Source organism: Cupriavidus alkaliphilus, from assembly GCF_900094595.1.
Lineage (GTDB): Bacteria > Pseudomonadota > Gammaproteobacteria > Burkholderiales > Burkholderiaceae > Cupriavidus > Cupriavidus alkaliphilus.
This window is the reverse complement of the sequence record NZ_FMAD01000006.1, coordinates 227,595-411,922: the sequence shown is the minus strand read 5'-3', so window position 1 is coordinate 411,922 and position 184,328 is coordinate 227,595. Positions and strand designations below refer to the sequence as shown.

The 184,328-nt window shown below is 68.8% G+C and carries 172 protein-coding genes, 1 rRNA gene and 2 pseudogenes (1 of these 175 only partly in view); 81 read left to right on the top strand and 94 right to left on the bottom strand.

The window, feature by feature from the left end:
• Positions 1–88: ribosomal RNA gene (gene rrf / locus GA0116996_RS28630) — 5S ribosomal RNA — on the top strand; the annotation flags it as partial.
• An 88-nt stretch (positions 89–176) separates the two neighbouring features.
• On the opposite strand, the gene GA0116996_RS15675 is transcribed toward rrf, so the two are convergent.
• The 8 genes from GA0116996_RS15675 to GA0116996_RS15640 all read right to left on the bottom strand — a co-directional run bounded on the left by GA0116996_RS15675 (position 177) and on the right by GA0116996_RS15640 (position 11,935).
• Positions 177–1,325: an MFS transporter gene (locus GA0116996_RS15675; RefSeq protein WP_092313315.1), complete on the bottom strand. Its 1,149-nt coding sequence runs from the start codon at positions 1,323–1,325 to the stop codon at positions 177–179.
• A 230-nt stretch (positions 1,326–1,555) separates the two neighbouring features.
• A complete protein-coding gene (locus GA0116996_RS15670) occupies positions 1,556–2,563 on the bottom strand; it encodes a tripartite tricarboxylate transporter substrate-binding protein (protein ID WP_092313312.1) in 1,008 nt (335 codons plus the stop codon).
• Positions 2,564–2,692: 129 nt separating this feature from the next.
• A complete protein-coding gene (locus GA0116996_RS15665) occupies positions 2,693–5,416 on the bottom strand; it encodes a nitrate reductase (RefSeq protein WP_092313310.1) in 2,724 nt (907 codons plus the stop codon).
• 41 nt (positions 5,417–5,457) lie between these two features.
• Complete coding sequence (locus tag GA0116996_RS15660) at positions 5,458–6,699, bottom strand: NAD(P)/FAD-dependent oxidoreductase (protein ID WP_092313307.1); 1,242 nt, start codon at positions 6,697–6,699, stop codon at positions 5,458–5,460.
• A gap of 67 nt (positions 6,700–6,766) precedes the next feature.
• The gene (gene nirD / locus GA0116996_RS15655; RefSeq protein WP_092313303.1) at positions 6,767–7,150 is read right to left on the bottom strand and encodes a nitrite reductase small subunit NirD; all 384 of its coding nucleotides are present in this window, start codon (positions 7,148–7,150) and stop codon (positions 6,767–6,769) included.
• A 26-nt stretch (positions 7,151–7,176) separates the two neighbouring features.
• Complete coding sequence (gene nirB, locus GA0116996_RS15650; RefSeq protein WP_092313300.1) at positions 7,177–9,738, bottom strand: nitrite reductase large subunit NirB; 2,562 nt, start codon at positions 9,736–9,738, stop codon at positions 7,177–7,179.
• A gap of 71 nt (positions 9,739–9,809) precedes the next feature.
• Positions 9,810–11,132: an MFS transporter gene (locus GA0116996_RS15645; RefSeq protein WP_092313298.1), complete on the bottom strand. Its 1,323-nt coding sequence runs from the start codon at positions 11,130–11,132 to the stop codon at positions 9,810–9,812.
• Positions 11,133–11,461: 329 nt separating this feature from the next.
• Positions 11,462–11,935 (bottom strand): winged helix-turn-helix transcriptional regulator, encoded by a 474-nt coding sequence (locus tag GA0116996_RS15640; protein WP_092313295.1) that lies wholly within the window; start codon positions 11,933–11,935, stop codon positions 11,462–11,464.
• 78 nt (positions 11,936–12,013) lie between these two features.
• Here GA0116996_RS15640 and GA0116996_RS15635 point away from each other — a divergent pair, with 78 nt between their 5' ends.
• A complete protein-coding gene (locus GA0116996_RS15635) occupies positions 12,014–12,595 on the top strand; it encodes a GNAT family N-acetyltransferase (protein ID WP_092313292.1) in 582 nt (193 codons plus the stop codon).
• A gap of 16 nt (positions 12,596–12,611) precedes the next feature.
• On the opposite strand, the gene GA0116996_RS15630 is transcribed toward GA0116996_RS15635, so the two are convergent.
• Together GA0116996_RS15630 and GA0116996_RS15625 are read right to left on the bottom strand one after the other, a co-directional pair.
• Positions 12,612–13,424, bottom strand: coding sequence for an EamA family transporter (locus GA0116996_RS15630; RefSeq protein ID WP_244159889.1), 813 nt, complete (start codon positions 13,422–13,424; stop codon positions 12,612–12,614).
• Positions 13,425–13,632: 208 nt separating this feature from the next.
• On the bottom strand, positions 13,633–14,055 hold the full coding sequence (locus tag GA0116996_RS15625; RefSeq protein ID WP_092313286.1) for a Fur family transcriptional regulator: 423 nt from the start codon (positions 14,053–14,055) through the stop codon (positions 13,633–13,635).
• Between the two features lie 99 nt (positions 14,056–14,154).
• Here GA0116996_RS15625 and GA0116996_RS15620 point away from each other — a divergent pair, with 99 nt between their 5' ends.
• Positions 14,155–16,326, top strand: coding sequence for a TonB-dependent siderophore receptor (locus GA0116996_RS15620; RefSeq protein WP_092313283.1), 2,172 nt, complete (start codon positions 14,155–14,157; stop codon positions 16,324–16,326).
• A 10-nt stretch (positions 16,327–16,336) separates the two neighbouring features.
• Positions 16,337–17,566: an acetyltransferase domain-containing protein gene (locus GA0116996_RS15615; protein WP_092313280.1), complete on the top strand. Its 1,230-nt coding sequence runs from the start codon at positions 16,337–16,339 to the stop codon at positions 17,564–17,566.
• Between the two features lie 28 nt (positions 17,567–17,594).
• Here the strand turns inward: GA0116996_RS15615 and GA0116996_RS15610 are convergent, their stop codons facing one another.
• The 11 genes from GA0116996_RS15610 to GA0116996_RS15560 form a co-directional block, all read right to left on the bottom strand.
• Positions 17,595–19,508 (bottom strand): efflux transporter outer membrane subunit, encoded by a 1,914-nt coding sequence (locus GA0116996_RS15610; RefSeq protein WP_092313277.1) that lies wholly within the window; start codon positions 19,506–19,508, stop codon positions 17,595–17,597.
• A 39-nt stretch (positions 19,509–19,547) separates the two neighbouring features.
• Positions 19,548–21,509: a glycosyltransferase gene (locus GA0116996_RS15605; protein ID WP_092313274.1), complete on the bottom strand. Its 1,962-nt coding sequence runs from the start codon at positions 21,507–21,509 to the stop codon at positions 19,548–19,550.
• A gap of 2 nt (positions 21,510–21,511) precedes the next feature.
• Positions 21,512–22,855: a hypothetical protein gene (locus GA0116996_RS15600; RefSeq protein ID WP_092313271.1), complete on the bottom strand. Its 1,344-nt coding sequence runs from the start codon at positions 22,853–22,855 to the stop codon at positions 21,512–21,514.
• Between the two features lie 23 nt (positions 22,856–22,878).
• On the bottom strand, positions 22,879–24,288 hold the full coding sequence (locus GA0116996_RS15595) for an HlyD family secretion protein (protein ID WP_092313268.1): 1,410 nt from the start codon (positions 24,286–24,288) through the stop codon (positions 22,879–22,881).
• 454 nt (positions 24,289–24,742) lie between these two features.
• Positions 24,743–26,209 (bottom strand): MFS transporter, encoded by a 1,467-nt coding sequence (locus GA0116996_RS15590; RefSeq protein WP_092313266.1) that lies wholly within the window; start codon positions 26,207–26,209, stop codon positions 24,743–24,745.
• A 48-nt stretch (positions 26,210–26,257) separates the two neighbouring features.
• Complete coding sequence (locus tag GA0116996_RS15585) at positions 26,258–28,177, bottom strand: TRAP transporter large permease (protein WP_092313263.1); 1,920 nt, start codon at positions 28,175–28,177, stop codon at positions 26,258–26,260.
• Positions 28,174–28,803 carry a TRAP transporter small permease subunit gene (locus tag GA0116996_RS15580; RefSeq protein WP_092313260.1) on the bottom strand — a complete coding sequence of 210 codons (630 nt, stop codon included), beginning with the start codon at positions 28,801–28,803 and terminating at the stop codon, positions 28,174–28,176. Before GA0116996_RS15580 ends, GA0116996_RS15585 begins: the two co-directional genes overlap by 4 nt.
• 19 nt (positions 28,804–28,822) lie before the next feature.
• Positions 28,823–29,866, bottom strand: coding sequence for a TRAP transporter substrate-binding protein (locus tag GA0116996_RS15575; protein WP_232348311.1), 1,044 nt, complete (start codon positions 29,864–29,866; stop codon positions 28,823–28,825).
• A 402-nt stretch (positions 29,867–30,268) separates the two neighbouring features.
• Positions 30,269–30,964, bottom strand: coding sequence for an intradiol ring-cleavage dioxygenase (locus GA0116996_RS15570; protein ID WP_092313254.1), 696 nt, complete (start codon positions 30,962–30,964; stop codon positions 30,269–30,271).
• 66 nt (positions 30,965–31,030) lie between these two features.
• The gene (locus tag GA0116996_RS15565; RefSeq protein ID WP_092313251.1) at positions 31,031–31,240 is read right to left on the bottom strand and encodes a hypothetical protein; all 210 of its coding nucleotides are present in this window, start codon (positions 31,238–31,240) and stop codon (positions 31,031–31,033) included.
• A gap of 346 nt (positions 31,241–31,586) precedes the next feature.
• Positions 31,587–32,054 (bottom strand): nucleoside deaminase, encoded by a 468-nt coding sequence (locus tag GA0116996_RS15560; protein WP_092313248.1) that lies wholly within the window; start codon positions 32,052–32,054, stop codon positions 31,587–31,589.
• 255 nt (positions 32,055–32,309) lie between these two features.
• Here GA0116996_RS15560 and GA0116996_RS15555 point away from each other — a divergent pair, with 255 nt between their 5' ends.
• The gene (locus GA0116996_RS15555) at positions 32,310–32,981 is read left to right on the top strand and encodes an ankyrin repeat domain-containing protein (protein ID WP_092313245.1); all 672 of its coding nucleotides are present in this window, start codon (positions 32,310–32,312) and stop codon (positions 32,979–32,981) included.
• Between the two features lie 108 nt (positions 32,982–33,089).
• Positions 33,090–33,620 carry a MarR family winged helix-turn-helix transcriptional regulator gene (locus tag GA0116996_RS15550; protein ID WP_092313390.1) on the top strand — a complete coding sequence of 177 codons (531 nt, stop codon included), beginning with the start codon at positions 33,090–33,092 and terminating at the stop codon, positions 33,618–33,620.
• A gap of 47 nt (positions 33,621–33,667) precedes the next feature.
• Here the strand turns inward: GA0116996_RS15550 and GA0116996_RS15545 are convergent, their stop codons facing one another.
• From GA0116996_RS15545 to GA0116996_RS15500, 10 genes are all read right to left on the bottom strand, one after another.
• A complete protein-coding gene (locus tag GA0116996_RS15545) occupies positions 33,668–34,192 on the bottom strand; it encodes an aromatic-ring-hydroxylating dioxygenase subunit beta (protein WP_092313242.1) in 525 nt (174 codons plus the stop codon).
• Between the two features lie 28 nt (positions 34,193–34,220).
• A complete protein-coding gene (locus GA0116996_RS15540) occupies positions 34,221–35,510 on the bottom strand; it encodes an aromatic ring-hydroxylating dioxygenase subunit alpha (protein ID WP_092313240.1) in 1,290 nt (429 codons plus the stop codon).
• A gap of 13 nt (positions 35,511–35,523) precedes the next feature.
• Positions 35,524–36,804: an NAD(P)/FAD-dependent oxidoreductase gene (locus GA0116996_RS15535; protein ID WP_092313237.1), complete on the bottom strand. Its 1,281-nt coding sequence runs from the start codon at positions 36,802–36,804 to the stop codon at positions 35,524–35,526.
• Between the two features lie 11 nt (positions 36,805–36,815).
• Positions 36,816–37,121, bottom strand: coding sequence for a non-heme iron oxygenase ferredoxin subunit (locus tag GA0116996_RS15530; protein ID WP_092313234.1), 306 nt, complete (start codon positions 37,119–37,121; stop codon positions 36,816–36,818).
• Positions 37,122–37,203: 82 nt separating this feature from the next.
• Positions 37,204–38,247, bottom strand: a complete 1,044-nt coding sequence (locus GA0116996_RS15525) for a branched-chain amino acid ABC transporter permease (protein ID WP_092313387.1) — start codon at positions 38,245–38,247, stop codon at positions 37,204–37,206.
• Complete coding sequence (locus tag GA0116996_RS15520; RefSeq protein ID WP_092313231.1) at positions 38,247–39,131, bottom strand: branched-chain amino acid ABC transporter permease; 885 nt, start codon at positions 39,129–39,131, stop codon at positions 38,247–38,249. The genes GA0116996_RS15525 and GA0116996_RS15520 overlap by 1 nt, the downstream gene beginning before the upstream one ends.
• Before the next feature lie 12 nt (positions 39,132–39,143).
• The gene (locus tag GA0116996_RS15515) at positions 39,144–39,881 is read right to left on the bottom strand and encodes an ABC transporter ATP-binding protein (protein ID WP_092313228.1); all 738 of its coding nucleotides are present in this window, start codon (positions 39,879–39,881) and stop codon (positions 39,144–39,146) included.
• Positions 39,878–40,651 (bottom strand): ABC transporter ATP-binding protein, encoded by a 774-nt coding sequence (locus GA0116996_RS15510; protein ID WP_092313225.1) that lies wholly within the window; start codon positions 40,649–40,651, stop codon positions 39,878–39,880. The genes GA0116996_RS15515 and GA0116996_RS15510 overlap by 4 nt, the downstream gene beginning before the upstream one ends.
• Before the next feature lie 8 nt (positions 40,652–40,659).
• A complete protein-coding gene (locus tag GA0116996_RS15505) occupies positions 40,660–41,877 on the bottom strand; it encodes an ABC transporter substrate-binding protein (protein ID WP_092313221.1) in 1,218 nt (405 codons plus the stop codon).
• Positions 41,878–42,043: 166 nt separating this feature from the next.
• Complete coding sequence (locus GA0116996_RS15500) at positions 42,044–43,648, bottom strand: MFS transporter (RefSeq protein WP_092313218.1); 1,605 nt, start codon at positions 43,646–43,648, stop codon at positions 42,044–42,046.
• A 453-nt stretch (positions 43,649–44,101) separates the two neighbouring features.
• Between GA0116996_RS15500 and GA0116996_RS15495 the strand changes: the two genes are divergently transcribed.
• The 8 genes from GA0116996_RS15495 (at position 44,102) to GA0116996_RS15460 (ending at position 52,910) form a co-directional block, all read left to right on the top strand.
• The gene (locus tag GA0116996_RS15495; protein WP_092313215.1) at positions 44,102–45,064 is read left to right on the top strand and encodes an amidohydrolase family protein; all 963 of its coding nucleotides are present in this window, start codon (positions 44,102–44,104) and stop codon (positions 45,062–45,064) included.
• Positions 45,065–45,086: 22 nt separating this feature from the next.
• Entirely contained in the window at positions 45,087–45,839 is a 753-nt protein-coding gene (locus tag GA0116996_RS15490) for a maleate cis-trans isomerase family protein (protein WP_092313212.1), read from the top strand.
• Between the two features lie 9 nt (positions 45,840–45,848).
• The gene (locus GA0116996_RS15485; RefSeq protein WP_092313209.1) at positions 45,849–46,676 is read left to right on the top strand and encodes an alpha/beta fold hydrolase; all 828 of its coding nucleotides are present in this window, start codon (positions 45,849–45,851) and stop codon (positions 46,674–46,676) included.
• A gap of 16 nt (positions 46,677–46,692) precedes the next feature.
• On the top strand, positions 46,693–47,751 hold the full coding sequence (locus tag GA0116996_RS15480) for a 2,5-dihydroxypyridine 5,6-dioxygenase NicX family protein (RefSeq protein ID WP_092313206.1): 1,059 nt from the start codon (positions 46,693–46,695) through the stop codon (positions 47,749–47,751).
• Positions 47,751–48,377 (top strand): N-carbamoylsarcosine amidohydrolase, encoded by a 627-nt coding sequence (locus GA0116996_RS15475; protein ID WP_092313384.1) that lies wholly within the window; start codon positions 47,751–47,753, stop codon positions 48,375–48,377. Before GA0116996_RS15480 ends, GA0116996_RS15475 begins: the two co-directional genes overlap by 1 nt.
• Positions 48,378–48,505: 128 nt before the next feature.
• Positions 48,506–50,902: a xanthine dehydrogenase family protein molybdopterin-binding subunit gene (locus tag GA0116996_RS15470; RefSeq protein ID WP_092313203.1), complete on the top strand. Its 2,397-nt coding sequence runs from the start codon at positions 48,506–48,508 to the stop codon at positions 50,900–50,902.
• A 3-nt stretch (positions 50,903–50,905) separates the two neighbouring features.
• Positions 50,906–51,733, top strand: coding sequence for an FAD binding domain-containing protein (locus tag GA0116996_RS15465; RefSeq protein WP_092313200.1), 828 nt, complete (start codon positions 50,906–50,908; stop codon positions 51,731–51,733).
• A 10-nt stretch (positions 51,734–51,743) separates the two neighbouring features.
• Entirely contained in the window at positions 51,744–52,910 is a 1,167-nt protein-coding gene (locus GA0116996_RS15460; protein ID WP_092313197.1) for a xanthine dehydrogenase family Fe-S subunit, read from the top strand.
• 45 nt (positions 52,911–52,955) lie between these two features.
• Here GA0116996_RS15460 and GA0116996_RS15455 read toward each other — a convergent pair whose 3' ends face one another.
• Positions 52,956–53,552: a helix-turn-helix domain-containing protein gene (locus GA0116996_RS15455; RefSeq protein ID WP_092313194.1), complete on the bottom strand. Its 597-nt coding sequence runs from the start codon at positions 53,550–53,552 to the stop codon at positions 52,956–52,958.
• Between the two features lie 112 nt (positions 53,553–53,664).
• Here GA0116996_RS15455 and kbl point away from each other — a divergent pair, with 112 nt between their 5' ends.
• Positions 53,665–54,864, top strand: coding sequence for a glycine C-acetyltransferase (gene kbl / locus GA0116996_RS15450; protein WP_092313192.1), 1,200 nt, complete (start codon positions 53,665–53,667; stop codon positions 54,862–54,864).
• A complete protein-coding gene (locus tag GA0116996_RS15445) occupies positions 54,864–55,811 on the top strand; it encodes an L-threonine 3-dehydrogenase (RefSeq protein WP_092313189.1) in 948 nt (315 codons plus the stop codon). The genes kbl and GA0116996_RS15445 overlap by 1 nt, the downstream gene beginning before the upstream one ends.
• Before the next feature lie 13 nt (positions 55,812–55,824).
• Here GA0116996_RS15445 and ccmI read toward each other — a convergent pair whose 3' ends face one another.
• From ccmI to GA0116996_RS15350, 19 genes are all read right to left on the bottom strand, one after another.
• On the bottom strand, positions 55,825–57,051 hold the full coding sequence (ccmI, locus tag GA0116996_RS15440) for a c-type cytochrome biogenesis protein CcmI (protein WP_092313186.1): 1,227 nt from the start codon (positions 57,049–57,051) through the stop codon (positions 55,825–55,827).
• The gene (locus tag GA0116996_RS15435) at positions 57,048–57,524 is read right to left on the bottom strand and encodes a cytochrome c-type biogenesis protein (RefSeq protein WP_092313381.1); all 477 of its coding nucleotides are present in this window, start codon (positions 57,522–57,524) and stop codon (positions 57,048–57,050) included. Before GA0116996_RS15435 ends, ccmI begins: the two co-directional genes overlap by 4 nt.
• On the bottom strand, positions 57,517–58,059 hold the full coding sequence (locus GA0116996_RS15430) for a DsbE family thiol:disulfide interchange protein (protein WP_092313183.1): 543 nt from the start codon (positions 58,057–58,059) through the stop codon (positions 57,517–57,519). Before GA0116996_RS15430 ends, GA0116996_RS15435 begins: the two co-directional genes overlap by 8 nt.
• A complete protein-coding gene (locus GA0116996_RS15425; protein WP_092313180.1) occupies positions 58,056–60,086 on the bottom strand; it encodes a heme lyase CcmF/NrfE family subunit in 2,031 nt (676 codons plus the stop codon). The genes GA0116996_RS15430 and GA0116996_RS15425 overlap by 4 nt, the downstream gene beginning before the upstream one ends.
• A complete protein-coding gene (gene ccmE / locus GA0116996_RS15420) occupies positions 60,083–60,556 on the bottom strand; it encodes a cytochrome c maturation protein CcmE (protein ID WP_092313177.1) in 474 nt (157 codons plus the stop codon). The genes GA0116996_RS15425 and ccmE overlap by 4 nt, the downstream gene beginning before the upstream one ends.
• A complete protein-coding gene (gene ccmD / locus GA0116996_RS15415; protein WP_092313174.1) occupies positions 60,553–60,720 on the bottom strand; it encodes a heme exporter protein CcmD in 168 nt (55 codons plus the stop codon). The genes ccmE and ccmD overlap by 4 nt, the downstream gene beginning before the upstream one ends.
• Positions 60,717–61,517: a heme ABC transporter permease gene (locus GA0116996_RS15410; protein ID WP_092313171.1), complete on the bottom strand. Its 801-nt coding sequence runs from the start codon at positions 61,515–61,517 to the stop codon at positions 60,717–60,719. The genes ccmD and GA0116996_RS15410 overlap by 4 nt, the downstream gene beginning before the upstream one ends.
• Positions 61,514–62,191 (bottom strand): heme exporter protein CcmB, encoded by a 678-nt coding sequence (gene ccmB / locus GA0116996_RS15405; protein ID WP_092313378.1) that lies wholly within the window; start codon positions 62,189–62,191, stop codon positions 61,514–61,516. Before ccmB ends, GA0116996_RS15410 begins: the two co-directional genes overlap by 4 nt.
• Positions 62,192–62,196: 5 nt before the next feature.
• On the bottom strand, positions 62,197–62,844 hold the full coding sequence (gene ccmA / locus GA0116996_RS15400; RefSeq protein WP_092313168.1) for a cytochrome c biogenesis heme-transporting ATPase CcmA: 648 nt from the start codon (positions 62,842–62,844) through the stop codon (positions 62,197–62,199).
• Entirely contained in the window at positions 62,841–63,428 is a 588-nt protein-coding gene (locus tag GA0116996_RS15395; protein WP_112775016.1) for a cytochrome c3 family protein, read from the bottom strand. The genes ccmA and GA0116996_RS15395 overlap by 4 nt, the downstream gene beginning before the upstream one ends.
• Positions 63,429–63,440: 12 nt before the next feature.
• A complete protein-coding gene (locus tag GA0116996_RS15390; RefSeq protein ID WP_092313161.1) occupies positions 63,441–63,941 on the bottom strand; it encodes a nitrate reductase cytochrome c-type subunit in 501 nt (166 codons plus the stop codon).
• 24 nt (positions 63,942–63,965) lie between these two features.
• Complete coding sequence (gene napA, locus GA0116996_RS15385; RefSeq protein WP_092313158.1) at positions 63,966–66,461, bottom strand: periplasmic nitrate reductase subunit alpha; 2,496 nt, start codon at positions 66,459–66,461, stop codon at positions 63,966–63,968.
• Positions 66,458–66,772, bottom strand: coding sequence for a chaperone NapD (locus tag GA0116996_RS15380; protein ID WP_092313156.1), 315 nt, complete (start codon positions 66,770–66,772; stop codon positions 66,458–66,460). Before GA0116996_RS15380 ends, napA begins: the two co-directional genes overlap by 4 nt.
• 109 nt (positions 66,773–66,881) lie before the next feature.
• Positions 66,882–67,046, bottom strand: a complete 165-nt coding sequence (gene napE / locus GA0116996_RS15375) for a periplasmic nitrate reductase, NapE protein (RefSeq protein WP_092313153.1) — start codon at positions 67,044–67,046, stop codon at positions 66,882–66,884.
• 182 nt (positions 67,047–67,228) lie between these two features.
• Complete coding sequence (locus tag GA0116996_RS15370; protein ID WP_092313150.1) at positions 67,229–67,573, bottom strand: hypothetical protein; 345 nt, start codon at positions 67,571–67,573, stop codon at positions 67,229–67,231.
• 182 nt (positions 67,574–67,755) lie between these two features.
• Positions 67,756–68,967, bottom strand: a complete 1,212-nt coding sequence (gene serA / locus GA0116996_RS15365) for a phosphoglycerate dehydrogenase (RefSeq protein WP_092313147.1) — start codon at positions 68,965–68,967, stop codon at positions 67,756–67,758.
• Positions 68,968–69,093: 126 nt separating this feature from the next.
• Positions 69,094–69,621 (bottom strand): hypothetical protein, encoded by a 528-nt coding sequence (locus GA0116996_RS15360; RefSeq protein ID WP_092313144.1) that lies wholly within the window; start codon positions 69,619–69,621, stop codon positions 69,094–69,096.
• A 112-nt stretch (positions 69,622–69,733) separates the two neighbouring features.
• Positions 69,734–69,928 (bottom strand): hypothetical protein, encoded by a 195-nt coding sequence (locus tag GA0116996_RS15355; RefSeq protein ID WP_092313141.1) that lies wholly within the window; start codon positions 69,926–69,928, stop codon positions 69,734–69,736.
• A gap of 112 nt (positions 69,929–70,040) precedes the next feature.
• The gene (locus GA0116996_RS15350) at positions 70,041–72,494 is read right to left on the bottom strand and encodes a TonB-dependent receptor (RefSeq protein WP_092313138.1); all 2,454 of its coding nucleotides are present in this window, start codon (positions 72,492–72,494) and stop codon (positions 70,041–70,043) included.
• 369 nt (positions 72,495–72,863) lie between these two features.
• Here GA0116996_RS15350 and GA0116996_RS15345 point away from each other — a divergent pair, with 369 nt between their 5' ends.
• The 9 genes from GA0116996_RS15345 to GA0116996_RS15305 all read left to right on the top strand — a co-directional run bounded on the left by GA0116996_RS15345 (position 72,864) and on the right by GA0116996_RS15305 (position 81,776).
• Positions 72,864–73,847, top strand: a complete 984-nt coding sequence (locus tag GA0116996_RS15345) for a tripartite tricarboxylate transporter substrate binding protein (RefSeq protein ID WP_092313135.1) — start codon at positions 72,864–72,866, stop codon at positions 73,845–73,847.
• Positions 73,844–74,623: an ABC transporter ATP-binding protein gene (locus GA0116996_RS15340; protein ID WP_207781256.1), complete on the top strand. Its 780-nt coding sequence runs from the start codon at positions 73,844–73,846 to the stop codon at positions 74,621–74,623. Before GA0116996_RS15345 ends, GA0116996_RS15340 begins: the two co-directional genes overlap by 4 nt.
• Complete coding sequence (locus GA0116996_RS15335) at positions 74,620–75,639, top strand: PQQ-dependent catabolism-associated beta-propeller protein (RefSeq protein WP_092313132.1); 1,020 nt, start codon at positions 74,620–74,622, stop codon at positions 75,637–75,639. Before GA0116996_RS15340 ends, GA0116996_RS15335 begins: the two co-directional genes overlap by 4 nt.
• The gene (locus GA0116996_RS15330; protein ID WP_092313129.1) at positions 75,632–76,810 is read left to right on the top strand and encodes an ABC transporter substrate-binding protein; all 1,179 of its coding nucleotides are present in this window, start codon (positions 75,632–75,634) and stop codon (positions 76,808–76,810) included. The genes GA0116996_RS15335 and GA0116996_RS15330 overlap by 8 nt, the downstream gene beginning before the upstream one ends.
• A 4-nt stretch (positions 76,811–76,814) precedes the next feature.
• Positions 76,815–77,645, top strand: a complete 831-nt coding sequence (locus GA0116996_RS15325; protein WP_244159883.1) for an ABC transporter permease — start codon at positions 76,815–76,817, stop codon at positions 77,643–77,645.
• Positions 77,642–78,463 carry a quinoprotein dehydrogenase-associated SoxYZ-like carrier gene (locus GA0116996_RS15320; protein WP_092313126.1) on the top strand — a complete coding sequence of 274 codons (822 nt, stop codon included), beginning with the start codon at positions 77,642–77,644 and terminating at the stop codon, positions 78,461–78,463. The genes GA0116996_RS15325 and GA0116996_RS15320 overlap by 4 nt, the downstream gene beginning before the upstream one ends.
• A complete protein-coding gene (locus GA0116996_RS15315) occupies positions 78,460–79,398 on the top strand; it encodes a quinoprotein relay system zinc metallohydrolase 1 (protein WP_092313123.1) in 939 nt (312 codons plus the stop codon). Before GA0116996_RS15320 ends, GA0116996_RS15315 begins: the two co-directional genes overlap by 4 nt.
• Before the next feature lie 195 nt (positions 79,399–79,593).
• Complete coding sequence (locus GA0116996_RS15310) at positions 79,594–81,354, top strand: PQQ-dependent methanol/ethanol family dehydrogenase (protein ID WP_092313120.1); 1,761 nt, start codon at positions 79,594–79,596, stop codon at positions 81,352–81,354.
• A gap of 98 nt (positions 81,355–81,452) precedes the next feature.
• Positions 81,453–81,776 carry a c-type cytochrome gene (locus tag GA0116996_RS15305; protein ID WP_092313117.1) on the top strand — a complete coding sequence of 108 codons (324 nt, stop codon included), beginning with the start codon at positions 81,453–81,455 and terminating at the stop codon, positions 81,774–81,776.
• 107 nt (positions 81,777–81,883) lie between these two features.
• Here the strand turns inward: GA0116996_RS15305 and pqqE are convergent, their stop codons facing one another.
• From pqqE to pqqA, 5 genes are all read right to left on the bottom strand, one after another.
• Positions 81,884–83,044, bottom strand: coding sequence for a pyrroloquinoline quinone biosynthesis protein PqqE (gene pqqE, locus GA0116996_RS15300; protein WP_207781261.1), 1,161 nt, complete (start codon positions 83,042–83,044; stop codon positions 81,884–81,886).
• Positions 83,016–83,288, bottom strand: a complete 273-nt coding sequence (gene pqqD, locus GA0116996_RS15295; RefSeq protein ID WP_012355511.1) for a pyrroloquinoline quinone biosynthesis peptide chaperone PqqD — start codon at positions 83,286–83,288, stop codon at positions 83,016–83,018. The genes pqqE and pqqD overlap by 29 nt, the downstream gene beginning before the upstream one ends.
• Positions 83,285–83,977, bottom strand: a complete 693-nt coding sequence (gene pqqC / locus GA0116996_RS15290) for a pyrroloquinoline-quinone synthase PqqC (RefSeq protein ID WP_092313111.1) — start codon at positions 83,975–83,977, stop codon at positions 83,285–83,287. Before pqqC ends, pqqD begins: the two co-directional genes overlap by 4 nt.
• Positions 83,974–84,903, bottom strand: coding sequence for a pyrroloquinoline quinone biosynthesis protein PqqB (gene pqqB, locus GA0116996_RS15285; protein WP_092313108.1), 930 nt, complete (start codon positions 84,901–84,903; stop codon positions 83,974–83,976). The genes pqqC and pqqB overlap by 4 nt, the downstream gene beginning before the upstream one ends.
• An 80-nt stretch (positions 84,904–84,983) precedes the next feature.
• Complete coding sequence (gene pqqA, locus GA0116996_RS15280) at positions 84,984–85,058, bottom strand: pyrroloquinoline quinone precursor peptide PqqA (protein WP_012355514.1); 75 nt, start codon at positions 85,056–85,058, stop codon at positions 84,984–84,986.
• 81 nt (positions 85,059–85,139) lie between these two features.
• Between pqqA and GA0116996_RS15275 the strand changes: the two genes are divergently transcribed.
• Both GA0116996_RS15275 and GA0116996_RS15270 read left to right on the top strand, forming a co-directional pair.
• The gene (locus GA0116996_RS15275; protein ID WP_092313105.1) at positions 85,140–86,075 is read left to right on the top strand and encodes an alpha/beta fold hydrolase; all 936 of its coding nucleotides are present in this window, start codon (positions 85,140–85,142) and stop codon (positions 86,073–86,075) included.
• Positions 86,075–87,034: an MBL fold metallo-hydrolase gene (locus tag GA0116996_RS15270; RefSeq protein ID WP_208601252.1), complete on the top strand. Its 960-nt coding sequence runs from the start codon at positions 86,075–86,077 to the stop codon at positions 87,032–87,034. The genes GA0116996_RS15275 and GA0116996_RS15270 overlap by 1 nt, the downstream gene beginning before the upstream one ends.
• A gap of 21 nt (positions 87,035–87,055) precedes the next feature.
• Here the strand turns inward: GA0116996_RS15270 and GA0116996_RS15265 are convergent, their stop codons facing one another.
• The gene (locus tag GA0116996_RS15265) at positions 87,056–89,056 is read right to left on the bottom strand and encodes a sigma-54-dependent Fis family transcriptional regulator (protein ID WP_092313102.1); all 2,001 of its coding nucleotides are present in this window, start codon (positions 89,054–89,056) and stop codon (positions 87,056–87,058) included.
• A gap of 275 nt (positions 89,057–89,331) precedes the next feature.
• On the opposite strand from GA0116996_RS15265, the gene pedF reads away from it, so the two are divergent.
• The 3 genes from pedF (at position 89,332) to GA0116996_RS15250 (ending at position 91,990) form a co-directional block, all read left to right on the top strand.
• On the top strand, positions 89,332–89,811 hold the full coding sequence (pedF, locus tag GA0116996_RS15260; RefSeq protein ID WP_092313099.1) for a cytochrome c-550 PedF: 480 nt from the start codon (positions 89,332–89,334) through the stop codon (positions 89,809–89,811).
• Between the two features lie 57 nt (positions 89,812–89,868).
• Positions 89,869–90,777 (top strand): substrate-binding periplasmic protein, encoded by a 909-nt coding sequence (locus GA0116996_RS15255; RefSeq protein ID WP_092313096.1) that lies wholly within the window; start codon positions 89,869–89,871, stop codon positions 90,775–90,777.
• 205 nt (positions 90,778–90,982) lie between these two features.
• Entirely contained in the window at positions 90,983–91,990 is a 1,008-nt protein-coding gene (locus tag GA0116996_RS15250) for a YihY/virulence factor BrkB family protein (RefSeq protein WP_092313093.1), read from the top strand.
• Here the strand turns inward: GA0116996_RS15250 and GA0116996_RS15245 are convergent.
• Entirely contained in the window at positions 91,909–92,781 is an 873-nt protein-coding gene (locus GA0116996_RS15245) for a LysR substrate-binding domain-containing protein (RefSeq protein ID WP_092313090.1), read from the bottom strand. The genes GA0116996_RS15250 and GA0116996_RS15245 overlap by 82 nt on opposite strands.
• Before the next feature lie 257 nt (positions 92,782–93,038).
• On the opposite strand from GA0116996_RS15245, the gene psrA reads away from it, so the two are divergent.
• Positions 93,039–94,130, top strand: a complete 1,092-nt coding sequence (gene psrA / locus GA0116996_RS15240; RefSeq protein ID WP_092313087.1) for an iron-containing alcohol dehydrogenase PsrA — start codon at positions 93,039–93,041, stop codon at positions 94,128–94,130.
• Positions 94,131–94,204: 74 nt separating this feature from the next.
• A complete protein-coding gene (locus GA0116996_RS15235; RefSeq protein WP_092313084.1) occupies positions 94,205–95,509 on the top strand; it encodes an MFS transporter in 1,305 nt (434 codons plus the stop codon).
• Positions 95,510–95,623: 114 nt separating this feature from the next.
• Here the strand turns inward: GA0116996_RS15235 and GA0116996_RS15230 are convergent, their stop codons facing one another.
• Positions 95,624–96,679 (bottom strand): cyclase family protein, encoded by a 1,056-nt coding sequence (locus tag GA0116996_RS15230; protein WP_092313080.1) that lies wholly within the window; start codon positions 96,677–96,679, stop codon positions 95,624–95,626.
• Positions 96,680–97,054: 375 nt separating this feature from the next.
• Here GA0116996_RS15230 and garD point away from each other — a divergent pair, with 375 nt between their 5' ends.
• Entirely contained in the window at positions 97,055–98,620 is a 1,566-nt protein-coding gene (garD, locus tag GA0116996_RS15225) for a galactarate dehydratase (protein ID WP_092313076.1), read from the top strand.
• A gap of 9 nt (positions 98,621–98,629) precedes the next feature.
• On the opposite strand, the gene GA0116996_RS15220 is transcribed toward garD, so the two are convergent.
• Positions 98,630–98,866 (bottom strand): DUF3820 family protein, encoded by a 237-nt coding sequence (locus tag GA0116996_RS15220; protein WP_092313073.1) that lies wholly within the window; start codon positions 98,864–98,866, stop codon positions 98,630–98,632.
• A gap of 58 nt (positions 98,867–98,924) precedes the next feature.
• Positions 98,925–99,851 (bottom strand): LysR family transcriptional regulator, encoded by a 927-nt coding sequence (locus tag GA0116996_RS15215; protein ID WP_092313070.1) that lies wholly within the window; start codon positions 99,849–99,851, stop codon positions 98,925–98,927.
• Between the two features lie 99 nt (positions 99,852–99,950).
• On the opposite strand from GA0116996_RS15215, the gene GA0116996_RS15210 reads away from it, so the two are divergent.
• Both GA0116996_RS15210 and GA0116996_RS15205 read left to right on the top strand, forming a co-directional pair.
• Positions 99,951–101,177: a CaiB/BaiF CoA transferase family protein gene (locus GA0116996_RS15210; RefSeq protein ID WP_244159882.1), complete on the top strand. Its 1,227-nt coding sequence runs from the start codon at positions 99,951–99,953 to the stop codon at positions 101,175–101,177.
• A complete protein-coding gene (locus tag GA0116996_RS15205; protein WP_092313067.1) occupies positions 101,170–102,309 on the top strand; it encodes an acyl-CoA dehydrogenase family protein in 1,140 nt (379 codons plus the stop codon). The genes GA0116996_RS15210 and GA0116996_RS15205 overlap by 8 nt, the downstream gene beginning before the upstream one ends.
• A 27-nt stretch (positions 102,310–102,336) precedes the next feature.
• Here GA0116996_RS15205 and GA0116996_RS15200 read toward each other — a convergent pair whose 3' ends face one another.
• On the bottom strand, positions 102,337–103,053 hold the full coding sequence (locus GA0116996_RS15200; RefSeq protein WP_092313064.1) for a ProQ/FinO family protein: 717 nt from the start codon (positions 103,051–103,053) through the stop codon (positions 102,337–102,339).
• A gap of 99 nt (positions 103,054–103,152) precedes the next feature.
• Complete coding sequence (locus GA0116996_RS15195) at positions 103,153–103,491, bottom strand: hypothetical protein (RefSeq protein WP_092313061.1); 339 nt, start codon at positions 103,489–103,491, stop codon at positions 103,153–103,155.
• 374 nt (positions 103,492–103,865) lie between these two features.
• On the opposite strand from GA0116996_RS15195, the gene GA0116996_RS15190 reads away from it, so the two are divergent.
• Positions 103,866–105,749: a sulfatase family protein gene (locus tag GA0116996_RS15190; RefSeq protein ID WP_092313363.1), complete on the top strand. Its 1,884-nt coding sequence runs from the start codon at positions 103,866–103,868 to the stop codon at positions 105,747–105,749.
• A gap of 38 nt (positions 105,750–105,787) precedes the next feature.
• Here the strand turns inward: GA0116996_RS15190 and GA0116996_RS15185 are convergent, their stop codons facing one another.
• The 7 genes from GA0116996_RS15185 to GA0116996_RS15155 form a co-directional block, all read right to left on the bottom strand.
• A complete protein-coding gene (locus tag GA0116996_RS15185) occupies positions 105,788–106,663 on the bottom strand; it encodes an ABC transporter permease subunit (RefSeq protein WP_092313058.1) in 876 nt (291 codons plus the stop codon).
• Positions 106,664–106,673: 10 nt separating this feature from the next.
• Positions 106,674–107,450, bottom strand: coding sequence for a taurine ABC transporter ATP-binding protein (locus tag GA0116996_RS15180; protein WP_092313055.1), 777 nt, complete (start codon positions 107,448–107,450; stop codon positions 106,674–106,676).
• An 84-nt stretch (positions 107,451–107,534) separates the two neighbouring features.
• Complete coding sequence (gene tauA / locus GA0116996_RS15175; protein WP_092313052.1) at positions 107,535–108,542, bottom strand: taurine ABC transporter substrate-binding protein; 1,008 nt, start codon at positions 108,540–108,542, stop codon at positions 107,535–107,537.
• Positions 108,543–108,790: 248 nt separating this feature from the next.
• Positions 108,791–109,771, bottom strand: a complete 981-nt coding sequence (locus tag GA0116996_RS15170) for an ABC transporter substrate-binding protein (RefSeq protein WP_092313049.1) — start codon at positions 109,769–109,771, stop codon at positions 108,791–108,793.
• A gap of 139 nt (positions 109,772–109,910) precedes the next feature.
• On the bottom strand, positions 109,911–111,320 hold the full coding sequence (locus GA0116996_RS15165) for a hypothetical protein (RefSeq protein ID WP_092313046.1): 1,410 nt from the start codon (positions 111,318–111,320) through the stop codon (positions 109,911–109,913).
• A 295-nt stretch (positions 111,321–111,615) separates the two neighbouring features.
• On the bottom strand, positions 111,616–112,170 hold the full coding sequence (locus tag GA0116996_RS15160) for a hypothetical protein (protein WP_207781262.1): 555 nt from the start codon (positions 112,168–112,170) through the stop codon (positions 111,616–111,618).
• Positions 112,171–112,289: 119 nt separating this feature from the next.
• Positions 112,290–113,534 carry an MFS transporter gene (locus tag GA0116996_RS15155; protein ID WP_092313040.1) on the bottom strand — a complete coding sequence of 415 codons (1,245 nt, stop codon included), beginning with the start codon at positions 113,532–113,534 and terminating at the stop codon, positions 112,290–112,292.
• A 105-nt stretch (positions 113,535–113,639) separates the two neighbouring features.
• Between GA0116996_RS15155 and GA0116996_RS15150 the strand changes: the two genes are divergently transcribed.
• A complete protein-coding gene (locus GA0116996_RS15150) occupies positions 113,640–114,086 on the top strand; it encodes a winged helix-turn-helix transcriptional regulator (RefSeq protein WP_092313037.1) in 447 nt (148 codons plus the stop codon).
• A 22-nt stretch (positions 114,087–114,108) separates the two neighbouring features.
• On the opposite strand, the gene uraH (GA0116996_RS15145) is transcribed toward GA0116996_RS15150, so the two are convergent.
• From uraH (GA0116996_RS15145) to GA0116996_RS15135, 3 genes are read right to left on the bottom strand one after another with little or no spacing between them, the layout of a single operon-like run.
• Positions 114,109–114,444 carry a hydroxyisourate hydrolase gene (gene uraH, locus GA0116996_RS15145; protein ID WP_012355646.1) on the bottom strand — a complete coding sequence of 112 codons (336 nt, stop codon included), beginning with the start codon at positions 114,442–114,444 and terminating at the stop codon, positions 114,109–114,111.
• Between the two features lie 30 nt (positions 114,445–114,474).
• Complete coding sequence (uraH, locus tag GA0116996_RS15140; protein ID WP_092313034.1) at positions 114,475–114,984, bottom strand: hydroxyisourate hydrolase; 510 nt, start codon at positions 114,982–114,984, stop codon at positions 114,475–114,477.
• A gap of 1 nt (position 114,985) precedes the next feature.
• Entirely contained in the window at positions 114,986–116,335 is a 1,350-nt protein-coding gene (locus tag GA0116996_RS15135) for an MFS transporter (protein WP_092313031.1), read from the bottom strand.
• A 416-nt stretch (positions 116,336–116,751) separates the two neighbouring features.
• On the opposite strand from GA0116996_RS15135, the gene GA0116996_RS15130 reads away from it, so the two are divergent.
• Both GA0116996_RS15130 and uraD read left to right on the top strand, forming a co-directional pair.
• Positions 116,752–117,696, top strand: a complete 945-nt coding sequence (locus GA0116996_RS15130) for a LysR family transcriptional regulator (protein WP_092313028.1) — start codon at positions 116,752–116,754, stop codon at positions 117,694–117,696.
• A 134-nt stretch (positions 117,697–117,830) separates the two neighbouring features.
• Entirely contained in the window at positions 117,831–118,349 is a 519-nt protein-coding gene (uraD, locus tag GA0116996_RS15125; protein ID WP_092313025.1) for a 2-oxo-4-hydroxy-4-carboxy-5-ureidoimidazoline decarboxylase, read from the top strand.
• 9 nt (positions 118,350–118,358) lie between these two features.
• Here uraD and GA0116996_RS15120 read toward each other — a convergent pair.
• Positions 118,359–119,025 (bottom strand): annotated as a pseudogene (locus GA0116996_RS15120) (hypothetical protein).
• Positions 119,022–120,428 (bottom strand): selenium-binding protein SBP56-related protein, encoded by a 1,407-nt coding sequence (locus GA0116996_RS15115; protein ID WP_092313019.1) that lies wholly within the window; start codon positions 120,426–120,428, stop codon positions 119,022–119,024. The pseudogene GA0116996_RS15120 and the gene GA0116996_RS15115 overlap by 4 nt, the downstream one beginning before the upstream one ends.
• Positions 120,429–120,683: 255 nt before the next feature.
• Between GA0116996_RS15115 and GA0116996_RS15110 the strand changes: the two genes are divergently transcribed.
• Entirely contained in the window at positions 120,684–121,088 is a 405-nt protein-coding gene (locus tag GA0116996_RS15110; RefSeq protein ID WP_092313360.1) for a PaaI family thioesterase, read from the top strand.
• A 7-nt stretch (positions 121,089–121,095) separates the two neighbouring features.
• Here the strand turns inward: GA0116996_RS15110 and GA0116996_RS15105 are convergent, their stop codons facing one another.
• Positions 121,096–122,094: an AraC family transcriptional regulator gene (locus GA0116996_RS15105; RefSeq protein WP_092313016.1), complete on the bottom strand. Its 999-nt coding sequence runs from the start codon at positions 122,092–122,094 to the stop codon at positions 121,096–121,098.
• 161 nt (positions 122,095–122,255) lie between these two features.
• Here GA0116996_RS15105 and GA0116996_RS15100 point away from each other — a divergent pair, with 161 nt between their 5' ends.
• The 4 genes from GA0116996_RS15100 to GA0116996_RS15085 all read left to right on the top strand — a co-directional run bounded on the left by GA0116996_RS15100 (position 122,256) and on the right by GA0116996_RS15085 (position 126,290).
• Positions 122,256–123,236 carry a quinone oxidoreductase family protein gene (locus GA0116996_RS15100; RefSeq protein WP_092313013.1) on the top strand — a complete coding sequence of 327 codons (981 nt, stop codon included), beginning with the start codon at positions 122,256–122,258 and terminating at the stop codon, positions 123,234–123,236.
• A 12-nt stretch (positions 123,237–123,248) separates the two neighbouring features.
• Complete coding sequence (locus tag GA0116996_RS15095) at positions 123,249–124,091, top strand: TauD/TfdA dioxygenase family protein (RefSeq protein ID WP_092313010.1); 843 nt, start codon at positions 123,249–123,251, stop codon at positions 124,089–124,091.
• A gap of 52 nt (positions 124,092–124,143) precedes the next feature.
• Complete coding sequence (locus tag GA0116996_RS15090; RefSeq protein WP_092313007.1) at positions 124,144–125,202, top strand: beta-keto acid cleavage family enzyme; 1,059 nt, start codon at positions 124,144–124,146, stop codon at positions 125,200–125,202.
• 89 nt (positions 125,203–125,291) lie between these two features.
• Complete coding sequence (locus tag GA0116996_RS15085) at positions 125,292–126,290, top strand: tripartite tricarboxylate transporter substrate binding protein (protein ID WP_092313004.1); 999 nt, start codon at positions 125,292–125,294, stop codon at positions 126,288–126,290.
• Positions 126,291–126,317: 27 nt separating this feature from the next.
• On the opposite strand, the gene GA0116996_RS15080 is transcribed toward GA0116996_RS15085, so the two are convergent.
• Entirely contained in the window at positions 126,318–127,250 is a 933-nt protein-coding gene (locus GA0116996_RS15080; RefSeq protein ID WP_092313001.1) for a LysR family transcriptional regulator, read from the bottom strand.
• 173 nt (positions 127,251–127,423) lie between these two features.
• On the opposite strand from GA0116996_RS15080, the gene GA0116996_RS15075 reads away from it, so the two are divergent.
• Positions 127,424–128,743 carry an MFS transporter gene (locus GA0116996_RS15075; protein WP_092312998.1) on the top strand — a complete coding sequence of 440 codons (1,320 nt, stop codon included), beginning with the start codon at positions 127,424–127,426 and terminating at the stop codon, positions 128,741–128,743.
• Between the two features lie 30 nt (positions 128,744–128,773).
• The gene (locus GA0116996_RS15070) at positions 128,774–130,270 is read left to right on the top strand and encodes a M81 family metallopeptidase (RefSeq protein WP_092312995.1); all 1,497 of its coding nucleotides are present in this window, start codon (positions 128,774–128,776) and stop codon (positions 130,268–130,270) included.
• A 41-nt stretch (positions 130,271–130,311) separates the two neighbouring features.
• Here the strand turns inward: GA0116996_RS15070 and GA0116996_RS15065 are convergent, their stop codons facing one another.
• On the bottom strand, positions 130,312–130,929 hold the full coding sequence (locus GA0116996_RS15065) for a LysE family translocator (protein ID WP_092312992.1): 618 nt from the start codon (positions 130,927–130,929) through the stop codon (positions 130,312–130,314).
• A 91-nt stretch (positions 130,930–131,020) separates the two neighbouring features.
• Complete coding sequence (locus tag GA0116996_RS15060) at positions 131,021–131,644, bottom strand: FMN-binding negative transcriptional regulator (RefSeq protein WP_092312989.1); 624 nt, start codon at positions 131,642–131,644, stop codon at positions 131,021–131,023.
• Between the two features lie 81 nt (positions 131,645–131,725).
• Between GA0116996_RS15060 and pdxR the strand changes: the two genes are divergently transcribed.
• The 10 genes from pdxR (at position 131,726) to GA0116996_RS15010 (ending at position 141,641) form a co-directional block, all read left to right on the top strand.
• Positions 131,726–133,207 (top strand): MocR-like pyridoxine biosynthesis transcription factor PdxR, encoded by a 1,482-nt coding sequence (gene pdxR / locus GA0116996_RS15055; RefSeq protein ID WP_092312987.1) that lies wholly within the window; start codon positions 131,726–131,728, stop codon positions 133,205–133,207.
• Between the two features lie 161 nt (positions 133,208–133,368).
• Positions 133,369–134,376 (top strand): tripartite tricarboxylate transporter substrate binding protein, encoded by a 1,008-nt coding sequence (locus GA0116996_RS15050; RefSeq protein ID WP_244159881.1) that lies wholly within the window; start codon positions 133,369–133,371, stop codon positions 134,374–134,376.
• A gap of 190 nt (positions 134,377–134,566) precedes the next feature.
• Positions 134,567–134,890, top strand: a complete 324-nt coding sequence (locus GA0116996_RS15045; protein ID WP_092312981.1) for a hypothetical protein — start codon at positions 134,567–134,569, stop codon at positions 134,888–134,890.
• 2 nt (positions 134,891–134,892) lie between these two features.
• Positions 134,893–135,687 carry an AadA family aminoglycoside 3''-O-nucleotidyltransferase gene (locus GA0116996_RS15040; protein ID WP_092312978.1) on the top strand — a complete coding sequence of 265 codons (795 nt, stop codon included), beginning with the start codon at positions 134,893–134,895 and terminating at the stop codon, positions 135,685–135,687.
• 107 nt (positions 135,688–135,794) lie between these two features.
• Complete coding sequence (locus GA0116996_RS15035) at positions 135,795–136,682, top strand: LysR substrate-binding domain-containing protein (RefSeq protein ID WP_092312975.1); 888 nt, start codon at positions 135,795–135,797, stop codon at positions 136,680–136,682.
• A 169-nt stretch (positions 136,683–136,851) separates the two neighbouring features.
• Complete coding sequence (locus GA0116996_RS15030; RefSeq protein ID WP_092312972.1) at positions 136,852–137,601, top strand: SDR family NAD(P)-dependent oxidoreductase; 750 nt, start codon at positions 136,852–136,854, stop codon at positions 137,599–137,601.
• Positions 137,602–137,685: 84 nt separating this feature from the next.
• Complete coding sequence (locus GA0116996_RS15025; RefSeq protein WP_092312969.1) at positions 137,686–139,014, top strand: MFS transporter; 1,329 nt, start codon at positions 137,686–137,688, stop codon at positions 139,012–139,014.
• Positions 139,015–139,064: 50 nt separating this feature from the next.
• Complete coding sequence (locus GA0116996_RS15020; protein ID WP_092312966.1) at positions 139,065–139,910, top strand: transketolase; 846 nt, start codon at positions 139,065–139,067, stop codon at positions 139,908–139,910.
• Positions 139,907–140,923 carry a transketolase family protein gene (locus tag GA0116996_RS15015; RefSeq protein ID WP_092312963.1) on the top strand — a complete coding sequence of 339 codons (1,017 nt, stop codon included), beginning with the start codon at positions 139,907–139,909 and terminating at the stop codon, positions 140,921–140,923. Before GA0116996_RS15020 ends, GA0116996_RS15015 begins: the two co-directional genes overlap by 4 nt.
• Before the next feature lie 121 nt (positions 140,924–141,044).
• The gene (locus tag GA0116996_RS15010) at positions 141,045–141,641 is read left to right on the top strand and encodes a hypothetical protein (RefSeq protein ID WP_092312960.1); all 597 of its coding nucleotides are present in this window, start codon (positions 141,045–141,047) and stop codon (positions 141,639–141,641) included.
• Positions 141,642–141,659: 18 nt separating this feature from the next.
• Here the strand turns inward: GA0116996_RS15010 and GA0116996_RS15005 are convergent, their stop codons facing one another.
• Genes GA0116996_RS15005 through GA0116996_RS14990 form a run of 4 tightly spaced genes read right to left on the bottom strand, consistent with a single transcriptional unit; the run spans position 141,660 to position 145,663 of the window.
• Positions 141,660–142,730, bottom strand: coding sequence for a VWA domain-containing protein (locus GA0116996_RS15005; RefSeq protein ID WP_092312957.1), 1,071 nt, complete (start codon positions 142,728–142,730; stop codon positions 141,660–141,662).
• Positions 142,727–143,740: a DUF58 domain-containing protein gene (locus GA0116996_RS15000; protein WP_092312954.1), complete on the bottom strand. Its 1,014-nt coding sequence runs from the start codon at positions 143,738–143,740 to the stop codon at positions 142,727–142,729. The genes GA0116996_RS15005 and GA0116996_RS15000 overlap by 4 nt, the downstream gene beginning before the upstream one ends.
• Positions 143,721–144,731, bottom strand: a complete 1,011-nt coding sequence (locus GA0116996_RS14995) for an AAA family ATPase (protein WP_092312951.1) — start codon at positions 144,729–144,731, stop codon at positions 143,721–143,723. The genes GA0116996_RS15000 and GA0116996_RS14995 overlap by 20 nt, the downstream gene beginning before the upstream one ends.
• Before the next feature lie 11 nt (positions 144,732–144,742).
• On the bottom strand, positions 144,743–145,663 hold the full coding sequence (locus GA0116996_RS14990) for a S1C family serine protease (protein ID WP_092312948.1): 921 nt from the start codon (positions 145,661–145,663) through the stop codon (positions 144,743–144,745).
• Positions 145,664–145,737: 74 nt separating this feature from the next.
• On the opposite strand from GA0116996_RS14990, the gene GA0116996_RS14985 reads away from it, so the two are divergent.
• The gene (locus GA0116996_RS14985) at positions 145,738–146,799 is read left to right on the top strand and encodes a vWA domain-containing protein (RefSeq protein WP_092312945.1); all 1,062 of its coding nucleotides are present in this window, start codon (positions 145,738–145,740) and stop codon (positions 146,797–146,799) included.
• A 147-nt stretch (positions 146,800–146,946) separates the two neighbouring features.
• Here the strand turns inward: GA0116996_RS14985 and GA0116996_RS14980 are convergent, their stop codons facing one another.
• Together GA0116996_RS14980 and GA0116996_RS14975 are read right to left on the bottom strand one after the other, a co-directional pair.
• On the bottom strand, positions 146,947–147,921 hold the full coding sequence (locus GA0116996_RS14980) for a tripartite tricarboxylate transporter substrate binding protein (RefSeq protein ID WP_092312942.1): 975 nt from the start codon (positions 147,919–147,921) through the stop codon (positions 146,947–146,949).
• 73 nt (positions 147,922–147,994) lie between these two features.
• Entirely contained in the window at positions 147,995–148,984 is a 990-nt protein-coding gene (locus tag GA0116996_RS14975; protein WP_244159880.1) for a LacI family DNA-binding transcriptional regulator, read from the bottom strand.
• Between the two features lie 268 nt (positions 148,985–149,252).
• Here GA0116996_RS14975 and hpsN point away from each other — a divergent pair, with 268 nt between their 5' ends.
• The 10 genes from hpsN to GA0116996_RS14925 all read left to right on the top strand — a co-directional run bounded on the left by hpsN (position 149,253) and on the right by GA0116996_RS14925 (position 159,479).
• Positions 149,253–150,563, top strand: a complete 1,311-nt coding sequence (hpsN, locus tag GA0116996_RS14970) for a sulfopropanediol 3-dehydrogenase (RefSeq protein WP_092312936.1) — start codon at positions 149,253–149,255, stop codon at positions 150,561–150,563.
• A gap of 11 nt (positions 150,564–150,574) precedes the next feature.
• Positions 150,575–151,351: a (S)-sulfopropanediol 2-dehydrogenase HpsO gene (hpsO, locus tag GA0116996_RS14965; protein ID WP_092313357.1), complete on the top strand. Its 777-nt coding sequence runs from the start codon at positions 150,575–150,577 to the stop codon at positions 151,349–151,351.
• 97 nt (positions 151,352–151,448) lie between these two features.
• Positions 151,449–152,813, top strand: a complete 1,365-nt coding sequence (locus GA0116996_RS14960) for an MFS transporter (protein ID WP_092312933.1) — start codon at positions 151,449–151,451, stop codon at positions 152,811–152,813.
• Between the two features lie 84 nt (positions 152,814–152,897).
• Positions 152,898–153,911, top strand: a complete 1,014-nt coding sequence (locus GA0116996_RS14955; RefSeq protein ID WP_092312930.1) for an alcohol dehydrogenase catalytic domain-containing protein — start codon at positions 152,898–152,900, stop codon at positions 153,909–153,911.
• A 129-nt stretch (positions 153,912–154,040) separates the two neighbouring features.
• A complete protein-coding gene (locus tag GA0116996_RS14950; protein ID WP_092312927.1) occupies positions 154,041–154,322 on the top strand; it encodes a UxaA family hydrolase in 282 nt (93 codons plus the stop codon).
• Between the two features lie 71 nt (positions 154,323–154,393).
• On the top strand, positions 154,394–155,569 hold the full coding sequence (locus GA0116996_RS14945; protein WP_092312924.1) for a UxaA family hydrolase: 1,176 nt from the start codon (positions 154,394–154,396) through the stop codon (positions 155,567–155,569).
• Positions 155,569–156,504, top strand: coding sequence for a hydroxyacid dehydrogenase (locus GA0116996_RS14940; protein WP_092313354.1), 936 nt, complete (start codon positions 155,569–155,571; stop codon positions 156,502–156,504). The genes GA0116996_RS14945 and GA0116996_RS14940 overlap by 1 nt, the downstream gene beginning before the upstream one ends.
• Positions 156,501–157,523, top strand: a complete 1,023-nt coding sequence (locus GA0116996_RS14935; protein WP_092312921.1) for an Ldh family oxidoreductase — start codon at positions 156,501–156,503, stop codon at positions 157,521–157,523. Before GA0116996_RS14940 ends, GA0116996_RS14935 begins: the two co-directional genes overlap by 4 nt.
• A gap of 57 nt (positions 157,524–157,580) precedes the next feature.
• Positions 157,581–158,603 carry a Bug family tripartite tricarboxylate transporter substrate binding protein gene (locus GA0116996_RS14930; protein WP_092312918.1) on the top strand — a complete coding sequence of 341 codons (1,023 nt, stop codon included), beginning with the start codon at positions 157,581–157,583 and terminating at the stop codon, positions 158,601–158,603.
• 135 nt (positions 158,604–158,738) lie between these two features.
• A complete protein-coding gene (locus tag GA0116996_RS14925; protein ID WP_092312915.1) occupies positions 158,739–159,479 on the top strand; it encodes a GntR family transcriptional regulator in 741 nt (246 codons plus the stop codon).
• Positions 159,480–159,530: 51 nt separating this feature from the next.
• On the opposite strand, the gene GA0116996_RS14920 is transcribed toward GA0116996_RS14925, so the two are convergent.
• Positions 159,531–160,388: an alpha/beta hydrolase gene (locus GA0116996_RS14920; protein WP_092312912.1), complete on the bottom strand. Its 858-nt coding sequence runs from the start codon at positions 160,386–160,388 to the stop codon at positions 159,531–159,533.
• A 138-nt stretch (positions 160,389–160,526) separates the two neighbouring features.
• On the opposite strand from GA0116996_RS14920, the gene GA0116996_RS14915 reads away from it, so the two are divergent.
• From GA0116996_RS14915 to GA0116996_RS28505, 6 genes and pseudogenes are all read left to right on the top strand, one after another.
• Positions 160,527–161,312, top strand: coding sequence for an AraC family transcriptional regulator (locus GA0116996_RS14915; RefSeq protein ID WP_092312909.1), 786 nt, complete (start codon positions 160,527–160,529; stop codon positions 161,310–161,312).
• Positions 161,313–161,460: 148 nt separating this feature from the next.
• Positions 161,461–161,925: a RidA family protein gene (locus tag GA0116996_RS14910; protein ID WP_167355513.1), complete on the top strand. Its 465-nt coding sequence runs from the start codon at positions 161,461–161,463 to the stop codon at positions 161,923–161,925.
• A gap of 3 nt (positions 161,926–161,928) precedes the next feature.
• Positions 161,929–163,305, top strand: a complete 1,377-nt coding sequence (locus tag GA0116996_RS14905; RefSeq protein ID WP_092312906.1) for an adenylosuccinate synthetase — start codon at positions 161,929–161,931, stop codon at positions 163,303–163,305.
• Positions 163,302–163,928: a pyridoxamine 5'-phosphate oxidase family protein gene (locus GA0116996_RS14900; RefSeq protein ID WP_183299810.1), complete on the top strand. Its 627-nt coding sequence runs from the start codon at positions 163,302–163,304 to the stop codon at positions 163,926–163,928. The genes GA0116996_RS14905 and GA0116996_RS14900 overlap by 4 nt, the downstream gene beginning before the upstream one ends.
• 292 nt (positions 163,929–164,220) lie before the next feature.
• Positions 164,221–165,594 carry an MFS transporter gene (locus GA0116996_RS14895; RefSeq protein WP_092312903.1) on the top strand — a complete coding sequence of 458 codons (1,374 nt, stop codon included), beginning with the start codon at positions 164,221–164,223 and terminating at the stop codon, positions 165,592–165,594.
• A gap of 57 nt (positions 165,595–165,651) precedes the next feature.
• Positions 165,652–165,843 (top strand): annotated as a pseudogene (locus GA0116996_RS28505) (cupin domain-containing protein); the annotation flags it as partial.
• Here GA0116996_RS28505 and GA0116996_RS14885 read toward each other — a convergent pair.
• The 3 genes from GA0116996_RS14885 to GA0116996_RS14875 form a co-directional block, all read right to left on the bottom strand.
• Positions 165,844–166,344 (bottom strand): Ohr family peroxiredoxin, encoded by a 501-nt coding sequence (locus GA0116996_RS14885; RefSeq protein WP_092312900.1) that lies wholly within the window; start codon positions 166,342–166,344, stop codon positions 165,844–165,846. It abuts the pseudogene before it with no gap.
• Positions 166,345–166,359: 15 nt separating this feature from the next.
• A complete protein-coding gene (locus GA0116996_RS14880; RefSeq protein WP_092312897.1) occupies positions 166,360–167,118 on the bottom strand; it encodes an SDR family oxidoreductase in 759 nt (252 codons plus the stop codon).
• A 364-nt stretch (positions 167,119–167,482) separates the two neighbouring features.
• The gene (locus GA0116996_RS14875) at positions 167,483–169,459 is read right to left on the bottom strand and encodes an aconitase family protein (RefSeq protein WP_208601251.1); all 1,977 of its coding nucleotides are present in this window, start codon (positions 169,457–169,459) and stop codon (positions 167,483–167,485) included.
• A gap of 183 nt (positions 169,460–169,642) precedes the next feature.
• Here GA0116996_RS14875 and GA0116996_RS14870 point away from each other — a divergent pair, with 183 nt between their 5' ends.
• Entirely contained in the window at positions 169,643–170,554 is a 912-nt protein-coding gene (locus GA0116996_RS14870; protein ID WP_092312891.1) for a LysR family transcriptional regulator, read from the top strand.
• A 106-nt stretch (positions 170,555–170,660) separates the two neighbouring features.
• Entirely contained in the window at positions 170,661–171,647 is a 987-nt protein-coding gene (locus GA0116996_RS14865; RefSeq protein WP_092312888.1) for a tripartite tricarboxylate transporter substrate binding protein, read from the top strand.
• 45 nt (positions 171,648–171,692) lie between these two features.
• Here the strand turns inward: GA0116996_RS14865 and GA0116996_RS14860 are convergent, their stop codons facing one another.
• Complete coding sequence (locus tag GA0116996_RS14860) at positions 171,693–172,628, bottom strand: LysR substrate-binding domain-containing protein (RefSeq protein WP_092312884.1); 936 nt, start codon at positions 172,626–172,628, stop codon at positions 171,693–171,695.
• A gap of 133 nt (positions 172,629–172,761) precedes the next feature.
• On the opposite strand from GA0116996_RS14860, the gene GA0116996_RS14855 reads away from it, so the two are divergent.
• The 5 genes from GA0116996_RS14855 (at position 172,762) to GA0116996_RS14835 (ending at position 180,250) form a co-directional block, all read left to right on the top strand.
• Complete coding sequence (locus tag GA0116996_RS14855; RefSeq protein WP_092312881.1) at positions 172,762–176,331, top strand: indolepyruvate ferredoxin oxidoreductase family protein; 3,570 nt, start codon at positions 172,762–172,764, stop codon at positions 176,329–176,331.
• A gap of 146 nt (positions 176,332–176,477) precedes the next feature.
• Positions 176,478–177,371: a LysR family transcriptional regulator gene (locus GA0116996_RS14850; RefSeq protein ID WP_092312878.1), complete on the top strand. Its 894-nt coding sequence runs from the start codon at positions 176,478–176,480 to the stop codon at positions 177,369–177,371.
• 115 nt (positions 177,372–177,486) lie between these two features.
• Positions 177,487–178,266, top strand: a complete 780-nt coding sequence (locus GA0116996_RS14845; RefSeq protein WP_092312875.1) for an aldolase — start codon at positions 177,487–177,489, stop codon at positions 178,264–178,266.
• Positions 178,267–178,307: 41 nt separating this feature from the next.
• Entirely contained in the window at positions 178,308–179,630 is a 1,323-nt protein-coding gene (locus tag GA0116996_RS14840; protein WP_092312872.1) for an MFS transporter, read from the top strand.
• Positions 179,627–180,250: a 2-hydroxychromene-2-carboxylate isomerase gene (locus GA0116996_RS14835; RefSeq protein WP_092312868.1), complete on the top strand. Its 624-nt coding sequence runs from the start codon at positions 179,627–179,629 to the stop codon at positions 180,248–180,250. The genes GA0116996_RS14840 and GA0116996_RS14835 overlap by 4 nt, the downstream gene beginning before the upstream one ends.
• Before the next feature lie 34 nt (positions 180,251–180,284).
• Here the strand turns inward: GA0116996_RS14835 and GA0116996_RS14830 are convergent, their stop codons facing one another.
• The 4 genes from GA0116996_RS14830 to GA0116996_RS14815 are packed head-to-tail and all read right to left on the bottom strand — an operon-like array spanning position 180,285 to position 183,157.
• Entirely contained in the window at positions 180,285–181,283 is a 999-nt protein-coding gene (locus GA0116996_RS14830) for an NADP-dependent oxidoreductase (protein WP_244159878.1), read from the bottom strand.
• Positions 181,284–181,288: 5 nt separating this feature from the next.
• Entirely contained in the window at positions 181,289–182,167 is an 879-nt protein-coding gene (locus tag GA0116996_RS14825) for an SDR family NAD(P)-dependent oxidoreductase (RefSeq protein ID WP_092312864.1), read from the bottom strand.
• On the bottom strand, positions 182,164–182,823 hold the full coding sequence (locus GA0116996_RS14820) for a Dabb family protein (RefSeq protein ID WP_092312861.1): 660 nt from the start codon (positions 182,821–182,823) through the stop codon (positions 182,164–182,166). Before GA0116996_RS14820 ends, GA0116996_RS14825 begins: the two co-directional genes overlap by 4 nt.
• On the bottom strand, positions 182,813–183,157 hold the full coding sequence (locus tag GA0116996_RS14815; protein WP_092312858.1) for a hypothetical protein: 345 nt from the start codon (positions 183,155–183,157) through the stop codon (positions 182,813–182,815). The genes GA0116996_RS14820 and GA0116996_RS14815 overlap by 11 nt, the downstream gene beginning before the upstream one ends.
• 158 nt (positions 183,158–183,315) lie before the next feature.
• On the opposite strand from GA0116996_RS14815, the gene GA0116996_RS14810 reads away from it, so the two are divergent.
• Positions 183,316–184,328 carry the 5' portion of an AraC family transcriptional regulator gene (locus tag GA0116996_RS14810; RefSeq protein WP_244159877.1) on the top strand. 1 nt of this gene lie beyond the right edge of the window, so only the first 1,013 of its 1,014 coding nucleotides appear in the window; it begins with the start codon at positions 183,316–183,318; only part of the stop codon is in view: it crosses the right edge, with 2 bases visible at positions 184,327–184,328.

Here is a 184,328-nt window from a genome sequence, read left to right as displayed (position 1 = left end):
CACCCCTTCCCATCCCGAACAGGACCGTGAAACAGCTCCGCGCCGATGATAGTGCGGATTCCCGTGTGAAAGTAGGTCATCGCCAGGCTCTTATCCTGCAAAACCCCTCGACAGCGTGTGCTGCGAGGGGTTTTGTCTTTGGGGCGCTGCTCGCGACAGCGCCCGCATTTTTCTTGCTAAAGCTGCCGGCGCCGTACCGTGGCACCCACGATGGCACCAGCCAGGCAGATTCCGCCGAGCAATGCCGCGGCTGGCGTGACACCGTACGCGGTCGAAGCGCTTGCAGCGACCGGTAATAGCGCCAGCACCCCCACGTTATTGACGCTTTCCGACACCGCCAGCACTTTTCCTTTGTTGGCACCGGCGCTTTGCGCGAGCATGGCGGTGCTGGCAGGTGCCGCGATACCCAGCGCAGCTCCCCAGGTGAGCAGACATCCCAGCGCCAGCGGCAGCCCGACGGCAGTCGTCAGGAACAATGTCATGGACGCGGCGACAACCACGGTAGCGAGAACCACGGTGTTCTCTTCGCGCTGGTAACGCCGGCTGAAATGGCCCGCGAGCATATTGCCGATTCCCAGCCCCAGACCGAATACGGAAACGGCAATGCCGACGGCTCCTACCTCCAGTTGATATCGCGTCCGCAACACTTCTCCCGCAAAGACATAGCCCGCTACTGCGCTGCCATTCCAGGCGCCTTTTGCGAGCAGAAGCCGGAAGATGCCGCCGCTTGCCTTCTCGTTGGAAGACGCTTTCTCAGTCGTGCAGGCGTGTGGCATATCGCGCGGAATCACATACCAGCCTGCCGCGAAGGCCGCAAGGCAGCTGACGGCGATCATCAGAAACGGCGCGCGCCACCCCCAGGCCTCCGCCAGCAAACCGGCCACGGCAGGCCCGGCCGCAATCCCCGCCGTCATGCCAAGCATGACGCCACCCATGGCGCCGGCTTGGCTCGCCTGCGGAATCCGATCGGCGATCAGGGCGAACACGGTCGGGATGGTCGCGGCAGCGGCCAGGCCGCCCAGGATGCGCAGGGCCATGGCGGCCTGCAGTGTCGGCACCAGCGTCAGCGCAATGCTATCCACAGCGAACAGCAGCATGGCAGCGAGCAGCACCCGGCGGCGTCCTGCGCGATCCGAGAGCCAACCCATCAGCGGCGCCGCCGCGGCGTAGGACAAGGCGTAGGCCGAGACCAGTCCCGAGGCATGCGCCGGGGACGTGTTGAAGGCCGAGGCGAGCGGGGCCAGCATCGGTGCGAGCATGAACTCTGCTGCCCCGACCATGCAGACGGCAAGGGCCAGGACGGGCAGAACGAACGGTGATGGCATGCGGAAACTCCGGGGTGAAGATGACGGACAGCCAAAGCGCGCGTCGAGACGACGCAACGCGACGGCATCGAGGGCGAAAACCAGCTAAATCGGGGAATTGAGCGGCGCCGCGGAGTCGGGCGCAGACAGAAGCGGTGCGCGGGGGCACCAGTCAGGCGGGATGGGCGGACCAGGGAAGTCCGCCCGGAAGATGGAAGATTCTAACGTATAGCCGGGAAAGGAGCGTGGGCTTAGTCGGCCTCGGCCTTCATCGACTTCAGCAGCGGCTGCCACTTGTCACTTTCCGCCTTCAGCAGCGTCCGCAGGCCATCAGGCGTCTGCTTGTCGACCGGAACGATTTCCGCGCCGAGTCCGTCCAGCTTCTTGATCACGGCCGGATCCTTTAGCCCCTTCTGCAATGCCCTGGTCAGGCGTTCGACGGCGGCCGGCGGCGTGCCCTTGGGCGCGTAGATGCCGTGCCATACCTTGACGTCAAAGCCTTTCAGCCCGCCTTCCTGCAGAGTCGGGGCCTGCGGCAGCGCCTTGATCCGGGCCGGCGTGGTAACGCCGAACAGGCGCACGCGATCGGCCTGGATATGGGGCAGGGTGGCCGTGGTCTGGTCGCACAGCAAATCGACCTGGCCGCCCAGCAGCGCGGTCAGCGCGGGGCCCGCGCCCTGGTAGGGAATGGCATTCAGCTTGACGTGCACCGATTGTTCGAACAGCAGCCCGCAAAGCTGCGACACGGCGCCCAGGCCGGCATTGGCGAGCGACACCTTGTCCTTGTTCTGCGCCACGTACCGGATCAGCTCCGGCACCGTCTTCGCCGGCAGGTCCTTGCGGCCCATCAGCGTCATCGGCACATCCGCGACCTGGCCGACGTACTCGAAGTCCTTCAGCGGCGCATACGACAGCTTTTTGTACAGCGCCGGCGCGGTCGCCATGCCGTTGTGGTGGATCAGCAGCGTATAGCCGTCGGCCTGGGCGCGGGCGACGAAGGCGGCCGCCACGGTGCCGCCGGCACCGGTGCGGTTTTCCACCACGATGCTCTGGCCAAGGTCTTGCGACATCGCCTGCGCCAGCGTGCGCGCGACAACATCGGTCGGGCCGCCGGCGGAGTAGGGCACGACCAGGGTGATCGGCTTGGCCGGATAGGCATCGGCCGCTGCCGCGCCCGAGACGCCTGCCATGGCAGAAACCGTCACCAGCACGCCCGCCAGCCATCGCGGCCCGGCGTGCCAATACTTCGCATCCTTCATTGCTGTCTCCAGATAGGTGCCGCGCCGTGGGTCCGGGGCGGCTTGTCAGGGTTGCGCGGCTAGCATGGCGGCAAGCCGTGGCAACAGCAATCTGGTTCTCGTGAAGGATGCCTAATGCGTGGTGAAAGATCAGGCCGCTTCGGCTACGCGCACCTCCACCAGCAGCTTTTTCAGCTCCGGCACGCACGAGCCGCAGTTGCCGCCGGCCTTGACGCAGGCCGTGATCTCGGCGGGCGTTTTCAGGTCGTGCTTGCGCACGGCATCGCAGATGGTGTTGCGCCCGACGCCGAAGCACGAGCACACCGTCGGTCCGGTATCGGCGCCTTTCTCCATCGGCTGTCCGAGCAGCAGCCCGATGCGGTCCGCGTCTTCCAGTCGCTCGCGACCGAACAGTCCGGCGAGCCAGGCGCGCGACGGCAGCTCGGGACGCGTCGACACATAGACGCAGGCCTCGAGCCGGTCGTCGACGACATGGCCCGCGTGGTACACGCCCGCGGCGCGGTCTTCGTATTCCAGCCAGTCGGCGTCCGGATCGGTCACGCCGAGCAGCGCGCGGGCCCAGGCGGTGCGGTCGGCGACCGTGTCGCGGCCGGCAAATTCGTAACGCTGGAACTGACGGCCCTGCACGCGCGTCCAGTAGGTCAGCGCTTCCGCCGGCAACGCACGGCGGCTCAGCATAAAGCCGTGCCAGTGCACGCCGAACGGCTCGACCCGCACCGGCGTGTGCTTGAACTCGGGCTCGCCGGAAACGGGATCGACCACCGGATTGACCAGCGCGCCGACGCGGGCGTCGGAGCTGAATTGTCCGTTCCAGTGGATCGGCACGAACACGCTGCCGCGCGGAATGCCGCCGCCATGCCGCACGCGTGCGACCATCGCGCCCCAGCGGGTGCTGACGCGCGCGAGCTTGCCTTCGCCCACGCCGCACAGCAGCGCGTCCTGCGGGTGCATGTCGACAAAGGGCTCGGGCAGATGGTCGGCCAGCTTGGCCGACTTGCCGGTGCGCGTCATGGTGTGCCACTGGTCGCGCACGCGGCCGGTGTTGAGGATCAGCGGGAAGTCGTCGTCGGGCGCGTGGGCCGGCGCGCGCGGTGGCGTGGCGACAAAGCGGGCGCGGCCGTCGGCGTGGGCGTAGCGGCCATCGCCGAACAACCGCCGCGCATCCTGCGCGCCTTGCGCGGGCACGGGCCACTGCACCGGCTCCAGCGCGTCATAGCGCACCGGGTCGAGGCCGGCCAGCCCGCCGATATCGAACGCGCGCGGCGCGTCATCCTTGCGCCAGGCACTCAGTCGCGCGTGTTCGTCGAAGATCTGGTGCGGACCGGCATAGCTGAAGCCGCTGAAGCCCATGCGGCGTGCCACCTCGCACAGGATGTCCCAGTCGGCGCGCGCTTCGCCCGGCGCCGGCAGGAAGGCGCGCTGACGCGAAATACGCCGCTCCGAGTTGGTGACGGTGCCGTCCTTCTCGCCCCAGCCCAGCGCGGGCAGCAGCACATGCGCGGCGGCGTTGGTGTCGGTGCGCTCGATGATGTCGCTGCTGACCACCAGTTCGCACCTGGCCAGCGCACGGCGCACCTGGTCGGCATCGGGCAGGCTCACCACCGGGTTGGTGGCGATCACCCAGACCGCCTTGACGCGGCCGGCTTCGATGGCCTCGAACAGCTCTACCGCCTTCAGTCCAGGACGGTCGGCCATCGCCGGCGATTGCCAGAAGCCCTGCACCACGTCGCGATGCAGCGGGTTGGCCAGTTCCATATGCGCGGCCAGCATGTTGGCCAGGCCACCGACTTCGCGCCCGCCCATCGCGTTGGGCTGGCCGGTCAGCGAGAACGGCCCCATGCCCGGCTGGCCGATACGGCCGGTGAGCAGATGGCAGTTGATGATGCTGTTGACCTTGTCGGTCCCGGCGGACGACTGGTTGACGCCCTGCGAAAAGGCCGTCACGGTCTTTCCGGTCTGTGCGAACAATGCGTAGAAGTCCAGCACGTCCTGCAGGTTCAGCTTGCAGGCGCGGGCCACGGCAGCCGGATCGGCGCAGGCGGCGTCGGCGGCCCGCAGGGCCTCATCCAGTCCCGCGGTGCTGGCGGCGACGAAGGCGGCGTTGGCGTGGCCTTCACGCGCCAGGTAGCTCAGCAGCCCGTTGAACAGCCACACATCGGTGCCCGGCCGGATCGCCAGGTGCAGGTCGGCCAGTTCGCAGGTGGCGGTGCGGCGCGGGTCGATCGCCACGATCTTCATCTCCGGGCGGGCTTCCTTGGCCCGGGACAGGCGCTGGAACAGGATCGGATGGCACCACGCGGTGTTGGAGCCCACCAGCACCACCAGGTCGGCAAGTTCCAGGTCTTCGTAGTTGCCCGGCACCAGGTCTTCGCCGAAGGCGCGCTTGTGGCCGGCGACGGCCGACGACATGCACAGGCGCGAGTTAGTATCGATATTGGCGCTGCCGATAAAGCCCTTCATCAGCTTGTTCGCGACGTAGTAGTCCTCGGTCAGCAACTGGCCCGAGACGTAGAGCGCGACCGAATCCGGACCATGGCGGCGGATGATGTCGGTGAAGCCCTGCGCCACGGTGTCGAGCGCGCGGTCCCATGACACCTGCTGCAAGCGGCCCTCGGCATCGCGCAGCTTGGGATGGAGCAGGCGTCCCTCCAGGTCCACCGTTTCGCCCAGCGCCGAGCCCTTGACGCAGAGCCGGCCCTGGTTGGACGGATGCTGCGCGTCGCCCGCGATCTCGACCTGGCCATCGGCGCGTACCGAGGCACGCACGCCGCAGCCGACGCCGCAGTACGGGCACGTGGTGGCGGTGGTAGTGGTCAGGGTTGCGGATACAACCGGGATGTCGGACAGGTTCACGCGTTCTCCGTGCGGGGGGCGTTATATGGCTTTGGGTGACGCTAGGCAGCCAGCGCTTCGCACTGGGCCTTGCCGAACAGCAGGCGCTGGCGCAGCGCCGCCACCGGTGTGCGTTGCTGGATCAGCTCGAAATACCAGGCACCGTCCTGCACGTCGCCGTACAGCACGGCACCAACCAGGCGTCCGTCCTGCAGCACCAGGCGCTTGTAGACGCCGCGGCGCGCGTCGCGCAGCACCAGGTCTTCGCTGCCTTCACCGCCGATGAAGTCGCCGGCCGAGTACAGGTCCACGCCGGTCACCTTCAGCTTGGTGGCGGTGGCCTGCTGCACGTAGCGGCGATGGCCGGCGCCGGCCAGATGCGCGGCACACACGCGCGCCTGGTCCCAGATCGGCGCGACCAGCCCGAAGGTGGCCTGGCGATGCTGCACGCATTCGCCGACGGCATAGATGCGCGGGTCGTAGGTCTGTAGCGTGTCGTCGACGACGATGGCGCGCTCGCAGTGCAGGCCGGCGCTGGCCGCCAGTTCGATATTGGGGCGCACGCCGGCGGTCATCACCACCAGGTCCGCGGGGATCTCGCTGCCGTCCTTGAAGCGCACCCCGGTGACGCGTTCGCTGCCGAGAATCTCCGCGGTCTGCGCGCTCAGCAGGAAGCGCAGCCCCTTGCGTTCCAGCGCGCCCTTGAGCAGCGTGGCGGCAGCCTTGTCGAGCTGGCGCTCCATCAGGCAGTCGGCCAGGTGCACCACGGTCACGTCCATGCCCTGGCGCAGCAAGCCATTGGCGGCCTCCAGCCCCAGCAGGCCGCCGCCGATCACCACCGCGTGGCGGTGGTTGCGCGCGGCCTGCAGCATGGTCTCGACGTCCTGGATGTCGCGGAACGCGATCACGCCGTCGAGCTGGTGGCCCGGCACCGGAATGATGAACGGCTTCGAGCCGGTGGCCAGCAGCAGGCGGTCATAGCGCACCTCGCGCCCCGCGGCGGAACGCACCACGCGGCGCGGCCGGTCGATCGATACCACGGGATCGCCGGCGAGCAGCTCGATGCCGTTCTCTTCGTACCACTCGCGCGTGTTCAGCATGATGTCCGCCACCGTCTTCTCGCCGGCCAGCACCGGCGACAGCAGGATGCGGTTGTAGTTGCCATGCGGCTCGGCGCCGAACACCGTGATGTCGTACAGGTCCGGCGCCAGGCGCATTAGTTCCTCGACGGTGCGCATGCCGGCCATGCCGTTGCCGACGACGACCAGGCGCGGCCGGGCTTGGGGGGTGGCGGAAGGCGTCATGCCGGCATCTCCGTTGGCGGGGCGGTTGGGCAGGGGCAACATCAGGGCAACTTTGGACGGCGCGGGCTCAGGCGGCGAGTTCTTCCTCGGCCTCGCGCACGGCCGCGCCGGCGGCGATCCACACCTTGCCGTCGTAGACGCGCGCGGCGTAGGCGTTGACCGATTGCTCGGGCGCCTCCAGGCATTCGCCGGTGCGCAGGTCGAAGTGGTGCTTGTAGATCGGCGAGGCCACCACCAGGCGCTCGCCCAGGTTGCCGACCAGCCCGCGCGACAGCACCGCGGCCTGCGCGTTGGGATCGAAGTTGTCGATGGCGTAGACCTCGTCGCCGCGGCCGATGCGGAATACGGCGACCTGCCGTTCGTCTACCAGCGCGCACACACCAGTGTTGGGAACGATATCGCGTACGGTGCAGACGGCGGTCCAGGTTTCGGCATGGTGGGGATGGCTCATCACGTTCTCCTTGTTTGCGGGCACGGTCAGGCGGCTTTCGCGGGCATGGACACCACGGGGATGTGGCTCAGCCGGGAACGTTGCAAGTTCCGTTCCTCCGGCGTGGCCGGGCGAATCTGGCCGCGCTCCTCGATAAACACCAGGTTGTCGTCGCGGCGGTCGCTGTTGACGAAATGGCGGAAGCGCTTGCGCGTCTCGGGGTCGGTCACGGCCTTCTTCCACTCGTCCTCATAGGTGTCGACCACGTGCTGCATCTCGGCTTCCAGCTCGGCGGCGAGGCCCAGCTTGTCGTCGAGCACCACGGCCTTCAGGTAGTCCAGGCCGCCTTCGAGGTTGTCGCGCCAGACGCTGGTGCGCTGCAGGCGGTCGGCGGTGCGTACGTAGAACATCAGGAAGCGGTCGATGTAGCGCACCAGCGTGTCGTGGTCGAGGTCGCTCGCCAGCAGTTCGGCATGGCGCGGCTTCATGCCGCCGTTGCCGCACACGTACAGGTTCCAGCCCTTGTCGGTGGCGATCACGCCCACGTCCTTGCCCTGCGCCTCGGCGCATTCGCGGGTGCAGCCGGACACGCCGAACTTGATCTTGTGCGGTGCGCGCAGGCCCTTGTAGCGGTTCTCCAGTTCGATCGCGAGGCCAACCGAATCGCCCACGCCATAGCGGCACCAGGTCGAGCCCACGCATGACTTCACGGTGCGCAGCGCCTTGCCGTAGGCATGCCCCGATTCAAAGCCGGCGGCGATCAGCTCTTCCCAGATATAGGGCAGTTCCTCGGCTCGCGCACCAAACAGGTCCACGCGCTGGCCGCCGGTGATCTTGGTGTAGAGGCCGTACTTCTTCGCCACCTGGCCAACGGCGATCAGGCCTTCGGGCGTGACCTCGCCGCCCGGCATGCGCGGCACCACCGAATAGGTGCCGTCCTTCTGGATATTGGCCAGGTAGTAGTCGTTCGAGTCCTGCAGGCTGGCGTGCTCTTCCTTCAGCACGAACTCGTTCCAGCACGAGGCCAGGATGCTGCCCACGGTGGGCTTGCAGATATCGCAGCCAAGGCCGTTGCCGTGCGCATGCAGCAGCGCATCGAAGGTCTTGTGCTGGCCCACGCGCACCAGGTGGTACAGCTCCTGGCGCGAGTACGGAAAGTGCTCGCAGAGATGGTTGTTGACCGCCATCCCTTGCTTCTTCATCTCGGCCTTCATGATCTGCGTCACCAGCGGCACGCAGCCGCCGCAGGCGGTGCCGGCCTTGGTGCAGGTCTTGAGTGCGCCGATGCTGGTCGAGCCGTCGCAGACGGCGGCGCAGATCTCACTCTTGGAGACGTTGTTGCACGAGCAGATCTGCGCGGTGTCGGGCAGGGCGTCGGCACCCAGCGCGGGCTTGGCCTTGCCGCTGCTGTCCGGCAGGATCAGGAACTCGGGCGATTCCGGCAGCTCGATCCGGTTCAGCATCATCTGCAGCAGGGTGCCGTATTCGCTGGCATCGCCGATCAGCACGCCGCCCAGCAGGTACTTGCCGCAGTCGGACACCACCAGCTTCTTGTAGACCTCCTTGCGGTCGTCGCTGAACTGGTAGATGCGCGCGCCCGGCACGGTGCCGTGCGGGTCGCCGATGCTGGCCACGTCCACGCCCATCAGCTTGAGCTTGGTGCTCATGTCGGCGCCGCTGAACTCGGCCGCCTCGCCGCGCAAGTGGCGCGCGGCCACGCGGGCCATGTCGTAGCCGGGCGCCACCAGGCCGTAGATCTTGCCGTCCCACAGCGCGCATTCGCCGATCGCGTAGATGTCCGGGTCGGAGGTGCGGCAGTTGTTGTCGACCACGATGCCGCCGCGCGCACCGACTTCCAGGCCGCAGGCGCGCGCCAGTTCGTCGCGCGGGCGGATGCCGGCCGAGAACACGATCATGTCGGTGTCCAGATGCGTGCCGTCGGCGAACACCATGCGATGGGTGCCGTCCTCGCCGTCGACGATCTCGACGGTGTTCTTGCCGGTATGCGCGGTCACGCCCAGGCCGGCGATCTTCTGGCGCAGCATGCGGCCGCCGCCTTCGTCGACCTGCACCGCCATCAGCCGCGGCGCGAACTCCACCACGTGCGTCTGCAGGCCCATGTCGCGCAGCGCCTTGGCGCATTCCAGGCCGAGCAGGCCGCCGCCGACCACCACGCCGGTCTGCGCGCGCGCGCCGCATTCCTGCATCGCCTCGAGGTCTTCGATGGTGCGATAGACGAAGCAGTCCTTGCGGTCCTTGCCCGGCACCGGCGGCACGAACGGGTAGGAGCCGGTGGCAAGGATCAGCTTGTCATAGGACAGGATCTCGCCGGTGGAAACCTTGACCGTGCGCGCGGCGCGGTCGATCTCGACGGCACGCGCGTTCAGGCGCAGCAGCATGTTGTCGTGCTGCTCGAAGAAGCCCGCCGGCACCAGCGACAGGTCTTCCGCCGACTTGCCGGCGAAGAACTCGGACAGGTGCACGCGATCGTAGGCGGGACGCGGTTCTTCGCACAGCACGGTCACTTCCAGGTTTTCCGCACCGGCGTCCGCCAGCGATTCCAGGAACTTGTGACCTACCATGCCGTGGCCGACGATGATCAGTTTCATGATGCTTTCCTTGTCCGGTAGTCAGTCTTTGCTGCTTGTGGTGCTTGTGGTGCGGTGGGGCGAAAGGGAATTCAGTTGGCCAGCGCGCTGTCGTACAGCGCCTGCTCGCGCGCCTTGTGCTCGGCGCTGAAGCGGATGGCGATGGCGCAGACCGCGGCGACGGTGGCCAGCACGCCCAGCACCGTCAGGGTCTGCTGCACGTTGCCCAGGCCCTTGAGCAGGAAGCCCGCGGCCACCGCGCCGACGTTGCCGCCCGCGCCGATGATCCCGGCCACGCCGCCCAGTGCCTTGCGGTCGATGAAGGGCACCAGCGCGTAGGTCGCGCCGCAGGCCATGTGGGTGAACAGGCCGAACAGCAGCATCGCCACCACCGCCATGGCCACGTTGCCGGCCTGCGCGAACCACAGCAGGCCCAGGCCTTCGCCCAGGATCAGCGCGAACAGCAGCGTGGCGCGCGCATCCAGGCCGCGGCGGCGCGCCGCCTTGTCCGACAGCCAGCCGCCCAGGGCGCGGGCAAACAGCGCCAGCAGGCCGAAGCTCGCGGCGGCCATGCCGGCGGCTTTCAGGCTCAGGCCAAAGCGGTCGACGTAGTACATCGCGGCGATGTTGTGGATGAAGATCTCCACGCCGAAGCAGGCGCCGTAGGTGATGAACAGCAGCCACACGCGGTAGTTGGCGCTGGCGGCGCGGAAGCTGGCCCAGCCACCGCCACCCTTGCCGCCATCCTTGCCGCTGATCTCGATCCCCTGGGCGCGCAGGTCCGAGTAATTGCCTTCCGGGCAGTCCTGGGTGAAGCGGTAGTAGACGACGGCCATCACCAGCATCAGCACGCCCGGCACCAGCAGCGCGATGCGCCAGCCGAAGGCGTGGTCCGCGCCCATCATCAGCACCGCGGCCAGCACCAGCGGCATCAGCGCCTGCGCGGCGCCGCCGCCGGCATTGCCCCAGCCGGCCGTGGTCGCGTTGGCGGTGCCGACCACGTTGGGCGCGAACATCACCGAGGTGTGGTACTGCGTGATGACGAAGCTCGCGCCGACCGCGCCGATCAGCATTCGGAACACCAGGAAGGTTTCGTAGTTCTGCGCCAGCGCCACGCCCAGCACCGGCAGTGCGCCCAGCGCCAGCAGCCCGGTATAGGTCTTGCGCGGGCCAAAGCGGTCGCACATCGGTCCGATCACCAGGCGCACCAGGATCGTCACCGCCACCGCGGCGATATTGATGTTGGCGATCTGGCCGGCGCTCAGGCCGAACTCGCCCTTCAGCACCGGCATCAGCGGCGCGCAGGCAAACCACGCGAAGAAACACACGAAGAACGCCATCCAGGTCAGGTGGAAGGCGCGCATCTGCGGAGTGCTCAAGCTCAGCAGCTCGATGCGGGTGGCTTTGCCGGTCATCGTCACTTGCTCCAAAAACAAATGGCGTCCCGCAAACCGGCCGTGAAGCCGGTTCAGGGGACGCCGTTGTCCTGACAGCCGCTACATGGGATAGGGGCTGGGTATGTGGGGGTGGGCCGGTCGCCGTTGACGGGCCCGGACCTGATTACGCAAGGGGTGTGCCAGCCTGGATGTGACGGGCAATGGCAGCTACAGGCCGGGTGGCGGAGGCGCAAGCGGGGTGGATGCGCCGTGGTGGGGCGGCCGGGGAGCGTGCGGCACGCTCATGGTGCAGTGCAGTGGACTGCGCTGGTGCGGTGCGGCATCAGCGCTAGGGAAGGCCACGGTGTTCAGCCGCCGGCGGGCTTCTGCACCGGGATGATCTGCATGTCGCGCGGCGACACCTCGGCGCCGTCCTCGTCGACCAGCGCCGCCCGCACCAGCTTGCCGTTCGCGCGCGAGCGGATTTCGACCGGGCCGCCGTCGGGCGCCAGGTGGCAGTCGCCCCATTGCATCAGGCCGACCAGCACCGGCAGCAGCTCGACCGCGGCGCGGGTGGGACGGTACTCGAAGCGTTCGCGTTCGCCGGGCTCGCGGTAGCCGACCTTGCGCAGCAGCCCGGCGTCGGTCAGCGTCTTGAGCCGCGCCGACAGCACCGCCGGCGAGCATTCCAGCCGGCGCAGGAAGTCGTCGAAGCGCGTCACGCCATGGAAAACGTCGCGCAGGATCAGGATCGTCCACTTCTCGCCGATCAACGACAGCGTGGAGGCGATCGAACAATGGCGGAGATCGGACGCAGTGGTGGTCATGATGCCGTGAAGCATAGCATGCTGACTTCATTTGCAAAAGTCAGGTTATCTCCTATACTCTGGCTACAGATTATGAATCCAGAGGGTGGCAGCATGGATCTCCAGGGCTTGGCGCGTGGCGGCGTGACAGAAAGCTGGACGGCGGGACGGGGCACGCAGGTGACGCTGCGCCGCACCCGGGTTCAGGATGGTGCGGCGCTGCGCGCGATGGTGGACGCGCTGTCGCGGGAGAGCCGCTACTTCCGCTTCCTGACCGGGGGGCGCGTGGTGGACGAAATCGTCGCCGGCCTGGCCGCGCCCGGGGACGGTGGCGTGGCGCTGGTCGTGGTCGCTGGCGGTGAAGACGGCAGCCAGGCCATTGTCGCCAGCGCCGAATATGTCGTGTCCGGCCAGATTGCCGAGTTCGCGGTGGTGGTGGCCGACGACTGGCAGGGGCAGGGGCTGGGCCGGCGCCTGATCGCCAGGCTGTGCGAGCTGGCGCGTGCAGCCGGGCTGCACGGCCTGCGCGGCGACGTACTCAGCGAGAACCGGCGCATGCTGGCGATCCTGCAAGGGCTGGGCTTTGCCAGCCGCCGCAATCCGCAGGACAGCTTCCTGCATGAGGTCTCGCTGGCGCTGGCCCAGCCGGCGCGCAGCGTGCAACGGCTGCCGGCGGACTGGTTCAGCGCGCGCTGAGCTGCCGCGCCAGAGCTCAGCCGGCTTCGCGCTTGCCGCGCGCGGTCATGGTGCAGCCGACCGAGGCCGTGATGATGCTGGCGATCGCCAGCCACTGCACCGTGCTCAACTGCTCATGCAGGAACACCAGCCCGGCGAGCGCGCCCATGGCCGGCTCCATGCTCAGCAGGATGCCGAAGGTGCGCCGGTGCAGGCGCTTGAGCGCGACCATCTCGAGCGAATACGGAATCGCGCTCGACAGGATGCCGACCGCCAGCCCGAACAGCAGCAGCGTCGGACTGAACATCGCGGTGCCCGCGTGCGCGAGGCCGAACGGCAGCACCACCAGTGCGGCCATGGTCAGCCCCAGCGAGGTCGCCTGCCCCCCGTGGGCGTTGCCCGCCATCTGCCCGAACACGATATACAGCGCCCAGCCCACGCCCGCGGCCAGCGCATAGCCGATGCCGACCGGATCCAGCGTGCCGGCGGCAGCGCCGACCGGCAGCAACAGCAGCAGGCCGGTCACGGCAAAGGCAATCCACAGGAAATCGATCGCGCGCCGCGACGACAGCACCGCCACCGCCAGCGGCCCGGTGAACTCGATCGCGATCGCCAACCCCAGCGGAATTGTCCGCAGCGACATGTAGAACAGCAGGTTGGTGGCGCCCAGCGCCGCGCCGTACAGCGCGATCGCGCGCGCGTTGGCGCGCGTCAGCGGCATGCGCCACGGGCGCCAGACGCACAGCAGGATCAGCGCGGAAAAGCTGACCCGCAGCGCCGTGGTGCCTTGCGCGCCCAACGCCGAGAACAGGCTCTTGGCAAACGAGGTGCCGATGCACAGCGAGGCCATCGAGCCGGTCAGGGCCAGTACGGCGAACAGGGTCGAGTGGCGGTGGGCGGTGGCGTGCTGCAAGGTCGGGTCCTGTATCGAGGTGGGGGCCGGTGCGAATGCTGCCGCATCATGCGGCAAGCGCGGCGCGGGCGCCATATACAGGTGCGCGCGGGCGGCTCAGTACAGTTGCGCCGCATGCGGCCGCAGTGGGGGGGCAGGCCGCAACTCAGTGCTGGCGCGCCGCGGCCTGGCGCCGCTTGCCGGGCTTGCCGGCGCAATCCGGGCAGCGCCCCAGCAGCGTCAGTTCGTGGTGCTCCACCACGAAGCCGGGGGGCGTGATCTCTTCCAGGTGGCCGGGGCATCCCTCCAGCGGGAACACGCGGTCGCACGTCAGGCACTGGAAATAGTGGCGATGCGTCACCGCGCCCGGTTCCTCGGCCAATTCATAACGGTCCGCCTGGCCGGGCAATTCCACCGCGTGCACCTGCGCATCGTCGAGCAGGGCACGGAGATTGCGATAGACCGTGGCCAGGCCCAGGGACGGCACCTGGCGCTGCGCTGCGGCCAGGATCTCGGCCGGGCTCAGCGGCCGGCCGGCTTCGCGCAGCGCGTCGATCACGGCGCCGCGTTGACGGGTCATGCGTTCCATGCCTAGAATCTTAGTGAGAATTTATTATCATTAATGAGTCGCCGCGGTTTGCCAGTCGGATGGCCGCCGCGGCGACTCGTTTTTTTCGGGGTGTTCCTTATGCTGCTTGCGCAGCCCAGCCGTGCCCGGCACCCGGTGCCGCTTTCCTTCCTGCGCGTGGTATTCCGGCCGGTGCCGGCGCGGCGGCCGCTGGCCGCGCTGATGCTGGCGGTGTCCGGCCTGGCCGACGCGGCGGAACCCGCGCAGGCCTCCGATATTACGCTCCCGACGGTGTCGGTGACCGGTACGGCCACCGCATCATACAACCCGCCCGAGGCCTCGGGCGCGACCCGCACCGACACGCCGCTGCGCGAGATCCCCCAGTCGGTGCGCGTGGTGCCGCGTGCCATGCTCGACGACCTTGCCGCGACCCGCTTCGACCAGACCTTCGACTATGTCAGCGGCGTCGCGCGCCAGAACAACTTCGGCGGGCTGTGGGACAACTTTGCCATGCGCGGCTTCACCGGTAACGAGAACACCGGCGCCGGCTACCTGGTCAACGGCTTCGCCGCCAACCGCGGCTATACCGCGCCGATGGACGCGGCCACCATCGATCGCGTCGAGGTGCTCAAGGGCCCGACCTCATCGCTGTACGGCAGCAGCGAGCCCGGCGGCACCTTCAACGTGGTCACGCGCCAGCCGCAGTTCCGGTCCGCGCAGCGCTACGGCTTCGAGCTGGGCACGCGCGACGGCTACCGCGCCACCGCCGACGTCACCGGACCGCTGGGCGAAGCCATCGCCGGCCGGCTGATCGCGGTGGCCGACCACCAGGGCAGCACCCGCGACTTCATCCACAGCCAGCGCTACCTGGTCGCGCCGTCGATCACGTGGATGCTCGGCAACGACACCATCCTGCAGTACGCGGCGGAATTCCAGCGCTACACCACGCCGATGGACCGTGGCGTGGTGGCCGTCAATGGCCAGCTGGGCCGCATCCCGCGCTCGCGCTTCCTGGGCGAGCCCGGCGACGGCAGCCTGCGCCTGGACAGCCAGTCGCACCAGCTCAGCGTGGAGCACCAGTTCTCGCCGCAGTGGCAGGGCAGGCTCGGCCTGTCGTACCGCGGCGGCGCCCTGGCGGGGCATTCCAGCGAGGCCACCGCGCTCGCCGCCGATGGCCGCACGCTATGGCGCCAGCACCGCTACCGCGACTTCCAGTCAGACGATGTCTCGCTGCAGGCCAGCGTGACCGGCAAGTTCAGCACCGGCCCGGTCGGGCACGAGCTGCTGCTGGGCGTCGACGCCTACCGCTTCGGCAACACCATGGCGATCCTGCGCAAGAACCCCAGCGCCGCGGCCCCCTATGCGATCGACATCTACAACCCGGTCTATGGCCAGCCGGCGCCGCCGCTGGCGTGGAACATGGACACCTACGAGCGCCAGCACAATGTCGGCGCGTACGCGCAGGACCAGCTGAGCCTGGGCGAGCGCTGGCGCGTGCTGGCCGGCGTGCGCTTCGACAGCTTCAGCCAGTCGCTCGACGACCATCTGCGCGGCACCCGCACCACGCAGCACCACAACGCGGTGTCGCCGCGCGTGGGCGTGAGCTACCTGGCCAGCAACAACCTGTCGCTGTTCGCCAATGCCAGCCAGTCGTTCCGGCCCAATGCCGGCACCGACGCCGCCGGCCAGCCGTTCGAGCCTGAGCGCGGCCGCTCACTGGAGGCCGGCATCAAGTTCGACAGCGACGACCGCCGCACCGGCGCCACGCTGGCCGTGTTCGAGATCCGCAAGCGCAATGTGCTGGCCGCCGACCCGGCCGATCCGTCGTTCTATCTTGCCGCCGGCGAGGCCCGCAGCCGCGGCGTCGAGCTCGACGTGGCCGGGCAGCTCGGCACGCACTGGCGCGTCTCGGGCAGCTTCGCGCTGACCGATGCCGAGATCACGCAGGACACCCGCCTTGCCCCCGGCACGCCGTTGTCCAACGTGCCGCGCACCAGCGCCAGCCTGCTGGCGATGTATGAGGACGCGGCGCCGGTGGGGCAGCGCTATGGCGCAGGCGCCGGCCTGCGCTATGTCGGGCGACGCCCGGGCGACGTGCAGGACAGCTTCTCCCTGCCCGCCTACGTGCTGGTGGACCTGCACGGCTACTGGCAATACAGCCGCCACGTGCGCGTGTCGCTCAACCTCGGCAACCTGTTCGACAAGACCTATTACGCCAGCTCGTACAGCAGCCTGTGGGTCGCGCCGGGCGCCGGCCGCAGCGTGCGGCTGGGCGTGCAACTGAGCTACTGACGAGGGACCGATGATGCCGACACCCGTGGCGCGTACCGACGCATCCCACCCCATGCCGGCCGCGACGGCGCCTGCCACAGCGGCGCGGCCCGTTTCCGGCGCCACCCACAGGCTGCTGTCGATCGACGCCCTGCGCGGGCTGGTGATGCTGGTCATGCTGCTGGACCATGTGCGCGACATGTTCTTCCTGCACGTGCCGGTTGCCGATCCGATGGATGTTGCCGCCACCTCGCCGGCGCTGTTCTTTTCGCGGCTGCTGGCCCACCTGTGCGCGCCGGTGTTTATCGCGCTGGCGGGCGTGTCGGCCTGGCTTTACGGCAACGCCGGGCACGACCGGCGCGCGGTCAGCGGCTTCCTGCTCAAGCGCGGCCTGTTCCTGGTGCTGCTGGAGCTGACCCTGGTGGGCTTTGCCTGGACCTGGCGCCTGCCGCCGCAGGTGATCTACCTGCAGGTGATCTGGGCCATCGGCCTGAGCATGCTGGCGCTGGCGGCGCTGGTATGGCTGCCGCGCGCGGCGCTGGTCGCAATAGGCGTTGCAGTGGTGGCTGGGCACAACCTGCTGAGCCCGCTGCACTTCGCCGCTGACAGTGCCTGGCACGTGCCCTGGGCGATCCTGCACGACCGCACCTGGCTCGACGTTGCCGATGGCTTGCGGGTGCGCACCTCATATCCGGTGCTGCCGTGGATCGGCGTGATCGCGCTGGGCTATGCGGCGGGGCCGTGGTTTGCGGCGGCCATGCCGGCCCGGGCGCGGCAACTGCGCCTGGCCGGCTGCGGCCTGGCGGCGCTGGCCGGGTTTGCGTGGCTGCGCGCGCTCAACGGCTACGGCCAGGAACAGAAATGGATGCCCGGCGCGGATGCCCTGCATACCACGATGAGCTTGCTCAACGTGACCAAGTACCCGCCGTCGCTGCTGTTCCTGCTGCTGACGCTGGGCACGGGCTGCCTGCTGCTGGCCTGGCTGGAGCGCGCGCAGGGCGGCCGGCCCGCGCGTTGCCTGGCCGTGTTCGGCGCGGTGCCGATGTTCTTCTACCTGCTGCACCTGTATGTACTGCAGGGCCTGTACCAGCTTTGCGTGTACCGCTGGGGCCTGAACCAGGGCCGCGTTTTCGGCCTGGACCATGTCTGGCAGCTCTGGCTGGCGGCAGCAGTGCTGGCGCTGGTGCTGTGGCCGGCGGTGCGCTGGTTCGCGGCGCTGAAGGCGAGGCGGCGGAACTGGCGCTGGCTGAAGTACTTCTGACCAGTGCCCCGGGCCGCCGCGCGCAGCCTCAGCGCGGCGCGGTGGCGACAGGGGCTGCCTGGGCCGTCGCCGGAGCAGGTGCCGGCGCCTGCGGTTGCGCCGCGGGCTGCGGCTGCGCCGCCGGCTGTTGCTGTGCGACGGCTTGAGGCTGCGCGACGGCTTGCGGCTGTGCGACGGCTTGCGGCTGCGCGACGGCCTGCGGCTGCGCGACGGCCTGCGGCTGTGCGACGGCTTGCGGCTGTGCGACGGCCTGCGGCTGCGCGACGGCTTGCGGCTGTGCGACGGCTTGCGGCTGCGCCACCGCCTGAGGTCGCGCGACGGCCTGCGGTTGCGCGACGGCCTGGGGCCGCGCCGCCGCTTGCGGGCGGGCGGCCGGCGCGGCATTGGTCCCGCCGTTGGCGACCGGCGCGGTCTCGGTCACTTCACGCCAGCCGCCGCCCAGCGCCTTGTACAGCGACACGCGGCTGGTCAGCCCGGCCAGCTTGTAGGTGATCAGCGCCTGCTGCGCGGTGTAGAGCTGGCGCTGCGCATCGAACACGCCGAAGTAGTCGTCCACGCCGTTCTTGAAGCGCATCTCCGACAGCCGCCGGGTTTCGCTGCCTTCGCGCACCAGCGCTTCCTGCGCCTGCACCTGGCGCTCGTAGGTGGCGCGTGCCGCCATGCTGTCGGCCACTTCGCGAAACGCGGTCTGGATGGTCTTCTCGTAGTTGGCGACGTTGATGTCCTTGCGCACGTTGGCCGCGTCGAGGCCGGCGCGGTTGCGGCCGGCATCGAAGATCGGCACCGTCAGCTGCGGCGCGAAGACCCAGGCCATGCCGCCCGAGAACAGCCCGGCCAGGCTGCTGCTGGCCACGCCCAGCGCGCCGGTCAGCGAGATGCGCGGGAAGAACGCCGCGCGCGCCGCGCCGATATTGGCGTTGGCGGCCTTGAGCCGGTGCTCGGCGTCGAGGATGTCGGGCCGGCGCACCAGCACGCTGGAGGGCAGCCCTTCGGGAAACTCGCGCATCAGCATGCGCGCGTCGAGCGGATCCGGCGCGGGGGCATTCGGAGTCGCGGGCGCGGCGCCGGCATCCAGCACCGACTTGGGCAGCGGCCCGCCGATCAGCAGCGCCAGCGCGTTCTCGTCCTGCGCGACCTGGCGGGTGTACTGCTCCACGCCCACCTGCGCGGTCTGCACCTGGGTTTGCGCGCGATGCTGGTCCAGCTGCGCCATCGCGCCCACCTGGTGCCCGCGCCGGACCATTTCCGCCGCGTCCTGCTGGGTCTTGAGCGTGTCCTGCGACAGCCGCAGCAGCGCGCGGTCGGCACGCAGCGTCAGGTAGGCGCTGGCCACTTCCGCCACCAGGCTGATCTGCGCGCTGCGGCGAGCCTCTTCGGTGGCCATGTATTCCTCCAGCGCGGCATGCTTGAGGCTGCGCACGCGGCCGAAGAAATCCAGCTCGAACGCAGTCAGGCCGATGCCGGCGTTGTAGGTGGTGATCTGTGGCGACTGTCCCGCCGCGCGCAGCCGTTGCGGCAGCCGCTGCGACACCATGCCGGCACTGCCTTCCACGGTGGGGAACTGCGCCGCACGCTGGATCTGGTACAGCGCGCGCGCTTCGTCGATGGCCAGCGTGGCCATGCGCAGGTCGCGGTTGTTGGCCAGCGCCAGCTCGATCAGCTGGCGCAGCTGCGGGTCGACGAAGACATCGCGCCAGCCCAGGTCGGCGGCCGAGGGGCCGGGGCGCTGCGCCGGCTGGCCCGGCTGCGCGGTGCCGTTGGCGGGTTTGGCCTGCGAGGTGCGGTAGGCCGCGCCCTCGGGCCACGCCGACGGGATCGGGGCTTCGGGGCGCTGGTATTGCGGCTCCAGCGTGCACGCGGCAAGCGCCAGTACCAGCGCGCCAGGCAGCAGCAGGCGCGGTGGCAGGGGGGCATGGCGGCGGGGGCGGGGCAGGCTTCGCATAAATCGTTCCGGAGAGAGAAAGACTGGGAGCAGCAGGGGTCAGCCCATCAGCGCGCGCCGCATGAAGCGCGAGATCGCCAGCTTGGGCTGCCCCTGTCGGGCAATGTTGTGGGCGGGATCGGTGAACAGCAGCCGGATCAGCGCGTGGCGCGCGGCCATGCTGGCATGCAGCGCGATCCCCAGCAGCTGGCCGTCGCGGCGCACCACGCGGCACGGGATCCAGCCGGTCTGCGCCAGCCACAGCGCGCCTTCCATGCCGGGGCGGAACGCCGCCGCCAGCGGCGTGATCACGGCCACGCCGTTGCAGGACAGGTCTTTCGTGGTGACGCGGTACTCGCGCCCGTCGACGCGCAGCAGCGCGGGGGCATGGTGGGGAAAGCGCTCTTCCTTGCGCGGCCGCGGCAGTTCCACGCACACCAGCAAGGAGGCCAGGTACAGCATCAGCGCCACCCCGGTCCAGATCGTGTTGAAGGCTAGCCCTTGCGCATCGGGGTCGACCATCAGCGCGCGGCCGAGCCCCAGCGCGGAGAACCCCAGCAAGCCGGCGTACAGCGCGGCGAACTTGCCGTGGATCACCAGCTTGGAGCGGTCCAGCCCCTTGTTGGTCACCTTGAACGGCCGCCCGAACGGCTTGAACATGGCGCTGACCAGCGACGCGGTGACCGCCAGCGCCGCGACGATCTGCGTGACCTCGGTAAAGATCGGCAGCGCGCGCTGGCCGGTGATCCAGATGCTGTACGCCCAGTACGCCACCAGCGCGGGCAGGCCGTAGGCCAGGAACTGCAGCGGCTCGCCGTACAGCGTGGAGACGCCGAAGTACCAGTACAGCAGCGGCCCCGCCAGCAGCATCAGCGTGAACGGCCGCGACAGCCAGTGCAGCAGCCCGTGCACATAGTGCAGGCGCTGCATCCCGGTGTAGCCGCGCCCGCGCAGCGGCCCGTCGGCGGTCAGCGCCACCTGGATCGTGCCCAGCCCCCAGCGGCTGCGCTGGCTGATGTACTCGGGCAGGCCCTCGGCCGACAGGCCCACGCTCAGGCGCTCGTTGAGCCAGCGCGTGATATAGCCGTGCGGCAGCAGCCGGTAGGTCAGGTGGATGTCCTCGGTCACGGTGCCGGTGGGGAAGCCGCCGATCAGCTCGATCAGGTCGCGCCGCACCACGAACGAGGTGCCGATGCAGAACGCCGCGCCCCAGGCGTCCTTGGCCGGCTGCATCACGTCGAAGAAGGCGCGTTGCTCGTCGACCCAGCATTCGGTGGCGCGCAGGTTGTACTGGATCGGGTCGGCGTTGTAGTAGAACTGGGGCGTCTGCACCACGCCCACGCGCGGGTCGCCGAACAGGCCCACGGTGCGCAGCAGGATGTTGCGATGGGGCGCGAAATCCGCGTCCAGCACCAGGATGTAGGGCGCGCCGCCGGCGGCGGCGCTGTGGCGCAGGCCGTTGTTGAGGTTGCCCGCCTTGGCGTGGGCGTTATCCGGACGCGTGACGTAGTTGGCGCCGACGCGCTCGCAGAACTCGCGCAGCCAGTCGCGGCGGGTGTCGTCCAGCACCCAGACGCGGAAGTCCGGATAGTCGATCGCCAGCGCGGAGACGATGGTTTTTTCCAGGATCTCCAGGCCTTCGTTGTAGGTGGCGATGAAGATGTCCACCGGCGGCACCTGCTGCGCGCGGCGCAGCGCGGCTTCGCCCGCGTCCGCATCCGGCGTGTGGTTGCTGGTGCGGGCCAGCACCACGATCGACAGCAGCGTATAGGCCAGCGTCATGCACTCGAACGCAAAGAACGCATGGGCCCAGACGCTGGCGAAGTTCATCTGCCAGTCGGGCAGGGTTTCGCGCACGCGCCAGGTCAGGTACACCCCCAGCAGCAGCGCGGTGACGCCGCCGAACAGGATACGGTCCGCCGCACGTTCATGCCGGCACAGCAGCGACAGCAGCACCACCGCCAGCAGCACGCCGCCGTTGATGACCAGCAGCGTCTGGTTTTCCAGGAAGAGGGCGAACATCGTCAGTCCTTGTCGGGGGTGGGGCTGGCGGCGGCAATCGCCGGCGGCGGGCAGGACGGCTCCAGGCAGCCGCCCGGGCGGAACGGGTTCCAGCGCGCGGCGGCCAGCACTGCCCAGGCGGTGGCGCCCAGGTGGGGCAGGTGGAAGTAGTGGAAGTCCTCGGTGGTGGAGGTGGGACCGATCGAAAGCCCGGTGCTGACGCGCGCCTGCGGGGTGGCGTAAAGCATGCCGGACGGCGCGCGCTGCGCACGCAGCAGCGGCCACAGCGGCGCGGCCTGCTGCGCCTGTCCCGCGGCCTGCAGCACCAGCGCGGCCTGTCCGGTGCCTTCGGTCCAGATGCCGTCGGGGCTGCCCTTGAAGCCGTAGCCGGCGCCGGCGCGGTGCCTGGCTTCGACCCAGGCCAGGTTGCGGCGCCAGTCCTGCGGCGGGTCGGGGAAAGCGATCAGCGGCCACAGCACGGCGTCCAGCGCCGACGGGCCGGCATTGGGCGCGCGGCCGTCGTCGTGCGTGCCGATGATGAAGCGGCCCTCGCGCGGCTGCCACATGGCGCTGACAAAGCCGCGCGAGCGCGCCGCGCCGTCGCGCCAGCGCGGATCGTTGCGCAGGCTGGCCAGCCAGCTGAACGCGGCATAGGTGTCGACGTTGTGCTCGGTGGACTTCCAGCCCTGGCGGATCTGCTTGGGCTCGTGGCCGAAGAAGCCGCCGATATAGCCGGCCGGCGCGGCGGGGTCCGGCACGGTGGCATGCACCCAGCCCATCAGCGCCGCGGCGCCGTCGAGATAGCGCGCATCGCGCGTGGCCTGATGCACCGCCAGCAGCAGCAGCGCGGCCCAGGCCACGTTGCCGGTGGCGGTGCCGGCCTGGTAGGCGTCTTCGAACCAGCGCTTGCTGGGTTCGTCCCACCAGCCGGGCAGCGGCGCCGGGCCCGTCGGCAATGGCCCCGCGCGGTAGGCGTTGCGCAGGCGCGCGTCGCGGAAGTGTCGGTCCTGGCGGACGGCCTGCAGTACGGCGTCGGCAATGCGGCGAGCTTCAGCGGGCCGCTTGCACGCCACCAGCGCGATGCCGGCCAGCGCGTTGTCGTAGACAAAGGCGGCATTGCGCAGCGCGGGCGCCAGCGGCTCGCCGCCGGGCGCGGGCTCATAGCTGGCGAGGAACAGCGGGCCATTGCCGCCGGCGCGGCCGACCTGCCCGGTCAGCGCCTTGCAGCCTTCGGCCAGCAACGCCTGCTGCGCGGGATCCGCGGGATCCGCGGCGTTGGCCGCCATCGGCGACAGCGCCAGCAGGGCGGGAAGCAGCGCGCCGGCGACCATGCGGGGCAGGCGTGCGGTCGGGATCGGCAGTCGCATCCGGCTCTCCTTTGGACCGACGCTTACAGCGAGGCCCGCAACTGGCCCAGCCAGCTCTGGTTCAGCGTGACGCGCGCCCAGCGACCCATGCCGCAGTGTCCGGACTGCGCCGCTGCCGCCGGCCCCGCCGCCGCGGCTGTGCCCGCGGTGCCGGGCGTGGCCGCGCCGCCGGACGCCGCGCCGGCCTTCGCCGGCAGGTTGCCCAGCGGGCGGTCGAGCTTGGCGATCACGTAGATTTCGTTCTTCTCGATCGGCGGGAACGGCACGAAGTAGCGCGCCTGGTCGCCGTCCGGCGCGCGCGGCAGCACCTCGGCCACCGATGCCGGCAGCGCCGTGGGCACGCCGTCGACCTGCACGTTCAGGCGCGCGCCCGGCAGCAGGTTGTCGCTGAGGCTGCGCGGGAATACCGCCACCACGCTCGTCTGCGCGCAGTTGCTGGCGCGCGCCAGCGTGGCGCCGGCGGCGACGCGCATGCCCGGCTGCGCGATCAGGTCTTCGATGGTGCCGGGCTCGGGCGAGCGGATCTCCAGGTTGGAGAGACGGTCGATGCGTTCCTGCTCGGTCGCGATCATTTCGTCGACCGACTTGCCGTAGGCTTCGAGCTGCTCCAGTTCCGCCGTCAGCTGCGCCGCTTCCGCGCCCAGCACCTGGCGGCGCTGCGCGAGCGTGGCGCTGGGGCCGTCGGTGGACGACGCATAGACCTTGTTGCGCGATGCCTGGCTTTCGCCGATGGCGTTGTCGAGCTCGGCCTTGGCCGCGGCCTTGGCGTTGGACAGCATCGACAGCTGGTAGCGCGAGGCATTGGTATAGGCCTCGCTGACCGCGCCGGCCCACTGCATGCTCTGGTTGCGGTTGACCACTTCCTGCTGCTGGTCTTCCTGGGCCTTGGCCGATGCCAGCCGCGCTTCCAGCGCGCGCACGCGCGCGGCGTGCTCGCGTTGCGCGGCGCTGTTGTAGCGCTGCAGGTCCTGCTCGGTGGCCGCCATCAGCCTGCGGTTGCTTTCCAGCCGCGCCTTGGCCGAGTCATAGCGCTGTTGGTTGTCGAGCTTCTTGCCGGTCAGGTCGACCAGCAACGAACGGTCGATGTTGGGGTTCTGCACCACCATCAGCGCCTGGTTGGCCGTGAAAGGCTGGCCCGCGGCCACCATTTGCTTCATCACCACGCCTTCCACCGGCGATGTCAGCAGGCTGACGGGGCTGTTCACCACCGCGCGTTCCGACGAGCGCGTAAACACATTTGGAAACATGATCGTCAGTACGGCCCAGATGATGAACAGCACCACGCCGTAGCCCGCCATGCGCGGCACGATGTGCCACAGCGGCACTGCGACCGGCTGCGGGCGCTGCACCAGCCCGTCGCCCTGGGGTTGGCGCAGCGGGGCCGGGGTCAGTGAGTGGGGGCGCGGCGGCGGGTTGTTGCGCTGGTCGGCCATGGTGTTGTTCTCCGGCAAGCAAAGTCAAAAAGCATCCCCGCCGGCATCCTTCGCAGGGATGCCGGGCGAGCGTATCCGTCAGGCAAGCGTGTGGCGTCGCGCAAGGGCTATCGCGCGTGGCCCGGCTTGCAAGTCCCCAATTCAGCTTGTTGTCTGCAGCACGCGCGATGTGGCTGGGCCGTATCGGCGCACTTTGCAATCGGACCGACATACCGCATGCAGCGGCGTGCAGCCCGTGGAATTGCCCGGCTTCATCCAGGCAGAGTTGAACAATGGCCAGGCGATGGCCAAGACATGGCAGCCCGCTGAAGCAAAGATTCACGCACTCAGGCCGCCGCAGGTGAGTTAAGGCTAGTCAGTTGCCCCTTCGCTTGCTGTAAGAATGTGTAAGGGGAGGCTGTAGCACTGCTTAACACGGCTGCAAGGCGAGGCCGCGCAATGAGGCCGCGCAGCGCTAGTCGTCGCTGCCGAGCGGCGGCGCGATATGCTCCAGCGGGCGGCGTTCGGCATCGATGCCGAAGCGCAGCGCCAGCAGCCCCGCCACGATCACCAGGACCGCGCCGAAGCCGTAGCCCGCCGCCACCGCTTCGCGGCTGCTGCTCTCGATCAATGCGCCCAGCAGCAGCGGCGCGATGAAGCCGCCGGTGCCGGTGCCGACGGCATAGAACACCGAGATCGCCAGCGCGCGCATTTCCAGCGGGAACACTTCGCTTGCGGTGAGGTAGGCGGAACTGGCCGCGGCGGAGGCAAGGAAGAACACGGCGGACCAGCACAGCGCCTGCGTGCGCGCGTCGAGCCAGCCCTGCACGAAGGCCCAGCCGGTCAAGGCGAGGCCAATGCCGGACAGCACGTAGGTGGCGGCGATCATGCGCCGGCGCCCGACGTGGTCGAACAGCGGGCCCAGCAGCAGTGGCCCCAGCGCATTGCCGAGCGCGAACGGAAAGATGTACAGCGCCACGCGCGCTTCCGGCACGCCATAGAAGCGCGACAGCACCAGCGCATAGGTGAAGAAGATCGCGTTATAGAAAAAGGCCTGCGCCACCATCAGCGCCAGCGTGATCAGGCTGCGCTGGCGAAAGCGCCGCAGCAGCAGGCGCATGACCTCGCCCACGCCCGGGGCGGCGCGGCGGCGCATCGCCACCGCCGCGCAATCGGGCGATACCGGCGGCAGCGGCCCGTGGCTGGCGCGCACCTCGGCCTCGATCGCGGCGATGATGCGCTCGGCCTCGTCGAGCCGGCCGTGCGTGGCAAGCCAGCGCGGACTCTCCGGCACATGCCGGCGCACCAGCACGATCGCGATCGCCAGCACCGCGCCGAGCGCGAAGCAGGCGCGCCAGCCCCACACCGGACCGAATACGCGCGCATCCAGCAGCACCAGGCTGAGCCCCGCGCCCAGCGCCGCGCCCAGCCAGAAGCTGCCGTTGATGGCCAGGTTCACGCGTCCCCTTACGCGCGCGGGGATCAGTTCGTCGATGGCGGAATTGATGGCGGCATACTCGCCGCCGATACCCAGGCCGGTGCAGAAGCGGCAGGCGGCAAAGAAGGCAAAGTCGGGGGCGAAGGCGGTCGCCAGCGTCGCCACCATGTAGACCGCGAGCGTGGCCAGGAACAGCCGCTTGCGCCCGAGCCGGTCGGCCATGCGCCCGAACACCAGCGCCCCCAGCACCGCGCCCGCGATGTAGAGCGAGCCCGACCAGCCCACCTGGGTTGCGCTCAGCCCCAGCGTATCGGGCCGCTCCAGCACCGCGCCGACCGAGCCGACCAGCGTGACCTCCAGGCCATCGAGCACCCACGCAACGCCCAGCGCGATCGCCACGCGCCAGTGCCAGCGCGACCACGGCAGGCGGTCGAGCCGCCCGGGGATATCGGTGCGGAAGGTGGTGTCGGGGGGCGGGCTGGCGAGGGCGGTATCGGTTGGCATTGCCAACCAGTATAGGAAACGGGTGCCGCGGCGCTGATGCCGCGGCGCTCAGCGGTACAGCACGGTCGGCAGCCAGAGGCCGATTTCGGGGAAGACGTAGAGCAGCACCAGCGCAATCACCTGGATGCCCATGAACGGCAGCATGCCGAGGAAGATCTGGTTCAGCGTGACATGGGGCGGCGCCACGCCCTTCAGGTAGAACGCCGCCATGGCCACCGGCGGCGACAGGAAGGCGGTCTGCAGGTTCAGCGCCACCAGCAGCCCGAAGAACAGCGGATCGATGCCGAAGTTGTCCAGCAGCGGGATAAAGATCGGCATGAAGATGATGATGATCTCGGTCCACTCCAGCGGCCAGCCCAGCAGGAAGATGATCAGCTGCGCCAGGATCATGAACTGCACCGGCGACAGGTTCATCGACAGCACCCACTGCTCGACCAGCGCCTGCCCGCCCAGCAGCGCGAACGCGGCCGAGAAGATCGACGAGCCCACGAACAGCCAGCACACCATGGCGCTGGTCTTGGCGGTCAGCAGCACCGATTCCTTGAGCACGCGGAAGTTCAGCTGGCGGTAGGCGGCCGCCAGCAGCGCGCCGCCGAGCGAACCGACCGCGGCGGCCTCGGTGGGCGTGGCCAGCCCGAACACGATCGACCCCAGCACCGCCAGGATCAGCAGCGCCAGCGGAAAGAACGACGTCAGCAGCATCTTGAAGATTTCCACCCGCGCAAAGCTGAAGCGCCAGTAGAAATACACCAGCAGCAGCCCGACCACCGCCAGCGTGATCCAGAACCAGCGCGGTGCCGACACGGTGGCGGCGGCAGGCGTGGCTGCGGGGCGGGCATCTGCCTCGGTGGCGGCGGGCGTAGCGGATGTCGCGGGCGCGGACGGTGCCGCGGCGGCCGGCGCCGCGGGTTCCTCTGACGGCGGCGCCGCCAGGTCGTCGACCGCCGCGCTGCTCTCCTCGGCGCCGCCCAGCGACAGCGGCGACTCGACCGCGATGCTTGCGGCCGGGGAGGTGACGGCGCTGTAGATCGTGCCCATCACCAGCGCCGTCACCAGTGCCGGCAGCAGGACGATGCCCAGCTGGCGCGCGAACACGGCACTCGGCACCTCGGCGTTGCGTGGACCCTTGAGCGCGCGCATCAGCCCCGCGCCCAGCGCCGGCAGGGCATGGGTGGCACCGCGTGCCTGCAGCGTGCGCGCCACCGGCGGCAGCGGCACCACGCGTTCCGCTTCGGGCAGTGGTGGCGCCAGCGCGGGCTTGAGCTTGGCCAGCAGCACGATGTAGAGCACATAGAGCCCGGTCAGCATCAGGCCGGGGAAGAAGGCGCCGGCATAGAGCTGCACCACGGAGACGCCCGCGGTGGCGCCGTAGACGATCAGCAGCACGGAAGGCGGGATCAGGATGCCCAGGCAGCCGCCGGCGGTCACCGCGCCGGCCGACATCGAGGTGCTGTAGCCCGCGCGCAGCATGGCCGGGAAGGCCAGCAGGCCCATCAGCGTGACGACCGCGCCGACGATGCCGGTGGCGGTGGCGAAGATCGCGCAGGTCACCAGCGTGGCCACCGCGAGCGAACCCGGGATCCACGCCAGCGCCAGGTGCAGGCTGCGGAACAACTTCTCGATCAGGTTCGAGCGCTCGACCAGGTAGCCCATGAACACGAACAGCGGCACCGAGATCAGCACATCGTTGGTCATCACGGCATAAGCACGCTGCACCATCAGGTCGAGCGTCTGCTGCACCGCGATCTCTGGGTTGGCGTCGCGGTACGCCAGCCAGGCAAACAGCACGCCCATGCCCATCAGTGTGAACGCCGTCGGAAAGCCCAGCATGATCGCCACTACGATCAGCGCCAGCATCAGCAGGCCCAGGTGCCCGTTGGTCCAGTCCCCCGGAGCGGGCATGAACCACACCACGGCACCGATGATCAGCGCCATCAGGCTCACACCGAACCACAGTTCCTTCCTCATCGACCGGCTCCCGGCGGGTTGTCGCGCGGTGGCGGAGCCTCGGCCAGTTCAGCCGTGGGCGTGCCCTGCACCATCTCCTTGAGCTTGTCGACGTCGACCTCTTCGACATCGCCTTCGCGCAGCGGCCAGTTGCCGGTGCGCAGGCACAGCACGCAGCGGATGGTCTCGGCCACGCCCTGCAGCAGCAGCAGCGCGCCGGCCACGGGGATCACCGCCTTGAACGGATAGATCGGCGGTCCGTCGGCGGCGATGGAGGAGTGTTCGTTCTGCGCCAGCGAGACCTCGAAGAAGTCGATGCCGGCCCAGGCCAGCGCGATCACGCCGGGGAAGAAGAAGGCCAGGTACAGCACCAGGTCGATGCCGGCCTGCATCCGCGGCGACAGGAAGCCGTAGAGGATATCGCCGCGCACGTGGCCGCGCTTGGCCAGCGTGTAGGCGCCCGCCAGCATGAACAGCGTGCCGTACAGCATGTTGCTGGCGTCGAATACCCAGGCGTGCGGCGCGCCCAGCGCATAGCGCGAGAACACCTCGTAGCTGATCATCAGCGTGAGCGCGATGATCAGCCACGAGGCGGCCTGGCCGACGAAAGTGCTGAGCCAGTCGATGCGCAGCAGCAGGCGTTGCACGGCGCGCGTCCCCGGGGGCTCAGCCGCGCTTGGAGAAGTAATGGCTGGTGGCCAGCCGGTAGTCGACGTTGGTATCGTTCTGCCAGCGCGTGGAGCGCTGCGCGAAGGCCTTCATCGAATCATTGACCTTCTTGAACATGGGGTTCTCTTTTTCCTTGCGCGCCACGATTTCGTCCCAGATCTTCAGCTGCGCCTGCAGCACCGAGTTGGGGGTGGCGTAGAACTTCACGCCCTGCTGCTGCAGCGCCTGGTAGTCCTTGGAATAGCGGTCGATGGCCTTCATCGACATGTCGGCCGAGGCCGCGTCCACCGCGTTGGCGATCAGCGCCTTGAGTTTCGCCGGCAACGCGTCGTAGCGCTTCTTGTTGAACAGGATCTCGAACTGTTCCGAGCACTGGTGGAAGCTGCGCAGCATGCAGATCTTGGACACGTCCTGGAAGCCCAGCGCGCGGTCGGAGCTGGCGTTGTTGAACTCCGCCGCATCGAGCAGGCCGCGGTCCAGCGCGGGCACGATCTCGGCACCCGGCAGCGCGTTCACCGCCGCGCCCAGGCCGGTGAAGATATCGATCGACAGGCCGACGGTGCGGAACTTCAGCCCCTTGAAGTCTTCCGGCTTGGTGATGGGCTTCTTGAACCAGCCCAGCGGCTGGGTCGGCATCGGCCCGTACAGGAACGAGACCACGTCCAGGTTCAGGCTGCGGTAGATCTCCTGCTGCAGTTCCTTGCCGCCGCCGTACTTGTGCCAGGCCAGCAGCATGTTGGGGTCCATGCCCCAGGCCGGCCCCGAGCCCCACAGCGCCAGCGCCGAGTTCTTGCCGTACCAGTACGCGATCACGCCATGGCCGCCGTCCAGCGTGCCCTTGCTGACCGCGTCGATCAGGTCGAAGGCCTTGACCACTGCGCCAGCGGGCAGCAGCTCGATCTTGAGATCGCCGCCCGACATGTCGTTCACCTTGGTGACGAAGTCGCCGGCGAACTCGTGGAAAATATCCTTGGTCGGCCAGGTACTCTGCCAGCGCATCGTGACCGGCCCCTGCGCCTTGACGATGGCCGGGAAGCCCATGGCGGCCGCCCCCGCGGCGGCGCCGGCAGCGCCGCCCAGGAAGCCGCGCCGGGAGACGCTGCTGCTTTTGCCGCTGCTCTCGCCGCTGCTCCGCCCATCTGATTTCCTCGCCCTGGATGCCATGACCGTCTCCCTCTGCTGAGTGTGGGACTACCCGCGAGCGTGCCAGCCATGGGGACCGAGGCCACTCGCCACTGACGCGAACACCGGAAAAGTCGGGAAAAGCTGGAGCATGCGGGGCCAGCGGACGCACGGCAGGCCTGCCGACGGGCAGGGGTGCCGGGCAGGTGGCCCGTGATTCCCTTCATGGTAGGAAAGGCACAGGGAACCACAATCTAGGGATTACCCGCGCGGTGTGCGCCGGTGCACTTTGCGCTCGGGCAGGATGCGCCTGCCGCGGGCTCAGGCGCGCGCGATGCCGACCGTGAAGCTGGCCTCGAGCATCCCCGCCGCGTCGACGGCCTGGCGCACCGCCATCAGGTTGGGACGCGTCCCCGCGATGGGGTCCTGCACGGTGGCGCGCGACGGCACGCCGTGCGCACGGTAGGCCGGATGGCCGCCCAGGACTTCCCGGTTGAGCGCGTCGCTGAAATAAAGCTGGCTGGTCAACGCTTCGGCGCGGCCGAGCAGCACCTTGAAATGGATATGGATGGCGCGCGGCGCGTACCAGCCCGGATAGATCGAGGTGAAGCTGGCGACGCCGTCGCTGTCCGCCGGCTGGACGCCGCGCAGGAAACGCGCCTGCCGGTCGCCGCGGCCTTCGCCGCTGTAGTGGCCTTGCGCATCGCAGTGCCAGATGCTGACCAGGGCACCCGGCACCGGCGCGCAGCCGCGCCCGGCGTCGACCACCCGGATGCGCACTCGCAGCGGCTGGCCGGGGCGGCCGTCGCGGATATCGGCGCGCACCAGGGCATCGTCCAGGTAGAACGGGCCTTCGGTGGCGGCCGGCGTCAGCAGGCACGCCGCGGGCGATGCCGCCGCGGCCGTGCCCGGCGCGATGCCGGCCGCGGCCAACAGGCCCAGGTCGCGCAGGAAGCGGCGGCGCGCCGCGTCGGGGTCTGCCGGGACGCCGGCATCAGCGACCGGGCCCGTGGTCATGGTGGCCTCCGTGGTGTTGCGAGTGGGCCGGACGGCGCTTGGCGCGCGCTGGCCGGGACCGGGGCATCAGCGCCCCATGGCCTTGAGCATGGAATAGCCGTGGCTGGTGATGCGCGGCGCCTGGCGGCGGCCATGCAGGACTTCCAGGTGAACGAATCGCTTTTCGACCAGGGCCTTGAGGTCGGTGGGATCGATCTGGCGGGAATCGGTGGAATCGAGGGAATCGGGGCCATCGCTCAGCAATAGCAGCGTGGCAAGTTCATGCGGGCTCAGCACGTTCGTCTCCTTGGCTAGAGGGGGGCGTTTGCTGGGAGTCTGCGCGGCGACATCGCGCCTGCGGAAGGGCGTTGCACGATTCGCGGGACGATCCGGCACGGGCGCTGCATGTTGCGCTGCAGTACCGCAGCGCAGCCACCGCAGCCCAGCCGGGTATCTCGCGCAATCCATTGGTTTGACGGGAGGCCCCGCGCGCGGTTCCGTGCCGCCGCCGGCCGTTACATGTGACCCACTGTCGCAGCGCCGTCATCCCCATATTAGTCGGCCCCGATGACAAGGCGATGGCCATGCCGGCATCGAGGGCAAAGGGAGCGGCAGCCATCCGCTCCCCGTCATGCCGTCGCCGCTACTGGACCTGGCGCGCGCGCCAGGCTTCGTACAGGTCGACGCCCTGGTCGCGGGCCGGTACGTAGGCCAGCTTCATCTCGCGCTGGTCGAGCGGACGGGCCAGCTCGACGTAGCCGCGCTCGGCGGACAGGTCGTAAGGGGCGCCGTCCTCATTGGAATACGCGTAGTAGACCGCCTCGACCCCGGCCAGGTACATCGCGGTCAGGCACATCGGGCAAGGATAGCCGCTGGCGTACACGGTGCAGCCGCTCAGGTCGGGCTTGCCCAGCGCGCGGCTGGCGGCGCGCACCGCCTGCATCTCGGCATGCGCGCTGGGGTCGCAGGTGGCATCGACCTCGTTGACCGCGCGGGCCAGCACCGTGCCGTCCCTGACCACCACGGCGCCAAAGGGCCAGGTATTGCGCTCGCGCACGTTCTCCATGGCGAGGCGGATGGAATCCAGCAGATAGGCTTCGGTTGTCGACACGCGTTGTCTCCGGTCAGGCCTGGCCCGCGCAGGCGGACGTGATGCGGGCCTCGCGACTATAGGCCAGCGTGTGCGGGGAGGGTGGCGCGGGTTGTTATAGAGCGTATTCGGGCGCCGGATGCCATGGCCGTTGGCACTGGCGCGCATTCGAATCCTTAACTTCGCGTGCCGCGGGCGGCGTGCCAGAATGCGGCCGATGTCTCCCTGCACCTCGCCCTCACCGCGCCCATGGTGCATTCGCTGAAAGGATTCCCAATGCTGCCGGCGCGCCTGCTCATTGCCCTGTCCCTGTTCATTGCCATGCTGACTTCCATCCCCGCCGCCGCGAGCGCAACGCCCGAGCAACAACTGCGCGAAGCCGCGGCGCGCGGCGACGCCGCGCAGGTCAGCGCGCTGCTGGCCCGGGGCGCCAGTATCGACGCGCGCGATGCGCAGGGACGCACCGCGCTGCTGCTGGCCACCCACCACAACCGCGTGCAGGCAGCGCGGGTGCTGATCGATGCCGGCGCCGACGTGAACGCGCAGGACGCGATCCACGACAGTCCCTACCTCTATGCCGGCGCGCGCGGCCACAACGAGATCCTGCGCCTGACGCTGGCGCACGGCGCCGACCTGCGCAGCACCAACCGCTACGGCGGCACCGCGCTGATTCCCGCCGCCGAGCGCGGCCACGTCGAGACCGTGCGCATGCTGATCGCGGCCGGCGTGGCGGTGGACCACGTGAACAAGCTCAAGTGGACGGCCTTGCTCGAGGCCATCATCCTCGGCAACGGCGGTGCCGCGCATACCGAGATCGTGCGCCTGCTGGTCCAGGCCGGGGCCGACGTGAACCTGGCCGACGGCGACGGGGTTTCGCCGCTGCAGCATGCGCGCCAGCGCGGCTACCGGCAGATCGAGCGCATTCTCCGCGACGCCGGCGCGCTTTGAGGCGCGGCGCTCCGGGACCCATGCGTCATGCGTTGCAAGCCGTTCTGGCGATCGCCGTTACCGTGCCCTCATATATACTGTCAGTGTGCATACAAAATGGTGAAGGCGATGTCTCCAAGAGCAAAGCGCGGCGCAACGAGTGAAAGCAGCAGCACGGCCACTGCGGTGCCGGAAGCGGATCCGGCCAAGGAACTGCTGTGGGCACGTCCCGGCTTTCTGGTGCGGCGGCTTCACCAGATCCACGTGGCGATGTTCTTCGAGGAATGCAAGGCGCCCAATATCACGCCGGTGCAGTACGCCATCCTTACCGTATTGTCGGTGCTGCCGGGGCTGGATCAGACCTCGCTGGGGCAGGAAGTGGGGCTGGACCGCACCACGACAATGGATGTGGTGCGCCGCCTGGAAGACCGCGGCCTGGTCGAGCGCCGCGAAAACCCTGCGGACCGGCGTACGCGCCATGTCCACCTGACGCGCGAAGGCAAGAGCGTGGTAACGTCGCTGCGTGCCGACATGGCGCGCGCGCAGGAACGCATGCTGGCGCCGCTGAAGCCGGCGCAGCGGGAGGTGTTCATGGAATTGCTGGCGACACTGGTGGAGGCCAACAACCAGTACAGCCGCACCGTATTGCGGAGCATGTAAGCAAGAACGGCGGGCGCTATGCCCGCCGCTTTTTATTGCGATGTGGCTCAGACCGGATAGACCAGGTCGTTCGCAATGATGGTGGTGTCGTACACCACCTGCCGCTCGCGCAGCAGCAGCCTGGCGCCCTGGCGACGGAAGCGATCGTGATAGGTCCCCGCGAGGTGGATCGTGGTGGGGCCTTCGACCAGCGTCTGCAACAGCATGAAGTTGGCCTGTGCCGCGATCTCGCCGTCGGCAGTTTCATCGCTGACACGCGTGTTGGTCACCAGGTGCAGGTTGTAGCGGGGCGCGAACATCTGCGTATTGGCGATCGCCGCGGCGCGGTCGCGCATCATGCCGATGCCTTCGGCATACACCAGCCCGACGGGCAGGTTGCGCTCGGCGTTCTCGCGCGCGGTAATGCGGTAGAGCGCATCCTCGGTGAAGAAGCTCGGCCATTGCTCGACCATGCCAGCGTCGAGCACCGCGCAATAGTCAGCGTGGAAGGCATCGATCTCCAGCCGCAGTTCGATCGCGCGCCCGGTGCCGAGGGTGCTCTCGCGATAGAGGGAGTAGTTCAGCGGTTTCATATTGCTTTGGGTTCCGGTCAGGCGGCGTTCAGAATCCCATCACGCCGCGATAGTACTGGTACATCGCGCGGATCGCGGATTCAGAGATCAGGGAGCTGGACGTGCCGATCTGCTGCGCGTCCAGCTTGAGCACGTTGAGATCGCTGCTGGAGCGGCGCACGCCTTCCTGCACGAACTTCATCGCCTCGTTATCCTCCAGCCCGAGGAAGCCGGCCGGACCCATCAGGTTGCCCTGGCGCAGGCGATGCTGCGTCATTTCGTCGGTATCGTCCTCGTAGCCGAACATGGTCCACAGCATCAGCATGCTGTCGGGACCGTTGGGCACGATCTGGCGCACGCCGAGCGTGTTCATCTCGCGCTGCACGATCAGGTTCGGCCAGATCGTCTGCATTGTCACCGACCATGGCGAGTCGAACTCGCGCACGTACTCCAGGAAGCGCTCGTCCTCCAGTTGCATGCCTTCGTGGTACGAGCGCATCTCCTTCTTGTTCTCGTCGCTGACGGCCGCATACTTGTCCTCCTTCTTGGCCGATGCCATGGTGCCGTGGCGGCCGTGCACCGGGTCGGCGATCATCGCCGATTCATTGCCCGCCACAAGCAGGCCAAACACCACCAGGAAGGAGTGCAGCAGCGTGGCGTGGTACGGGTCCTTCAGGTTCTCGTGGTACATCTTCCAGTTGCACGGCAGCTCGTTCTTGTAATAGCCGAGCACCTTGAGCGGCTTGCCGTTGAAGACCACGTCGAAGTCCTTCAGGATCTCCGGCGTCATGTAGTCTTCCAGGCTTTCCATGTCAGGCGCGTATGAGGCAAAGATCACGCCGTTGCGCGTCGCCACGTGCAGCTTCACCAGCCCGTGGTCTTCGTTGCGGAAGTCCTTGGGCATGCCGCCGGCACGGTTGACGCCGCGTTTGAACGGAACGCCCTGCAGGTTGCCCTTCAAGTCGTAGGACCACTGGTGGTAGGGGCAGACGAATTCCTTGGTGTTGCCCTGGCTGTGGCGGCAGAACTCTGCGCCGCGGTGCGCGCACCGGTTTTCGAAGACATTGATCGAGCCATCCTCGGCGCGCGAGACGACCACCGGCGTCGCGCCGACATACGAGCGCTTGAAGTCCCCGGCATTGGTGATCTCAGCTTCCAGCGCGACGTAATTCCACGAGCGGCCGCGGAAGATCTTCTGCAGCTCCAGATCATGGACGGCCTGGCTGGTGTAGACCCAGTCCGGGATGTAGTGGAGGCCGTCCTCGGGCCAGCGGCATTCAGCCAGTCCCGGGTTTTTCTTGCCCAGCGTGTGCTGGATCACCGCTTGTGTCTGGTACATGTGGGGGGTCCTCTCAGAGTGTGATGGAGCGTTCGGCTTCTGCCTGCCATTCGCGGACGACCTGCCGCAGCGGCAGGGTCTCGTCGCACAGGCGTGCGAGACAGGTAGTGACGTCGTGGCCGACCAGTGAGCGCAGCTGACGCAGGTCGCCGCCGGCATTCACGGCAATGGCATGGCTCAGGCGGCCGTGGCGGGTGCCGAGCAGCATGAATTTCGGGGCGGCGGCATCGTGGGCCCCGATACCGCGCCAGGCATAGCGGAGATCCGGATGCCCGGCGCCGAGCATCTGCACGTTGCAGCCAAACTGGTCGGTCCAGAACCACGGCAGCGCAGCGGGTTCCGCCGCCACGCCCAGCAGCGACGCCGCAGCGATGCGTCCCTGTTCATTGGCGCTTTGCCAGGACTCGAGCCGGACCTCGGTGCCGAACAGCGGCTGGTACTGGCTGCAGCAGTCGCCCGCAGCGTAGATTCCTTCCGCGCTGGTGCGGCACTGTTGGTCGACCTGGATACCGCCGTTCTGCGGATGCAGCGCCAGACCAGCGCCGGCGGCAAGCGTCACTTCAGGTGTCAGGCCGATGGCGACCACCACCAGCGGTGCGTGCAGCACCGAACCGTCAGCCAGCTGCAGATGCACGCCATCGTCGCGGGTGTCGCAAGCGGCAATGCCGCAACCGAGGCGCAGGGTCACGCCTTGTGCCCGTACCCGGTCCGCCAGCCATGCACCAAGCTCCGGCGGCAGGGCGCGGCCAAGCAGGCCGTCCGCGCTCTCGACCAGCGTGACCTTCAGGCCCATGCCTGCGGCGGTCGACGCGGTCTCCAGGCCAAGGAAGCCGCCGCCGATCACCACGAGCTCGCCAACGTGCTGCATGGCTTCGCGCAGGCGCGCCGCATCGTCCAGCGAGCGCAGGTAATGCACATGTGGCGTGCCCGGCGGCAGCGCCGGCAGCACGCGGGCATTGCCGCCGGTGGCCAGCAGGCAGGCGCCGTAGCCGATGGCGCTGCCGTCGGCCAGGTGCGCGACATGCCGTCCGGCATCGAGTGCGGTGACGCAGGCGCCCAGCCGCAACTCGATGCCTTGATCAGCATAGAAGCTGGCGGGTTGCACGCCGATCTTCCCGTCCTGTCCGGCATCGGCGAGCACGGACTTGGACAGCGGCGGGCGCTCGTATGGGGCGTGCCGTTCGCCGCCCGCCATGACGATGCGGCCACCGTAGCCAAGGCCGCGAAGCGCAGCGGCCGCCATGGCCCCCGCCTGGCCGGCGCCGACGATCAGGATGGACGTGTGCTGTGTCATGACTGGCTCCCTTACAGCTCGACCCACACCCGGCTGTCTTCGATCTTGACCGGGTAGGTGCGGATATCGCCGGTGGCGGGCGCGCACATCGCCTTGCCGGTGCGGATGTCGAAGCGGGCCTGGTGCAGCGGGCATTCGATGCAGCCGTCCTCCAGATAGCCATCCGACAGCAGGGCATACTGGTGCGTGCAGACGTTGTCGGTGACAAAGTACGCGTCATCGCTGCGATAGACGGCAAGCTGGCGATCGCCCAGCGTCAGCGGCATCACCTCGTCGTTCTGCAGCGTGTTGGCCGCATCGATGTGAATCCATGCCATGGTTCTCTCCGTGAATCTAATTTGTCAGTACACTGATCATATAAGATCAGTGTACTGATGTTCGTGGCGCGAAGAATCCTCGTTAACCCTGACTGGTGCGCGCCGTCCCGGGCGTGGGCGCGGCACTGCGCCGCAGCGTGGGACGTGCCTGCCACCGCGCCAGGATCTCGCCCATGATGCCGCGGCGGAAAGTCAGCACGCAGACCACGAAGATCAGCCCGGTCACCATGCTGACCGACTCGCCCAGCGTATCGAACCAGCCGATCCCGGTCATCTCCGCCAGCGCATTGCCCGCATCCCCCAGCTTGTTCTCCAGCGCGACAATGACCAGCGCGCCGACCAGCGGGCCGGACAGGGTTCCCATGCCACCGACCAGCGTCATCAGGATCACGGAGCCCGACATCATCCAGTGCACATCGGTCAGCGTGGCGAAGCCCAGCACCAGTGTCTTGAGCGCACCCGCCAGCCCCGCCAGCGCCGACGACAGCACGAACGCCAGCAGCTTGAACCGGTCCGCGTCATAGCCCAGCGAGACGGCGCGCGGCTCGTTCTCCTTGATCGCCCGCAGGATCTGTCCGAAGGGCGAGTTGACGATACGCATGATGGCAAGGAAGGCCGCGACCGTGATCGCCAGCACGACGTAGTACATGGTGTGGTCGGACGCCAGCGGCAGCACGCCGAGCAGTTCGCCGCGCGGTACCGCCTGCATGCCATCTTCGCCCCCGGTCACTGGTGCCTGCAGGCAGAAGAAGTAGAACATCTGCGCCAGCGCCAGCGTGATCATGGCGAAGTAGATACCCTGGCGGCGGATCGCCAGCGCGCCGAACACCAGCCCCAGCAGGGCGCCGAATGCAGTGCCGGCCAGCAAGGCCAGTTCCGGCGGAAGCTGCAGCGATTTCATCGCGTAGCCACAGGCATAGGCCGCGCCGCCGAAGAAGGCGGCATGGCCGAAGGACACCAGCCCGGTATAGCCCAGCAGCAGGTTGAAGGCGCAGGCAAACAGCGCGAAGCACAGCAGCTTCATCACCAGTACCGGGTAGGCGCCCAGCCAGGGCGCGAGCAGCAGGGCAGCCAGCAGTAGTCCGTACGCGAGCAGCGGCCGCGTTGCGTAAGTGGGGCTTGCCATCATTTCTCCTTTCCAAACAGGCCGGCCGGTCGCACCAGCAGCACGCAGACCATGGCGACAAAGACTACGGTCGCTGAAGCTTCGGGGTAATAGACCTTGGTGATGCCTTCGAACACACCCAGCCCCAGGCCGGTAAAGATCGAGCCGAGGATCGACCCCATGCCGCCGATCACCACCACCGCGAACACCGTGATGATCAGGTTCTGCCCCATCAGCGGCGACACCTGCATGACTGGCGCGGCGAGCACACCCGCAAGCGCCGCCAGGCCTACGCCAAAGGCATAGGTCAGGGTTACCAGCAGCGGCACGTTGACGCCGAAGGCCTCGACCATGCGCGGATTCTCGGTGCCGGCGCGCAGGTAGGCGCCCAGCCGGGTCTTCTCGATCATGAACCAGGTGGCAAAGCACACCGTCAGCGAGGCCAGCACCACCCAGGCGCGGTAGTTGGGCAGCACCATGAAGCCCAGCTGGCTGACGCCGGTCAACGCCTCCGGCGTGGGGTAGGGCAGGCCGGAGACGCCATAGACCGAGCGCAGCAAGCCTTCGATCAGCAGGCAGATGCCGAGCGTCAGCAGCAGCCCATAGAGGTGGTCGAAGCGGTACAGGTGGCGCAGCATGGTGCGCTCCAGCACCACGCCCAGCGCGCCGGCCGCCAGCGGCGCCAGCAGCAGCATCAGCCAGTAGTTGATCCCAAGGTAGTTCAGGCCCATCCACGCCAGCACAGCGCCCAGCATGAACAACGCGCCATGGGCGAAATTGATCACGTTGAGCAGGCCGAAGATCACGGCCAGCCCCAGGCTCAGGATCGCGTAGAACGATCCGTTGACCAGCCCCAGCAGCAGCTGGCTCAGCAGCGCGGGCAGGGGCACTCCAAACAATTCCATGACAAGGTCTCCTTACACGCCCAGCAGGGCGTTGAGCGCGGGCATCTTCCGTTCCAGCTCGTTCGCAGCGAAGGCCTCCACGATGCGGCCGTGTTCCATCACGAAGAAGCGGTCCGCCAGCGGCGCCGCGAAGCGGAAGTTCTGTTCCACCATGACGATGGTGTAGCCCCTGCGGCGCAGCGTGGCGATCATCTTCGCGAGCTTCTGTACGATCACCGGGGCCAGCCCCTCCGATATCTCGTCGAGCAGCAGCACGCTGGCGCCGGTGCGCAGGATGCGCGCCACCGCCAGCATCTGCTGCTCGCCGCCCGACATGCGCGTGCCCGGGCTCTTGCGCCGCTCGTGCAGGTTGGGGAACATCTCGTAGATCTCGGCAACGGACATGGGCTCGCGCAGTCCCGTAGTGCCCGGCGCTACCTCGAAGGCAGGCGGCAGCATCAGGTTCTCTTCGCACGACAGGCTGGCAAAGATGGCGCGTTCCTCCGGGCAATACCCCAGCCCGAGCGGCGCGATGCGGTGGGTCTTCATGCCGATGGTTTCCCGGCCGAAGACGCGCACCGAGCCCTTGCGCGTGCCAGCCAGGCCCATGATGGCGCGCAGCGTGGTGGTGCGCCCCGCGCCGTTGCGGCCCAGCAGCGTCACCACTTCGCCGGGCTGGACCGCCAGGTTGACGCCGTGCAGGATGTGCGATTCGCCGTACCAGGCATGCAGGTCCCGCAATTCCAGGGCGGGGGTGGCGGTTGCAGTCATGCGGCCTCCTGCTGGTCTTCCGTAGTTCCCATATAGGCTTCCTTCACCTGCGGGTTGCGCGAGATCTCCTCATACGTGCCCTCGGCCAGCACGGCGCCGCGCTGCAGCACCGTGATGCGATCGACGATCGACGACACCACGCTCATGTTGTGCTCCACCATCAGCACGGTCCGTCCCGCCGACACGCGCTTGATCAGCGCCGTCACGGTCTCGACGTCTTCATGGCCCATGCCTTGCGTGGGCTCGTCCAGCAGCATCAGTTCGGGATCGGTGGCGAGCGTGGTGGCCAGCTCCAGCGCGCGCTTGCGGCCGTAGGCCAGTTCGGCCGTGCCGAGATGCGCGAAGCCGGCAAGGCCCACGTCATCCAGCAGTTCCATGGCGCGCGCATCCAGCCGCGACAGCGAGCGCCTGCCGCGCCAGAAATGCCACGACGTGCCCAGCTTGCGCTGCAGCGCGATGCGCACGTTCTCCAGCACGGTCAGCTGCGGGAACACCGCCGAAATCTGGAACGAGCGGATCACGCCCATGCGAGCGATCTGCGCCGGCCGCAGCGCGGTGATGTCGGCACCGTTGAAATGGATGGCGCCGGACGACGGTGCGTGGAACTTGGTCAGCAGATTGAAGCAGGTGGTCTTGCCAGCGCCGTTGGGACCGATCAACGCATGGATCGAGCCTCTCCGCACGGACAGGCTGACATCGCTGACGGCGGTAAAGCCCTTGAACGCCTTGGTCAGCCCCTGCGTGCGCAGGATCACGTCTTGCTCAGGCATGGGCGCGCTCACTTCTTGACCAGCGGGCATTCGCTGGCGGAGAGGGGACGGAAGGCTTCGTCGCCAGGGATCGTGCCGATGTACTTGACCAGGTCCCACGCGCCTTTCGATTCCGCCGGCGACTTGGCCTGGGCCAGGTACATGTCGTGCACCATGCGCCCATCGATCCGGACCTTGCCATTGCGCACGAAGGCGTCGTTGACGGGCAGCGCGCGCATCTTGTCCGCCACCGCGGGCCCCTCGACGGTCTTGGCGGCTTCCACGGACTTCAGGTAGTGCAGCACGCCCGAGTAGACACCGATCTGCCCATGGGTGGGATATGCCTTGTGGCGCTTGAAATAGCGCTCGACGAAGTCCTTCGACTTCGCGTCGAGGTCGAGCCTGAACGGATCGACGTAGGTGAGGCCCTGCGCGGCGGGCAATCCCAGGCTCTTGAGATCGGTGATGAAGGTGGACGGCGTGATCACCGTCTGGCCCGACTTGATCAGGCCGAACTCGCCGGCCGCCTTGACGCCGTTGATCATGTCATTGCCGGCATTGGCCAGCACCACCACCTTGGCCTTGGACGCCGACGCCGCAACCACCGGGCTGCTGAAGTCGCTGGCATTGAGCGGATGGCGCGTGCTGCCCACGTTCTTGCCGCCGCCGGCATCCACGGCCTTGCGGAAGTCGGCCTCCAGCGACTGGCCAAAGGCGTAGTCCACCGTGATGTAGTACCAGCTGTTGCGGCCCTGGTCGATCAGGCGGCGGACCAGCGGATAAGACACGGAGTATGTGTCCCAGGCCCAGTGGAATCCCGTGGGCGAGCAATTCTGGTTGGTCAGCGCCATGGCACCGCCGGTGGAGACGATGTCGATCTTCTGCTTCTGGCGCGCCACTTCCTGCACAGCCAGCGCCGTCGATGAGTTGGGGAAGTCGATCACCATGTCGACGCCGTCGGTATCGAACCAGCGGCGCGCCAGCGACGAGGCGATATCGGCCTTGTTCTGGTGATCGGCTGACAGCACCGTGACGGGCTTGCCCAGCGCCTTGCCGCCGAACTCCTCGACGGCCATCTGGGCGGCGACGACGGAGCCCTTGCCGGACAGGTCGGCATAGGAGCCGGACATATCGGTGATGACGCCGATCTTCACGCCGCTGGCGTCGGCCAGGGCGGGCGTGGCCTGCGCCAGGCCGAGCACGGCGGATGACGCGGCAAGGGTGCGGAGGATGCGAGAGGTGGACATGGGGGCTCCAGGTTGTCTGCGCGAAGGGATGGAAGTTGGCGATGGCTGCATTCGCCCGCCGCGGGCGCCATCGCTGCGCTCGCGCGGTAAATAATTCAGTATGCTGAATATATGCCCATGAAAAGGGCGGATTCCTCCGCCCTGCAAGTGCACCGGGTGGCAGTGCTCAAGTGGAAAGATCGCGCCCGCGCGTCTCCGGCACGAACACCATGCCGATGACGAAGGCGAGGCCGGCGATGACCACCGGATACCACAGGCCAAAGTACACGTCGCCGCTGGACACGTTCATTGCCGTGACCACGAACGACAGCATGCCGCCAACCCAGCCCGCACCAAGGTGGAAGGGCAGCGACAGCGAGGTGTAGCGCACCCTCGCCGGGAACAGCTCGACCATGAAGGCGGCCATCGGGCCATAGACCATGGCCAGGAACAGGATCGGCACCAGCAGCAATATGAACACCATCGGCGTATTCATGCTGGCCGGATCGGCGCGCTCCGGCCAGCCGGCCTCGATCAGTGCGCCCTTGATGGCGGCGCGGTCGAAGCCCTGCAGCGTGCGCTCGCCGATCCGCACTTCCGCCTGGGCCGGGCCGCTGGCCGGCACGAAGGTGTAGCCAACGCCGAGGTCGGTCAGGTAGCCCCGGATCTTGTCGCAGGCCGACACCGGTTCGCCGAACAGGCGCGCCTTGCAGTCGCCAGCGGTCACCTGCACCGTGCCTTGCCGCTGGAACTGCTCCAGCGCCGGATTGGCGTAGTGGGTCAGTCCCTTGAACACCGGCTGGGTGCATAGCGCAGCCAGCAGGCACGCCGCCATCATGATGTACTTGCGGCCGATACGATCCGACAGCCAGCCGAAGAACAGGTAGCACGGCGTGGCTACCACCAGTGCGATCGCGATCAGCTTGTGCACGGTTTCGATCGGCACCTGCAGCGTCTTGTTGAGGAAGAACATGCTGTAGAAGTGGCCGGTGCCGAAGATCGCGCCAAGCCCGGCGGCCACCACGAACAGCAGCAGCACCGACTTCAGGTTTTTCCACTGAGTGAAACTCTCGCGGATGGGGGACTTCGAGGTGGCATTGCCCGCCTTCATGCGCGCGAACACCGGCGATTCATGCAACTTGCCGCGGATGTACACCGAGATCACCAGCATGACCAGCGACACGATGAACGGGATGCGCCAGCCCCACGCGCGGAATTCCGCCTCAGTCAGGAAGGTCTTGAGCAGATACACCACGAACAGAGAGGCCAGCAGCCCCAGGGTGGCGGTGGTCTGCAGCGAGCTGGTGTAGAGGCCCCGCTTGCTTGCCGGCGAGTGCTCGGCGACGTACGTGACCGCGCCGCCCACTTCGCCGCCAAGGGCCAGGCCCTGCAGCAGCCGCAACAGGACCAGCAGCACCGTGGCGGTGATGCCGATCTGCTGGTACGTCGGCAGCACGCCCACGCCCACCGTGGCCACCCCCATCAGCAGGATGGTGACCAGGAAGGTGTACTTGCGGCCGATCAGGTCGCCCAGGCGCCCGAACAGCAGCGCGCCTACGGGGCGGATCAGGAAGCCGGCGCCAAAGGTGGCCAGGCTCGCCAGGAAGGCGGCTGTTTCGTTGCCCGGCGGAAAGAATAAAGCACCGAAGTACACGGCCAGCGCCGCGTAGATGTAGAAGTCATACCACTCCATCAGGGCGCCGAAGGATGAGGCAAGGATGACCTTGCGTTCTTCAGCAGTCATGCCGGAGGCGTGGGCGCGTGTCTCGGCGCGGGTCAGGCTGATCGTCATGGCGGGGGTCCTCTTGGTCAGGCCGTTGTCTCTGTTGTTTCTTTGCTTCCCGGTGGTGCAGGCGCCAGTGGCGCGGCGAGTTCATGGCTTGCCGCTGTGCAGCGCTGCATGCTGCCGGTGCATCAGTCAGTATGCTGATGAGAAGCGCAGTATGCTGAGCAAAATGCGGGCCAGTGCCGGCGCCGCCCGCTGTCTTGCAAAGGCGCCGGAAAGCCCGATTTAAACGGTTATTTCATATCGTCAGCATACTGATCATCTGCGAATCAGTGTACTGAGCGACTTTGCGCATCGTTATAGGTGTTAACCCTTCGCGCCGCGTCTGGACTTTTGAAATGTCGCTGACTAGAATCCGAAACTAATCAGTGTACTGAGCAATTAATGAGGCAAACGCGTTTGCGCACGCGGGACAAGCTCGGCACGCAGCGATTCCACCCATCAGGAGCCCCCACCAGCATGAACTACGTGAAGAAGATCGCCCTGGAAGAGCATTTCATGACCCCTGGTTTCCAGGCTTATTCCAAGGGGTTTACGCAGCATATCGATGCGGCGGTGTTCGCCGAGCTCGGTCGCCGCCTTGCCGATTTCGACGAAGAGCGGCTTGCCGAGATGGACCGGTGCGGCATCGACATCACCGTGCTGTCGCAAACCGGCCCCGGCGTGCAGGGCGAGCCTGATGCCGGCCTCGCGCTGGCGCGGGCACGCGAGAGCAATGACTTCCTGGCGGCGCAGATCGCCCGCCATCCGACGCGCTATGCCGGCTTTGCCGCGCTACCGATGCAGGATCCCGGGCAGGCGGCGGCCGAACTGGAGCGCGCCGTGCAGCAGCTCGGCTTCAAGGGCTCGCTGGTGAACGGCCATACGCATGGACGCTACTACGACGATCCTGCTTATGACTTTTTTTGGGAGCGCATGCAGGCGCTGGATGTGCCGATGTACCTGCATCCCACCGATGCCTTCGTGTCGCCGCAAGTGCTCGCAGGTCATCCGGAGCTGGCCGGGGCGGCGTGGGGGTGGGGCGTGGAAACCGCATCGCATGCGCTGCGGCTGTTGTTCAGCGGCGTGTTCGACCGCTTCCCGCGCCTGAAGCTGATCCTCGGACATATGGGCGAGGGCCTGCCGTACCAGCGCTGGCGCTTTGACAGCCGCTTCGCGGTCTATTCGCACGGCGTCAAGCTGGAGCGCGCGCCGTCCGAGTACATCGGCAGCAATATTGTCATCACCACCTCGGGCGTGTGTTCGCACGGCGCGCTGATGGGCGCCATTGCCGAACTGGGGCCGGAGGCGGTGATGTTCTCGGTCGACTATCCCTATGAATCCACTGAAGCGGCCGCGAAGTTCATCGACAGCGCACCGCTCGACGACACCACGCGCGCGCTGGTCTGCCACGGCAACGCGCAACGCTTGCTCAAGCTCTGATCGCACCCACCGGGAACCCCCAATGCAAAAAGTCCTTCGTATCGGCCAGATCGTCCCCAGTTCGAACACGACGATGGAAACCGAAATCCCCGCCATGCTGATGGCGCGCCAGCAGATCCGCCCGGAGCGCTTCACCTTCCACTCTAGCCGCATGCGGATGAAGAAGGTGGTCAAGGAAGAGCTGGCGGCAATGGATGCCGAGTCCGACCGCTGCGCGGTGGAACTAAGCGATGCCCGCGTCGACGTGCTCGGCTATGCGTGCCTGGTCGCGATCATGGCGATGGGCCATGGCTACCACCGGCAGTCCGAACAGCGCCTGAAGGCGCACACCACGGCCAACGGCGGCGATGCCCCTGTCATCACCAGTGCCGGCGCACTGGTGGATGCGCTCAAGGTGATGGGCGCGAAGCGCATTGCGGTGGTCGCGCCCTACATGAAGCCACTGACCGAACTGGTGGTGGACTACATCCGCAACGAGGGCTATGAAGTCGTGGACTACCGCGCGCTGGAAATTCCCGACAACCTGGAAGTCGGCCGCCATGATCCCGCGCGCCTGCCGGGCATCGTCGCGCAGATGAACACGCACGACGCCGACGTGATCGTGCTGTCTGCCTGCGTGCAGATGCCGTCGCTCCCGGCCGTGGCGAGGGTCGAGGCGATGACCGGAAAGCCGGTGCTCACCGCCGCCATTGCTACCACCTACGCGATGCTCCGCGCGCTGGATCTGCAGCCAGTTGTGCCGGGCGCGGGCGCGCTGCTGTCCGGCGCTTACTGAGGAGCGGCCATGAGCACCTTCCTTTACGGAGGCCACGTCCACGCCAACGGCATCAGGCAGCACTACCTGCGCTACGGCGGCAATGCAGCGGAGCGTGCCGCGCGTGATGCCGTCATTGTCGTGCCGGGCATTACCAGCCCCGCGATCACGTGGGGCTTTGTCGGCGAGCGCTTCGGCACGCGCTTCGACACCTATATCGTCGACGTGCGCGGCCGCGGGCTGTCGTCGGCGGAGGCGGAGCTCGATTACGGCCTGGATGCACAGGCGCGCGACATAACGGCCTTTGCCGAAGCGCTGGGCCTGCCGCGCTACAGCGTGGTTGGCCATTCGATGGGCGCACGGATCGGCCTGCGTGCCGCGGCGGGACAGCCGAGCGGACTGGCGCGGCTGGTGATGGTCGATCCGCCCGTCTCGGGGCCCGGCCGTCGCCCGTATCCGGCGCAGCTTTCGTGGTACGTCGATTCGATCAGGCTGTCCCGGCAAGGCACCGACCTGGAGGGCATGCGCCGCTTCTGCCCGACCTGGACCGACGAGCAGTTGCGCCTGCGCGCCGAATGGCTGCACACCTGCAATGAAGAGGCGGTGGTGCGCAGCTTCGAAGATTTCCACCGTGACGACATCCATGCCGACATGCCGCGGGTCAGGGTGCCCACATTGCTGATGACCGCCGGGCGCGGCGACGTGGTGCGGCCCGAAGACGTCGCGGAGATTCGCGCGCTGCTGCCAGGCGTGCTGGTCAGTCACGTCGCCAATGCGGGCCACATGGTCCCGTGGGACGACGAAGCGGGCTTTTACGCGGCGCTGGAGGATTTCCTCGGCGCGCCGCTGTTGCAATGACGAACAAGGAGCCGACATGCCGGTAAGCGACCACCAGATGATCGAGGCCTGGCGCAAGGTGCTGCGGCTGTCCCGGCTGGAGCCGGGTCAGACCGTCACCATCCTGACCAGTGCCGCCACCCACCCACAGACGCTGTCCACCGCGCTCACCGCCACGCAGTCGATGGGCGCCATCGTCAACCGGCTTGACCTGCCGCCCGTCAATGGCGAAAAGGCACTGAGCCGCGATTCGCTCGCCTACCTCGGCACCACGCCGCTGACCGGCAACCCGGCGGCCATCGCTGCGCTGAAGGCGAGCGACCTGGTGCTGGACCTGATGACACTGCTGTTCTCGCCCGAGCAGCACGAGATCCTGCTGGGCGGAACCAGGATCCTGCTGGCCGTCGAGCCGCCCGAAGTGCTGGCGCGCATGGTGCCCTGCGAAGCCGATCGCGAACGCGTGAAGGCGGCTTCGCAGCGGCTGGCAGACGCGCAGGAAATGCAGGTCATCTCGCCCGCCGGCACCGACCTGCGCTGCCCGCTGGGTGAATTCCCCGCCATCAGCGAGTACGGCTTTGTCGACGAGCCCGGGCGCTGGGACCACTGGCCCAGCGGCTTCGCACTGACCTGGCCGAACGAAGGCGCCGCTTACGGGACCATCGTGCTGGACCAGGGGGACATCCTGCTGCCGCAGAAGACCTACGTCACCGAACCGATCCGTCTGACGGTAGAAGCAGGCTTTGCGACGCGCATCGAAGGCGGGCTACATGCCGAACTGCTGAGCGAATACATGGCGTCGTTCAACGATCCCGAAGCCTATGCCATCTCGCATATCGGCTGGGGGTTGCAGCCGCGCGCGCACTGGTCCACGCTGGGCCTGTACGACCGAGAGGCCACCATCGGCATGGATGCGCGCGCTTTCGAGGGCAACTTCCTGTTCTCGCTCGGTCCGAACAACGAGGCCGGCGGCCATCGCACCACGGCCTGCCATATCGACATCCCCGTGCGCCGCTGCACCGTGCGCCTCGACGGCGTCGACATGGTGACCGCGGGCAAGGTGACCGACGGTTTCCGCTACCCGGAGGACAAGTCATGATGCTCAAGGAAAGCGGCGCGTACCAGCGCCAGGGCTTCGGCAATACGCTGGAGCTGGCCGAGCCCTTCGGGTTGCTGATCGTGGACTTCGTCAACGGCTTCGCCGATCCGGCGATATTCGGCGGCGGCAATATCCGCGAGGCCATTGCCAATACCGTGCCGCTGCTCGCGGTGGCGCGGCGCGAAGGCTGGCCCATCGCGCACAGCCGCATCGTGTACGCCGACGATGGCGCGGACCACAACGTCTTCTCGATGAAGGTGCCGAACATGCTGACGCTGACGGAGCATGCCTTCAACAGCGCCATCGTGGCAGAACTGGCGCCGCAACCGGGCGAACTGGTGGTGCGCAAGTCCGTGCCGTCAGCGTTCTTCGGCACATCGCTGGCGGCGTGGCTGACGCAGCGCGGCGTGCGCACGCTTGTCGTGGCCGGTGCCGTCACCAGCGGGTGCGTGCGTGCCAGCGTGGTCGATGCGATGCAGTACGGCTTCCGCCCACTGGTGCTGTCCGACTGCGTGGGCGACCGCGCGCTGGGGCCGCATGAGGCCAACCTGTTCGACATGGCGCAGAAGTACGCAACGGTCGCCACCCGGGCGGAGGGGCTTGCCGCCATCGGCGTGCGGGAATAGGTGCCCGCAACGGCATGGCGGCGTGCCGGGATGCGGTAAAGCCGCAATTGACAGGGCCGCCCGCATTTTCATAGGATTTTGGTCAGTATGCTGAATAAGCCACGCTTATCATCGGAACGGACAAGGCAATGACATCGTCGATCGAACCGGATCACCCGGAAAGCGCGCGCGGCCAGGGAGTCGGCGCGCGCGTGGCGCGCAAGGAAGACGCCCGCCATCTGCACGGCAAGGGCCGCTTCGTCGCGGACATCGCCATGCCGGACTTGCAGGAAGTGGCGTTCCTGCGCAGCCCGGTCGCGCACGCCCGGCTGCTGTCGGTAACCAAGCCGTCCCGGCACGCCGCTGCGGTGATCGTGCGTGAAGACATGACGGCGGCCAGCGACATCGTCGCCGATTCGGCCTTCCCGTCCTACCAGCCCTCGGCACAGCCGCCACTGGCCAGCGGCAAGGTGCGCTTCGTTGGCGAACCGGTGGCGATGGCGTTCGCGCCCACGCGCGCCGAGGCGGAAGACATCGCCGAGCAGGTTGCCGTGTCGTTCGACGAACTGCCCGCGCTGGCCGACGTGACCCAGGCCCGCCAGCTTGCCCGCGAGCTGCGCGTGCATGACCACTGGCGCGACAACACCTTCCTGACGCTGACCGCCGACAAGAACTTCGAGGCGCGCCAGCGCGAGGCCACGGTCGTGGTGCGCCGCAAGATCGACCTGGCGCGTCAGTGCATGGTGCCGATGGAAGGCAAGGCGGTGCTGGCCTACTGGGACCACCAGTTCGACCAGTTGGTGGTCTACAGCGCGACGCAGGTGCCGCACATGATCCGCACGATCCTGGCGCACTGCCTGGGGCTGGAGCAGGAGCGCGTGCGGGTGATTTCGCCCGACGTGGGTGGTGCCTTCGGCTACAAGTGCGTGCTGCAGCAGGAAGAGCTGTGCATCGCGTGGCTGGCGCTGACCTACAAGCGCCCGTTCCGCTTTATCGAGGACCGGCGCGAGCACCTGACCGCCGGCGCGAACTCGCGCGAGCACCACTACGACCTGACCGCGTATGCCGATGCGCGCGGCCGCTTGCTGGCGCTGGATGCAAAGATCGTGATCGATGGCGGCGCCTACTCGGTCTGGCCGTTTACCATCGGCCTGGAGCCGGGGCAGGCGATCGGCAACCTGCCGGGGCCGTACGCCTTCGACGGGTACCGCTGCGAAACCACTTGCGTGGCGACCAACAAGCCGGGCTTCGTACCCTATCGCGGCGTGGCGCGTACCGGGGTCTGCTTTGCGATGGAGCTGATGATCGACGCCATCGCCCGCGAAGTGGGACGCGAGCCGTGGGAGGTGCGCTGCGAAAACCTGGTGCCGCCCGAGGCCATGCCCTATGTGAACGTCACCAACAAGCATTTCGACGGCGGCGACTATCCGGCCAGCGTACGCAAGGCCATGGAGATGATCGGCCTGCCCGCGATCCGTGCGCGCCAGAAGGCGGGGCCGCAGGGCAGCACCTATATCGGCGTGGGTTTCGGCACCTACACCGAGCAATCGGCGCACGGCACCTCGGTGTTCGCCGCGTGGGGCACGCCGGTGATCCCGGGCTTCGATTCTGCGACGGTGCGCATCACGCCGGACGGTGGACTGGAGGTGCGCGTGGGCGTGCATTCGCACGGGCAGGGCATGGAAACCACCTTTGCGCAGATTGCCAACGAGATCCTTGGCATCGATATCGCGCGGATCAAGGTGGTGCACGGGGACACCGGACTGACGCCATTCTCGACCGGCACGTATGCCTCGCGCTCGCTGGTCATGTCGGGCGGCGCGGTATCGCGTGCGTGCAAGGCACTGCTGCCGCGTCTGCTGAAGATCGGCGCGCACTTGCTTGGCCAGCCGCAGGACGCCGTGGCGTTCCGCGATGGCGCCGTGGCCGCCGGGGATGCGGACACCGCCGATATCGCGCGCATCGCCAACGCCTGGTACATCAACCCGCACCTGTTGCCGCCGGACGTCGACGCGCAGGGGCTGGAAATCACGATGGGCTTCAAGCCCGCTGTCGATACCGGCAGCTTCACTTACGCCACGCATGCCGTGGCTGTGGAAGTCGATATCGACTCCGGCCACGTCGGGATCCTCGACTACGTGGTGGTGGAGGACTGCGGCACCATGATCAACCCGATGGTCGTGGAAGGGCAGACCTACGGCGGCGTGGCACAGGGCATCGGCACCGCGATGTTCGAAGCCATGCACTACGACGGCAATGGCCAGCCGCTGGCGTCGACGCTGGCGGACTACATGCTGCCGGGACCCACAGAGATCCCGTCGATCCGCATCCATCATTTCGAGACGCCCTCGCCGCATACGGAGTTCGGCGCCAAGGGCATGGGCGAGGGCGGGGCGATCGCGCCGCCAGCGGCCATCTTCAATGCCGTCAACGACGCGCTGCGCGATTTCGGCGTCGAGCTGAAGGAGACGCCGCTGACGCCGCGCAAGCTCCTGGAAGCGCTGGAGGCGGCCGAGGCCGATGCGCATAACCGGAAGGCTGCCTGACCGATGAAAGCCGTTGCATTTTCCTATCACGCGCCCGGCTCGCTGCCGGAGGCGCTGTCCCGCCTGGGCGCGGGTACCGATGTATCCAAGGCCATGGGCGGCGGGCAATCGCTGGGGCCGATGCTGAACCTGCGCCTGACCCGGCCCGATACGGTGGTCGATGTGTCGGCGCTGCGCGAATTGCGCGACGTGACCGCAGCCGCTGACGGCATCCGCATCGGCGCCTGCGTCACCCACGCGCAGATCGAGGACGGCGTGTTCGAACCGCTGCGCGGCACCCTGCTGCAGGCCGTTGCCGGCGGCATCGCCTATCGGGCGATCCGCAATCGTGGCACCGTAGGCGGCAGCCTCGCGCATGCGGATCCGGCGGCCGACTGGGTCGTGGCAATGACCGCATTGGGCGCGCGCATCGAGATCGCATCCGCGGCCGGCATGCGCGAAGTACCGATGGAGTCGTTCATGATCGGCGCCTACACCACCGTTCTCGCCGACGGCGAGCTGATCGCCGCAGTGCGGGTGCCGCTGAAGACCGCGCACAGCCGCTGGGGCTACCAGAAGCTGTGCCGCAAGACCGGCGAATTCGCCGAGGCCAGCTGCGCCGCTTACTTCGACGCCAGCCGCCGCTTCGCCCGCATCGTGCTCGGCGCGCTGGACGGTCCGCCCATGGTGCTGCCCGGCCTGACGCGCGCCGTGGCGGCGCAGGGCGCGGCCGCGCTGACGGCCGATGCCGTTGCCGAAGCCGTCGCGCAGGCCGCGCCGGGCAAGGACGCCATCGACCGCAAGCTGTACCGAACCGTCGTGATGCGCTGCGTCACGCAACTGCTGAACTGAGGAGCGTCCCGTGCAGACCATCGAATTCACCGTCAACGGCCGCCGGGTGTCCGGCGCGTGCGCGGACCGGACGCACCTGGGCGACTACCTGCGCGACACGCATCGCCTGACCGGCACCCACCTTGGCTGCGAGCACGGCGTGTGCGGCGCCTGCACCGTGCTGGTGGACGACAAGCCGGTGCGCTCGTGCATCACCTTTGCCGCCGCCTGCCAGGGCGCCGAGATCGTCACGGTGGAGGGCTACGAGGACGACGCGGTCATGGCCGACCTGCGTGCCGCCTTCAACCGGCATCACGCGCTGCAGTGCGGCTTCTGTACGCCGGGGATGCTGGCCACCGCGCGCGATATCGTGCTGCGCCTGCCCGATGCCGACGAGGCCACCATCCGCCATGAGCTGTCCGGCAACCTGTGTCGCTGCACCGGCTATATGGGCATCGTTGCCGCCATCCGTTCGGTACTGGATGCACGCCGCACAGCCGCCGGCGTGATTGCACGGCATGCCGGCGCGGCCGCCGCCACGATGCCGTTTGCGGGTTTCACCGTCGCGGCTGAAGCGCTCGGCACGCAGGCGCACCTGGCTGCGGCGGGCAGTGCCGAGCCGGAACGTTCGGCCGACCGCAAGGGTTGGTCGCGCATTGAAGGCAGCTTTACCGTGCCCTATGCGCTGGAGGACGTATGGGCCTTCATGGCGGACCTGCCGGCCGTGGCGGGCTGCCTGCCGGGCGCGGTGCTGACGGAAGTGGCGGGGGAAAAGGTCAGGGGCCATATCGCCATCAAGTTCGGCCCCATGTCGGCAAGGTTCGAGGGCGCCGCGCGCCTGCAGCGCGATGATGCAAACCAGCGCGGCGTGCTGAAAGGGGCGGGGCAGGACTCGCTCAGCAATTCCAAGGCCGCGGGCGATATCGCCTATGCGCTCAGGGCCTTGTCCGCCGGCGAAACCGAAGTTGCGGTTGACCTGCAGTATTCGCTGCAAGGGCCGCTGGCCCAGTTCTCGCGCTCGGGGCTGGTGCGCGACTTCGTGCGGCGGATGATCGCCGACTTCGGCAAGTCGGTGTCGCGCAGGATGGACCCCACGCTCAGCGAGGCCGAACGCAACCAGGCCGTGCGCCTGAACCCGGTGACAATGTTTTTCGGCGTGCTGTGGGAGCGTGTGAAACGTTTGTTCGGCGCCCGCTGAACAACCCTGGGGGGTAGGCGGGCGCCGCCGCCTTCCTTGCCCGCCTTACCCCGGATGCACTACAACCAGTAGTGCGGTGGCCGTGGTCTTGCCACCATTGGAGATCGCATGTGCGACATCGGCCGCATAGCGCGCGGTCTCGCCGTGCCGCAGCTTCTTCTCATCGGCGCCCGCGCGCACCGTCATCGATCCGCTCAGCACCGACAGGTGTTCCTGGGTGCCGGTCTCGTGCGGCTCGGAGGACAGCACGCCGCCGGCCTGGATCGTCAGCTCATACCACTCGAAACGTCCGGCCAGATCGATCGGGCCCAGGATGCGCAGGTCGCAGCGCGTGTCGGGGCTCTTCAGCGACGGGATCGCGTGCGGCTGGACCACGGTGATGCCGCCGCCGGGAGGCTCCGCGGCGCCGCCGGCAAGGAAGTCGGTCAGGCTCACGCCGAGCGCATTGGCCAGGCGCCACAGCACCGCCACGGTCGGATTGGCCAGGTTGCGTTCGATCTGCGACAGCATCGACTTGGAAACCCCCGCGCGGCGCGACAGTTCATCGAGCGACAGCCGCTGCTGCTGGCGCAGCGCCTGCAGCGCCATGCCGACGGCGGGCGGCCCGTCGGCCTGCGGGGTCTGTACCAGGGCTTGCGTCATGGAATGATGTTCGTTATATTGCGCAAAACGTTCGATATACAGAACGTGTTCGATTTATCGATCGGATCGTAGCACACCCGACAGCCACCCTCGACCCTAACGGAGCCAAGCCATGCCGAATGCCCAGGCGTTCTATGCGTCCATCCGCGACGAGCTGCAATCCATCCGCGACGCCGGGCTGTACAAGAACGAGCGCGTGATCGCCACGCCGCAGGGCGCGCGCGTGCGCACCAGCGACGGACGCGAGGTCATCAACCTGTGCGCCAACAACTACCTGGGCCTGTCGTCGCACCCGCGCGTGATCGAGGCCGCGCACGAAGCGCTGCGCACGCATGGCTTCGGCCTCAGCTCGGTACGCTTTATCTGCGGCACGCAGGACCTGCACAAGACGCTGGAGGCGCGGCTGTCGAACTTCCTCGGCACCGAGGACACCATCCTCTACGGCTCGGCCTTCGATGCCAATGGCGGGCTGTTCGAAACGCTGCTGGGCGCGGAAGACGCGGTCATCAGCGATGCGCTCAACCACGCCTCGATCATCGACGGGATCCGTCTGTCCAAGGCGCGGCGCTACCGCTACCAGCACAACGACATGGACGACCTGCGCGCGCAGCTGGAACAGGCGCGCGCGGACGGCGCGCGCTACACGCTGGTGTTCTCCGACGGCGTGTTCTCGATGGACGGCACCGTGGCCCGCCTGGACGCCATGCGCGCGCTGTGCGACGAGTATGGCGCGCTGCTGGGCATCGACGAATGCCATGCCACCGGCTTCATGGGCCAGCGCGGCCGCGGCACGCACGAGGCGCGCGGCGTGTTCGGCAAGATCGACATCATCACCGGCACGCTCGGCAAGGCGCTGGGCGGCGCGTCGGGCGGCTTCACCAGCGCGCGCAAGGAAGTGGTGGCGCTGCTGCGCCAGCGCTCGCGGCCGTATCTGTTCTCGAATACGGTGGCGCCGGCGATCGTGGGCGCGTCGATCGCGGTGCTCGATATCCTCGAAGGCAGCACCGAGCTGCGCGACCGGCTCGAGCGCAACACCAGTTTCTTCCGCGCCGGGCTGGACCAGCTGGGTTTCGACGTCAAGGCGGGCGACCACCCCATCATCCCGATCATGGTCTACGACGCCGACAAGGCGCAGCAGCTGGCGCAGCGGCTGCTGGAGCTGGGCGTGTACGTGGTCGGCTTCTTCTATCCGGTGGTGCCCAAGGGGCAGGCGCGCATCCGCGTGCAGATGAGCGCGCTGCATGACGAGGCCACGCTGCAGGCGGCGCTGGACGCCTTCGGCCAGGCCGGCCGCGAACTGGGGTTGATCTGATGGAAGCAGGCAACCCCAAGGTCCTGATCGTCGGTGCCAATGGCCAGATCGGGTCCGAGCTGGCGCTGGCCCTGGCCGAGCGCTACGGCCGCGGCAACGTGATCACCTCCGACGTGGTGCCGACCGGCCGCCACGTGCAGCTGACCCACGAAATGCTCAACGCCACCGACCGCGGCGAGCTGGCCACGGTGGTCGAGCGCCATGGCATCACCCAGGTCTACCTGCTGGCCGCGGCGCTGTCCGCCACCGGCGAGAAGGCGCCGCAGTGGGCCTGGAACCTCAACATGACCAGCCTGCTCAACGTGCTGGAGCTGGCGCGGCAGACCGGGCTGGAGCGGGTGTTCTGGCCCAGCTCGATCGCCGCCTTCGGCCCGACCACGCCGGCCGCGCACACGCCGCAACAGACCGTGATGGAGCCGACCACGGTCTACGGCATCTCCAAGCAGGCGGGCGAGGGCTGGTGCCGCTGGTATCACGCCAACCATGGCGTCGACGTGCGCAGCGTGCGCTATCCCGGCCTGATCTCGCACAAGACCCCGCCCGGCGGCGGCACCACCGACTATGCCGTCGACATCTTCCATGCGGCGGTGAAGGGTGAGCCCTACACCTGCTTCCTGCGCGAAGACGAGGCCCTGCCCATGATGTATATGCCCGATGCCATCCGCGCCACCATCGAACTGATGGAAGCGCCGGCGCACCGCCTCAACGAGCGCGGCAGCTACAACATCGCCGGCATGAGCTTTACCCCGGCGCAGATCGCCGCGGCCATCCGCGAGCAGGTGCCGGGCTTCCAGATCCGCTACGAACCGGACTATCGCCAGGCGATCGCGCAGGGCTGGCCGGATTCGATCGACGACGCGGTCGCGCGCGCGGACTGGGGCTGGCGGGCGCAGTACGGACTGCGCGAGATGGTGGCCGACATGCTGGCCAACCTGAGGGCGGCGTAGCCGGCCTGAGCTGCTACGGCGCCGGGTTGCCTTCGATCCTGCCGTCGATGGCGATGCGCACGCCCTCGCTGCCGAGCGCCACCGGCCCGGTGCGCCCGACCAGGTCGCCTGCCTTCGGCAAGGCGCTGCCGCTGGCGGAAATCCGCGCTTCCAGCATCACCTGCGGTTGTCCCGAGAGCCGATGGTCGGGGCGCATCGCCATGGCATCGTCCAGCGTGAACGACAGCGGCAGGTCGCGTGCCTGGCGCCGCAGCACTGCCAGCGGCATGCGCGACCCGTCGACGGGCAGGGCATAGACGAACAGCGTGTCGCCCGCTTGCGGCGCGCGCCCGGCCTGCTCGCTCAGCGTCACCATGCCGCTGATGGCCGCGGCCGGCGCCGCGGCGGGCGTGCTGCGCGCGGCCGCGAGGTTGGCGGCGATGCGCGCCGCCGTCTGCGAATCCGCCGGCAGCAGGCGGTACAGATGTTCCCAGTAGCCGATGGCCGCGCGCCGGTCGCCGCGCTGCGCCGCCGCGCCGGCGGCAAGCGCCAGGCCCTTGGGGTCGTCGGGATCGAGCGCCAGCGCCTGGCGCACCTGCGCCATCGGCGCGCCGTCCAGCACGCCGCCGTTCAGCGTGGCCAGCACGTCGGCGTAATCGGAGCGCAGCGCCGCCACCTCCGGCGCCAGCTCGACCGCGCGCGCGTAGGCAGCCGCGGCATCGGCATGGCGCTCCAGCACGCTGTACGAACGCGCCAGCATGGCCCAGCCCTGCGCGTCGCCGGGTGCCTCGCGCAGGCGCTGCGCGAGCTGGTTCACCATGCCTTCGACCTGCGCGCCGCTGAGCTGGTGCTCGCTGCCGCCGGCCGCGGGCAGGTCGTCGGCGCGCCACAGTGCCACCGGGTTGCCCAGATGCAGGTAGAGCAGGATGGCGGCGCTGGGCAGCGCCGCCAGCAACAGCGCGGCGAGCAGCGGCGCGGGGCCCGCTCCGGCAGGGCGGGCGCTGGTGCCGGCGGCCTCGTCCAGCAGCCGGCGCCCCAGTTCATCGCGGGCTTCGGCATGGCGTGCCGCGCTCAGGGTGCCGGCATGCAGGTCGCGGTCGAGCTCGCCCAGCTGGTCGTGGTAGAGGTCGACCAGCAGCGCGCGCTCGGCCGTGGCCGGGCCGGCCACGGCGGCCGGCGCACGGTGGCGCAACAGCGGCCAGAGCAGGCACGTGGTGGCGGCGGCGATCAGCGCCGCGGCCAGCAGCCAGAAGGTGGTCATGGCGGGCGGCGCTCCCTGGTCGAGGCATCCAGCAAGTCCGCAAGCTGGCGCTGCGCGGTGGCGTCCAGCGGCGCGTCAGCCGGGGTGCCGGCGTCGGGTCTGCGCGAGCGCGCCCGCGCGATGGCGGCCACGGCAGCGGCCAGCAGCAACAGCGGCCCGAACCACAGCAGCCACGTCAGCGGCCGCAGCGGCGGCTGGTACAGCACGAAGTCGCCGTAGCGCTGCACCAGGTAATCCTTGATGGCGGCGTCGCTGGCGCCGTCGCGCAGTTGCGCGCGGATCTGGCGGCGCAGGTCCACCGCCAGCTCGGCGTTGGAGTCGGCCAGGGTCTGGTTCTGGCAGACCAGGCAGCGCAGCTCGCCGGACAGCGCATGCACGCGTGCGTCGAGCTCGGCTTCGCTCAACGCCGCCGCGTGCAGCGCCACGCCGCTCAGCGCCGCGGCAAGCCACGCGGCGAGGGCGCGGCTATGCATGGCCATCTCCCTGCCGCTGCAGCTGCTCGATCAGCGGGACCAGCTTGCGCTCCAGCACCTCGCGCGTGACCGGGCCGACCTGGCGGTAGCGCACCACCCCGTTCTGATCGATGACGAAGGTCTCCGGCACGCCGTAGACGCCGTAGTCGATGCCGACCCGGCCGTCGGCGTCGACCAGCGACGCGGCATAGGGGTCGCCCAGGCGCCGCAGCCAGTCGCGCGCGGCGCCGGCGTCGTCCTTGTAGTTGAGGCCGTACAGCGGCACCGGCGCGCGCGCGGCAAAGTCCACCAGCAGCGGATGCTCGGTGCGGCAGGCCGCGCACCACGAGGCCCACACGTTGAGCAGCCAGACCTTGCCGCGCAGGTCGGTGCTGGCCAGCGTGCGGCCCTCGGGTGCCAGCAGCGGCAGGCGGAACGCCGGCGCAGCCTTGCCCACCAGCGGCGACGGCAGCTCGCGCGGATCGTGGCGCAGGCCCGCGGCCAGCGCCACGGCGATGGCGAGGAAGGCGGCCAGCGGCACCAGGAAGCGCGTCATGCGGGCGTCTCCTCGCGGACCGAGGTCAATGCCGGCATCGCCGGTGCATCGGCTGCGGCCGGCGCGTTGACCGCGTCGGTGGCGCGGCGGCGCAGCCGGTAGCGCTTGTCGCACACCGCCAGCAGGCCGCCCAGCGCCATCAGCACGCAGCCGCCCCAGATCCAGCCGACAAAGGGCTTGACGTGGATGCGCACGGCCCAGGCGCTGCCGTCGGCGTCGTTGCCGACGTGCTCGCCCAGCGCCACGTAGAGGTCGCGCGTCACGCCGCTGTCGATCGCCGCTTCGGTGGTGAGCATGTCCTGGCTGCGGTAGATGCGCCGCTCGGGATGGAGCACCGCCACGCGCCGGCCGTCGCGCGAGGCCACCAGCGTGCCGCGCAGCGCGTCGTAGTTGGGGCCGCCGGCTTGCGTCACGCCGGCAAAGCGGAACGCATAGCCGCCCACGCTGACGCTGTCGCCGGCGCGCATCGGCAGCTCGCGCAGGCTTTCCTGGCCGGACACCAGCGTCACGCCGGCGATGAAGACGCCCACGCCCGCGTGCGCCAGCAGCATGCCCCAGTAGCCGGGCGTGAACTGGCGCAGCGCCGCCAGCCGGCGGCCGTGCTGGTGCTGCAGCCGCGCTGCCACGCTGGCCACCGCGCTCAGCACGCACCAGGCCGCCAGCAGCAGCCCCAGTCCGCTCAGCGCCGAGGCATTGCGCAAAACCAGCAGCAGCCCCGCGCCGAGCGCGGCGCTGGCCACCGCGGCCCAGCGCAGCCGGCGCGCCATGCCGGGCAGGTCGCCGTGGCGCCAGCGCGCCAGCGGTGCGGCGCCCATCAGCAGTACCGCGGGCGCCATCAGGGGCACGAACACCTGCTCGAAATAGGCGGGACCGACGGAGATCTTGCCCAGTCCGAGCACATCGACCAGCAGCGGGTAGAGCGTGCCCAGCAGCACCGTGGCGGCGGCCACCGCCAGCAGCACGTTGTTGGCCAGCAGCATCGACTCGCGCGACACCGTCGCAAACGCCACGCGGCGCGCCAGCGCCGGCGCGCGCCACGCATACAGCGCCAGCGCCAGCCCCGTCACCAGCCCCAGCAGCGCCAGGATGAAGATGCCGCGCTTCGGGTCCACCGCGAAGGCGTGGACCGAGCTCAGCACGCCCGAGCGGACCAGGAAGGTCCCGAGCAGGCTTAGCGAGAATGTGAAGATCGCCAGCAGCACGGTCCACGCGCGAAACGCGCCGCGCTTCTCGGTCACCGCCAGCGAATGCATCAGCGCGGTGCCGGCCAGCCAGGGCATGAACGAGGCATTCTCGACCGGGTCCCAGAACCACCAGCCGCCCCAGCCCAGCTCGTAATAGGCCCAGGCGCTGCCGAGCATGATGCCCAGCGTCAGGAAGGCCCACGCCACCGTGGTCCACGGGCGCGACCAGCGGGCCCAGGCCGCGTCGACACGGCCGGCCAGCAGCGCCGCCACGGCAAAGGCAAAGGTCACCGAGAAGCCGACGTAGCCCATGTACAGCAGCGGCGGGTGGAACACCATGCCGGGATCCTGCAGCAGCGGGTTGAGATCGCGGCCTTCCATCGCCGGCGGCAGCAAGCGCACGAACGGGTTGGAGGCAAACAGCAGGAACGCCAGGAAGCCGGCGCTGATCGCGCCCATCACCGCCAGCACGCGGGCCACCACGGCCAGCGGCAGCTGCCGGCCCCACACCGACACCGCCAGCGACCACAGCGCCAGCATCAGCGTCCACAGCAGCATCGACCCTTCATGCCCGCCCCACACCGCGGCGATGCGGTAGGCCAGCGGCAGCGCGCTGTTGGCGTTGGCGGCGACGTAGCGCACGCTGAAGTCGTGGTCGACGAAGGACCAGGTCAGCGCGGCAAATGACAGCGCCACCAGCCCGCATTGCACGCGCGCGGCGGGGCGCGCCAGCGCCATCCATGCCAGCCGGCCGCGCGCCGCGCCGGCCAGCGGCACCACCGCCTGCACCAGCGCCACCAGCAGGGCGACGATCAGCGTGAAGTGGCCCAGCTCGGCGATCACCGGCGCACCTCTTGCGCGGCCATGGCCCCCGCCATGCGCGGGTTGGCCTGGCCGGCCTGCTTCAGTGCATCGGCGGCCTCGGGCGGCATGTAGTTCTCGTCGTGCTTGGCCAGCACCTCGCTGGCGATGAAGATGCCGTCCGCGCGCAGCTGGCCGCGCGCGACCACGCCCTTGCCTTCGCGGAACAGGTCGGGCAGCAGGCCGCGATACTGCACCGGCACCTCGCGCGCGGTGTCGGTCACGACGAAGCGCACCGTCATGCCGTCGCCCTCGCGCCGGATCGACCCCGGCGCGACCAGCCCGCCCAGCCGAAAGCTGCGCGCCACCGGCGCCTCGTGCGCGGCCACCTGGCTCGGGCTGAAGAAGAACACCAGGTTGGCGCGGAAGGCATTGAGTACCAGCGCCGCCGCGATGCCGCAGCAGGCCAGGGCCGCGGCCAGCAGCCCGAGGCGGCGCTGGCGCGGCGTCATCGCTCGGCTTCCCAATCCGTTTGCCGGCGCGAGGCCCGGCTGCGGCGCGCCAGCAGCGCCAGTTCCAGCGCCAACAGCAGCGCGCTTACGCCGAACGCGCCGGCGATGAAGATGCCGTGGCGTCCGTCGGTCAGCAGCGAGGGCAGCAGCGCGGACAGGGTCATGCGCGGCTTCCGTCAGCCGCGGCCGGGCCGTGCGGCACCTCGCCGCGTTCGCGCAGGATGCAGCGCACGCGCACCAGCGCCACCGCCACCGTGTACATCCAGCTGGCCAGCGTCATCAGCAGCATGCCGGCCAGCATGGTGGCGGCCATCGTCGGCGCCGCGGTCAGGCTGACCGAGGCGCCCTGGTGCAGCGTGTTCCACCACTGCACCGAGAAATAGATCACCGGGATATTGACCACCCCGACCAGCGCCAGCACCGCGCAGGCGCGCTCGGCCCGGCGCGGCTCGTCGATGGCGGCCTCCAGCGCGATAAAGCCCAGGTACAGGAACAGCAGGATCAGCTCGGAGGTCAGCCGCGCGTCCCACACCCACCACGTGCCCCAGGTGGGCTGGCCCCACAGCGCGCCGGTCCACAGCGCCAGCACGGTGAAGAGCGCGCCGGTCGGCGCCAGCGCCGACGCCATCATCGACGACAGCCGCGTGCGCAGCACCAGTGCCAGCGCGCAGTAGCCCGCCATGACCAGGTAGATGAACATCGACATCCATGCCGCCGGCACATGGATGAAGATGATGCGGTAGACCTCGCCCTGCTGGGCGTCGGTGGGTGCCACGCCGAAGCCGACATACAGGCCGGCGAGCGCGCATACCGCCGCCGCGGCGAAGCACCACGGCGCCATGCGTCCGGCCAGCGGGTAAAAGCGCACCGGCGCGGCATAGGCCAGCCAGGCGCGGCGGGCGCGGGCCGGTGGCGGGATGCGCCGCGGCGCGGATGGCAGCGATGGCAGCGGCTGGCTCATGCCGGAGTCTCCATGGCGATGCGCAGCCCGGCGGCGGCGGCCAGCGGGCACAGGAACAGCGACAGCGCCAGGCACGCGCCCAGCAGCGAGAACTGCGCCGTCGCGTCCAGCCCGGCATCGGCGGCGGCCGCGGCGCCGGCGCCGAACACCAGCACCGGCACGCACAGCGGCAGCACCAGGATGCACAGCAGCACCGCGCCGCCGCGCAGGCCCAGCGTCAGCGCCGCGCCCACCGCGCCGATCAGGCTCAGCGCCGGGGTGCCGACCAGCAGCGATGCCGCCAGCAATAGCGCGGCGCCGGACGGCAACCCGTATTGCTGCGCCAGCAGCGGCGTCAGCACCAGCAGCGGCAGCCCGCTGGTGAGCCAGTGCGCGGCGATCTTGGCCAGCACCAGCAGCGCCAGCGGATGCGGCGACAGCAGCAACTGGTCCAGGCTGCCGTCGGCATGCTCCTGCGCGAACAGGCGCGACAGCGACAGCATCGAGGCCAGCAGCGCCGTCACCCACAGGATGCCCGGCGCCAGCGCGCGCAGCTGCTGCGGCTCCGGCCCGATCGCCAGCGGGAACAGGCTCGCGGCCATGACAAAGAACACTACGCCGCCAGGCAGGCTGCCGCGCCGCCGCCACGACAGCGAGACATCGTGCGCGACGATGGCGGCGAGCGTGCCCGGCATGCCCATCAAACAGCTCCGCCCAGGCGCAGCACCGCGCCGCCGCCGGGCAGTAGCTGGTGCGTGGCGATCACGGCCATGCCGCCCGCGGCCAGGTGCGCGTCGAGCTGGCGCTGGAAGCGCGCGCAAGCGTCGGCATCCAGCGCGGTGACCGGTTCGTCCAGCAGCCACAGGATGCGTGGCGCCAGCGCCAGCCGCGCCAGCGCGACGCGGCGCCGCTGGCCTTGCGACAGCGTGCGCACCGGCACCTGCGCGACGCGCTCCAGCGCTTGCGCCGCGAGGGCGCGCGCGACGCTGGCGGCGCGCTGGCCGGCATCGGCATGGCGGCCGGCGAGGCGGGCGGCAAAGTGCAGGTTTTCGGCCGGGGTCAGGTCGATGTCGATGCCGTTGGCGTGGCCGAGGTAGGCCAGCGCCTGCTGGAACCCGGGGTCGCCAGCGCGCAGCGGACGGCCGTGCCATTGCAGCGTGCCGGCATCCGCGCTGGCCAGGCCGCACAGCACGCGCAACAGCGTGGTCTTGCCGCTGCCATTGGCCCCCAGCACCTGCAGCAGTCCGCCCGGTGCCAGGCCGAAGTCGATGCCTTGCAGGACCGTGCGGCCGGCACGCGACACCGCCAGGCCGCTGGCGCTGAGCACGGGCGCGGCGGCAGGCGTCATTTCACCTCGGCCTTGGACATGTCGGGCAGATGGTGAGCGATGCCCTTGTGGCAATCGATGCAGGTCTTCTCCTTGTTGGCCAGGTAGGTCGAGTGCATGGCCTGCGCGCGCGGGCTCTGCCGGGTGAAGTCCATCGACTGGTAGTCGTGGCAGTTGCGGCATTCCAGCGAATCGTTGGCCTTGAAGCGGGCCCACTCGTGCTGGGCCAGCGTGAGCCGGTGCGCCTGGAATTTCTCGCGGGTGTCGACGGTGCCGAAGATCTTGGCCCAGACCTCCTTGGACGCCTGCATCTTGCGCGCCATCTTGGTGGTCCAGTTGTGCGGCACATGGCAGTCCGAGCACTTGGCGCGCACGCCGCTGCGGTTGGTGAAATGGATGGTGCCCTGCAGCTCCTGGTAGACGTTGTCGCGCATCTCGTGGCAGCCGGTGCAGAACTGCTCGGTGTTGGTCAGCTCCAGCGCGGTGTTGAACGCGCCCCAGAACACCACCCCCGCGATAAAGCCGCCCAGCGTCAGGAAGCCCAGGCTGAAGTACGCGCTGGGCCGGTTGATGGTCCGCCAGTAACGCTTGATCAGGTCGAGCATGGCGCGCACCCGCTAGTTGGACGAGCCCTTGGCGCCGGGCTTGCGCTTGAGCAGCTGCTCGACATCGACGAAGGTGTTGCCCACCAGCGGCTTGGCGTCGGCCTGCGGCACGTGGCATTGGGTGCAGAAGTAGCGGCGCGGCGAGACCTCGGCCAGCACATTGTTGTGGCGGTCCATGTAGTGGGTGATGCTGACCGGGATCGCCTGGGTTTCTTCGGTGCGGGTGCGGGCGTGGCAGAACATGCAGCGGTTGAAGTCCTTGTCGACCTGGTAGCCGTCGATCTTGTGCGGGATCGTCGGCGGCTGCATGGTGTAGTTGCGGTTGCGGCGGATGTCCTTGTTCTCGGTGGGGTAGAGCAGCGGCGCCTTGGGTTCATTGGCGATGGGCGTGGGCCCGCGCATCGCGTCGACCAGGCCCTGCGCGCGTGCCGGGGCGGCGGCCTGCGGCGCCAGCACGCCCAGCAGCAGCGCGCACAGCGCCAGCAGCGGTATCCAGGATCGGCTTGGCTTCATGGCGTCTCCCTGTTCGGTTCCTGGCTAGACCTTGACGATCTTGACCGCGCATTTCTTGAAGTCGGTCTGCAGCGAGATCGGGCAGGTGGCGTCCAGCGTCACCTTGTTGATCAGCTGGCTGGCATCGAACCACGGTACGAACACCAGCCCGCGCGGCGGCGCGTCGCGCCCGCGGGTCTCCACGCGCGAGCGCATGCGCCCGCGCCGGGACACCACCTCCACCTCCACGCCGCGGCGCAGTCCCATGGCGCGCGCGTCTTCCGGGTGCATGAACACCACCGCGTTGGGAAAGGCGCGGTACAACTCCGGCACGCGCCGGGTCATCGAGCCGGAGTGCCAGTGCTCGAGCACGCGGCCGGTGGCCAGCCAGAACGGGTATTCCTGGTCGGGCGATTCGGGCGGTGGTTCGTAGGGCAGGGCAAAGATCACGGCCTTGCCGTCGGGGTTGCCGTAGAACTGGTAACCGGTGCCGGCCTTGACGTACGGGTCGCTGCCCTCGCGATAGCGCCAGCGCGTTTCCTTGCCGTTGACCACCGGCCAGCGCAGGCCGCGCGCCTCGTGATAGGCGTTGAACGGGGCCAGGTCGTGGCCGTGCCCGCGGCCGAAGCTGGCGTACTCCTCGAACAGCCCCTTCTGCACGTAGAAGCCAAAGGCCCTGGCCTCGGCGTTGTGGTAGTCGGCGTCGATTTCCTTGAGCGGGAACTTGTCGACCTGGCCGTTGCGGTAGAGCACGTCGAACAAAGTCTTGCCGCGATACTCGGGCTTCTTCGCAATCAGGTCGGCCGGCCACACGTCCTCGACCTTGAAGCGCTTGGAGAATTCCATCAGCTGCCACAGGTCGGAGCGCGCCTCGCCCGGCGCATCGACCAGCTGGTGCCAGAATTGCGTGCGGCGCTCGGCGTTGCCGTAGGCGCCTTCCTTTTCCACCCACATCGCGCTGGGCAGGATCAGGTCGGCGGCCAGCGCGGTCACGGTGGGATAGGCGTCGGACACCACCACGAAGTTCTGCGGGTTGCGGTAGCCCGGCAGGCCCTCTTCCATCAGGTTGGCCGCGGCCTGCATGTTGTTGTTGACCTGCACCCAGTAGGCGTTGAGCTTGCCGTCCTTGAGCATGCGGTTCTGCAGCACGGCGTGGTAGCCGGGCTTGTCGGGGATGGTGCCGGGGGGCAGCTTCCAGATGCGCTCGGCTTCCTCGCGGTGCTTGGGGTTGGTCACCACCATGTCGGCCGGCAGCCGGTGCGAGAAGGTGCCTACCTCGCGCGCGGTTCCGCACGCCGACGGCTGTCCCGTCAGCGAGAACGGGCTGTTGCCCGGCGTGGCGATCTTGCCGGTCAGCAGGTGCAGGTTGTAGACCATGTTGTTGGCCCAGCTGCCGCGCGTATGCTGGTTGAAGCCCATGGTCCACAGCGACATCACCTTGATATTGGGGTCGGCGTAGAGCTCGGCCAGCTGGTCGAGCTTGGCCTTGGGCACGCCCGACAGCTTGCTGACGGTATCGGCGTCGTACTTGGCGACGAAGCGCGCGAAGTCGTCGAAGGTGATGGGGCGCGAAGCGCCCGGATCGGCCGCGTGCGTGGCCGCCTTCTGCAGCGGATGTTCCGGGCGCAGGCCATAGCCGATATTGGTCACGCCCTCCTTGAACACGGTGTGCTTGTTGACGAAGTCCTTGTTGACCTTGTTGTTCTTGATGATGTAGTGGGCGATGTAGTTCATCATCGCCAGGTCGGTCTGCGGCTTGAAGATGACCGGGATGTCGGCCAGGTCGAACGAGCGGTGCGTGAAGGTCGACAGCACCGCCACGCGCGTCTTCGGATGGCTCAGGCGGCGGTCGGTGATGCGGGTCCACAGGATCGGGTGCATCTCGGCCATGTTCGAGCCCCACAGCACGAAGGCGTCGGCGGCTTCGAAGTCGTCGTAGCAGCCCATCGGCTCGTCCATGCCGAAGGTGCGCATGAAGCCCTGCACGGCCGACGCCATGCAGTGGCGCGCATTGGGATCGAGGTTGTTGGAGCGGAACCCGGCCTTCATCAGCTTGGACGCGGCATACCCTTCCCACACGGTCCACTGGCCCGAGCCGAACATGCCAACCGCGGTCGGGCCTTTCTCTTTCAGCACGCGCTTGAACTGGTGCTCCATCTCGTCGAAGGCGCGCTCCCACGTGACCGGGGCGAATTCGCCGTTCTTGTCGTACTTGCCGTTCTTCATGCGCAGCAGCGGCCTGGTCAGCCGGTCCTGCCCGTACATGATCTTCGACAGGAAATAGCCCTTGACGCAGTTCAGGCCCTTGTTGACCTCGGCCTGCGGATCGCCGTTGGTCGCCACCACCTTGTTGTCCCGCACCGCCACCGTGACGCCGCAGCCGGTGCCGCAGAAGCGGCAGGGCGCCTTGGACCACTTCAGCTTGGTTACCTCGCTGTCGGTCACCATGTTGGCGGCCCCCGCGGGCAGCGTCACCCCGGCGACTGACGCCGTTGCGGCCACCGCGGTCTGCTTGATGAAGTCACGACGAGAGAGTTTCATCGGGCGATCTCCTCGTTCATTGCCTCGGCGTCTTCGTTGTGCTGGTAGACCAGCGCCGCGGACAGCACGCCGTCGAGCTGGTGCAGGTAGGTCAGGTGCGCGGCAATGGCGCGCGAGGTGGGCGCCTCGAGGGTGACGACGAGCTTGCCGGCGTCGCTGGCGGCATGGATCTCGGCGCCGGTGATGGCGTCGATCGCCGCACGCACCTGCGGCAGTCTGGCGGGAAGAGCATGGACCACGATGCCGGCGATATGCCACTCGGCGCCCGCCGGCAACGGCTGGATGGGGATGGCACGTCTTGCTGCGGGCATGCGCAAGCTCCGGTTCGATGCCGTTTCAGTCTGTGCTGCAGCTTGTTTTTATCGGTCAAACGTCCCGGCAGCGGCGGCGAGCCTGCCGCACCGGGCCTGCACGGTCCGCCTAGTGGGCAGGCGGACCGCTGATCAGCTGGGTCATCCAGACAATGAAGCCATAGCCCGCGACGATGATGACGGACAGCACCGGCACCATGACGGCGGTCAGGAAAAGGAAACTGCGCAGTTCTTCTTGCTTGCGTTGCGGATCGTGGGTTTCACCGGTTTCCATCGTCGTTGACGTCCTCGGCAAAATGGATCAGGCGCGGCCCGATGCGTTACACCATTAAAGGAAGCGCAAGCATAGGTGTCAAGACGGCCAGCGGCGGCGCGACATTTGGCACGGGCCGCCAGGCCGGCTGCGCAGTCCCCCTGCGGCAGCCGGGACCGGGCAGTCCCGGCCGGATATGTCATCTAGTGATAGGTCACCACGACCAGGTAGGCGGGTGCCGCGCCGCGCTTGCCGGCGAGCGCCGGTTGTACTTCGAGCCTGGCCGCGCCGATGCGCGTCGGTCCTGCCGGATGGTACGGTGCCACGGAGAAGGGCGCCGAGACGATGCGGCCCGAGGGTTGCTGGCAACTCGCCTGTACCAGGCCAGCGGACGCGCGGAAACCGCATGAGGGGTTGGAGATCGCACCCAGGAACGTAATGGTGCCGGTTTGCGCAACAGCGCTGCCGATCCCCGCGCTTACCAGCAGCGCGGCTGCGGCCAGCTGGCCGGCCAGGGCGGCGGCCTTCCTGCTCCGTTCAAGCGACATAGCTGAACCTCACGATTGTTAGTGCGGCGCCGAGGGGCGCCGCCATTGTCATCGCTAGCGTGCAGGCCCACCAATGCGCGTGTGGGTTGACTACAGCATAGTCACTCGTTCAGAGCATTCTTAGCATTTAAGACAGTTCGGCGGACATTGCCGGAACGGCTCCGGCAACGATCGCCGCGTGGCTACGCCGCGCCGCGCAGGATCAGCCGCGAGCGCGCGAAGCCGGCATGGGTCTGCAGCGCCTGCATCAGCTGTGCGGACGGCGCGCGGTCCAGGTCAGTGACCACATAGCCGGTGTGGCCGCGCGTCTGCAGATGCTGGCCGGTGATGTTGACGCCTTCCTGCGCCAGCAGCGTGTTCAGCGCAGCCAGCGCGCCGGGCGCGTTGCCGTGCACGTTGAGCAGGCGCGCCGGCGCATGCAGCGGACCGGGGTCGACCTCGGGAAAGTTGACCGCGCCGATGGTGCCGCCCGTGGCCAGGAAGTGCGCGAGCTTGGCCGCGACCTCGGTGCCGATGTTCTCCTGCGCTTCCTCGGTGCTGCCGCCGACGTGCGGGGTCAGCAGCACGTTGGGCAGGTTCTGCAGTTCGCTGGTGAAGGGGTCCTGGTTGGTCTTGGGCTCTTCCGGGAACACGTCGATGGCCGCGCCGCCCAGGCGTTTCTCGCGCAGCGCCGCGGCCAGCGCGGCGATGTCGACCACGCTGCCGCGCGAGGCATTGATCAGGATCGCGCCGGGCTTGAAGGCAGCGAGGATGTTGGCGTCGATCATGTTGCGCGTGCGCGGCGTGGCCGGCACGTGCAGCGTCACCACCTCGGCCTGCGACACCGCTTCTTCGAGCGAGCCGGCGGCGCGGGCCGAACCGTGCGAGAGCCGCGCGAGCACATCGTAGTAGACCACGCGCATGCCCATCGATTCGGCCAGCACGCCTACCTGCGAGCCGATATTGCCGTAGCCGACGATGGCGATGGTCTTGCCGCGCGTCTCGAACGCGCCGGCGGCGCCCTTGGCCCATTTGCCGGCATGCGCCAGCGTGTTTTTCTCGGGGATCCGGCGCAGCAGCATGACCGCTTCGGCGACCACCAGCTCGGCTACCGAACGGGTGTTGGAAAAGGGGGCGTTGAAGACCGGGATGCCGGCGGCGGTGGCGGCGTCGAGGTCGACCTGCGAGGTGCCGATGCAGAAGCAGCCGATCGAGAGCAGTCCGGGCGCGCTGCGGATATCGTCCCCGCGCAGGTGCGTGGCGGAACGGATCCCGATCACGTCATGGCTGGCCAGCACCTGGCGCAGTTCGGCACCGGCCAGCGCGCCGGTGCGGCGCTCTACCTGCAGGCCGGCTTCGGCCAGCCGGGCGTTGGCGCTCTGGTGGATGTTCTCGAGCAGGATGGCTGTGGTCACGTTGGTTTTCCGCGTGGAAGGTTGGCGGGCATTGCCGCATCGCCTCCATTCTGCGCGCAAAACGGCGCCCGGGCCGGGGAGCCCCTGCTGCCGGCATTGGCACCGGCCGCGGCGCCAGCGCCACCGTCAGCGCGCGCGGCGCGCGTCGCCGCCGAGCGGATCGACGATGATCATGGTCTGGCGCAGGACCCCGGCGTTGTCGAAGTAGCAGCTGAAGTGCGCCGTCTGCAGGCCGTCCTTATACATGCGCCAGGACCAGGCTTCGCGCTGCATCAGCGGGTAATACTGCACCGGCTCGCGCGGCAGGCCGAAATGCTGCTGCACGTCCTTTTTGGTCCAGACCCCGACCTGGGCGCGATAGATTTCGGCTTCGGTGAGCATCTGGCGGTAGCGGGTCAGCCGGCCCGCGCCATCGAAATCGGCAGCGTAGACCTGATGGCCGAAGGGCTGGCGCGACCACAGCCAGCGGGTGGTGCCGTCGGCCAGGCGGTGGGTTTCCGTGGGTGCCCCGAAAGTTTGTCGTACGGCACTTTCCGGGCTGCCGATCATCTGCTGGCCGGTCTGTTCCGGCTGCAGGGTGGCGCAGGCGCCGAGCATGGCCGCAGCCACGCACAGGGGGACCAGCCATGGGCTGGGCAGGGACCGGGATGTCATGGGGCGCTCCTGCAAAGATGGGATGCCCCGGGGGGACATCCGCAGCCACCATTGTCCGGCCGCCGTGCCAGCCGGTGCAACTGGCCGCCCCGCGGGCGCCGCGTCCGCCGGTTTAGCAGCGGCCCTTCTTGGCCTGGCCCGGCGGGCAGAACGACTCGTTGCCGTACGCGTCGATGCGGCAGTTGCCTTTCTTGGCTTGGCCGGGCGGGCAACCCTGCGGGCCGCCGCCATAGGTGTCATAGGGGGCAACCACGCAGCCGCCGAGCAGCGCGCTGCAGGCGACCAGAAGGGCCAGGACGGATTTCATTGCTTTCTCCTTGTTGTGGGGGGATTCCGATTGCGACAGGAGAATAGATTGTGCCAGCGCCATTGTCTGTAAGGAATCGTGAAGACTGCGGCGCCGGGGCTACATCCGGCGCCTACATCCGGAACACCACGCCCAGCCAGAAGCTGCGCGGCGCCCCCGGCGCCACGAACAGCGCGCTGGCGGCATCGCCGGGGGCGACGTGCGGCCGCACCAGGCTGCCGCCGGGAAACACATCGTTGGCGATCTGGCCGTAGCTCTCGTAGCGCCGGTCCAGCAGGTTGGCCACGCGCGCGTAGATCTCGAATCGCTTGCTGACCTGGTACGCCGCGCGCAGGTTGATGGTGGCGTAGCCCGGCGTGCTCCAGTCGGCCGCCCGCGGCGCTTCGCCCGCCTGCGGGTCGCTGCGCAGGCCGTCCTCGTTGCCGCTGGAAACAGAGCCCGACACCGCCACCAGGTCGGCGCCCAGCACCAGCCCCGCCAGCGCCTGCCAGTCCGCGCCCAGCTTGAGCGTATGGCGCGGCAGTCCTGCCATGCGCATGCCCGGGCGGATATCGATGGTGCGTTCGCCGGCGGCCAGCGCGCCGGCGGACTGGTAGGTGGCGTGCAGGTAGCTGTAGGCCAGCCGCAGCGTGACCGCGCCGAGGCGATGGCGCGCGCTCAGGTCGAGCCCCTGGTTGCGGGTGCGGTCGAAGTTGGCGAAGTAGCCGAGCTGGGTGTTCGGCGCGCGCACGAACAGGATGTCGTCGTGGTTGTCGATGCGGTAGAGCGACGCCGTGAGCTCGGTGTGCGGGCGCGGGTGCCAGCGCACGCCGGCCTCGAACGAATGCGACACCACCTGCTTCAGGTAGGGATCGGCCTGCAGGCCCGCCGGCAGCCGGCAGGGCCGTTCCGGGTCGGCGCAGCCGAGCTCGAGCACGGTCGGCACGCGGTTGTTCTGCGCATAGCCGCCGAACAGCGTGACCCCGCCGCCCAGCTTCTGCGCCAGCCCCAGCGCCGGGTTGAGGCGGCGATAGGTGAAGCTTTCGCGCGGCTGCTCGCTGCCGTCGCTGTTGCGCAGCGTATTGCTGACGGTGACGTGGTTCCAGCGTGCCGACGCGGTCAGGAAGGTGGTAGGCGTGAGCGACCAGGTATCGGACAGGTACAGGCCGAGCGTGCGCGCGTTGCCGCTGACACCGGAGAACAATGCGTTGGCCGCGGCGGGGTCGGCCACCACGCCGCGGTCGTCGGTAAAGCTGCCGGGCTGTGCGTATTGCGAATAGGTGAGGCGGCTGCGGTCGAGCGTCAGGCCGGCATTGAGCACATGGCGCTCGGTCTCCCGCGCCAGGCTCAGCGCCATGCCGACGGTCTGCTGCCGCATATGGCTGGTGTTGAGCACGGCGGGATGCAGCGCCGCGCCCTCGGCGCGGGTCATGCCGCAGTCGTCGCCGCGCGTGCTGCCGTCGGCGTCGAAGCCGTCCTCGCAGTCTTCGGCATAGGCCTCGTAGTCGGGGTTGACGTCGCCGTTGGCGGTGTCGCGGCGGCTGTTGCGCACATAGGCCAGCGCGGCGGCGCTGGTCTTGTCGTCGAACCAGTGGCGGCCGTTGAGCGCGGCCTGCGTGACCAGGTTGCGGGTCTGGTCGGGGTAGGTGTAGACCGCGCGCCGGTTGGACTGGTACAGCTCAGGCAGCGTGCCGTCGTCGCCGGCGCGATAGCTCGGCACCAGGCCGTTGCCGGTCAGCGTGCTGCGCCCATGCAGCACCGAGACGTCCCAGCTGCTGGTTGCACCGGCGTAGCCCGCCTTGGCAAAGACGTTGCCGAGCCGGCCCTCGGAATGGTCGCGCCAGCCGTGCTCCTGGAACAGCGTGCCGGCCGCGAACGCATGCCAGCCGCTGTCGCTGCGCACGCCGCCGGACAGGTCGGCACGCTTGCGGGCCTGGCTGCCGTACGAGAGATCGGCGGTAAAGCCAGGTGAGTCCAGCCCCGAACGCGTGGTCATGGCCAGCGCGCCGCCGAGCGTGTTGAGGCCGTAGGCGGGATTGGCGCTGGACACCAGCGACGCGCTCGCCAGTGCCGCTTCGGGAATCATGTCCCAGCTGACCACGTCGCCGAAGGGCTCGTTGACGCGGATGCCGTCCAGGTACACCGACAGTCCTTGCGGCACGCCGGGAATCGACGAGGCGCGGAAGCCGCGGTAGGTCACGTCGGTCTGGAACGGACTGCCCTGGATGTCATTGACGTTGACGCCGGCGAGGTGGCGGTTCAGGTAGTCGGCCAGGTTGCCGGCGCGCGCGCCGCCGAGCTCGCTGCCGCGCACGGTCTGCACGGTGTAGGGCACCAGGTCGCTGGCGACGCCGATGCCGGGCAGCGGCGCGGCGGCCACCACCAGCACTTCGGGCAACAGCGCACTGTCCTGGTTTGGCGCACCAGTGTCCTGTTGCGCCACAGCGGCACGCTGGCACAGCAGCGTGATCAGCGCGGACAGCAGCGCGGCATGCGTGCCCGCGCCGCGGCGCGGGCGGGCCGGGACGGGGCGCGGAAGTCGGGATGGCCGCTGTCCTGGCGGCGCGGGGCGCGGGATGGCTGGCATGGTCGGTCTCCTCGGGATAGCGGCGCATGCCTGCGTCGGGCCGCGCCTGTCGGCAGGGCTTCAGCAGTTTTCGTACCGTGTCGCGTTCGATGGTGGGCGATCAGGCGCATGGCGCTGCATCGGGGTGCGGCGCGGGCCTGCGTCCTGTCACAAAACAGGACAGTCGGGCGTTGCCGCCAGCGGGCCAGTGTTCCATCACGGCACAGTGGGGCGCGGCGCATCGCAGCACGCGTCGCTGCGAGGAGGCGGCCGGCAGCCGTGCAGCGCCGGCCCGGCAAGGTCGCGGGGATGCGGCATGCCGTGCTGCATCGCACATGGTATCGGCCTTGCTCTGTCACACCGCATCCCAACCCGGTCCGGTGCTTCGCCATGTTCCGTTGCCTTGCCTGCCTGCTGTCGATGTGCCTCGGCCTGTTGCCGGCGGGCTTTGCGCGGGGCGAGGGCGCGGGCGCCTATCCGTCGCGCCCGGTCACGCTGGTGGTGCCGTGGCCGGCCGGCGGCGCCACCGATATCTCCATGCGCATCCTGGCCGAGCTGGCCGGGCGCGAACTGGGGCAGCCGATCGTGGTGGAGAACCGCCCCGGCGCCGGCGGCACGCTGGTGGGCGGGCTGCTTGCCGCCGCGCGGCCGGACGGCTACACCATCGGCCAGCTGCCGCTGACGGTGTACCGGTTCCCGCATCAGCAGAAGACGGCGTGGCAGCCGCTGCGCGACATCCAGCCGGTGCTGATGATCTCGGGCTATACCTTTGGCATCGTGGTGCCAGCCGACAGCCCGTGGCGCTCGCTGCGCGACCTGATTGCCTGGGGCCGCGCGCACCCGGGCCAGCTGACCGTGGGCTCCACCGGCATCGGCACCACCGCCCACCTGGCGATGGAGGATGTGCTGGGGCGCAGCGGCGTGCGCTACCTGCACGTGCCGTACCACGGCACCGCCGACCAGATGCTGGCGGTTGCCAACGGCTCGCTGATGGCGGGGGTCAACTCCACCGGCTTCGCGCCGTTCGTCGAGGCCGGCAAGCTGCGCCTGCTGGCGGTGTTCAGCGCGCAGCGCTCGGCCCGCTGGCCCGAGGTGCCGACCGTGGCCGAGCTCGGCTTTGCCGACGCGGTCCACAACTCGCCCTACGGCATCGGCGTGCCGCGCGGCACCGATGCCGCCATCGTCAGGCGCCTGCACGATGCCTTCCGCGCCGCCATGCAGCAGCCGCGCCATCTTGCCGAGCTGGCCCGCTACGACCAGCAGCTGACTTACCTGGGCACCGCGCAATATGAAGCCTTCCTGCGCCAGGCATGGGAGACCGAACGGACCTTTGCCGAGCGCGCGGGCACGGCGCGGGCGAAGGAGCAGCTATGAGCGCGCTGCCAATCCAGGAAGCGCCGGCGCTTGCTTGCGACGCAGTGCGCAAGGCGTTCGGCGGCCGCGTCGCGCTCGACGGGGTCTCGCTGTGCGTGCGGCGCGGCGAGTTCGTGGCGTTGCTGGGGCCCAATGGCGCGGGCAAGACCACGCTGTTCCAGGTCCTCAGCGGCCTGTTCGTCGCCGATGCCGGACAGGTCGCGGTGATGGGCTGCGACATGCGGCGCGAGCCCGTGCGCGCGCTGGCGCAGCTGGGCATCGTGTTCCAGCAGCCTGCCATCGACCTGGACCTGTCCGTGCACGCCAACCTGCGCTTCCATGCCGACCTGCATGGGCTGCCGCGCCACGTGGCGGCGCAGCGCATCGCGCGCCTGCTGCAGGCCTTCGGCCTGGCGCCGCGCGCGCAAGCGCCGGTGCGCGAGCTGTCGGGCGGCAGCCGGCGCAAGGTCGAGCTGGCGCGCGCGCTGCTGCATGAACCGGCCATGCTGCTGCTGGACGAGCCGACGGTGGGGCTGGACCCGGCCTCGCGCGCGCAGCTGCTGGCCGAGACCCGGCGGCTGGCGCGGCATGCCGGGGCCGGCGTGCTGTGGGCCACCCACCTGGTGCAGGAGGTGGAACAGGCCGACCGCGTGATCGTGCTCGACCGCGGCGCGGTGCGCTTCGACGGCACCCCGGCCGCGCTGCTGGGTGCCACCGCGGCCGCGACGCTGGAAGCCGCCTTCCTGGCCATGACGCCGTCGGTCGTCCGCGCCGCGCAAATGGAGCTCACCGCATGAACCCGATGCCATCTCCCGCCTGGCTTGCCGGCGCCTGGCTGCTGGCCACCGCATTGCTGGTTGCCGCCGGCCTGGCCGAGGGCGCCCAGGGCGGCGCAGCGCGCGCCGCCACCCGGCAGGTCTTTGTCTCCAGTGAAAAGGACGACGCCCTGACCGCCTACGATGCCCGCAGCGGGCAGCAGCTGGCGGCATGGCGCCAGTGCCGGCGCCCGCGCCACCTGCAGCTGTCGCCGGACCGCGCGCGGCTGTACGTGGCCTGCAGCGACGACCACCGCGTCGACGTGGTCGATGTGGCGACGCGCAAGACCGTGGCGTCGCTGCCGGTCGGGGACGATCCGGAACTGTTCGATCTCAGCCAGGATGGCCGCACGCTCTACGTGTCGAACGAAGAAGACGCGCTGCTGTCGGCCTACGACACCGGCTCCGGCAAGCGCGTGTTCGCGGTGGCGGTGGGCGAAGAGCCCGAAGGCGTCAGGGTCAGCGCGGACGGACGCCAGGTGTATGTCGCCTCGGAGGTGGCCAACCTCGTGCATGTGGTCGACGTGGCCTCGCGCAAGGTGGTGCGCAATATCCGCGTCGGCAACCGGCCGCGCCGGCTGCTGCTGGTGCGCGGCGGCAAGGAGCTGTGGGTGTCGAACGAGTTGTCGGCCAGCGTCAGCGTGATCCGCACCGATACGCTGGAGGTGGTGCAGACCATTGCCTTCGCGCCGCGCGGCATGCGCGCCGAAGACGTGACCCCGGTGGGGATGGCGGCGAGCGGCGACGGCACGCACGCCTATATCGGATTGGGCCGCGCCAACCACGTCGCGGTGGTGGAGGTGGCGTCGCGCCGCGTGCAGGACTACGTGCTGGTGGGGCGGCGCGCGTGGGGGCTGGCGCTGAGCCGCGACAACGCCCGGCTCTACGTCGCCAACGGGCTGTCCGACGATGTCAGCGTGGTCGACACCGCCAGCCGCAAGGCGGTGGCCACGCTCAAGGCCGGCCGCGTGCCGCATTCGGTGGCGATCGATGACTGAGCGGGCGCTGGCGGTGCTGCCCTTCACGCTGGCGGCGGCGCTGGCTTTGCCGCTGCATGCCGCGGAGGTGCGCGTGGCGGTGGTGTCGCTGGACGACGATGCCCGCCACGCGCCGCGGCGCCTGGCGCTGCGCTATCCCGACCAGCCGCAGGGCCGCGCGCTCGACGGCGCCCAGGTGGCGGCGGCGGAAGCGCGCTTTGCGCTGGAGGCCGCGGGCCAGTCGCTCCGGGTCGAGGCGCAGCAGGCCCGCACCGAAGCGGAGGTCGCCACGCTGGTCGCGGCGCTGGCGCGCCAGGGCACGCGCTTTATCCTGCTGGACCTGCCGCCGGCTTCGGTCAGGGCAGCCGCGGGGGCGGTCAGGCCGGGCGAGGCGCTGCTGTTCAATGTCTCGGCCGACGACGATGCGCTGCGCGGCGCCGGCTGCGCGCCGGTGCTGCTGCATACGCTGCCGAGCATGCGTATGCGCGCCGACGCGCTGATGCAGTACCTGGCCGCGCGCAAGTGGCGCCGCGCGCTGCTGCTGAGCGGCCCGTCCGCGGCCGACGCCGCGCAGCGCGACGCGCTGCTGGGCGCGGCGCGGCGCTTCGGCATTGCCTGGAGTGCGCAGCGCGCGTTCCGGCTGTCCAACGATCCGCGCGAGCGCGACCAGGCAAATGTCAGGCTGCTGACCGGTGGCGCGGACTACGACGTGGTGGTGGTGGCCGATGCCGATGGCGAGTTCGCGCGCGGCCTGCCCTACGCCACGCAGTCGCCACGCCCGGTGGTGGGCGCCAGCGGCCTGGGCGCGCAGGCCTGGCACTGGGCCTGGGAGCGCAACGGCGGGCCGCAGCTCAACCGGCGCTTCGCGCGCGCCGCGGGCCGGCCGATGACCGGCTACGACTGGGCCGCCTGGGTCGCGGTCAAGGCGATTGCCGAGAGCGTGGTGCGGCAGCCCGCGGGCTTTGCCGCGCAGGCGCAGGCGCTGGCCACGGGGCAGGTGGTGGTGGACGGTTTCAAGGGCCCGCCGCTGTCGTTCCGGCGCTGGGACCGCCAGCTGCGCCAGCCGCTGATGCTGGCGCACCCGGACGGCGTGATCGGCACCGCGCCGGTCGAAGGCGTGCTGCATCCGAAGAACAATCTCGACACCCTGGGCGCCGACGAAGCCGACACGGCGTGCCGCGCCCCGACCTGACACCATGACCATGCCCGCCACCATGCCACCGTTGATGCGCCATCGCTGGCGCGCGCTGCGCGCCGTCTGCGGCCGCGAGCTGCGCAAGTACCTGCGCCAGCCCGGCCGGCTGCTGTCGTCGCTGGTGCGCCCGCTGCTGTGGCTGCTGGTGTTCGCCGCGGGCTTCCAGAACGCGCTGGGCGTCGCGATCGCGCCGCCGTACGACAGCTACATCGAATACCAGGTCTATGTCGCGCCCGGGCTGCTGGGCATGATCGCGCTGTTCAACGGCATGCAGTCGTCGCTGGCGATGGTGTACGACCGCGAGATGGGCGTGATGCGGCTGCTGCTGACCGCGCCGCTGCCGCGCGGCTGGCTGCTGGGCTGCAAGCTGGCGGCGGGGACGATGCTGTCGCTGCTGCAGATGGCGGCGTTCGTGCTGGTGGCGGCGGCCTTCGGCATCCGCTTCGCGCCGCTGCACCTGCTGGCCGGCCTGGGCGCGATGACGCTGGCCGCGCTGATGCTGGGCGCGCTTGGCCTGCTGCTGTCGGTCCATGTGCGCCAGCTGGAGAATTTTGCCGGCACCATGAACTTCGTCATCTTCCCGATGTTCTTCATCAGCTCGGCGCTGTATCCGCTGTGGCGCCTGCAGGAGTCGGGCGCCGAGGCGGTGTACCAGCTGGCGCGGCTGAACCCGTTCACGCATGCGGTCGAGGCGATCCGCTTCGCGCTGTACGGGCAGCTGGCGCCGCACAGCCTTGCCATCGTCGCGGCCTGCGCGGTGGTGTTTTTCGCGCTGGCGCTGCGCGGCTACGACCCGCAGCGCGGCATGGCGCGCCGCGGGGCGCCGGCATGACCGGCCGCCGCCAGGACATGGCGCTGCTGGCGTGGCTGGCGTGGCTAGGGTTGGCCGGCGCCACTGTGTCAGCCGCGCCCGGCACCGGTGCCGGGATCGTGCACGACGATCCGATGCAGTCGCCGCAATGGGCCTGGATCCACAAGGAACTGCTGCAGCAGGGCCCGGTGGTGTTCGACAGCCGCGTGCGCGTCACCGGGCCGGCCTTTGCCGAAGACCCCATGCGCGTGCCGATTGCCTTCGACGCGTCGGCGCTGGGCGAGGTCGAGCGCATCGTGGTGGCGGTGGACCGCAACCCGATCCGCCCGGTGCTGGCGTTCGAGCCGCTGCGGGTGCGCCCCTCGCTGTCGTTCCGCTTCAAGCTGGAGCAGGCCTCGCCGGTGCGGGTGGCGGCGCGCACGCGCGACGGCACCTGGCATGTCGGCAGCACCTGGGTCGACGCCGGCGGCGGTGGCTGCACCGTGCCCGGGGCGACCCGCCGCGACGGCAGCTGGAGCCGCACCCTCAACCGGGTCGAGGCGCGCGTGTTTCCGGGCCTGGGTCAGGGCGAAGGCCAGGGCCAGGCCGGCGCGCGCGTGCGGCTGCGCGTGATGCACCCGATGGACACCGGCCTGGTTGCCGGCATCCCGGCGTTCCATCTCGAGACCCTGGTGCTGGCCGACGCGGCGCGGCAGCCGCTGTTGCGGCTGACCCTGCACGAGCCCGTGGCCGAGAACCCGATCTTCTCGTTCGACCTGCGCGAGGCGGTGGTGCCGGGGATGACCGTGGCCGGCCACGACAACAACGGCAACCGCATCGCGGCGCGGGTGTCGCCATGAAGCCGGCGCTGCTGTTGCTGTGGCTGGCCACGGCTGCGGTCCTCGCGGCACCCGCGCAGCCGCCCGACTACCGCCTGGCCCCGCGCGAGATCGGCGCCGGCGTGTGGCTGCTGGAAGGCGCCAATGCCGACTTCGCGCCGGCCAATGGCTGCAACATCATCAATACCGCCTTTATCGACACCGGCGACGGCGTGGTAGTGATCAACACCGGCCCGTCGCGCGAATATGGCGAGCAGCAGCGCCGCGCCATCGCCGCGCTGACCGGCGCGCCGGTACGGCTGGTGCTGAACCTGAACCTGCATCCCGACTACTTCTTCGGCAACCAGGCCTATGCCGACGTGGGCGCCAGCGCGCTGCCCGCCACCCTCGACGGCGCGCGCCGCGAAGGCGCGGCCTATGCCGACAACCTCTACCGTCTGTGCGGCGACTGGATGCGCGGCACCGAACCCGCGCCGCCGGTGCACGCGCTGGCGCCGGGCCCACGGACGATCGGGCGCCGCACGCTGGAACTGATCCGCCTGGAAGGCCATACCGACGCGGACCTGGTGCTGCTGGACCGCGACGCCGGCATCGTCTTTGCCGGCGGGCTGGTGTTCCGTGAGCGCATCCCGACCACGCCGCATGCGCACATCGGCCGCTGGCTGGACAGCCTGGCGCGGCTGCAGGCGCTGATGGAGCAGAGCGGGGCGCGCCTGCTGGTTCCCAGCCACGGGCCCGCGCTGGGCGGCACGGAAGCCATCGCGCAGACGCGCGCCTACCTGCAATGGCTCGACACGCGCCTGCGCGAGGCCGCGGCGCAGGGACGCGACCTGGCCGAGGTCATGGCCATGCCGGTGCCCGAGCCCTTTGCGCGCTGGGGCGCGCTGCCCGCCGAGTACCTGCGCAACGTGATCCATCTCTACCCGGCGCACGAGGAAGCCGCGCTGGCCCGCTGAAGGCGCCGGCTTGGGCTGTTCAATTCTGGCGCAGCTGCAACGCAGTGTTGCACGCTGGCGCGGGCCGCAACCGTGCGGCGGGCCTGCAGGGCGCGTGATCGGGCCCCGGCCCACTGGCATGGGATTTGCCATTTGCGTGCTGGTGTGTGGCGCAGTGGCGCACCAGCGAAATCCAAAACAAGAGAGGAGATGGCAATGAGGACGTTACGAGTAGGGCTGGCGGTCGCGGCAATCGCGGCCGCCGCGGCGAGCGTTGCCGCGCAGGCGGCGCAGGCGACGGTAAGCGACGCCATGATCGAGAACGACGCGAAGTCCCCCGGCGACGTGCTGTCGTGGGGTATGGGCCCGCAGGGCCAGCGCTATTCCACGCTGTCGCGCATCAACACCAAGAACGTGGGCCGGCTGGTGCCGGCGTGGTCGTTCTCGTTCGGCGGCGAGAAGCAGCGCGGGCAGGAATCGCAGCCGCTGATCCACGACGGCAAGATGTTCGTCACCGCCTCGTATTCGCGCATCTATGCGCTCGACGTGAAGACCGGGCGCAAGCTGTGGAAGTACGAGCACCGCCTGCCCGAAGGCATCATGCCGTGCTGCGACGTGGTCAACCGCGGCGCGGCGCTGTACGACAATCTGGTGATCTTCGGCACGCTCGACGCGCAGCTGGTGGCGCTGGACCAGAACAGCGGCAAGGTGGTGTGGAAGGAGAAGCTGGAGGACTACGCGGCCGGCTATTCGTACACGGCGGCGCCGCTGGTGGCCAAGGGCCTGGTGCTGACCGGCATCTCGGGCGGCGAGTTCGGCGTGGTCGGGCGCGTCGACGCGCGCGATGCCAAGACCGGGCAACTGGTATGGTCCCGGCCGGTGGTCGAAGGCCATATGGGCTACAAGTACGACAAGGACGGCAACAAGACCGAGATCGGCATGACCGGCACCCAGAACGCCAGCTGGCCCGGCGAGACCTGGAAGACCGGCGGCGCGGCCACGTGGCTGGGCGGCACCTATGACCCCGCGACCGGCCTGGCCTACTTCGGCACCGGCAATCCCGGCCCGTGGAACAGCCATATCCGCAAGGGCGACAACCTCTACTCCGCGTCGACCGTCGCGCTCGATCCCGCCACCGGCAAGATCGTCTGGCACTACCAGAACACCCCCAACGACGGCTGGGACTTCGACGGCGTGAACGAGTTCGTCACCTTCGACCTGGACGGCAAGCGCATGGGCGGCAAGGCCGACCGCAACGGCTTCTTCTACGTCAACGATGCCAGCAGCGGCAAGCTGGTCAATGCCTTCCCCTTCGTCAAGAAGATCACCTGGGCCACCGGCATCGACCTGAAGAGCGGCCGCCCCGACTACGTCGCCGAGGGTCGCCCCGGCGACCCGGCCGCCGCCAACGGCGAGAAGAAGGGCAAGTCGGTGTTCGCGGCGCCGGGTTTCCTCGGCGGCAAGAACCAGCAGCCGATGGCCTACAGCCCGCAGACCGGCCTGTTCTACGTGCCGGCCAACGAATGGGGCATGGACATCTGGAACGAGCCCATCAGCTACAAGAAGGGCGCCGCATTCCTGGGCGCGGGCTTCACCATCCAGCCGCTGAACGATGACTACATCGGCTCCCTGCGCGCGATCAACCCCAAGACCGGCAAGATCGTCTGGGAGGTCAAGAACGGCGCGCCGCTGTGGGGCGGCGCCATGACCACCGCCGGCGGGCTGGTGTTCTGGGGCACGCCGGAAGGCTACCTGAAGGCTGCCGACGCCAAGACCGGCAAGGAGCTGTGGCAGTTCCAGACCGGCAGCGGCGTGGTCGCGCCGCCGGTCACGTGGGAAGAGAACGGCGAGCAGTTCGTCGCGGTGGTATCCGGCTGGGGCGGCGCGGTGCCGCTGTGGGGCGGCGAGGTGGCCAAGCGCGTGAATTTCCTGGAGCAGGGCGGCTCGGTGTGGGTATTCAAGCTGCACAAGAGCTGAACATCAACGGGTGAAACAGCCGCGCGCACGCCATCGCATCGCCCGATGCGGGGCGTGCGCGGGGCACGGTAGCAACAGCATCGGATCGGGATACAGGTATGAAGAAAGAATGGATGGCGCTGGCGGCGGCTGGCGCGATGTTGCCGGCAGCGGCGCTGGCCGCCACGTCGGCGGAGATGCAGGCGCTGGCTGACAAGAACGGCTGCTTTTCCTGCCATGGCATGCAGTCGAAGCTGGTGGGGCCAGGGTTTGCCGAGGTGGCGGCGCGCTACAAGGGCGACAGCCAGGCGGCCGCGTCGCTGGCGAAGAAGATCCGCGAGGGCGGCAAGGGGACATGGGGCCGGATCCCGATGCCGCCGCATGGCAATCTGGGAGAGGACGATGCGAAGAAGCTGGCGGAGTGGGTGCTTGGCGTCGGCTGAGCCAGGGCGGTGCGTCGGCGCCGGCCGCTGCGTCGGCCGCGGCCCCGTCGCGGTCATGGGCGGGCGGCGCAAGACCCGCGTGCGGCGGCGCCGGCGCGGGCGCTGATTCAACGCTCGCCGCGCCCTGCGCTCAATCTCAGCGAGTTGCCGTCGCTGCGAAACACCATCGGGTACTCGCGCGCTTGCGCCGCCGCCAGCCGGCCCTCCAGCACGATCTCGCGCAACCGCCCGTGCCCGGGCGCCTGCGCGCAGGCGGGGTCGGTCGCGGCGGCATCGCCGGTGACCAGGAAGGCCTGGCAGCGGCAGCCGCCAAGATCCGCTTCGCTGTGCTCGCACGAGCGGCACGGTTGCGGCATCCACTGCGTGCCGCGAAAGCGGCGGAAGGCGTCGCTGTGCTGCCAGATCTGGCGCAGCGTGTCGGTCTTGACGTTGGGCAACGCCAGTTCCGGCAGCATGCGCGCGGCATGGCACGGCAGCGCGGTGCCGTCGGGCGCCACGCCCAGGAAGGTGGTGCCCCAGCCGTTCATGCATTTCTTCGGCCGTTCCTCGAAATAATCCGGCACCACGAACAGGATCTGGCATTGCCGGCCGATGCGCGCGCGGTACTGCCGCACCACGGCCTCGGCCTCGCGCAGCTGTTCCCGCGTCGGCATCAGCGCCAGCCGGTTCTCCCAGGCCCAGCCGTAATACTGCGTATTGGCCAGCTCCAGGTATTCCGCGCCGAGTTGCAAGGCCAGCTCGATGATGGTGCCGACGTGCGGCAGGTTGTGCCGGTGCAGCACGCAGTTCATCACCATCGGATAGCCGTGCGCCTTGATCAGCCTGGCGACGCGCTGCTTCAGCTCGAACGTGCGCGTGCTCGACAGGAAGTCATTGAGCTCGCGCGTGGAGTCCTGGAACGACAGCTGGATATGGTCCAGGCCCGCGTCGCGCAGCGCCGCCAGGCGGGCGTCGGTCAGCCCCACGCCGGAGGTGATCAGGTTGGTGTAGAAGCCCTGGCCGCGCGCATGGCGCACCAGGGTTTCCAGGTCCTTGCGCAGCAGCGGCTCGCCGCCGGACAAGCCCAGCTGCACCGCGCCCAGCGCGCGTGCCTGGGTGAACACGTCGCACCACTGCGCGGTATCCAGTTCCTCCGCATGGCGGGCATAGTCGACCGGATTGGAGCAGAACGCGCAGTGCAGCGGGCAGCGGTAGGTCAGCTCGGCCAGCAGCCACAGCGGCGGGCCGGGCGGCGCCGGCTCAGACCAGCCAGCCGCGTTCGGTGGCATGTTTGACAAAGGCATGGACCTCCGGCGCGATGCCCTGCACGCCGAAGGCGGCCTGCAGGTCGTCGATCAGCATGTCGAGGGTATGGTTGCCGTCGCAGCGCTGCAGGATCGCGGCGGCGCTGTCGTTGAGCGTGACCATCCCTTCCGGATACAGCAGCACCCAGCTTTGCTGCGAGTCCTCCCACTGCAGGCGAAAGGTGCGGTGCAGGGTCGGGGTGGCGAGGTCTTGGGTGCCGGCGGTCATGGCTGGGCCTGCTGGATGGCATCGAGCATCGACCACAGCACGTCGAGCTTGAACTGCAGGATGTCCAGTGCGCGCTGCTGTTGCGCGGCACTGCGGAAATGATCCAGCGTCACGCGCAGGCCATGGTCGACATCGCGCTGCGCCAGCGGGATGCGCGAGCGGAAATAGTCCAGTCCGCCGGCCTCGATCCACGGGTAATGCGTGGGCCAGCCGGCCAGCCGTTCCTGGTGGATCTTCGGCGCGAACATCTCGGTCAGCGACGAGCACACCGCTTCCTGCCACGGCGCGCGGCGCGCGAAATTGACATAGGCGTCGACGGCGAAGCGCACCCCGGGCAGCACCTGGCGGTGGTTCAGCAGTGCGTCGCGCTCCAGGCCGACGGCCTGGCCCAGCCGCAGCCAGGCTTCGATGCCGCCGGGCTCGGTGTCGGTGCCGTCATGGTCGAGGATGCGTACCACCCACTCGCGGCGCGTGGCGCGGTCGGGGCAGTTGGACAGGATCGCGGCATCCTTGAGCGGGATGCTGGCCTGGTAGTAGAAGCGGTTGGCCACCCACGTGCGGATCTGCGCGGGCGTGCATTGGCCCGCCGCCATGCGCCGGTTGAAGGGATGGTGGATGTGGTAGGCGCTTTCGCGGGCGCGCAGGCGCGCCTCGAATTCGGCCGGGGTCCAGGCAACGGTGGCTGTCATAGCGCGATTTCCATGCCGTCGTAGGCCAGCTCGATGCCGTGCCGGGCCAGCTCGGCATGCTCGGGCGAGTCTTCGGCCAGCACCGGATTGGTGTTGTTGATGTGGATGAGGATCTTGCGGCGGGCGGGCAGGCGGTCCAGCACCTCGATCATCCCGCCCGGCCCGGACAAGGCCAGGTGGCCCATGTCGGCGGCGCTGCGCGCGGAGTAGCCCAGTGCCTGCATTTCGTCGTCGCGCCAGAAGGTGCCGTCGACCAGCACCACGTCGGCGCGGCGCAGCTGCGCGAACACATGGTCGTCGACCTGGCCCAGGCCCGGCGCGTAGAAGGCGCTGCGGCCGCTGCGGCGGTCTTCGATGCGCAGGCCGATGTTGTCGCCGGGTTGCGGTGCGTGGCGCCTGGGAGAGTACGGCGGCGCCTTGCTTTGCAGCGGCACCGCGGTCAGCGCCACGCCATCCAGCGGCGGCACCGAGAACGCCGTGCCGTCGCAGGGCAACACATGGCACTGCAGTCCGCAGTAGTGCGACAGGATGCGCGTCAGCGGGAACGCCCCGGCCAGGTCTTCTAGCACGCTGGCGCTGGCATAGAGCGGCAGCGCGCGGCGGTGTTCGCGCAGCATCAGCAGGCCGGTGACGTGGTCGATCTGCGCGTCCATCAGCAGCACCGCGGCGATCGCGGTGTCGCGCCCGGCACGGGCGGGTTGCAGCGCGGGGGTCTGGCGCAACTGCTGCAGGATGTCGGGCGAGGCATTGACCAGGATCGCGTCGGGGATCGCATCGGGGCCGTCGCCGCACAGCGCGATCGACGATTGCGTGCGCGGGGTGGCGCGCACGGTGCCGCGGCGCACGCCGTCGCAGTTGCGGCAATTGCAGTTCCATTGCGGGAAGCCGCCGCCGGCGGCCGATCCCAGTACCCGGATGGTTGTCATGGCGCGAGCGCTCGAGGGGGGATCACGGCCGCCCGCGCAGGCGCCGGCAGCGGCGCCCGCCCGCGGCACGCCGCGGCCGGTCAGCGGTTGGCGATATACATCGTGATTTCAAAGCCGAGCCGCAGCTCGGTGTAGGCGGGCGTGGTCCAGGTCATGTCGGTCTCCTTTGGCATGGTTAGTGATTAGCGTTGCGGCATGGCAGCGTGTCTGCCGCAATGCCTGGAAAGGCAACAACCATGCCCGACGCCACCCTGGACCACACCGTCTTCCACCTGCGCACGCCCGACGCGCAGCGCCTGCATGTGCGGCTGAGCGGCCCGCCGCACGGCGAGCCCTGGCTGGTCCTGCACGGCGGGCCGGGCAGCGGCTGTGCCGCGTCGATGGCGGCATGGTTCGACCCGCAGCGGCACCGCGTGGCGATGCCCGACCAGCGCGGCGCCGGCCGCTCGACCCCGGCAGGCAGCCTGCGGCGCAACAATGTCGGCGCGCTGCTGGCGGACCTGGAACAGCTGCGCGCGACCCTGGGCATCGCGCGCTGGGGCGTGGTCGGGGGATCGTGGGGCGCGGCGCTGGCACTGGCCTATGCCGCGCGCTATCCGCATGCGGTCGCCGCGCTGGTATTGCGCGGCGCGTTCCTGACCGGGCGCGACGACGTGCTGGGCTTGTTTGCACCGCGCGCCGGCGGCGGCCTGCTGCGCCGCGTCGCGCCGGCGGGCGAGCGGCTGCCCGAGGCGCGCGCCCGGCTGCTGACGGTGTCCCGACTGTTGCAAAGTGGGACGACTGTTCAAAAACGGGACACCGCGGCGGCGTGGCGCCGGCTCGAGCTGGATCGGCTCGGCCTGCGCGACGTTGCACAGCGGCGCCGGCAGTCCGCACGCGAGCGGCTGGCCACGGTACGCAAATACCGCATCCAGGCGCACTACCTGCGCCACCGCGCCGGGCTGGGCAAGCCGGCGTTGCTGCGCGCGGCGCGGAACATCGCGGCGCACGGCCTGCCGGTGACGCTGCTGCATGGCAGCGCCGACGCGGTGTGCCGGCCCGCCAACGCCCTGCGGCTGCGGCACGCCATGCCGGCCGCGCGGCTGGCCTGGGTCGACGGCGGGCACCTGGCGGACGGCGCCATGCGCGACGCACTCGCGCACGCGATCCGCGCCAGCGCCTGGCAGCGCTGATGGCTACGCGCCGTGCCTTTCTCGGAACCACGCTGGCGCTGGCGCTGGGCGCCTGGCGGCCCGCCACGGCGGCCGGCACGCGGGTCGTGCTGGACCCGCTGCGGCCCGGTGTCTACGTCGCCCGCGCCGACAACGCCGAAGCCATGCGCGCCAACGCCGGCGCGGTGGTGCCGACTCTGGTCCATGTCACGCGCGCAGGGGTGCTGGTGGTCGATCCCGGGCCGCAGGCGGCGTGGGGCAGGGCGCTGCTCGGCGCGATCCGGGCGCTGACGGCGCAGCCGGTGCGCTGGGTGGTCAACACCCACGCCCATCCCGAGAACGTGCTGGCCAATGCCGCCTTTGCCGGGCTGCGGCCGCGACCGCGGTTCCTGGCGTCGGCCGCCACCGCCGCGTTGATGCGGCAACGATGCGAGGCCTGTCTGGCCAGCCTGAGCGCGCAGCTCGGGCGCACGGCCATGCGCGGTACCGCGATCGTGCTGCCGGAGCCGGCGTTGCAGCACGGCGCCTGGCTGCACACGGGCGGAACGGTGTGGCAGGTGCAGGTGCATGCGCCTGCCCACAGCGCGTCGGATACCGTGCTGCACGCGCCGCAGCTGCGGCTGCTGTGCGCGGGAGGGCTGGCGTACCGCGGTCGCGTGCCGGAGATGCAGGAAGCCTCGCTGCAAGGCTGGCGCCAGGCGCTGCGGCAACTGATCGCGCTGCCGGCGGACATCGTGGTAGCCACCGCGACCGGCACGCCTGCGCAGACGCTGGTGCCGACGCTGGCGTATCTCGATGCGCTCGCGCACGGCATTGGCGCCGCGCTGGCGGCGGGTCGCGATGCAACCCAGGCGGCCGATGCCGTGGCGGCCGGGCCGTTCCGCCACTGGCGCCATTTCCCGACGCGCCATCCGCTGAACCTGCAGCGCGCCTGGCGCCAGCTGGAAGACGCGTGGATGCAGGGCGAGCCGCCGGCCTGAAGCCGGCATGCGCGTGCCGGGTCAGCCGGACTGCTGCGGCAGCCCGCGTGCCTCCTCCATCTTGCGGTAGACCGTGTTGCGCGAGATCCCCAGCGCCTTGGCTGCCGCCGAGATATTGCCGTTGTGGGCCTTGACCGTGGCCACGATCGCCATCGCCTCGACCTCGGCCAGCCGCGTGGGCTGCATGCCTTGCGCCATCGCCACGGCCGGCGCGGCCGCGGGCGCCTGTGCCTGCGCCTCGCGCAGGTCATCGAGGAAATCGTCGGGCAGGTGCTCCTCGGTGATCTCGGCTTCGCCTTCGGCCATCAGCTGCGCGGTGCGCAGCAGGTTGCCCAGCTGGCGGATATTGCCCGGCCAGTGGTAGCGGCGGAACAGTGCCATCACCGCGTCGCTGATGCGGGGCGCGTGGTTGTCCGCACCGGCCGCTCCGCCGCCGTGCTGCTGGTGCAACAGCTTGCCGGCGACCACGTCGAGGTCGCTGCGCTCGCGCAGCGCCGGCAGCCGCACCACCAGTCCGTTGAGGCGGTAGTACAGGTCTTCGCGGAACTGCCCGCTGGCGACCAGGTCGCGCAGGTTGCGGTTGGTGGCGCATACCACCGAGACGTCGATGTGGATCACCTTGCTGCTGCCCAGCGGCGACACCGCGCGCTCCTGCAGCGCGCGCAGCAGGCGGCCCTGCAGGTGCAGCGGCATGTCGCCGATCTCGTCGAGAAACAGCGTGCCGCCGTTGGCCAGCAGCATCTTGCCGATGCCGCCCTTCTTGCGCGCGCCGGTGAAGGCGCCTTCCTCGTAGCCGAACAGCTCCGACTCGATCAGGTTCTCCGGGATCGAGGCGCAGTTGACCGCGATGAAGGGACCGGCGCGGCGCCCGCTGTCGGCATGGATGGCGCGCGCCATCAGCTCCTTGCCGGTGCCGGTCTCGCCCAGCACCATCACCGGAATGTCCTTGCCGATGACCTTGCGCAGCTTGCCGATCACGGTGCGGATCTGCGCGTCGCCGGTGTCCAGTTCATCCAGCCCCGGCGAGGGCGCCGGGCCCGCCGCCAGGCTGCGCGGGATGCCGGTGGCGCCGCCCGCCCCCGCGTGGCGTGCCTCGGTGCCGCCGGACAGCGCCGCGGCCGGGGTTTTCCATTCCACGCGCGCGCTGACCTTGACGCCGCTGGGCAGGTGCAACGGGACGATGCCCGCATGGGCCGCGCGCGCCGCGTCGAACAGCTGCGACATCGACAGCCCGAACAGCGACGAGAAGGTATGCGCCTGCAGCGCGCCGTTGGACAGGCCCAGCTGGAACTGCCCGCTGCGGTTGGCCGACAGGAAGCGTCCGCCGGGCGTGAACGAGACGATGCCCTCCACCAGCGTGCCGAGGAATTCGGCGCGCGAATGGAAGCGAATGCACACCATGTCGCGGAAGGCATTGCCGAACAGCTGGTTCTCGATCATCTGCGCCGACATCCGCACCAGCGCCATGGTGTGCTTGTGAAAGCCGCGCTGGTCGCCGGTCACGTCCAGCGCGCCCACGGTCTTGCCGTAAGGGTCCAGGATAGGCATGCACGAGCAGGTCAGGAACTGGTTGGCCTCGAGGTAATGGTCGGCACCGTGGACCAGCGTGGCGCGGTTCTCGGCCAGCGCCGTGCCGATGGCGTTGGTGCCGCGGCGCGCCTCCGACCACTCCGAGCCGGGGCGCAGCGAGATCTTGTCGGCGCGGGCGAGGAAGTCGTCGTCGCCCATGGCGTGCAGGATCAGGCCATCGGCGTCGGTCAGCACGATCATGCTCTGGGTGTCGACGATCTGGTCGTGCAGCGTCTCCATCACCGGCAGGGCATAGGTGAACAGCGACTGGCTGCGTTCGATCCGGGTCTTGAGCTCGCTCTGCAGCACCGGACAGAAATCGGGCGACTCATAGGGGCGCAGGCCATAAGACTCCGAGCGCTGGTGGGCCTGGGCAATCAGCTCGGCACGCTCGTGCCCGGCGTCACCGGGGGCGTCCGCGCGCGGACGGGCCGGATCCGGCTGGATGGTCATGTCTCGGTCTCCTTGTGGAAAATCCGCCCGCGATCTTTGCGCGGGTCGCCGCCGGCCGCGCCAGGCGCGGACTCGGCAGTGTTGCGTGGTGAAGCAAAACACTTGCCAGGGTGTGGCATTCCGGGACACCGCGGCGGCACCGCAACGTTGCCGGGGCGAATTCTGCCCGGCAAACGCGGCACTTCGGCGGTATTTGTGCCGCGCCGCCGCCTTGGTATGGCTCTTGCGGAAATGGGAGCAAACATAAGCCAGCCCCATCACTGTAGGAGACATCCATGAAAACGCAGCACCGCCTGCTCGCCTTGCTCTCGCTTTGCGCGTCCCTGACCGCTTTTTCCGCCGGCCCGGTGCTGGCCCACGGCGATGTCACGCCCCAGGCTGTCGATACCAAAGCGTTACCACAGCTGGGCGACGAATGGCGTCCGGACAATCCCTACCGCAGCGGCGATGCGCACAAAGAGGCGCTGCGCATCGGCTCGTCGGCCTACAACCAGAACTGCGCGCGCTGCCACGGGCTCGAGGCCGTGTCGGGCGGCATCGCCCCCGACCTGCGCAAGCTGGACGGCGACTGCGTCGCCCTGGCCGACGCCAAGAAGAAGCAGGCCTGCCAGAGCGAGATCTCGCAGTTCTATGCCACCACCGTGCGCAAGGGCCGCACCCGCGACGGCCGCGTCTACATGCCGCCGTTCGACGGCGTGCTGAGCCAGGAGGCGGTCTGGGCCATCAAGACCTACCTGGAATCGCGCCACGAGTAAGCGCGGCGCCAACGCCGTCGATGCCGCCGGTCCCCTTCGTCCAACTGGAGCAATGCCATGCCTGACAGCCCTGTCCGCGGCCCACGGCTTACCTTTTCCGTCCTGCCCGCACCTTCGGCGCGGATGCTGCGCTGGCTTGGCGGCATCCTGCTGGCTGCCGCCGCCTTGCTCGGCGTGTCGCCGGCGCATGCCGACCTGGCCCGGATCCGCCAGGCCGGCACGCTGAAGGTGGCGGTGTACAAGGGCCTGCCGCCGTTCTCGTCGCTGGCCGGCAGCCAGTACGCCGGCATCGACGTGGCGCTGGCGCAAGCGCTGGGCAAGGCGCTGGGCCTGTCCGTGGCGCTGTTGCCGTTCGATGCCGACGAGAACATGGCCGACGACCTGCGCGCGATGGTCTGGCGCGGCCATTACCTGGGCTACGGACCGGCCGACGTGATGCTGCACGTGCCGGTCGACCGCGCCTTCATGCGCGCCAACGACAAGGCGCTGATCGTCGCCCCCTACTACCGCGAGACCTTCGTGCTGGTGCGGGACCGCGAGCGGGTACCGGACGTGCGCGGCCTGGAAGACCTGGCCGGCCAGCCGACCGGAGCCGCCGCGGGCTCGGCCGGGGCCAACGCCCTGTTGTCCGCCGGCGGCGGCGCGCTGCGCGACCGGGTCAGGATCTACCCCGAACCCGGCCAGGCGCTGCACGCGCTGTTCTCCGGCGAGATCGCCGCCGCGCTGGTGACGCGCGCGCAGTATGAAAGCGCGCTCAAGGCCGGCAGCCACGCCGCCAGCCGCTATGCCGCCAGCGAGATCAGCGCGCCGCTGCTGCCGGCGCGCGGGTGGGCCGTCGGCATGGCGGTCAAGGCCGGCGAACGCGAGCTGGCCGAGGCGCTGCAGTCAGCGCTGGACACGCTGCGTGGCAACGGCGAGCTGGCCCGCATCTTCGGCGGCTACGGGGTGTCGATGCAGGCGCCGTGAGGCGGGCGTTGTAAAGAATGCACGCGATCCGGCACTGCGGGGTCGCCAGGCCGGCGCGGGCCTGACGCACTCGCGGCTGCCCGGGGCGGCGCCGGTAGCGCCCTGGCGGCGCCGTGGCGCCGCGCCTGCCATCGCCGCAGCACATGGCCGCGGGCAGGAACGGGAATTGCGGGGGCAGGGCAGTATCGTGACTGGGGATCGAGCGATGCCTTCCATTTCGTCGGTTCTGCTGTCCTCGCCCCGCGCGCTCTACGGGCTGCTGCGGGATACCGTCAACGCCTGGGTGGAAGACTACGCGCCCAGCATGGGCGCGGCGCTGGCCTACTACACGGTGTTCTCGATCGCGCCGCTGCTGCTGATCGTGATCTCGGTGGCCGGCGTAGTGTTCGGGCACGAGGCCGCGCGCGGCGAAGTGGTGGCGCAGCTGCAGGGGCTGCTCGGCCCGGAAGGGGCCAAGACCGTCGAGGCGATGCTGCTGGCGGTCAGCAAGCCCGCGGCCAGCGCGCTGACCGCGGTGGTCGGCGTGGTGGTGCTGCTGATCGGCGCGACCACGGTGTTCGCTGAACTGCAGTCGGCGCTGGACCGGATCTGGGAGGTGCCGGAGCGGCGCAAGACCTCGGGCCTGTTCGCCTTGCTGCGCGCGCGCCTGCTGTCGTTCGGCTTGATCCTGGGCGTGGGCTTCCTGCTGGTGGTATCGCTACTGCTGAGCGCGGCTATCTCCGCGCTCAACCGCCTGTGGGGGCCGCTGTTCGGGGCCGAGGAACTGATCGCCCATGTGCTCGACACCGTGGTCAGCCTGGTGCTGATCACGGTGATCTTCGCCATGATCTACAAGATCATGCCGCGCGCCAAGGTGCGCTGGCCCGACGTCTGGCTGGGCGCGGCGGTGACGGCGCTGCTGTTCACGCTGGGCAAGTTCCTGATCGGCCTGTATATCGGCAAGAGCGGCGTCGCCAACGGCTACGGCGCCGCCGGCTCGCTGGTGGTGCTGCTGCTGTGGGTGTACTACTCCGCGCAGATCTTCCTGCTGGGGGCGGAGTTCACCTGGCAGTACGCGCGCCGCTACGGTTCGCGCCGCCACGAAGCCGCGGCCGAGCGCGAGCGCGAGCTCGAGCGCGCCAGGGCCCAGTCTCAGCCGCCGCCCAGCGCCACCGCGAACAGCGCCGAGATCAAGGGCCGCTCCTTGCGCACCCCCAGGCAGCACAGGGAATAGTCGATCGACAGCAGCGGCTCGTCCACCGGCACCACCTGCAGCCCCGGCAAGGGGATGCATTCGATTTCGGTGACGAAGCTCAGCCCCATGCCGCTTGCCACCGCATGCAGGATGGCCTCGCGGCTGTTGATCTCCATCACGCAGTGCAGTGCCACGCCATGCTGCGCGCACGCGCGCTCGACGCGGTCGCGCGTCTTCGAGCCCGGCTCGCGCTGGATCACGGGTTCGCCGGCGAGGTCCCGCAGCGTGACCGTCGTGCGCCCCGCCAGCGCATGGCCCGCCGGCATCACCGCGACGATGCGTTCCCTGCGATAGGGCACGACATGCAGGCCCGCCACCGGGTCGGGCTCGGCAAGGATGCCGGCGTCGATGTCGAAGTCCTGCAGCCCGCGCAGCACCGAAGCCTCCGAGCCGATGGTGACGGTCAGCTCCAGCGCCGCATGCGCGCGGCGGAAACTGCGCGCCAGCCCCAGCGCGATCGGCGGTGACACCGCGCCCACCCGCACCAGCCCGGTCTTGAGCTTGTGTGCGCTGTGCAGGAACTGCATGGCTTCCTCTTCCTGCCCGAACAGCCCCTGCGTGATCGCATAGAGCCGCTCGCCGGTCTCGGTCAGGCGCACGCCGCGTCCGCTGCGCACGAACAGTTCCACGCCGAAGCGCGTCTCCAGCGCCTTGACCTGGTCGGTCACGGTAGGCTGTCCGATATGCAGGTATTGCGCCGCGGCGGTGAAGCCGCCGGTACGCGCCACCGCATGGAAGCAGCGGATCGACTTGTAGTACTGGTGGAACATGGACGGCGGAGTCTTGGATGGGGGCTGGCCGCCGCTGCGGCGGCGTGTCCGGCGAGTCTCCCACAGCCGCGCGCCGACGCGTACAGGGTTTCCCCGAGGCCGGCGCGGCGCCGCGGCGATCCATCGGTTTTGGCGCAGCCGGGTATCAAAGATGCGATTGGACCGGGGCTTTGGCGTCTCCCACACTTCTGGCAACCCGGGCGCGCGGCGCAGGCCGCGGCCCCAACGCTACCCGAAGCCAGGACCCAGGAGACCCCATGATTCACGCCTACCACAACCCCGTGTCGATCCATTGCGGGGCCGGCGCGCTCGACCAGTTGCCGGCCCTGCTCCACGGCCGGCGCGCCGTGGTCGTGACCTTCCCCGAAGCGCGCGCGCTGGGACTGGTGGCGCGGCTGGAAGCGCTGCTGGGCGCGGACCTGGCCGGACTGATCGAAGACGTGCAGCCCAACCCCGATGTGGCACAGCTGTCCGGCCTGTACCACCGCTTCTGGGAACATGCCGACCGCTGCGACGCCATCGTCGCGGTCGGCGGCGGCAGCGCCATCGATACCGCCAAGGCGCTGATGGTCGGCACCCGCTCGGGCCGGTTCGATTCGCTGATCAGCCTGCTGGCGAGCGGCAAGTCCTTCACGCCGGCGCAGGCCAGGCCGCTGATCGCGGTGCCGACCACCGCCGGCACCGGCAGCGAAGTGACGCCATGGGCCACCATCTGGGATGCGGCGAACCAGAAAAAATACTCGCTGCACCTGCCGCAGACCTGGCCCGCGGCGGCCATCGTCGACGCGCAGCTGATGCTGTCGGTGCCGCGCGCCACCACCATCGCCACCGGCCTCGACGCGCTCTCGCACGCGCTCGAATCGATCTGGAACGTCAACGCCAACCCGGTCTCCGACACCTTCGCGGTGTCGGCGGTTGAGGACATCTTCGACACGCTGCCGCAACTGGCGCGGAACCTGGATGACCTGGCGCTGCGCGAGCGCATGGCGCTGGCCGCGCTCAAGGCCGGACTGGCGTTCTCCAACACCAAGACTGCGCTGGCGCATTCGATCTCCTACGAAATGACGCTGCGCCACGGCGTGCCGCACGGCATTGCCTGCTCGTTCACGCTGCCGCTGGTGCTGGAAAAGGCTTGGGCGCGCCGCCCCGATCGCGACCGCACGCTGCAGCGGCTGTTCGGCCCGTCGTTGCCCGCCGCGCAGCAGCGCCTGCGTGGCTTCCTGCAGGGGCTGGGCGTGAAGACCGAGTTTGCCGACTACGGCGTCAGCGACGACGAGGCCGGCGCCATGATCGCGCGCGCGCTGGACGGGGCACGCGGCAGGAACTTCATCGGCGCCGTGCCTGCGTAGCGGTTCCCCGCGGCCAGCGTTTACCCGCCCACATGAGCCCGGCAAACGGGCCGACAATACAACAGGAGACAACCATGGAAACTGCCGATCGCATCCAGGCAGGGGCGTTCGTCGCGCCCGCCGAGCAATCGTTCCGGCGCGCGCAGTGGCGCATGCTGCTGGCCGCGATGTTTTGCTATTTCTTCTTCTACACCGGGCGGCAGACCTTCGGCTTTGCCATTCCCGGCATCCAGGAAGAGTTCGGCCTGTCCAAGACGGCGCTGGGCTGGGCCTCGACCTGCCTGCTGTGGTGCTACGCCATCGGCCAGGCCATCAACGGCAACCTCGGCGACAAGTTCGGCGGGCGCCGCGTGATGACCGCCGGCGCGGTCCTGTCATGCGCGGCCAACTGGGTGGTGAGCTTCGCCGTCGGCTTCAAGAGCCTGGCGATCCCATGGGGCATCAACGGCTACTTCCAGGCGCTGGGCTGGGCACCGGGCAGCCGGCTGCTGTCGAACTGGTGGGGCGCGGGCGAGCGCGGCAAGGTCTACGGCTTCTATGTGTTCGCGGCCGGCTGCGCGTCGGTGCTGTCGTTCGTGACCTCGATCGTGGTGGTGAACATCCTGCAGCTCGACTGGCGCTGGATCTTCCGCCTGCCGGTGCTGCTGATGCTGCTGGGCGGCATCACGTTCTACCTGATCGTGCGCGAGCGGCCCGAGGAGCTCGGCTTCAGGTCGCCTGACACCGGCGTGGCCAGGCGCGAGGACGCGGACCACGCCACCGCGGTCGAGACCGACGCCGAGGAAAGCTCGTGGTCCCGCTACCAGGCTGTGCTGCGCAACCCGCGCCTGATCATCGCGGGCCTGTCGATCGGCTTCCAGAACGCGGCGCGCTACGGCCTGATCGTCTGGGTGCCGGTGCACTTCCTGGGCAAGAACTGGAAGACCGCCGAGACGCTGATCGACCCGGCCTGGATCTCGGTGGCGCTGCCGGTGGGCATGGCGTTCGGCGCGCTGTCCAACGGCTGGATCTCGGACCGGCTGTTCGGCTCGAGCCGCAGCAAGGCGATCATGCTTTACATGGTACTGGGGGCGATGGCATCGATGGTCATGTACCAGTTGCCCACGGGCATGGGTGCCATCGTCGCGCTGTTCCTGGCGGGTTTCTTCGTCTATGGTCCGGCGTCGTCGTTCTGGGCACTGTGTCCGGATCTGGTGGGGGCGAAGCGGGCGGGCACGGCTACGGGCATTCTCAATTTCTTCTCTTATCTGCTCGCGGGCCTTGGGGAACCGCTGATCGGTCGCATCCTGGACCAGTCGGGTAATACCTCGCTGGTATTTCCTATCGTGGCCGCCAGTTGCATTATCAGTGCCGTCATTGCGGCGTTCATTCGGCGGTAGGGAAGCGGGGCGGCCGGGCGCGATGTAGTGGGTCTGTTTCGCCGGCTACGCCGGCAAAACAGCAGCGCGAGTCAAGTTCGGCACCCAACCGCAGTTCGGAAGCATCCCGAACACTTACACCGTGGCAACCGGCGTAACCGGCGACCCCACCGCCCCGGGCAACCTCAACGGCGGCGCCGTCAACTGAAACCGCGTCCGCCCATTCGCCCTCAGCCAGTCCGCCAGCTCCCGCAAATACCACAGCTCCCCCAGCGGCAATCCCAGCTTGAACAAGCAATGGTGATGCAGCGGCAGCAAAGGATGGTGCGCTTGGCCATCCGGCGCCGGGCGGGCAGGGTACCGCTCCACCGCATAGTTGTCCGCGATCAGCGCCGCGATGCCCGCATCGGTGATCCAGTTCAGCAGCTTGTCATCACGCCCGTCGAGCGCGCAGCAACTGTGATGCAGCACGCCCTCGTCAGGCTCGCGCTGCATCGACAGCACCACTTCGGCAAAGCCGGTGCGCAGCAGCAGCATGTCGCCGCGTTCGACTGCCACCTTGCCGGCCTCCATTGCGCGCATCAGGTCGTCATAGCCGACGTTGCGGAAGTCCATGCCAAAGACATGCGCCAGGTCCACCAGCACGCCGCGTCCCTGCATGCCCTTGACCGCGAAGTTCTCGATGCCGAGCGCGTGCGCCGCGCTGTGGTCGTGGCCGCACGGGTGCGCCGCGAAGTTGTCGTCCTCGGCGTAGTCGACCGGCCCGACGATATGCTCGTTGGCGCGGTAGCCGTTGTAGTAGACCCGCTCGGCGCGGCCATCGCCGTCGGCGTCGAAGAGCGCGCCCACATGCGCCAGCGCGTCCCATTGCGTGCTGTACTGCAGACACATCAGCACCTGGTCGTCGCTGATGACATCGGTCGCGGCAGGATCCATCTTCGCCAGCGGGAAGTTGGTGTACGGCGAGTCGTCGCGGAAGGTCGGCCGCAGCACCGGAGGATGGCGACGGGGATTGAGCTTGTTGCCGCCGGGGTAGTCCAGCGGCAGCGACAGGCAGAAGCTCAGGCCGGCCTGCACCTCGCGCGCGCCCTTGATGACCTGTTCGGGCCCGATCAGGTTGATGCGGCCGAGCTGGTCGTCGGGGCCGAAGTCGCCCCAGTTGGAACCTTGCGGACGTTGCTTCCAGCGCATGAGTCATGCCTCCTGTCGTGTGGCTGGCCGCGGGAACGGCCAGGCGATGCGGAACGGAATTCAAAGCCGGGCGGGGTGTTGCGCAGGGCCGGCGCGTGGATTGGCCGGTGCCGTCTGGCATGAAACCGGTTGCACTCTTATAGGCCATGTCGCAGGGGACGGTCATTTTGCAGTGCAGCAAAGGTTGCTTTTGTCTGATCGCGGTGTTGCCTCCTTTTCGTATGTTGTCGTACAACATCGGCAGAATGTGCGACGCAAATCTCCCGGATTCGGGTGTTTTGAGGGATAACCCGCAGCCGCAGAAGCGATGAAGTCTGTAAAATGTTGTCAGACAACGTAACACATGCCCTGATTAATTTCGAGGCTGGAGAAGACATGGCAGTGACCCCTACCGTGGCAGTGCAGGCATCGCGCCCCCTCTACATCACGATGCACGCGCACGACAACGTCGCCATCGTGGCCAATGACGGCGGGCTGCCCGCAGGCACCACCTTCCCGTGCGGCCTGGTGCTGGCCGAAGCGGTCCCGCAAGGCCACAAGGTCGCGCTGGCCGACCTGCGCGAAGGCGACGCGGTGATTCGCTACAACGTCGTGATCGGCTACGCGCTCAGGGACCTCCCGCGCGGCAGCTGGGTCAACGAGCGCGTGATCCGCATGCCGCCCGCCCCCGGGCTGGAGGACCTGCCGGTCGGCACGCGCGTGACGCCGCTGCCGCCGCTGGATGGCTATACCTTCGAGGGCTACCGCAATGCCGACGGCTCGGTCGGCACGCGCAACATCCTGGGCATTACCACCACGGTGCAGTGCGTCGAGGGCGTGGTGGAGTTCGCGGTGCGCCGCATCAAGGAAGAACTGCTGCCCAGGTATCCCAACGTCGACGACGTGGTCGGCCTGGAGCACACCTATGGCTGCGGCGTGGCCATCGACGCGCCCGATGCCGGCATCCCGATCCGCACCATCCGCAATATCGCGCTGAACCCCAACTTCGGCGGCGAGGTGATGATCGTCAGCCTGGGCTGCGAGAAGCTGCAGCCGGCGCGCCTGATCGGCGCCGGCACCATCCCGATCCAGAAGGCGGGCGAACCCGACGTGGTGTGCCTGCAGGACGAGCAGCACGTGGGCTTCGCCTCGATGATCGATTCGATCATGGCGACGGCGGAAAAGCACCTCGCGCGCCTGGACGCGCGCCGGCGCGAGACCTGCCCCGCGTCAGACCTGGTGGTAGGGGTCCAGTGCGGCGGCAGCGATGCGTTCTCCGGCGTCACCGCCAATCCGGCAGTAGGCTTTGCCACCGATCTGCTGGTACGCGCCGGCGCCACCGTGATGTTCTCCGAAGTCACCGAGGTGCGCGACGGCATCGACCAGCTCACCGCACGCGCCGCCACGCCCGAGGTGGCCGACGCGCTGGTGCGCCAGATGGCCTGGTATGACCGCTACCTGGAGCAAGGGCAGGTCGACCGCAGCGCCAACACCACGCCCGGCAACAAGAAGGGCGGCCTGTCCAATATCGTCGAAAAGGCGATGGGCTCGATCGTCAAGTCCGGCACCGGTCCGATCCACGGCGTCAGCGGCCCGGGCGAAAAGGTCACGCAGAAAGGCCTGATCTACGCCGCCACGCCCGCCGGCGACTTTGTCTGCGGCACGCTGCAGCTCGCCGCCGGCATGAACCTGCACGTATTCACCACCGGACGCGGCACGCCGTACGGGCTGGCGGAAGTGCCGGTGATCAAGGTCTCCACGCGCAATGACCTGGCGCGGCGCTGGCACGACCTGATGGACGTCAATGCCGGCCGCATCGCCACCGGCGAGGCCACCATCGAGGACGTGGGCTGGGAGCTGTTCCACACGCTGCTGGCAGTGGCCAGCGGCAAGAAGTCATGGGCCGAGCACTGGAAGATCCGCAATGCGCTGGTGTTGTTCAATCCGGCGCCGGTTACCTGAGGGCTGGTTTTACTGGGGCGATGCGTCGTGGCCCCGCAACGGCTTCAGCAAATAAGCGAGCCCGTTGTGATCCAGTTCATGCATCAGCGCCAGCAGCGCGCCGATCTGTCCCGGCGGGAAGCCCTCGCGCGCGAACCAGTTCAGGTAGTTGCCCGGCAGGTCGGCGATCAGCGTGCCCTTGTGCTTGCCAAAGGGCATGGTGACGGTGACCAGCCGCTTCAGGGCGTCGGTGTCGAAATCGGTCATGGGAGCAGGCCATTCGGAAAGCGCCACGCTACCACAGTCGCGCTGGCGAGAGCGGGGCTCAGGCAACGCGCGGGCGCGGGCGGGCTGGGGCGCCGGTTGCCTCCGCCACGGCGGCGCGCACGCATTCGGCCAGCAGTTCCGCGGCACGTGAGCGCGTGGCGCGCGCCGCGCGGGCGATCACCAGCGGCTGGCGCACGGTGTCTTCACGGATCGACTTTTCCACCACGGCGGTGATCTGCGATGACGCGGGCGCCTGCGTGATCAGCAGCGCCACGCCCAGGCCGTTGGCGACCATGCCGCGCGCCAGTTCCAGCGAGGTGGCGCGGTAGCGCACCTCGGGCTGCAGCCCGTATTGCCAGAACGGCGCCATCAGGAATTCGCGGCTGTGCGGCAGGTCGATCAGGATCAGCGGCTCCTGCGCCAGCTCATGCAGCGAGATGCTGCCGCGGCGCCGCGCCAGCCGCGAGCCGGCGGGCACCAGGCCGTAGGGCCGCAGTTCGGCCAGCAATTCGCGCTCGAGGTCGTCGGGCATGCCGACGTCGTAGCTCAGCGCCAGCTCGATCTGTCCCCCGTGCAGCCAGTCTTCCAGCTGGGCCAGGTCGCCTTCGACAAAACGCACCGCCAGGTTGGGATAGCGCTCGCGCGCCAGGCGCAGCAGCACCGGCAGGTAGACCGGCGCCAGCGTGCGGAAAACCCCGATCTGCACTTCGCCGGCCGCACCGTCGCCGCTCTTGTCGACCTCGAACGCCGTGGCCGCGCCCAGGATGTGGCGGGCTTCGGCCAGCTTGCGCACGCCGAAGCGGGTCAGGGTCATGCGCGCGCCGGCGTCGCGGGCAAACAGGGCTTCCTCGAACAGCGTCTCCAGCTCGCGGATGGCGACCGAGATAGACGGCTGCGAGACGCTCAGCAGCCGCGCCGCCGCCGTGGTGCTGCCGGTTTCTGCGGTCGCGGCGAAGTAGCGCAACCGGCGCAGCGAGACACGCATCAGAAAATCCTATAGGTGCTAGTCGAATTCCATATTTTACTTGATAGCTTGCGCTGCGCAGAATCGAGCCACTGAAACGCAAGCCATGAAACCCAAGCCATGCGCTTGCAAGCCATCGAGGAGCAAGCCTTGGATCCGTCCAGCGATTCCACCCATTCCCCCCATTCCGACCTGCCGCTGGCCGGCATCCGCGTGATCGATTTTTCGCGGGTGCTGGCGGGGCCCTATTGCACGGCGCTGCTGGGCGACCTGGGCGCCGAGGTGATCAAGATCGAGCCGCCCGGCGGCGACGACTACCGCGCCGTCGGGCCCTTCGTCGGGGGCAGGAGCGGGCTGTTCGCGGCGATGAACCGCAACAAGCAGAGCATCGTCATCGATTTGAAGACGGCGGCGGGGCTGGAGCTGGCCCGCGCGCTGTGCGCCCGCGCCGACGTGGTGGTGGAGAACTTCCGCCCGGGCGTGGCGGACAAGCTCGGCATCGGCTACGAGGCGCTGCGGGCGCTGAATCCGTCGCTGGTCTATGCGAGCGTGTCGGGCTTCGGCCAGACCGGGCCCGAATCGCACCGGCCTGCCTACGACATCATCCTGCAGGCGATGTGCGGGCTGATGGATGCCACCGGCGCGCCCGACGGTGCGCCGACCATGCTGGGCGAGGCGGTCTCCGATGCGGTCAGCGGGCTCTTTGCCTCATGGGGCGTGCTGGCGGCGCTGCTGGCGCGCGAGAAGAACGGGCGCGGCACGCATGTCGATGTCTCGATGTTCGACGCGACGCTGAGCCTGAGCGCGACGCTGGTCGCGCGCTATGCCGCCACCGGGCGGGCGCCGCAGCGGGTGGGCAACCGCCATCCGTCATCCGCGCCGTTCGGCGTGTACCGCGCCGCGGACGGGTTCTACGTGGTGGCGGTGCTCAACAACAAGCTGTTCCACACGCTGGCAGAAACCATCGGCTGCCCGGAGATGGCGCATGACCCGCGCTTTGCCGATGACGAATCGCGCTGCCGCTTCGAGCCCGCGCTGCGCGCCGGGCTGGAGGCGTGGTCGTCAGGCCTGACCGTCGCCGAGGTGAACCGCGTGCTGGGCGCGGCGGGCATTCCGGTGGCGCCGATCCGCAATGTCAGGCAGGCGCTGGAAAGCGAGCAGGCCGTCCATCGCGGCCTGCTGACCGAAGTGGCCGGGCCGGATGGAAGCACGCTGCGGCTGCCGTCGCAGCCGGTGAAGTTCTCGGGGTATGGCCCCAACCGTGTCACGCCCGCGCCTGAGCTGGGGCAGCACACCGGGGCCATCCTGGCCGCGCACGAATTCAGCAAGGAGAAACAACATGCTTAAACGACTGGGCGTCGAGCCGGGCGACCTGGAAATCGCCGATGCCATCGGCCGCTTCGCGCAGAGCGAACTGGCGCCGAAGGCGGCCGAAGTGGACCGCGCGGAAACGTCCACCACGCGCTATGTGCCGCAACTGGCCGAACTGGGCCTGATGGGGATGAACCTGCCGGAACGGTGGGGCGGCACGGAGACTTCGCCAGTGGCGCTGATCCTGTCGCTGGCGGAGGTTGCCAAAGCCTGCGCTTCGACCTCGTCGATGCTCGGCGCGCATTACCTGGCCACCGATTCCATCCTGATCGGCGGCGACGACAGCCAGCGTGCGCGCTACCTGCCCGACGCGGCGGCCGGCACGCGGCTGGGTGCGTTCGCGCTGACCGAGCCGCGCGCCGGTTCCAACCCGGCCGACATGGCCACGCGCGCCACGCCGCAAGGCGATGGCTACCGGCTGCGCGGGGTCAAGCACTTTATCTCCAATGCCGAGGCGGCGGACTTTATCGTGGTCTATGCCAAGACCGATCCGGCCGCGGGCACGCGCGGCATCAGCGCCTTCGTGGTGGACCGGCATAGCGACGGCGTGCAGGTGGCGCCGGCCGAGAAACTGATGGGCATCCATGGCGCGCCGGCCCATGAGGTGGCGCTCGACTGCTTCGTGCCCGCCGCCAACCGGCTGGGGCCTGAGGGCACGGGATTCCGCACCGCGATGAAGGTGCTCGACAACAGCCGGCTAGACGTGGCCGCTACCAGCCTGGGCATTGCCGAGGCGGCGCTGGCCTGCGCGGTGGACTGGGCCCGGCAGCGCCAGGTGGGCGGCGAGCCGCTGGCGCGCAAGCAGGGCCTGCAATGGATGTTCGCGGACATGCGCACGCGGCTGGAGGCGGCCTGGCTGCTGACGCTGCAGGCCGCGGCGCGGCGCCGCGACGGAGAGCCCTTTACCGAGCAGGCGTCGATGGCCAAGCTCTATGCGTCGGAAATGGTGGGCTTCGTCACCGATGCCGCGCTGCAGATCCACGGCGGCTACGGTTTCACGAGGGAAATGCCGCTGGAGCGGCTGGTGCGCGATGCGCGCATCCTGCGCATCTACGAGGGCTCGTCGGAAATCCAGCGGACCGTGATCGCGCGCGCGGTGCTGGGATAGGCGCCGCCGGACGGCCGGCGGCGCGGGTCAGGGCGTTTCCGGGGTATCAGGCGCAGCCGGCGTCGCCTGTGCCTGTGCCTGTGCCTCGGCAGGCGCCGCGGCTGGCTCCGCCGCGGCCGGAGCGTCGGGCGCCGCAGCGGCTGCAGGCGCTGCAGCCTTGGCCTTCTGGCGCGCGGCGCCGGCGCGGCGCGCCTTCAGTTGCTGGGCGCGCTTGGCATCCGCCAGGGTGACCACGCCGGCCTCGTTGCCGTCCAGGTCCAGCCGCTTGGCGCCTTCCACCATGCACGACCAGTAGCGCGCGCCGCTGCACCAGGTGCGGATCGCCTCGCGCAGCTCGGCCTCGTCCAGGCCCAGCTTTGCCGCATGCTGGGTCAGGTCTTCGAAGGTGCCGATCTTCAGCGGCACCTTGGGGGCCGGGTTCTTGGGGAAGGCCTTGGGGAAGTGCTTCTGCAGCCGGGCAATGGAATGCACCACCGGATCGACCGGCTTGGCCGGCGCCGCGGCAGGCGCCGCGCGGCGGCCCTTGGCGCCCGCGGGCGTGTTTGCACTGGCGCCAGTGCGCTCGCCGTCACGGGGGCGCTTCGGCGCGCCCTTGGATGCGCCCTTGGACGTGCCCTTGGACGCGTCGCCGGTGGCGCCGGCGGCCGCGCCTTGGCGCGGGCCCTTGCGCTCGCCCTTCCTGGATTCGGCGGCCGCCTTCTTGGCGAGTTGGTCCCTGAGTGCTGCCAGTTGTTCGAAGCCCATGATGTCTGCCGTTGTGTGAACCGGGATTGTATCAAGGCCGGGCGGCGGGCATGCCCGGCGGCATCGGGCGGCTTCCGCAGCGGGCTGAGCAGACGGCGCCTAAGGCCTGGCGCGGGCCTGGGCCGCGAAAGCCCGCCACTCCCGGAATACCGCATCCAGGCAGGCGGCCGAGCCGCACCGATCCCGCTTTCCGCGGAACGCCGCGACATCGGCCGGGGTGATCGCGCCCGCCTTGAGCAGCCGTTGCTGGTCGGCGTGGATGCGCTGGTAGCCCATGGAGAAGAGAGCGGATTCGCAGATCATCCGCTGCGCCTCGTTGATGCCGGGCGGCCTGGCTGACGGGTCGCAATCGATGTCGGTGGCGGCCTGCGCGGCGCCCGGGAACGTGAGAGCGGCGGTTGCCAGGCAAAGGCCGGCGAGAGGGCTGACGCGGATCATCGGCTTGCTGCTGTCACAAGATCGAAGTCCCGGAGCCGGCGGCACGTGCAATCGGGACGTGCATGGCTGGCAGCGGGAATCGGGTGGAAGCGCGATTATACCGGGCGCCGAGTGGCCGGGTCCGGCAGGCGCTACGCCAGCCCGGCGCTCCCGGAGAAGAGGCAAGCGTGCGGCAGGCAACAAAGACAAGCGCGGGAAGCCTGGCGCATATTTGCCGGCAAAGATGGGGATGACTAGACTGCTCTTGGGTGTTTGCTCTGCGCCTGAGTCCCATGATCTGACGTTCGTCGCCGGCACATCGCGCCGGGTTGTGTCGGGCGGTCGCGCTTGCATGGCATCCGTTCGATGAAGGCTTTGCCTGCGGAAGGATGATCATGGACGGCAATCAGGATCGCAATCGGGATCGCAATCGGGATCGCAATCGGGACGGCAACCAGGACCGCAACCAGGACGGCAACCAGGACGGCACTCTCAGACTGACCCGGCGCGCATTCCTGACTGCCGCAGGCCTGGGCGCCATCGCCCTGGGCGCGGGCGCTGACAAAGAAGCAAACGGCGCCGCCCCTGGTCTGTCTGCAACCGGCCAGCCGGCTGGCCGGGGCAGTGCGCCAGCGCGGCCGTACAACATCCTCTTCATCCTGGTCGACCAGGAACGCTACTTCCGTCCCGGCGAACTGCCAGCGGATTATGAGCTACCGGCACACAACCGCCTGATGCGGCGTGGCACGACATTCGTCAATCACCGGATCAACTCGTGCGTCTGCACACCGTCCAGATCCGTCCTCTATACCGGCCAGCATATCCAGCAAACACGGATGTTCGACAACACGAACTTTCCATGGATCGGCAGCATGTCGACGGAAATCAGGACCGTGGGTGACATGCTGCGTGACGCCGGCTACTACACGGCCTACAAAGGAAAATGGCACCTGCACAAGGAATTCGAGACCGTCAACAAGCTCGGCACGCCCACCCGGATTTTCACCGCGGAAATGGAATCCTATGGGTTCTCGGATTACTTCGGCATCGGCGACATCATCGCCCACACCCGCGGTGGCTACGACCATGACGGGGTCATCGGCGCGATGGGCGTGAGTTGGCTGCGCAGCAAGGGGCGGGAGTTGTCGGGCGAGGGCAAGCCGTGGTTCCTGGCGCTGAATCTGGTGAACCCGCACGACGTGATGTTCTATGACACCGATGCGCCCGGCACGGCCGTCCAGCCCCGGCGCGGCATCACGCATGTTGCGCGCGACCCGGTCGATCCGTTGTATGCCCGGCAGTGGAAATTCGAGCTTCCGGCGAGCCGGAAGCAGGCCCTTGACGCACCGGGGCGTCCGCCTGCGCACCGAGACTTCCTGCGCTCGCACGATGCGCTGGTCGGCGAGATCCCGAACGAGGACCCGCGCTGGCGGCGACGCCACAACTACTACCTGAACTGTATCCGCGACGTGGATCGCAATATCGCGGCGGTATTGTCAGAGCTCGACGCGGCAGGCCTCGCCGACAGCACGATCGTGATCCTGACATCCGACCATGGCGACATGGATGGCGCGCACCAGCTTCACGCCAAGGGCGCCGTGTCGTACCGGGAACAGAACAACGTTCCCCTGATCGTTGCGCACCCGGCTTACCAGGGCGGCAGGCAGTGCCGCGCGGTCACCTCGCATCTTGATATTGCGCCGACGCTGGTTGCCATGGCCGGTGTCGCGGAGGACCGGCGTGCGGGCATTGTCAAAGGACTTCCGGGAAAGGACTTCTCTGGCTTGCTCGCGGCTCCCGAAAAGGCGGACGTGAATGCCATTCGCGACGGGGCGCTTTTCTGCTACAACATGCTCGCCTACATCGATGGCGACTTCCTCAACAAGGCAGTTGCTTATATGCAGAGCGGCGGGAAGCCAGATCAGCTCAAGCATGCAGGGATTCGCCCCGACCTGATGAAACGCGGGGCCGTACGCGCCGTCTATGACGGGCGCTACAGTTTTGCGCGCTACTTTTCTCCCAAGCAGCACAACCGCCCGGCGACGCTTGAGGAGCTCTACCGATTCAACGACGTAGAGCTATACGACCTTCAGGCCGATCCGTCCGAGACAGCCAATCTGGCTGCGCAAGGTGCACGGCATGCGGAGCTGGTACTCGCGATGAATGAAAAGCTGAATCGGCTGATCGACAGCGAAGTGGGTGAAGATCGCGGCCAGATGCTGCCCGGTGGCATCGATGCTGGCTGGGAAGTGACAGCGGAGACCATGGCCGGGGCCTAGGCGCGGGTTCACGCGTGCCTGGCCCCGGGCCGCCTGCCTTACATCCGCCCCTTCCAGGGCACCAGCCACTTGGCCAGCTTGCGCATCAGCAGGTCGAACACATAGGCGATCAGCCCGATCAGCACGATGCCCATGATGACCACGTCGGTGCGCAGGAAGTTGGACGCATTGAGCACCATCTGGCCCAGCCCCGCCGTGGCCGCCACCATCTCCGCGGCGACCAGCGTGGTCCAGCCGAAGCCGATGGCGATGCGCATGCCGGTCAGGATATCGGGCAGCGCCGCCGGGATCACCACATGACGCACCACCTGCCACGGGCTTGCGCCCATCGAGTACGCCGCGTTGATCTGTTCGATCGTGACCGAGCGCACGCCCGCCTGTGCCGACATCGCCAGCGGCGCGAAGCAGGCCAGGAAGATCAGCAGCACCTTCGAGGTCTCGTCGATGCCGAACCAGATCACGATCAGCGGCAGGTAGGCCAGCGGCGGCAGCGGCCGGTAGAACTCGATCGGCGGATCGAAGATGCCGCGGGCGATGCGCGACACGCCCATCATCACGCCGATCGGCACCGCGGTGGCGACCGCCAGCGCGAACGCGCCGAACACGCGCAGCATGCTCGCCGCGAAATGCTCGGTCAGCGGCTGGCCGCCCTGCAGGTTGCCCTGCCAGGCATCGACAAAGGCGGTGAAGATCGACTCGGGCGTGGGCAGGAACAGCGGCGGCAGCCAGCGCAGATGGCTGGCCAGCCACCATAGCGCCAGCAGCAGCACCACGGTGATGGTGGAGATGCGCGAGCTGGACCCTTCGCCTGGCAGGCGGTAGCCCGACACGGTCTTCATGGGGCGGCCCGGTGCGGCCGCGGGTGCCGCGCCGGCATGCGGCGGCGGCTCGATGCGTTGGACGGTAGCGGACATCTGGTTCTCCTCAGGCGGTGGCATGGATCAGGTCGACGATCTCTTCGCGGTAGCGGATGAACTCCGGGTCGGACTTGACCGCGCGGGCGTCGCCGCATTCGATGAAGCGGCGCGCGAACGGCAGTTCATAGGTATGGGCGATGCGTCCGGGCGAGGGCGTCATCACGATCAGCCGCGTGGCCAGGAACAGCGCCTCTTCCACGCTGTGCGTAATGAAGAAGACGATCTTCTGCTCGCGCGCCCACAGCTTCAGGATCAGTGCCTGGATCGACTCGCGCGTGAGCGCGTCGAGCGCGCCCAGCGGTTCGTCCATCAGCATCACCGCCGGATCGCAGGCGAGCGCGCGGGCAATCCCCACGCGCTGCTGCATGCCGCCCGAGAGCTGGTACACCGGCTTGGCGGCGACACTTTCCAGCCCGACCGCGGCCAGCTTTTCATGGGCGATGCGCAGCCGTTCGGCGCGGGACACGCCGCGCAGGCGCAGGCCCAGCGCAACGTTGTCCTCGACGCTGAGCCATGGCATCAGCGCATGCTTCTGGAACACCACGCCGCGTTCGGCGCCGGGGCCGTGCACGGGCTTGCCGCTCAGCCGGATCTCGCCCTCCGACGGCTCCATGAAACCCGCGATGCATGACAGCAAGGTGGTCTTGCCACAGCCCGAGGCCCCCAGCGCGACCACGAAATCGCCGCGCTCCATGGTGAGATTGACCTGCGACAGGGCCAGCGTCTTCGCGCCGCCGGCGGTGCCGTAGTTGACACTGACATTATCGATTTCGAGTTGGTACATGATGGGCTTCCGCAACAGGATCTCCGGGACCGCCGCACGAACAGGGGCGCGCGGCAGCCAGCTTCAGCAACAGGGAGTGCGCCGTCAGCGCAGCGCCCGCTTTGCCCATTCCGCGTTGACGCCGGGGCCATAGTCCGGCAGCACGGTCTGGATGGTGCCCTGCTCCTTGAGGAACTGCGCCGCCGACTGCAGCGCGCGCGCCGCGCCGCCGCCGAGCCAGCGCTCGGAGACCTGCTCCTGCAGCGTGGGGAAGCTGTACAGCGCCATGCTGGCCGGCACGGTCTCGGGCTTGGCGCCGGAGACCTTGGCCACGGCCTTCACCATGGGCGAATCGGCGGTCCACGACGCCTTGTTCTTGCGGTAGTTCTCGTCCGCCGCGGCCAGCACGCGCACCAGCTTGACCATGAACTCGGGGTTCTCGCGCGCGAACTTCTTGTTGGCGATCATGCCGTCGAAGGTCGCCTTGCCGGTGTCGGCGGCAATCTGTCCCGAGGTGGTCAGCACCGTGCCCGACTGCTTGAGCTTGGCCAGCACCGGATCCCAGATAAAGGTGGCGTCGATGTCGCCGCGCTCCCATGCGGCGGCCACCTCGGGCGGACGCATATTGACGATGCGCACGTCCTTCGGATTGATCTTCGCGCGCTCCAGTGCGACCAGCGTGTGGTAGTGCGTGGTCGATACGAACGGCACGCCGATGCGCTTGCCCTTCAGGTCGGCGACGCTGGCGATCTTGCTGCCGTTGCGCGCGACCATGGCTTCGGCCGCGTTGATGTCGTCCAGGATCCAGAACAGCTCGACATCGAGTCCTTGCGACAGTGCCGAGGCGATCGGCGAGGTGCCGGCTTCGCCGATGGCGATCTGGCCCGAGGCCATGGCGCGGATCACGTCCCCGCCGCCGCCGAACTGTCGGAACGAGACCGTGTAGCCGGTCTGCTTTTCCAGCTCCTTCATGTCCTGCGCATAGCGCCAGGGCACGACCATGTCCTGGTAAGCAATCACTACATTCTTGCTTTGGGCCTGCACGGTCTGCGCGGCCGGCACCAGCGCCGCCGCCAGGGCGAAATACATCGCGATCTGCTTGATCCACCGCATGGTTGTGCTCCTCGGATGAGAAATGGGTTTGGGGGTCACGGCTTTATAGGTGAGCCCGATTCCGGGCCTATAGGACCAGTTGCCGGGATTCGGTTGGGCCAGAACCGGCCGCGCGCGCGCAGGCCGCGCCGGGCCGCGGGGAGCGGTGGCACGGGGCTGCGTCAATCATGGAATTCCTGTACCGGCCGCCGCGGGCACCGGGGTCGCGCCGGCGCCGCTTGCGGTGTCAACGCGCCGGGCGCGCGCGCTCAGGCGCTCAGGGAGAACCCGGAGTCGAAGGTCTGCCGCACATCGAGCCGCTGCCTGAGCAGCCCGGCCTTCAGGTAGAAATCCGCGGTGCGCTGCTGCTCGGCGATCAGCGCCGCGTCGATGCTGCGCCACTGCGTGCGGCGCCGCTCGAACTGCAGTCGCGCGGCCTGCGGCGAGATGCCGATGATGCGGGCCAGCGTCGCCGAGAACTCCGGCACATGCTGGTAGGACCACTGCTGCGCGCGCACTACGCGGTGCAGGAAGTCCTGCAATACCGCGCGCTTGTTCGCCAGCGCGGCGTCGGTCGCGGCCAGGTAGCTGAGGCCGGACCACAGCCCGCGGCCGTTGACCAGCACGCGCGCGTGCTGGCTGGTTTCCGCCATCGCGGTATAGGGCTCCCACGTGGCCCAGGCATCGATCGAGCCGCTGCTCAGCGCCAGCTTGGCATCCGCGGGCGGCAGGAAGCGCAGGTTGGCATCGTCCGGTTTCAGTCCGGCTGATTCCAGCGCCTTGAGCGCGATCAGGTGCCCGATCGAGCCGCGGTTGGTGCCGATGCTCTTGCCTTTCAGGTCTGCAGCCTGCCGCAGTGGCGAGTCGGGCCGCACCAGCACCGCGGTGCCGTAGGGGTCAGAGCGGTTCGCACCGATCAGCCGGATGCGCGTGCCGGCCGCCAGCGCGAAGATGGCCGGCGCGTCGCCGATCGGGCCGCTGTCGACCGCGCCCGCGTTCAGCGCCTCGGCCAGCGGCGCCGCGGCGGGGAACTCGGTCCACTGGATGTCGTAGGCCAGGCCCTCGAGCGCGTTGGCGGATTCGAGCAGCGCGCGCAGGCCGCCCTTCTGGTCGCCGGCCTTCAGCACCGGGCGGCCCTGGGCGTGCGCATCGCCGGCGGCGAAGGTGGTGAAGGTGAGGAGGGGGCCGGAGGCAAGCGCGGCCGTGGCGGCGGCGCCGCGGCGCAGGAACTGGCGTCGGGAAGCGGTCATGGCGTTCGGGGTGTTCGGGGTGTGCGGGTGTTCAACATCGGAACCCCCGAACGTACGCGTGCCGCGCCCGCGCACCAACGAATAAATCCGCGCTTCGATATGCGTGGTGGGTGGCGGCGCAGGGCCGCCGCGGATGCGCTCAGTCGAGTCCGGTGGACTCGGCGGGATCCCGTTGCGAACGGATGTCCTCCGGACTGAGCAGGATGTAGCCCAGCGACTTGAGCAGCTGCACCGCCTCCAGTTCGGCGTCGAGATACACCGGGCGTTCCGGGGTGCGCGCGCGCTGTGCCGGCGGCGGCCACGGGGCGCTGCCGTGCGCGGCCAATGGCGCCAGCGGCGCGGTGTCCTGCAGCCAGCGCGCGGTCAGGATGCGGCAGTGTTCCAGGTTGGGTTTCCACGACACGTCGACGGCCGCATTGAACCGGCCGGTGCAAAGGCGCAGCCGCTTCAGCGCTTTCAGCCAGCCGACGAAGGCCTCGGGCTCGGCCGGCTGGTAGCCGCGCAGCAGGGCCGCGAGATAGTCCTGCGCGGTGCGGCCATCCAGCGCCGGGTCGTCGTCGAGCAAGGCAATTTCAAGCGCCACGTGCTTGCGGCCGTCGTGGTCGTAGATGGTGCATTCGCTATCGACCACGCCTTCGCGCAGCAGCTCGCACAACAGCGCCCAGGCCCTGGGGTTCTTGTCGAGCCGGCTTTCCAGCGTGGGGTCGATGCGGGCGAGCAGTTCCGGCATGGTGCGCACCTCGCCCGACTGGGCCGCCGCCGCGAACGCCATCGCGTTGGCGGAAGGCTTGTCCCCGTGTGCAATCCGTTGCAGCGAGGCCTCCTTGAGTTCGCCGATTTCCGCGGCGGTGTCCACCGCGTGCATCCACGCATAGTCTTCCAGGCTGGCGCATAGCTTGCGCGCGGCCCGCGCCAGCTGGCCGGCCAGCGACTGGACAAAGCCGGTGCACAGCGCGCAGCGGCATTCGAGCCGGCCCGCGTGCAGGAAGCCGGCATAGAGCCGCTCCTGGTGTCCGCAATGCGCGCATTCGAGCGAAAAGCCGCCCTGGCGCACCGGCCGCTGCGATGCCAGCAAACCATCGACCTGGTATTGCGCCCGGCCCCCGCAGCATGGGCACAGCCATTGCAGCTTGTGCGCGCCATCGCGCGGCGCGACGGCGCGCTCGAACTGGCGCGCGATGGCGCTGCGCGGGATGCCCTGGGCGCGCCCGACCACATCGGCGCAATAGCGCCAGTAGCAGTACGAGTGTGCCAGCGCGGCCTGGTCCGCGGACAGCTGCCGCAGTGCCGGCAGCACGGCCGAGCTGCGGCGGATCTCGGGCGCGAGGGCGTCGACCAGTTCCGGCCCGCCCGGCATCGCGGCCTCGAGCGCGGCGCGGCTTTGCTCCAGGAAATCGGGCACGTAGACCCGGCGGATAAAGTCCTCGTTCTCCAGCCAGAACAGGTGGCCCGGAAGCGCTTCCAGTGCCTCGATGCCGTCCCTGACTTCTGTCATGCCGGCGCAGGCGAGAAACGTGAACGGCTTGCTGAACAGGAATTGGTCTGTCATGTTGTTGTCAACGGCGTATCTCGCCCATGAGCCCCACATGCTCGTGTGCGTTCGATTCACCCCGTGACGCAGGCCAAGGCAAAAGCAGGAAGGCGCCAGCCGCACGGCGCTTTCCGCTTGTGGGGACTTGCCCCTTCTTGTTTTCAGTTCATGAGAACGCGCGCATTTTTCGTTGCCGCACTGGACAGCATAGGCGACACGGCGCCTTCCATACAAAGGAATCATGCAGCGCATCAAAGTCTTGCAGTGATGATCTCGACGCCTGCAAGCGCCTGTTCCGCATCGCCACCCGCCGCTACAGCGGCGCAGGCTGGGGCGGTGCCGCGGGTTTCTTGCCGCCGCCGCTGTAGGAGAAATATTTCGCCTTGGCGCCCTTGGCCCAGTAAGCCACGGTGAAGTGCTTGCTGTCGCGCCCGTAGAGCAACTCCAGGCTGCCATTGGCCGCGCTCCATTCGGCGTAGCCGTTCTCGGCCGCGCCTTCGGTCTTGCGCACGGCGGCATAGCGCTCGTCCAGCTTCCTGCGCACTTCTTCCATGGCGGGGCGCTCGAAGGTCATGGTCACCAGCGCCACCGCATCCTGCGCATCGCAGTTCAGGACCACGCGCGACAGGCCGGGCAGATGGAAGCGCTCCAGATGCTTCAGTTCCACCGTATCGCCGCCGGCCCATTCGGAGGTGCCGGTCCTGGCATGGTTCTGCGGCGGTGACAGGCGCGAGCATCTGGCCTTGCCCAGTTCCAGGCCCAGCGGCGCCGCGGTATTGCCGGCCGGCTCGGGCTGGGCCGCGGGGGTTGCGGCGTGGACGGAAACGGAGGCCAGCAGTGCGGCGCAGAGCGGGAAGAACTGCTTCATGTTGAGGCGGGTAAGGGCTTTCACGTGATCGAACCAGGTTGGATGCGAGATTCTAAAGCCTTCTTGCGCGGATTTTCGCTCGCGTTCGCGCCGCCTTCGCCTGAACGGGTGAGGCCAGGCTATGACGTAGCCTGCGCCGGCATCCACCGGCGCGTGCCGGCCCAGAACGCCAGCGCCAGCATGCTCACCCCCGCACCGAACATGCAAACGCCGCGCCAGCCGGCGGCGTCATAGGTGGCGGTGGTGGCAAGCGCGCCCAGGCCGCTGCCGGTCGCATAGAACAGCATGTAGGCGCCGACCAGCCGGCTGTGCGCGGTGGCGTCGGCGCGGAAGATCATGCTCTGGTTGGTGACATGGATGGCCTGGCCGCCCAGGTCGAGCAGCACGATGCCGAGCGCGAGCGGCCACAGCGAGGTGCCCAGCCATGACAGCGGCAGCCATGCGGCCACCAGCAGCACAAGGGCCGCGCATGTGGTGCGCTGGCCGAGGCCCTGGTCGGCCCAGCGTCCCGCGCGCGCCGCGGCCAGGGCACCGGCCGCGCCGACCAGCCCGAAGGCGCCGATGGCGGTGTGCGACAGCTGGTAGGGCGGGGCGCTCAGCGGCAGCACCAGCGCGCTCCAGAAGATATTGAACGCAGCGAACATCAGCAGCGCGATCATGCCGCGGATCTGCAGGACCCGGTCGCGGCGCAGCAGCGCCAACATCGACCACACCAGGGTGGCATAGCGCAGGCGCTGCGCGGGGCCGGGCAGCGCCGGCAGCGAGCGCCACAGCAGCAGGGCCAGCACCAGCATGATCACGGCGGCGCAGACGTAGACGCTGCGCCATCCGGCCAGGTCGCTGACGCCGCCGGCCACCACACGCGCCAGCAGCAAGCCGGCAAACACGCCGCCCTGCGCGGTGCCGACCACGTGCCCGCGTTCTGGTGGCGCCGCCGCGGCGGCCGCATAGGCAATCAGTCCCTGCGTCATGGCGGTGCCGAGCAGGCCGGTCAGCAGCATCCCCGCCAGCAGCATCGTGACCGATGGGGCCAGCGCCACCACGGCCAGCGCGCCGGCCAGCGCCAGCACCTGCGCCAGCATCAGGCGGCGGCGCGGCAGCAGGTCACCGAGCGGCACCAGCAACAGCAGCGCCAGCGCGCAGCCGGCCTGGGTGGCGGTGACCACGCCGCCGACCGCCGCGGCGCCGATGTGGAAGTCCGCCATCAGCGCATCCAGCAGCGGCTGCGCGTAATAGACGTTGGCCACGCTCAGCCCGCTGGCGCAGGCGAACAGCAGCACCGCGGCACGCGGCAGCGGTGCGGGCAAGGCCGCGGGGTAGGGTGTGGGGGATGCCGGGTCGGCCGCGCGCGAGCAGGTTTCCATATCGCTTCTAACTGGTTGCAAATCAAAACCAGTTGAAGCGTAGGCCGGCTAGTTTTAAAATGCAACCACTTTGACAGCGGGCGATGCGCCCAAGGCTAGCCAGACATGGTCACCCGCAAGGAGCCGAGCGAAGACACCTGCCCCGTGGCGCGCGCGCTGGCGCTGGTCGGCGACCGCTGGTCGCTGATGATCGTGCGCGATGCCTTCGACGGCATGCACCGTTTCAGCGACTTCCAGCGCAGCCTGGCGGTGGCGCGCAATATCCTGTCCGACCGCCTGCGCCGGCTGGTGGACGCCGGCATCCTGGCGACGCGGCCGGCCTCGGACGGCAGTGCCTACCAGGAATACGTGCTGACGGAAATGGGGGAGAGCCTGTTCCCCATCGTGGTGGCGTTGCGCCAGTGGGGAGAGCACCACCTGTTCGCGCGCGGCGAGCGCCGCTCGCAACTGGTGGAAAAGCGCACCGGCAAGCCGGTGCCGCCGATGATGCCCCGCTCCGGCGAGGGCAGGGTCCTGTCGCACGACGAGGCGGAGGTGCGCAAGCCGCGGTAGGCGCGGGCCTGTGCCCCGGCGTTCAACTGCCGCGATAGGTGCCGAAGCTCCACGGCGAACACAGCAGCGGCACGTGGTAGTGCTGCGCGGCATCCGCGATGGTAAAGCGCACCGGCACGATGTCGGCGAACACGTCCGGGGTGCGGAAGTAGTCCGCCACCCAGAAGCGCAGCTCGAACTCGCCGGTGCGCGCCTGGGCGGGCGGCAGCATCGGCGCGTCGGTGCGGCCGTCGTGGTTGGTGCGGGTGCGCGCGAGCAGCCGGGGCGGCTGCACCGCGACGTCGAACAACTCGACCTGCATGCCGGCCACCGGGCGGCCCAGGGATACGTCGAGCACATGTGTGCTGATACCTGCCATGATGCGATCTCTCCGGGTTGGGCCGCGGGCTCAGCTGCCGCGATAGTAGTTGTAGCTCCACGGCCCGAACAGCACGGGCAGGTGGATGCGCTGGCTGGCGTCGGTCACGCGCACGCGCAGCGGGATCTTCGACAGGAACGACGGTTGCGGCAGGCTGGCCTTGCGCGCGGCGAAGTATTCGTCGGCGTGCAGGATCAGCTCATAAGTGCCGGTGCGGTAGCTGTCGCCGATCAGCAGCGGCGGCTCGCTGCGGCCGTTGGCGGCCAGCGTGACGGTCTGCAGCGGCGTGCGCTGGCCATGGTCGATGCGGAACATCTCCACGCGCATGCCGGCCGCGGGCGTGCCGTGGTAGGTGTCCAGCGCATGCAGCGTCAGGCGCGGGCTCAGTCCGCCTTGCTGCACCGGTGCAGCGGTCTGGTTGGGGGCCGGCGCCTGCGGCGTGGCGCCCCAGCTGGCGCCGGCCAGCAGCGCGCCGCCGCCCAGCGTCATCGATTGCAGAGCGAAGCGCCGGCGGGCGCGATCAAAATCGTGTTCGTCCATCTCAGGCTCCTTGACGTGCCGGCTTGCCGCGCAGCTGGCGGATGCCCACCAGCACCAGCACCGCGGCCAGCACTTCGATCACTGCCACCAGGTACAGCCCGGAGGTGAGCTTGCCGGTGGTGTTCTTGACCAGCCCCATCACGTACGGGGCGCCGAAGCCGGCCAGGTTGGCCACGGAGTTGATCAGCGCCACGCCCACCGCGGCGGCGCTGCCGGCCAGGTAGCGGTTGGGCAGCTGCCAGAACACCGGGATCGCGCTCATGGTGCCGACCAGCGCGGCGGTCATCGCCAGCAGCGCGATCACCGGCGACAGCACCTGCGCCCCCAGCAGTACCGCCAGCACGGCCATGGCACCGCCGCCCGCCAGCGCCGCGCCGCTGAAGTGCCAGCGCACTTCATTGCGGCGGTCGGAATGCGCGCCGTTGAGGATCATGCCGGCGGCGCCGCACAGGTACGCCACCGCGGCGATCCAGCCCACCGCCATCGGCGTGGCGAAGCCCACGTCCTTGATGATGGTCGGGATCCAGAAGGTCAGCGTCGAGTTGGCGCACAGCAGGCAGAAGAAGATCGCGATCAGCAGCCACACCTTGGGGTTGGTGAAGAGCGTGCGCCAGTCGTGGCCGCGCTCGCCCATGGCGGCGTTGTCGCGCCTGAGCGCGTCCTGCACCACGCGCTTCTCGGCGTCGGACAGCCAGCGCGCCTGCTCGGGCTTGTCGGTCATGTAGAACCAGGCAAAGATGCCGGCCAGCACCGACGGGATGCCTTCCAGGATGAACAGCCACTGCCAGCCGTGCATGCCGCTGACGCCGGCCATGCCGGTCATGATCCAGCCGGCCAGCGGCCCGCCCAGCACGCCGGCAATGGCCGACGCCGACATGAAGGTGCCGAAGGCGCGCGCGCGGCGCTGCGACGGGTACCAGTAGGTCAGGTACAGGATCACGCCGGGGTAGAAGCCGGCCTCGAACGCCCCCAGCAGGAAGCGCAGGATGTAGAACTGCGCGGGCGTGGTGACGAAGCTCTGCAGCATGCAGATCACGCCCCAGCAGATGGTGATGCGCATGATCGTCTTCTTGGCGCCGATCTTCTGCAGCAGCATGTTCGACGGCACTTCGAAGAAGAAGTAGCCCAGGAAGAAGATGCCGGCGCCCAGCCCGTACACGGCTTCGCTGAAGCGCAGCGCGTCCAGCATCTGCAGCTTGGCGAAGCCGATGTTGACGCGGTCCAGCCACGCCAGCACCCACAGCACCCCGAGGAAGGGCAGCAGGCGCCAGGTAACCTTGCGGTAGACGCTGTCCTCGGCGTCTTCGGCGGTGCCGGCGAAGACCGGTACGCCTTGTTTCGTGATCGACATGATGTCTCCTGTCTTGTGGTGTTCTGCCAGGCCGGGCCTGGTGGCGGTGCATGCGGTCCGCCGCGGCTGGCGCGCCGTGGCTGATGGATTGGGAGCAAGTATATGAATGGCCCGCCGATGCGAAACGAGGGGGCTGGTATAAGCCCCATAGCAGCGGCGATATGGGCCGCAATCCCTTGCCTGGCGCGGGTTTGCGGGAATTCGCGGCGGCTTGCGGCGGACCTATGGATTACCCTGATCGGTCCGCCGTGGGGATGCCGCGCGCGCTGCGCGGCGACGCCTGTCCGGGTTCCACCGGTTGCCGTGCGGTGCGCGACACGCTACAAAGTCGCCATGGCCTGGCATGCCAGCACCACCGGGAGCGGCGCCCGCCGCACCCGCCATGCCTTCTTTGTTCCCCTTGTCACGGACTCAACATGATTCGCGCCGACGACCCGTTCGACACCTACCTGCTGCGCGTGCTGTGCATCCTGATTGCCGAGCAGAGCGTGTCGCGCACGGCGATCCGCCTGAACCAGTCGCAGCCGGCCATCAGCGCCGCGCTCAAGCGCCTGCGCGCGATCTTCAACGACCCGCTACTGACGCGCGAGAAGAACGTGATGGTGCCGACCGAGCGTGCGCTGCAGCTGGCGCGCAACGCGCAGGCCGCGCTCAGCGCGCTGGACAACCTGCTGGTCTCGGACGACCGCTTCGACCCGGCCACCACCGAGCAGAGTTTCGTGGTGGCGATGCCGGACTACCTGGCGCCACCGTTCTTTGCCCATGTGGTGCGCGCCGTGCGCCGCGCCGCGCCGCATGCGCGGCTGTCGGCGCTGCCGCTGGGGACCAGCTTCGACTATGAGCAGGCGCTGTCGGCGGGCGCGGTCGATATCGTGATCGGCAACTGGCCCAATCCGCCCGAGCACCTGCACCTGTCGGTGCTGCTGGAAGACGAGGTGGTGTGCGTGGTGGCGCAGGACAGCGTGCACGCGCAGCCCGGCAAGTTCACCGCGCAGGCCTACCTGGGCGCCTCGCATATCGTGCCGACGCCGTATTCGCGCGACCAGCGCGGGCTGGTGGATGCAGGCCTGAGCACTATGCGCGTGCATCGCGACAACCGGGTCAGCTGTCCTTACTTCAACCTCGCCCCCAGCCTGATCCCCGGCACCGACCTGATCCTGACCACGGCGCGCCACTTCGCCAATTACCACGCGCAGCATGTGCCGCTGGCGGTGCTGGAACCGCCGATCGAGTTCCCCTTCATGCGCTTCTACCAGCTGTGGCACCCGTCGCGCCACCGCTCGGCCGCGCATGTGTGGCTGCGCGGCATGCTGAGCGCGGCGTCGCAGGAACTGCGCGACCTGCGCGACCTGCATCGTTAGCGGTATCGGTTTCTGTTATGCGATCTATAGGGGGCGGACTCTCGCCGCTGCGGCGGGGCGTTCCTATACTCGGCCCCGCGTATTCAACGATTGCAACGATTGCCCTTGCGGGCATCCCTACGGGAGAAGCCTCCATGTCTCACCCCCTCGACCTGGCGTCGGTCAACGCCCTGGACGAAGCGGCCTTTGCCGAGGCCTTCGGCAGCGTGTTCGAACATTTTCCGCAGGCCGCGGCAGGCGCCTGGGCGCAGCGGCCGTTCGCCTCGGTGGCGGCGCTGCATGGCGCGATGATGGACGTGGTGCGCAAGCTCGATGCGCCGCGCCAGTGCGATTTCCTGAACCTGCACCCGCAGCTGTCGGCACGCAATATCCGCGCGGGCACGATGACGGCGGATTCCAGCGCCGAGCAGAAGAGCGCCGGACTGGATGCGATGTCGGTGCAGCAGGAGGCCGCGCTGGACCAGCTCAACGCCGACTACCAGGCGCGCCACGGCTTCCCCTTCATCATCTGCGTGCGCCACTACACCCGCGAAGGTATCTTTGCCGCGTTCGAGCGCCGCATCGGCCGCAGCACGCAGCAGGAACTGGACGAGGCGCTGGCGCAGATCGCAGCCATCACGCGCGGGCGGCTGGCGGCGCGGCTGGCCGGCTGAGCCCGGTTCCTAGCCAAACGCTTCAAGGCCGAGCGCCAGCGCCCCCAACCAGGATGAGGCTGAGGGCCCAGACCGCCTCCAGGTTGAACCAGCTGCGCGAAACGAACTGCAGCCCCAGGTAGCGGTAGACCAGCCACGCCATGCCGCCGCCCATGGCAAACATGGCCAGCGTATGCAGCAGGGCCACCGCCAGCGCCATGCCCAGGTTGGCACTGGCGAGCGTGGCGGCCGCCTGGTGCCCCGGCTCGCTCTCGGTGCGGCACAGGCCAAGATAGATCGGCACCAGCATCAGCCCGGCGCCATGCGCGATCGCCACCGCGAACGACCACAGTGCGAGGCGCGATGGCGCAATGCGCACCAGTGCGCGCGGATGGCCGCGCCTGAGCAGCAGCGCGATGCCGCCGGCGATCAGCAGCATGCCGGCGCCGATGCGGATCTGCGCCTGCCAGGCGACCAGCGCGGCCAGCATGCCGAACGGCAGTGTCACCGCCAGCACCGCCAGCGCGTGCCCGGCCGCCAGAAACCCCAGCGCCGCAAGCACGGCGCGGCCGCTGTGCGCCAGCAGGCCGTTCGATACCGCCAGCGGCCATCCCATCGCCGGGTTGACGCCGTGATAGAGGCCGCTGGCCAGCACCGCCGACCACAGGCCAAGCTGTTCCCAGTCGTGCCCGCTCAAGCCCTGGCCGAGGGATAGCAAAACGAATCGGTCGAGCAGTCGCCGCCTTCCAGCCGGATCTGGTGCGCGCGGTAGCCTTCGGGAAACTCGACCCAGTAATCGTCGGCCAGCTCCAGGCCACCGTCCGCTCCGGCGCGGGCCATGACCTGCGCGCCGGGAATGCCGTCGGGGTAGAACTGCTGGTCCCAGGTGGAATACAGCGAGTTGGTCCAGTAGACACGCTCGCCGTCGCGGCTGATCTCCACCATCTGCGGGCCGCCGGCGAAGGGCTTGCCGTTGGGGTGCGGGGTGCGGCGGACCATGCCGCCGAGATGGACCGAGCCCGCCAGCCGGGGCTTGCGCGGATCGGTGACGTCGTACTGGCGCATCTCGCCCGTACCCCAGCACGACACATAGAGGAATCTGTCGTCCAGCGACAGGTCGATATCGGTCACCAGTGGCGGCACCGCGCCGAAGCCTTGCAGCAGCGGCGGCAACTGGCTCGCGTCGGCGGCTTCCGCCGGGATCGTCGCGGTCTTCTCGGCGTGGAACTTGCCGTCTTCGCGCCACCAGGTCCAGATCGAGCCCTCGAGGTTGGTGGTGTCGACCACCACGCCGACGAAGCCGTACTCGCGCACCGGGTCATGCGCGGGGCGGACTTCCAGCGCCATCTGGTGATTGGCGCCCAGGTCGATGGTCTGCACGTTGCGCCGTGCGCGCAGGTCCCAGAAATGCAGCTTGTGGCCGTAGCGGTTGCCGAGCAGGTCCTCGGGCACCAGGCCGTTCTCGAACTGCGGCGGCAGGGCCCATTCGCTCGACACCATGTAGTCGCGCGGCAGGTTCCACCAGAAGTCGTAGTGCTTCTGCTGCTCGCCGCGGTCGATCTCCCAGCGGCCCAGCACCTCGAAGGTCTCGCAGTCCATGATGAAGATGCCGGGGGTGCCGTCCGTGCCATCCGGCCCGCTGCCGCCCAGCGTGCTGACATAGATGCCTTCCGGGCCGCAATGCACGGTATGCGGCCGCGAATAGCCGGTCTTGCGGAAAATCTCGTCGGGTTCGACGATCTTGTGGATGCGCGCCTGGGTCGGATGCGGCTTGGTGTCGACGATATACAGGCGCGACGAGCGCATTCCCGGAATGATCAGGTAGCGCCGCTCCAGGAACGCATGGCCGGTCAGCGGCGACAGCGCCGACGAACACGCGTTCCAGCCGAAGTGATGCAGCTCGTCGCCCTTGTGCGTCATCGGCACGGTATGCACCACCTGGCTGTAGGTCGGCGATCCGGGTTTGACGTCGATCACCGCGAGCGCGTCGGGTTGCGTGCCGTCGGGGCTGAGCAGCACCGTATAGGCGAAGGATTCCGCGGGCGCGTGGATCGCAAGCTCCGGCGAGGCGTGAAACGTCGGATCTGGCCGCATGTTCATGGTGAGCCCCTCCCTGGTCCTGGCGGACCTTGCGACATCGCCGGTACGTCACCTGGCGCGTGGCCGAGTGCGCGGTAAGCCTACTTAGCCTAGGTCGTTCTGCATGCCGAGTCAAAGCCGTGCGTGCCGCGGCGCGTGCGTGGATTCATGCAGGCGGAAGGGCCGGTTTGCGAAATAAAGATTGTCGGAAACACGCGGATCGCGCAGAAAGGAGGCTTGACCAAGCAAAGGAAATCCCAGGCGATGGACGTGGCAATGGCAGCAGGCAAGGGCGAGGCGTACAGCCTCGACAATCCGGCACTGGAAAGCATCGGTGTCAGCATCACCCATTGGCGCGACGACTACGTCGAGCTGGAACTGCCGCTCGCGCCGAGTATGCTGAACCGCAGCCGCGTCGTGCATGGCGGCACCCTCTGCACCTTGCTCGATGCCGCCACCGGCTATGCCGGCCTCTACTCGGCGCCGGGCGAGAGCCCGCGGCATGCGGTCACGCTGTCGCTGACGTCGAACTTCCTCAGCAACGGGACCGGCAAGCTGCTGACGGCGAAAGGCATGGTCGACCGCCGCGGGCGTTCGATCTTCTTTTCGCGCGCCGAGGTATGGCTCGATGGGGAACTCCTGGTGGCCACCGGCGTCGCCACGATGAAATACCTGAAGTAGGCCCGCCTCAGGCGCCATCCTGGCGCCAGCGCGTCGGCGACTTGCCGAACTGCGCCGCGAACCAGCGCGAGAATGCGCTGGGTTCCGAGAATCCGAGCAGCGTGGCGACCTGCGCCAGCGGCCGCCGCGGATCCTGCAGATGGCGTTGCGCCAGCTCGCGGCGCACCTCGTTGACCAGTGCCGAAAACGTCAGGCCATCCTGTTCCAGCTGGCGCTGCAGGGTGCGCGGGCTGGTGCCGAGGCTTTGCGCGACCTGTTCCACCGCACCGCGTCCGCGCGGCAGCAACTGGGTGAGGGTGCGCCGCACGTCCGCGGCGATGGATGGCTTGCCGGCCCCTGGCTGCAGGTCGAGGAAGCCCCGCGCGTACCCGGCCAGGCTGGCATCGGCCAGGGGATTGACGCGGTCCAGGTCGCCGCTGGCAAGCACCAGCCCGTCGAAGTCCGAACCGAATTCGAGGCGCGGCCCGAACAGGCGCCGGTGGATGCGCAGGTCGGCGGGCGCCGCATGCGCGAAATGCACGCTGTGCGGCATCCACGACTCGCCGAGGATGGCGCGGATCAGGCTGTGCAATGCGGCCACGGTCAGTTCCATGGCCTGCCTGCCGGGCTGTTGCCGCCCAGTCTGCAGCGTCACGTGCAGCACCGCGACACCGGGATGCTCGGTGACCAGGATGGAAATGGAGTCGCTGAGCCAGTGGCGGTAGCGCTCGATCTCGGCCAGCGCCTCGCGCAGCGTGGGCTGATGCTGCAACAGCAGGCTCACCGGGCCGAAGTCCGACAGGCGCCACGATTCCCCCACCATCAGGCCAAGCGAATGGCAGCCCGTCTCGCGCGCCGAGGCCTCCAGCACCTCCGCCAGGCGCTGCTCGGGAATGCGCAGGTCGGGCGTGTACAGGCACGCCTGGTCCAGGCCTGCCCGGGCCACCATCCGCACCGGATCCAGGCCCGCGCCCCGGGCAATTCCCAGGTATTTGGTCAGCGATGCGCTGCGAACAAGGACGGTCATGGGGCTGCCGCGGGAGTGGGTGGGGGCGTCGGTCGTGTCCGTCGTCAAATGGCAAATCGTGGCGCGATCGGTCAAGGGCGCTGCGGCCCGGCTGTCTCACAATCGACTGCGCCGCGCCAATGATAGCGGCGCGGGCAGGACACCACAATCAGGAGACAGCCTTGGCCAAAGCCATTCGCATGTATGAGACCGGAGGCCCCGAAGTCCTCCGCTACGAGGACGCCGAGGTCGGCGATCCCGGCCCGGGCGAGGTACGGATCCGCCACGTCGCGGTCGGGCTCAACTATGCCGACACTTACTTCCGCAACGGCACCTACCCCGTGCCGCTGCCCAGCGGCATGGGCGTCGAGGCGGCCGGCGTAGTGCAGGCGGTCGGCCCCGGAGTGACCCACATCGCGGAGGGCGACCGCGTCACCTATACCGGTTTCACCAACACCTTGGGCGCCTACAGCACCGAGCGCCTGGTGCCCGCCGCGCCGCTGATCCGCCTGCCGGATGCGATCGGCTTCGAGACCGCCGCGGCGATGACCATGCGCGGCCTGACCTCGGCCTACCTGATGCGCCGCATCTATCCGTTCAGCGGCGGCGAGACCATCCTGCTGCACGCGGCTGCCGGCGGGGTGGGGCTGATCGTGTCGCAGTGGGCCAGGCTGCTCGGCCTGACCGTGATCGGCACGGTGTCGACCGAAGCCAAGGCCGAACTGGCGCGCGCGCATGGCTGCGACCACGTCATCGACTACACCCGCGAGGACGTGGCCACGCGGGTGCGCGAGCTGACCGGCGGCACGGGCGTGTCGGTGGTGTTCGACAGCGTGGGCCGCAGCACCTTCCAGGGCTCGCTGGATTCGCTCAGGCGACGCGGGCTGATGGTCTGCGTCGGCACCGCCTCGGGCACGATCCCGCCGTTCGATCCGCAGCTGCTGGCGAGGAAAGGCTCGCTCTACCTGACCCGCCCCGCGCTGGCCGACTACATTGCCGATCCCGCCGAGAAGGCCGAACTGGCCGCGGAAGTCTTCGGCCACGTGGCCGCGGGGCGGCTGCGCATCGGCATCAACCAGCGCTACGCACTGGAGGATGCGGTCCAGGCCCACCGCGACCTGGAGTCGCGCAAGACCACCGGCTCTTCGATCTTCGTGTTGTAAAGGAGCGTCCCCATGCGAGTCCAACAACTTACCTGCAGCATCGGCGCCGAACTGAGCGGCGTCAGCCTGGCCGATGCCGCGCGCGATGCGGCGCTGTTTGCCGAGATCAAGTCACTGCTGCTCGCGCACAAGGTGCTGTTCCTGCGCGGCCAGGAGATCTCGCGCGCCGACCACGTGGCGTTCGCGCGGCGCTTCGGCGAACTGGAAGACCATCCGGTGGCGGGCAGCGATCCCGATCATCCCGGCCTGGTGCAGATCTACCGCAGCGACAAGCGCGAGAACTACGAGAACAGCTACCACACCGACGGCAGCTGGCGCGAATGCCCGCCGATGGGCTGCGTGCTGCGCTGCATCGAGTCCCCGCCGGTGGGCGGCGACACCATCTGGGTCAACATGGCTGCGGCGTACGAGCACTTGCCCGAGGAAATCAAGCAGCGCATTGCCGGCCTGCGCGCCAAGCACGGCATCGAGCATTCCTTCGGCGCGGCGATGAGCCCGGAGAACCGCGCCAGGCTGGCCGCGCAGTACCCCGCGGTCGAGCACCCGGTGGTGCGCACGCATCCGGAGACCGGCGAGAAGGTGCTCTATGTCTGCGGCTTTTCAACCCACTTCGTCAATTTCCACACGCCCGAGAACGTGCGCTACGGACAGGACAAGACCCCGGGCGCCAGCCATCTGCTGAACTACCTGATCAGCCAGGCGGCGATTCCCGAATACCAGGTGCGTTTCCGCTGGCAGCCCGACAGCGTGGCGATCTGGGACAACCGCTGCACCCAGCATTACGCGGTGCAGGACTACTGGCCGGCGCCGCGCAAGATGGAGCGCGCCGCCATCATCGGCGACAAGCCGTTCTGAGCCGCGCCAGCGCCGCAGGCCTGGCCAGCGCCACGATAAATGGAGACATGCCGTGCATTACCTAGATGGATCCCTGTTCCCTGAAAACCAGCAGCCGCTCATCATCACCGCGGCACCTTACGCGCCGGGCTGGCTGCCGTCCGATTTTCCGGAAGACATCCCGGTGACGATGCCAGACCAGATCCAGAAAGCCGTTGACTGCTACAACGCCGGCGCGACGGTGCTGCACCTGCACGTGCGCGAACTCGACGGCAAGGGCTCGAAGCGCCTGTCCAAGTTCAACGAACTGATCGCCGGGGTGCGCAAGGCGGTGCCGGAGATGATCATCCAGGTCGGCGGATCGATCAGTTTCGCCCCGGAGAACGAGGGCGATGCAGCGAAGTGGCTGTCCGACGACACGCGCCATATGCTGGCCGAACTCGACCCCGTGCCGGACCAGGTCACGGTCACGGTGAACACCTCGCAGATGAACGTGACCGAGCATGCCGAGCTGGCGGATTTCAAGGGAACCTCGCGCGAGAACCCTGCCATCTTCAACGCGTACAAGGAAATGACGGTACCCGCCCAGCCCGGCTGGGTCGAGGAGCATATCCGCCGCCTGTCGGCCGCCGGCATCCAGAGCGCATTCCAGTGCTACAACATCAATAGCTTCGAATCCGTCGAGCGGCTGATCCGGCGCGGCATCTACAAGGGCCCGCTGGTGATGAACTGGGTCGCCATCAGCGGCGGCATGGATGCGCCGAGCGTGTTCAACCTGGCCAACATCGTCCGCGCGGTGCCGGATGGCGCGGTGCTGACCGTCGAAAGCTCGGTGCGCAACGTGCTGCCGGTAAACATGATGGGCATCGCGCTGGGGCTGCATGTGCGCTGCGGGACCGAGGACTGCCTGTGGAACCAGTCTCGCACGGCCAAGATGAGCACGGTGAAGCAGATCGAGCAACTGGTGCGCATCGCCGGCGAATTCGGCCGCAAGGTGGCAACCGCCCGGGAGGCGCGCGAGATCCAGAAGATCGGCGTGTTCTACGACACCGTCGAAGAAACGCTCGCGGCCAACGGCTTTGCGCCGAACCGCAACGGCGGCAACCAGGGCTTCCTGCGCAAGGCAGCCTGAACCGGTCCGGCTGCCGCTGGCAAGCGGCCCGCAGAAAGGGCAGGGGCGGCAGCTGGCTGCCCCGAGCCCTCGCATATTCGGAGACAACCATGAAGCAAGCACAACCGTCGGCGCGCCGCAGGGCGTTGCTGTCATGCATGCTCGGCCTGGCGCTGCCGGCGGCGCTCCCCGCGCTCGCCCATGCCCAGGCGTGGCCGACCAAGGTCGTCAGGATCGTGGTCGGCGGCCCCGCCGGCGGTACCGCCGACATCCTCGCGCGCCTGCTGGCCGAGGGGCTGACGCAGTCGCTGGGCAAGCCGGTGATCGTCGAGCAGAAGCCCGGCGGCGCCGGCGCGATCGCGGTCGGCACGCTGCTGTCGGCGCCGCACGACGGGCATACGCTGCTGCTGATCCAGGGCGGCATCGTCTCCGAGACGCCGCTGGCGCTGAAGGTCTCGTTCGATCCGTTCAGGGACCTGAAGCCGATCGTCCAGGTGGCGCGCACCGGCCTGGTACTGGTGGGCAACCCCAGGCTGCCGGCGAAGAACTTCAGCGAGCTGCTGGCCTACATCAAGAGCAAGCCGGGGCAGGTCGACTATGCCTCGTACGCCGCCGGCATGCGCGGGCAGACCCTCGGGGTCCAGTTCAACCGGCTGGCGGGCGTGAACATGAGCCACGTCGGCTACAAGGGCTCCCCGCCCGCGCTGCAGGACGTGATGGGCGGCCACGTGCCGCTGATGTTCGACGGCCTGGCGACCTCGCTGCCGCTGATCAAGGCCGGCAAGCTCAGGGCCTATGCGGTGGCCTACCCGAAGCGCATTCCCGCGCTGCCGGAGGTGCCGACCTTCGCCGAGGTCGGCTTCCCGGCAATGACCGAACCGGGCTGGATGGGCCTGTGGCTGCCGCCGGACGTGCCCGCGGCGGTGCAGGAAAGGATCCGCAACGCCACGCTGGCGATCGTGCAGCAGCCCGGCTACCGCAAGCACGTCGAAGACATGGGCATGGACAACGGCCAGCCGCTCAGCAGCGAGGCGCTGTCAAGGGAAGCGCGCGCGGCGTATGAGCGGCAGGCGGAACTGCTGAAGTCGATCCGCTTCGTGCCGGAGTAGCCACGGACTGCAGCGGGGGCGCGGGGGCTAGCGCTTCCTGCGCCGGCGCGCGCCGGCGAACATCGACATGTCGCGCAGGATGCAGTCCAGCAGCGTATTGGCGGCCACGCCCATGGGCCGGCCCGCCTTGACCAGCAGGCGCGCCTTGGCGGCTTCGAACAGCGGATGGGCGATCGGCAAGGTCACCAGTTCGCCGGACTGCAGTTCCCGGTACGCCGCGAAGCCGCCGATCAGCGTGATGCCGTCGTGGCGCTTCACGAAGTGGCGCAGCACTGCCAGCGAATTGGTGGTGAGCGTCGGGCGGATCTGGATGTTCTCCGCGTACGCCAGCATCTGCACCACCTGGCCCAGGCCGAATGCCGGCGGCATCATGGCCAGCGGATAGTCCGCCAGATCCTGCACATGGACCTTGCCGCCGCGGCGCGCCAGCGGATGCCCGGCATGCACCAGCAGCACCACCGGCTGCGACGACGTGGCCACCCAGGCGATGTCGGCGTGGCCGGGCGGGTTGTAGGCCAGGCCGATATGGGCACGGCTTTCCGCCACCTCCTGCAGCACGTTGTTGACCGGCAGGATGTCGACGGTCACGTCCAGCCGGGGATAGCGCGCGCAGAAATCCGTCAGCACCTCATCCATCAGGCCGTCGACATAGCCTTCGCTGGTGGCGATGCGCACCTGGCCATGCTGCAGCCCGCGCAAGGCCTGCAGGCGGTCTTCGAACAGTTCCTGCTGGGCGCGGCAGCCGCGCCAGTATTCCAGCAGGTGCACCGCCGCTTCGGTCGGCTGCACGCCGCGCGCATGGCGGTCGAACAGCGGCGCGCCCACTTCTTCTTCCAGCAGGCGGATCTGGCGCGTGATCACCGACGGCGAGGTGTTGATGCTGTCGGCCGCGCCGCGGATCGAGCCGTGGGTCAGGACTTCATGGAAATAGCGCAGCCTGCGCTGGTTCAGTTCGCGCATGTCGGACCTCGTTGTCTGGCGTGGAAGGCGCCGGCATGTCGTGGTGTTGCCGGCAGGGCAACGATAGCCGACTTAAGTTGCTCTTGCTCTGTTTTTTCAGATGCCAGACGATCAACGCCTGCCAGAGAAAGACATCGCGTCCACAAGAGCCGACCACCACGGGAGAGATCGACATGTCCGCAACCCTGCCCCCACGCACGCCCACGGAAGCCGCCAGCGCCGCGCAGCAGGCGCTGTACCGCAAGCTGAACTGGCGCCTGTTGCCGTTCCTGCTGCTGTGCTACACCTTTGCCTACCTGGATCGCGTCAACATCGGCTTCGCCAAGCTGCAGATGCAGAGCGACCTGGGTTTTTCCGACGCGGTGTACGGGCTGGGTGCCGGCATCTTCTTCTTCGGCTACGTGCTGTTCGAGATCCCGAGCAACCTGATGCTGCCCCGCATCGGTGCGCGCAAGACCATCAGCCGCATCCTGGTGCTGTGGGGCCTGACCTCGGCGGGCATGATGTTCGTGCGCGACGAAACCACGTTCTACGTGCTGCGTTTCCTGCTTGGCGTGTTCGAGGCCGGGTTCGCCCCGGGGATGATCTTCTACCTGACCTACTGGTACGGGCAGCAACGCATGGCCCGGGTGATGGCGGTGGTGATGCTGGCCGGGCCCATCGGCGGCATCTTCGGCTCGCCGCTGTCGACCTGGCTGATGACGGCGCTGTCCGGCGCGCACGGGCTGGCGGGGTGGCAATGGATGTTCCTGGTGGAAGGGCTGCCATGCGTGCTGCTCGGCGCGCTGGCGCTGCGCGTGCTGGCGGACCGGCCGGCCGAGGCAAGCTGGCTCAGCGACGCGGAAAAGCGCATGCTGGCCGCCGAGCTGCGGGCACCGGCGGGCGGGCATCACTCGTTCGGCCAGGTCGCGCGCGATCCGCGCGTGTACCTGCTGGCCTTTGCCTACTTCACCATGATCTGCGGCATCTACGCGGTCAGCTTCTGGCTGCCGTCCATCCTGAAGGCGGACGGCGTCACCGACACCATGCAGATCGGGCTGTATTCGATGATTCCCTATATTGCCGCGGCGATTGCCATGCTGGTGATCGGCCGCAGCTCGGACCGCCGCGGCGAGCGCCGCTGGCATAGCGCGGTGCCGGCCTTTACCGGCGCGGTGGCGCTGGCCGTGGCCACGCAGTCCAGCGGCAACCTGCCGGTGTCGCTGGCGTGCATGACCATCGCCACGGCGATGATGTGGGCCGCCTATACCGTGTTCTGGGCAATTCCGTCGCAATACCTGAAGGGCGATGCCGCGGCCGGCGGCATCGCGCTGATCAACACCATCGGCCTGGTCGGCGGCTTCCTCAGCCCTACCATCATTGGCGCCGTGCGCACTGCCACCGGCAGCATGCAGGCCGGCCTGCTGGTGATGGTGGTGCTGCTGATGGCCGGCGCGGCGGTACTGGTGGCCAACCGGATGCCGTCGCCGCAGGGCGCGGTGTCGCCGGCCTGACGCCGGACTTTTGTTTCACGGAGAAGAACCTTGGCAACACGGATCCTGGTCGCCGGCTTCCAGCACGAGACCAATACCTTTGCCCCGTCAAAGGCCACTTACGCCAGCTTCGAGCGCGGCGAAGGCTTTCCCGCGATGGTGCGCGGCGATGACATGCGCGCGCTGCGCGACGTCAATATCCCGGCCGGCGGCTTCATCGCCGCCGCCGAGCGGCACGGCTGGACGCTGCTGCCGGTGGTCTGGGCCGGCGCCAGCCCGTCCGCGCACGTGACCGAGGACGCGTACGAGCGCATCGCCGGCAAGATCGTCGGCGCCGCCCGCGCGGGCGGCTTCGACGCGGTTTACCTCGACCTGCACGGCGCCATGGTGGCCGAGCACACCGACGACGGCGAGGGCACGCTGCTCGAGCGCATCCGCGCGGCGGTGGGCCCCGGGGTGCCGGTGGTGGCCTCGCTCGACCTGCATGCCAACGTTACGCAGGCCATGCTGCAGGCGGCCGACGCGCTGGTGGCCTACCGCACCTACCCGCATGTGGACATGGCCGAGACCGGCGCGCGCGCCGCGGCGCTGCTGCAGCGCCTGCTGGAGCGCAAGCGAGCGCTGCACCGCGCGGTGCGGCGGCTGCCGTTCCTGATCCCGATCAACGGCATGTGTACGCTGCTGGAGCCAGCGCGCGCCATGTACGCGCTGTTGCAGCAGCGCGAGCGCGGCGCGGTGGTGTCGCTGTCGTTCGCGCCGGGGTTCCCCGCCGCCGATTTCCCGGAGTGCGGGCCGGTGATCTGGGGCTATGGCGAGGATGCCGACGCGGCCGAAGCGGCGGTGCAGGCGCTGTACGACCGGATGCTGGCCGACGAGCCCGCCTGGGAGGTGCCGTTCCTCTCGCCCGACGAGGCCGTGCGCGAAGCCATGCGGCTTGCCGCGGGGGCCACGCGCCCGGTGGTCATTGCCGACACGCAGGACAACCCCGGCGCGGGCGGCGATTCGAACACCATGGGCATGCTGCGCGCGCTGTTGCGCCACGGCGCGCGGCAGGCGGCCATCGGGCTGATCTGGGACCCGGCCGTGGCGGCCGAGGCGCACCGTGCCGGCGTCGGCGCGACCATCGAGGTGGCGCTGGGCGGCGTATCCGGGGTGCCCGGCGACGCGCCGCTGCAAGGCCGCTTCGAGGTGCTGAAGCTGACTGATGGCGTGTGCCGCTACGGCGGGCCGATGATGCACGGCATGCTGGCCGATGTCGGCCCGGTCGCACTGTTGCGCATCGACGATGTGCAGGTGGTGGTCAGTGCCGGCAAGGCCCAGATGCTCGACCGCAACCTGTTCCGCGTGGGCGGGGTCGAGCCCGAGGCGATGAAGATCCTGGTCAACAAGAGCTCGGTGCACTTCCGCGCCGATTTCCAGGGCATCGCGCATGCCGTGCTGGTGGCCAAGGCGCCGGGCCCGATGACGGCCGATCCGGCCGACCTGCCATGGACCAGGCTGGCCCCGGGCATCCGGCTCAAGCCGATGGGCCGGCCCTTCCCGGGCTGATTCCGGGCTGATTCCGGGCGCCGGCAGGGAAACGAGGCCCTTTATGCCTCGCGCCGCGCCAGCGCCAGGAACGCGCCCAGCCCCAGCATCGTGACACCCGAAGCCCGGGTCATCAGCCGCGCGCGGGCCGCGCGCGCGGCGCCGGACTTGAGCAGGCGATGCGCGGCGAAGACCACGGCGACGTCCACCAGCGTGTTGAGCGTGACGCAGATGCAGCCCAGCAGCGCCAGCTGCGACACGGCCGCTGCGCCCGCCGCGACGAACTGCGGCAGGAACGCAAGGAAGAACAGCGCGGTCTTGACATTCAGCACCTCGACCGTCACGCCATCGACCAGCGCGCGGCGCGCGCCTCGCGACGGCACCGCCGCGATCGTCGCGGGCGCCTCCTTGCGCAGCAGCATCCGTACGCCCAGGTACACCAGGTAAGCCGCGCCCAGGTACTTGAGCAGGCTGAATGCCACCGCGGACTGGGCGATGAGCAGCGACAGGCCCGCCGCCGCCGCGAATACATGGAGCAATCCGCCGATGCCCGTGCCGAGGCATGAAGCCAGGCCTTCCGCCCGTCCGCCGGCCACGGTGCGCGCGACGACATAGGCGATGGCCGGCCCCGGGGTGATGGCGAGCACGACTGCGGCGATCAGGAAGGGGATCAGCGACATGGTTCGGGGTTCCTTGTTGATGGGGCAAGGTTGCGCGGCAAGGCGCGGCTGGGTCCGGGCCAGCGCATGGGCGGGGTGAGGCGAGGCCGGATCAGACCGCGTTGCGCATCGACTGCGCCAGTTCCGGGCAGCCGCGCGCCTCCAGTGCGTCGACCGCGCCAAGGCGGTCGCGCGTGTCCTTGTTCTGGCTGAGCTTGCGCTTGCCCACCAGCGAGGTCACGGCGATCTCGAGGCCGACGATGCCGCGCAGCATGGCGTCGAGGTAGTCGGGCGGGGCGTCGCCCATCTTCCACGGCCGGGCCTCGGCGGCCTCGTGCCGCCGCGTCAGGCGCGCCACCAGGCCGCGCACGAAGCGCTCGTCGTCGCGCACGGTGAGCGTGCCGTGCGCGTGCACCACCTCGTAATTCCAGGTCGGCACCTGGCGGTGGGTCTCATGCTTGCTCGGGTACCAGTTCGGCGAGACATAGCCCTCGGCGCCGCGGAACACCACCATCACCGGCGTGCCGGTCGGACACCGCTGCCACACCGGGTTGGCCCGCGCCACGTGCGCGGTGAGCACGCCGAGGGCACCGGCACCCGGGTCGAACTCGAACGGCAGATGGTCGGCATCGAGGCCGTGCTGGCTGTGCGTGACCAGCATGCCCAGCGGGTGCGCATGGATGATGCGGGCAAGGGCGTCGGGGCGGGTCTCGGCGAAATGGTCGGGGACGTACATCGTGGGGCTCGGGGCGATTGGATGCTCGATACTGTCGCCGACAACTGGCACAATCGGAAGATCCAGTTTTCACGAATTTTAATGGGCCAGTTCGACCAGTCCGGCGGCAGGCGGCCCGGCGCCACGGGCGCGGGACGCCGCATCTATGACCTGCTGCGCGCCCAGATCGCCGACGGCACCTTGCCGCCGGGCGCGCCGGCGCCGTCCACGCGCGGCCTGGCGGCCGAGCTGGGGGTATCGCGCACCACCGTGACCGCTGCCTATGAACAGTTGGCGGCCGAGGGCTTCCTGGTCACCGCGCGGGGGCGGGCGGCCCGCATTGCCGGCCCGTTGGCGGCTTGCGCGCCGGCCCGGCCGGATGCGGCGCGGCGCGCCAGGGTCCCGGCGCTGTCCCAGTTCGGCCGCCGCGTGGCGGCACTGGGGCTGCCGGCAGCGCCGCCGGCCGAGCCGGTGCGCTTCGATTTCCTGTACGGCGCGGTGGCGTGGCGCGACTTCCCGGCGCTGGCCTGGCGGCGCGCCTGGCAGGCCGAGCTGCTGCGCCAGCACGACAGCCTGTCCTATGCCGCGCCAGAAGGCGAGGCATCGCTGCGGCGCGCGCTGCAGGGCTATCTGCGCCGCGCGCGCGGGCTGGCCTGCGATGCCGGACAGATCGTGGTGGTGCATGGTTCGCAGCAGGCCATCGACCTGTGCGCGCGGCTATTGCTGGACGACGGCGATACCTTTGCCTTCGAAGACCCCGGCTACCTGATGGCCAGGCGCTGCTTCGAGGCCACCGGCGCGACGTGCCTGCCTGTCCCGGTGGACGGGCATGGCATGGATACCGCCAGCCTGCCTGCGGCGGACGGGGTCCGGCTGGCCTACGTGACGCCGTCACACCAGTTCCCGCTGGGCGGGGTGCTGCCGATCGGGCGCCGGCAGGCATTGCTGCAATGGGCGCGGCGCCATGACGCGTGGATCGTCGAGGACGACTACGACGGCGAATTCCGCTACGGCCAGCGCCCGATCGACACCCTGCGCGCGATCGACACCGATGGCCGCGTGATCTATGTCGGCACCTTTTCCAAGGCGCTGTCGCCGCAGCTGCGGCTCGGCTACCTGGTGCTGCCGCCGGAACTGGTGCCCGTGTTCCGGCAGGCCAAGCGGCTGGCCGACCGCCATGCGCCCGTGCTGGAGCAGCGCGTGCTGGCCGCGCTGATCGACAGCGGCGCCTACGAGCGCCACGTCCGCCGCATGCGCCGCGAGCACGAGCGCCGCCGCACCGCGCTGCTCGATGGCATTGCGCGCCACCTGCCCGGCGATGCCGAGGTCAGCGGCACGGCCGCCGGGCTGCACGTGGTGCTGTGGCTGCCATCGCTGCGGCCGCGGGACGAGCCAGCGCTGGTGGCCGCCGCGCGCGGCGCCGGTGTGGGCGTCTACCCCGTATCGGCGCTGTATGCCCGGCCGCACGGGGCGGGCCGGCCCCGCGCGGCCGGCCTGGTGCTGGGCTACGCCAGCCTGACCAGCGCGCAGATAGAGCAGGGCGTGCGCGTGCTGGGCACGGTGGTCGCGGCGCTGGCGCGGTGAACCCGGCCGGCCCGACCGGCCCCGCATGCCGGGCGTTTCTGCCAATGACATTGAACAGAACGGCAATTGGCCCGCCTGGCGCAACGCTCTACCGTCTGTCGAAAACGACCGCGGCCGGCACACCGGGCGGCGACACCGGAACGACAACCAGGAGACAGGGCATGGCTATCGCAAAGCGTGGAATGGAAGGGCGTTTGCTATCGGTCGTGGCGAGGGCCATGGCGGCACTGGCGGTCTGTGCCGCGGCAGCGCCGCTCGCGATGGCGGCGACAGCGGCGGGCGATTTCCCGGCCAAGCCCATCGAGTTCTGGATTCCGTTCCCGCCCGGCGGTCCCACCGACGGCTCGCTGCGCACGCTGCTGGCGGCCGCCGGCAAGGAACTGGACCAGCGCGTGGTGCCAATCAACAAGCCGGGTGCGGGCGCCACGCTCGCGGCGCAGGTGATGTCCCAGACGGCGGCGCCGAATGGCTACACGCTGTCGATGGTCGCGGCCAATATCTTCCGCATGCCGCACCTGCAAAAGACGCCATACGACCCGCTCAAGGACTTTACCTACATCATCGGCCTGACCAACTACCGCTATGGCCTGGTGGTTCGCGCCGATGCGCGCTGGAAGACGCTGGAAGAATTTCTTGCCTACGCCAAGGCGAACCCGGGCAAAGTGACCTACGGTGCGGTCGGCATCGGCAGCTCGGGGCATATCTCGATGGAAAAGCTCGGCCGCGCCGCCGGCGCCAGATTCACCTTCGTGCCCTACAAGGGCGGCGCCGAGGAAATGATGGCGTTGATGGGCGGCGACATCGACGCAGTGCTGGACCCGGGCTGGGGCCAATTCGCCGTCGCCGGCAAGGTGCGGCCGCTGGCCATCGTCGGCGACGCGCGCTTTGCGCGCTTCAAGGATGTGCCGACCCTGAAGGAGCGGGGCTACGACATCACCGCCAGTTCGCTGGTGGGCATCGTCGGCCCGCGCGGCATGGATCCGGCGGTGGTCAGGAAGCTGCACGACGCGTTCTTCCGCGCCGCGCAGGACCCGGCCTACCTGCGCTCGCTCGAAGCCATCGACCTGGAGCCGGTCCACCTCAACAGCGCGGACTACACCAGGTTCGCGGCCGAACAGTTCGAGCGCGAAAAGCGCGTGGTGCAGCAGCTCGATATCAGCCTGCAATGATCCGCGTGCGATCACCGCGCGGCTGGCTGCACTGTCTTAGTGCGGCCAGCCATGCAGGGGCATCCTCGGCTCGGGTTCGCGCCGCTTCTTTGGTACGCTGGTGGTATGCCTGCCGCTGCCATCGCTGCTTGCGCCCCGAGCGTGGGTGAGTTCCGCACTCCCCCGGCTGGCAGCGGCCAAAGGAGTGATCATGCAAGAGCTGAGCTTTAGCGCCCTGCTGTACCGCTATTTCTTCTTCGGCTGGCTGTTCCGGGACGCCAGCCGCGGCAACCGCGCCGAACGCACGCGCGCCTGGCACTTCAACCAGGCGCGCGCTCACTGGCTGCTGACCTACATGCGGCGCTGGCTCTGGTGCGGCGTGTTTTTCTACGGGCTGGGCGGCGCGGTCGAGCTGATGTTGTCCGCGCCGGCGCTGTCGGCGCTGTTCTACGTGCCCGGCGCGCTGTGCGTGCCGGTCAACGTTGTCATCGGCGTATTGTGGCTGGGCCTGAAGACGCTGCCCGGGCCGCTGTGAGCATGGCGGCCCCATCCCTGCCCGCCGAAATCGCGCAGCAGGTCCGCGTGGCCCAGGCCGTGATCTCACGGCACCTGGCCGGGACGCTGCTGGGCGTCCACCTGTTCGGCTCGGCGCTCGATGGTGGGCTGCGACCCCTCAGTGATATCGATTTGCTGGTGACCACACGCGACGTGCCCGGCGACGCCGCGCGGCGAGCGCTGCTGCGCGACCTGCTGGAGGTCTCGGCCCCGCCAGGCAGCGGTGGGCTCCGGCGGCCGCTGGAGGTCACCGTGGTGGCGCACGGCGAAGTGGTGCCCTGGCGCTATCCGGCCACGCGCGAACTGCAGTTTGGCGAATGGCTGCGCCAGGACATCGAGGCCGGCGTGTTCGAGGGCCGGATGCCTGACCACGACCTCGCCATCCTGGTGACCCAGGTGCGCCAGCACGGTATCGCGCTGCTTGGCCCGCCGGCCACGGCCTGCTTCGAACCCGTGCCCCGGCCAGACTTCATCGCCGCGCTCACCGATACCGTCGCGCAATGGCGGACCGAAAGCGACTGGGCCGGCGACGAGCGCAACGTGGTGCTGGCAATGGCGCGGGTCTGGTACAGCGCCGCCAGCGGCCGGATCGCGCCGAAAGACGTGGCTGCGGCGTGGGCGCTGGAACGCCTGCCTGGCGCGCACCGGCCGTTGATGGCAGCGGCGCGGGCGGCGTACCGGTCGGGCGGGCCGGATGATCCGGTGCTGGGTGGCGCGGCGGTCGCGGCGTTCATGCAATACGCGCGCACCGCGGTCAGTAAGCTGTTGACGGAGTAGCGGAACGTCGGCGCCCGCGGGCCGCCGAAGTAGAATCCGGGCATGTTCCTGACCGCGATCGGGAGGGAGGGTGTCCCGGCGCGCTCCCGCGCCGATCCTTGCCGCCCATGCGAATTCCACCGGTGAAGGCGATCATCGCCTTCGAAAGCGTTGCCCGAACCAAGAGCGTCAGCCGCGCCGCCGAGGAGCTGGGTTTGACCGCATCCGCGGTCAGCCACCAGATCAGCAACCTGGAAGAGGCGCTGGGGCAGGCGCTGTTTTTCCGCCAGGGTCGCGGGCTGGCGCTGACGCCGGTGGGGCAGCAATACCTGCGCGATATCACCGGCGTGCTGGCGGACCTGAACCGCGCCACCGAGCGCGCTTCCAGCCCGGCCAGCATCGAGATCCTGCGGGTGCATTCCAGTCCCAGCTTCGGCCTGATGTGGCTGCTGCCGCGGCTGGAATCGTTCCAGGCCGACAATGGCGACATCCAGCTCAACCTGTCGTGCTCGTATGAAGACGTGTCGTTCACCAGCGGCTACTACGACGTCGATATCCGGCACGGCTATGCGCACTGGCGCGACCTGCGGGTGAAAACGCTGCGGCGCGAGACGATCGCGCCGCTGGCCTCTCCCGCCTATCTCGAAAAGCATCCGATCCGAACACCGGAGGATTTGCTCGCGCAGCGGCTGATCTACTCCGAAACGCCGCTGGTGCAGTGGCAACAATGGTTCGCGCGCTTCGGCGTGCCGGCGTCGCACAAGACCTTCGACTTCAGCTTCGACCGCTCCTACATGTCGCTGGAGACGGCCGCACTGGGGCTGGGCGTGGCGCTGGAAAGCACGCTGCTGGCATCGGTGCAGATCCGCAAGGGCGCGCTGGTGCCGGTGTTCGACGACAGCCACGCGCTGGAGGTGGGCAGCCACCACGTGGTCTGCCCGGCGCAGAACGCCGGACTGCCGCGCGTGGCGCGCTTCCTGGCCTGGCTCGAGCGCCAGTTGCCGGCTTCGCCCTGAACGCGCGCCACCCGGGCATGGCCGGCAAAGTGACCGGGGCGGCGCCCGTTGAGGCGCCCGTCGTCGACGTTTGAAAATTTCTCAGCAATAGCTGAGGCAGACCGCGTTGATCGCCAGGCCGCCAGCGACAACACTCGACACATCCCAAGTCCAATTGCAGGAGACAAAGATGCTGGTCGAGAACAACGTAGTCATCATCACCGGCGCCGCCTCGGCGCGCGGCATCGGCAAGGCCACCGCCAGGGCCTTCGCCGCCCAGGGCGCCACCGTGGTCATCCTGGACTTGCGCCTGGAAGAGGCGCAGGCCGCCGCCGGCGAACTGGGCGACCGGCACCTCGGCCTGGCCTGCGATGTGACCGACAAGGCCGCCTGCGAGCGCGCGGCGCAGGCCGTGCTGCAGCGCTATGGGCGCATCGACGCGCTGGTCAACAATGCCGGCATCACCCAGCCGGTGCGCACGCTCGATATCCAGGCTGCCAACTACGATGCCGTGCTCGACGTCAACCTGCGCGGCACGCTGTACATGTCGCAGGCGGTGTTGCCGCAGATGCGCGAGCAGAAGCGCGGCAGCATCGTGTGCATGTCGTCGGTGTCGGCGCAGCGCGGCGGCGGCATCTTCGGCGGGCCGCACTACAGCGCAGCCAAGGCCGGCGTGCTGGGCCTGGCGCGCGCCATGGCGCGCGAGTTCGGGCCCGACGGCATCCGCGTCAATTCAATCACGCCGGGACTGATCCAGACCGACATCACCGGCGACAAGCTCACCCCCGAGATGCGCGCCGAGATCATCAGAGGCATCCCGCTGGGCCGCCTGGGCAACGCCGCCGACGTCGCCAATGCCTGCGTGTTTCTGGCCAGCGACATGTCCGCCTACCTGACCGGCATCACGCTCGACGTCAACGGCGGCATGCTGATCCACTAAATTCGAACCAAGCCGCCCGACCGAGGCGGGACCCGAGAACAGCCGGTGCGCCGCCGCGCGGCGCCGCCAGGCAGGAGACAACCGATGAAGACCAAATACGCGGCTTCGCCCATTGGCGGCGAAGCGACGCTGCACGCCGATTCCGCCACCTTCGAGACCCGCACCTACGCCAAGGTGGTGAGGCGGCTGATCCCGTTCCTGATGCTGTGCTACCTCGGCGCCTACCTGGACCGGGTCAATGTCGGCTTCGCCAAGCTGCAGATGCTGAGCGACCTGCAGTTCAGCGAAACCATCTACGGCCTCGGTGCCGGCATCTTCTTCCTCGGCTACTTCATCTTCGAAGTGCCGAGCAACGTGATCCTGCACCGGGTCGGCGCCAAGCGCTGGCTGGCGCGCATCATGCTGACCTGGGCGGTGATCTCGGCGTGCTTCGCCTTTGTCACCACGCCGACCCAGTTCTACGTGCTGCGCTTCCTGCTGGGCGTGGCCGAGGCCGGCTTCGCGCCTGGCGTGATCCTCTACATGACGTACTGGTTCCCGTCGGAGCGGCGCGCCAAGGCCTTGTCGATGTTCTTCATGGCGATCCCGCTGGCCGGCATCGTGGGCGGGCCGCTGTCGGGCTGGATCATGCATGCCTTCCACGGCGTGGGCGACCTGGCCGGCTGGAAGTGGCTGTTCCTGATCGAGGCGCTGCCGTCGCTGTGCCTGGGCGTGGCGATCCTGTACTACCTCGACAACGGCATCGACCAGGCGCATTGGCTTACCGACGCCGAGAAGGCGCTGCTCAAGCGCAATATCGAAGGCGATAACGCGCAGAAGATGGAGCACATGTCGATCCGCTCCTTCATGGCCGACCGCCGCCTGTGGCTGATGGCAGCGATCTACTTCTGCGTGGTGCTGGGCCAGTACGGACTGACCTTCTGGCTGCCGACGATCATCCGCAAGGCCGGCGTGGCGGACCCGCTGTGGGTCGGCATCTATACCGCGCTGCCATACCTGTGCGCCATCGTGGCGCTGCCGCTGGTGGGCATGAGCGCCGACCGCCGCCGCGAGCGCCGCTTCCACCTGATCGTGCCGATGGTGGTTGCCGCCGCCGGCTTTGCCACCTTGCCGCTGCTGGGCAGCGTGAGCGCCTCGCTGGTATGCCTGTGCATCGCCGCCGCCGGCATCCTGGCCTCGTCCTCGCAGTTCTGGGCGCTGCCCACCGCGCTGCTGGGCGGCATGTCCGCCGCCGCCGGCATCGCCGCGGTGAACTGCGTGGCCAACCTGGCCGGCTTCTTCTCGCCCGCCATCGTCGGCTGGCTCAACGACCTGACCGGAAAGTCCACCGCGGGGCTGGCGTTCATCTCGGCCACCGTGGTCTTCGGTGCCGTGCTGGTGCTGATGGTGCCGGCCAGGTCCGTGAACCGCTGAGGCCGCTTCCTTTTCCTGAAATGCTGATCCAACCGATTGCTGGAGACACCATGCAACAAGCCACCACCGACAAGGACGCGTCCTTGCGGGAACGCGCCTACCGCATCCGCCGCAACGCCTTGCTGATGGGCGAGGTCCAGGGCCAGGGCTATATCGGCCAGGCGCTCGATATCGCCGACGTGCTCGCCGTGGCCTACTTCGACGCCATGCGCTACCGCCCCGAAGACCCCGAGTGGGAAGGGCGCGACCGCTTCCTGCTGTCCAACGGCCATTACGCCATCGCGCTGTACGCGGCGCTGCTGGAGGCGGGCATCCTGCCCGCCGAAGAGCTGGAGACCTATGGCAGCGACGACAGCCGCCTGCCGATGTCGGGCATGGCCAGCTACACGCCCGGCATGGAAATGTCCGGCGGCTCGCTGGGGCAGGGCCTGACCATCGCCGTGGGCCGCTGCCTGGGCCTCAAGCGCAAGGGCTCCGGCAACTTCGTCTACACGCTGTTCTCCGACGGCGAGCTGGACGAGGGCGCGATCTGGGAGGGCATCCTTTCGGCCGCGCACTGGAAGCTGGACAACCTGATCGCCATCGTCGACGTCAACAACCAGCAGGCCGACGGCCCGTCCACGCAGATCATGGCGTTCGAGCCGCTGGTGCCGAAGCTGGAAGCATTCGGCTGGTTCACGCAGCGCGTCGACGGCAACGACATCGACGCTGTCGCCGCCGCCTTCCGCGCGGCGCGCGAGCACCGCGGCGCGCAGCCGCGCATGATCATCTGCGATACGCGCATGGGGTGCGGCGTGCCGTTCCTCGAGCAGCGCGAGAAGAACCACTTTATCCGCGTCGATGCCGACGAATGGCAACTCGCACTGCAGGCCCTGGAAGCCGGGAGACAAGCATGAGCCATACCATAGCCACCGCCACCACCGCTGCCAAGCCGAAGCTGAAGACCTCGGCGATGATCGCCTCCATCGCCGGCGAAGGGCAGGCTACCCGCTCCGCCCCGTTTGGCCACGCGCTGGCCGAGCTGGGCCGCCACAAGCAGAACGTGGTCGGCATGACCGCCGACCTCGGCAAGTACACCGACCTGCATATCTTTGCGCAGGCGTTCCCGGAGCGCTATTACCAGATGGGCATGGCCGAGCAGCTGCTGATGGGCGCCGCCGCTGGCTTCGCGCATGAAGGGGCGCAGCCCTTCGTCACCACCTACGCGGTGTTCGCGACCCGGCGGGCCTACGACTTCATGCACCAGGCCATCGCCGAGGACAACCTCGATGTGAAGATCGTGTGCGCGCTGCCCGGGCTGACTACCGGCTACGGCCCCAGCCACCAGGCCGCCGAAGACCTGGCGCTGATGCGCGCCATGCCGAACATGACAGTGATCGATCCGTGCGATGCGGTCGAGATCGAGCAGATGGTGCCGGCCATCGCCGCGCACAACGGCCCGGTTTACGCGCGTCTGCTGCGCGGCAACGTGCCGGTGGTGCTGGACCGGTACGACTACCAGTTCGAGCTCGGCAAGGCCAGGCTGCTGCGCGACGGCGCCGAGGTGCTGGTGATCTCGTCGGGCATCATGACCATGCGCGCGCTGGAGGTGGCCAAGGCGCTGGAGCAGGACCGCATCGGCGTGGCGGTGCTGCACGTGCCGACCATCAAGCCGCTGGATACCGATGCCATCCTGCGCGAGGCCCGGCGCACGGGCCGCCTGGTGGTGGTGGCCGAGAACCATAGCGTCATCGGCGGCCTTGGAGAAGCCGTGGCGACCACGCTGATGCGCGCCGGCGCGTGCGTGCCCTTCCGCCAGGTCGGGCTGCCGGATGCGTTCCTGGATGCCGGGGCGCTGCCTACGCTGCACGATCGCTACGGTATTTCAGCGAACGTGATGGCGGACACCATCAGGGGCTGGCTCGCCTAGCCCGGGGGCGCGGCCGACAGACTGCCTTTCCCTCTGCTATGGTTAACAGGCCTTTCCGTCACGCGCGCCGGCCCCCCTTGCCGGCATCGCGCACGGCAACCTTGGAACCAGGGAGAACGGCATGAAACCCGGCAAGCTCATCGTGGCGGCGGCGCTTGCCGCCGCGTCCCTCGCGCCCGGCATGGCGATGGCGCAACCCGAGACCCGCGTCGACTCGGTTTCCGGCGTGGGCGCGTCGCGCACCACCGGCACGGTCAAGGCCACGGCCACGGTGGCGGCCATCGATGCGGCCACCCGCACCATCACCCTCAAGGACGAGCAAGGCAAGCTCACCAACGTGCAGGTCGGCGACGATGTGCGCAATTTCGGGCAGCTGCGCGTGGGCGATGCGGTCACGGCGGAATACACGCAGGCCTTGTCGGTGAGCCTGAACCGCCAGAGCGGGATCCGCTCCAGCAGCGAGCGCGAGATCACGCAGCGCGCCGCGCCCGGCGCCAAGCCGGGCGGCATGGTCGGGCGCGAAGTCACGGTTACCGCGGACGTGGTGGCGGTCGACACCAAGACCGGCATGGTGACGCTGAAGGGCCCGCAGGGCCGGATGGTGGACGTGCATGTCGCGGATCCGAAGCAGCTGAAGGCGGTCCGCGCCGGCGAGCAGGTGCAGGCGGTCTATACCGAGGCGATCGCGATCTCGGTCACGCCGCGCAATGCGCGCTGAGTTGCCGGCCGCCGCCCGCTACATCACGCGTCCGAACCACCACAGCGACAACAGCCCCGCGCCGGCCGCCAGCAGCGCGCCCAGCGCGGCGAACAGCGCGGTGATCTCGACCTGGCTGCGCTTGTCGAACGCCAGCCGCGCGTTGAGCGCCCGATACACCCGCTTCAGTTGGGTGGCATCCTCCAGCCGAAAGTACTCGGCACTGGTGGCGTCGGCGACTTCCTTCAGCACCTTCTCGTCCAGCCTGACGCGGGCCGACCAGCCGTCGACCGAGAGCACCACGCCTTCGGGGGTACCCACGCCCACGGTGTAGATGCGCACGCCGTGCTCGGCGGCAAGCTGCGCCGCGCGCATCGCGGCCGGGCCGGCATTGCTTTCGCCGTCGGAGAACACCACGATCGCGCCGGCGGTATAGGAGCCCGGCTGCACCGGCTCGCTGTCGCCGGACGGATTGGCCAGGGCCCGTGGTCGTCTTGGTGGCGGAGTGTCGTCGTTCATCAGCCGCTCGGCATCGGGCGTGAGCTGCGGCAGCAGCGTGGTCAGCGCAATCAGCATGCCGTTGCCCAGCGCGGTGCCGCCCTGCGGCTGCAGGCGCTCGATCGCGGTGGCAACGGCCTCCCTGGAGCGGGTGGGCGCCTGCGCCACGGCGGCGGTGCCGGCCATGGCCACCACGCCGACGCTGACGCCCGCGGGTTGCGCCTCCAGCAGGGTGGTGGCCGCCCGCTGGGCGGCGCCCAGGCGGCTGGGCTTGACATCCTGGGCCCGCATGCTGCCCGACAGGTCCATCACCAGCACCACGGTCTCGATGCGCGAAGGCAGCATCATCACGGCCTGGGGCCGCGCGATCGCCGCGATCAGCGCGGCCAGCGCCAGCAAGATCAGCACCGGCGCCACGTGGCGGCGCCAGCCGCTGCCGCCACCGGTGGCAACGCCCGCCGTCTTCAGCGCCGGGTAATGCACGGCCCCGTGCCGCCTGCGCCGGTCGAGCCAGACATAGCCCGCCGCCAGCCCCCCGACCAGGGCGAACAGCCACAGCATGCCCGGCCACAGGAAGCTGAACACTGGCAGGCGGCTGATGGCATCGATCATGCGGCCCCCCTGGCGATGTTGGCGGCCCTGGCGCTGCCTTGCTGGCGCCGGCGCTGGCGCGCGAAACTCAGCAGCGCCAGGTCGAGCCGGGCGTAGGTCGACAGCGTCAGGCACGCCACCCCGGCGCGCGCGAAGGCCTGGCGCAGCTCCGCCTCGCGCGCCTCGGCGGCGGCGGCGAAGCGCTTGCGGAAGGACGGGTCATGCGTATCGACGAACAACTGCTCGCCGGTCTCCGCATCCTGCAGCACCACCAGTCCCAGGTCCGGCAACGCGGTTTCCAGCGGATCGACCAGCCGCACCGCGACCACTTCATGCCGCCGCGCCAGCATGCCCAGCGATGCCTGCCAGCCCGGCGCGCTGATGAAATCCGATACCACGAACACCACCGAGCGCCGCCTTGCCACCGCGCGGGCGCGTTCGAGCAGGTCGCGCAGGCGGGTGTCGCCCGGCGATGCGGCCGGCGTGGCGCGCATGCGGTGCAGCAGGTGCAGCAGCTGCCGGCGCCCGGCGCGCGCCGGCACCACCGTGGCGTCGGAGTCGGCTGCGCCGCCATAGAGCACGGCACCCACCCGGTTGCCATAGCGCGTCAGCAGCAGCGCCATCACGGTGGTGAAGTCACTCAGCAGGTCGCGCTTGCGCACGCTGCCCGAACCGAAATCGATCGAGCCGCTCAGGTCCAGCAAGAACCAGGCGGCGACTTCGCGGTCTTCCTGGTATTCGCGCACGTGCGGCGTCTGCAGCCGCGCGGTCACGTTCCAGTCGATGTGGCGCACGTCGTCGCCGGGGTGGTACTCGCGCAGGTCGGCCAGGTCCAGACCGAAGCCGCGGAACAGTGTGCGGTAGTCGCCTTGCAGCAGCCCGTCGAGGCGGCGCACCACGGTCCATTCCAGGCGCCGCAGCAGGGCGTCGGTCTGGCCTGCGCCGACGCCGGCAAGCGCGACAGCGGGGGCGCCAGGCGTGGCGCCGGGCGCGCTGTCTGGCTCGCGCCGCCTAGTCCGCCGCCCGAACATGGGATTCCATGGGCCGCTCGGGAACCGGCAGCGCCTGCGAGATGCGGGTGATGAGCTGGTCGGCCGTCACGCCGTCGGACATGGCCTCGTAGGATAGCGACAGGCGATGGCGCAATACGTCCGGCACCAGGTCGGCCAGGTCCTCGGGCAGGGCGTAGTGGCGGCCGCGCAGGTAGGCCAGCGCGCGCGCGCCTTCGACCAGACCGATGGTGGCGCGCGGGCTGGCGCCGAATGACACGTAGCGGTCCAGGTCAGCCAGGCCGTAGTCGCCCGGCTTGCGCGTGGCCGCGACCACGCGCACCGCGTACTGGACCAGGCTGGGATCGACATACACCTTGCGGCAGGCCTCCTGCAGCGCGGTCAGGTGCTCGGGCGTGGCCACCGCGCTCACGCTGATGCGCGGGCCGGTGACACGGTTGACGATGACCACTTCTTCCTCTTCCGACGGATAGCCCACCAGCACCTTCATCATGAAGCGGTCGACCTGCGCCTCGGGCAGCGGGTAGGTGCCCTCGGTCTCGATCGGGTTCTGCGTCGCCATGACCAGGAACGGGGCAGGCACGCGGTGGGTCTCGCCGGCGATGGTGACCTGCTTTTCCTGCATGACTTCCAGCAGCGCACTCTGCACCTTGGCCGGCGCGCGGTTGATCTCGTCGGCCAGCAGCAGGTTGGCAAAGACCGGGCCGCGCACCGTGGAGAACTCGCCCGTGCCCTGGTTGTACATGCGCGTGCCGACCAGGTCGGCCGGCAGCAGGTCAGGGGTGAACTGGATGCGCTTGAAGGTGCCGCTCATCGTCCGCGCCAGCGTGTTGACGGTCAGGGTCTTGGCCAGCCCCGGCACCCCCTCCACCAGCAGGTGGCCGCCGGACAGGATGGCCACCAGCACCCGTTCGAGAAAGTGGTCCTGCCCGACCACCACGCGTTTCACCTCGTACAGCAGGCGTTCCATCAAGTTGGCGCTGTCGGCTGCGCCCCTGGCTTGGTCGTTCATAGGTCCCCGCGTCAGAAAGGAGAAGTTCCGATGGATACGCCGGCGCTTTCGATCGTGGTGGCAAAGCCGATGCCGATGAAGGTGCCGCTGTTGCCCGGATTGAGGATGGCGGTGACGATGCCCACCACCTCGCCATTCATGTTCACCAGCGGGCCGCCCGAGTTGCCCGGATTGACCGCTGCGTCGAACTGGATCAGCTTGTCCAGGGTCCGCTTGTTGTCCGACGCGACGAACTCGCGGTCCAGCCCTGACACCACGCCGGCGGACACCGACGGCCCGATGCCGAACGGAAAGCCCACCGCGACCACTTCGGAGCCGGGCAGCAGGTCCCGGCTGGAACCCAGCGTTGCCGCGGGCAGGTCGTCGGGTATCGACCTGGCCTGGATTACCGCCAGGTCCTTCTCGGGAATCGTCTGCAGCACGGTGGCCTCGGACGTGTGCCCGTCGTGGAAGGTCAGTTCCAGGCGCCGCGCTCCCGCAATCACGTGGAGGCTGGTAAGGATCACGCCGCGCTCGGTCACCACCACGCCCGAGCCGATGTGGCGGGATTCGGGCTTGTTCTCGGCGCTGTTGCCGGGCGGACGTTCGTTGGGCAGGGGCGGGGCGGTCGGGCCGGAGGGCGTCGAGGGCGAGGCTTCGGGCGAGGGGGCCGGGGCGTCACGCCCGGCCTGCGGCGCGGAAGCCGCATCGGCGGTTTTTTCGGGCGCGGGGTAGTTGCGGATCTCGACTACCGATTCGCGCACCGCCTCGGCCGCCATGGCGGTGCGCGACGGCAGGGGCTTGGTTTCGAGCGTGTGCAGCACGGCCGCGTCGATGTCCTTCTGCGTCAGCGCGCGCGCCTTGGGCTGCAACAGCCACGCCGAGCCCACGCCGGCGGCAAGAACCAGCGCGACGGCCGCCGAGACCCACCCGTAGATCGTCACCCGTTTCATCGCAGCCCCCGAGGTCCCGTCCCGCCGTGGAAAATACAGTACCATCCTCTTACCCACGCGCCAAGGAGCAGGGCATGCAGTTTCTCTGGCCGCAGATGCTCTGGTTGCTGCTTGCGCTGCCGGTGCTGGCAGCCGCTTACCTGTACCTGCTCGCGCGGCGCAAGAAGGCCGCGCTGCTGTATGCAAGCCTTGCATTGCCGCGCGCCGCGCTCGGCCCGCGCCAACGCCTGCGGCGCCACATTCCGCCGTTGCTGTTCTTCCTCGCGCTGGCCGCGGCACTGCTGGCCTGCGCGCGCCCCAGCGCCACCATCACGCTGCCGGCCGACACCGTGACCCTGGTGCTGGCGATGGACACCTCGCGCAGCATGGAGGCCGCCGACGTGCCGCCCAACCGCATCAGCGCCGCCCAGCAGGCCGCGCGCGACCTCGTCGTGGGGCTGCCGGCCAGCGTGCGGCTGGGCATCGTTTCCTTCGCCGGCACCGCGGCGGTGGTGCTGCCCCCCACCGACAACCGGCAAGACATGCTCGACGCGATCGATCGCTTCCAGCTGCAGCGCGGCACCGCCACCGGCAGCGGCCTGTTCCAGGCGCTGGCGGTGCTGTTTCCCGAAGACGGCATCGACCTCGAAGTGATCCTGTTCGGCAGCCGCTCTGACCGCGCCGGGCGCGGCACCTCGCTCGACGAGGCCGCCGCGGCCGATGCCGCGCGCCGGCGCGAACAGAACCAGCAGGCGGCGCAGCCCGGCTCGTACCCGCACGGCGCGGTGATCCTGCTCAGCGACGGCCGGCGCACCACCGGCCCGGATCCGCTCGACGCCGCGCGCATGGCCGCCCAGCGTGGCGTGCGCGTCTACACCGTCGGCTTCGGCTCGCAGCAGGTCACGACCGCGCCGGAGTCCAGCCTGGCCTACTTCATGCAACTGGACGAACCGGCGCTGCGCGCGGTCGCCGCCATCACCGGCGGCGAGTACTTCCACGCGGGCTCGGCGGCCGACCTGAGCCAGGTCTACCGCCAGCTCAGCGCGCGCTTTGCGCTGGAGCGCAGGGAAACCGAGCTGGGTGCCTTGTTCGCCGCAGCGGCGGTGGTGTTGCTGGCGGTGGCGTGCGGATTGTCGATGTTGTGGTTCCGGCGGTGAGGGCGGCGGCGGGCGATGGCGGCATCACGCAGAGCGACGAGCGCGGATAGGAGCTCGACTTCATCTGCCAGCACCTGGAGCGGCAGGCCGGGAACCGGGGCCGCCGCAAAGTACCCCCGCCCAGCCGTGGCAAGGCGGCAACCCCGCCTACTTCTCCTGCATCTTCGCCGCCTTGACGATCTCGCCCAGGCGCCGGCGTTCCGCGTCGACAAACTTGATGAAGTCCGCGCGCGTGCCGCCGACCGGCTCGATGCCCACCTGCTTGAGCTTGGCGGCTGCGGCAGGGTCTTTCATGGCCTTGTCGACTGCCGCGGCGACCTTGTCGAGGATCGCGTCTGGCGTGCCCCGGGGCGCATGGACGCCGGCCCAGTGCGCAATCTGCAGGTCGGCGAAGCCCTGCTCCACCGCGGTGGACAGTTGCGGGTAGGCCGAGATGCGCTGCGTCCACGTGGTGGCCAACGGCTTGAACTTGCCGTCCTGCACGATATGCGGCAACGCGATGATGCTGGCCTCGGAAGTGCCTTCCACCTGGCCGCCCAGCACGGCCGTGGTGCTTTCCGACCCGCTCTTGTAGGGCACCGGCTGCAGCCTGGCGCCGTACTTCACGTTGAGGAGTTCCGCGACGAAATGCGGAGTGCTGCCGGTGCCCGCAGTGGCGAAATTGAAGCCGGTGCCCTTCTTCGAGGCCTCGACGAAGTCGCGCAGGTCCTTGTAGGGCGCGTTCTTCTGCACCACGATGACCGACGGCGCCAGCCCGATCATCGCCACCGGCACCAGTGCGTCGTCCTTGAACGGCATCGACTTCTTGATCATGCTGTTGGAGATCACGCCGGCGGCGCTGATCAGGAAGGTGTAGCCATCCGGCGCGCTGCGGGCCACCAGGTCGGCGCCCACGGTGCCGCCCGCACCGGGCCGGTTCTCGACCAGCACGGTCTGGCCCAGCGCCTTGCTTGCGCCTTCGGCGGCCGCGCGCGCCATCAGGTCATTGGCGCCGCCCGCGGCGAACGGCACGACGAAGCGGATGGTCTTCGCGGGCCATGGGTCTTGTGCGCCGGCCGGGCCGGCCGCGGCGAGGGCTGCCGCGGCAAGCAGGCCCAGCGTGCATCGGTATGGGATCGTCAAGTCATGTCTCCTCAGGGTTGTGCAAAGACCGGCGCTGGCTCGTTGCGCCGGCCCGGCTGAAACCGCGGGCAACCTAGCCTGGCTCGCCCGGCGGCGCGGTGGTGCCGCGCTGCACCAGCGCGACCGGCATTTCCATCCGGCCCGGCTCGATGCCGTCCTGCAGCCAGCGCAGCAGCGCGAGCGCGGTCTGCCGGCCCAGTTCGCTGCTTTCCAGCGCGATGGTCGTCAGCGCGGGCGTGACTTCGGCGGAGATCGGCAGGTCGTCGCAGCCGACGATGGACAACTGGCGCGGCACGTCGAGGCCCATGGCCGTGGCCTCGAACAGGCAGCCGAGCGCGAGCACGTCGTTGCCGCAGAAGAACGCCGTCGGCGTTGCCGGGGCCTGGGCCAGGACGGCGCGCAAACCGGCGCGGCCGCCGGCGAAGGTGTAGGGTTGCTCGCAGACGGCGCCGGGGGCCAGCGGCGCGCGCAGCGCACGCAGCGTGCCGAGGAAGCCTTCGGTGCGAAGCCGCGCGCGGTCGTTATGGGCGCCGATGCCGGAGATCATGCCCAGGCGGCGGTGGCCCAGGTCGTACAGATGGCGTGCGGCCTGCGCGCCGATCTCGAAATTATCGAAGCCGATGCACGGGTACTGGTTCGACAACGACCAGGTCAGGATGGTGCGCGTGCCGGATTGCCGCAGCAGCGCCAGCGTGTCCGGGGCATGGTCGGCGCCGACCAGGACCATGGCATCGACCGCGCGCTCGGACAGGGCGCGCACCACGTCGGTCTCGGTGTCCGGATCGTAGTTGTGCGACCCCAGCAGCAACTGGTAGCCGCCGGCGGCCAGCACCTGCTGCATGCCCTGGATCGCATGGGAAAAGATGGCGTTGTCCAGGGTCGGCACCACGGCGGCGACGGTGCGCGAACGCCCGGATGCCAGCGTGCGCGCCGACGCATCGGGGACATAGCCGAGTGCGTCGATCGCCTGGCGCACCCGCTGCAGGGTGTCTTCCCGCACCAGCGAGGGCGATGACAGGGCCCGCGACACCGTCGCCATCGATACTCCCGCTAGCTTCGCCACGTCTTCAAGTCTGGTCCGCCGCACGTTTGCTGTCCTCGTTGCCGTTGCGCCATTGTCACCGATCTGTGCGCTACACACGACCAGGCCCGGGACGGTGGCTTGCCCTGCGCGGCCGAGGGAAAACCCTCCCTTGCACTTCGCCGTTCTCCGACTAGTCTTATATGAAAGCGCTTTCATTTGGAAAATGACAGGAAATGCCGCCATGGCAGTTTTTTTCTTTCCCATAAATGATAGCGCTTACATTCGTAATCAAAGCCGAGGACCCCCGATGATCACGTACCTGAAGCAAGCCGAGAAGACGCCGCAGACAGAGACCGCCACCGCGCAGAAAGTGGTGACCGACATGCTGGCCGAGATCCAGGCGCATGGCGAGGCTACCGTGCGCCAGTACGCCAGCAAGCTCGATGGCTGGAACGGCGAGATCGTGTTGTCCCCGGACCAGGTCCGGCAGCAGACTCGCGACGTGCCCGCGTCGGTGCGCGCCGATATCGACTTTGCCATCCGCCAGGTGCGGGAGTTCGCGCTGGCGCAGCGCGAATCGCTGCGCGAGTTCTCGGTCGAGCTGCACCCGGGCGTGACGGCGGGGCAGCGCGTGATCCCGGTCAACGTGGTGGGTTGCTACGCCCCGGCCGGGCGCTATGCGCATATTGCCTCGGCCTACATGGGGGTGGCGACGGCGAAGGCCGCGGGCGTCGGCACCGTGGTGGCGTGCTCGAGCCCGTTCCGCGGCCAGGGCATCCACCCGCACGTGCTCTATGCCTTCCAGGCGGCCGGCGCGGACGTGATCATGACGCTCGGCGGCGTGCAGGCGATCGCTGCGATGGCCTATGGGCTGTTCAGCGGCAAGCCTGCCGACGTGGTGGTCGGCCCCGGCAACAAGTTCGTCGCCGAGGCCAAGCGGTCGCTGTACGGGCAGGTGGGCATCGACGTGTTCGCGGGGCCGTCCGAAGTTGCCGTGATCGCCGACGACAGCGCCGACCCGGCCATCGTGGCCAGCGACCTGGTGGGGCAGGCCGAGCACGGCCACGAGTCGCCGGCCTGGCTCTTCACCACCTCGCGCGCGCTGGCGGAACAGGTGATGGCGCTGGTGCCGGCGCTGATCGCCGCGTTGCCGCCGACCGCGCGCGACGCGGCCACCGCGGCATGGCGCGACTATGGCGAGGTCATCGTCTGCGACAGCCGCGAGGAAGTGGCCGCGGTGTCGGACCGCTATGCCTCCGAGCATCTGGAGGTGCACGCGCAGGACCTGGACTGGTGGCTGGCCAACCTGACCTGCTACGGCTCGCTGTTCCTTGGCGAAGAGACCACGGTGGCCTTCGGCGACAAGACCAGCGGCCCCAACCACGTGCTGCCGACCAAGGGCGCGGCGCGCTATTCCGGCGGGCTCTCGGTGCACAAGTTCATGAAGACCCTGACCTGGCAGAAGATGACGCGCGAGGCGACGCGGCAGATCGGGCAGGTGACCGCGCGCATCTCGCGCCTGGAGGGCATGGAGGCGCACGCGCGCACCGCGGACGACCGCATGGCAAAGTACTTTCCGAACGCCCGCTTCGAGATGGGCGCTCCGGTGGAGGTGTGACGATGGCGCCCATGCACAACGCGCCCGGCGGTGCCGGACCGGACCTGCGCGGCAGGCAGGCGCTGGTGACCGGCGGCAGTTCCGGTATCGGCGAAAGCCTTGCCGAGGCACTGGGCCGGGCCGGCGCCAGGGTGGTGCTGGCGGCGCGCCGCCAGCCGCAACTCGATGCCGCGGCGTCGCGGCTCGATGCGATGGGCATCGCGGTCGACACGCAAGCGCTGGACGTGTCCGACCTCGATGCGATTCCCGCCGCCGCAGCGGCCTTGCAGCGCCGCTGCGGCACCATCGATATCCTGGTGAATGCCGCGGGAATGAACCTGCGCGAGCCCTTCGACAGCGTCACGCCGGCGTCATGGCGGCTGCAACTGGACACGCATCTGGGCGCGCCGTTCTTCCTGACGCAGGCGCTGGCGCCGGCGATGCAGGCGCAAGGATGGGGGCGGGTGCTCAATCTTGCATCGCTGCAGTCTTACCGCGCCTTTGCCGACAGCGCGCCCTACGGCGCGGCGAAGGGCGGCATCGTGCAGCTGACGCGCGCCATCGCCGAGGCGTGGTCGCGGCACGGCATCACCTGCAATGCGATCGGGCCGGGCTTTTTCCCCACCGCGCTGACCGGGCCCGTGTTCGCCGATGCCGCGCTGGCTGGCCACCATGCCGGGCGCACCTGCATCGGCCGCAACGGCGCGTTGCCGGACCTGCATGGGCTGGCCGCGTTCCTGGCCAGCGACATGGCCGCGTATATCACCGGCCAGACCTTCATGGTCGACGGTGGCTACACGGCAAGATGATTCCCCGCCGCGGGGCGCATCGATTCGCCCCGCGCGTTGACCGATATCCAGAGCGCCATACGCGCCGCCTCGGGACCAGACCCGACAGGAGACAAGCATGACGAGACAGGTAGCGGCGCAGCCGCCGGCACAAGACCCCGCACGCAAGCTGAGGAAGATCGTGACCTCGAGCACGATCGGCGCGATGGTGGAGTGGTACGACTTCTTCCTGTACGGCGTGGTCGCCGGCCTGGTGTTCAACAAGCTGTACTTCCCCTCGACCGACCCGGTGGTCGGCACGCTGCTGGCCTACGCCACCTTCGCCGCCGGGTTTGTCGCGCGCCCGCTGGGCGGCGTGATCTTCGGCCATTTCGGCGATACCCTGGGACGCAAGCGCATGCTGGTGCTGACGCTGATGATCATGGGCATCGCCACCACGGCCATCGGCCTGATCCCGACCTATGACCAGATCGGCATCTGGGCACCGGTGCTGCTGCTGTTGTGCCGCATTGCGCAGGGCATCGGCCTCGGCGGCGAATGGGGCGGTGCTGTGCTGATGACGTTCGAGAGCGCGCCGGCGGGCCGCCGCGGCTTCTTCGCCAGCCTGCCGCAGACCGGCATGTCGCTGGGCCTGGTGCTGGCCAGCGGCGTGATTGCGTTGCTGTCGGCGCTGCTGTCGGACCGGGACTTCCTGGCCTGGGGCTGGCGCATCGCCTTCCTGCTGAGCGCGGTGATGGTGTTCATCGGCTCCTACATGCGCACGCATGTCGAAGAGTCGCCGGAATTTGCCGCGGCACAACGCCATCCGCCGAGCCGGCAGCCGCAGGCCAGCGCCTTGCCGTTCCTGGCCATGCTGCGCCAGTACCCCCGCGTGGTGCTGGCATGCATGGGCGCGCGCTTTATCGACGGCGTCTTCTTCAACGTGTTCGGGGTGTTCTCGCTCGCTTACCTGACCCAGACCCTGAAGCTGTCGCGCAACGAGGCGTTGCTTGGCGTGCTGCTGGGCGCCGGCGTGATGACGCTGTTCATCCCGCTGTGGGGCGCCGTGTCCGACCGCCTCGGCCGGCCGCTGGTCTACGGCACCGGCGCGCTGCTGGCCGGCCTGTCGGCGTTTCCCGCGTTCTGGCTGATGCAGCATTCGGGCGGCAACGTGCTGCTGGTATGGGCGGCGATCATCATTCCCTTCGGCATCTTCCATGCCGCCGTGTTCGGCACCATGTCGTCGATGTTCTCCGAGGTGTTCGATGCGCGCGTGCGCTATACCGGGATTTCCTTCGTCTACCAGTTCGCGGGCGTGTTCGCCGGCGGCCTGACGCCGATCATCGCCACCTGGCTGAATGCGCAGGGCGGCGGCGAGCCCTGGTACCTGTGCGGCTACGTGCTGGCGATCGGCGTGCTCAGCGCGGCCTGCACGCTGTGGATCGGCCGGCGCCCGGGCCCGGCCGGCGCGAGCGCGCTGGCACCGTCCGAAGCCGGCGCCTGAAGCCGGCGCCCGATTCCTTCTTGCGGGCGGCATTGCGCCGCCCGTCCGTGTGGTTCCCCTCCCATCTTGACTACTGGCAAGGCCATGAAAGCGATCGTCTATACCGAACCCAACGCCGTCGCGGTCCTGGAGCGCGACATGCCGGCCCTGGCCCCCGGCGAAGCCCTGCTGCGCATCGATGCCAGCGGCATCTGCGGCTCCGACCTGCACGCGTATCACGGCCATGATCCGCGGCGCAAGCCAGGGCTGGTGCTGGGCCACGAGTTTGCCGGCACGGTGGTGGCCTCGTCGGACGAGAGCCGGCTGGCCGTCGGGCAGCGCGTGACCGCCAACCCGCTGGTGACCTGCGGCCATTGCGACTATTGCCTGCAAGGGCGCGAAAACCTGTGCGCCAACCGCGGCATGGTCGGCATGAGCCGCCCGGGCGCGTTGTCCGAGTACCTGGCGATCCCGATCCGTTGCGCGATTCCCATCCCCGACGCGCTTGCCAGCGTCAGTGCCGCGCTGGCCGAGCCCGCCGCCACCGCGCTGCACGCGGTCAACCTGACCATGCGCGCGCTGGCCAGGCCGCTGCCGGAGGCGCGCGTGCTGGTCATCGGCGGCGGCGCGATCGGCATGCTGGCCGCCGCGCTGGTGCGGTCATATGGCTGCGGCGAGGTCCAGGTGGCCGAGACCAATGCGCTGCGACGGGCTTCGGTGACGCGGCATCTCGGCTGCGACGCGGTCGACCCGCTGGCCGGCCCGCTGCCGGAGTCGGCCTTCGACGTGGTGATCGATGCGGTGGGCGCGGGCGCGACGCGCAAGCTCGCCATCGCCGCCGCGCGGCCCGGCGGCGTGGTCATGCATATCGGCCTGCAGGACTGGGCCAGCGAGATCGACATGCGCAAGCTGACCCTGGCCGAACTGACCCTGCTGGGCACCTACACCTACACCATGGCCGACCTGCGTGCCACCGTGGCGGCGCTGGAGCGCGGCAGCTTCGGCACGCTGGAGTGGGTCGAGACGCGCGCGCTGAGCGATGGCCCGGCGGCCTTTGCCGACCTGGCCGCGGGCCGCGTCGCGGCCGGCAAGGTGGTGCTGATCCCCGAAACCGTCTGACTGCGCCGCGGCACGCGGCTGCATCGTGGCCAAGGACGTCAGTCAAAATTCATATATATGAGTTGGTTGACATGGATGAATCCAGCGCCTAACATGATTTCACGCCCGACCCAAAGAGAGGAGACAACGATGATTCACGTAGTGCTTCATGACGCCAAGGACACCGTCGCGGTGGCCGTGGTGGAAGGGATCCAGCCCGGCACCCAGCTCAACGCCTGGATCATGGACGAAGACAAGGTCGTGACGGTGACCGCATTGCAGCCGATTCCCATCGGCCACAAGGTGGCGCTGCGCGACATGGATGTGAACGAGACGGTCTACAAATACGGCATCGACATCGGCAAGGTGGTCGCCCCGATCAAGGCCGGCGAACACGCCCACGTCCACAACATCAAGACCAAGCGCTGGTAAGCCAGGCGCGCCGCGCCTGCGTCCCCCCACGCTTCCCATCCGCTTCCATCCCGCTTCCGAGGATCCCCGTCATGTCCGTGATCGATCAAAACACCACCTTCTGGGGCTACCGCCGCGACAATGGCCGCGTCGGTGTCCGCAACCACGTCATCATCCTGCCGCTGGACGACTTGTCCAACGCTGCCGCCGAGGCCGTCGCCGCCGCCATCAAGGGCACCATGGCGATTCCCCACCCGTACGGCCGCCTGCAGTTCGGGCCGGACCTGGACCTGCATTTCCGCACGCTGATCGGGGCCGGCAGCAATCCCAACGTCGCCGCGGTGGTGGTGATCGGCATCGAGGACGGCTGGACCAAGAAGGTCGTCGACGGCATCGCCCAGACCGGCAAGCCGGTGGTCGGCTTCGGCATCGAGGGCCATGGCGACCACGACACCATCATGCGCGCCTCGAAGGCGGCGCGCGAGTTCGTGCAGTACGCAACCGCGCTGCATCGCGTCGAGTGCCCCATCAGCGAACTGTGGGTCTCGACCAAGTGCGGCGAGTCGGACACCACTTCGGGCTGCGGCGCCAACCCCACCGTCGGCAACGCCTTCGACAAGCTGCATCCGCTGGGCACCACGCTGGTGTTCGGCGAGACCTCCGAGCTGACCGGCGGCGAGCATATCGTCGCGGCGCGCTGCGCGAATGACGACGTGCGCCACCAGTTCATGGCGATGTTCGAGCGCTACCAGGGCATGATCGACCGCTGGAAGACCTCCGACCTGTCCGAGTCGCAGCCAACCAAGGGCAATATCGCCGGCGGCCTGACCACCATCGAAGAGAAGGCGCTGGGCAATATCCAGAAGATCGGCAAGAAATGCACCGTCGACGGCGTGCTCGACAAGGCCGAGGCGCCGACGCATCCGGGGCTGTGGTTCATGGACTCGTCTTCCGCCGCGGCGGAGATGGTCACGCTGTGCGCGGCTGCCGGCTACGTGGTCCATTTCTTCCCGACCGGGCAGGGCAACGTGATCGGCAACCCGATCGTCCCGGTGATCAAGCTGTGCGCCAACCCGCGTACCGTGCGCCTGATGAGCGAGCACATGGACGTCGACTGCTCGGGCCTGCTGCAGCGCGAGCAGACCCTGGACCAGACCGGCGACAAGCTGCTGGAATGCATGCTGGCCACCATCAACGGCCGCTGGACCGCGGCCGAGGCGCTCGGCCATCGCGAGTTCGTGCTGACCCGCATCCACGAGTCGGCATGATGAAGCGCATCTGCATCAGCGAGTTCATGGACCCGGCCGCGGTGCAGGCGCTGACCCCCGGCTTCGACCTGCGCTACGAGCCGGGCTGGGTGGATCGCCGCGCCGAGCTGCTCGAGGTCCTGGACGGGGCGCACGCGCTGGTGGTGCGCAACCGCACCCAGGTGGACGCGGCCCTGCTCGCGTGCGCGCCGGCCTTGCGGGTGGTGGGGCGGCTCGGCGTGGGGCTGGACAACATCGACGTCGCCGCCTGCCGCGATCGCGGCATCCGCGTGATTCCCGCGGCCGGGGCCAATGCGCGCTCGGTGGCGGAGTACGTGGTGACCACCGCCGCCGTGCTGCTGCGCGGCGCCTACCTGTCCAGTGCCGAGGTGGCGGACGGCCAGTGGCCGCGGGCCAGGCTGTCGGAGGGCAGGGAGGCGCTCGGCAAGACGCTCGGCCTGATCGGGTTTGGCGATATCGGCCGCCAGACCGCGGCGCTGGCCCGCGCCTTCGGCATGGATGTCATCGCATGCGATCCGATGCTGCCGGCCGACGATCCGGTCTGGTCCGCCACCGGCGTGGCCTGCGTGCCGCTCGATGCGCTGCTGGCGCAGGCTGACGCGGTCAGCCTGCACGTGCCGCTGGTGGCGGCCACCCGCAACCTGATCGATGTCGGCCGCCTGGCGGCGATGAAGTCCGGCGCGGTGCTGGTCAACACCGCGCGCGGCGGCGTGGTCGATGAAGCGGCGCTGGCCGACGCGCTGCGGGCCGGGCATCTGGCCGGCGCGGCACTGGATGTGTTTGCCAGTGAGCCGCTGCCAGCCGGCAGCGCGTTGCGCGGCGTTCCTAACCTGATCCTGACACCGCATGTCGGCGGCGTGACGCGCGAAGCCAATGCGCGCGTATCGATGATGATCGCGCGCGAGGTGCGCCAGTCGCTGGAGCAGATGCCATGAGCCGGATTGCGTTGCAGGAACTGGAGCGCGTGGCCGCCGCGGGCTTGCGCCGGGCCGGGGCCAGCGCGCTGCAGGCGCGGGCCACGGCGGCGGCGCTGGTGCGGGCCGATGCCGCGGGGCTGCCGTCGCACGGGGTCTCGCGCGTGCCGATGTACGTGGCGCACCTGCGCCATGACCGGGTCGACGGCAACGCCGAGCCGGCGGTGCACGGCACGCGCGCCAGCGCGGTGCTGGTCGATGCCGGCTGCGGCTTTGCCTTCGCCGCTTGCGACCTGGCCATCGCCGAGGCCATGGCGCGCGCGCGGGCGTCCGGCGTCGGCGTGGCCGCGGTCACCAACAGCCACCACTTCGGCGCCGCCGCGCTGCCGCTGGAGGCGGTGGCGCGCGCCGGCATGGTCGGCATCGCCATGGGCAATTCGCCCGCGGCCATGCCGGCGTGGGGCGGCAAGCGGCCGCTGTTCGGCACCAACCCTATTGCAGCGGTGTTCCCGCGGCAGGGCCATGCGCCGGTGGTGATCGACCTGTCGCTGTCGGAAGTCGCGCGCGGCAAGATCATGGTGGCGGCGAAGCAGGGCAAGCCGATTCCGGCCGGATGGGCGCTGGATGAGGCCGGCCAGCCGACCACCGACGCCCAGGCCGCGCTGCGCGGCTCGATGCTGCCGGCGGGCGGCGTCAAGGGCGCGATGCTGGCGCTGCTGGTCGAACTGCTGGTGACGTCGCTGGCCGGGGCGCAGTTCGGCGCCGAGGCCGATTCCTTCTTCAGCGATGCGGGCAACCGTCCGCGCATCGGCCAGCTGTTCTTCGTGCTGGACCCCGGCGCCTTCGCCGGCTCGCAGGTCTACGCCGCGCGCGTGGAAGCGCTGCTGGCGGCGATGCTGGACGACGAAGGCACGCGCGTGCCGGGCGCCCGCCGCGAAACCGCGCAGGCGCAGGCGGCAGCGCACGGCGTCGAGGTGCCCGACGCGCTCTGGCGCGAACTGCAGTCGCTTGCGGGCGAGGAGGCTGGCGCGCCGCATTGATTTCCTCACAACGGACCCACGCTTAGATGGGCCGGCCACAACTACCGGAGACAAACCATGGATCGACGCTTGATGTGCGGCGCGCGCAGGCACCTGAACCGCGTGCTGCTTGCCTTGTCAGTTGTATCGGCCCTCGCTGCATTGGCGCCGCGGCCTGCCGCCGCGCAGGGCGGCAGCGATGCCGCGGCCGCGGACTATCCGAGCAAGCCGGTCCGGTACGTGGTGCCCTTCGCGGCCGGCGGCCTGACCGACATCATGGCGCGCATGGTGGGCCACCAGCTCTCCGAAGAGTGGAAGAAGCCCATCGTGGTGGAAAACCGGCCGGGCGGCAATGCCAACATCGGCGCCGAGCAGGTCGCCAAGGCGCCGCCCGACGGCTACACCTGGCTGGCGGTCACGCTGACGCATGCGTCCAACGTGACCTTGTTTCCCAAGCTGCCGTTCAGCATGCAGAAAGACCTGGTGCCGGTGGCGCGCATCGCCTCGTCGCCGATGATGGTGGTGGTGCCGGCCAGCTCGCCGATCAAGTCGATGAAAGACCTGGCCGCGGCGGCGCAGAAATCCAAGCTGAACGCCGGCTCCAGCGGCAACGGCACGCCGCCGCACCTGACCCTGGCGCTGTTCGAAAGCCAGACCCGCACCAGCTTCACCCATGTGCCGTACAAAGGCGGCGCGCCGTCGATGACCGATCTGATCGGCGGCCAGATCGACGTGGTCTTCTCCAACTTCCCCGAGTCGCTCGCCTATGTGAAAGGGGGCAAGCTGCGCGCACTGGCCGTGACCACGCGCGAGCGCCATCCGTTGCTGCCCGACGTGCCCACCGTGGCCGAGGCCGGCTATCCGGAGCTGATCGTCGAGAACTGGACCGGCCTGATGATGCCGGCCGGCACGCCCCGGCCCATCGTCGACAAGGTGGCCGCCTCGGTGGCGCGCATGCTGGCCGCCGAGTCCGTGCGCGGTCGCATCGTTGCCGCCGGGTTCAGTCCCGCGGCCGGCGGGACGCCCTTCGCCGATTACTTCAGCGGCGAGGTGACGCGCTGGGCCCGGCTGATCGAGGAAAAGCACATCCGGGTCGAATAACGGCGCGTCGCGCCGCCGCGCCCGGCGGGCCGGCCGGGGGCGTGGCGGCCGGCTTTAGTATGATTCGTCTTATCTATATGAGTCAGTCATGGATCGGCCGGCCGCGCCGCAGGCGGCATTGCAAAGGACACTAACGTGGGTTCCAGATTCGATGCCGGCGCAGCCATCGGCGGCGTGCTGTACAAGGACGTCAAGCAAGCCATCCTGGCCGCTCTGGCCGAGGGTGAGTGGAAGCCGGGCGAGGCGATTCCGTCGGAGCGCAAGCTGATCGAGCGCTTCGGCGTATCCATCGGCACGCTGCGCAAGGCCATCGACGAACTGGTGGCCGAGAACATCATGATCCGCCACCAGGGGCGGGGAACCTTCGTCGCGACGCACCGGCAGGAAGACCATTTCTTCCGCTTCTTCCGCATCGTGCGCCAGGACGGGTACCGCGAGTTCCCGACGGTGCAGCTGGCAAAGTTCCGCCGCGCCAAAGCCGACAAGGAAGAAGCCGCGGCGCTGGGCCTGCCGCTCGGCGAGGCCGTGTTCCGCTTCACCAACGTGCTGTCGCTGGAAGGCCGCGCGGTCATGATCGACGCCATCACCGTCCCGGCGGAACGCTTCAGGACGCTGACCGAGAAGCTGCTGCGCGAGCGGCCGAACACGCTCTACAACTTTTACCAGGACGTCTTCGGCATCAACATAATCCGCACCGAAGAGCGCCTGCGCGCCGCGCTGGCCGACGAGGAAGACCATGAGCTGCTGGGCATCCCGGTCGGCACCGCAATGCTGAAGATACTGCGGGTGGCGTCTTCCTACCAGAACGAGCGCATCGAGTACCGCGTCTCCCGGCTGGATACGTCGGATTACGAGTTCGCGCTGTCGCAGCCGTGACGGCGTGAGGCGCCACCCGCGCATGGCGCCGGGGACCGCGCGCCCGATGGGTCAGGTGCCGGCGATCATGCGCAGCACCGCGGCGGCAAGGGCGCCATTGGGGTCGCCCAACAGGTCCACTGCATCGAAATGATGGCCGCGCTCCTGCACCACCACCTGCACGTCGAAGCCGCATTCGTCCAGCAGCGCCTGGTATTCGCGCTGCAGCCGGTGGTACTCCGGCGATTCATCGCCGCCGACGGTCAGGATCATGGGCAGCTTGATTTTGGGGACATGGTGGACCGGACTGTAGCGGGCGACGTCCGCCGTGGTCAGCCCGACCACCTGGTTCAGATAGCACAGCCGGATGGGCTCCAGGTCATACAAGCCGCTGATCGCGCATCCACCCTTGAGGATATCCGCCGGTACACCAAAGGACGCCCAGTCCGTTCCTGCCAGCGTGGCAGTGAGATGACCGCCGGCCGAATGGCCGGACACGAAGATGCGGTGCGGGTCGAATCCCAGTTCGGCAGCATGGCGGTAGAGCCAGGCCACCGCCTCCTGATTGTCGCGGACGATCTCCGCCATGCCCACCTCCGGCGCGAGGCGGTAGTTAACCACTGCGACATTGATATCGCGCTGCAGGTACGGCGCTGCAACGAAGCTGAAGTCGGATTTATCCAGCGATTGCCAGTAGCCGCCATGAATGAAGACCAGCAGCGGGTGCTCGCGGCTGGCCGTGGGGAAGAAGTCCAGTGACTGCTTGGCGTGCCCGCCATAGGCAAGATCCGGCTTGACCGGATGCTGGCGACGGAACGCGGCGCTGGTGTCGTCCCAGCGCTTGAAGATGTCCTGGAACCCGGGAATTCCCGCCCTAACGTTGTACTGCTTGTCCAGTTCTTCCTGATTGAAGTTTCGATACACTGACATTACATTTGGCTCCAGACTGTGGGATCGAGGCTTCGATTCCGTGGGGGTCGTTGCGACGCTTGTCGCGTCCGGCCAAAGATACGCATCCGCGTCTTGCTGCGCGCGCCGCCAGATGACAACCCCTATCGCAAAGACGCCATGTACGGAAAGAGCGAGAACCGCGACGACTACCAGGCGATAGACCGGCCGGTCGGTGGCATGGCGCGCAAGCTGAAGGATGGCTTCTATATCGCCGCGCATTCCCATCCGCGCGGCCAGCTGATCTATGCCTATGTGGGGGCCATCCTAGTCACCACCGACTTTGGCTCCTGGGTGGTGCCGCCTCAGCGCGCGGTCTGGGTACCGAGCAACGTCGAACACGCCATGCAGGCGTGCGGCGACGTCGAGATGCGGACGGTCTATGTCCGCGAAGATGCCGTTCCCGCAGAGTTGTACGGCTGTTGCGTGGTGGCGGTGCCGCCGCTGCTGCGCGAGCTTATCTCGGCCACCGTGCGCATGCCGATGGCGTATGAGGAAAGCAGCCGCGATGGCCTGGTCGTGCAGCTCCTGCTGCAAGAGCTGCGTCCGCTTTCGGTGGTCCCCCTGCATTTGCCGATGCCCAGGGATCCACGGCTGGGCAAGATCTGCGCGAAGATCCTCGAGGACCCCTCGGATGAGACCTCCGTCCAGGCATGGAGCCGCTCGGTTGGCGCCAGCGAACGGACAATCATCCGCCTGTTTCCGGAAGAAACGGGCATGACCTACAGCCGCTGGAAGCAGCAGGCCCGCCTGATGGCCGCGGTCCGCCTGCTTGCCGAGGGGTGCCATGTCACCGACATCGCACTGCAACTCGGATACGAAAGTCCAAGCGCATTCAGCGCCATGTTCAGACGGGCGCTTGGCATGACGCCCACCGAATATTTCCGGGACCGGACCGGCGATTAGGTGTCTTCCCTTTGGGTTGGCATCTGCGCGACAGCAACTGGCGTCAAGGCGCGAACCGGGGGCAGGACCGTGCGGCACAGTCTGGAGGCCGCCGGGTAGCCAGCACCGCGCTCGCTCCGTCGGCATTTGTCCAAGTCGAGGAGTGAATATGTCAGTGTTGGATCGTATCCACGCGGCAGGCATCGTCCTGCCCGCCGCCGAAATGCCCAGGGCGCTCTATGCGCCATACACGCTGCACCATGGTCTGCTGACGATCTCAGGCCAGCTGCCGCTGCAGGACGGCAAGCCAATATTCATCGGCAGGGTGCCCGGCACGGTCGGCGTCGAGGCGGCCCAGGCGGCGGCGCGGCTTTGCCTGGCCAATTTGCTGGGCTGGGCGTGCGCTGCGACCGATGGCAATCTCGAGCGCATCCGGGGCATCGTGCGCGTAGGGGGCTACGTAGCAGTCGAGCCGGGTTTCGACGATGCGCCGCTGGTGATCAATGCTGCGTCGGAACTGCTCAACCGGATCTTTGCCGAGCGGGGGCGCCATGCCCGCCTGGCGCTCGGCGTTGCGAGCCTTCCGTTCGGTGCCCCGGTGGAGATCGAGGCAACCTTTGCGCTGGACGCCTAGGCGATGGGCGCCGCGACAAAGGCCGGCTACGCCGACGTGCTGGTGGGCCTGCAATATGGCGACGAGGGCAAGGCCCGGGTCGTCGACCACCTCGCCGCCGGGTATGACGTGATTGCGCGCTTTAACGGCGGGGCCAACGCCGGGCATACCATCGCAACGCCTGCCGGTGCGCTGCGGCTTCGGCAAGTGCCTTCCGGCGTGCTGCACCCCGGCGTTGCGCTCTACATCGGCTCAGGGTGCGTGGTTGGATTGCAGCAGCTGGCGTCCGAGATTGCGATGCTGGCGGCGCAAGGCATCAGCCTGGACGGGCGCCTGACAATCAGCGACCGGTGCCCGCTGGTTCAGCCCCGTCATGTACTGACGGACCGCCGCTATGGCGCAGGGATCGGCACCACCGGCAACGGTATCGGTCCGTGCTACGCCGATCTGGCAGCGCGGATGCGGGGCGCCGAGCGCGTTGCGTTCCAGTTGCGCGACCTGTGGTGTGACGAGGACCGTGTGTTCGAACTGATGACCCGTCTGGCGGCGCAGTCCGATGACGATGACGAGCGCGTCGCGGCGATGATGGACGACATGCGCCGTGCGTGGACAGTGGTCCGGCCGTTCGTAACCGCCGATGCTGTCACGCTGTTGCGGCGGGTGGAGGCCGGTGCAAGGGTGCTGTACGAGGGCGCGCAGTCGGTAATGCTGGACGTGGTGCATGGCGCCCAGCCGTGGGTCACGTCCAGCCATACGCTGCCCGCCTACGCCTACGTGGGCGGAGATCTGCCGTGCCGGTATCACCGCAAGACCATCGGCGTGGCCAAGGCCATCGTTTCCCGGGTCGGCGGTGGTCCGCTGCCGACCGAACTGGGCGGGCAGCGTTCCCAGGCCTACTGCGCCGCGGCAGCACACGCGGGCCGCGGACGCGCCGACGAAGCGGCCAGCCACGATCCGCTGGCCTTGCTTGCCGAAGCGGATGCGTTCGCGACGGGCGTGGCCATCAGGATGCTGGCGAACGAGTACGGTACCGGCACCGGCCGGCCACGGCGCGTGGGCCTGCTCGACGTTGCGCAGTTGCGGCTCGCGATACAGCAGGCCGGCGTCGACGAGGTGTATCTCAACAAATGCGACAGCCTGGCCGCCTTTTCCCACACGCCCGAACGTTGCATCCCGGTCGTGGTCGGCGAGGCCGGCAGCGTACGCCAGCGCGTGTTGCGATTTCCGGCGTTTGCGCAGGAGGCCATGCCGACCGATGCCGGCTCGCCGCTGCCCCCGCAACTTGAAGCGCTGCTCGCATGGCTGGCGCAGGCCATCGGCCGGCCCTTGCGCGGTATCGGACTAGGACCGGAACGCGCGCAGATGCGGCTTCTTGAACCCATCCAGCAGACCACACCATGACAAGTATCACCCCTGCCTACCTGCGCAGCGAGATGCGCCGGACCGACCTGGCCTGGACCGACTGGCCGGCTATCGAAGCCTTCTTGAGGAATGAGCTGATCTGCCGGGTCGCGGTGCATGACGCACCGTACCCCTATATCACGGCGCAGAGCTTTACCTTCACCGGCGACGCGTTCCTGATCCACAGTTCGAGATTCGGCAAGCTTGCCGCTGCGATCCGGGCGAACCCGTTGGTTACGATCGAGGTCGACCGGCCCGTGGCCTTGCTGAAGGCGCCCAAGGGCCAGAACACCAGCCTTGAGTATTTCAGCGTCATCGCGCGCTGTGCAGTCCGGCTGCGTGACAGTACCGACGAGGTGCGTGCCCACCAGTACCAGGCGCTGGACAAGTTCCGCCCGGAAAAGGACTACACGCCGATCGAGGATGGCGCGGCCAGCCAGATCGTCGCCTATCGCTGCGAGATCCGCGAGATGAGCGCGAAGAAGCGCATCCTGGCTGACGGCCAGTACTCGCCGCCGGGGCAGCCGCGCGCGCCGTACCTGCGCTATCCGTTTCAGTCCGGTGCGACGCTGTCCGGTCTGCCGCCGGAAGCGTTCGATCCCCATCGGTTCGAGGCGAAGTAGGGCTCGCCAGCGCAAGACATGGAGAGGTGCTTCGGCACCTCTTCTTTTTGGGGCTCATCGCCGAACTTCGGGAGGGTGATGCAGCTCCGGAGAAGGCAGCCTTGGATCTTCACGGCCACAGGATACGCAACGAGGCACCGCCGCTGCCTTGGCGCCTGCGAGACAGAGCTTGGCGTTCGGGCGCGCGTCGTGCAAGCGGCCGCAAGCGACAGTAGTGAGCGATAGCGCAACCACGTGTTATCGCTTGCCGCCAGTGCCATAGAGCACCGGCACTAAAACGACTGGAGACAAGATGAAGCATACCTCTCTCGAGCTGATGCGCGTGCGCACCGGCGACCGGCTGGAACGGCTGCCCGTATGCGGGTATCACCGCCTTCTGTTTGCCATCATTGCGCTGGCCTTCTTTTTCGACAATCTCGACCTGGCCATGATGACGTATCTGCTGGGCTCGATCCGGGCGGAATTCGGATTGTCCGCTGCGCAAGCGGGCATGCTGGGGAGTGCCAGCTTTGTCGGCATGGCCGTCGGCGCGCTTAGTTCGGGGATGCTTGCCGACAGGTTCGGGCGCAAGCCCGTGTTCCAGGTCAGCATGATCATCTGGGGCGTGGGCAGCTATCTCTGTTCCACCGCGAGCAACCCCATGGAACTGGGCGCATATCGGCTTTTGCTCGGCATCGGCATGGGCATGGAGCTGCCGTTGGCACAGACGCTGATGTCGGAGTTCATCCCGGCGCGGCAGCGCGGCAAGTATCTAGCATTGATGGACGGCAACTGGCCGATCGCGTTTATCTGCGCTGGCCTGATGTCGTACTACGTGCTGAGCACCTATACCTGGCGCACGATGTTCCTGCTCGGCGCAGTTCCGGCGCTCTTCCTGATCGTGGTTCGGCGCTTCGTGCCCGAGTCTCCGCGCTGGCTTGAATCGCGGGGGCGCCATGCGGAAGCGGGCGCGATCGTCGAACGTATCGAGCAGTCGGTGATGCGGCGGATGAAACTTGAGGCATTGCCGGAGGTCACCCCGTCGGTTGCCGCGGCGGAGCCGGACGCATCGGGGCTGCGCGTGCTGTGGTCGCGCGCGTACCGCAGCCGGACCCTGACCGTATGGGGTCTGTGGTTTTTCGCTCTGCTGGGGTTCTATGGCCTGAATACATGGATCGGCGCATTGCTGCAGCAGTCCGGACTGGGGGTGACGAAGTCCGTGCTGTACACGGTGTATATCTCGATCGGTGGGATTCCGGGCTTTCTGTGGGCGGCGTGGGCGGTGGAGCGCTGGGGGCGCAAGCCTGCCTGCGTGGCGACGCTGGTCGGCGGAGCCTGCATGGTCTTCATCTATGGCCGGGTCGCCGGCTCGTCGCCGGAGCCGATGGCGTTGTTCCTTTCCGGCGGCATGATGCAGTTCTTCATGTTCGGCATGTGGGCGGTGCTCTATACCTACACGCCGGAGCTATATCCCACGCGTGCGCGCGCCTCGGGCTGCGGCATGGCTTCGACCGTCGGACGCATCGGCTCGCTGCTGGGACCGGCGCTGGTGGGACTGGTGCTTCCCGTCGCGGGGCAGGCGGGCGTGTTCTGTCTTGGCGCGCTGTGTTTCCTTGCGGCGGCGGCGATCGTATTCCGCTTCGGCATCGAGACCCGCGGCAGGGCGCTGGAAAACATCGCCGACTAGGAGCGTCGTGCGCTGCATCGCGCCCATGGCGCCGATTGGTGTCGAAGCGGCGACAGTGTGGAGAACCTTGGCGCGCCTGCCGCGGCGTGCCGTCTGTCGACCGAAGCCTTGCCGGACTACCCCGGCAAGGAGGTGCAGAAGATCGTGATGGAATACCCGCCGGGCGTTGCCGATCCGGTCCACCGGCATGACGCGCATGGCTTTGTCTATGTGCTGGAGGCCAGCATCGTGGTGGCCGCCGGAGGCGGATCAGTCCACCACCGCCACGACGCTGGCAATGCCTTGCCGGGTCATCTTCACATAGGGGCAGAAGCGCTCGGTATTGCGCACCAGTTCTTCGGCCAGCGCCCGGGCCACGCCCGGCATCCTGACGCGGACATCCGCGGACAGCGCATAGGCGCCGTCTACGGGGTCGCGGCCGAAAGCGACTTCGACTTCCACGGCGATGTTGTCGATAGGGAGGCGGGCGCGCTGGGCCAGCAGGTGCAGCGCGCCATGGAAGCACGCGGCATAGCTCGCGGCGAACAGCTGCTCCGGGTTGGTGCCGTTGCCCGGACCTCCCAGCGCGGCCGGCAGCCGCAGGTCGATGACGAGGTTGCCGTCATCGGAGCGGGCCACGCCGGAGGCGCGCCCGTGCCCGGTTTCTCCACCCGTGACGGTGACGGCCGTGGTGTAGAGCGGATCGAAGTCAGGCCCGCGATATTTGTCGAGCAGGCTCAACGGCGGGGGTTGCAGTTTCTGGTTCGCCATGGGCCGGCACTGGGGTCAGGTCCGCGCCGGCTGGCGCTGTCGCAGCCATGCCTCGAAGCTGGTCTTGCCCAGCCGCGCGGGGCCGTCCGGAACCAGCGTGCCGTCTTCCAGCTCGGCGCCGAAATAGGGGGCCTTGGCGTCGACGACCACCTTGCGCGGATCATTGGTGGCTGCGAGATAGCGTTGCACCAGCTCGCTCAGTGCAAAGCGCTGCGGCCCGGCGATATCGACGATGCCGTTGGCGGGATCGGCAAGCGCCTGGTCGGCCACGGCCTCGGCCACGTCGTCGGAGGCGATCGGCTGGATCGATGCGGACGACAGGCGGATCGCATCGCCGTCGGCACCCGATTCGGCGATGCCGCCGAGGAACTCGAGGAACTGCGTGGAGCGAACGATGGTGTAGGGGATGCCGGCATTGCGGATCAGCGCTTCCTGCGCGATCTTGCCGCGGAAGTAGCCGCTCTGGGCAAGCTTGTCGGTGCCGACCACCGACAGCGCGACATGGTGTGCAATCCCGGCCGCCTTCTCCGCCGCCGCCAGGTTGCGACCCGAGGTCTCGAAGAAATGCAGCACGGCATCGTCGGCGAACGATGGAGAATTGGCCACATCCACGACCACCTGCGCGCCGGCGAGCGCCTGCCCGAGGCCTTCTCCGGTGAGCGCATTCACGCCCGTCTGTGGCGATGCCGCCACCACTTCATGGCCTTGCGCGGCAAGCCGGGCCACGACCTTGCTGCCGATCAGTCCGGTACCGCCAATCACAACGATCTTCATCACGCACCTCGGTTCGGTTGGTAGGGATGGGGCGTCGACCCATGCCCCAATGCTAGGTGAACCAGGATCGACGCGGTAGCGCCGCGGGCGGATGCACGCTGTTTCCCGTTCGGCACCAATCGCCAAGCTGCGGCAAGAGGCTTTCAGCCGGTGGCCAGGTAAATCTGGTAGCCGGCCAGGCCGCGTTCGCGCGCGTGGCGCGACCTCGCCCAGAACGCGGCTTGCGGCCCGGTGAGGTCACGACTTCATGACGGAGGCGATCCGGGCGCAGAACCTGCACTGCCTGGCGGACTACGGCATGGGCTATGCGAAAGCCGGTCCGGGGGGCTGATGCCGGCAGCCGTGCCGCCCGGCAGATGCCTGCCTACGCCGCGCCCGCGGCATAGCGCCGCTGCAAGTCCCCGAACGACGCCAGTTCCCCGCAGATCGCACTGGCGGCCACCGTTGGCGGGCTGGCCAGCCAGACCTGCCCCGGACCGGAGCGCCCGGGGAAGTTGCGGTTGATCGAACTGACCGTCACCTGCTCCGGCCGCTCGGAAGACCCCGGGCCGCAGTTGGCGCAGGCGCCGCAGGACGGCTGGAGGATGCGCGCGCCGATGGCCTGGAACGTCTCCAGGTACCCCTGGCGGATGCAATAGTCGCGCACGTCGGTGGTGCCGAACTGCAGGTAGAGCCTGACCCGCGGCGCCAGGCGCAAGCCGCGCTGCACGGCCCAGTGCAGCACTTCGTGGTACCAGTCGAAGTCCTCGCGCTTGCCGGCCGTGCAGGAGCCGCCGTAGGCAATGTCGACGGGAACGCGCTGGGCCAGCGCCGCCAGCGGCATGCCATTGCCCGGATCGCCGGGGCGGGCCACCATCGGCACGAGCGTGCCGCAGTCGATGACCAGCGTGGCGGCGAACGCGGCGCCGTCATCGCTGCGCATCCAGGGCTCGATCTCGAAATCGATGCCGCGCCGCTCCTTGAGGAAGCGCACGGTCTGTGCATCGGGGGCGACGATGCCGGTGAAGCCGCCCAGCTCGGCGCACATATTGGTCAGCGTGGCGCGCTCGTCGATCGACATCGCGCCGACCACCGGGCCGGTGAACTCGAACACCTTGCCGACGCCGGCGCCGGCCTTGATGTCGGCCCGGGCCAGCAGGTGCAGCACCACGTCCTTGGCCGTGACGCCCGGCGCCAGCACGCCGTCCAGGCGCACCTGGATACATTGCGGCAGGGTCATGCGCACCGCGCCGGTCACGAAGGCATTGGCCATGTCGGTGGTGCCGACGCCGAACGCCACGCAGCCCAGCGCGCCGCTGTGCGGGGTATGGGAATCGGTGCCGACCACCACTTGCCCGGGCAAGGCATAGCGCTCGGCCATCATCGCGTGCGAGATGCCGGCCGCACGCGCGACCGCGGCGCCACGGGACTCGTCCTCGGTCAGCGTGCGATGGCATCGCAGCTGGTAGTCGCGCACGAAGTCGCGCTGCGCCGCGCACATGCGGGCGACGTTGTCGACCAGGCCGCCGCGCACGTGAGCCGGGCTTTCGCCGACATAGGAGGTGTGGTCCTCGAACACCACGATGCGATCCGCATCCCTGAGCTGCAGCGGCTTGCCGAACGCCGCGTGCAGCATGTGGGCGCACATGCCGGTGTAGTACTCGTGGATAAAGCGCCAGTCGGCCCGCACGAAAATGCCGTCGCCCGGAACCGGTCGGGCCGGCGTCACCGGCGTTGCCAGCAGATGCCGCTGCACGATTTTCTCGAACAGGGTCTGCGGACCGGTGGGGGCGCCGGTGGGGGCGGGTTCCACGTCGCTCAGGTGCGCCTGGCCGAACCTGAGCAGGCCGCCATGCCGCAGGATGGCTGCGGCGAGGGCGTCGCGCCCGGCCACCAGCGTATCGGTGTCGATGGGCTCGCCTTGATCCAGCCGGGTGAGCAGGCTGAAGTCGGTCGAGGTGAACAGGCCGATGTTGTCGGCATTCTGGCGGTAGATGCGCTCGAAACTGCGGGCGATGACGAGACGGATGCCGGCCAGCTTCTCCGCCGCCGGACTATGCTCGCGCGACGAGCCCTTGCCGTAGCGGTTGCCGGCGACGGTCACGGCGAAGCCGCCGTCGCGGATCGCGCCGGCCGGGACCGGGCAGACACCTTCAACCTTGTAGCCGATATAGGGAAAACGGCCGAGCGTGTCGTCGTAGTGCGTCAGGATCGGCACCGGCGTGATCTCGTCCGTCGAGACGTCGTCGCGCAGCGCGCCGGCGGTGGCCAGCGTCATCGGCAGCCCCTGCAGCTGCGCCGTCATGGCCGACGCCGAGTCGGCAAGGAACAGGATGCGGGCCGTGGCCCCGATGGCGCTCATGCAGGTCTCCGATGGCATTTCGGCGCAACTCTACCGGCGCTGGCGCGCGCGCATGAAGCGCTGATGCGGCATCGCGGCTATCTGCGCCAGACATATCAGGGTAAACCCAGGGGTCATGCGCGGCGCGCGCGGCAAGGTTAGTATCGGGCGACATTCCGGCCTGCCCACCCGGGCGCAATGACCATGCACCGCATCGATCCCGTCAACATCCAGCTGTTCCTGGCCGCGGCCCGCGAGGGCTCGATCAAGCGCGCGGCTGAGACCGAGCATATCGCCCAGTCGGCGCTGAGCCGGCGCATCGCCGAACTGGAGCGCAGCCTGGGAGTGGTGCTGTTCGTGCGCTCGCCCGCCGGCGTGGTGCTGACCGATGCCGGCGCCCGCGCGCTGGAGCTGGGGCGCAAGCTGAACGAAGACATCGCCAGCTTTGCGCGCGAAGTGCAGGACCTGGGCGACCGGGTCGCCGGCGTGGTGCGGGTATCGGCCAGCCCGTCGGCCATCATCGGTTTCCTGCCGGAGCGCCTGCATGCGTTCAAGGCGGCGCATCCGCTGGTCGAGATCGCGCTGTACGAGCGCTCCACCGCGGAAACGCTGCGTGCCTGCCTCGATGACCGGGCCGACGTCGGCATCGGCGTCGCGGCCAAGACCCCGGGCGGGCTGGAATCATGGGCCTTTGGCAGCGATCCGCTCAATGTGGTGGTGCCGTCGTCGCATGCGCTGGCCCGGCGCAAGCGCATGCGTTACGCCGAGGTGCTCGAGCATTCGCTGGTGGTGGTGCAGCCGGGCGGCGCGCTCGACCAGGACCTGCGCGAGCAGGCGGCCAACCTGCGGCTGCCGTTCAACCAGGGCGTGGCGGTCTCCAGTTTCGAGGCCGCCTGCCGCATGGTGGAGGCGGGGCTGGGCATCGCCGTGCTGCCGGCCAGTGCCGGCGCGGCCTATGCGGGAACGCGGCGCTTTGTGCGCGTGCCGCTGGATGAACCGTGGCGCCAGCGCCAGCTGCGCATCTATGCCCCGTACAAGCAGCCGCGGCTGCGGGCGATTGCCGCGATGATCGCGGCGCTGCAGCCACAGGGCGGAACGGAAGCTATGCCGGGCTGAGATACCCGGTCCAGCGGATTAGCACTCGGCCACCGCGACGTCGCAACCCTACACTCCGTGCCAAAGCCACCGTCCACGGTGCGATTCGACCCACGGAGACAAAACCATGCAGACCTCGCTGTTTCGACAGGCGTGCAAGGCGCTTGCGGCCCTGACCACGCTGGCAATGCTTGGCGGCCAGGCCGTTCCGGCCCATGCGCAGGATGGCAAGCCGCTCAGGCTGATCGTGCCGACCCAGCCCGGCTCACAGGCCGACGCCGTGGCCCGCGCGCTGAGCCAGCCGCTGGGCAAGCAGCTGGGCCAGTCGGTGGTGGTCGAGAATATCGCCGGCGCCGGCGGTGTGCCGGGCACACAGCAGATCGTGCGCGCGCCGAAAGACGGCTCGACGCTGGGCCTGATCTCGTCGAACCACGTCATCAACCCGTTTATCTACAAGAGTCTGCCGTATGACGCGCTGCAGGACATCACGCCCATCACCGTGATCGGCACGCTGCCGCTGGTGCTGGTGGTCAATCCCGCGGTGAGCGCGAACAACACCAGGGAACTGCTCGCGCTGCTGAAGTCGAAACCGGGCGAACTGAACTACGGCTCGTCGGGCAACGGCACGGTGCTGCACCTGGCCGGCCAGCTCCTGGCCAGCGAGGCCAAAGTGGACATCCGCCATGTGCCGTACAAGGGCGCCGGCAACTACACCACCGACCTGGTCGGCGGCCAGGTGCAGATGGGGTTCCTCACCGTGCAGGCGGTGCTGCCGCTGATCAAGGCAGGCAAGCTGCGGGCGCTCGCCGTGTCCACCGCGCAGCGGGTGCCGGCGCTGCCCGAGGTGCCAACGCTGGCGGAGTCGGGCGTGCCGCGCTACAGCTTCGATGCGTGGCTGGCGATCGTCGGGCCCGCGGGCATGCCGAAGCCGGGTGTGCAGGACCTCCAGGCGAAGATCCAGGCCACGCTGCGCGAACGCGAGGTGCAGGAGCAACTGGCGGCGCAAGGACTGGTGGTGACGGCCACCGGCGCCGATGCGGCGGTGCCGTTCTTCAGGAGCGAGCTGGACAAGCATGCGCGCATCGTCAAGCAGGCAGGGGCCACGCTGAACTGAGGGCTACGGGTCGGGGCAGGCCAGCCAGCCACGCGCTTGCGCGCTTCAGCTGCCGCAAGCGTGGATCAGGAATTCGCGCAGCGCATCGGCCGGCTTGCCCAGCTTGCGGCCGGGCTGCCACAGCATGCCGACCTCCATGTCGGGCACCGCATTGGCAATCGGCCGGGCTTCGATCTGCTTGCCTTCCAGCGACCAGGGCCGATACACCATGTCGGACAGCACGGTGACGCCGAAGCCATGCGCCACCAGCCCGCGCAGTGCTTCCATCGAACCGGTGCGGAAGGCGATATTGGGCGCGAGCCGGTGACTGCGCCAGTAGCGCAGCGTCGAGTCCTCGGCCTCGTCGACGGTAATGAGCAGGTACGGATACGCCGCGATATCGCGCAGCGAAGGCCGCTCCACCTCCAGCAGCGGATGGCTGGCCGAGGTCCATAGCTGGCGCCGCGACCGCATCAGCGTATGGCGCTGGAAGCGCTGGGGCTTCTCCAGGTTCGACAGCAGCGCGATGCCCAGCTCGATCTCGCCCGCCAGCACGGCGCGCTCGATGTCGGGGCGGTCCATGTCGAGCAGGTCCAGCTCGATATCCGGATAGTTGGTGCGAAAGCGCGCCAGCAGTCCCGGCAGGAAGTATCCCAGCACGGTGTAGGACGCCGCCAGCCGCACGCTGCCCTGCAGCCCGTGCACCTGGAAGCGCGGCTCGCGCAGCGCGTCTTCGACCGAATCCAGGATCTGGCGCGCATGCTGGAAGAACAGGTGGCCTTCGGCCGTCAGCGTCACGCCGTGCGGCCGGCGCTCGAACAGGCGCACGCCCAGGCGCTGCTCCAGCGCCAGCACGGCATTGGTCACGGCGGACTGCGACACGTGCTCGGCGGTCGCCGCCATCGAGAACTGCCCGGTTTCCGCCGCCGCGACGAAATAGCGGAACTGCCGCAGCGTGACTTCCTTGGCCAGTCTTTCCGAACCTTCGCGCGCTTTGAACATGGTGTCTCCGAGGTATCCGTTTTTCGGATATCAGGTGTTGGAATTGATGATTTTACGATGAACGCAGCCATTCCTACACTGCTCCGGACAGCAAAAAAGAAGTACCCAGAACAAAGCACCGGAGACCCACATCGTGAATGCCCCGCTCAATCCCGCCCTGCTCGAAGCCCTGGCCAGCGCCAGCCTGGACGACAAGTACACCCTGGACCAGGGCCGCGTCTACCTGAGCGGCGTGCAGGCGCTGGTGCGCCTGCCGATGCTGCAGAAGGCGCGCGACCGCGCCGCCGGGCTCAATACCGCCGGCTTTATCTCGGGCTACCGCGGCTCGCCGCTGGGCGGCGTCGACCAGGCGCTGTGGAAGGCCAAGCAGCATCTCGCGGCCAGCGACGTGGTGTTCCAGCCGGGCGTCAACGAAGACCTGGCCGCCACCGCGGTATGGGGCAGCCAGCAGGTCAACCTGTTCCCCGGCGCCAGGCGCGATGGCGTGTTCTCGATGTGGTATGGCAAGGGGCCCGGCGTCGACCGCTCCATCGACGTGCTCAAGCATGCCAACTCCGCCGGTTCGTCGCGCCATGGCGGCGTGCTGCTGCTGGCGGGCGACGACCATGCCGCCAAGTCCTCCACCGTGGCGCACCAGTCCGAGCACGTGCTGCAGGCGGCCGGCATCCCGGTGCTGTATCCCGCCAACGTGCAGGAATACCTGGACTACGGCTTGCACGGCTGGGCCATGAGCCGCTATTCGGGGCTGTGGGTGGCGATGAAGTGCGTCACCGACGTGGTCGAGTCGACCGCCTCGGTCGAGATCGACCCCGACCGCGTGCAGGTCGTGCTGCCGCAGGACTTTGCCATGCCGGCGGGCGGCCTCAATATTCGCTGGCCCGATTCCCCGCTGGAGCAGGAAGCGCGGCTGCTCGACCACAAGTGGTATGCGGCGCTCGCCTACGTGCGCGCCAACCGCCTGAACCGCGTGGTGCTCGATTCGCCCAACGCGCGCTTCGGCATCATGACCGCCGGCAAGGCGTACCTGGACGTGCGCCAGGCGCTGGCGGACCTGGGCCTGGATGACGACACCTGTGCCCGCATCGGGATCCGGGTCTACAAGGTCGGCTGCGTGTGGCCGCTGGAGGCCCACGGCGCGCGCGAGTTCGCCACCGGCCTGGAAGAGATCCTGGTGGTCGAAGAGAAGCGCCAGATCCTCGAATACGCGCTCAAGGAAGAGCTGTACAACTGGCGCGAGGATGTGCGGCCCAAGGTCTTCGGCAAGTTCGACCAGCGCGGCAACGACGGCGGCGAGTGGTCGGTGCCGCGCGGCGACTGGCTGCTGCCGGCGCACTACGAGCTGTCGCCGGCGCTGATCGCCAAGGCCATCGCGCGCCGGCTGGAACGCTTCGACCTGCCGGCCGAGGTGCGCGCGCGCATTGCCGCGCGCGTGGCGCTGATCGAGGCCAAGGAGCGCGAAGCGGCGCAGCCGCGCATCGCGGTGGAGCGCAAGCCGTGGTTCTGCTCGGGCTGCCCGCACAACACCTCGACACGCGTGCCGGAAGGCTCGCGCGCGCTGGCCGGCATCGGCTGCCACTACATGACCTTGTGGATGGACCGCAATACCGAGACCTTCAGCCAGATGGGCGGCGAGGGCGTGGCGTGGACCGGCCAGATGCATTTCACCGACGACAAGCACGTGTTCGCCAACCTGGGCGACGGCACGTACTTCCACTCGGGGCTGCTGGCGATCCGCGCGTCGATCGCGGCCAGGGCCAACATCACCTACAAGATCCTGTTCAACGATGCGGTGGCGATGACCGGCGGGCAGCCCATCGACGGCGTGCTGACGGTGCCGCAGATCGCGCACCAGGTGCTGGCCGAGGGCGCGAAGAAGCTGGTGGTGGTGACCGACGAGCCCGCCAAGTATGGGGATGGTGCGATGCTGCCGTCCGGCGTGGCGGTGCTGCATCGCGACCAGCTCGATGCCGTGCAGCTGGAGCTGCGCGACACCGAAGGCGTCACCATCCTGATCTACGACCAGACCTGCGCCACCGAGAAGCGCCGCCGCCGCAAGCGCGGCACCTATCCGGATCCGGCCAAACGCGCCTTTATCAACGATGCGGTCTGCGAAGGCTGCGGCGATTGCTCGGCCAAGTCCAACTGCCTGTCGGTGGAGCCGCTCGAGACCGAGCTCGGCACCAAGCGCCGGATCAACCAGTCGTCGTGCAACAAGGACTTCTCCTGCGTCAACGGCTTCTGCCCGAGCTTTGTCACCGCCGAGGGCGCGCAGGTGCGCAAGCCCGCGGCGGCTGCCGGCAAGGGCGCCGGCGCCGACTTCGCGGCGCTGCCGCAGCCGCGGCTGCCGGCCCTGGAGCGGTCGTACGGCGTGCTGGTCACCGGCGTCGGCGGCACCGGCGTGGTCACCATCGGCGGGCTGCTGGGCATGGCCTCGCACCTGGAGCGCAAGGGCGTGACCGTGCTCGACATGGCCGGCCTGGCGCAGAAGGGCGGGGCGGTGATCAGCCACGTGCAGATCGCGCCGGCCCCGGCCGACCTGCACGCGACCCGCATCGCCACCGGCGAGGCGCGCCTGGTGATCGGCGGCGACGCCATCGTCTCGGCCTCGGCCGAAGTGCTGTCCAAAGTCCGGCACGGCCTGACCGCCGCGGTGGTCAACAGCGCCAACACCCCCACCGCGGAGTTCATCAAGAACCCGAAGTGGAAGTTCCCCGGCGCCAGCGCCGAGCAGGACCTGCGCGCCAGCGTGGGCGATGCCTGCGCCTTCTTCGACGCCAGCGCCTGGGCCGTGACCTTGCTGGCCGACGCCATCTACTCCAACCCGCTGCTGCTAGGCTTTGCCTGGCAGAAGGGCTGGATCCCGCTGCAGCACGCCAGCCTGGTGCGCGCGATCGAACTCAATGGGGTCTCGGTCGACAAGAACCGCCTCGCCTTCGAATGGGGCCGATATCTCGCCCACCACGGCGAGGCCGCGGTCAGGGCGCTGCTGCCGGCTGCGCCGGCCGCCGCCAGCGCGCAGGTGGTGTCGATGCCGCAGACGCTCGATTCGCTGATCCGCAAGCGCGAGGCGTTGTTGACCGACTACCAGAACGCCGCCTATGCCGCGCGCTATCGCGACGCCGTCGCGCGCATCCGCGCCGCGGAGCAGCAACTGGGCATCGACCGCAAGCTGCCGCTGACCGAGGCCGTGGCCCGCAACCTGGCCAAGCTGATGGCGTACAAGGACGAGTACGAGGTGGCGCGCCTGTACACCGACCCCGCTTTCCTTGACAAGCTGCGCACGCAGTTCGAAGGCGAGCCCGGGCGCGACTACCAGCTCAATTTCTGGCTGGCGCCTCCGCTGCTGGCCAAGACCGACGCAAAGGGCCAGCTGGTCAAGCGCCGCTTCGGCCCGCGCACGATGACGGCATTCCGTCTGCTGGCGCGCCTGAAGGGTCTGCGCGGCACCGCGCTGGATGTGTTCGGCAAGACCGCCGAGCGCCGCGCCGAGCGCGCGCTGGTCAGCGACTACCTGGCCATGGTCGAAGAGTTCGCGGCTTCACTGAGCGCGGACAACCTCGACACCGCGCTGGCTCTGGCCGCGCTGCCGGACGATATCCGTGGCTACGGTCACGTGAAGGAAGCCAGCATGGCGGCGGCGGCGGTGCGGCGCGAGGCACTGCTGGCGCAGTATCGGGGGGCGGCGCGGCGGGATGCGGCCTGACGCGGCAGCGCCCGCGGTGATCCCGCCGCGACGTGAGGTATCAAGGGGGCAGGAAATCCTGCATGGGTGCCGCACCGGCGCCGCGGCGTGGTTGCGGCCAGGGCCACGCGCCATGCAGAATGGCGGCAAAACTACCTGCCCCCGACATGGAAACGCCAGACCGCCTGCTGCGAAGCTTTCTGCGTATCGCCTCGCTGAAATCGCTGTCCAAGGCTGCGGATGACCTGAACCAGACCCAATCCGGCGTCAGCAAGCAACTGGCCGCGCTCGAAGCCCACCTTGGCAAGGCCTTGTTTACGCGAACGGGGCGTGGCGTTGCCCTGACGGAAGCGGGGCAAAAGCTGCAGGAAGCGATCGAAGCGCCCTATCGCGCCATCGATCACGCCGTTGACATGATACGCGACGCGCATGGCAGTACCGAAGGAACGGTAAGGCTGGCCCTGGTCCACACCGTCAGCTACTACTTTATCGGCGATGTGGTGGCGAGTTTCGTCAGTGCGCATCCCGGGGTCAACCTGTCGATGATGGGACGCAGCTCGCCGGAGGTCGTGGCCCTGGTGGAAAGCGGCAAGGCGGATCTGGGCGTGGCCTACGATACCGCGGTGGACACCGCCGCGCTGGCGGTTTATCCGCTCTTCGACGATACGATGTGCCTGGTGGAGCAGGGCAGCATTGCCCCGGCTGCTGACGATCCCGGCGTCGACCTGCGCGGCCGCGACCTCCGCCTGGTTACCTTCCCGCATGGCTATGCGCTGCGACGGATGCTCGATAGCGCCGGCCTGAAGGGCGCTTATGTGGCGGAGGCGGAAACGGTGGATGCCATGCTCAAGCTGGTTTCCGCCGGGGTAGGGTCATGCATCCTGCCGAGCCGCCTGCCAGACAAGCTGCTGGCCGAGTATGGCCTGTGCAAGGTGAAGATCCATGCACCGCTGTTGAAACGGCGCATGGTGGCGGTGGCGCATCCCGAGCGCCAGCCCTTTCCGCTGGCCGCGGCCTTGCTGTCCTGTGCGCTCCAGGTTGCCAAGGCGCTGGACACGTGAAGCCATGACATAGCTGCTATGAAGCCGGCTCCGTAGCTCGCCCGAACCCCCAATCCCATACTGGATCCCGATCCTTTCGACCTCTCGTCGCAGGGAAAACCCGGAGAAAACCAGTATGAACGCCCCCCTGAGAGACAAGTCGTATTTCGACCAGCGCGCGTCCAGCGACATGGCGAAGCATCTGCCGAGCCAGTCGCGCACCATGCAGGAAACCATGGCCTATGCCTGCCGGATCCTGGCCATGACGGAGCAGGAGGCCGGCCTGGCGGGCCAGATCAGTGTCCGTTCCGAACGTCCGGGCGCTTACTGGACGCTGCGTTTCGGGCTCGGCTTCGACGAAGCGACGCCGGCGGACTTTATCGAGGTCGACCGCGATCTCAACACGCTCAGCGGCGGCGGCATGGCCAACCCGGCGACGCGTTTCCACCTGTGGGTCTACGACGCCCGGCCCGACGTCAACGCCATCATCCATACCCATTCGCCGTGGGCGAGCGCCCTCGCTGCCGCGCGCCAGCCTCTGGTGATCGCGCAGATGGACATGACCCCCCTGCACAACGACTGCGCGTTCCTCGGCGACTGGCCGGGGGTGCCGATTGCAGACCAGGAGGGCGTGATCATCTCGGAAGCGCTGGGCGACAAGCGCGCGATCATCCTCGCGCACCACGGCTATCTGACCGCGGGCAGGACGTGTGAAGAGGCGACCTACCTGTCGGTCTATCTCGAGCGCGCTGCCCGCATGCAGATCCGCGCCCAGGCATTCGGCCCGCTCACGCCGGTCGATGACGACCTGGCCAGGGAGGCTCACGACTACCTGCTGAAGCCGTCCATCGTCAACTCCACGTTCGCGTACTGGGCCCGCCAGACGCACGGCATCGCGCCGTACCGCAAACCGTGACGCGCTGGCAGCACGCATCAGACAGACAAGGAGACAAGACGATGACCCCGCAACAAGGCACGCGCTCGCGCCGCCACTACATCACGGCCGGCCTGGCCAGCATGATGGGCACGACGATCGAATGGTATGACTTCTTCCTTTACGGCACCGCCGCGGCGCTGATCTTCAACAAGATTTTCTTTCCCTCGTTCGATCCGCTGACCGGGACCCTGGCGGCCTTCGCCACCTACTCGGTCGGCTTCTTCGCGCGCCCGCTGGGTGGCATCGTCTTTGGCCATTTCGGCGACCGGGTCGGACGCAAGTCCATGCTGCTGATCACGCTGTTCATGATGGGCATCCCGACCATCCTCATCGGCCTGATCCCGTCCTATGACAGCATCGGCTACTGGGCCGCCGTGGCGCTCGTGCTGCTGCGTTTCCTGCAGGGCGTTGCCGTCGGGGGCGAGTGGGGCGGCGCGGTGCTGATGGCTGTCGAGCACGCACCCGAAGGCAAGAAGGGCTTCTTTGGCAGCCTGCCGCAGGCGGGGGTGGCACCGGGCCTGATCCTGTCCTCGCTGGCGATGAGCATGGTCGCGACCCTGCCGGAGCAGGACATGCTGACGTGGGGATGGCGCGTGCCGTTCCTGGCGAGCGTGGTGCTGCTGGCGGTAGGCTGGTTCATTCGGGCGAAGGTGAGCGAATCCCCGGACTTCGAGCAGATGAAAAAGTCTGGCGACAAGGTCGAGATGCCGGCCCTGGTGGTGTTGCGCCGCTATCCGCGCCAGGTCCTGACCGTGGTCGGTGGCCGGCTGGCGGAAGTCACGTGGTTCTACACCGTGGTGACCTTTGCCCTGGCCTACGCCACGGGCACGCTGGGCATAGCCAAGACCGTGATGCTCGATGCCACGGTGTGGGGCGCCGCGGTCGCGATGTTCACCATGCCGCTGTTCGGCATCCTGGGTGACCGCTTCAGCTTCAAGTGGGTATTCATGGCCGGTACCGCGGGGATCCTGGTCTTTGCGCCGCAGTTCTTCGCGCTGCTGCAAACGCTCGATGCGGGCAATGTCACGATGGCCATGGCGATTGCGATCGGTCTCGTCTACGCCTGCCTGTACGGGCCTGAAGGCAGCCTGTTCTCCGCCCAGTTTCCGCCCGAGGTCCGCTATAGCGGCATCTCGATCGCGGTGCAGGTGTCCGGTGCGATCGGCGGGGGCCTGGCGCCCATCGTGGCCACGTCGCTGTTGAATCACGGCGGCGGCGACCCCTCATACATCGTCTGGTACCTGGGCGCGCTCAGCGTGATCGCCTTTGTCAGTACGGCACTGATGCGCGACGTGAACGGGGCCCGGCACGCGGTCCCGCTGGCAAAGGGGGAGCGGGTATGAACGCCGGCGCGCATATCGACTACTACTTCTGGCTCAATTCCGACTGGGCGTACCTGGGCGCCGACAGGCTGGATGCCCTGGCACGCCGCACGGGGGTGGAAATCCGGCACAAGCCGGTCGATCTTCCCGAGGTGTATGCGCGCACGGGAGGGGTGCTGCTGGGGCAGCGTTCAGCGCAGCGGCAGCGCTATCGGGTTGTCGAGCTGGAACGATGGTGCAGGAAGCTGGGGCTCCACGTGAACCCCACGCCCAGGTATATGTGTCCGGACGCGGAGCTCGCCTCTCGTATCGTGATCGCTGCCGATGAGCTGGGCTTGCCCGTGCTTGCGCTGTACAAGGCAATTCTGCGCGCCGAATGGTGCGAGGACCTGGACATCTCTGCCGAGCCGACGCTGCAAGCCATCCTTGCACGCCTCGGCCTGGATGGCAGCGGCGTCATGGAGCTGGCGCGCGCCAGGGAAACCGGGATGCGCTACCGGCGCTACACCGACGAGGCCGTCGGCGCAGGCGTGTTCGGATCGCCCGCCTATGTGTTCGAAGGCGAATCGTTCTGGGGGCAGGACCGGCTCGACATGCTCGAGGAGGCGATCCGGGCACGCAGGCCCGCGCGGACCGGATAAGCGGCCAGGCGGCTACGCGGCCCGCACGCGACCTTTACGCGTTTGGCGGCCCGGCGACCTGCAGCACCAGTTTGCTCGCCGCCTTGGCTGACCGGACCAGCTCGAGCGCGTGGCCGGCCTGTTCCAGCGGCAGGCATTGGATGCGCGGTGGCCGCAAACGCCCGCTGTGCAGCAGCGCGGCGATTTCGCCCAGGCGCGCGCCGCTTGGCATCTTGCTGAACGCCACCGCGCTGCGCACGCCGCGGCGCGCGGCCTCGGCGGGATCGGGGCCGTGGTCGCCGCTGACCAGCGTCAGGATGGCGACGAGGATGCCACCGGGCCGCAGCAGGTCCAGCCCCATCGGCAGGGTGCCGCATCCCACCGTGTCGAGGACCAGGTCGACGCCGGCCGGCGCCCAGGCCCGTACCGCGCTACCGATATCGCTTGCGCGGTAGTCGATGGCCAGGTCGCAGCCGAGCGCCAGCAGCGCGTCGCGGCGGGCCGCGCTGCAGGTGGCGGCGACGGTGGCGCCGGCGGCCCTCGCCAGTTGCACGGCGAAGGTGCCGACCGCTCCCGCGCCGCCGTGCACCAGCACGGTCTGGCCCGGGCGCAGTCCGCCGTCGTCGAACAGTCCGGTCCAGGCCGCCAGCGCCGGCGTCGGCACCGCCGCGGCTTCGGCGAATCCCACGTTGTCGGGAATCGGCACCACGCAATCCTGGCCGACGGCAACGTATTCCGCGTACGATCCCCATCGGCCGGCGCCGACCCCGGTTTGCGCGAACACGCGCTGTCCGCGCACGAAGCCCGTGACGCCGGCGCCGACCGCGGCCACCACGCCGCTGGCATCGAAGCCGAGCACGAAGGGAAAGCTGGCCTGCATGAAGGCGCTCAGAAAACCCTCGCGGCACTTCCAGTCCGCGGGATTCACGCCGGCGCAGGCGACGCGGATCAGTACTTCGCCGGCGGCCGGCTCCGGCCTTGCGACCTCGCCAAGCCGGATCACATCGGACCCGCCGTGACGATCGATCAGGACCGCGCGCATCTTCTGTTCCATGACGCTTACCTCGCCGACAGTTCGGGCTGGCCCAGCGCCGGATGCGCCCAGGCCGGGATCACGGGCGGCGGCAGCTCGCCTTTGCCGTCGAGCGTGCGGACCTGTAGTCCCTGCGCAAGCGGGAAGTGCAGGCTATGCGCAATCTGGCCGGTGTGCCGTCGAGCCGGCACGCTGCATAGCGCCAGCGCGGTTTCCACCAGGTATTCCACGGGCTCGGTGGGATAGCCGTCCGGGATATAGCGCTCGCTGCCCGGCGTGCGGATCGCGGTGCTTGGCGCCACGGAGTTGACGGCGATACCGTCGGCCTCCAGTTCCGCGGCCAGGCCTTCGGTGAACCGGTTGATGGCCGCCTTGACGGCAGCGTAGGCGCTGACGCCGCCGGCGCGGTCAAAGTCCTGGTAGGGACGCGCCGGCGACAGCGCCGTGACCGAGCCCAGGTTCAGGATCCAGCCCGCGCCGCGCGCGCGCAGCAGCGGTATCGCGGCGCGGCTCAGCACGAACGGGATGCGCAGGTAGTGGTCCACCGTCCGCTCGAAGGTGCCTAGCGGCATCGCCTCGATGGGGCTGTATTCGGCCAGGCCGGCATTGTTGACCAGGATGTCCAGGCCACCCGCGGCCTCGGCGGCCCGCGACACAAGATGGTCGCGCTGCGCGGGATCCTCCAGGTCCGCCGCCAGCGCCATGGCGCGGCCGCCTTGCTGCCTGATCATCGCAACGGTCTCGGCCAGCGTACCAGGATCTTCCGCGGAGCTGCCGATGCGCCGTGCGCTGGCCACCACCAGCGCGCCTTCCGCCGCGAAGCGCTGCGCAATGGCGCGGCCGATGCCGCGGCTGGCGCCGGTCACCAGTGCGATCTTTCCTGTCAGTTTTCCGTGTGCGGTCATGGTGCGGTTTCCTCGTCAGGGTTGTGGCTGGCAATCAGGCTGGTCGCGAGCGGGCAGAAGGCATGGGAGATCGCCTCGACCGTCCATTCCGGAAACTCCGGGTCGAACCAGCGGTCGACCCGTCCCCAATGGAACGGGTGCATCAGGTATTCGCCCAGCAGATCGTCAGTGCCGGCGAATTCCTGCTGCCAGACATGGGTCCATGTGCCCGGCGACACCACGCGGGCCAGCCGCCAGTTGCGGATGCCGGACATGTACGCAGGCATCCGCAGCAGCTCGTGCTCCAGCGCGTGTACCTGCCAGGGCGGCGCGTCAGGGCGGACCCGGAACATCAGCGTGCGCCAGACGCCGTCGCGCAGTTGCGGAGCACGCATGCCGCCCGCGATCGCGCGATAGGCGACGTGATCGACCGTTGCGATGCCGTCCAGCGCCGCGGCGAGGCCGGCCGCATCGGCCTGCGCGCCGGACGAGTCGGTGTTGAATTGCAGGTCGAGCGTGTAGTCGCCGGCGCCCCAGCTTCCCGTCAGGTTGCGGCCGAGCGCCACCCGGTGCAGGCCCGGCAGCTTTTCAACACGGTCGAGCAGGGCTGGTCCCGGGTCGGGCATCCGGTCGCCAATGCCGGTGTGCAAGCGCAGTTGCGCAGTCTCAAGGCGCATCGCAATGCTCCTTCGGCTGCGGCAGCACGGGTGCCGCTGCGGCCATCACGTGGCGGCGGCGGGATTGGCACAGGGAGCCGACCGTCGACCAGAAGGCAAGGGCGGGACCGTCAATGCCGGCGCGCATGGCGTAATAGGCTGGCGCATCCGGCACTTGCCACAGCAGCCACAGCGTATTGGGCGCATCTTGCAGCGCCACGGGTGGCGAGATCCAGCGATGCAGCAGCGTCAGGCCCCTGGCGGCGCTGCCAGGCAGGTAGCGGGATTCCAGCAGGTCAAGCACCGCGGGCAGGTGGCCCGGTGCGAGCACGATTTCATCGAGTACGTGGATCATGGCGGTGTGGCGTCCTCTCATGGGTTGTCCCGTATAGGCATGGCGCTGCGCGCATGGCAACCTCCATGGCCGCCGGGACGATTATGGAAGGCCCGTTGGCCACGCACCCCTACCCGGACGATCAATCACCGCTACCGAAGCAATCACGACCAGCGCCCATGAACGCCCACATCCCGGGGAATCCCGTCCCTGTTCCGCACGGCATGGTGCAGCGCTTGCTGGATGAGCTGAAACGGCAGGGCGTCGAGGTACCGGCCGCCGGCACAGAACCGCCGCGGCCCGCACAGTTCACCGCGCTCTATCGCGCCGCGATCGAGCGGCTGGAAGCGCTGGTCGCCAAAGGCGACGGCCATCCGCCCATGTGCAAGCAGGAAGTGGATTTGCTGTGCCGCTGCGCGTTGAGCTGCCAGACGCTGCGCGAGGCGATCCACTGCGCGGCCGATTTCTGCGCGATGCTGTATCCGCGCGCCGGCGCGCTGAGCCTGGGCGAGCGCGCGGGCCAGGCGGTTTTTCAGATGGATTCGCTGCGACGGGTGAAATCCTCGGCGGCCTGCCTGGTCGACCTGACGGGACTCTTCTTTTATCTGCTGCTGTTCGGCTGGCTGGTGGGCCAGCCGATACGCCCGACCCGTGTCAGCCTGGCGCATCCGCGGCGCGAGGACGCCTTGCCGTTCCTCGGCCTGTTCCATGCGCCGGTGACGTCAGGCAACCCGGCCTACGGCTTCGAGTTCGACCAGGCCTTGCTCGACCGTCCGGTGGTGCGCCAGGCGGCGGAGCTTCAGGCTTTCCTGAAGGACCTGCCTTACCGGCTGGTCGGGGCGCCGGTCGAAGTGGTGTCGCTGAGCCAGCAAGTGCGCGGCACGCTGCACGCGGCGCTGGTGCATGGCGTGCGGCTGCCGACGCTGGCCGAGCTGGCAGTGCGCTTCGATGCCAGCGAACCGACGCTGCGCCGCCGGCTCGCGGCGGACGGCACCAGCTATCGGCAATTGCGCGAGCACAGCCTGCAGGAATACGCCGAGCAATGCTTGCGGACCACCCGCTGGAGCGTCGGCAGGATCGCCGAGCAGCTTGGCTTTGCCAGCGAGGAAGCCTTTCGCCGCGCCTTCCAGCGCTGGACCGGGCACGCGCCAACGCAGTTCAGGCGCGCCAGCCAGGGCAAGGCCACAGGGTA

What these genes read in the sequence shown, in the direction of transcription:
- GA0116996_RS15675 (WP_092313315.1), bottom strand. Translation starts at nt 1,325, where the DNA reads ATGCCATCACCGTTCGTTCTGCCCGTCCTGGCCCTTGCCGTCTGCATG.
- GA0116996_RS15670 (WP_092313312.1), bottom strand. Translation starts at nt 2,563, where the DNA reads ATGAAGGATGCGAAGTATTGGCACGCCGGGCCGCGATGGCTGGCGGGC.
- GA0116996_RS15660 (WP_092313307.1), bottom strand. Translation starts at nt 6,699, where the DNA reads ATGACGCCTTCCGCCACCCCCCAAGCCCGGCCGCGCCTGGTCGTCGTC.
- nirD (WP_092313303.1), bottom strand. Translation starts at nt 7,150, where the DNA reads ATGAGCCATCCCCACCATGCCGAAACCTGGACCGCCGTCTGCACCGTA.
- nirB (WP_092313300.1), bottom strand. Translation starts at nt 9,738, where the DNA reads ATGAAACTGATCATCGTCGGCCACGGCATGGTAGGTCACAAGTTCCTG.
- GA0116996_RS15645 (WP_092313298.1), bottom strand. Translation starts at nt 11,132, where the DNA reads ATGACCGGCAAAGCCACCCGCATCGAGCTGCTGAGCTTGAGCACTCCG.
- GA0116996_RS15640 (WP_092313295.1), bottom strand. Translation starts at nt 11,935, where the DNA reads ATGCTTCACGGCATCATGACCACCACTGCGTCCGATCTCCGCCATTGT.
- GA0116996_RS15635 (WP_092313292.1), top strand. Translation starts at nt 12,014, where the DNA reads ATGGATCTCCAGGGCTTGGCGCGTGGCGGCGTGACAGAAAGCTGGACG.
- GA0116996_RS15630 (WP_244159889.1), bottom strand. Translation starts at nt 13,424, where the DNA reads ATGGCCTCGCTGTGCATCGGCACCTCGTTTGCCAAGAGCCTGTTCTCG.
- GA0116996_RS15625 (WP_092313286.1), bottom strand. Translation starts at nt 14,055, where the DNA reads ATGGAACGCATGACCCGTCAACGCGGCGCCGTGATCGACGCGCTGCGC.
- GA0116996_RS15620 (WP_092313283.1), top strand. Translation starts at nt 14,155, where the DNA reads ATGCTGCTTGCGCAGCCCAGCCGTGCCCGGCACCCGGTGCCGCTTTCC.
- GA0116996_RS15615 (WP_092313280.1), top strand. Translation starts at nt 16,337, where the DNA reads ATGATGCCGACACCCGTGGCGCGTACCGACGCATCCCACCCCATGCCG.
- GA0116996_RS15610 (WP_092313277.1), bottom strand. Translation starts at nt 19,508, where the DNA reads ATGCGAAGCCTGCCCCGCCCCCGCCGCCATGCCCCCCTGCCACCGCGC.
- GA0116996_RS15605 (WP_092313274.1), bottom strand. Translation starts at nt 21,509, where the DNA reads ATGTTCGCCCTCTTCCTGGAAAACCAGACGCTGCTGGTCATCAACGGC.
- GA0116996_RS15600 (WP_092313271.1), bottom strand. Translation starts at nt 22,855, where the DNA reads ATGCGACTGCCGATCCCGACCGCACGCCTGCCCCGCATGGTCGCCGGC.
- GA0116996_RS15595 (WP_092313268.1), bottom strand. Translation starts at nt 24,288, where the DNA reads ATGGCCGACCAGCGCAACAACCCGCCGCCGCGCCCCCACTCACTGACC.
- GA0116996_RS15590 (WP_092313266.1), bottom strand. Translation starts at nt 26,209, where the DNA reads ATGCCAACCGATACCGCCCTCGCCAGCCCGCCCCCCGACACCACCTTC.
- GA0116996_RS15585 (WP_092313263.1), bottom strand. Translation starts at nt 28,177, where the DNA reads ATGAGGAAGGAACTGTGGTTCGGTGTGAGCCTGATGGCGCTGATCATC.
- GA0116996_RS15575 (WP_232348311.1), bottom strand. Translation starts at nt 29,866, where the DNA reads ATGGGCTTCCCGGCCATCGTCAAGGCGCAGGGGCCGGTCACGATGCGC.
- GA0116996_RS15570 (WP_092313254.1), bottom strand. Translation starts at nt 30,964, where the DNA reads ATGACCACGGGCCCGGTCGCTGATGCCGGCGTCCCGGCAGACCCCGAC.
- GA0116996_RS15555 (WP_092313245.1), top strand. Translation starts at nt 32,310, where the DNA reads ATGCTGCCGGCGCGCCTGCTCATTGCCCTGTCCCTGTTCATTGCCATG.
- GA0116996_RS15550 (WP_092313390.1), top strand. Translation starts at nt 33,090, where the DNA reads ATGTCTCCAAGAGCAAAGCGCGGCGCAACGAGTGAAAGCAGCAGCACG.
- GA0116996_RS15545 (WP_092313242.1), bottom strand. Translation starts at nt 34,192, where the DNA reads ATGAAACCGCTGAACTACTCCCTCTATCGCGAGAGCACCCTCGGCACC.
- GA0116996_RS15540 (WP_092313240.1), bottom strand. Translation starts at nt 35,510, where the DNA reads ATGTACCAGACACAAGCGGTGATCCAGCACACGCTGGGCAAGAAAAAC.
- GA0116996_RS15535 (WP_092313237.1), bottom strand. Translation starts at nt 36,804, where the DNA reads ATGACACAGCACACGTCCATCCTGATCGTCGGCGCCGGCCAGGCGGGG.
- GA0116996_RS15530 (WP_092313234.1), bottom strand. Translation starts at nt 37,121, where the DNA reads ATGGCATGGATTCACATCGATGCGGCCAACACGCTGCAGAACGACGAG.
- GA0116996_RS15525 (WP_092313387.1), bottom strand. Translation starts at nt 38,247, where the DNA reads ATGGCAAGCCCCACTTACGCAACGCGGCCGCTGCTCGCGTACGGACTA.
- GA0116996_RS15520 (WP_092313231.1), bottom strand. Translation starts at nt 39,131, where the DNA reads ATGGAATTGTTTGGAGTGCCCCTGCCCGCGCTGCTGAGCCAGCTGCTG.
- GA0116996_RS15515 (WP_092313228.1), bottom strand. Translation starts at nt 39,881, where the DNA reads ATGACTGCAACCGCCACCCCCGCCCTGGAATTGCGGGACCTGCATGCC.
- GA0116996_RS15510 (WP_092313225.1), bottom strand. Translation starts at nt 40,651, where the DNA reads ATGCCTGAGCAAGACGTGATCCTGCGCACGCAGGGGCTGACCAAGGCG.
- GA0116996_RS15505 (WP_092313221.1), bottom strand. Translation starts at nt 41,877, where the DNA reads ATGTCCACCTCTCGCATCCTCCGCACCCTTGCCGCGTCATCCGCCGTG.
- GA0116996_RS15500 (WP_092313218.1), bottom strand. Translation starts at nt 43,648, where the DNA reads ATGACGATCAGCCTGACCCGCGCCGAGACACGCGCCCACGCCTCCGGC.
- GA0116996_RS15495 (WP_092313215.1), top strand. Translation starts at nt 44,102, where the DNA reads ATGAACTACGTGAAGAAGATCGCCCTGGAAGAGCATTTCATGACCCCT.
- GA0116996_RS15490 (WP_092313212.1), top strand. Translation starts at nt 45,087, where the DNA reads ATGCAAAAAGTCCTTCGTATCGGCCAGATCGTCCCCAGTTCGAACACG.
- GA0116996_RS15485 (WP_092313209.1), top strand. Translation starts at nt 45,849, where the DNA reads ATGAGCACCTTCCTTTACGGAGGCCACGTCCACGCCAACGGCATCAGG.
- GA0116996_RS15480 (WP_092313206.1), top strand. Translation starts at nt 46,693, where the DNA reads ATGCCGGTAAGCGACCACCAGATGATCGAGGCCTGGCGCAAGGTGCTG.
- GA0116996_RS15475 (WP_092313384.1), top strand. Translation starts at nt 47,751, where the DNA reads ATGCTCAAGGAAAGCGGCGCGTACCAGCGCCAGGGCTTCGGCAATACG.
- GA0116996_RS15470 (WP_092313203.1), top strand. Translation starts at nt 48,506, where the DNA reads ATGACATCGTCGATCGAACCGGATCACCCGGAAAGCGCGCGCGGCCAG.
- GA0116996_RS15465 (WP_092313200.1), top strand. Translation starts at nt 50,906, where the DNA reads ATGAAAGCCGTTGCATTTTCCTATCACGCGCCCGGCTCGCTGCCGGAG.
- GA0116996_RS15455 (WP_092313194.1), bottom strand. Translation starts at nt 53,552, where the DNA reads ATGACGCAAGCCCTGGTACAGACCCCGCAGGCCGACGGGCCGCCCGCC.
- kbl (WP_092313192.1), top strand. Translation starts at nt 53,665, where the DNA reads ATGCCGAATGCCCAGGCGTTCTATGCGTCCATCCGCGACGAGCTGCAA.
- GA0116996_RS15445 (WP_092313189.1), top strand. Translation starts at nt 54,864, where the DNA reads ATGGAAGCAGGCAACCCCAAGGTCCTGATCGTCGGTGCCAATGGCCAG.
- ccmI (WP_092313186.1), bottom strand. Translation starts at nt 57,051, where the DNA reads ATGACCACCTTCTGGCTGCTGGCCGCGGCGCTGATCGCCGCCGCCACC.
- GA0116996_RS15435 (WP_092313381.1), bottom strand. Translation starts at nt 57,524, where the DNA reads ATGCATAGCCGCGCCCTCGCCGCGTGGCTTGCCGCGGCGCTGAGCGGC.
- GA0116996_RS15430 (WP_092313183.1), bottom strand. Translation starts at nt 58,059, where the DNA reads ATGACGCGCTTCCTGGTGCCGCTGGCCGCCTTCCTCGCCATCGCCGTG.
- ccmE (WP_092313177.1), bottom strand. Translation starts at nt 60,556, where the DNA reads ATGACGCCGCGCCAGCGCCGCCTCGGGCTGCTGGCCGCGGCCCTGGCC.
- ccmD (WP_092313174.1), bottom strand. Translation starts at nt 60,720, where the DNA reads ATGACCCTGTCCGCGCTGCTGCCCTCGCTGCTGACCGACGGACGCCAC.
- GA0116996_RS15410 (WP_092313171.1), bottom strand. Translation starts at nt 61,517, where the DNA reads ATGAGCCAGCCGCTGCCATCGCTGCCATCCGCGCCGCGGCGCATCCCG.
- ccmB (WP_092313378.1), bottom strand. Translation starts at nt 62,191, where the DNA reads ATGCCGGGCACGCTCGCCGCCATCGTCGCGCACGATGTCTCGCTGTCG.
- ccmA (WP_092313168.1), bottom strand. Translation starts at nt 62,844, where the DNA reads ATGACGCCTGCCGCCGCGCCCGTGCTCAGCGCCAGCGGCCTGGCGGTG.
- GA0116996_RS15395 (WP_112775016.1), bottom strand. Translation starts at nt 63,428, where the DNA reads ATGCTCGACCTGATCAAGCGTTACTGGCGGACCATCAACCGGCCCAGC.
- GA0116996_RS15390 (WP_092313161.1), bottom strand. Translation starts at nt 63,941, where the DNA reads ATGAAGCCAAGCCGATCCTGGATACCGCTGCTGGCGCTGTGCGCGCTG.
- napA (WP_092313158.1), bottom strand. Translation starts at nt 66,461, where the DNA reads ATGAAACTCTCTCGTCGTGACTTCATCAAGCAGACCGCGGTGGCCGCA.
- GA0116996_RS15380 (WP_092313156.1), bottom strand. Translation starts at nt 66,772, where the DNA reads ATGCCCGCAGCAAGACGTGCCATCCCCATCCAGCCGTTGCCGGCGGGC.
- napE (WP_092313153.1), bottom strand. Translation starts at nt 67,046, where the DNA reads ATGGAAACCGGTGAAACCCACGATCCGCAACGCAAGCAAGAAGAACTG.
- GA0116996_RS15370 (WP_092313150.1), bottom strand. Translation starts at nt 67,573, where the DNA reads ATGTCGCTTGAACGGAGCAGGAAGGCCGCCGCCCTGGCCGGCCAGCTG.
- GA0116996_RS15360 (WP_092313144.1), bottom strand. Translation starts at nt 69,621, where the DNA reads ATGACATCCCGGTCCCTGCCCAGCCCATGGCTGGTCCCCCTGTGCGTG.
- GA0116996_RS15355 (WP_092313141.1), bottom strand. Translation starts at nt 69,928, where the DNA reads ATGAAATCCGTCCTGGCCCTTCTGGTCGCCTGCAGCGCGCTGCTCGGC.
- GA0116996_RS15350 (WP_092313138.1), bottom strand. Translation starts at nt 72,494, where the DNA reads ATGCCAGCCATCCCGCGCCCCGCGCCGCCAGGACAGCGGCCATCCCGA.
- GA0116996_RS15345 (WP_092313135.1), top strand. Translation starts at nt 72,864, where the DNA reads ATGTTCCGTTGCCTTGCCTGCCTGCTGTCGATGTGCCTCGGCCTGTTG.
- GA0116996_RS15340 (WP_207781256.1), top strand. Translation starts at nt 73,844, where the DNA reads ATGAGCGCGCTGCCAATCCAGGAAGCGCCGGCGCTTGCTTGCGACGCA.
- GA0116996_RS15335 (WP_092313132.1), top strand. Translation starts at nt 74,620, where the DNA reads ATGAACCCGATGCCATCTCCCGCCTGGCTTGCCGGCGCCTGGCTGCTG.
- GA0116996_RS15330 (WP_092313129.1), top strand. Translation starts at nt 75,632, where the DNA reads ATGACTGAGCGGGCGCTGGCGGTGCTGCCCTTCACGCTGGCGGCGGCG.
- GA0116996_RS15325 (WP_244159883.1), top strand. Translation starts at nt 76,815, where the DNA reads ATGACCATGCCCGCCACCATGCCACCGTTGATGCGCCATCGCTGGCGC.
- GA0116996_RS15320 (WP_092313126.1), top strand. Translation starts at nt 77,642, where the DNA reads ATGACCGGCCGCCGCCAGGACATGGCGCTGCTGGCGTGGCTGGCGTGG.
- GA0116996_RS15315 (WP_092313123.1), top strand. Translation starts at nt 78,460, where the DNA reads ATGAAGCCGGCGCTGCTGTTGCTGTGGCTGGCCACGGCTGCGGTCCTC.
- GA0116996_RS15310 (WP_092313120.1), top strand. Translation starts at nt 79,594, where the DNA reads ATGAGGACGTTACGAGTAGGGCTGGCGGTCGCGGCAATCGCGGCCGCC.
- GA0116996_RS15305 (WP_092313117.1), top strand. Translation starts at nt 81,453, where the DNA reads ATGAAGAAAGAATGGATGGCGCTGGCGGCGGCTGGCGCGATGTTGCCG.
- pqqE (WP_207781261.1), bottom strand. Translation starts at nt 83,044, where the DNA reads ATGCCACCGAACGCGGCTGGCTGGTCTGAGCCGGCGCCGCCCGGCCCG.
- pqqD (WP_012355511.1), bottom strand. Translation starts at nt 83,288, where the DNA reads ATGACCGCCGGCACCCAAGACCTCGCCACCCCGACCCTGCACCGCACC.
- pqqC (WP_092313111.1), bottom strand. Translation starts at nt 83,977, where the DNA reads ATGACAGCCACCGTTGCCTGGACCCCGGCCGAATTCGAGGCGCGCCTG.
- pqqB (WP_092313108.1), bottom strand. Translation starts at nt 84,903, where the DNA reads ATGACAACCATCCGGGTACTGGGATCGGCCGCCGGCGGCGGCTTCCCG.
- GA0116996_RS15275 (WP_092313105.1), top strand. Translation starts at nt 85,140, where the DNA reads ATGCCCGACGCCACCCTGGACCACACCGTCTTCCACCTGCGCACGCCC.
- GA0116996_RS15270 (WP_208601252.1), top strand. Translation starts at nt 86,075, where the DNA reads ATGGCTACGCGCCGTGCCTTTCTCGGAACCACGCTGGCGCTGGCGCTG.
- GA0116996_RS15265 (WP_092313102.1), bottom strand. Translation starts at nt 89,056, where the DNA reads ATGACCATCCAGCCGGATCCGGCCCGTCCGCGCGCGGACGCCCCCGGT.
- pedF (WP_092313099.1), top strand. Translation starts at nt 89,332, where the DNA reads ATGAAAACGCAGCACCGCCTGCTCGCCTTGCTCTCGCTTTGCGCGTCC.
- GA0116996_RS15255 (WP_092313096.1), top strand. Translation starts at nt 89,869, where the DNA reads ATGCCTGACAGCCCTGTCCGCGGCCCACGGCTTACCTTTTCCGTCCTG.
- GA0116996_RS15250 (WP_092313093.1), top strand. Translation starts at nt 90,983, where the DNA reads ATGCCTTCCATTTCGTCGGTTCTGCTGTCCTCGCCCCGCGCGCTCTAC.
- GA0116996_RS15245 (WP_092313090.1), bottom strand. Translation starts at nt 92,781, where the DNA reads ATGTTCCACCAGTACTACAAGTCGATCCGCTGCTTCCATGCGGTGGCG.
- psrA (WP_092313087.1), top strand. Translation starts at nt 93,039, where the DNA reads ATGATTCACGCCTACCACAACCCCGTGTCGATCCATTGCGGGGCCGGC.
- GA0116996_RS15235 (WP_092313084.1), top strand. Translation starts at nt 94,205, where the DNA reads ATGGAAACTGCCGATCGCATCCAGGCAGGGGCGTTCGTCGCGCCCGCC.
- GA0116996_RS15230 (WP_092313080.1), bottom strand. Translation starts at nt 96,679, where the DNA reads ATGCGCTGGAAGCAACGTCCGCAAGGTTCCAACTGGGGCGACTTCGGC.
- garD (WP_092313076.1), top strand. Translation starts at nt 97,055, where the DNA reads ATGGCAGTGACCCCTACCGTGGCAGTGCAGGCATCGCGCCCCCTCTAC.
- GA0116996_RS15220 (WP_092313073.1), bottom strand. Translation starts at nt 98,866, where the DNA reads ATGACCGATTTCGACACCGACGCCCTGAAGCGGCTGGTCACCGTCACC.
- GA0116996_RS15215 (WP_092313070.1), bottom strand. Translation starts at nt 99,851, where the DNA reads ATGCGTGTCTCGCTGCGCCGGTTGCGCTACTTCGCCGCGACCGCAGAA.
- GA0116996_RS15210 (WP_244159882.1), top strand. Translation starts at nt 99,951, where the DNA reads ATGCGCTTGCAAGCCATCGAGGAGCAAGCCTTGGATCCGTCCAGCGAT.
- GA0116996_RS15205 (WP_092313067.1), top strand. Translation starts at nt 101,170, where the DNA reads ATGCTTAAACGACTGGGCGTCGAGCCGGGCGACCTGGAAATCGCCGAT.
- GA0116996_RS15200 (WP_092313064.1), bottom strand. Translation starts at nt 103,053, where the DNA reads ATGGGCTTCGAACAACTGGCAGCACTCAGGGACCAACTCGCCAAGAAG.
- GA0116996_RS15195 (WP_092313061.1), bottom strand. Translation starts at nt 103,491, where the DNA reads ATGATCCGCGTCAGCCCTCTCGCCGGCCTTTGCCTGGCAACCGCCGCT.
- GA0116996_RS15190 (WP_092313363.1), top strand. Translation starts at nt 103,866, where the DNA reads ATGGACGGCAATCAGGATCGCAATCGGGATCGCAATCGGGATCGCAAT.
- GA0116996_RS15185 (WP_092313058.1), bottom strand. Translation starts at nt 106,663, where the DNA reads ATGTCCGCTACCGTCCAACGCATCGAGCCGCCGCCGCATGCCGGCGCG.
- GA0116996_RS15180 (WP_092313055.1), bottom strand. Translation starts at nt 107,450, where the DNA reads ATGTACCAACTCGAAATCGATAATGTCAGTGTCAACTACGGCACCGCC.
- tauA (WP_092313052.1), bottom strand. Translation starts at nt 108,542, where the DNA reads ATGCGGTGGATCAAGCAGATCGCGATGTATTTCGCCCTGGCGGCGGCG.
- GA0116996_RS15170 (WP_092313049.1), bottom strand. Translation starts at nt 109,771, where the DNA reads ATGACCGCTTCCCGACGCCAGTTCCTGCGCCGCGGCGCCGCCGCCACG.
- GA0116996_RS15165 (WP_092313046.1), bottom strand. Translation starts at nt 111,320, where the DNA reads ATGACAGACCAATTCCTGTTCAGCAAGCCGTTCACGTTTCTCGCCTGC.
- GA0116996_RS15160 (WP_207781262.1), bottom strand. Translation starts at nt 112,170, where the DNA reads ATGAAGCAGTTCTTCCCGCTCTGCGCCGCACTGCTGGCCTCCGTTTCC.
- GA0116996_RS15155 (WP_092313040.1), bottom strand. Translation starts at nt 113,534, where the DNA reads ATGGAAACCTGCTCGCGCGCGGCCGACCCGGCATCCCCCACACCCTAC.
- GA0116996_RS15150 (WP_092313037.1), top strand. Translation starts at nt 113,640, where the DNA reads ATGGTCACCCGCAAGGAGCCGAGCGAAGACACCTGCCCCGTGGCGCGC.
- uraH (WP_012355646.1), bottom strand. Translation starts at nt 114,444, where the DNA reads ATGGCAGGTATCAGCACACATGTGCTCGACGTATCCCTGGGCCGCCCG.
- uraH (WP_092313034.1), bottom strand. Translation starts at nt 114,984, where the DNA reads ATGGACGAACACGATTTTGATCGCGCCCGCCGGCGCTTCGCTCTGCAA.
- GA0116996_RS15135 (WP_092313031.1), bottom strand. Translation starts at nt 116,335, where the DNA reads ATGTCGATCACGAAACAAGGCGTACCGGTCTTCGCCGGCACCGCCGAA.
- GA0116996_RS15130 (WP_092313028.1), top strand. Translation starts at nt 116,752, where the DNA reads ATGATTCGCGCCGACGACCCGTTCGACACCTACCTGCTGCGCGTGCTG.
- uraD (WP_092313025.1), top strand. Translation starts at nt 117,831, where the DNA reads ATGTCTCACCCCCTCGACCTGGCGTCGGTCAACGCCCTGGACGAAGCG.
- GA0116996_RS15115 (WP_092313019.1), bottom strand. Translation starts at nt 120,428, where the DNA reads ATGAACATGCGGCCAGATCCGACGTTTCACGCCTCGCCGGAGCTTGCG.
- GA0116996_RS15110 (WP_092313360.1), top strand. Translation starts at nt 120,684, where the DNA reads ATGGCAGCAGGCAAGGGCGAGGCGTACAGCCTCGACAATCCGGCACTG.
- GA0116996_RS15105 (WP_092313016.1), bottom strand. Translation starts at nt 122,094, where the DNA reads ATGACCGTCCTTGTTCGCAGCGCATCGCTGACCAAATACCTGGGAATT.
- GA0116996_RS15095 (WP_092313010.1), top strand. Translation starts at nt 123,249, where the DNA reads ATGCGAGTCCAACAACTTACCTGCAGCATCGGCGCCGAACTGAGCGGC.
- GA0116996_RS15085 (WP_092313004.1), top strand. Translation starts at nt 125,292, where the DNA reads ATGAAGCAAGCACAACCGTCGGCGCGCCGCAGGGCGTTGCTGTCATGC.
- GA0116996_RS15080 (WP_092313001.1), bottom strand. Translation starts at nt 127,250, where the DNA reads ATGCGCGAACTGAACCAGCGCAGGCTGCGCTATTTCCATGAAGTCCTG.
- GA0116996_RS15075 (WP_092312998.1), top strand. Translation starts at nt 127,424, where the DNA reads ATGTCCGCAACCCTGCCCCCACGCACGCCCACGGAAGCCGCCAGCGCC.
- GA0116996_RS15065 (WP_092312992.1), bottom strand. Translation starts at nt 130,929, where the DNA reads ATGTCGCTGATCCCCTTCCTGATCGCCGCAGTCGTGCTCGCCATCACC.
- GA0116996_RS15060 (WP_092312989.1), bottom strand. Translation starts at nt 131,644, where the DNA reads ATGTACGTCCCCGACCATTTCGCCGAGACCCGCCCCGACGCCCTTGCC.
- pdxR (WP_092312987.1), top strand. Translation starts at nt 131,726, where the DNA reads ATGGGCCAGTTCGACCAGTCCGGCGGCAGGCGGCCCGGCGCCACGGGC.
- GA0116996_RS15050 (WP_244159881.1), top strand. Translation starts at nt 133,369, where the DNA reads ATGGCTATCGCAAAGCGTGGAATGGAAGGGCGTTTGCTATCGGTCGTG.
- GA0116996_RS15045 (WP_092312981.1), top strand. Translation starts at nt 134,567, where the DNA reads ATGCAAGAGCTGAGCTTTAGCGCCCTGCTGTACCGCTATTTCTTCTTC.
- GA0116996_RS15040 (WP_092312978.1), top strand. Translation starts at nt 134,893, where the DNA reads ATGGCGGCCCCATCCCTGCCCGCCGAAATCGCGCAGCAGGTCCGCGTG.
- GA0116996_RS15035 (WP_092312975.1), top strand. Translation starts at nt 135,795, where the DNA reads ATGCGAATTCCACCGGTGAAGGCGATCATCGCCTTCGAAAGCGTTGCC.
- GA0116996_RS15030 (WP_092312972.1), top strand. Translation starts at nt 136,852, where the DNA reads ATGCTGGTCGAGAACAACGTAGTCATCATCACCGGCGCCGCCTCGGCG.
- GA0116996_RS15025 (WP_092312969.1), top strand. Translation starts at nt 137,686, where the DNA reads ATGAAGACCAAATACGCGGCTTCGCCCATTGGCGGCGAAGCGACGCTG.
- GA0116996_RS15020 (WP_092312966.1), top strand. Translation starts at nt 139,065, where the DNA reads ATGCAACAAGCCACCACCGACAAGGACGCGTCCTTGCGGGAACGCGCC.
- GA0116996_RS15015 (WP_092312963.1), top strand. Translation starts at nt 139,907, where the DNA reads ATGAGCCATACCATAGCCACCGCCACCACCGCTGCCAAGCCGAAGCTG.
- GA0116996_RS15010 (WP_092312960.1), top strand. Translation starts at nt 141,045, where the DNA reads ATGAAACCCGGCAAGCTCATCGTGGCGGCGGCGCTTGCCGCCGCGTCC.
- GA0116996_RS15005 (WP_092312957.1), bottom strand. Translation starts at nt 142,730, where the DNA reads ATGATCGATGCCATCAGCCGCCTGCCAGTGTTCAGCTTCCTGTGGCCG.
- GA0116996_RS15000 (WP_092312954.1), bottom strand. Translation starts at nt 143,740, where the DNA reads ATGTTCGGGCGGCGGACTAGGCGGCGCGAGCCAGACAGCGCGCCCGGC.
- GA0116996_RS14995 (WP_092312951.1), bottom strand. Translation starts at nt 144,731, where the DNA reads ATGAACGACCAAGCCAGGGGCGCAGCCGACAGCGCCAACTTGATGGAA.
- GA0116996_RS14990 (WP_092312948.1), bottom strand. Translation starts at nt 145,663, where the DNA reads ATGAAACGGGTGACGATCTACGGGTGGGTCTCGGCGGCCGTCGCGCTG.
- GA0116996_RS14985 (WP_092312945.1), top strand. Translation starts at nt 145,738, where the DNA reads ATGCAGTTTCTCTGGCCGCAGATGCTCTGGTTGCTGCTTGCGCTGCCG.
- hpsN (WP_092312936.1), top strand. Translation starts at nt 149,253, where the DNA reads ATGATCACGTACCTGAAGCAAGCCGAGAAGACGCCGCAGACAGAGACC.
- hpsO (WP_092313357.1), top strand. Translation starts at nt 150,575, where the DNA reads ATGCACAACGCGCCCGGCGGTGCCGGACCGGACCTGCGCGGCAGGCAG.
- GA0116996_RS14960 (WP_092312933.1), top strand. Translation starts at nt 151,449, where the DNA reads ATGACGAGACAGGTAGCGGCGCAGCCGCCGGCACAAGACCCCGCACGC.
- GA0116996_RS14955 (WP_092312930.1), top strand. Translation starts at nt 152,898, where the DNA reads ATGAAAGCGATCGTCTATACCGAACCCAACGCCGTCGCGGTCCTGGAG.
- GA0116996_RS14950 (WP_092312927.1), top strand. Translation starts at nt 154,041, where the DNA reads ATGATTCACGTAGTGCTTCATGACGCCAAGGACACCGTCGCGGTGGCC.
- GA0116996_RS14945 (WP_092312924.1), top strand. Translation starts at nt 154,394, where the DNA reads ATGTCCGTGATCGATCAAAACACCACCTTCTGGGGCTACCGCCGCGAC.
- GA0116996_RS14940 (WP_092313354.1), top strand. Translation starts at nt 155,569, where the DNA reads ATGAAGCGCATCTGCATCAGCGAGTTCATGGACCCGGCCGCGGTGCAG.
- GA0116996_RS14935 (WP_092312921.1), top strand. Translation starts at nt 156,501, where the DNA reads ATGAGCCGGATTGCGTTGCAGGAACTGGAGCGCGTGGCCGCCGCGGGC.
- GA0116996_RS14930 (WP_092312918.1), top strand. Translation starts at nt 157,581, where the DNA reads ATGGATCGACGCTTGATGTGCGGCGCGCGCAGGCACCTGAACCGCGTG.
- GA0116996_RS14920 (WP_092312912.1), bottom strand. Translation starts at nt 160,388, where the DNA reads ATGTCAGTGTATCGAAACTTCAATCAGGAAGAACTGGACAAGCAGTAC.
- GA0116996_RS14915 (WP_092312909.1), top strand. Translation starts at nt 160,527, where the DNA reads ATGTACGGAAAGAGCGAGAACCGCGACGACTACCAGGCGATAGACCGG.
- GA0116996_RS14910 (WP_167355513.1), top strand. Translation starts at nt 161,461, where the DNA reads ATGTCAGTGTTGGATCGTATCCACGCGGCAGGCATCGTCCTGCCCGCC.
- GA0116996_RS14905 (WP_092312906.1), top strand. Translation starts at nt 161,929, where the DNA reads ATGGGCGCCGCGACAAAGGCCGGCTACGCCGACGTGCTGGTGGGCCTG.
- GA0116996_RS14900 (WP_183299810.1), top strand. Translation starts at nt 163,302, where the DNA reads ATGACAAGTATCACCCCTGCCTACCTGCGCAGCGAGATGCGCCGGACC.
- GA0116996_RS14895 (WP_092312903.1), top strand. Translation starts at nt 164,221, where the DNA reads ATGAAGCATACCTCTCTCGAGCTGATGCGCGTGCGCACCGGCGACCGG.
- GA0116996_RS14885 (WP_092312900.1), bottom strand. Translation starts at nt 166,344, where the DNA reads ATGGCGAACCAGAAACTGCAACCCCCGCCGTTGAGCCTGCTCGACAAA.
- GA0116996_RS14880 (WP_092312897.1), bottom strand. Translation starts at nt 167,118, where the DNA reads ATGAAGATCGTTGTGATTGGCGGTACCGGACTGATCGGCAGCAAGGTC.
- GA0116996_RS14875 (WP_208601251.1), bottom strand. Translation starts at nt 169,459, where the DNA reads ATGAGCGCCATCGGGGCCACGGCCCGCATCCTGTTCCTTGCCGACTCG.
- GA0116996_RS14870 (WP_092312891.1), top strand. Translation starts at nt 169,643, where the DNA reads ATGCACCGCATCGATCCCGTCAACATCCAGCTGTTCCTGGCCGCGGCC.
- GA0116996_RS14865 (WP_092312888.1), top strand. Translation starts at nt 170,661, where the DNA reads ATGCAGACCTCGCTGTTTCGACAGGCGTGCAAGGCGCTTGCGGCCCTG.
- GA0116996_RS14860 (WP_092312884.1), bottom strand. Translation starts at nt 172,628, where the DNA reads ATGTTCAAAGCGCGCGAAGGTTCGGAAAGACTGGCCAAGGAAGTCACG.
- GA0116996_RS14850 (WP_092312878.1), top strand. Translation starts at nt 176,478, where the DNA reads ATGGAAACGCCAGACCGCCTGCTGCGAAGCTTTCTGCGTATCGCCTCG.
- GA0116996_RS14845 (WP_092312875.1), top strand. Translation starts at nt 177,487, where the DNA reads ATGAACGCCCCCCTGAGAGACAAGTCGTATTTCGACCAGCGCGCGTCC.
- GA0116996_RS14840 (WP_092312872.1), top strand. Translation starts at nt 178,308, where the DNA reads ATGACCCCGCAACAAGGCACGCGCTCGCGCCGCCACTACATCACGGCC.
- GA0116996_RS14835 (WP_092312868.1), top strand. Translation starts at nt 179,627, where the DNA reads ATGAACGCCGGCGCGCATATCGACTACTACTTCTGGCTCAATTCCGAC.
- GA0116996_RS14830 (WP_244159878.1), bottom strand. Translation starts at nt 181,283, where the DNA reads ATGGAACAGAAGATGCGCGCGGTCCTGATCGATCGTCACGGCGGGTCC.
- GA0116996_RS14825 (WP_092312864.1), bottom strand. Translation starts at nt 182,167, where the DNA reads ATGACCGCACACGGAAAACTGACAGGAAAGATCGCACTGGTGACCGGC.
- GA0116996_RS14820 (WP_092312861.1), bottom strand. Translation starts at nt 182,823, where the DNA reads ATGCGCCTTGAGACTGCGCAACTGCGCTTGCACACCGGCATTGGCGAC.
- GA0116996_RS14815 (WP_092312858.1), bottom strand. Translation starts at nt 183,157, where the DNA reads ATGATCCACGTACTCGATGAAATCGTGCTCGCACCGGGCCACCTGCCC.